Genomic DNA, 203554 nt, shown 5'->3' on the forward strand with positions numbered 1-203554 from the left:
CCCCACGCCCCACGCCCCACGCCCCACGCCCCACGCCCCACGCCCCACGCCCCACGCCCCACGCCCCACGCCCCACGGACGAGGCTGCCCCTCCAACGATCGGAGTGAACCCGTCGCTTCCTGCGCGGGAAGCGACGGGATCACTCCGATCGTTCGCGATGCGACGGATTTACTCCGATCGATGATGACGCGCGCCCCGGAACCGTCACCACGGAGGTCGTACGCCCCGACTCGAGGGTCCACGCCCCCGCAACGGCGAAGCCCCCACCCCGAAGGGTCCACGCCCCCGCTACGGCGAAGCCCCCGCCCTGAAGGGTCCGCGACCCCGCCACGGCGAAGCCCCGGGCCCGAGAGTTCCACGCCCCCGCAGACGGCGAAGGCCCCGACCCTCCGGAGAGGATCGGGGCCTTCGACCAGCGGCGGGCGCCGCGATCAGCCGTGAGGCTGGATCACATCATGCCGCCCATTCCGCCCATGCCGCCCATGTCGTCGCCGCCGCCGGCCGGGGCCTTGGGCTCCGGCTTGTCGGCCACGACGGCCTCGGTGGTCAGGAACAGGCCCGCGATGGACGCCGCGTTCTGCAGCGCGGAGCGGGTGACCTTGACCGGGTCGATGATGCCGGCGGCCAGGAGGTCCTGGTACTCGCCGGTCGCGGCGTTCAGGCCCTCGCCGACGGGCAGGGACTTGACCTTCTCCGCGACGACGCCGCCCTCGAGACCGGCGTTGACCGCGATCTGCTTGAGCGGGGCCTCGATGGCGACCTTGACGATGTTCGCACCGGTGGACTCGTCGCCCTCGAGCTGCAGGGTGGCGAAGGTGTCCTTGCCGGCCTGGAGCAGAGCCACGCCGCCACCGGCGACGATGCCCTCCTCGACGGCCGCCTTGGCGTTGCGCACGGCGTCCTCGATGCGGTGCTTGCGCTCCTTGAGCTCGACCTCGGTCGCGGCGCCGGCCTTGATGACGGCCACGCCGCCGGCCAGCTTCGCCAGGCGCTCCTGGAGCTTCTCGCGGTCGTAGTCCGAGTCGGAGTTCTCGATCTCCGCACGGATCTGCTTCACGCGGCCGGCGATGCGGTCGGCGTCGCCGGAGCCCTCGACGATGGTGGTCTCGTCCTTGGTGACGACGACCTTGCGGGCCTGGCCCAGCAGCTCGAGACCGGCGGTCTCCAGCTTGAGGCCGACCTCCTCGGAGATGACCTGGCCGCCGGTGAGGATGGCCATGTCCTCCAGCATCGCCTTGCGGCGGTCGCCGAAGCCGGGGGCCTTGACGGCCACGGACTTGAAGGAGCCCTTGAGCTTGTTGACGACCAGGACCGCGAGGGCCTCGCCCTCGACGTCCTCGGCGATGATCGCCAGGGGCTTGCCGGCCTGGATGACCTTCTCCAGCAGCGGCAGCAGGTCCTTGACGTTGGAGACCTTGGAGTTCATGAGCAGGATGTACGGATCCTCGAGGACCGCCTCCTGACGCTCCGCGTCGGTCACGAAGTACGGCGAGGTGAAGCCCTTGTCGAACCGCATGCCCTCGGTGAGCTCCAGCTCGAGGCCCATGGTGTTGGACTCCTCGACCGTGATCACGCCCTCCTTGCCGACCTTGTCGAGCGCCTCGGCGATGAGCTCGCCGATCGCCGGGTCGGCCGCGGAGATGGCGGCGGTGTTCGCGATCTGCTCCTTGGTCTCGATCTCCTTGGCCTGCTTGAGCAGGGTCTCGGAGACCGCGGCCACGGCCTTGTCGATGCCGCGCTTGAGCGCGATCGGGTTGGCGCCGGCGGCGACGTTGCGCAGGCCCTCCTTGACCAGGGCCTGGGCGAGGACGGTGGCGGTGGTGGTGCCGTCGCCCGCGATGTCGTCGGTCTTCTTGGCGACCTCCTTGACGAGCTCCGCACCGATCTTCTCGTACGGGTCGTCGAGCTCGATCTCCTTGGCGATGGACACGCCGTCGTTGGTGATCGTGGGGGCGCCCCAGGACTTCTCGAGGACGACGTTGCGCCCCTTGGGGCCGAGGGTGACCCGGACGGCGTCGGCGAGCTGGTTCATACCGCGCTCGAGGCCGCGACGGGCCTCCTCGTCATAAGCGATGAGCTTGGCCATTGTGGAATCTCTCCCGTGTCTGTGGTGTCCACCCAGCCCTGTGCCCGCGACGGACGAGGACCGCCCAGGCGTTCACGTCACGCCGGGACGGACCCCTCACGGAGCCGGAATGTTCCTGGTCGGCAGGGCGGCGCAGCCGTCCCCCGATCAGGCACCGCACGGCGGCGAGGACAGAGCTGTCACTCGACGCCGACGAGTGCCAGATCATCATAAGCACTCGGAGGCTGTGAGTGCTAACCCCTGGGCCGATGAGTTCGCTCCGAAAGGAGGGGCGGGCCCGACGGGGCCCGCCCGGGCGTCACTCGCCCTCGCCCTGCCCCTCGCCGTCGCCGCCCTGGTCCTGGTCGGCGCCGGGCTCCTTCACGGCGATGAAGGTGATGGTGGCGTCGTACTCGTCGCTCTGGCGCGCCTCGCCGGCGCCGACCTCGGCGGCGAGCGCCTGCGCCGTGTCGGCATCGGCCTCGTCGCGGTAGAACACGACGGGCTCCTCCTGGAGGTTGTCGGCGGTGGAGACGTCCACGCGGGTCCAGCCGGCGGATTCGAGCGTGTCCTGCCAGGCGCCGGCCAGTCCGTTGATGCCGCCGGCGTTGACGACCATCACGGGGGTGGTGCGGTCCGGCTCGGGGACGGGGGTCTCCTCGGCGGTCGTCTCCTCGCCGCCCTCGGCGGAGGTCTGCTCGGTCTGCTCCGCGGCCGAGGTGGGGGCCTCGGCCCGCTCCTCGGGCGTGTTGCGCCCCATCCCGCCGATCGCGAACAGCAGCACCAGCAGCAGGACGAACGCTGCGGCGATGATGATCAGGTAGACGAGGTTCTGGCGCCAGAAGGGGTGCTCGGCACGGTGCGCCCCGTGGAGGGACGCCGTCGCCGCCTCCCGGTCGAACTCGTCGGGCGGGTACGGGTACTCGGAATCAGCCACGGCCCCATTAAACCTGCTGCGGGGCGCTGCGGCGGTGAGCACACGCCCCGGGAGCGCGGGGGATCACGCCGCGCGGCCGCCCATTCGGGGGGCGGGCAGGGTTCAGGCGGCGTGCGCCGGGCCGGGACGGTGCTCGTCGCCGCTGGTGCGCAGGCCGCGCAGCCGATGCACCAGTGCGGGGGCCTCCCGCAGCGCGGCCGGCTCGTCCAGGAGGGTGTTCAGGCGCACGAAGTAGGCGGTGGGGGTCATGCCCAGCTCCTCGCGGATGCGCCGCTCCTTCGCGCCGACGAAGCGGAAGGTGCGCGATTCGAGGGCGAGGATGCGCCGGTCGCGGTCGCTGAGGCCCGATGCGTCGGGGGCCTGCGTGCCCTCGTCCCCGGCCGGCGCGTGCGAGGGCGGCTCCGCGGGGTTCGCGGAGGCATCGGCGGCGGATCGGGGACGCATGGATCCAGGCTAGGCCGATGCCGCTGCGCGGCCGCGGAGGCACGCCGCATCGCGCGCGGCCGGGTGCGAGACTTGTGCCATGCCGACCCCGCTGACGCAGATCATCGCCGCCGACTGGGCCGAGGCCCTCGCCCCCGAGGAGGCCCGGATCCACGGGATCGGGGACTTCCTGCGGGAGGAGGCCGAGTCCGGCGCCGGGTACCTGCCGGCGGGCCGGCACGTGCTGCGCGCCTTCACCCGGCCGATGTCCGAGGTGCGCGTGCTCGTCGTGGGCCAGGACCCGTACCCCACGCCCGGGCATCCGATCGGCCTGTCGTTCGCGGTCGAGGAGCACGTGCGCCCGCTGCCGCGCAGCCTCACGAACATCTACGCGGAGCTGGAGGCGGACCTCGGCATCGCGCCCGCCCCGCACGGGGACCTCTCCGCCTGGCAGGACCAGGGCGTGCTGCTGCTGAACCGGGTGCTCACGGTGCGGCCCGGCACCCCCGGCTCCCATCGGCGGCGCGGTTGGGAGCAGGTCACCGAGCTCGCGATCCGCTCCCTCGTCGCCCGCGGCGGCCCGCTGGTGGCGATCCTGTGGGGCCGCGACGCGCAGTCCCTGATCCCCCTGCTGGGGGAGGTGCCCTACGTGGCGAGCCCGCACCCGAGCCCGCTGTCGGCCTCGCGCGGGTTCTTCGGCTCGCGCCCCTTCTCCCGGGTCAACGAGCTGCTGGCGGCCCAGGGCGCCGGCCCCGTGGACTGGCGCGTGGTGCGCGAGGAGACCGCGGCGGGCGGGGCGTCGGCCGCACCGCGCTGATCCCCCGGGGGCCGGCCTCCCGGAGGCGCGTCCCGCGGGCCGATCCCCCGCGCCCGATCCCGGCCGTGGTCAGTGCCCGGCGTGCCCGCCGTCCGGCGCGTGGCCGGCATCCGGCGCGTGGCCGGCATCCGGCGCGTGCCCGCCGTCCGCCGCATGCCCGGCGTGGCCGGCGCCCCCGGTCCCCGGGGCGGCGACCTGGTCCTCGGTGCCGGGTTCGATGACCACGAACTGGCCCATCATGCCGCCGTCCTCGTGCAGGAGCATGTGGCAGTGGTACATGTACGGCATGGCGGGGTCCGCGTACCGGTCGAAGCGCAGGACGAGGCGGTAGCGGCGGCGCGGCTCGAGATAGACGGTGTCCTGAGGTCCGGCCAGATGGTCCGGCGGCGCCTGGTCGTCGATGTCGAGGATCCGGAACTGCACGTCATGCACGTGGAAGCTGTGCGGCACCGATTCGGTGTTCGTCACCTCCCAGATCTCGACGGTGCCGACGTGGACCACCTCGTCGATGCGGCGCATGTCCATGCGCGCGCCGTTGATGGTGCGGCCCTGCAGCGCGAAGGTCCGGGTCCGCACGGCGTCCTGCGCCCGCAGCGGCGCAGGCTGCGGGTCCTTCCCCCAGGAGGGCTCCGGCGCGGGGGCGAGGGACGCGGCGGCCCGCAGCTCGAGGACGTCGAACTCGTCGTCCGCCCCCGTGAGCGCCGGCACGGCGATCGCCCCGAGGTCCACCGGCAGGCTGCGCAGGCGCACCGTCTCCCCCGGGGTGAGGGCGACGACGACCTCGGCCCGCTCCCCCGGGGCCAGCCGCAGGCGGCTCAGCTCCACCGGGGCGTCCAGCAGGCCGCCGTCGCTGGCGACCATCGTCATCGGCCGCTCGTCGGCGAGCGCGAGCGCGTAGGTGCGGGCGGTCGAGCCGTTCAGCAGGCGCAGCCGCAGCCTCTGCGCCGCGACCTCCAGGACGGGGCCGATGGTCCCGTTGACCATGATCGTGTCCCCCAGCATCCCCGGCTCGCGGCCCGAGTCCTCCAGGACGAGGCGTCCCTCCTCGTCGACCCGGCGGTCCTGGATGATCAGGGGGATGTCGTCCACCCCGTACTCGCGGGGCAGCCGGACGGAGTCGCTGCGCTCGTCGTCGATCAGGAACAGCCCGGCGAGCCCCTGGTAGACGTGACGCTCGGTCGCCCCGTGGGGGTGCGGGTGGTACCAGAGCGTCGCCGCGGGCTGGTCGATCTCCCAGCTCGGGCGCCAGGTCCCGCCGGGCTCGATGCTCTGGTGCGGCCCGCCGTCCATGGCGGCCGGAAGGTGCATGCCGTGCCAGTGCATGCTGGTCGTCTCCGGCAGCGCGTTGCGGACGGTGACCTCGACGTTCTCGCCGCGGCGGGCGCGCAGCGTGGGTCCGAGGAAGGGGCCGTTCAGGCCCCAGGTCGGGGTGGGCTCGGGCATGCCGGGCCAGGAGATGCTGCCCTCCTGCGCGGTGAGGTGGAAGCGCCGCACCCCGCCCGAGGCCTCGGACTCGGCCAGCGGCGGGATCGCGAGCGGCTGGTCGAACTCCACGGCGCGGATGCCGCTGGTCGAGAGGGTTCCCGCCAGGCCCCCGCAGCCGGCCAGGGCGGGCGCCGCCGCGAGCACCGCGCCGCCGAGCAGGGCCCGGCGCAGCAGCGTGCGGCGCGGGAACGGGAGGTCCGGGACGGGGAGGGTCGGGGACGAGAGGGCCGGGGAGGAGAGGACCGGGGACGGGCGGGGCGGCCACGCGGCGGGCATGTTCCGCGGCCGGGCGGCGGGGCCGGTCATCGGCGCGCCCCGCCGCGCAGCTGCTGCACCGCCAGGGCGAGCAGACCGGCGATCGCCCCCCACAGGGCGTCCATGCCCAGGGCGACGAGGTGGGTCCACCACGGCCGGCCGGATCCGCCGAGCACGGCGGCCAGGACCAGTGTGATCACCCCGCCGGCCAGGCCCGTCAGGGCCAGCACGAGGACCGGCCGGGGCACGCGGCCCAGGCCGACGACGCCGATCCAGGTCGCCCCGATCAGGGCGACGAGGATCAGGGCGCGGGGCGCCCCCGAGCCCAGGCCCAGCAGCGCGGTGATCGGCCACAGCAGGACGAGGGAGGCCAGCCCGCCGATGAGCAGCCACGGCAGGGGCGGGGCCGGGGCCGGGTCGGCCCCGGAGACGGGAGCGGGACCGGCTGCGGGCCCGGAGACGGGGGCCGAGCCGGCGGCGGGCCCGGCGGGGTCGGAGCGATGCGGACGGGAGGGAGTGGTGTTCTCAGCCATGGCATCAGCCTTCCGGCGCCGCCGTCCGCGGGCATCGGCCCGCAGGCGTCGGCTCGGGCGTCCGGCATCGACCGCGCGATCGCCCCGGGGCGACAGGGGAGGTCGCCTGCCGGCGATGCCGCAGCGGCGGGCCCCCGCCTACGCTGGGACCATGGACGACGCCCGCCCCGATGCGCGCCTGGCCGATGCCGGCCTCGCGCTCGCGACGGCCCTCGTGCTCGCCGCCGTCGTCGCGGCCGGGCCCCGGGAGGGCACGACCGGGGCGGCCCTGGCCTGCTGCGCCGGCATCGGCGCGCTGCTCCTCCTGCGCCGGCGGGCCCCCGTCCTCGTGCTCGTCGCGACCGTCGCGGCGATCTTCGCCTACTACATCGCGGACCTCCCGCCGCTGGGCATGGTGCTGCCGGCCGCCGGTGCGCTGCTGTCCGCGGCCGAGCAGGGCCGCACCCGCTGGGCGGTCGGCGCCGCGGCGGTGCTGCTGGCCGTCGCCTCCTACTTCCGCCTGGCCGTCCCGGACCCGGCCGATGCGGTCTCCGGCTACGGCTACGTCACCGAGCTGGCGCTGGCGGCCGCCGCGATCGCCCTCGGCGCCGCGATCCGCCTGACCCGCCAGGCCCGCGAGCGCACCCGGCGCATCGAGGAACTCACCGCGGAGCGGCAGGCCCGCGCCGCGGCCGACCGCCTCCAGCAGGAGCGCCTGCGCACCGCCCGCGACCTCCACGACAGCATCGGCCATGCGCTCGCCGTCGCGTCCCTGCACGCCGGGATCGCGACCGATGCGCTCGGGGACGCCGACCCGCCGGCGCGGGAGGCGCTCGAGCAGGTGCGCGCCTCCACGACGCAGGCCCTCGCCGAGCTGCGCGGCACGGTGCGGCTGCTGCGCGGCCAGGCGGAGACCGGCAGGACCGCGGGAGCCGATCCGACTGCGGGGGCGGATCCAGCCTCGGGAGCAGGTCCGGCCGCAGGAGCAGGTCCGGCCGCGGGAGCGGGTCCAGTCGCAGGAGCAGGTCCAGCCGGCGGGGCGGTGGGGCTGGCTGCTCTGGACGACCTCCTGGCCGATGCCCGCGGCACCGGCCTCGAGATCACGGTGCGCACCGAGGGCGGGATCGACCGCCTGCCCGGCGGGATCGACGCCGCCGCCTGCCGGATCATCCAGGAGTCGCTGACCAACGTCCTGCGCCATTCCGGGGCGCGGCGCGCGGACATCGACCTCGCCGCCCGCGACGGATGGCTGACGCTGAGCATCCGGGACGAGGGCCCGGCCGACGCGTCGGGACCGGCCAGGACGCATCTGCCGACGTCGGCACCCACGTCGGCGCCGACGTCGCCCGGGGATCCGTGGCCGGCCGGGGCCGGGATCCGCGGCATGCGCGAACGGGCGGCCCTGCACGGCGGCACCCTGGATGCCGGCCCCGAGGGCTCCGGCTTCGCGGTGCACGCCCGGATCCCCCTGCCCCGGGAGAGCTCATGAGCACCGATCCGATCCGCGTGGTGATCGTCGACGACCAGGCCCTGGTGCGGACGGGGCTGCGCACCCTCGCCGAGCACGACGGGGACGTGGTCGTCGTCGGGGAGGCGGCGGACGGCCGCACCGGCATCGCGCAGGTCCGCGCGCTGCGCCCCGACCTCGTGCTGATGGACGTGCGCATGCCGGTGCTCGACGGGCTGGCCGCGACCCGGGAGATCCTCGCCGATCCACTCCTGCGCGGCTGCCGGGTGCTGATCCTCACCACCTTCGACGAGGACGAGCACGTCCACGAGGCGCTGCGCGCCGGGGCGTCGGGCTACCTGCTCAAGGACGTCTCGCCGACGGATCTGCGGGCGGCGATCCGGACCGTCGCCGCGGGCGGCGCGCTGCTCTCCCCCGCGGTCACGGAGACCGTCATGCGGGCGGCGGCGGAGGCCGGCGGGCAGGGCACGGATCCCACGGCGCTGGAGGGGCTCGGGGAGCGGGAGCGGGAGATCCTGGCGCTCATCGGCCGGGGCCTGACCAACGACGAGATCGCCGCCCACGTGCACCTGAGCCCGGCCACGGCCCGCACCTATGTCAGCCGGCTGCTGGCGCGCACCGGGGCCCGCGACCGTCCCGCCCTGGTCGTCCTGGCCTACGAGACCGGACTGGTGCGGCCCGGACGGCCCGGAGCCGACGGGGCCGGACCTGCGGGGGCCGCGACGTCCTGAGCCGCGGCCCGCGGCAGCTCAGCTCTCCGCGCGGCCGATGCGCCAGTAGCCCATGAACGCGACGCGGCGCCGGTCCACGCCGACCTCGCGGACGAGATAGCGGCGGATCCCCGTCACCGCCCCCGCCTCCCCCGCGATCCAGGCGGAGAACTCCGGTCCGTGCCCTGCCGGGGCGGAGGCCGGTCCGGACTCCGGCGAGGCGGCCCCCGCGTCGCCCGTCTGCGAGGCGGCGTCCTCCCGGGCGCCGGTCTCCCAGAGGATGGTGGTGTCGATGTCGACCTCCTCGAGCGGGGCATCGGCCGCGGCGCCGGCGCCCGGCCGCAGCAGCTCGCGCACGGCGGCGTCGAGCAGGGCCCCTTGGGCGCGGCCCTCGCGGGGCAGCCAGGTGACCTCCACCCCGGCCGGGGCGGAGAGGGTCAGCGCCTCGGCGTCGGCATCGGCGGCGAGCGGGACCTCGAGCAGGGCGCGGCCGCAGGCCTCGGGCGGCAGGGAGGCGAGGATCGAGGCGATCGCGGGTACCGCGGTCTCGTCGCCCACCAGCAGCAGGTCGCCGGTGGCGTCGGGGCGGAACTCGATGCCGCCGGTGGGCCCGGGGGCCTCGCGGTCCGGGCCCAGCAGGTGCAGGCGGTCGCCGACGCGGGCGTCGCGCGCCCAGCGCTCGGCGGGGCCGGCGGGTTCGGCATCGGCCGGGGTGTGCAGGACGATGTCGACGTCCAGCTCGCGCACGTCCTCGCGCCAGGCGCGGACGGTGTAGGTGCGCATCCAGCCGCGCTCGGCCGGATCGATCTGCAGCCACGCCGGGTACCAGGAGACGCCGGCGGCCTCCTGCTGCGCGAGGAAGGCGGGGACGTCGAAGCGTCGGGCCTCTCCGCGGCGCAGCAGCTCCGGGGAGTGCGCGGGGATCAGCAGCTTGATGCGCAGGTCCCGCGGCGGCCCGTCGATGCCGAAGCGGTCCAGGCCCGCGCCCCCGAAGGTGACGCGGCGGAAGCTCGGCGTGAGGTCCTCGATGCGGAGCACCTCGGCGTCCAGGCAGGCGATGGTTCGAGCGGGCACGGGAGTCCTTCCGGCGGCGGCGGGGTCCGACATCGGTGCGGACGCGTCCATCCTCCGATGCAGGCCAGCGGCCGTCTAGGGCTGCGGGACCCCGGAAGTAAGGCATACCTCACTTCCCGTCGGGGCGGCGCGGATGCTACGGAGAGCCGCGAGGTCGTGCGGCCGGCGCGGTAGCGTGGGCCCCGTCCAGGCGCGCAGGGGAAGAAGGACGGCGATGAGCAGCGCGGCATACCCAGGCACCGGCCCGTCGGCACCGGGCGGCCCGACGCCATCCGGCGGCCCGGCGGCATCGGGCAGGCCCCGCCCTCCGGGGGGTCTGTGGGCGCTGGTGGCCTGCGTCGGCATCGCCGTGCTCGTGATCATCCTGGCCGCCGGCGCCGGGATCGTGTTCCTCGTGGTGAAGCGGGACTCCATCTCCCCGAGGGCGACGGAGGTCATCGAGACCGACATCGCGAGCTTCGAGGCGCCGAGGAACTGGACCGACCTCGGCTCGCAGGACGACGAGCTGTACGACTTCCACTACGACCGCCAGCAGCCGACGGGGGCCGCCGCGCGGATCCTCGTGGCCAGCACCTCCGAACCGGTCCCCTCCGATGTGCTGTGCGACTCGTTCTCCGAGTCCCTCAGCGCGGAGGGTGCGCAGGTCAGCGACGCCGAGGCGGCAGTATTCGACGGCGAGACCTCGCAGTCCTTCACCGCCCGGATCCAGGACGGCACGACCATGTACCTCTCGGAGTACCACTGCGTCAGCCACGACGGGACGACGGTCCTGGTCCTGTTCCAGACGGGGAAGTCCCCCGCGCGCACCGCCGAGGGCGAGAAGGTCATCTCGACCTGGCACTGGCGCTGATCGCCCGCCCCCTCCCAGCCGCGCCCTGCGGCGGGTGTGGCATCCTCGTGTCCCGGCCTGCGCCCGTCCGGCGCCGCAGGCGGACCCGATGCCGAGGAGATCAGCGTGAGCCAGCCTTCGCCCCGCGCCCGCAGCGGCGACCCCCAGACCCGGGCCCGCCGCATGTGGGCCTGCGCCGGGTGCCTGTTCGGCCTCGCCCTGCTGCTGGTGCTGATCGGCGTGGTCGCGCGCATCTGGCTCGCCCCCGAGGACGACACCTATCAGCGCAGCACGGACGTCTCGCAGACCCAGCAGGCCGAGCCCTCCTCCGAGGCGGAGGCCTCGCCCTCCCCCGCCCCGGAGGGCTCCCTGCGCCTGGTCTCCTTCGTGACGCCCAGCGGGAACATCGGCTGCACCTTCGAGGACGGCTCCGTGGGCTGCTCCGTGCGCGATCGCGACTACCCCGAGGACACGGACTGCTCCGAGGACCTCTTCTCGGTGCGCCTGGCCGATGGCGAGGTCCAGCCCGCCTGCGGCGAGGACTTCACCGGCGAGGACCCGCCGGAGCTGGAGTACGGGCACAGCGCCGTCTCCGGCACGGTCGCCTGCACGAGCGAGTCCGACGGCCTGACCTGCTGGGACACGGAGACGAGCACGGGGTTCGTGCTCAGCCGCGACTCGTACGAGACGCTCTGAGCGCCCGCGGCGCCTCCGGCACCGGCCGCACGCCCGCCCGGGGTCACACCTGGGCGTAGCCGCCGTCGGCGAAGAACTCCGCCCCGTTGACATAGCTCGAGGCGTCCGAGGCGAGGAAGGCCGTCACGGCGGCGATCTCCTCGGGCTCGGCCATGCGCCGTAGGGGGATGACCCCCTGGGCCTGGTCGAGCACCTCGCCCGGGAGCAGGTCGAGCAGCCCGGGGGTGCGCGTGCTGCCCGGGGAGACGACGTTGACCCGGAATCCGTGCTCGTGCGCGCTCAGCGCCCAGCCGCGGGCCAGGTTCCGGATCGCCGCCTTCGAGGCCCCATAGACCTCGAGCCCGCGGTCGGGCCGCGTCCCGGCCGTCGATCCCGTGAGGATCACCGAGGCGCCGGGGTTCAGATGCGGCAGCGCCTGCTGCACCGTGAAGATCGTCCCCGCGACGTTGACCGAGAAGATCGCGTCGACCATCTCCTCCGTCACCTCGCCGAGCGGCGCCGCGATGCCGATGCCGGCGTTGGCGACCAGCACATCGATCCGTCCCGCCTGCTGGCGGACGGTCCGGTAGAAAGCCTCGAGCTGCGAGGGGCTCGAGACGTCGCAGACGGCTGCGGTCACGCCCGCGCCGAGCTCGGCGACCGCGGCATCGAGCGGCTCCTTGCGACGGCCGGTGATGAACACGCGCGCGCCGTCGTCCCGGAGCGCACGGGCGGTGGCGAGGCCGATGCCGGAGCTTCCTCCGGTGACCACGGCGATCTTGTCAGTCAGGGTGGGCATCCTCATGTCCTTTCGGGGGTTCTTGACCGTGCGGTCCACCATAGGCAGTACTGGACCGCACGGTCAAGAACCCGTATCATGAGCCCATGGCACGACCACGAGCATTCGACGAGGCGCAGGTGCTCGACGCCGTCCGCGACCAGTTCTGGACGGCCGGCTATGCCGCGACCTCGCTCGAGGACCTGATGCGGGTCAGCGGACTGGGCAAGGGGAGCCTGTACGCGGCCTTCGGCGACAAGCGCGAGCTCTTCCTGCGGGCGCTGCGCAGCTACACGGCGACCAGCCAGGGACATCTGCGCCGCATGCTCGACGGATCCCCCCGGGCGATCGACGCGCTGCGCCTGCTGCTCGAGGCTCCGCTCGGCGAGGGGATCTCCCCCGACGTGCGCCGAGGCTGCCTGCTCGCCAACAGCACCTGCGAGCTCGGCGGCGCCGATCCGGAGGTGCTCGCCCACGCCCACGAGACCTACGAGACGTCCACGGCCCTGATCGCCGAGTGCGTCGCGCGGGCGCAGGACGACGGGGACCTCCCGGTGCAGACGGAGCCGATCTCCCTCGCCCGCGCCCTCCTCGGTGCGCAGCAGGGGATCGTGTTCATGAGCCGGACGGGGATCGACCCGGCTGCGCTCGCCGACACGGCCCGCTCGCTCGCCGATCGCCTCCTGCCCGACCCCTCCGCCTGACCTCCGGCACCGGCCGCGCGCGCCGCCCCGAGGGCCTCAGCCCGTCGGCTCGGCCGGCAGCACCCGCATCCGGGACAGGCGACGGGTCACCACGACGGCCGCGACACCCTGGCCGAGCATGATCGCCGCCAGCACGATGATCTGGAACCGGGCCGCCTCCAGGGGACTCGCCCCGCCGAAGAGAGCGCCGATGAACGCGCCGGGCAGCGTCACCACACCGGTCGAGCGGGTCTGGTCCATGTTCGGCACCATGGCATCGCGCACGGCCGCGCGCGCCATCTCGGCGAAGGCGACGGGCGAGGTCGCCCCGAGCGCCCACCAGGCCTCGACCTCCCCCGCCCGGAGCTGCGCCTGGCTGCGGAAGGATCGGCCCGCCAGCGTGCTGGCGGTCATGGCGTTGCCGATGACGATCCCCCCGATCGCGATGGCATGGCGCGCGCTGAGCTCCACCAGCCCCAGCGCGAAGACGGCGAGGATCGCCGCCGCCCCGCCGACCAGGATGCCGGTCGCTGCGGCGGCGCGCCCACCGGGCATCGGCCGCAGGCGCCCGCCCGAGGTCGCCGAGGCGGTGGAGACCATCAGCACCAGCACCAGCACCGCGGTCCAGGGCACGCTCAGGACGCCGCTGAGCACGAGGGAGGCGATCGCCAGCTGCCCGATCGCCCGGCCGATGGCGAGGACGGGCTGCGCTCCCAGCGAGACGCCCGCCGCGCGCAGGATCACCATCACCGCCAGCACCATCACGGCGACGCCGAGCACGGTGCGCAGCAGGAGCAGCGGGTCGGCGTCCAGCAGCGAGCTCATCGGGACAGCGTAGGGCGCCGGCCTCCTCCCGCGGTCGCACGCCCGGGCCCGCAGGATCCGCCCCGCGGCCGATGCCCCCGCCGCTACCGATGAGTAGCCTCGGGGCATGATCCATGAGCTCCTCCTCGCCGCCCCCGACACCACCCCGCAGATCCTCGGCCTCGGGCTCGGCGCCGTGCTCCTGCTCGCCGCGGTGCTGTGCCTGGTCCTGTGGCTGGCGACGCTCGTCTCGGTGCTCGGCTCGACCTACAGCGGCGGCATGAAGCTGCTGCTCGTGATCGCCTGCTTCGCGTTCCCCGTGCTCGGGCCGCTGGCCTGGTTCGTGATCGTCAAGGGGAACCAGCCGGCGCTCGTCCACCGCCGCTGAGCCTCACCCGCCGGCGGGGACGAACAGCCATCCCAGGACGGTCACCGCCGCGCCCAGCACGGCGCCGAGGACGACCTCGGCCCGCGTGTGCTGGCGCAGGTGCAGCCGGCTCCAGGCGATCACCGGCAGCAGCACCGGCAGCATCAGCAGCCACCACGGCGAGACCAGCAGCGCGGCGAACACCCCCAGCGCGGTCGCGCAGAACATGTGCAGGGAGGCCTTGATCCCCGCCGCCGTGACCGCGGCGCACACCAGCAGCCCGACCACCATCGTCGCCAGCGCCCAGGTCAGCAGCGCCGGCGCGCCCAGCAGGACCAGCGCCGCCGCGCCGCAGAGCACCGAGCCGATCCCGATGGCATAGGCCCCGCGCCGCTCCTCGCGCCGGGACACCTGGCGGTCGCTGAAGCCCCGACGCCGCACTCCCGCCTCGATGACGGCGAAGGGGATGACGGCGCAGAACACGCCGGCGAGCAGGCCCCACCCCAGTCCGGCCCACGGGCGCGGAGCGCCGTGGACGCCGCACAGCACGCAGATCAGCAGCACGGGCACGACCGGGGTGAGCACCTCGGTGATGATCCGTGCGGCCCGCGTGGCGGGATCGCGGGCGGCCGCTGCCGTCGAGCTGGTCATGAGAGCTGGAGACGGGAATCGAACCCGCAACCACCTGTTTACAAGACAGGTGCGCTACCGTTGCGCCACTCCAGCGGGCCCCGGCGGCGTGATCGCGTGCCGCCGAGGGCTCCGAGAACGATACCGCGGATCGGCCCGCGCCCCGGGGCGCGGGCCGATCCGCGGTGCGTGATCTCGGTCGGTCCGCAGCCTCTCAGCCCTGGCCGGCGTCGGAGGCGCCGCCCGCATCGGAGGCCGAGGCCGCCAGCAGCGCCTCGCGCAGGGCGCCGGCGGTGTCCCAGCCGGTGAACTGCTCGCCGTTGATCTCGAGGTAGGGGGTGCCGTTGCCGTTCTCGGCCGCCCACGGGTCCACGACCTGGCGGACCCACGGCTGGTAGGTGCGCGAGTCCATGCAGCCGCGCACCGCGTCGCTGGCGCCGGCCTCCTGGGCGTAGGCGAAGATCTGGTCGTTGTCCAGACCCGCCGAGCCCTCGGAGGGCTGGTTCGCGAACATCAGCTGCATGAACGGGATGGCGTTGTCCGTGTTCTCCTCATAGACGCAGGCGAGGGCGTTCGCCGCTCGGGACGAGTAGTCGCCCGTGGTCGAGTAGGAGTCCAGCATGCGGCGCGGCACCAGATGGAGGGTGATCTCGTCGTTCGCGACCATCTCGGCGACATCGGCACCGTTGATCTCTTCGAAGTTCCCGCAGATCGGGCACATGAAGTCGATGTGAAGCTCCAGCACGGGTGCCCCGGAATCCTCGGGTGCCCCGAGCAGCAGGTACGGCTGCTCCGCCGCGACGCCGGTGGGCGTGGTCACCGGCCCGGCCGGGCGCGTGCTCCTCCAGATCAGGTAGCCGATGCCGCCGGCGAGCACCAGGGCGATGACCACGACGATCGCGATGATGACGGTCCGCAGGGATCGCTGCCGCTTGAGCTCTGCCTGGCGCTGCTTGCGCAGCGCCTCCCGCTGGGCCTCGCGGCGCTCCTGCGCCGACTTCGACGAACCGGACGTCGCCATGAATCCTCCTGGCCGCCTGTCGGCAGCGGTCTCGCACATGCTGGGGTCGCAGGGAGTGTAGCGGGGCCACCTCCCTCGGTCCTGGGCGCGCCGGTCGCGGCGCCCCGTCGTGTCAGCCGCGGCGCCAGGGCAGCAGCTCGTCCAGGCGCCACCACTCCCCCAGCGGGAAGTAGTCCACCTGGCCGCCGCGCACCGCGATCGTGGCCGCCACGGCGGCGATGATCAGCAGCAGGAGCGCCATCACGATGGCGCCCCACAGCCGGTCCGGGGCGGCGGCGTCGAGCATCCGGTGCGCCCCGTTGCGGGTGGTCCGGGAGCCTAGGCCCACCCACACCAGCAGCAGCGTGACGCCGATCGCCGTGGCGAACACGACCCCGTCGGGCAGGGTGGCGCCCTGCAGCGCGGCGGCGCCGTCGACGGCCACGCCGATCAGCAGGCCGACCCCCAGGGGGAGCACCGCCTGCAGGACGATCTCCACGACGGAGACCACGAAGCGGAAGGGGCTGGCCGATCCCACGGCCATGCCGCTGGCCGGGGCCGATCCGCCGCGCGCGCGGCGCAGCGTCAGCGCCCGATGCGACCTCTCCCAGGTGCGGGCGAGCGCGCCCAGCAGGATCAGCAGCGCCAGCGACAGGTACGGGGAGACGGCCGCGAGGCCGATGAGGATGAGATGGCCTGTCCACACCAGCAGGTGCCGCCGCGGCGGCGGCGCCATCCATGCCGGAAGGGCGGCCTGTCCGGGCATCTGTCCGGGCACTTGCCCCGGCATCGGGCCGGGCGCGGGGGCCGGGGAGCCGGCATGCCCGGGCCAGCCGCCCTGGCCCTGCTGCCCGGGCACCGGCTGCTGCCCGGGGTAGTGCTGGGCGGGATAGTGCTGGGCGGGCGCCGGGGCGGGGTCCTGGCCGGCGCGCACGGGGCCGGTCCCCAGGGGCGGGGCCTGCTCGCCCGGGGCGGCGCGCACCACCGGCATGACCTCCGTGCGCGGAGCGTCCTGGATGGGCGGGAGCACCTGGGTGGGCGGCTCGGCGAGGACCGGGATCACCTCGGTGCGCGGTTCCAGGCCCTGGACCGGCAGGGCCTGGGTGCGGGCCTCCGCGCCGGGGGCCTCCGCGCCGCGGGACGGTGCGGGGCGCGGCGCCCCGGCCCAGGGATCGCCGCCCCGGTGGGCGTCGCCCCGGGGATCATCGACCCGGGAATCATCGGCCGAGGAGTCTGCGGGGATCGCGGAGAGGACCTCGGTCCGGGCATCGCCCGGCGGCTCCTGCCCGCCGCCCCCGCGGGTCCAGGGGTCGTGCTCCTGGGCCGGCAGGGCGCGGGTGCCTGCCTGTCCGGCGGAGAGCACCTCGGTCGCTCCGGCGCCGGCGGCGGCGGGGGCGACGCCGGTGGGAGCGCCGTGCGCGGCCGATGCGCTGCCGGCTGCGGCGGCCGCGCCGCCGGCGAGGGCCGCCGTGCCGCCGGCGGCGAGGACCTCGGTGTCCCCCGGGTCGTCGTAGAGGGTGAGGTCCAGCTCGTCGAGCTCCTCGAGCCAGGCATCGGGCTGCGGGCGCTGCGCAGGATCGGCCTGCAGGCCGCGGCGCAGCCAGGCCGCCAGCTGCGTCGGCGCGCCCTCGAGATCCGCCTCGCCGCGCTCGGCGCGCAGGAAGACGAGCTCGGCGCGGCCGGATCCGAAGGGCGGGCGACCGGTCGCGGCGAAGGCCAGCAGCGCGGCCAGCGCCCACCAGTCCCCCGCCTCGCCCGAATGGTTCGTGCGCACCACCTGCGGATCGAGATAGGAGGCGGTGCCCATCACCAGGCCCGTGGAGGTCAGGCGCGACTCCTCGGCCGCCATGGCGATGCCGAAGTCGATGATCACCGGGTCCAGCCCGGGGCCGTCCGGGTCGTAGGAGACGAGATCCTCCGGCAGCGCCCGGCGCAGCATCACGTTGGAGGGCTTGAGGTCGCGGTGGATCACGCCGGCGGCGTGGATCAGCTGCAGGGTCTCCCCCAGCACCAGCCCGATCTCCCGCACCGCCTCGGGGTGCAGGCCGCCGTGGATCTCCACCGCGTCCTCGAGGGTGGGCCCGGGGATGAACTCGGTGACGACGAAGGCGTCGGGCGAGTCGAGCTCCGCGTCCAGGATCTTCACGATGGCGTCGCTGCGCACCAGACGCTGCGCGGCGACCTCCCGGGCCAGCCGCTCCCGGGCCCGCGGATCGTCGGAGATGTCGTGGCGCAGCAGCTTGATCGCGACGGCGGCGCCGTCGGCGTCGTCGCCGCGGTAGACGATGCCCATCCCCCCGGCGCCGATCCTCTCGTGGATCACGTATCCGGACTCGGCGGCGAGCACCTCGAGCCGCGGATCGCGGTGCGGGGCGCGGGAGGCGGGCTCGGCAGGGTCGGACATGCTCGCCATGCTAGCGACCCCCGCGCCGTCCCCGGGCTCCGGCGCCGCACCTGTGCGGGACCTCCCCAAGCCCTGCGCAGAACCGCCGCGGGGCCCGGCGGGGAACCCTCGGCCGATGGGCAGTTCTCCCCGTGGCCTCCGGCGGAGCCGCGTGGGATGATTCCGGCGCAGGGCCGGGGATCGCCTCCGGACCCGGAGAGGGGAACCCCGATGCGAAGCAACCTGTTCGACGCCAGCAACCAGGAGCGCCAGACCGCCGAGCGCTGGAGCCTGCAGTCCTCCAAGATGCTCCGCTGCGCGCTGCAGCCCGACGCCCCCGAGATCATCTCCGCCCAGGGCGCCATGGTCGCCTACCAGGGGCAGATGGACTTCTCGTACCAGGGCTCCGGCGGCGGCATGAAGCTGCTGAAGAAGATGGCCACCGGCGAGGGCGGGAACCTGATGCGCACCCGCGGCCACGGCGAGATCTTCTACGCCCGCGCCGCCGAGGAGATCTTCCTGCTGCAGCTCGAGGGCGACGCGATCACCCTGAACACCAAGAACATGCTGGCCTTCGACTCCTCCATCCAGTGGGACATCCGCTCCCTGGGCGGGGCGGGGTTCATGGCCGGCGGCCTGTTCAACCTGCTGCTGCAGGGCCACGGCATGGTCGCGGTGACCTCCGACGGCCCGCCGATGCTGCTGGACTGCTCCCAGCAGCCCACCTTCGTGGACCCGCAGGCCGCGGTGTGCTGGTCGGCGAACCTGCAGCCGCAGATCAAGAACGACTTCAAGATGGGCTCCCTCATCGGCCGCGGCTCCGGCGAGTCCTTCCAGCTCGGCTTCCACGGCCCGGGCTTCGTCGTCGTGCAGCCCTCCGAGGGCCGGCCCGTCGTCGCGGCCGGCTGATCGGCCGGAGCCTCCGGGCCCACGGACCCGGCTCCCCCGACGGGGAGACGGGCCGTCGGCCTACGATGAGCCGGTGACCTCCCATCGACCGGACACGCTCCCGGCGGAGCTGCGCGCCCTGGGTCCGGCGGGGCGCCGGCGCGCCGCCGGCGCCGCCCGCGACATGCTCGCCGCGGAGCTCTCGCAGCGCCCCGGGGAGATCGTCGACCCCGTCCCGGTGGTGGTGGACGACGACGCCTGGCAGGACCTGGTCGCAGGGCTGACCCAGCGCGCCCGCCTCCTCGACGAGCTGTACGGCGACCTGTACGGCCCGCGCACCGTCCTGACCGGCGACGTCGCCCCGGCCGAGGCGGTCTTCGCGGATCCCGCCTACCTGCGCCCCGCCGTCGGCATGCCCGCCCACGGCGCCGCGCACCTGCACATGCTCACCTGCCGGGTGACCCGCACGGCCGAGGGTCGCTGGATGGTGCTGGAGGACTCCACCGACACCCCCGGCGGCAGCGGCCTGGCCATCGAGCTGCGCCGTGTGCTCTCCCGCTCGGTCCCCTCGCTGTACCGCTCCACGCCGCTGCACCGCCTGCAGCCCTTCTTCGACACCGTGCGCACGTCCCTGCACGCCCGTCTGCGCGCCGACGGCCGCGCCGGCCGCCTGGTGGTGCTCATCGACGAGGCGGGGGATGCGCAGAGCGCGGACCATCGGCTGCTGGCGAGCCTGCTGGGCGCCCCCGTCGTCTCCGCGACCGATCTCGTGATCCGCGACGGCAGCGTGCGCCTGCACGCCCCGGCCGGCACCGCCGCCGAGACCACGGGCGTGGACGCCATCTGGCGCCTGGTCCCCTCCGCGCAGGTCGATCCCCTGGACCTGGGCCCGACGCCGCTGGGCGGGGTCACCGGCCTCACCGAGGCGGCGCGCCGCGGGGAGGTCGCGGTGCTCAACCCCATCGGCGCCGGGATCCTGGAGAACCCGGCGCTGCGCGCCGCGCTGCCGGACCTGTGCCGGCAGGTCCTCCACGAGGACCTGCGCCTGCACTCCCCCGCGGGCCCTCTCGGCCCGGAGCGGGCGACAGCCCTGTCGCTGGACCCCGACGGCGGCGAGGAGCTCGTCGAACGTCCCGTGACGCTGCAGGTCATGGTGGTCGCCGGGGAGTCGGGCTACGAGGTCCTGCCCGGCGGGATCGCCCGCACGGATGACGACGCGCCCCCGGCCCTGAAGGACGTGTGGGTGCTGGTGCCGGAGCCGTCCTCCGCCCCCGAGGGTGCCGAGAGCCGGGGCGAGGCGCTCGAGGGCATCGGCGCCCTGCCCTCCCGCACGGCGATCACGCCGTCGATCGGCACCGACCTGTTCTGGTTCGGCCGCTACCTCGAGCGGGTCGACCAGACCGCCCGCATGCTGCGCACCGTCGTGGACGTGGGCAACGATCTGAGGGCCGAGCGCTCCGCCTCCGCGCTCACCGCCCGCACCGTGCTGCTGCGCGCGGTCACCGACGTGACCGCGACCTATCCCGGCTTCACCGCGATCGACCCGACCGACGGCGACGCCGTGGATGCCGAGCTGGCCTCGGTGGTCACCGACGTCTCCCGCCCCGGCTCCCTGGGGCAGTCCTTCCGCGCCCTCGAGCACAGCACGCTCAGCCTGCGGGACCTCGTCGGCGAGGACATCTGGCCGGCCCTGACGCGGATGCGCGAGACCCTGCGCGCCCCGGCCGCCCTCGAGGGGCCGCTGGAGCAGTCCCTCACCGTCCTGGTCGACGGCTGCCTGACGCTCACCGGCGCGATCACCGAGTCCATGAGCCGGGGCACGGGCCGGGACCTGTGGGAGGCGGGGCGCCGCATCGAGCGGGCCCTGGGGCTGCTGGCCCTGCTGGGCTCCGTCTTCTCCGAGCGCCGCTCCCTCCGCTTGGAGCAGCGGGTCTGCGCGGCGGTCGCCACCATCACCGGGGCGAGCACCGCCTTCCGCCGCGCCTACCGCTCTCCTCTGCACCCCGAGCTGCTCGCGGAGATGCTGCTGGCCGATGCGGCCCTGCCGCGCTCCCTCGCCTTCCAGGTCGAGCGGCTGCGGGAGGCGGTGGACCGCCTGCCCGACACCTCGGCGACCAGCGAGGTCCGCTCCCTGCTGGCCGATCTGCGCTCCCGCACCGAGTCGCTCTCCGCGCGCAGCCTGCTGCAGCCCGAGGCGGAGGGCTCCGCCCGCACCGGCGTGCCCGCGCAGCTCGGCGCGGCCCGGGACCTGCTGCGCACCCTGTCCACCGCGCTCGAGGAGGAGTTCTTCCGCGCTCCCGAGCGCACGGCCGCCTGGGGGATCGACGATGTCTGAGCCGAGCGCATCGGGGAGCGCCGCCGCCCGTCGCACGCCGGCGCCGCCGCGCATCCCCCTGCAGGTCGAGGGGGCCGCGGCGCCGGAGCCCGTGGACTATCTCGTCCACCACCTCACCAGCTACCGCTACCAGCGCACCGTGGACCGCAACTACGGCCGCGCCCACGTCGAGCCGCGCGCGACCCCGTACCAGCGGGTCCTCTCCCATGAGGTGACCGTCGAGCCGGCGCCGGCCGTGCTCACCGCCCACACCGACGTCTACGGCAACTCCTCGACCTTCCTGCTGGTGAACGGGCCGCATGACGCCCTGGACGTGCATTCGCGGGCGCGGGTGACCGTGCTGGGCCGCGAGTACCCGCCCGAGCGGCTCGCCGCGCCCTGGGAGTCGTGCACCCAGGACCGCTGGGGCAACCTCATGCCCGCCGAGAGCGTCGACTTCGTGCTGCCCTCCCCGCGGATCCGCACCATCCCCGCGGTGCGGGAGATCGCCGAGCAGGTCTTCACCCCAGAACGGCCCATCGGCGAGGCCCTGGCCGACCTCACCCACCGCATCCACACCGGCTTCACCTATTCCTCCGGGGCCACCACCGTGACCTCGACCCTCGAGGAGGTGCTCGCCGCCCGCCACGGCGTGTGCCAGGACTTCTCGCACGTGGGCGTGGCCGTGGCCCGCTGCATGGGACTCGCGGCCCGGTACGTCTCGGGCTATCTGCGCACGGCGAGCGCGGATCCGGCGACCCTGGGCACCGCCCCGACCGGGGAGATGATCGGCTCCGCGGCCTCCCACGCCTGGCTCAGCGTGCTCGTGCCCGGATGCGGCTGGGTCGACATCGACCCCACCAACAACACCTTCGTCGACCAGCGCTTCGTGACCACCGCCTGGGGGCGCGACTACACGGACGTGCCGCCGCTGCGGGGCATCGTGGTGGGGCCCGCGGGGAACCGCTCGACCCTGGAGGTCGCCGTGGGCGTCGTGCCGGAGGCGCGGGACTGAGCATCGACCCCCGCCCCGCAGGCGCGGCCGGGGATTCCCCGGTCCGGAATGTGACGCCGGATGTCGACCTCGATGGCCTCGTGTGACATCGTGTGACGTCCGGGATGCCTGGAATGTGTCGACATCGGACGAACGGTGTGAGGACGCCCACGCACCCCCAAAGGTCTGCGAATACCCCGTATAAGCTGGTTCGACAATCCCGTCCGGAGAAGAGACTCGAGGTCCGATGTCCACCACCCAGCCTCTGCGCCTTGCCGTGATCGGCGCGGGCCCCGCCGGGGTCTACGCCGCCGAGACCCTCGCCCGCACGCCCCGCGTGAAGTCCGGCGAGCTGACCGTCCAGTGCGACATCTTCGATGCGATGCCGACGCCGTTCGGCCTCATCCGCTACGGCGTCGCCCCCGATCACCCGCGCATCAAGGGCATCATCACCGCCCTGCACCGCATCCTCGGCCGCGGCGACATCCGCTTCATCGGCGATGTCGCGGTCGGCACCGACCTCAGCTTCGAGGAGCTGCGCGAGCGCTACGACGCCATCATCTTCGCCACCGGCGCCCTCAAGGACGCCCGGCTCGACATCCCCGGCATCGACCTCGAGGGCTCCTTCGGCGCCGCCGACTTCGTCGCCTGGTACGACGGCAACCCCGACTACCCGCGCACCTGGGACCTCTCGGCCCAGCACGTGGCGATGATCGGCAACGGCAACGTGGCCCTCGACGCCGCCCGCATGCTCGCCAAGTCCGCCGACGAGCTGCTGCGCACCGAGATCCCCGCCAACGTCTACGAGGGCCTGAAGGGCGCGGCCACCACCGACGTGCACGTCTTCGGCCGCCGCGGCCCCGCGCAGACCAAGTTCTCCCCGCTGGAGACCCGCGAGCTCGCCCACCCCCAGGGCGTGCAGGTCGTCCTCGAGGAGCGCGACTTCGCGCAGATCACCGAGAAGGAGTGGGAGGAGATCCGCGCCGACAAGCGCACCGATCAGATCGTCACCACCTTCACCGGCTGGCTCGAGGAGCAGAAGCGCCGCGAGGCCGCCGGCGAGGAGCCCACCGACCACCACGGCGGTCCCGTGCAGCGCCGCCTGCACCTGCACTTCTGGCATCGGCCCGTCGAGGTCCTCGGCGAGGACGGCAAGGTCACCGGCATGCGCTTCGAGCGCACCGAGCTCGACGAGCAGGGTGCCGTGGTCGGCACCGGCGAGTTCGTCGACTACGAGCTGGGTGCCGTCTACCGCGCGATCGGCTACCACGGCTCCGAGGTCCCGGGCCTGCCCTACGACGAGCGCCGCGGCGTGATCACCAACGAGGCAGGCCGTGTCATCCGCGACGGCGCGCCGATCCCCGGCGTCTACGCCAACGGCTGGATCAAGCGCGGGCCCGTCGGCCTGATCGGCGCGACCAAGTCCGATGCGGTCGAGACCATCGCCTGCCTGCTCGAGGATCTCGACGCCGGCGTGCTGACCCCCGCCGCGGATCGCGACAACGACTCGATCCTGCGCCTGCTCGAGGACAAGGACGTGGCCTACACGACCTGGGACGGCTGGATGGGCCTGGACGCCCACGAGGTCGACCTGGGCGCCGCCGCGCTGGACGCCGAGGGCCAGGCCCGCCCGCGCATCAAGGTCGTCGACCGCGAGGAGATGGTCCGCGTGGCCCGCGAGGCCCAGGCCCAGCGCGACAGGGTGCCCGCCGAGGCCCACTGACCCGCGCGCCCGCGCACGCACCGACCACGACGCCCGCTCGCCTCGCCGCGAGCGGGCGTCGTGGCGTCCGACCTTCCCCCGGGAGCGTCCTCCGACACGCGCCGGTGTCGGTGGAGCACACTCGGATGGGCCCCGCTCAGCGCCGGATGCCGGCGAGGAAGTCGGCGATGCGGTCGATCGCGTCCTGGAGCACCTCCACGCTGGGCAGCGTCACCAGGCGGAAGTGGTCGGGATCCGGATAGTTGAAGCCGGTGCCCTGCGTGACCAGCAGCTTCTTCGAGCGCAGCAGGTCGTAGGCGAACTGCTCGTCGTTCTCCACGCGGTACATCTCGCGGTCGAGCCTCGGGAACATGTACAGCGCCCCCTCGGCCTTCTCGACGCTGACCCCGGGGATCGCGGACAGGCCCTCGTAGGCGGCGTCGCGCTGCTCGAGCAGCCGGCCCCCGGGCAGCAGGAGGTCGGTGATGGACTGGTACCCGCCCAGCGCCGTCGCCACCACGTGCTGCGCGGGGACGTTCGGGCACAGGCGCATGTTGGAGAGCACGTCCAGGCCCTCGATGAAGCTCGCGGCGTGGTCCTTGGGGCCGTACAGCGCCATCCACCCGGCGCGGAAGCCGGCCACGCGGTACGCCTTGGACAGGCCGTTGAAGGTGATCGTCAGCAGGTCGTGCGCGAGGGAGCCGATGGGCGTGTGGGTCACGCCGTCGTAGGTGATCTTGTCGTAGATCTCGTCGGACAGGATCAGCAGGTCGTGCTTGCGGGCGACCTCGATGATCTGCTGCAGCACCGACTCGGGGTAGACCGCTCCGGTGGGGTTGTTCGGATTGATCACCACGATCGCCTTGGTCCGCTCGGTGACCTTGTCGGCGATGTCGGTGATGTCCGGCCACCAGTGGTTCTCCTCGTCGCACCGGTAGTGCACGGCCCGGCCGCCGGCGAGGGACACCGAGGCGGTCCACAGGGGGTAGTCGGGCATCGGCACCAGGACCTCGTCGCCGTTGTCGACGAGCGCCTGGCACACCATCTGGATCAGCTCGGAGACGCCGTTGCCGAGGTACACGTCGTCCAGCTCCATGCCGGGCATGCCGCGGGTCTGGTAGTACTGCGCGACGGCGCGGCGGGCCGCGGGGATGCCCTTGGACTCGGAGTACCCCTGGGCGGTGGGCAGCTGGCGGATCATGTCGACGAGGATCTCGTCGGGCGCCTCGAAGCCGAACGGCGCCGGGTTGCCGATGTTCAGCTTGATGATCTTGTGCCCCTCGGCCTCCATGCGGGCTGCCTCGGCGGGGACCGGTCCTCGGATCTCATAGCAGACATCACGCAGCTTCGAGGACTGGTTCAAGATCATGGTCGGCCTCCTGGCCTGGTCGGGGGCGGCCAGCATATCGCCGCGGCCCTCCCGCGCTCCCGGGCTCTCGCCGTGCGGCCTGCGGACCGGCCCCCGGCGGCCGGACGGGCGGGCGGACGGTGTCCGCACCGTGAGCCACATCTCTTCTCCGATTTACTTTCATGATGTAATTTTGTCGCACCGCACCCCGCCGGGCGCGGACGCCGCCTCACCGGAGAGAGACCGATGCCGCCTCGCAGCACGAACCTGGACGCCGCCGTCACCGCGCCCGTCCCGGGCCTCACCCACCGCCTCCACCTGCGCGCCGCCGGCGTCAGCGTCCTGCTGGACGTCACCGACGGCCGCGTCCCCGAGATCGTCCACTGGGGCGAGGACCTCGGAGAGCTCCGCGGCGAGGAGATCGACCAGATCGCCCTCACGGCGGTGCCGAGCATGCCGCAGAACGCGGTGGACGTGCCGGTGCGCGTGGGCATCATCGCGCAGTCGGCCGATGGCTGGGTGGGGCGCCCCGGCATCTCGGGCTCGCGGGCCGACGGCTCCGGCTTCGCCCCCCGGCTGCAGGTCGCGGCGATCCGCCGGGCCGATGTCACCGGGCCGGGCACCTCCGCATCGGCCGGGCTCGCCGCCGCCGCGGCGCCGGTGGATCAGCCGGCCCTCGAGGCCGGCCCCTCCCGCGTGGAGGTCGACCTCGTCGACCCGGAGCTCGCCCTCGAGGTCGCGCTCGAGATCGAACTTCTGCCCACGGGGCTGCTGCGCCTGCGGGCCGCGCTCACCAACCGCGGCGAGGCCCCCTACCAGCTGCAGGAGCTCACCCTCGCCGTCCCGGTCCCGGCGCAGGCCGCCGAGCTGCTCGACTTCGCCGGCCGATGGGCCAAGGAGCGCACCCCGCAGCGCACGTCCTTCGGCGTCGGCACCCACCTGCGCGAGAACCGGCGCGGCCGCACCGGCGCGGACTCCGCCTACGTGCTGCATGCCGGCGCCCCCGGCTTCGGGTTCCGCGAGGGCGAGATCTGGGCGGTGCACACCGCCTTCTCCGGCAACCACCGCCATCTGGCGGAGAAGCTCAGCACCGGCCGTCAGATCCTGGGCGGCGGCGAGCTGCTGCTGCCGGGCGAGGTGCGCCTCGCCGCCGACGAGACCTACACCGGCCCGTGGCTGTACGCGAACCACGCGCGGGGCCTGGACGCCGTGGCCGCCCGCTTCCACCGCCACCTGCGCTCCCGCGCGCAGCACGTGGGGACCGACCGCCCCGTGACCCTGAACGTGTGGGAGGCCGTGTACTTCGACCACGACCTGACCCGGCTGCGGGACCTCGCCGACCGCGCGGCGGCCCTCGGCGTGGAGCGGTACGTGCTGGACGACGGCTGGTTCGGCTCGCGCCGCGACGACTCCTCGGGCCTGGGCGACTGGGTCGAGTCCGAGGACGTCTGGCCGCCCCCCGCGGGGCTGTCCCCCCTGATCGACCACGTGACCGGGCTGGGCATGCAGTTCGGCCTGTGGTTCGAGCCGGAGATGGTCAACGAGGACTCCGAGGTGGCCCGCGCCCACCCCGAGTGGATCATGGCCCCCTCCCCCGACCGGATGCCGCTGCGCTCGCGCCAGCAGCAGGTCCTCAACCTCGCCATCCCCGAGGCCTACGCCCACGTGCACGGCCAGATGCAGGCGATCCTGGACCGCTACGACATCGGCTACATCAAGTGGGACCACAACCGCGACCTCATCGAGGCGGCCACCCGCGCCACCGGCGCCGCCGGCGTGCACGCCCAGACCGAGGCCTTCTACCGCCTGCTCGAGGAGCTGAAGCGCGACAACCCGGGGCTGGAGATCGAGTCCTGCTCCTCCGGCGGGGCGCGCGTGGACCTCGAGGTGCTCGAGCGCACCGACCGGGTGTGGGTCTCGGACTGCATCGACCCCCTGGACCGCCAGCAGATGAACCGCTGGACCAGCCAGCTCATCCCCCTGGAGCTGATGGGCAGCCACATCGCCTCGGGCCGCTCCCACACCACCGGGCGCCTGCACACCCTGGCCTTCCGTGCGGCGACCGCGGTGTTCGGCCACCTGGGCATCGAGTGGGATCTCGCCTCCGCGAGCGAGGACGAGCTCGCGCAGCTGCGCGGGTGGCTGGCGCTGCACAAGCGCGTGCGGGAGCTGCTGTTCACCGGCGATCTGGTGCGCGCGGACCGCGCCGCGGAGGACGTCCTCTGGGTGAGCGGCGTCGTCTCCCCCGCGCAGGACCGCGCGCTGTTCTCGGTCACGGCCATGACCCGCAGCGGTCAGGTCCAGGGCGGGCGCCTCCAGCTCCCGGGTCTGGACCCCGCGCGGCGGTACCGCGTGCAGGTCCACCTCGGCGACGAGCGGCCCCACGGCCTCATCGCCCCGGTGTGGATGCGCCGCGCCCTCGACGGCGAGGCGGTCGTGCTGCCGGGCTCCGCGCTGCTGCGCGCCGGCATCGACGCCCCCGTCCTCGACCCCGAGCAGGCGATCCTGCTCGAGCTCACCTCCCCCGAGGCCTCCGCCTCATGACACGAGGAGGGGCTCCTGCCCCTCCGGACAAGGAAGTGCGCATGACCTCCGCGACGACGACGACGCGACGGCCATCCGCGACGAGCCCCATCCGGGGCGGCCGCGGGCGCCGGAAGGATGACACGGCCCTGGCGCTGCTGTTCATCGCGCCGGCGAGCATCGGCCTGCTGGTGTTCCTCATCTGGCCGCTGCTGACCGGCATCTACTACTCCTTCACGGAGTACACGACCCTGACCCCGCCGAGCTGGGTGGGCCTGGCCAACTACCGCGAGATGCTCACCGACCCCATCTTCTGGAACTCCCTGAAGGTGACCATCTGGTACGTGGTGCTGAACATCGGCATCCAGACGGTGGTGGCCCTGGTCATCGCCGTGCTCATGCAGCGCCTGACGCAGTCCACGGTGATGCGCTCGCTGGTCCTGGCCCCGTACCTCGTCTCCAACGTGGTCGCCGCCATCACCTTCCTGTGGCTGCTGGACACGCAGCTGGGCATCGTCAACCGCCTGATCGCGGGCATCGGCCTGGATCCCGTGCAGTTCTGGACCTCGGAGACCTGGGTGATCCCGACGATCGCCCTGGTCAACGTGTGGCGGCACATGGGCTACACGGCGCTGCTGCTGTTCGCCGGGCTGCAGGCCATCCCGCAGGGCCTCTACGAGGCGGCGCGGACCGACGGCGCGGGCGAGGTGGCGATGTTCCGCCGCATCACCCTGCCGCTGCTGCGGCCGATCCTCGCCCTGGTGCTGATCATGTCGATCATCGGCTCGTTCCAGGTGTTCGACACCGTCTCGGTGACCACGCAGGGCGGCCCCGCCGACTCCTCGCGGGTGCTGCAGATGTACATCTACCAGAACGCGTTCGCGGAGTACGAGTTCGGCTACGCCTCCGCCCTGTCCGTGGCGCTGCTGATCATCCTCATGGTGATCACCTTCGCCCAGTACCGGTTCTCGCGCGCCGGCCAGTCGGACCTGAACTGAGAGGAGGAGACCGATGACGACCACCACCGCACCGACGGCCTCCGCGCCCGGCACCGCCGCCGCGCCGTCCCGCCGCCCGCGCCGCCCCTTCAGCTGGGGCCGGCTGATCGCCTGGATCGCGATGATCGCGATCCTGATCATCACCCTGTTCCCCTTCTACTGGATCCTGCGCACGGCGCTGTCCTCGAACACCGCGCTGGGCACGGACCCCGGCAGCCTGCTCCCGGTGGGCTGGAACCTCGGCGGCTTCGAGCGCGTCTTCGGGCTGCAGGACGTGGAGACCGCGATCTCGCAGGGAGGGTCCGGGGCCTCCATCAACTTCTGGCGCTACCTGCTGAACTCCGTGATCGTCGCGACGACCATCACCGTGGTGCAGACGTTCTCCTGCGCGCTGGCCGCCTATGCGTTCAGCCGCCTGCACTGGCGCGGCCGCGACACCGTGTTCCTGGTGTTCCTGGGCTCGCTGATGATCCCGCAGATCTTCACCCTGCTGCCCAACTTCATCCTCATCAAGAACCTGGGCCTGGTGGACACGCTGGCCGGGATCATGCTGCCGACGCTGTTCATCTCCAGCTTCGGGATCTTCTTCCTGCGGCAGTTCTTCAACAACGTGCCGCAGGAGGTCGAGGAGGCCGCGCTGCTGGACGGCGCCGGGAAGATCCGCGTGTTCTTCACGCTGATCCTGCCGATGGCCTCGGCGGCGCTGACCACCCTCGCGCTGCTGACCTACATGGGCGCGTGGAACGAGTACTTCTGGTCGCTGATGGTCTCCTACACGGACTCCTCGCGGGTGCTCACGGTGGCGCTCGGCGTCTTCCGGGCGCAGGCGCCGGGCACCGGTCCGGACTGGTCGGGCCTGATGGCGGCGACCCTGGTCGCGGCCGCGCCCATGCTGATCATCTTCGCGCTGTTCGCGAAGCGGATCGTCAACTCCATCGGCTTCAGCGGGATCAAGTGAGGAGCGCACGATGACGGCATCCAGCACCGGCCGCAGGCCGAACGTCAGCAGCACCGGCCGCAGGCCGAACGTGAGCAGCATCGGCCGCAGGACTGTCCTGACCACGGGCGCGGCGCTGGCCGCCGGCGCGGCCACGGCAGGTCTGGCCGGCTGCGGCGGCAGCGTCGGCGCCGCCGGCACCACCACCATCGACTACTGGCTGTGGGACGCCAACCAGCTCCCGGCCTACTCCGCGGCCATCGAGGCCTTCATGGCGGAGAACCCCGACATCCACGTGCGGATCACGCAGATGGGCTGGGACGACTACTGGACCAAGCTCACCGCGAGCTTCGTCGCGGAGGCCGGGCCGGACTGCTTCACCGACCACCTGGGCAAGTACCCCGAGTTCGTCAAGCTCGGGGTGATCAGCCCGCTGGACGGCATCGGCCAGCTCGACGAGATCCCGGGCGACCGGTTCAAGGAGGGCCTGCAGGATCTGTGGACCGGCCAGGACGGCGCCCGCTACGGGATCCCCAAGGACTACGACACCATCGCCATCATGTACGACCGCACGCGCCTGGCCGAGGCGGGGATGACGGACGAGGACCTGGTGGGCCTGGACTGGAACCCTGAGGACGGCGGGACCTTCGAGAAGGTCCTCGCCCACCTCAGCGTGGACGCGCACGGCGTGCGCGGCGACGAGGAGGGATTCGATCCCACGAACGTGGCCACCTACGGCATGGCCGCAGGGCCCGGCGTCGACTACGTCGGCCAGTCGGCGTGGTCCCCCTTCGCGCTGTCCACCGGGTGGACGTTCACGGACGAGCGCACCTGGGGGCGCCGCTTCAACTACGACGACGAGCGCTTCCAGGCCACCATGGACTGGTACTACGGTCTTGTGGACAAGGGCTTCCTCCCGCCCTTCGGCACCTTCGGCGACTCCTCCCCCGAGCAGGTGCAGATCCAGTCCGGGGCCAGCGCCCTGGCGCTGGCGGGCTCGTGGATGATCGGCACCTACAACGGGCTGGACGAGGTCGATCTCGGGATCGCTCCGCTGCCTGCGGGCCCCGTCGGCACGCCCGTGTCGATGTTCAACGGCCTGGGCGACTCGATCTCGTCCCAGTCCGAGCACAAGGAGGAGGCGTCCCGGCTGATCGCCTTCCTCGCCTCCGACGAGGCGCAGGAGATCATCGGCGGCTTCGGGGCGATCTTCCCGGCCACCGACATCGGCACCGAGAAGGCCATCGCCGCGCACGCCGAGTCCGGCCTGGACGTCACCCCGTACACCGACCGGGTGGATCGCGGGGAGACGGGCCTGTACCCGCTGGTGGAGAACTCCGCCTCGATCGCGGCGATCATGCAGAGCGCCTTCGACCGCCTGTGGATGCGCCAGATCGACGTCTCCGAGTTCACCGCCTACAACGACCGGGTCAACGCCCTGTTCGAGTAGGCACCGGCCACGGGGCAGGACGCCCCGGGATCCGCGACGGATCCCGGGGCGTCCTGTGCGTCGGGGTCTCAGGGGCGGTCGGGGCGCACCGGGGCCTCTGCCGCGGCGAGTCGGGCGCGCAGGGAGGCCAGCTCCTCCCCCAGCTCCGCGGGCAGGCGGTCGCCGAAGGTCTCCAGGAACGCGCCGATCCCCTCGGCCTCGGCCTGCCAGGCGTCGGGGTCGACGGCGAGCAGCTCCCGGACGTCCTCCGCGGGCAGGTCCAGGCCGGTGAGGTCGAGGTCCTCGGGCCGGGGCAGGGCGCCCAGGGGCGAGTCCTGCGCCCCGGCGCGGCCCTCCAGGCGGCCGATGATCCAGTCGAGCACGCGGATGTTCTCGCCGAACCCGGGCCACAGGAAGCGGCCGTCCTCGCCGCGCCGGAACCAGTTGACCTGGTAGATCCGCGGCGCGGCGTCGGTGTACATCCGCCGGCCCATCAGCAGCCAGTGGGCGAGGTAGTCGCCCATGTGGTAGCCGCAGAAGGGCAGCATCGCGAAGGGCTCGCGGCGCACCTCGCCGACGGTCCCCTCCGCGGCGGCGGTGCGCTCCGAGGCGATCGTCGCGCCGAGGAAGACGCCGTGCGCCCAGTCCCGGGCCTCGACCACCAGCGGCACGTGCGCGGCGCGGCGGCCGCCGAAGAGGATCAGGTCCAGCGGCACGCCGTCGGGGTCCGCCCAGTCCTCGGCGATCTGGGGGCACTGCGCGGCGGAGACGGTGAAGCGCGAGTTCGGGTGGGCCGCCGGGCGGCCCGAGGACGGCGTCCAGTCCCGGCCCTGCCAGTCCACGAGGCGCTCCGGGGGCGTGTCCGTGAGCCCCTCCCACCAGACGTCGCCCTCCGGGGTGCGGGCGACGTTGGTGAAGATCGTGCGGCCCCACAGGGTCTCGATCGCGGAGGCGTTCGTCGCCGGCCCGGTGCCCGGCGCCACGCCGAAGAACCCTGCCTCGGGGTTCATGGCGTGCATCCGGCCATCGGCCCCGGGACGCATCCACACGATGTCGTCCCCGAGGGTCTCCACCCGCCAGCCGGGCAGGGTGGGGCGCAGCATGGCGAGGTTCGTCTTGCCGCAGGCCGAGGGGAACGCCGCCGCGACGTGGTACCGGCGGCCCTGCGGGGAGATGAGGCGGATCAGCAGCATGTGCTCGGCCAGCCAGCCCTCGTCCCGCGCCATCACCGAGGCCAGGCGCAGCGCGACGCACTTCTTGGCGAGGATCGCGTTGCCGCCGTAGCCGGAGCCGTAGGAGAAGACCTCCAGCGTCTCCGGGAAGTGGATGATGTGCTTCTCCTCGTGGCAGGGCCAGGCCGTGTCCTCCTGCCCTGGCTCCAGCGGCGCGCCCACCGAGTGCACGGTGCGCACCCACGCCGCGCCGTCGGAGATCTCGCGCAGCACCGGCGCGCCGACCCGGGTCATGACGCCGATCGAGACGACCGCGTAGGCGCTGTCGGTGATCTGCACGCCGATCCGCGAGTCCTTCCCGCCGACGGCCCCGAGGGAGAAGGGGACGACGTACAGGGTGCGGCCGCGCATGGCGCCGTCCAGGAGGCTGTCGCGCAGGGCGCGCATCTCCTCGGGATCGGCCCAGTTGTTGGTGGGACCGGCGTCCTCCTCGCGCGCGGAGGCGATGATGGTGCGCGCCTCGGTGCGGGCGACGTCGCCCGGGTGCGAGCGGGCGAGGTAGGAGTCCGGACGCAGCACCGGGTCGAGCTTCTCGAGCTTCCCCTCGGCGACCAGGACCCGCAGGAGCTCCTCGTGCTCCTCCTCCGAGCCGCTGACCCAGTGCACCCGATCGGGACGCGCGAGCCGGGCGATGTCGTCGACCCATGCGAGCAGGTCGGTCATCCCCGCCGTGCCGCGGTACGGGGCCTGGCCGAAGGGGCGCGCCGCCCGCGGGACGGCGCGCGAGGGATCCGGGTCGGCCGCGCGGCCCGATGCCGATGCGGGGCCCGATGCCGATGCGTTGCCCGATGCCGGGTCCGAAGCGAGGTCGCCGGGAGCGGCGCCGCCCAGCCGGGGCGCGGAGGTCGAGGGCGTGGCCGAGCCGGAGGCGGCGGGAGAGGCCGCGGTGCGGGACTCGATGAGGGTCATCTGATCTCCTTCGAAGCAGGTGCGATGATGACATCCTGCGGGTGTATCGACGCCTCTGAAGACCAGGAACCGAGGAAAGATCCTCGATTCTTTCGCTATGGTGAAGACATGGCGCGCACCGACCTCGCCCTGACCACCCTGGGGCACCGCATCCGACATCACCGCACCGCCCGCGGCCTGACCCTCGAGGCGCTCGGGGCGGAGGTCGGCGTCGCCGGGTCCCAGCTCAGCCTGATCGAGAACGGGCGCCGCGAACCGAAGCTCTCGCTGCTGCAGGCGATCGCCCGGGCCTGCGGCACGGACCTCGGCGACCTCCTCTCGGACGAGCCTCCCAGCCGGCGGGCGGCCCTCGAGATCGAGCTGGCCCGCGCCCAGGACAGTCCCGTCTTCCGCCAGCTCGGCATCCCGCCGGTGCGGGTCACACGGAGCATGAGCGACGAGACCCTCTCCTCGATCATCGGCCTGCATCGGGAGCTGCAGCGCCGCGAGAGCGAGGCGATCGCCACCCCGGAGGAGGCGCGGCGCGCCAACACCGAGCTGCGCCTGCGGATGCGCGGGGAGAACAACTACATCGGCGCCATCGAGCAGATCGCCCAGCAGCAGCTGCAGGCGGCAGGGCATGCGGGCGGGGCCCTCACCCACCGCACCGTGAGCACCATGGCAGAGCGTCTGGGGCTGCAGCTCATCTACGTCAGCGACCTGCCGGCCTCCACCCGGTCCCTCACGGACCTGGAGAACGGGCGGATCTACCTCCCGCCGGCCTCCGTCCCCGGCGGGCACGGGCTTCGCTCCATGGCCCTGCAGGCGATCGCGCACCAGCTGCTGGAGCACGCCTCCCCCACCTCCTACGCGGACTTCCTCCGCCAGCGCCTGGAGATCAACTACTTCGCCGCGGCCTGCCTCATCCCCGAGGGGGCGGGGGTCGAGTTCCTGCAGCAGGCGAAGAAGGAGCGGAACCTGGCCGTGGAGGACTTCCGCGACGCCTTCGGCGTGACGCACGAGTCGGCGGCCCTGCGGATGACCAACCTGATGACCGAGCATCTCGGGATGCGCCTGCACTTCCTGCGCGTCGAGGAGGACGGGGCGATCGCCCGGGCCTACGAGAACGACGGCCTCCCGCTGCCCCAGGACGTCACGGGATCCGTCGAGGGCCTGCCGGTGTGCCGGAGGTTCCAGGCGCGCGCGGCGCTGCGCGCGCAGAACCGGCCCACGGAGGAGCACCAGTACACCGACACCCCCGCCGGGTCCTTCTGGTGCGCGACCCAGACCGGCTCCTCGGCGAGCGGCGGGTTCTCCATCTCCGTCGGCGTCCCGTACCAGGACACCCGCTGGTGGCGAGGGCGGGAGACCACCGCCCGGGCCAGCTCGACCTGCCCGGACGAGGCCTGCTGCCGGCGCCCCACGGGAGAGGCGGCCGCGCGGTGGAGCGGACGGGCCTGGCCCAGCGCGCGGGTGCACACGCACATGTTCTCGCCCCTGCCCCGCGGGGCCTTCCCCGGCGTGGACGAGATCGAGGTCTACGACTTCCTGGAGCGCCACGCCGCCGAGCCGGGGCTCACGCGCCCTCCCCGCCGATGAAGCGACGCACCGCGATGACGGCGGCGCCGCGCGCCCAGTCGTCGAACTCCGCGGGCAGCAGGCGCACGACCACGTCGCGCTGGGCCCGGGTCAGGCGCGAGCGCAGGGCCTCGGGGAAGTCGGTGCCCAGGCGCAGCAGGTCCACCGCCTCGCCGCCGAGGATCAGCGCCTCCGGGTCCAGCACGCCCACCAGCCCCGCGCCGGCGACGGCCACGGCGTGGGCGACGTCGCGGGCCACCTCCAGGGCGGGCTCCTCCCCCGCGCGCGCGGCATCGACCAGGGCGTCCAGCCCCTGGCCCGGCGCGATCGCCCCGCGAGCACGGGCGGCCTCCAGCACGTGCGCGGTGCTGGCGACATCGCGCAGCGGGACCCCGCACCCGTCGCGGGTGATGGTGGGCAGGCTGCCGGTCAGGCCCGCCAGGTGCAGGCGGCCGCGATGGACCTCCGTCTCCACCACGCTGCCCACGCCCACCCCGGCGCCGATGGTGATCACCGCGAAGCTGCGATGGCGCCGGCCCACCCCGAACCAGGACAGCCCCTCGAGCAGGGCATGGAAGTCGTTGCTCACGCTCACCGGCAGGCCCAGGCGCTCCTCGAGCACGGACCGCAGGGGGAACGGCTCGTACCAGCCGAGCATCGCCGAGGCCGCCACCGCCCCGTCCGCCCCGACCTGGGCGCCGATGCCCACGCCGACCCCCGCGACCCGCGGGTGCGCCGCCACCAGCGGCGCGCACAGCGCGACGGTCTCCTCGACCACGCTCGCCGGATCCGCGCTGGAGAGATCCGTGCTCAGCTCCTCGAGCGCGACCCCGCGGACCGTCACCACCGCCGCGTACACGCTCTGCGCGGTGATCTTGATGCCGATGAAGCGGGCGTGGTCCTCGTCGACGTCCAGCGGCTGCTGCGGCCGCCCCTTGAGCTGGGGCAGCGGCGGCAGCTCGCGCAGCAGCCCCGCCTCGAGCAGCTCGCGGGTGAGACGGGTGAGGGTGGGACCGGACAGCCCCAGCAGGCGGGCCAGGTCGGTGCGGGCGTGCGGCCCCCATCGGACCAGATGCTCGTAGACCTCGCCGGCGCTCGACGAGCCCGGCGCGGCGGGCAGCGCGCTCGCGGGGGCGCCCGGGCACGGGACCGCCGCGGGCGCACCGGCCGGCGGCACGGTCGGGTCGGTCCGGGGATCCATCCGGCCATTATCCGTGCTGCGGCGCGCCGCGGGGCCCCTCCCCGCAGGTCGGACACGACGCGCCGGTCCCAGGCTCCGCCCCGGGAGAGCCCATGGCGGTCCCAGCCCCGCCGATAGGCTGGTGCGCATGGTCACATCCGGTTCCTCCGCCCCTGATCCCGACATCGCTGCGGCAGGACTGGAGGGCAATCCCTTCGCCCGGGCCTCCGAGCTGCCCTACGGGCTGCCGGACTTCGCGGCGATCCGGCCCGAGCACCTGCTGCCGGCGTTCCGCGCCGGGATCGCCGAGCAGAAGGCCCTCCTCGCGCGCCTGGCCGCCGCGCAGGACGCGCCGACCTTCGCCTCCGTGCTCGAGCCGCTCGAGCACGGCAGCCCGGTGCTGCGCCGCGTCACCCCCGTCTTCTTCCACCTCGTGGCCTGCGACGGCACCGACGAGCTGCTGGAGATCGAGAAGGAGATCGCCCCCGAGCTCACGGCCCTGGACGACGCGCTGCACCTGGACGCGCGCATCTTCGCGCGGGTCGATGCGCTGCGCCGCGCGGCCGAGGACGGCACCGTCGCCCTGAGCCCGGAGCAGCGCCACATCCTTGAGCGCACCCACCAGCGCTTCGTGCTGCGCGGCGCCCGCCTGGACGACGCCGGCCGCGAGGCCCTCGCCGCGCTGAACCAGGAGATCTCCGAGGCGCAGACCGCGTTCTCGCAGGCCGTGAAGAAGGACCTCAAGGCCGCGGCGGTGCCCGTGCACGAGGAGTCCCAGCTCGCGGGGCTGGATGCGGCCCAGCGCTCCGCGGCCGCGACCGCGGCGGCCGATGCGGGGCTCGAGGGATGGCTGCTCACGCTGGGCCTGCCCACCGTCCAGCCGCTGCTGACCTCCCTCGAGGACCGCGCCGTGCGCGAGCGGCTGTACCGCGCCTCCGTCGAGCGCGGCACCGCGACCTGGGAGCTGGCCCCGCGCATCGCCTCCCTGCGGGCGCGGAAGGCGGAGCTGCTGGGCTTCGAGGACTTCGCCGCCCTCGCGGTCGCCGATCGCACGGCCGCCCTGCCCGTCGCGGTCGAGGACCTGTTCGCCCGGGCCATCGGCCCTGCGATGGCGAACGTCGAGCGCGAGCGCGAGCGGATCGCGCGCCGCGCCGCCGAGGACGGCGTGGACGAGCTCGCCCCCTGGGACTGGGCCTACTACGCCGACCGGGTGCAGCGGGAGGACTTCGCGGTCGACCGCGCCGAGCTGAGCCCGTACTTCGCGCTGGACCGCGTGCTCGAGGACGGCGTCTTCCACGCCGCCGGACAGGTCTACGGCCTGCGCTTCACCCGCCGCGAGGATCTCGCGGCCCACCACCCGCAGGCCGCGGTGTGGGAGGTCCATGACGCCGACGGCGAGGGCCTGGGACTGTTCATCGGCGACTACTTCACGCGGGGCACCAAGCGCGGCGGCGCCTGGATGACCTCGCTGTCGCTGAGCTCGCACCTCGAGGGCACGCGCCCCATCGTCACCAACACCATGAACATCTCCCGCCCCGCCGAGGGCGAGCCGGCGCTGGTCACCCTCGACGAGGTCCGCACGATGTTCCACGAGTTCGGGCATGCGCTGCACGGCCTGCTGAGCGACGTGGAGAACCCCTCGGTCGCCGGCACCGCCGTCCCGCGCGACGTGGTCGAGTTCCCCAGCCAGGTCAACGAGATGTGGGCGCTGCGCCCGGGCATCGTGGAGCACTACGCCCGCCACGTGGAGACCGGGGAGGTCGTCCCGCCTGAGCTGCTGGAGAGGGTCGAGTCCGCGAGCCTGTGGGGCGAGGGCTTCGCCACGGTCGAGTACCTCGCCGCGGCGGTGCTGGACTGGCGCTGGCACCGGATCGGCGCCGACGTCCGCGTCGAGGACCCGCGCGCCTTCGAGGCCGAGCAGCTCGAGGTCGCCGGCCTCGCCCACCCGCTGGTCGCGCCGCGCTACCGCACCGGCTACTTCCACCACACCTTCTCCGGCGGGTACGCCGCGGGCTACTACTCCTACTTCTGGGCGGAGGCCTTCGACGCGGACTCCGTCGCCTGGTTCGAGGAGCAGCTCGCCGCCGGCGTCCCGCTGCGCGAGGCCGGGGACGCGTTCCGGGCGGGGATCCTCGCCCTGGGCGGGTCCCGCGATCTGCTCGAGGCCTACCGGGCCTTCCGCGGCCGGGACCGCGAGGTCCGCTACCTGCTCGAGCGCCGCGGCCTCGCCTGATGGGGACTTCTCCCCATCGGCGCCGGGTGCACGGCTCGGGCATCTCTGACATGCTCGAGGCTCCCGGTGCCGTCCAGGCCCATCCGTGCACGACCGTGAGGTGACCATGACCGAGAACGCCGATCCGGGCGCCGCCGCGAGCAGCGCGGACGAGACGCAGACGATCTACACCGCCTACGAGATCGACTTCATGCTGAACCTGCGCCGCACCGAGGCCGCGGAGATCACCCGCGAGCAGATCGGGATCCGCAGCGCTCCCGAGCAGGCGGCCGACTTCGTCTCCGCAGCGGTCGCCGCCGGGCTGCGCGCCCGCGGCAAGGTCGAGCAGTCGGCCGACGGCCAGTGGCTGCTGGGCCGCGAGGGCCAGATCGTCGCCGGCACGCTCACCAGCGCGAACCGCTGGCTGGGCATGGCCCTGGCGCAGGGCGGGGCGATGCGCATGGCCTTCCTCGTCGCCGCCGAGCAGTCCGTCCTCATGCTCACCCAGGACGAGCTGGACACCTTCCTGGTCACGGCCCTCGCCTCGCCGGACCAGGTGCCGCAGGCCGTCACCGACATCGCCCGGGCCTTCCTCGCCCAGGCGCCGGGGAACACCGTCTCCCTGCGCCGCTGCGACGCGGGCGACCCGGCCACCACCACGCAGCTCATGCTGCACGTCGAGGACGACGGCGCCTGGAAGGTGGGGCACGAGCCCCTCACCGAGGAGGACGTCCTGCAGGTCTCGGACATCAGCTCCGAGCAGGTCCTGCCGGTGGTCGCCGAGCTCTGGGCCGACGGCGTCAGCGCCGCCCCGCACGCCTGACCGGCCGGACCGGCTTCCGGCCGGTCCCGCAGGAAGGCTCACCGCTCCGCGCCCCGCGGGGCCGGCTCACTCCGGGACGGGGGCGTGGCGGGCGCGGGCCTCGCGCAGGCGCGCGCGGAGGTTGCGGAACGAGCGACGCAGCCGGTGGGCGAGGTAGAGCCCGGCGGCGAGCAGGAGCAGGGCCAGCACCGCGGCGAGCGCCGGCAGCGCGACCGCCAGCACGCCCATGAGCAGGACGGCGGCGTCCTCGCCGGCGGAGACCAGGGCGTTGGAGACGGGCTCCGGGGACACGTTCACGGCGGCCCGGGCGGTCGACTTCGCGGTGTGCGCGCCGAAGGCCGCCGCCGCGCCGAGCACCGCCATCACGATCGCGGCGGTGGTGCTGGTCTCGCCGCCCAGGAGGTAGCCGATGGCGCCGCCCGCGATGGGGCGCACCACGGTGTGCAGGGCATCCCAGAACGAGTCGAAGTAGGCGATCTTGTCGGCGGCGAAGTCGACGACCAGCAGGATCCCGGCGATCACCAGCAGGTCGGTGCGCTGCAGGACCGCCGGCACCTCCTCGATCCCGAAGAGGCGTCCCGACAGCCCCAGCAGGAAGATCATGAAGTAGGGCCGCACCCCGCTGACCCATCCCGATCCGAGCGTCATCATCAGGGCTTCCATGCTCGCCCACCGTCCTTCCCGGCACGTCGCACGATCTCCGCGCGCAGCTCACGGATCTCCCGGCGGGACGGCTGCGCATAGGTCCACACCGGACGGTCGAACAGCGGCATCACCACGCGCCCGCCGCCGCGCAGCACCAGCGCCGCGCTCACCCCGTGCACGGGGTGCACGGCGCGGCTGTCCACGCCCGCGATGTCGCGCCACGGCACCCGGCGGGAGCCGAACGCCCCGAATACCGTCACGGCCTCGGCATCCCGTTCCAGGCGGGAGCGCACCGCGGCCAGGGCCAGCACGCCCCAGCGCAGCGCGGCCAGCAGCAGCACCAGGGCGCCGAGCCCCAGCCCCGCGACCACCACGACCACGGCCACATCGGGCGCGTGCCCGGCGGGGACCCGCATCAGCAGCAGGAGGCCCAGCACCCCGGGCACGAGCGCGGCCCACAGCCACAGCGCGGCGATCGCGGTGCGCAGCAGCGCCGAGCGCACGACGATCCGCGAGGTCGTCACCCGCACCGGGCCGCGCCCCGTGCCGGAGGCGCCGGGGACCGCCGGGCGCTCCTGGGTGCTCAGCTCCGGCCCATGGTCCAGGGCCCTCAGCATGCGCTCGATGGTTCCCGCGGAGCGCCGGAAGTCCGGCAGGGCGCGCGGCGGCCCGGTGTCCGGGTCCAGCCGCCGAGGGATCGTCATGGCATCACCGTAGTCGGCCCCGGCCCGCCCAGTCCCGGCGCGTACAGTGCCGTGCATGAGTCCGACCCCGTCGTTCCGCCGCCCTGCCCCGCTGTACCCGTCGGTGGCCGATGCGATCCCCGGGGCGCCCGACCCCGCCCAGACCGCGGATCTCGCCCACCAGAGCGCCGAGGCGCTGCTGCACGGCGTCTTCCACAGCGCCGACGAGGACGTCGTCCAGCGCGTGCTCACCCTCGTCGAGCGCGAGGGCCTCGGGGACCTCGCGACCCTGTGGTCCGCAGCCCCCGCGACCTCGCTGCCCGGGGCGCTGTGGCGCCTCTACGTCCTGCACACCTGGGTGCAGCGGCAGACGGAGGAGGTCACCCTGCGATACCGCGAGGGCTCCCGGACGGTGCCCGGCCTGCGCTACCTCGCCGGCCTCGAGGAGCCGCCGAGCCTCGAGCAGACCCGCAGCGCCATGGACCTGATCCTGCGCGGCGCCTTCACCGGCGACCTGTCCGTGGCACTGGCCCGCGCCGGGGCGGTGGCGGTGATCGCCGCGCACGGCACGGCGCATCTGGCCGACTCCGAGTCCACCGAGGCCGCGCAGCGCGAGCTCACGGTCCAGGCCGAGCGCCTGCTCACCACCGGCGAGGAGCTCGCCGCCGCCGGCCACGCCGCCCGCCACGGCACCCTGGACTGAGATCCCGCCGCACGCTCCGAAAGCGGCCCTGACGTCGGATCATGCAGGATCTTCCCCACACGTGGGGCAGACCGGCCCCGCGATCCGATCGAGTGCTCTACGATGGATCGTGCGCCGGGCCGCGGTTGCCCCGGGCTCCAACATTTGCCGCTTCGAGCGGCCTTCGCGCCGACAGGCGCATCCCGGTCCGGCGCGTCTGCTTCTCGTCCGCCCCGGGGCCTCTCCCGTCGCCCTCCCCGGGCGGCACGTCCCGCGGGGCCTCGCATACGGAGGGCTGGTGCGTCTCTTCCCACGGCAGTTCGAGCGTCCCCTCCACAGCCTGCTGACGGACCTCGCCCAGCTCCTCGCCGGCAGTGCAGAGCTCCTCTCCCGCACCCTCGGACAGCCCTCGCGCGACCGCTCCCGCGCCCTGCCGGCCCTGCACGAGAACGCCACCCGCGCCTCGGAGCTCACCGCGCGCATCGGGAACCGCCTGGCCGAATCGCTGATCACGCCCTTCGAGGCGGAGGTCCTCTACGAGTTCGCGCTGTCGATGGCCGATGCGACCGACCGCATGGAGCGGATCGCCGAGCTGACCGTGTCCTTCTCCCTGGGCCGCATCTCGACCCCGATGCTCGAGGCCGCCCAGGTCGTCGAGCGGGCCGCGGACCTCACGGTCGAGGCGGGCTGGACGCTGCCGGACCTGCGCGGCCTCGGCGAGTACCACCGCGAGATGCGCCGGCTGCGACGCCACGGGGACCGCCTCGTCGAGCGGTCCATCGCCGAGCTCTACACCCGGGGCGGCTCCGCCGCGGACCTGCTGCGCGGCCGCGATGTCGCCCAGGGGATGCTGGAGCTGCTGGCCCTGCTGGACCGGGCGGCCCGACAGGCCGACCTCCTGCGCATCAAGGACACCTGAGGATGGCCGTCGAGCCCCTCGCCGCGGTGATCACGCTGCTGGCCGTGCTGCTCGCCTACGTCAACGGATTCCACGACGCCTCCAACGCCGTGTCCACCACGATCACCACCCGCGCCCTGCGGGAGCGCACGGCGCTGGGGATGGCGGCGCTGCTGAACCTGTTCGGGGCGCTGCTCGGGATCGGCCTGGTGACGATCTCGTCCACCTGGGCCTTCGAGCGGATGGGCCTGGGCCATATCACCGCGGGGGTCGACACCCCCGGCCCGGTGCTCCTGTGGATCATCCTCGCCGGCGTCCTCGTGACGATCCTGTGGGATCTGATCACCTGGTGGATGGGCATGCCCTCCTCGAGCTGGCATGCCCTGTTCGCCGGGGTCGGGGGCGCGTCCCTCGTGCTGGGCTGGGACGCGGACTGGCCCACCATCGCCCGCAGCTCGCTGCTGCCGACCGCCTTCGCGCCGCTGCTGGGGGCGGCGGCCGCCTACGCGACGATGCAGCTCATCTCGCGGATGCTCACCAGCGACCGTCTGCGCAGCGGCCACCTGCGGTTCGCGCAGACCGTCTCGGCAGGGCTGGTCGCCACCGCCCACGGCCTGCAGGACGCCCTGATCCCGATGGCGGTGATCGTGGCCGTCGCGACGACCTCCCCGATGCCCGGCGCCGTGCTGGCCTCCGCCCCGTACACCGTGGCCGTCGCGATCGCGCTGGGCACGCTCATGGGCGGGCACCGGATCATCCGCACCCTGGGCTCGCGCCTGACCGACCTGACCACGCCGCAGGGCTTCTCCGCGGAGGCCGCTACCGCGACCCTGATGGGCCTCGTCTCCCTGGGCATGGGCCTGCCCGTCTCCTCCTCCCACTCCATCGCGGCGGGGATCATGGGGGCGGGGCTGGCGCGGGGGCCGCGGGCGCTGCGGCTGCCGGTCGTGCGGCGGATCCTCGCCGTCTGGCTGGCCACGCCCTTCGCCTGCTTCGGGATGGGCCTCATCATCGCCCGCCTCGCCCAGACCAGCATCGGCATCTGAGGGACCGGCCCCGCCCGGGTCGCGAGGCGGCGCTCGGCGGACTCCCGGGCGGCGTCGCTATCCTGGCCCGGCGCTCCCGGGAATCCGGACAGCGCCCTCCCGACCGTCGACCGCGGCGCCGGGCGCGAACCGCCGCCGCGAAGGAGACCCGATGTCCGAGCAGGATGGCCTCACGCCGAGCCCTCGGCGCCCGCGCCCCGTCTACGGCCTGCCCGCCTCTCCCCCCGGGCCGGGCGAGGCTCCGCCCGACCCGCAGGCCCCCTCCTCGGACGCCGGCTGGGCGCAGCACCCTCCCGCCGGATCGATGCCGCCGGCGGGGTCCGGACCGGCGGCGGCCCCGGCCTCCTCCGGCGCCTGGGGCCAGCCGTCGGCGCAGCCGGCCGGGCACGCCGGCCACACCCCGGGGCCGGCCGGAGACCCCGCCGGCCCGTACGGCCAGGGACCCTCCGCCCCGAGCTGGCAGGCCGGGTCGGCGCAGTCAGGTCCGCAGGGCCCCGCGTCCGTCGATCCGGGACGTCGCCGCGGGCGCGGCACGATCCCGCTGGTCCTGGGACTGGTCATGCTGCTGGTGCTCGCGCCGGCGGCGCTCGTGATCGGCCTGGTGCTCTCGGTGAACCATCTCGTGGGCGACGCGGTCGCCGGGCCGACGGTGATGCCCGGATCCACGGCCACGGTCGAGGTCCCCAGCAACTCCATGGTCATCGTCTACGTCCCCGAGGCCGATGCCGCCACCGCGGAGTGCACGGCCGAGGGCGAGGGCGGGACGGTCACCGTCGTCCCCCAGTCCAGCACCGTCCAGTTCGGCGACGGCAGCACGTACCACCAGGTGCTCGGCGCGGTCGCGCAGGGCGACACCCGCATGACCATCACCTGCACCGGCACCACGGCCGATGCCGCCTACCTTGGCCCGTACAGCATCTTCGGCATGGCCGGGCCGATGCTCGCCGGCATCGGCGGCGGCGTGCTGCTCGGTCTGGTCGGCCTCGTGCTGCTGATCGTGGGCATCGTGACCAAGGTGCGCGGGCGCCGCGCCTGACCTGCACGTCTCATCTCCCGGCTCCCGGTCGGAGCGGCCCCGGGGACCACCTAGAGTGGCCGGACCATCGTTCCCATGAAGGGAGTGCGGATCATGCATCCCCGCGCAGGCAAGAAGGCACAGCCCGAGGACCTGATCGACGTCGACGCGGTCCTCGACGCCTACTACGACCTCCACCCCGATCCTTCGAATCCGGACCAGGCCGTGGCATTCGGCACCTCCGGGCACCGCGGCTCCTCCCTGGACACCGCCTTCAACGAGGACCACATCGCCGCGACGACGCAGGCGATCGTCGAGTACCGCGCCGCCCAGGGGATCCAGGGCCCGCTGTTCATCGGCCGCGACACCCATGCCCTGTCCCGCCCGGCCTTCGACACCGCGCTCGAGGTCCTCGCGGCCCACGGCGTGACGGTCCTGATCGACGCGATGGACACCTACACCCCCACCCCCGCGGTCTCGCACGCGATCCTCGTGCACAACCGCGGCAAGGGACCGCAGGACTCCTCGCGGGCCGACGGCATCGTCGTCACCCCGAGCCACAACCCGCCGCGCGACGGCGGCTTCAAGTACAACCCGCCGCACGGCGGGCCGGCCGGGTCCGAGGCGACCGGCTGGATCGCCGACCGCGCCAACGAGCTGCTGGCCTCGGGCCTGCGCGAGGTGCGCCGGGTGGACCGCAGCAAGGCCGTCCAGCACGCGGGCCGCTACGACTACCTCCACACGTATGTGCAGGACCTGCCCAGCGTCGTCGACATCGCGGCGATCCGCCGCGCGGGCGTGCGCATCGGCGCCGATCCCCTGGGCGGCGCCGCCGTCGACTACTGGGCGATGATCGGCGAGATGCACGACCTGGACCTCACGGTCGTCAACCCCACCGTCGACCCGCAGTGGTCCTTCATGACGCTGGACCGCGACGGCAAGATCCGCATGGACTGCTCGAGCCCGTGGGCGATGGCCTCGCTGCTGGAGCAGAAGGACACCTACGACATCGCCACCGGCAACGACGCCGATTCCGATCGCCACGGGATCGTCACGCCCGATGCGGGGCTGATGAACCCCAACCACTACCTCGCGGTCGCGATCCGCTACCTCTTCTCGCACCGCCCGCAGTGGCCCGCGGGCGCGAAGGTCGGCAAGACGGTGGTCTCCTCCAGCCTGATCGACAAGGTCACCGCGTCGCTGGGCCGTGAGCTCTACGAGGTGCCGGTGGGCTTCAAGTACTTCGTGCCGGGCCTCATCGACTCCTCCGTCGGCTTCGGCGGCGAGGAGAGCGCCGGGGCGTCCTTCCTGCGCCATGACGGCTCGGTGTGGACCACGGACAAGGACGGCATCATCCTGGCGCTGCTCGCCTCGGAGATCCTCGCCGTCACCGGCCGCACGCCCAGCCAGCTGCACGGCGAGCTCGTCGCGGAGTTCGGGGCGAGCGCCTACGACCGCATCGACGCCCCGGCCGGCCGCGAGCAGAAGGCCCGGCTGAAGGCCCTCAGCCCCGAGGAGGTCTCTGCCTCCGAGCTGGCCGGGGAGCCGATCACCGCGAAGATGACGGTCGCCCCCAACGGCGAGGCGATCGGCGGCCTGAAGGTCTCCACCGAGTCGGCGTGGTTCGCGGCGCGTCCCTCGGGCACGGAGGACGTCTACAAGATCTACGCGGAGTCCTTCCGCGGCGAGGAGCATCTGCGCGAGGTGCAGGAGGCGGCGAAGAACGTCGTCGACGGCGCGCTGAACAGCTGACGTTCCTCTCCTTTCCCCATCGGCCCTCCTCGGTCTGCGGCGCATCCGCTATCGTGGGGGGCCGTTGGCCGTCCCTCGGGCGGCCTCTCCGCGAGGTGGGATCCTTCACGCCTTCTTGCGGGGTGCACCGCTTCGGCGGATCCTGAAACGTGCACCGGACTCCGGGATCGACCACCCGGGAGCCGATATCGGACGACCGGAACAGCGAACCGCAGGAGAGGGGGACGCACATGCGGAGCTCTGCGCGCGCACGCGCGGCCGTCGCCGCCCTGCTGGCGACCAGCGTCTTCCCCCTCGCTCCCGCCGCCGCGGAGTCCCCTGCCCCCTCGGATCCCGCCGCCGTCGAGGCCCCGGCCGACACGGCCGATGACGGGCTCGAGGTCGGGATCACCCGCGGCGCTCATGGCGATGACCAGGGCAGCTCGGAGAAGGGGCGCAGCCCCGAGGACGTCCCCGCCGCGGACCGGCGCGCGCCCGTGGAGCCTGCGGCCGATGCGCCGCCGTTCGAAGAGTCTGTCCCCGACGAGGACACCTCCGTCCCCGACGAGGACGCCCCTGCCCCGGACGAGGGCACCGAGGATCCGCCCCCGGCGGAGGTGACGGAGGACGCCGCCGCTCCCCCCGAGGAGGAGCCCACCAGCGCCCCGGTCGAGGACCCCGATCCCGAGACCACGCCCGTCGAGGACCCGGATCCCGAGACGACGCCCGTCGAGGATCCCGACCTCGAGACGACGCCGGTCGAGGACTCCGCGATCGCGGATCCGCAGCCCAGCGATCCCGTCTCCCCTCCCGTGGAGGAGCCCTCGACGCAGCCCGACTCCGAGGAGTCCGCCACCGGCGACCCGACGACGACCACGAGCGCCGCGCCCTCCGCCCCCACCACCACGACCGCATCGTCCACGACGACGCCGACGGCCTCCCCCTCCACGACCGGGACGCCGACCGCAACCCCCTCCGAGACCACCACCCCGACGGCCTCCCCCACGCCGACGCCCTCCCCGACGCCGACCTGCGACCCGGAGCCGGCTCCCGCCCCGAGCGACGGGACGACGAGCGAGCCCGATTCCACGACGACCTCGCCCACGGCGACGCCCACCGCGTCACCGTCGCCGGAGCCGACCCCGTCGGACGACCCGAGCTGCGAGCCGACGCCCGATCCTGACGACGGCATCGCCCCGCCGGGGACCATCGCTCCGCCCCCGACCGAGGAGCCCAGCAGCGGGGACCCCAGCACGGGAACCCCCACCGAGCAGCCCAGCAGCGAGGCCCCCACCGAGGGGGAGGGCTCCGGGACGCCGACCGACGACTCCCCCGAGGGGACGGGGCCGGAGCCCACCGCGTCGCCCACGACCCCGGCCCCGTCGCCCACGACCCCGTCGACGTCGCCCACGCCGTCCAGCCCGGCACCCACGACGCCCACCGAGGAGCCGTCGACGCCCCGCGAGTCGCCCACCACGCCGACGGAGGATCCGGAGAGCTCCGCCGCCGCCACGAGCGCTCCCGCTGCGCCCGAGCCGACGACCCCGAGCGAGCAGCCCTCGACCCCGACGGAGCCCGCAGCCTTCTTCCCGCCCGGGGCGGTCCCCGAGGACCCGCCGGCGACGGACGAGAGCACCGACCGGAGCACATCGGCCGCAGCGCGGACCCCTGAGCAGTCCCAGACGGCCGATCGCGGCGCACCGCAGGCCGAGGAGTCCGAGACCCTGCACACCGGCGCGTCCCGGACGCAGGACGAGGACGAGGACGACGGGCGGATCGTCAAGCTCATCAGCACCTTCACCGAGGACTCGGATTCCGCGTGGGGCCGCATGGGGCAGGTCCTCGTCGTCGCCCTCGGCGTCGGGTTCCTGACGGCCGCGGGATTCGTCGCCGCCACCTGGCACGGACGTCACCAGACGGTGCGGGCCGAGCGCCGGGCCGCCCGCGAGGCCTCGAAGGGCCGCTGAGCCCGAAGGCCCCTGCCTGCACCGCTGAGCCGGGAGGTCCTGCCGAGGTCCTGCCGGCCGCCGGGGCCGGGCGCGCTCAGCGCCCCGCGACCCGCTTGGCCTCGAGCAGCTCGGCGATGTGCTCGAGCAGGGTCGGCAGCGCCCCGCGCAGCACCTCGATGGTCTCGTCGAAGGCCTCCTGGCCCTCGTACCACGGGTCCGGGACGGAGATGTCCTCGTCCTCGGCGCCGGCGGGCAGCAGCGGATCGAAGGTCCGCCACAGGGAGATCTCCGGGGTGGGGGCGTCCGGCGGGATCTGCTCGGCCTTGCGCAGCAGCGCCGCGGCATGATCGGTCGTCATCGGCAGCAGCAGGTCCCAGGTCGGCAGCTCCGACTGGTGGATGCTGCGGGCCGTGTGCTCGAAGGGCTGGGTGTAGCCGGCATGCTCGAGGGCCAGGACGGTGCGGGGGTCCATCGGCTCCCCCTCGGCCTCCCAGCTCAGGCCCGCCGAGTGCACCTCGACATCGGCGGCGAGACGGGGATCCGCGCGCACCGCCTCGCGCAGCATCACCGCTGCGGCGGGCGAGCGGCAGACGTTTCCCGTGCAGACGGTGAGGACGCGCAGTGCAGTCACCCGGCCATTGTGACAGCTCCGGCACCGTGCGGGGCGCCGTTCCACCGGCTCGCGCTCCGCGGGGCCCCGGCGTGCGTTCCGGGCACGGCTGTGGCACAGTGTCGGTGCCCCGTGTCGACCCGTACAATCACCAGGGAGCGCCGTTCCTCGCCCCATCTGCGGGGACCAGCGATACATGACCTGCACTGGAGGACTGCCTTGGCCGAGATCATCCGCGCGAACAACGACACCTGGCATCTGGTCCGGGAGATCCGCCTGCGCTCGCTGAGCTCCGACCCGTCCTCCTTCGGGCAGAGCTGGGACCGCGAGTCCGCCTACGACGACCAGGCATGGCAGCGCCGGGTGGACGAGGCCGCCTGGTTCCTCGCCGTCGAGGACGAGCAGCCCGTCGCCGTGGTCGCCTCGCGGCACGAGGAGGACTCCCCCGCCAACGAGCGCGAGCTGCAGGCCATGTGGGTCTCGCCGTCCTCCCGCAAGTCGGGCATCGCCCACGCTCTCGCCGAGGCCGTCTTCGCCTGGGCGAAGGCCGACGGCGCGGACACCGTGACGCTGTATGTCGGGCCGACCAACGCCCCCGCCCGCAAGCTCTACGAGTCGCTCGGCTTCACCGACACCGGGGACCGCTGGCAGGTCGTCGAGGACGATCCGGACTCGTCCTGGATCAAGATGTCCCGCGCGGTCTGACCCGCCCCCGCTCTCGTCCGGCATGCCGCGACGCCCCGCAGGACCGCGCCCTCCCCTGCCCGCCGACGCCCCCTTCATCCCGGCCCGGGACCGGCCGCACTGGGCGGCGCGCACGGAGAACACGAAGAACCGGCTGATGGGCCGCGTGCTGCAGCGGCTCGGCTGGGACGTGCGCCTGCAGCCCTTCATCGGCTACGGCGCCCCCGGTCGCATCCGCGTGCTGGCGAAGGTCCTGTACGCCTCCCCCTCGACCCCGGCCGACTATCACGACCAGCCCGTCCATGACATGCGCACCATGGCGGTGCGCGGCTGGCGGAACTTCGCCTCGCAGGTCGCGCCCTTCGCGCGCGTGCGCGTGACCATCGCCGGGGACGAGTTCCTCGTCCACGCCGACCGCTCCGGCATCATCGACACCGAGCTCGTCGTGGACCTGCCGCCCGGACGGCACGAAGCCGTCCTGTCCACGCATCCGGGCAACGCCGTCACCGCCGAGGTGCTCGTGTTCTCCCCCGAGGAGCGGATCGGCGTGGTCAGCGACATCGACGACACGGTGATGATCACCTGGCTGCCGCGGCCGCTGCTGGCGTTCTGGAACGCCTTCGTCATCCACCAGTCCTCGCGCCGGGTGGTGCGGGGCATGCCGGCGCTCTACCAGGAGATCCTGCGCGAGCATCCCGCCGCCCCGGTGGTATATCTTTCCACCGGCGCGTGGAACGTGTTCCCGGTGCTGCGGCGCTTCCTGTTCAAGAACGGCTACCCCGACGGGCCGATGCTGCTCACCGACTGGGGCCCGACGAACACCGGGTTCTTCCGCTCGGGCCGTGAGCACAAGGTCCGCGCCCTCGCCCGCCTCGCCGAGGCGTTCCCGCAGGTGAAGTGGATCCTCATCGGCGACGACGGGCAGCACGACCCCGACACCTACCGGGCCTTCGAGGCCTACCATCCCGACCATGTGGAGGCGATCGCCATCCGTCAGCTGACCGAACCGGAGCAGGTCCTCGCCCACGGCAGCCGCCGCCCGCTGGCGGAGGCGCCGTCCCGGCTTCCCGGCGACTCCCGTCGCACGGTCCGGGCGCCCGACGGCCACGGCCTGTCCCGCGCGCTGCGGGGCCTGGGGGTGCTCTCGTGAGCGCCCCGCAGATCCGCGCGGCCGATGCGGCCGACGTGCCGCGCATCCTCGAGATCGTGGAGGCGGCCTACCGCGGTCCGGGCGGCTGGACCACCGAGGAGGGGCTGGTCTCCGGTGCCCGCACCGATGCGTCCGAGGTCCGCGCCCTGATCGCGGCGCCCGCGGTCGCGCTGCTGGTGGCGGAGGCCGACGGCCGCGTGATCGGCTGCTGCTACACCGAGCGGGCCGGGACCCGGGCGGAGTTCGGGCTGTTCGCCGTGGATCCGGCCGCCCAGGCCGGCGGCATCGGCCGGGCCCTGCTGGAGGCGCAGGTCGCGCTGCTGCGCGAGGCGGGCGTGCTCGAGCTGGAGATCCACGTCCTCCAGGGGCGGGACGAGCTCAACGCCTGGTACCAGCGCCGCGGCTTCGTGCCCACCGGCGCGACCCATCCGTTCCCGCTGGACCCGTCGGCCCTCGCCGATCCCGAGGCCCGGTTCGACGTCCTGGTGCGCGACCTCAGCCACTAGGCTCGCAGCCATGAGCATCGACGCCTTCGTCCCCGCCGCGCACCGCTACGACAGCACCGACTACCGGCGGGCGGGGCGCTCCGGCGTGCTGCTGCCGCCGATCTCCCTCGGCTTCTGGCAGAACTTCGGCGAGGACCGGGATCCGCAGACGCTGCGCGCGACCGTGCGCCGCGCGTTCGACCTGGGCGTGACCCACTTCGATCTCGCCGACAACTACGGCCCGCCCCCGGGCAGCGCGGAGACCCACCTCGGCCGGATCCTCGCCCAGGACCTGGCCCGCTACCGCGACGAGCTGATCATCTCGACGAAGGCCGGCTATGACATGTGGCCGGGGCCCTACGGCAGCTGGGGCTCGCGCAAGCACATGCTCGCCTCGCTGGACCAGTCCCTGGGCCGCCTGGGCCTGGAGACGGTGGACGTCTTCTACCACCACCGCGAGGACCCGCACACCCCGCTCGAGGAGACGATGGGCGCCCTGGCCCACGCCGTCCGCTCCGGCAAGGCGCTGTACGCGGGCGTGTCCAACTACTCCCCCGAGCGCACCCGGGAGGCCGCGCGGATCCTCGCCGACCTCGGCACGCCGCTGCTGATCCACCAGCCCTCGTACTCGATGTTCAACCGCCACATCGAGGGCGGCCTGCTGGACGCGGTCGACGAGCTGGGCATCGGCGTGGCGGTCTTCTCCCCGCTGCAGCAGGGCCTGCTCACCGGCCGGTACCTGCGCGGCGTCCCGGAGGACTCCCGGGCCGGCGGGGCCAGCGTGTTCCTCAGCGCGGAGACGGTGCGCGATCCCCGCTACCTCGAGCGGGCCCGCGGCCTGGCGGAGATCGCCGCCGGGCGCGGGCAGAGCCTCGCCCAGATGGCGCTGGCCTGGGCGCTGCGCAACCCGCTGGTGACGACGGCCCTGGTGGGCGCCTCGAGCGTGCATCAGCTCGAGCAGAACGTCGCGGCCCTGGAGGCCGGTCCGTTCACCGACGCCGAGCTCGCGGCGATCGAGACCTTCGCCGTGGACGGCACCGGCCGCTGAGCCTCCCGGTCGCAGGTCCGGCGGGCTCAGCGGTCCGGCGGGCTCAGCGGTCCAGCGGCAGGGACGGGGCCAGGCGCAGCAGGCGGTCGTTGGCCGGCAGCAGCGCGTCGTAGAGCTGGTCGAACACGGGCCGCAGCGAGGCGTAGACGGCGGCATCGGCCGGCCGCGGGCGCTGCCGGGTGGCCACCGGGATCATCTCGGCGGCGACGTCGATCGAGGCGATCAGGCCCAGCGCCTGCATGCCCAGCAGCGCCGCCCCGAAGCCGGAGCCCTCGTGCTGGGCCGGGAAGCCGATGGGGGCGCCGAGGGCATCGGCGAGCGTCTCCCGCCACAGCGGGTGCTGCATGACCCCGCCGGTGGCGCGGATCTCGTCGATCTCGAGCCCGGCCGAGCGCATCGACTGCAGGACCAGCGAGAGCTGCAGGGCCACGCCCTCGACGGCGGCGCGCACCAGGTGCTCGCGCCGATGCCCGCGGGTCAGACCCACATAGGCGCCGCGGGTGGTGCTGCCCCAGTGCGGGGCGCGCTCGCTGAGCAGGTACGGGAGCATCAGCAGCCCGCCGGAGCCGGCCGGGACGGTCGCCGCCTCGTCCAGGAGCTCGGCGGCCGAGGGCAGCTCGGCCGCCTCCGGCGCGGGGCCGTCGCCCGTGGGGTCCTCGGCCGCCGGGGCCGGGACCGCGGGGCCGCGGGCGATCTGGGAGCGCACCCAGTCCAGGGTGACGCCGCCGTTGTTGATGGCGCCGCCGATCACCCAGCGGTCCTCGGTGAGGGCGTAGCAGAACACCCCGCCCAGCGGGTCGACCGCGGGATGGTCGACGGTGACGCGCAGGGCGCCGCTGGTGCCGATCGAGCAGGCGGCCACGCCCGGTCGCACCGCGCCGACGCCCAGGTTGGCCAGCGGCCCGTCGCCCGCGCCGACGACCACCCGGGTCCCCGCGGGCAGCCCGGTGGCGGCGACGGCCTCCTCGGTGAGGCCCTCGAGGACGGTGGTGGTGGGCACCAGCTCCGGCAGCTGCTCGGGGCGCACGCCGGCCAGGCGCATCGCCTCCTCGTCCCAGGCCAGGGCATGGATGTCCATCAGGCCCGAGGACGAGCCCAGCGAATGGTCCGTGACCAGGGCGCCGCACATGCGCAGCAGCACCCAGTCCTTGATCCCGGCCCAGATCGCGGCCTTGGTGCGGATCTCCGGCTCCTGCTCCCGGAACCAGATGAGCTTGGGCAGCGGCGACATCGGATGCACCGGCGTGCCGGTGCGGCGGTGCAGGGCGAGCCCCTCGGCCGAGGCCCGCACCCGCTCGGCCTGGGCGGACGCCCGGGTGTCGGCCCAGGTGACCACGGGCGTGAGCGGGGCCAGGTCCTCGTCCAGGGCCAGCAGGCTGTGCATGGCCGAGGAGAACGACAGCCCCGCCACCCGCTCGGCGCCGATGCTCGCGACGACCTCGCGCACGCCGGCGTAGGCCGCGGCGAGGATCAGCTCCGGGTCCTGGACCGCATGCCCGGGATGGGGCGCCTGCAGGGGGTAGCCGTGCGAGGCCGAGGCCAGCTGGGCCCCCGACACGTCGTAGGCGACGGCCTTGGTGGCCGTGGTGCCCATGTCCACGCCGATCACCACATCGCGTGCGGGGGCCTGCGCTGCGGGGTCGTCCTGTGCTGCCATGGTCTGCGTCCTTCCGTGCGGGGTCGAGCGGGATCGGCCCGGGCCGATGGAGCCGGGGGCTGCCCCCGCCGGCCGGGCCCCCGAGGGGACCTCCGCCGACGGCCGGCAGCGGGGGCTCAGACGACGGCGGTCATGCCGCCGTCGACGAAGATGTTCTGGCCCGAGACGAACGCCGAGGCGTCCGAGGCGAGGTAGAGCAGCGTCCCGGCGAGCTCGCGCACCTCGCCCCAGCGCTGCGCCGGAGTGCGGGCGGTGAGCCAGGCGGTGAACGCCTCGTCCTCGACGAGGGCCCGGTTCATCTCGGTGGCGAAGTAGCCCGGGGAGATGGCGTTGACCTGCACGCCGGATCGCGCGAGGTCGGCGGCCATGCCCTGGGTCAGCAGCGCGACGCCGCCCTTGCTGGCCGAGTACGGGGCGATCGTCTGGCGGGCCAGCTTCGACTGGACCGAGGCGATGTTGATGATCTTGCCCGAGCCGCGCTCCACCATCGCCGGCGCGAGGTGCCGGGAGACGTAGAAGACGCTGGAGAGGTTGCTCGCGATCACCGTGTCCCAGTCCTGGACGGGGAACTCCGCGATGGGGGCGCGGCGCTGGACCCCGGCGTTGTTGACCAGGATGTCCGGCACGCCGTGCTCGGCCAGCAGCGCGGCGATGCCCGCCTCGACCGCGGCGGCGTCGGTGACGTCGAAGCGGACCGCCTCCGGCCGCTGCCCGGTCTCCGCCTCGACCGCGGCACGGGCCGCGTCCAGGGCGGCCTGGTCCCGGCCGTGGAGGAGGACGCGGGCGCCCGCATCGGCGAGCGCGGTGGCCAGGGCCAGGCCCAGGCCGCGGGAGGATCCCGTGACCAGGGCCAGGCGGCCGGTGACGTCGAAGAGGTCGTGCCCCGCCATCAGAGGACCACGTAGATGACCAGGACCAGCACGAAGCCGACCACGGACTGGATCGCCTGCTGGACGGTCCAGGTCTTCAGGGTGGTCTTGACGTCCATGTTCATCAGGCGCCCGACCAGCCAGAAGCCGGAGTCGTTGACGTGGCCGGCGAACACGGAGCCGGCCGCGGCGGCCAGGGTGATCGCCGCGGTGTCCACGACGCTGAACCCGCCGGACATGACCGCCGGGGAGAGCAGTCCGGCTGTGGTGACCAGGGCGACCGTCGCCGAGCCCTGGGCCACGCGCAGCACCAGCGCGATGATGTAGGCGGCGAAGATGACCGGCAGGCCCCAGCCGGAGAGGGTGTCGGCGAGCGCGTCGCCGACGCCGGAGGCGCGCAGCACCGAGCCGAACATGCCGCCGGCGCCGGTGATGAGGATGACCGAGGCGACCTGGGCGAGCGTGCCGTCGACGAGCTTCTCGAGGGCCGAGCCCTTCTCGCCGCGGGCGGTGCCGAGGGCGACCAGCGCCACCAGCACGGTGATCAGCAGGGCGACGGGCGACTCGCCGATCAGGCGCAGGGCGTGGACCCAGCCCTGGGTCTTGTCGACGATGCCGGCGCTGCCCAGGGCGTTCAGGCCGGTGTTCATGAGGATGAGCACGAGCGGCAGGGCGACGATCGCGACGACGAGGCCGGCGCTGGGCGGGTTGGCGATCTCGTCGTCGTCCTGGCCGAAGAGGTTAGGGACCTCGAGCGGGTTGCGGGCGTTGGCGAACCGGGCCCACAGGTAGCCGGTGATGTACCAGACCGGGAAGGCGATGACGAGGCCGACCAGCAGCACGACGCCGAGGTTCGCCCCGAAGAACTCGCTGGCGGCGACGGGGCCGGGGTGCGGCGGCACGAAGACGTGCATGACGGAGAACGCGCCGGCGGCGGTGATGCCGTAGAGCAGGAGGTTCTTGCCGCCGATGCGGCGGGCGACGGCGAAGATGATCGGCAGCATGACGATCAGGCCCGCGTCGAAGAAGATCGGGAAGCCCAGCAGCAGCGAGGTGACGCCGAGGGCGAAGGCGGCGCGCTTCTCGCCGAAGATCGAGACCATCTTCTCCGCGACGACCTTGGCGCCGCCGGAGGATTCGATGAGCCGACCGAGCACGGCGCCGAAGCCGATGAGCAGGGCCACGTTCCCGAGCGTCCCGCCGAAGCCCTCCACGAGGGTCTTCACGAGGAACTCGGCGGGGATGCCGGTGGCGACGGCGGTCAGCAGGGAGACGATCACGAGCACGAGGAACGCGTGCAGCTTGACCCTGATGACGAGGAACAGGATGAGCGCGACGGCGACCGCGGCGATGCCGAGGAGCGGTCCGGCGCCCAGGGTCTGGGTCCAGTCTTCCATGGGGGATTCTCCGTTGAATGCGAGGGACAGGAGGCGCCGTGCCGTCCGGACGAGCCTCGGGCCCCGGCGCCGTGGAGCAAAGGTACTACTTTTTCAGCCGGTAAGGTAGCACCATTGAGGAACTCGGGCTGTGATCCGGACCGCCCGCTCCTCGGCCGCCGCAGCACGACGAAGGAGACGCGATGGCGATCGGCATGCACCGTGACGTTCTCGACGATATCGGGGGGCGCATCGCCGCCGGGGAGCTTCCGCCGGGAGAGGTGCTCACCCTGTCGGGGATCGAGGAGGCTCTCGGCGCCTCGCGGACGGTGGTGCGCGAGGCGGTGCGGGTGCTCGAGAGCCTGGGCATGGTCACCTCCCGGCGCCGCGTCGGCGTGACCGTGCAGCCGCGCGAGCAGTGGGACGCCTTCTCCCCCCAGCTGATCGGCTGGAACCTGCGCGGGCCCTTCCGCCAGCGCCAGCTCGAGGCCCTCGCCGAGCTGCGCGTGGCCGCCGAGCCCATGGCCTCCCTCCTCGCCGCGCGCCGCGCCACGGCGGCCCAGCGCGCCGAGCTGCGCCGGCTCGCGGAGGTCCTCGTCGACCTCGGCGGCCGCGGCCTCGGGGACACCGAGCCCTATCTCGAGGCCGATGTCGCCTTCCACGAGCTGCTGCTGGCCGCCTCGGGCAACCCGCAGCTCGCCGCGCTCGCCCGGCCGGTCCAGGCCGTCCTCGAGGGGCGCACCCGCCTGGGCCTCACCCCGCCGATCCCCGTGCCCGGCACCCTCGAGGAGCACATGCGCCTGGCCCTCGCCATCGCCGAGGGCGACGAGGACGCCGCCGAGCGCCATTCCCGCTCCCACATGCGCACCGTCTGGGGCGAGGTCGCCGCGCCGGAGGCCTGAGCGCGCCCGCGGCGCGGGGCCTCAGAGCACCGAGAGCGCGCCCGCGGCGCGGGGGCTCAGAGCACCGAGGCGAGGAAGTCCTTCAGGCGGTCCGAGCGCGGGGAGTCGATCACCTGGGCGGGCGGGCCCTGCTCGATGATGCGGCCCTCGTCCATGAAGACGACCGTGTCGGCGACCTCGCGGGCGAAGCCCATCTCGTGGGTGACCACGACCATCGTCATGCCATCGGCCGCGAGGTCCTGGAGGACGGCCAGGACCTCGGCGACCAGCTCCGGGTCCAGGGCGCTGGTCGGCTCGTCGAACAGCATGAGCTCGGGCTTCATGGCCAGGGCCCGGGCGATCGCGACGCGCTGCTGCTGGCCGCCGGAGAGCTCCGAGGGGTAGTGGTCGGCGCGCTCGGCCAGGCCCACCCGCGCCAGCAGCTCCCGCGCCTCGGACTCGGCCTGCGCCTTCTCCATGCCGAGCACGTGGACCGGCGCCTCCATCACGTTGTGCAGCGCCGTCATGTGCGGGAACAGCTGGAAGCGCTGGAAGACCATGCCGATGCGGGCGCGCTGGGCGGCGATCTGCTTCGCCGACAGCTTCTGCCAGCGGCCGTCGGCCAGCGGCTGCTCGGCGTAGCCCTGCGTGACGCCCTCGATGCGCACGCGCCCGGCGCTGGCCTCCTCGAGCTGGTTGATGCAGCGCAGCAGCGTCGACTTTCCGGAGCCGGAGGGGCCCACCAGCACGGCGACCTCGCCCGGGCGGACGGTCAGGTCGCAGCCCGTGAGGACGTGCACGTCGCCGAAGGACTTGTGCAGGCCCTCGATCTGGATCGCGGGGACGGCCTCCTCGGCGGGGGCGGCGCGGTGGGTGTTCTCGTGGCTCATCACAGCTCCACCTCGGGGAGCGGGTTCTGCGGGGTCGTGCCGGCGCTGTTCACGGCGGACTGGCGGGAGCGCTTCGTCCCGGGCGCCCCGGGGGTGCGGGCGTCGAAGCCGCGGCCGAAGTACTTCTCCAGGTGGTGCTGGCCGACCATGAGCACGCTCGTGATCGCGAGGTACCACAGCGCCGCGACGATCAGCAGCGGGATGGGCGTGAACAGCTTGTTGGCGATGCCGTTGGTGGCGAAGGTGAGGTCGAGGGTGAACGGCACCGCGAGCACCAGCGACGTCGTCTTCAGCATGCCGATGGTCTCGTTGCCCAGCGGCGGCACGATCACGCGCATGGCCTGCGGGACGATGATCCGTCGCAGGATCAGCCCCTCGCTCATGCCCAGGGCGCGGCTGGCCTCGCTCTGGCCGCGGTCCACGCTGTTCAGGCCCGAGCGGAAGATCTCCGCGAGGTAGGCGCCCTCGTTCAGGCCCAGGCCGATCACGGCCGCCCAGAAGGCGGTGAACAGGTCGCGGGTGGAGAAGGACAGCAGCTCCGGGCCGAAGGGCACCCCGATCACGATCTTCGGGATGATCACGGTGAACAGGCCCCAGAACACCAGCTGGGTGTACACGGGGGTGCCGCGGAAGACGAAGATGTACGCCCAGGCCACGCCGCGCAGGACGGGGTTGTCGCTGCGGCGCATGATCGCGGCGAGCAGGGCGATCACGGTGCCGACCACCATGGACAGCACCGTCAGCAGCAGCGTCCAGCCCACGCCCTGGACGACCTTCACGTCCAGGATGTACGTGGCCACGGTCCCCCAGTCCAGGACGGGGTTGGTCAGCAGGAAGTTCACCAGCGCCACGACCAGCAGCGCCACGATCACGGCGGCGATCCAGGTGCCCGGGCGCGGGGCGGACCTGGCGCGGATGGGGGTGTAGTCGCCGGCGGCCGGCGCGGCGGCCGGGGGCGGGGCGATGGAGGAGGTGCTCACGGTTCGGGGTTCACTTCCGCGGTCGGGATCATGCCGGATTCGTTGCCCCAGGCGGCCAGGATGCGCTGCATGTCGCCGGAGTCGATGAGGTGCTGGACGGCCGCGCGGATCGCCTCAGCCAGCTCGGGCTGGTCCTTGGCGACGACGATGCCGTTCAGGGCCGATTCCTCGATCTCGCCGATGCCCTCGAGGGTGCCGCGCGAGCGGGTGATCGCGTAGGCGGTCACGGGGGAATCGGCCATGAGGATGTCGGCCTTGCCGCCGGCGACGTTGGTCGCGGCGTCGGAGTTGGAGGCGTAGGCGAGCAGGTCGTAGGCCTTCTGCCCGTCCTCGCGGCACTCCTGGGAGCGCTCGAGGGACAGCTCCTCCTGGTAGGTGCCGACCTGCAGGGCGACGCGCTTGCCGCACAGCTGCTCGGGGTCGATGCCGTAGGGGTTGCCGGCCCGGACCGCGTAGGAGATCCCGGCCTGGAAGTAGGAGATCATCGTGACGGCCTCGAGCCGCTCCGCGTTGACGGTGAAGCTCGAGATGCCCACATCGTAGGTCGCGCCGACGGCCGGGATGATCTGTGCGAACACGGCCGCCTCGGTGCGGGTGGCGAGCCCGAGCACGCGACCGATGCCGGCGAGGATGTCCATGTCGTAGCCCACGGCCTCGCCCGAGGATCCGATGAACTCCCCCGGCGCGTAGTTCAGGGCGGCGCCGTTGATCAGCTCGCCCCGCTCGCGGATGTGCGCGGGCACCAGGGCGGCGATCTCGGGGACCTCCTCGATGCCGGAGAGGTCGACCTCGGGCACCGCATTGGACTCGGCGTCCAGGCGCTCGCTCGCCCGGGTGCAGGCCCCGAGCGCCGGGGCGGCGCCCGCGCCGAGCGCGACGGCGGGCAGGGCGCGCAGGAGCGTGCGGCGCCGGGGCGGATGATGCGTCATCCCTGCATAGTATGCATAGCCTTGCATAACGCCCAACTCCTCGCGGGGAGAGCCTCGCCACCCGGGGCGCCCGGCGGGAAGGCTCAGTACCCGTGCGCGGCGGCGTACTCCTCGACGGCGCGCTTGGCCTCGGCGAGGCCCGCCCCGGTCGCGGTGCGGTACTCCTTGATCGCGAGGATCATCTGGCGCCGGCGCAGCGCATCGAGCACGGGGGCCGGCATCGTGTCCTCGACGCCGGCGGCGCGGACCGCGGCCGGGTCGAGACCCGCCTGCGCCGCGAGCGCGGTCAGCAGGGCCTCCTGCCGGTCGAGCCGGTCTCGGAGGTGGGCGATCTGGGACTCGAGGTGCGCTGTGCGTCCGAACATGCGGCCACCCTAGCCCTCACATGCCGGGCATCATCCCCCCGCCGCCGGCGCCCGCGGCGACGGCGTCGGCCTCGGGATCCTCGTCGTCGTCGGGATCGTGCGCGGCGCCCTCGAACTGCGAGCGGTACAGGCGCGCGTAGGCGCCGTCGGCCGCGAGGAGCTCGTCGTGGCTGCCCTGCTCGACGATGTCCCCGGACTCCATCACGAGGATGAGGTCCGCGTCGCGGATCGTGGAGAGGCGGTGGGCGATCACGAAGGAGGTGCGCCCCTCGCGCAGCCGGTTCATGGCCTCCTGCACGAGCAACTCGGTGCGGGTGTCCACGGAGCTGGTCGCCTCGTCGAGGATCAGCAGGCTGGGCTGGGCCAGGAAGGCGCGGGCGATGGTCAGCAGCTGCTTCTCGCCGGCGCTGATGCTGCCGCCCTCGTCGTCCAGGACCGTGTCGTAGCCCTCGGGCAGATGGCGCACGAAGTCGTCGACGTGGGTGGCGCGGGCGGCCTCGAGCACCTCCTCGTCGGTCGCGTCCAGGCGCCCGTAGCGGATGTTCTCGCGGATCGTGCCCTCGAACAGCCAGGTGTCCTGCAGGACCATGCCCGTGCGCTCGCGCAGCTGGCGCCGGGTGAGGTCGCGGATGTCCACGCCGTCGATCCGGATGCTGCCGCCGTCCAGCTCGTAGAACCGCATCACCAGGTTGACCAGGGTCGTCTTGCCGGCGCCGGTCGGGCCGACGATCGCGACGGTGTGCCCGGGGTCGGCGACCAGGGAGAGGTCGCGGATCAGCGGGCGGTCGGGAGAGTAGGAGAAGCGCACGTGGGAGAACTCCACGCGGCCCTGCCGGATCCGGGAGACGGCCCCGGGGACCTCGGCCTCGAGCTCCTGCTCCTCGGCGTCCAGCATCTCGAAGACCCGCTCGGCGCTGGCCACGCCGGACTGCAGCATGGTCGCCATCGAGGCGAGCTGGGACAGCGGCTGGGTGAACTGCCGCGAGTACTGGATGAAGGCCTGGACGTCGCCGAGGGTCATCTGCCCCGAGACGATGCGCAGGCCGCCCACGACGGCGACGAGGACGTAGCTGAGGTTCCCCACGAACATCATCAGCGGCATGATCAGCGAGGAGACGAACTGGGCGCCGAAGGACGCCCTGAACATCGTCTCGTTCTTCTCGTCGAAGCGGCGGCCCACCTCGCGGCGGCGCCCGAAGGCGGTCACCAGCGCGTGGCCGCTGAAGGCCTCCTCGACCTCGGCGTTGACCACGCCGGTCGCGTCCCACTGCTGCTGGAACAGCTTCTGGGAGCGGGAGCCGACGATGGCCGTGATCGCGAGCGCGACGGGGATCGAGGCCAGCGCGATGATCGACAGCTGCCAGGACAGCAGCAGCATCATGACGATCACGCCGACCGCCGTGAGGAAGGCGTTGACCAGTCCCGTCACCGTGTTGATCAGCGTGTTCTGGATGTTGTCGATGTCGTTGGTGACGCGCGAGAGGATCTCCCCGCGCTTGGTGCGGTCGAAGTACGCCAGCGGCAGGCGGTGCAGCTTCTCCTCCACCTGGCGGCGCAGGCGGTAGACCATGCGGAAGATGACCCGGTTCAGCAGCACGCCCTGCAGCCACATCAGCAGCGAGGAGGCGACGTACAGCCCCAGCGCCAGCAGCAGCACCTGGTGCAGCGCGGGGAAGTCGATGCCCTGCCCGGGGGTGAAGTCCATGCCCGAGAGCATGTCCGCCGTGGTGGTCTCGCCCTGCGCGCGCAGGGCGGCGATGATCTCCTCGCGGTCGGCCCCGGCGGGCATGTCCCGCGAGATGAGGCCGGAGAAGACGATGTCGGTGGCGCGGCCCAGGATGCGCGGGCCGACCACCGCCAGCAGCACGGCGATCACGCCGAGGCCGATGGCCCCGAGCATGTAGGCCCGCTCGGGGCCCATCTCGCGGATCAGCCGCTTGGTGCTGGGCCAGAAGTTCTTGGACTTCTGCCCCGGGCGCAGGCCGCGGCCGGCGTCCTTCTCCGCGGCGAGCTGCGCCGCCTCGTGCGCCTCGTCGCCGGCGAGGACGGGGGTCGTCTCCGGCGCGACGGCCGGGGTCGCGCCCGGGGTCCGGTCCCGGCCCGGGTCCTGCGGCGGGTTCTGCGTGCTCATGCGACCACCTCCTCGGCGCCCTGGGACCGGATGATCTCCAGGTAGGTCTCGGAGCTGGCCAGCAGCTCCTCATGGGTGCCCGAGGCGACGATCTCGCCGTGGTCGAGCACGAGGATCAGATCGGCCGATGTCACCGTCGAGACCCGCTGGGCGACGATCAGCACGAGGGCGTGCCGCGTCTCGGGGAACAGGGCCGCGCGCAGCCGCGCATCGGTGGTGAGGTCCAGGGCGCTGAACGAGTCGTCGAAGACGTAGATCTCGGGCCGGGCCACCAGCGCGCGGGCGATGCACAGGCGCTGGCGCTGGCCGCCGGAGACGTTGGTGCCGCCCTGCGCGATCACCGAGTCCAGCCCGTCGGGCATGGCGGCCACGAAGTCGCGGCCCTGGGCGATGGTCAGGGCGTGCCACAACTCCTCGTCGGTCGCCTCGGGGTTGCCGAAGCGCAGGTTGGAGGCGACCGTCCCGGAGAACAGGTACGGCTTCTGCGGCACCAGGCCCACGCGGGAGGCGAGCAGGTCCGGGTGCAGCGTCTCGATGGGCGTGCCGTTGTGGAGGACCTCGCCCTCGGTCGCGTCCAGCAGGCGCGGCACGAGGTTCATGAGGGTCGACTTGCCCGAGCCGGTGCCGCCGATGATCGCGACCGTCTGCCCGGCGTGGGCGTCGAGGTTCACGCCCCTCAGCACGGGCCGCTCCGCGCCGGGGTACGTGAAGCTCACGTCCCGCAGCTGCAGGCGGGTGGGGCCGGGGACCTCGGTGATCACGGATTCGCGCTCGCGGACGGAGTCGTCGACGTCGAGGACCTCGGCGATGCGACCGGCGGAGACCATGGCCCGCGGGATCATCATCGTCATGAACGACGCCATCATCACGGCGATGAGGATCTGGATCAGGTAGGCGATGAAGGCGGTGATCGAGCCGACCTCCATCTGCCCGGACTCCACGCGCGGGGCGGCGAACCACAGCACCAGCACGCTGGAGACGTTGAGCATGAACATGATCAGCGGCTGGATGATGATCATCAGCTGGCCGACCCGACGGTTGAGGTCCGTCAGCTCGGCGTTGACGTCCTCGTAGCGCTGGCGCTCGAGGTCCTCGCGGGTGAAGGCGCGCAGCACCCGGATCCCCGTGATCTGCTCGCGCAGCACCCGGTTGATGACGTCGATCCGCTTCTGCATCCTGCCGAACAGCGGCGAGGCGAGCGCGACCAGCGTGCCGACCGCCAGCAGCATCAGCGGCACCATCACCGCGATCAGCCAGGCCAGGCCCGGCTCGACGCTCAGCGCCAGCACGATGCCGCCGATACCGGTGATCGGCGCCTGCACCAGGAAGTTCATGGCGAAGAACGTGAGCATCTGGACCTGCTGCACGTCATTGGTGGAGCGGGTGATCAGCGACGGGGCGCCGAACTCGTGCAGCCGCTGCGCGGAGAAGTGCTGCACCGTGGTGAACACGCGCTCGCGCAGGTCCTGGCCCAGGCGCATGGCCGACCGGGCGGCGAAGTAGTTCGCGGCGACCACCGCGATGATGTTCCCGACGGTCACCACGAGCATGTAGCCGCCCAGGCGCCAGATCGTCGGGATGTCGCCCTGGGCGATGCCGTCGTCGATCATGTACGCGTTGATGGTCGGGAGATAGAGCGCGGCCAGCACGCCGACCACCTGGAAGACGATCACCAGGAGGACGGCCGGCCAGTACGGGCGCAGGGACGACAGGGAGAGCCGTAGCAGGGTCACAGGGTTCCTCTCATAGGTCGCACCGGCGGAGCTCGGCGGGGCTCGACCGAGCTCCTCGCGGCCGATGGGGACGGCCGCCAGGCTCCGGAGGCGCGACCGACGTAGCCTATCCAGCGGCGCCGACGCACGACATCCCCTTATCGGGAGGTATCGACGGAGGTCGGGGGTCCCGCCGCGACGGGATCCGCCGCCGGGAGGATGCTGCGGGGGCCTGCGCGGCCGGCGCTCCCCAGGGACAGCGCGGACGCGTCGTCTACCGTGGCCGGGTGAGCAGACGCATGCAGAAGATCGTGATCCTCGCGGTCGCGCTGGCCCTCGTGGTGCCGTTCGGCGCGTTCGGCGTGTCCTCTCTGATGGGCGGGGACCAGGATCCGACCTCCTGGTCCGACCAGCAGTACCCGCGCCCCGAGATCGCTGAGCCCGAGCTGCCGGCGCCGGTCCTCGAGCAGTCCGAGACGGGCGCCCGCGAGACCGTCGAGCATCTGCTGGGCTCCTACACCTACATGATGACCACCGGCGACACCGCCGCCTGGGACGAGGTGGTGGACCCCAACTGCTCCGTCTGCGTGCAGTTCATGGCGAACGCCGAGCAGCTCCACTCCCAGGGCGGCTACCTCGTCGAGGGCGAGTTCACCGTGGAGTCGACGACCTTCGACGGGACCGGGGAGCCGCCCGTCACGGGCACCGTCTCCGCCCGCTTCACGCAGGCCCCGAGCCTCATCTTCGAGGAGGCCGAGGGCGAGGCGTACCCGCTGGAGGGCGTGAGCGGTCGGCTCGACGCCTCCGTGGCCTGGGACGGCGAGCGCTGGCGCATCACCGACATGACCCTGCAGCCCGATGCCGCGCCCTCGGACGCCGGAGGCGCCTCGGATGCCGGCGGCGCCTCGGATGCCGGAGGCGCCTCGGACCTGGGCGGCGCCTGACCCGTCCCGGGCCCCTCCCTCGTGGCGCTGCGATCGCCTGCGTCCGCGGCCTCATCGAGCCTGACGTGGGTTCCGCGTGGCGCGCGCTAAGACCCGCCGAGAGCGCACATCAGCCGGCTCCGAGGGGGAGGCGCTCAGGCGCGGGCGTAGAGGAAGAGGTCGGTGCGGTACGGCAGGCCGATCGTGCTGCCGGGGGCATGGCCGAGATGCTCGTGGAGATACCAGTCGAGGTTCGCGAGGACCTTCGCGCGCCGCTCCGGCGTCGCGGTGATGACATAGCTGCGCGTGCGCGCCAGGTCGATGACGTCGTGCGTGGGCATCGGGTCCTCCCAGGAGTGCACGAGCCGCTCGCGCAGCACGAACGGCGCGGCGACCTCGGGCGCGAAGTCCTCCCGGTGGATGTCGCCCGCGTGCATGATCCGCGAGAGCCGATGCACCCACGGGATCGTCACGTCGAGCATGTTCCACACCAGGGCGAGCATGCCGCCCTCCCCCAGCAGCCGCGCCGCCTCGGCCGATGCCGCCTGCGCGTCGAACCAGTGCCAGGCCTGTGCGGCGGTGACGAGGTCGGCGGATCCCTCGGGAAGGCCCGTGTCCTCGGCCGATGCGAGGCGGGTGCGGATGCTCGGGGAGGCCGCGCGACCGGCGGCCGATGCGCCGTCGCTCAGAGCCTGTTCCCCGGTGCCCAGGGCCGATGCCCCGGCCCGCGGGACCGATGCCCCGGCGCGCGGGACCGATGCTCCGGCGCGCAGGGCGGACTCGAGCATGGCCTCGCTCGGGTCCACGGCGGTCACCTCGACGCCCTGGGCGGCGAGGGCCCAGGACAGCTTCCCGGTCCCGGCGCCCAGGTCCACCGCCCGCACCGGATCCGCCTCCGGGAGATGGCGCAGGATCGCGTCGATGACCGCCGGCGGATATCCGGGACGCAGCCGGTCGTAGTCCTCCCCCTGGCTCCGGAACGCCGCGGCGAGCGCCTGCTTGCGCTCCTCGCTGCCGAAGCGGGGCGTGTCCTTGCCGGAGATGGGCGGGATCGGGGGATGGACGACGTCCGCGGCGGGCTGGGCGGGCTGCGAGGCATCGGGCATGGCTCCCATCCTACGGAGCGGCATCGGGACCGGGGCCGCCTGCCGGGGCAGGCCGCAGCAGCCGGGAACGCCCGTGCTCGACGCGCCACAGCTCGTCGCCGTCCTCGAAGCCGAGCTCCTTGTGGGTGATCACGAGGACGAAGCGCTCCGCCCCCGTCTCGCGCAGCAGGTCCAGGAAGTCGGCGTCCCCGGCGGCGTCGATCGCGCTGGTCGGCTCGTCGAGCACCCACATCGGCCGATCCTGGAGCAGCAGCCGGGCCAGGCACAGGCGCTGGAACTGGCCGCCCGAGAAGGCGGCCCCGCCCTCGTACCCCTCCCCCACCCGCTGGTCCAGCAGGCGGGGAGCCGCCTCGAGCAGCGGGCCGAGCCCGGTGCGCCGCAGCGCCGCGGCGATCTGCTGGTCCGAGGCGTCCGTGCCCATCCGCACGAAGTCGCGCACGCTCAGCGGCAGCATCGCCTCGTCCTGGTGGAGCACGCTCACCTCCTGCCAGGACGGCGGGGTCGAGGTGCCATCGGCCCGCAGCCAGCGGACCGCGCCCTGGTCGGGGTGCAGCGCTCCGGAGGCGAGCTTCGCGAGGGTGCTCTTGCCGGCGCCGTTGGGGCCGGTGAGGACCACCAGGCCCGAGGCGGCGAGGCGGACGGAGACCTCGTCGATCGCGGGGGCGGTGCGGCCGCGATAGGTGAAGCTCGCGCCCTCGAGCTCGATCCCCTCGAGGCGGGTCGGCTCCCCGCCCGTCCGCGACGGACCCGCTGCTGCCCGCTGCACGAGCGGCGCATCGAGGTCGCCGACGAACTGGGCGACCTCCACGCATCCCGAGGCCCAGACCACCAGCTGGTTCAGGGTGGCGAGGGCGGCCACGGAGCTGGCGACGATCGCCATGTCCCCGACGGAGACATCCTGACTGCGCAGCAGGACCAGCAGCGCGGCGGTGACGAAGGCCGTCGTCAGGACCGCGCAGACCACGCACAGCAGCGCCTCGGTCCGCTGCGCGCCGAGGATGAGCCCGCGCACGGCCCGCCACATGCGCATCGACTCCACGCGCACGCGGCCTCCGCCGCCGTGCTGGAGGATCGCGTCGAATGCGCGCGGCTGCGCTCCGAGGTGGAAGAGGTCGTCGTGCACGCGCTGCGGCGCGGCGGCGTCCTCCTGGGCGCGCTGCCAGACCGTCCGGATCCGGTGCATGACGACCAGCGGGGCGGCCGCCCCGGCGCACATGAGCACCGCCACCAGCGGCGAGACCGAGAACAGCACTCCTCCGACGCCGAGCGAGGTGACCGCGGCGACGCCGACGTTCAGGAGGGTGTCGAGCAGGACGCGGCTGCGGTCGTCGGCGCTCTCGCGGCGGATCCGCAGCCGGTCCTGGACGCCGGGGGCGGAGAGGTCCCCCGGGGCGGCGTCCACGAAGACGGCGAGCTCCTTCTCGAGAAGATCACCGGAGACATCGGTGTACAGCTGCTCCCGGAAGGGGATCTGGATGCTGTTGACGACCGTCGAGAGCCCCAGGGTGAGCCCCAGCAGGACGATGGGCAGGAGGCTGATCCGGTCCCCCTGCCCGACGCCGTCGACGAGCATGCCGAGCACCCGCAGCTGCACCGCCGGCATCAGCGCGAGGACGAGCGCCATCACGATGACCAGCAGGCTCAGTCCCAGATGGCGACGGAAGGCCGTGCGGAGAACGAGCGCGACACCGCGGCGCACACGTCCCCGTGTCCTGTCCGAGCCCGGCTCGTCAGATTCGTGCATGACACCCCCTGGCGCGTCGTCGGCCGGCTCGGCCTCGGCAACGGCCATGCCGCGTCGACCCCGCGGCGGATTCTTCCCGTCGAATCATCCTATGTTTTCGCGGGCGGATGTCCATTCGACGTGCCCGGGAATGCGGGATCCGACCGTCAGCGGAACGGTCGGCTCCCTGTGTTCGTCCCCTGGACGGCATCGCCCGGCCCGCTCGCGCTCCCCGACGGGCAGGGCTCGCGGTTATCCACAGTCCTCGGGTACCGCTGGCGACGGCTCGGGCCCGGTGATCGGATCTCCTGCATGAGGATCGCCGGAATCGCGCATCGAGATGAGCTGTCGCAGTTCGACGTGTCGTCTGACGAACTGCTGGCCATGGTCCGCGAGGGGGCAGTGCGCAGGGTGCAGCGCTGGTACGTGAAGCCTGAGGCGCCGGCCGACGTCGTGGCCGTGCTCGCGAAGGGCGCCCGGCCCACCTGCATCGACGGCGCCGCCCTCCTCGGGCTGTGGACGCCTCCGGTCGCCACAGCTGTGCATGTCTTCCGACCTCGGATGGGAACGGGCCGACGCGACCGAGCGATCCTGCCCGCCGGGGTCGATCCGACGGTGCGCGCGACGCCGATCCGCAGGAATCGCGACGGCAGCATCCGGACCGGGATGAAGCTCGTCCCCCTGCAGTTCCACGGGCCGTCTCTGCGTCACTGGCCGGACAATCAGCCGGTGCCGCCGCTGTCGACCGTGCTGGAGCACTGTGCACGGTGCCTGACCGTCATCCAGGCGGCGACGATCATCGAGTCCGCTCTCGAGAAGCGCCTGCTCACGAGGAGCGGGCTGGAGGATCTTCTCACCGCCCTGCCCCGAGATGCCCGGCGCGCGCTCGCACGGGTGCGCAGCGATGCGGGATCCGGCACCGAGACCACCGTGCGTTGGTGGTTCGAATCCCGCCGCATCAAGGTCCGCTCGCAGGTGGTGATCCCTGGAGTGGGCCGGGTCGATCTGCTGGTGGGAGACAGCTGGGTGATCGAGTGCGACAGCCACGAGTTCCACGAGATCAAGGACCAGTACGAGAACGATCGCTCCCGCGACCTGGTACTGCGCACCCTCGGATACACCGTTACGCGTCTCACCTGGGAACAGGTCTTCCTCACCTGGCCGGCGACCGCCAAGATGCTCGAGACGATCTACCGCCGTGGTGACCACCGCAGGCCGATCCCCGACCGAGCCTTCCGCGCGGCGTGACCGAGTTCCGCGCGGCGTGACCGAGTTCCGCGCGGCGTGACCGAGTTCTGCGGGGCGTGACCGAGTTCCGCGGAGCCCCACCGACGGACCGGCCTCTCGGACCTCACGACGGCGCGAGGTCGCGACGGCCGGGACGATCGGGACGGTCGGGACGGCCACCTCGGAGCAGACCCCACGCTGTGTGCCCCGAGCCGAAGATCGTCACGGGACTAATACGGGGACACAGGCCGATATAGCGTCCATGTCCCCGTATTAGTCCCGTGCCTCCAGGGTCGCCGGGCCACAGAGGCGAGAGCGGCGGCCACGGCGGCCGGGGCGGAGGCGGCGGCCACGGCGGCCAGGGCGAGGGCGGCGCCCGGGGCGAAGGCGGCGGCCGCGGCGGCGGGCTCAGCGCTCCTGGCGGTGGGCGACCCAGGAGCCGTGCAGCCCCGCGTAGATCCCCTCGGGCAGCGCGACCAGCTCGGCGTGGGTGCCGCGCTCGACCAGGTGGCCGCGGTCGAGCACGAGGATCTGGTCGGCGCGCTCGGCGGTGGACAGGCGGTGGGCGATGGTCACCGTGGTGCGCCCGCGGGCCAGGCCCTCGATGGCGTGCTGGAGCCGGACGTCGGCCGCCGGGTCGACGGCGCTGGTCGCCTCGTCCAGCACGATCACGTCGGGGTCGGCGAGATAGGCGCGGGCCAGGGAGACCAGCTGCCGCTCCCCCGCGCTGAGCGCCTCGCCGCGCTGGCCGACGCGCGTGTCGAGGCCGCGCGGGAGGCCGTCGAGCCAGTCCTCGAGGCCCAGCTCGACGATGGCCTCGCGCATCTGCCGGTCGCTCGCCTCGGGCCGCCCGTAGCGCAGGTTCCCGGCGACGGTGGTGTCGAACAGGAAGCCGTCCTGCGGGACCATCACCACCCGGCGGCGCAGGGAGGCGAAGGGCACCCGGTCCACCGGGACGTCCCCGATCAGCACCTGGCCGGCGCTGGGATCCATCATGCGGGTGAGCAGCTTGGCGAAGGTGGTCTTGCCCGAGCCCGTCTCCCCGACGATCGCCGTGTGCGAGCCGGCGGCCAGCTCCACGTCGATGCCGTGCAGGACCTCGGGTCCCGTGGGGTACCGGTAGCGCAGGTCGCGCACGACCAGCGAGAGGCCGCCGTCGGGCAGCTCGCGCGCATCGTCCCGCGGCGGGAAGCGCCGGCCCGTCTGCGGGTCCATGCCGCCGGCGGGGTCGGAGACATCGGCCGGGGTGTCCAGGACGCCGAGCACGCGGCGCCAGCCGGCGACGGCGTTCTGCGCCTCGGAGAGCATCTCCGCGCCCATCCGGACGGGCTGGCTGAACAGCGACACGAGGAACACGAAGGCGACCAGCTGCCCGGCGGTGACCATGCCCTCGCCGAAGCCCAGCACCCCGGTGCCGAGGTAGATGCCGACCACGATGACCACGGCGGTGGAGATCCCGTCGAAGGCCTCGGCCAGGACGAAGGAGCCCGACATCGGCCGCAGCACGGAGAACTGGCGGTCGCGCACCTCGGTGATGCGCTCGGCGTTGTCGTCGTGGGCGCGGCCGGTGATGCCGTAGGCGCGCAGGGTCGCGGCCCCCACGAGGGACTCCGAGACGGCGCCGAGCATGCCGCCGACGGCGGTGCGGACCTTCTGGTAGCGGGCGCGGATGCGCTTCTGCAGGAAGCCCATCAGCACGAACATGGGGATGTAGACGATCCACACCACCAGGGCGAGCGGCCACGAGAACACCGCCATCACGACGGTGGCCAGCAGCAGCTGCAGCGACATGACCACGAGCATGATCCCGCCGAAGCTCATGAACTGGCTGACGGTGTCGACGTCGCTGGTCACGCGGGAGACCAGGGCGCCGCGCTGCTCGGTGCCCTGGGTGAGCAGCGAGAGGTCGTGGATGTGCCGGAAGGCGCGCTCGCGCAGGGTGGCCAGCGCCGTCTCCGCGGTGCGGAACAGGCGGCGGTTCATGAGCACGTTGCTGGCGGCGGTCACCAGCAGCACCAGGGCCGCCAGGCCCGTGGTCCCGGCGATGATCGCCATGTCCGGCTCCGGCGGGGCGATGATGCCGTGGTCGATCACGCGCTGCACGGCGATCGGCACGACGATCTTCCCGGCGGTCGCGATGACGGCGAGCAGCAGGGTGATCCAGATGCCGCGCAGGGCCTCCGGGGTCAGGGACAGGCCGCGGCGGATCGTCGCGATCGCGCCGTGGTCGGCCGAGGCTCCCGGGGCCTGCAGGGTCGAGGACGAGAACGCGTCCTTCTGCGGGGTGACGGCGGTCGGGCTCATGCGTCCTCCTCCCCTGCTTCGAGCAGGCTGTGCGAGATGGCGGCCTCGTCGTAGGCGTCCACCAGGGCCCGGTACGCGGGCAGGGACTCGCGCAGCTCGGCGTGGGTGCCGGCGCCGCGCACCCGGCCGTGTTCGAGGAAGACGACGCGGTCGGCGATGGAGATGGTCGACTTGCGGTAGGCCACCAGCAGCAGCGTCGACTCGGTCATGTGGGTGCGGATCTGCGCGAGGATCGCCTCCTCGACGGAGGGGTCGCAGGCGCTGGTCGCATCGTCGAGGATCAGCAGGCGCGGGCGGCGCACCAGGGCGCGGGCCAGGGCGATGCGCTGGCGCTGCCCGCCGGAGAGGGAGCCGCCGCGCTCCCCGAGGACGGTGTCCAGCCCGTCGGGGAGGCCGTCGACGAAGCCCTCGGCCTGGGCGATGCGCAGGGCCCATCGGACCTGCTCGTCGTCGAAGTCGGCGCCGAGGGTGACGTTGTGGCGGACGGTGTCGTCGAAGACGAACGCCTGCTGCAGCACCAGGGCGACGTCGCCGGTGAGCGCCGGGGCGGTGAGGTCGCGCAGGTCCGTGCCGTCCAGGGAGACGGACCCCTCGGTGGGGTCGACCAGCCGCGCCGCCAGCAGCGCGAGGGTGGACTTGCCGGAGCCGGTCGCCCCGACGACGGCGAGCACGCGGGAGCCCTCGGCGGGATCGGCCACGAGGCTCACGTCGTGCAGCGCGGTGGTCTCGGCGAGGTCGAGGTCCTCCAAGCCCTCGCCGGTGCGCGGGGCGAGGACCTCGAACTCGTCGTCGCGGTAGGCGAAGGAGACGTCGTCCAGGACGAGGCGGCCGCGGGCATCGGCCGGCAGCGCGGAGGTGCCGTAGGTCTGGCGGCGGCGCACGGTCAGCACCCGCTGGATCCGCGACCAGCCGACGACGGTGCGCGAGAGGTCCCCCAGCACCCAGCCGAAGGAGCGGATCGGCAGGGCCATCAGCGTGAAGAGGTAGGCGACCTCGACGACCTGGCCGGTGGTGACGTCGCCGGAGGTGATCCGCCAGGCGCCCAGCAGCACCACCAGCAGGATCCCGACGTTGGGCAGGACGTCGATCAGCGGGTCGAACCAGGCGCGCACGTAGCCGAAGCGGATGCCGTTGCGGCGCAGCTGCTCCGCGGCGTCGGTGAAGCGCTCCTCCTCCTGGTCCTCGCGGCCCATCGACTTCACGACGTTGGCGCCGTCGAAGGACTCGTGGGCGATCTCGGCGACCTTGGCGCGCAGGCGCTGGGACTCCATGGCGATGGGCGCGGCGAAGTGCTGCAGCAGCACGTTCAGCGCCAGCAGCATCCCCACCATCCCCAGCATGACCAGCAGGATCAGCGGGTCCACCCGGGCGACGACCACGGCCGCGTAGGCGAGCATGACCACCGTCGACAGCGCGAAGGGGAAGGGCATGAGGGCGAAGAACGTCGCCTCGACGTCCGCGTAGACCGAGCTGAGCAGGGTCCCGGTGGACTGGCGGCGGTGCCACAGCAGCGGCACGTCCGCGAAGACCTTCGAGAGCCGTTCGCGGTACTCGCGCTGCAGGTCGAACAGGCCCACGTTGGTCAGGATCCGGCGGGCGGCGACGGTGACCGCGCGCAGCAGGCCGATGCCGATGATCGCGAGCGCCCCGGCGACCACGGCGCCGGTGACCGGGCGGCCGGTGGCGAAGGCCGGCACCACGACGCCCTCGGTCACGCGGCCGATGACGGAGCTGGTGGCGATCTGCAGCAGGGCGAAGGCGATGCCGGCGAGGATCGCGATGGTGAAGGGCAGCGGGCGCTCCGCGACCGCGCGGAACAGCCGGGACAGGCCCGGTACCAGCACCCGGGGGCGCGCTGGGGCGGTGGGCTCGGCGGAGCGCGGGGCGCGGGCGGGTTCGGTCCCCGGGTCGGCGGGGCGGGATGCGGAGTGCAGTGACGACGTCGTCATGGCGAGCTGGTCGGGGCTCCTCGGCTGGTGGGCGGTGCGGTGCGGTGCGGGTGCGGGGCGGGGCGCGCGGAGCGGAGGCCGCGCCGCGTCAGAGGGTGGTGAAGTGGACGACCGCGGCGACGGCGAAGGTGATCGTCGCGCAGAAGGCGAGGCTCAGCTCGATGGCGATCCCGATCCCGAGCGCCTTGACGGCGACCCACGTCGAGGTCAGGCCGTGCTTCCAGTCCTTCAGGCGCAGCGACTCGGCGACGTACAGGCCGATCAGGAAGCCGATGGGCAGCCCGAGGAACGGGATGACGAAGATCCCCACGATGCCGGCGGCGATGCCCACGAGGATCGGCCAGGTCGGCACCTCGTGCTGCTTGAGCCGCCGCCCGGTGAGGACGTAGCTCGCCGTCATGCCGGCGGCGCCGAACAGGAGGATCAGGCCGAAGGCGACCCATGCCGGCCAGCCGCCGATGACGATCGCCCAGATCAGCGTGGCGATCACGTAGGTGATGGTCCCCGGCAGCACCGGCAGGACGATGCCCGTGAGGCCGACGATGTACGCGAGCGCGGCGAGGACGGTCACGACGATGTCGAGGGTCAGCGAACCCATGGGGCCTCCGATGCAGGTGGGGGACGGTCCCCGGGCGGTGTACAGCGCTATCCCGGGACCGTGTCCATCGTATCGGTGCGCAGGGTCGCACGGCGAGGGCCGAGGCCTGTGCGGGGGCGACCGGGCGCCCGGCCGCGAGGATCAGAGGAGGTTCACGAGGACCACGAAGGTCACGGTGCCGAGGCCGACGCTGAGCAGGGTGCGCCGCCCGCCCAGCAGGTGGGCGAGGACGGTCACGGCGACCGCGATCGCCGCGGGGAGGATCCGCGCGGGGTCCGCGTCGATGGAGGACCGCAGGGTCGCGGCGGCGAGGATCCCGAGGATCCCCACGGGCATCCACAGCGCCATGGCGCCGACGAAGCGCGACTCCCGCAGCGGTCCGAGGATCGCGAAGGGCACGGCACGCAGCGCGAAGGTGATCCCGAAGCCGATCCCGAGGACGGCGAGGAGGTATCCGGTCTCAGGCACGGTCGGCCTCCTGGGGGTCGGCGGGAGCATCGGCCGCATCGGCCGTGATGCTCGGATCGGGCGCGGCGGCGGGCGCGGCGAGGGGCGGGGCGTCGGGCTGGGCGATCGGCGCGGTGCGGCGGGTGAGCAGGAAGCGCACCGCGAGCAGCACGAGGAAGCCGAGCAGCCCCAGGAAGAGCGCGTCGTGCGGGGCGACCAGCAGCGCGATCGAGAACGAGAGCGCGGCCAGCAGCAGCGAGGGGATCTCGCGGCGGCTGCGGCAGGCGTCGAGCGTGAGCGTGATGAACAGGGCGCACAGGGCGAAGTCGAGGCCCTCGATGCGCCCGGGGATGACCGCGCCGAGGCCGACGCCGACCAGGCCCCCGCCCACCCAATAGCTCTGGAAGGAGAGCTGCATCGCGATCAGCCGGGGCGCGCTCCAGCCGCGCGGCGTCGCGGCGGTGACCGCGTAGGCCTCGTCGATCAGCGCGTACACCGAGTACAGCCGCGCGAGCGGGTGCCGCACGACGTGCAGCGGGAAGGAGAAGGCGTAGAACACGTGGCGGAAGTTGACCAGGAGCGTGGTCAGCGCGATCGTCGCCAGCGGGGTCGCCGCGGCCATGAGCCCGACCAGCAGCAGCTCTGCCGAGCCGGCGAACACGAGGATCGACAGCCCCGGTGCGACCCACCACGGCAGTCCGGTCTGGACCACGAGCAGGCCGAACGCCACGCCGATGGGGAACATCCCGAGCCCGGCGGCGAGCGACATGCGCACTCCGGCGAGGACCTCGCGGCGCCGGGTGAGGGCCGCGGCGGCCCGGGGCGCGGTGGATGCCACCGGGGCGGCGACGGGGGCGGCTGCGGGATCGGCCGCCGGGGCGGCTGCGGGATCGGCCGCCGGGGCGGGCGCAGCGTCGCCGCACAGGGTGCTTCCTTCGTTCACAGCGCAATCATCCCACCTGGGACCGACGCGCCGATTGCGATGTGGACCGCACCCGCGGCCTACCATGCAATGCATGCACCTTGATGACGTGGATCGCGCAATCATCGACCATCTCCGGGAGGAGGGGCGCCTGTCGAACGTGGCCCTGGCCGAGCGGGTGCATCTGACGCCGGGGCCGTGCCTGCGCCGCGTGCAGCGGCTGGAGGCGGAGGGCGTGATCCTGGGCTATTCGGCCGATGTCGCTCCCGAGGCCCTGGGGCAGTCCTTCGAGGTGATCCTGGAGGTCGAGCTCACCGTCTACGACGCGGGCACGATCGCCCACTTCGAGTCCACCATGGCGGCCTTCGACGAGGTCGTGGAGCTGTACCGCCTGTTCGGCTCCCCGGACTACTTCATCCGCGTCGCGGTCTCGGACCTCCCGGCCTACGAGCGCTTCCTCACCGAGGAGGTGATCACGATCCCCGGCATCGCGAAGGTGTTCTCGCGGTTCGCGATGAAGGTGCTGAAGTCCTCGCGGCGCACCGCGCCGGGCGTCGCCGCGCCGGGCGTCGCCGCGCCGGACGCCCCGCCCCGGGGTTCGGCGGTCGCCGTGATGGCGCGGTCCCCGCGCCGCGGCTGACCCGCGGGCGAGGCGGAACCCGCGGTCGCGCCCTCACGCGAAGACGCCGTCACGCGGTCGCGGTGACGGCGGAGCTGCCGTCCTCCCGGCGGCGCACCCGGATCTGCTCGGGGATCTGCTGCTTCATCTCGGTGACATGGCTGACCAGGCCGATGGTCCGGCCGTGCGCGGCCAGGCTGCTGATCTCGCCGATCACGCGCTCGAGCGACTCGGGGTCGAGGCTGCCGAAGCCCTCGTCGATGAAGAGGGTCTCCATCTGCACGCCGCCGGCCTCTGCGGTGACGATGTCCGCCAGGCCCAGGGCCAGGGCGAGGGAGACGAAGAACGTCTCCCCGCCGGAGAGGGTCTCGGGGACGCGCGTCTGGTCGGTGCGGCGGTCGATGACCAGCAGGTCCAGGCCGGTCTTCTTGGCGCCGCGCGCGCCGGGGTCCCGCAGCAGCTCGAGGTCGGAGTCGGAGAACAGGGCGAGACGGGCGTTGGCGGCGTCGATCACGTCCTCGAAGCGGCGCATGAGCACGTAGGTGGACAGCTGGATCCGGTCCCCGTCGCTCGAGCGGCCGGTGGCGAGGTCGGCGACCCGCACCACGGTCGTGGCCTCGGCGCTGACGGACCGCACCTGCGTGATCGCTCCGTGCAGCCGCTCCTGGGCCAGGCGGCTGGCGGCCAGGACCGACTCGCGACGCCCGGCCTCCTTGTCGGCGACGGTGGTGGCCTCCTCGGCCGCGGCCGCCCGGGCGCGGGTGTCGGTGCAGGCCTGCTGGGCCCTCTCGCGGGCGGCGTCGCCGGCGTCGAGCTCGGCGATGCCGTCCTCGGCGAGGCCGTCGGCCAGCCGTGCCTGGTCGGTGCGGCGGCGCTGGAGCATCTCCTCGAGCTCGGTGCGCCGGGCCGGGGCCAGCAGGGCGGAGCGCACGGCGGCGTCGTCGGCGAAATCGCCCAGGCGCACCTCGGCGGCCAGCTCGCGGGCCCGAGCGGCGGCCTGGTCGGCGGCGACGTGCGCATCGCGCAGGGCGCGGGCGGCGCGGGCCGTCGCGGTGTGCGCGGCGCGGCGTTCCGCGACGGTGGCGGACTGCTCCCGGGCGGCGTCCACGCGGGCGGCATCGGCCTCGAGCGCGGCGGCGGCCTCGCGGATCGAGGTCTGCTCGGTGCTGGCGGCGAGGGCCTGGGCCTCCCGCTGCGCGGCGAGCCGCCGGTCCTCCTCGTCGTACGCCTCGATCTCGGTCTCGAGTTCGGCGACGAGGGCCTGCTGCTCCTGCAGGGTCGTGACCTGGGCGCTGAGCTGCTCGTGGGCGGCGAGGGCGGCCTCCAGGGTGAGGCCGCCGGCGCGTTCGGCGGCGTCGTCGTGGCGGCTCTCGGCGAGCGCCAGCGCCTCCTTCGCATCGGCTGCGGTCCGCTCGGCGCGGCGTCGCGCCTCCTCGGCGGCGTCGACGGTCTCGGCGTCGACGTGGTCCGCTCCGGGCTCGGCGGGATGCGGGTGGGCCTGGGCCCCGCAGACCAGGCAGGGGTCGCCGTCCACGAGGGCGAGGGCGAGCTCGGCGGCGAGGCCCGCGTTGCGGCGCCGGCGCAGCTGCGCCTCGGTCTCGGCGGCCTCGTCGGCGGACCGGCGCGCCGTCCGGGCGCGGGTGCGGGCGGTCTCGACCTGAGCGGAGAGGTCCTGGGCGCGCTTGGCGTGGTCGCGCCGCTGCGTCGCCGCGTCGAGGGCGAGGCGGGCATCGGCGAGGCCCTCGGCGGCCGTGCGGGCCGCGTCCCGGCGCTCCAGCAGGGAGGCGCGGGCCTCGGGGCGCTGCGCGAGGGACGTCTCGAGGGCGGCGAGGGCCGCCTGCGCCGTCTCCAGGCGGGTGCTGCGCGCGGCCAGCTCGCGACGGCGCTGCGGCAGATCCTTCTCGAGAGCCACCAGGGCTGTCAGCTCCCCGGCGGCGGTGGTCGCCGCATCGATCCGGCGGTCCAGCTCCTCCAGGGGGGCCGGGCCGTCCAGCAGCGCGACGAGCTCGGCATGGTCCGCGGCGTGCTGGTCGCGCAGCGCGGCGAGCCCGGCGGCGGCCTCCGCCTCCTGGCGGCGGGCGCGGTCGCGGCGGGCGATGGCCTCGGCGACGGGTTGGGCGGCGCGATCCGCCTCCAGGCAGGCGCGGGCCTCGGCGGCCTGCGCGGCGTCCTTCTCGAGGCGGGCGGCGAGCTGGTCGAGGGCGCGGCGCCGGTCGATGCGGGCGAGGGTGGCGGCGGCGGTGTCGGCCGCGGTGCGGGCGGCGAGGGCCTCCGCGCGCAGCTTGTCGGCCCGCCCGGCGGCGGCCGCCCCGGCCTCGGCCGCCTGGTCGACGAGGGCGGAGCTCGCCTCGCCGAGGTCCTCCAGGTGCAGAGCTGCGGCGTGCGCCTCGAGGTTCTCGCGCGCCTGCTCCCCGGCCTCGTCGGCGGCGAGGCCGGTGGCCTCCACGAAGCGGGCCACGGCGCGGGAGAGCTCGGCCGTGGCGCGCTCGACCTGGGCCGATGCCTCGCGGCGCATCTCCTCGAGGCGCTTCTCGACGTCCTCGTAGATCTCGGTCCCGAACACGCGCTGGAGGACCTGCTGGCGCTCCCCGGTGCGGGCGCGCAGGAAGCGGGCGAACTCGCCCTGGGGCAGCAGCACGGTCTGGGTGAACTGGCTGTGGCTGAGGCCGACGGCCCGGGCGATCTCCCGCCCCACCTCGTCCAGGCGGGTGGCGAGCGGTGTGAGGCCGGCCCCGTCCCCCGGCTCGTCGGCGACGAGGGCGGGGATCAGGTCCGGGGAGCCGATGCGCCACAGCACCGCCTTGGCCTGCTCCTTCGTGGTGCCCGTCCCCCGCCGCTTGGCGCGGCGGTACTCGGGCTCGCGGCGCACGCGGAAGATCCCCTGGGCCGTCTCGAAGATGAGGTCGACGACGCTGGCCGTGGTCGGCGGGGCGAACTGCGAGCGGATGCGGTCGCTGCTGGCCCCGGCGCCCGCGACGTTGCCGTAGAGGGCGAAGACCAGGGCGTCGAGGATCGTGGACTTCCCCGATCCCGTCGGGCCCTCGAGCAGGAACATCCCGCTCGCGCCGAGCGCGGCGAAGTCGATCTCGAGCTCGCCGCGGAACGGGCCGATGCCCCGCAGGTACAGGTGGTGGAGCTTCACGAGGCCTCCTGCCGGACGGTACGGACGTGCTGGTAGGCGGCCTCGAGCACGGCGTGCTCCTGCGGTGTGGGCGCGGCCTGCGTGACGAAGGCGAGGAAGTCGTCCATGACCTCGAGCGGGTGGGCCTCGGGGCGGACCTGCGGGGTCGCCTCGTCCCGTTCGCGCCCCTCGGGCTCGAAGGTCGTGTGCAGGAGGTGGGGATAGACGGCGCGCAGGCGCTCCTGCAGATGCGCGGGGCGGGCGGCATCGGTGATGGTGACCTTCAGCCAATCCTGTCCGTGCTCGTCGGCGCGGGCGAGGATCTCCTCGAGGGTGCCGCGCAGCTCCGTCAGGCGGCGCGGGACGGGCGTCGCGATCCGCTCCACGGCCACGTCCCCGGGGGCGCCGAGCTCGACCAGCAGCACGGACTTGCGCTGGGTGCGCTCGGAGAAGGAGAAGGCCAGCGGCGAGCCGCTGTACCAGGCGGTGGGCTCGATCGCGGGCGCTCCGTCGACCGCCGAGGCGGACTCGCTCGACGGTGCGTCGGGCCCGGATCCGGGGGCCGCTCCCCCGCCCGCCCGGCGGGCGACATCGGCCCGCACCCGGGCGGTGAGGTCCTGGCAGCCGTGCAGGTGCCCCAGCGCCACGTAGTCGATCCCGTGGAACAGCCCCGCGGGCACCGAGTCCACGCCGCCGACGGTCAGGTCCCGTTCGGAGTCGCTGCCCTCGCCGCCGGTGACGAAGGTGTGGGCGAGGACCACCGATCGCGGTCGGGGCCCCTCCCCGGCGCGGCCGGCGATCCGCCGGCGCACCCGGTCCAGCGCCGCGGCGGTCACGGCCTCGTGGCTGCGGGCCAAGGACGGGCCGTCCTCGGCGGCGAGCTGCACGCGCGCGATGTCGGGCTCGAGGTAGGGCAGGCCGAAGAACAGCACGTCGCCGTGCTCGTCCGGCACCACCACGGGATGGTCCAGACCCGGCAGGTCCGCCAGGATGTGCACGCCGTCGCGCATGAGCGCCGCCCCGAAGCCCAACCGCGTGGCGGAGTCGTGGTTGCCGGGCGTGAGGACGACGGTGGTGATCTCCGCCAGGCGCGCGAGGGTGGCGCCGAGCAGGCGCACGGCCTCCACCGACGGCACCGCGCGGTCGTACACGTCCCCGGGGATCACCACGACGTCGACCTCGCGCTCGCGCACCAGGTCGACCAGGAAGTCGTGGAAGACCTGCTGGTAGGCGTGCAGGTCCTGCCCGTGGAGGGTGCGCCCCAGGTGCCAGTCCGAGGTGTGCAGGATTCTCATGCGCCCACCCTAGGCGCGCCTCCCGACGGACGAGGACCCGGCGCCCGCCGCTGTGAAAAGCGGCGGCGTCAGGCGCTGGTGCCCGTGTAGAAGCCGTAGGTGGCGTCGGCGTTGCGGGCGGCGAGATCGGCATCGGCCCCGGAGGCGGCGTGGGCGACCGCCCAGCCGTCCGCGGCGCCGCGGTAGAAGGAACGGCCCTCCTCGGTCTGGGCCCAGGCCTCCGCCTCGGCCGGGGCGAGGGATCCCTCGACGGCGCTGAGGTGCAGGGACAGGCCCAGCAGACCGCCGTCCCAGCCCACGCCGGTGGCGCCGGGGCCGAAGGTCTCCCACATCTCGGCGGGGACGTCGGCCACCCGCGAGACGTGCTCGAGCTCGAAGCGCGTGGTGGTCTCGCCGGTCGCGGCGAGCCGCACCGTGATCCAGGAGACGCCGCCGCCGAACTCCCAGGTGGCGCTGTATCCGGCGGTGCCGTCGGCCGGGGGATCGCAGGCGAGGATCTCCCCGCCGGCGTTGCCCTCGAGCTGGTAGCGACCGCCGAGGCGCAGCTCGCCGCTGATCGGCAGGAACCAGCGGGCGATGCGATCGGAGGAGGTCACGGCCTCCCAGACATCCTCGATCGGCGAGGGGTAGTCCTGTTCGAGGGACTGCACGTGCGAGGGCTCGCCGTCGCGCTCCTCGGTGCGGTAGGCGCGGGTGACGGCGGCGAGCTGGGCGGGGACGTCGACCATGTCAGGTCTCCTTCGTGGGTGGGGCGGGCCGGCCCGCGGGCGCGATGCCGGAGGTGTCGTGGGGGTCCTGGATGTCGCTGCGGGATCCGGGGTCGGGGGCAGGGTCGAGGTCGGGGGCAGGGTCGGGGGCCGATGGGCGCTCGGCCGCGAGACGGCGCTGCCGCCGTCCGCGCGCGAGCTCGGTGCCCAGGGCGTCCAGCCGCGGGAGCCAGAACCTCTCGAACGGGGTCAGCCAGTCGCGGGCCTCGGCGGGGCCGCGGGCATCGACGGCGTACAGCCGCCGGCGGCCCTCGGGGCGGACGGTGGCGAACCCGTGCTCGCGCAGGACGCGCAGGTGCTGGGAGACCGCCGGCTGGCTGATGCCGAACTCCTGCTGCACCGCCGCGCCGATCTCGCCCGCGCTGAGCTCCCCGTCGTCGGCGAGGAGCTCGAGGATCCTGCGCCGCACCGGGTCCCCCAGGACGTCGAGCGCATGCACGGGACCAGCCTGCGCCCGCGCGTCATATAAGTCAAGGCTTAATCCTGGCGGGCGGAGGCCCGGGCGGAGGGTCGCGCGGCGGGCCGGGCCGAGGGCACGGTCATCCCGCGAAGGGATCCCGGCCGCGCCGCAGGTCCTCGAGCCACTGGGCGCCCAGCCGCCGGCCGTCCGGGAACTCGTCGCCCCGGTCGAAGCGCCAGGTGGTCACCATGGCCAGCATCAGGCGCCGGCAGCGGGCGACCAGCTCGGCATCGACCCCCGGATAGTGCTGGGCCACGGCCGAGGGGGCATGGGCGATGTCGAACTCGACGGGTCCGCGGCAGCAGGTCTCGAAGTCGAGGAACTCCGGCCCGGTCTCCGTCGCCAGGATGTTGCCGGGGTGCGGCTCCCCGTGCAGGATCTGCTCCGCGGCCGTCCCGACGATCCCCGGGCGCAGGGCCCGCAGGGTGTGCACCAGCAGCTGCCGGTCGGCGGGGGCGAGGTCCGGGGTCCGCGCGGGATCCGCCAGCAGGCCCAGCGCCGCGTCGACGCGGTCGGAGGCGTGCGGGGTCGGCTGGGTGACCAGGCGCATCCCGGCGTGCAGACGATGCAGCGCATCGGCGTACTCGGCGGCCGGGACGGCCCGCGTCGACACGGGCTTCCGGTACGCCCACAGGGAGATGACGAGATCGCCGCGCCGATGGACCTGCGGATCCTCGCGCGGCAGCACCGGCACCACCGGCGCGCCGGTGCGGGCGAGCTGATCGGCGATGCCCACCTCGACGCGCGCCGCCTCGAGCGGCCCCGTGCCGATGCGCGCGACCACTGCGCAGGGCTGCAGCAGGACGGTGAGGGTGTTGGAGGCGTGCAGGATCTCGAGGCGATCGACCTCGAGGCCCAGCTCCTCGGCAAGCTGCCGGGCGGCGGCGAGCGCGCGCGGGCGGTCCGGGGGCGTCATCGCGGATCGGAACGGGCAGGACGGACGACGGCAGGGCCGAGCTGAGGGTCCATGCGCTCATCGTGCCATGCCGGGCCGCCCGCCATCGCGGAAAATCTGCTGGTCGCGGCAGGGTGCCCCGCCCTACCGTGGGCGCATGCCCTCCACTCCCCCGCCCGATGCCTACTACGCCGATCCGCGCCTGGCCGCCTGCTACGACACCATCGACGGCTCGCGGGAGGACCTCGACCACTACCGGGCGATCGCCGAGGAGCTCGGCGCCCGGACCGTGGTGGACCTGGGTTGCGGGACCGGCAGCTTCGCCGTCCTCCTGGCGTCGGCGGGATACCAGGTCATCGGCGTCGACCCTGCCGCCGCCTCCCTCGATCTGGCCCGCGCCAAGGAGCGCGCACTTCCCCCGGGGGCCGCTCCGATCACCTGGGTGGAGGGGGATGCGACCGCCATCGGCCCGCTGGGGGCGGATCTCGCGGTGATGACCGGGAACGTCGCCCAGGTCTTCACGACCGACGAGAGCTGGGAGACGACCCTGCGAGGGCTGCGCGCCGCCCTGCGCCGGGGCGGCCATCTCGTCTTCGAGTCGCGCCGGCCCGCGGCCCGGGCCTGGGAGCGCTGGCAGGCCGAGGATCGCGAGCAGCGCCACGAGGTGCCCGGCATCGGCACCGTCCTCACGCGACCGCGCGGGATCACGGTCGACCTGCCGCGGGTGACGTTCACCGACGAGTTCGTCCTGCCCGATGGGACGGCCCTCACCTCGACCTCCACGCTGCGGTTCCGCGACGAGGCGGAGCTGCGCTCGAGCGTCGCCGCGGCCGGATTCGAGGTACTCGAGGTCCGCGAGGCCCCCGATCGGCCCGGGCTCGAGCACGTGGTCCTCGCCCGCGCCGTGTGAGGGCCCCGCGCCCTGTGAAGGCCTCCTCGACATGTGAGGGCCTCCGCGCCGTGCGAGGGAGGGCACCGTGCGAGTGCTTTCGCGCCGTGTGACGCTTCCGAGCCATGCGATGGCCTCGCGCGGAGGTCATTTGCCGCGGGATGCGGACTCTCCCCGCACCAGAAGTCATTCTGCGTCGCTTGAACGGGTGTTCAAGCGACGCAGAATGACTTCTCGCAGGCGCGGGGCCGCCGGGACGTCAGCCGCGGGCGCGGGGCACGTCAGCCGTGGGCGGAGGGGACGTCAGCCGCGGGCGGGGGGGGACGTCAGCCGCGAGCGGCGTGGGGGCCGCCCTTGCCGAAGCGGCCGCCGGGGCCGTAGGGCGCCTGCCCGGGGGCGGGCTTGCCCGGGGCGCTGCTGCTGGGGCTCGTCGCGCCCGCGTCCAGGCCCACGACCAGCGGGTTGTGGTCGGAGGAGCCGAAGGGACCCGCCTCGTAGAGATCGGTGACGTTGGTGTTGTAGCGCCCGTACTGGGTCAGCACGGACTCGGGGGCGTTGATCGACCAGTCGGTGGCGCCGGTGACGCGATCGGCGGCGGACTCGTTGGCGAGCACGTGGTCCAGCGACCCGGTCATGCCGCCGTAGCTGTAGGACCAGCCCTCGGGGTCGTGCACCGCACCGAGGTCGACGTAGCCGTCCTCGGCGAACAGCTGGAGGGGCTCCTCCTGGGTGTAGGCGTTGAAGTCGCCGCCCAGCAGGACGTCCTCGACGCCGAGCTCCGCGGTGCGCTCCTCGGTCCACTCCCGCAGGGCCTCGGCCTGCTGCAGGCGGGAGGTGCGGGCGTTGCCCTGGACCGGGTCGGGCTCCAGGCCCGCGTCCTCGGCATCGGCCGAGCCCTTGGACTTGAAGTGGTTGATCACGAAGAGGAACGGCTCGCCCTCGCCGGTCTTCCCGCTGCGGCCCGGCCCGTCGGTGACGGGCACGAAGACCTGGCCGATGGGCTCGCGGGCGTTGTCGAAGGCCTCGTCGCCCACCAGGATCTGGGCGCCGCCCCGCGCGGTGACCGCGGCGGGCTTGTAGATGATGGCGTTGGTGATGACGTCGCCGCCGCCGTCGGAGCCCTGCGCCGCGTAGGCATCGGCCGTGGGGACGTACGCCCAGGTGCCGGCGCCGTCGTGCGCGTTCAGCGCGTCGACGAGGGTGGCGGTCGCCTCATCGGGCGTCTCCCCCAGGCGGGCGGAGTTCTCGATCTCGGTGAGGCCGACGACGTCGGCGCCGGTGCCGGAGATGGCGGCGACGATCTTGTCCTGCTGGCGCTGGAGGTCGTCCTCGCCCCAGGCGCCGCGCAGCTCGCAGCCGCCGCGCACGGTCGTGCCCTCGCCGGCGCGGTCGGTGTAGGGCGTGCAGCCCGGGGTGTCCTCGCCGAGGGTCGTGAAGTAGTTCAGCACGTTGAAGGTGGACACCTTCAGGTCGCCGCCCACGTCCACGGGGGCGTCCTGGCGGGTGTCCTCGAAGGTCACGCCGTCGGTCGCGGAGTCCTCCCACGGCTGCGTCGGGTTCAGGCGCCACGCCTCGTGGGAGTAGGCCACCACCACCGGCTCGGTGAAGGTGGCGGCGGCGCCCACGCGCACCGGCTCCTGCGTGGTGAGCCAGCTCATCGGCTGATCGGCGTTCCGGGAGAAGTCGGTGGTGCGCCCGTCGTCCAGCAGCACGAGCTTGTCGGCCTGCGCCGCGAAGTAGGCGGTGGCCTCCTGGCCCGGCGCCATGATGTCGCCGGCCTGGACCAGGGGCTCGTCGCCGATGGCGAGGCCCACCTCGCCGTAGCGGTGCGTGTTGTACACGTCGGTGACGGTGAAGTCGCCCTCGCCGGGCAGGTACAGCATGTGCTCCAGGGACTCGCGCTGGGCCTCCTCCGTCGGGAAGGCGTCCAGCGTCACCGGCTCCACCGCGGGCAGCGCCTCGGCGAGCGGGGCCAGCCCGCCGGCGCGCACCGAGACCTGCGTGGAGCCGTAGTACTCCGAGACGGTGCCGGTGACCTGCACGGAGTCGCCGATGGCGACGTCGGCGACGGTGTCGGGCGAGTACACGAACACCGCGTCGGAGGCCTTCTGCGTGCTGAGGTCCCGCGCGCCGCCGGTGCCGCCGGTCTGGAGGATATATCCGTCCAGCCCGCCCTCGGCGTACACGGCGGTGACCACGCCCTCGGTGATGACGGTCCGGTCGACCAGGGGGCTCTGCGCGCCCTCGCCCTGGATCTCGGCGATGGTCGCGGGCACCGGGACGGGGTCGACGGGGTCCGTCGGGTCCGTGGGATCGGTCGGGTCGGTGGGCGCCTCGGCGCCGGAGGGCTGCGGGGTGGGCGCGCCGACGACGAAGTCGGTGCTGTTCTCGCCGGTGACCGCCACGCGCGCGGCGGAGGTCGCGTTCGAGGTGCGCGGGGCGGGGGCCTCGCCCGAGAAGGTCGCGGCGGCGCCGTAGCCGACGAGGTCCACCACGGCGGGGTCGCTCGCGCAGGTGGTGCCCGTGCAGGCGAGGCGGCCCTCGCTGTCGGAGAGCGCGAAGACGCCGGAGGTGCCGGAGGCGTTGATCCCGCCGGTCGCATCGGCCGCGGGCAGGACCTCGCCGTTGCCGTTGCCGGAGGCGAGCTGGATCAGGAAGGTCCCGCCGGCGGGGATCTCGCCGCGCAGGGTGACGGAGTTGTTGAAGGTGCCGCTCGCGGAGGCGTACTGCAGCGTCCAGCCGTCCAGGGAGACGGGCTCGGCGCCGGAGTTCGCGAGCTCGACGAAGTCGCTCTGGTAGGCGGCGCCGGAGTTCCCGCCGCCCCCGTAGACCTCCTGGATGACGACATCGCCGGGGACGACGACCTCGGCACGGGCGGCGGGGGCGAGGACCAGCGACGGCACGAGGCTCGCGCCGAGGGCGAGGGCCGCGAGGGCGGCACCGGCACGCACGCTCGCGCGACGACGGCCGGGGGCGATGCTGCGGGGATGCATGGGATCTCCTGGAGACGGGAGCGGGGCGGGGCGAGGCGGGGCGGGAGGCAGGACGGGCGCGCGGACGCAGCGGGGCGGCCGGGCGCGAGGCCGGGAGAGGCCGGGAGAGGTCGAGGGACGCCGCGTGCGTCCGATGGACCCCTCGGCGGCGGGAACGGGGCGGCCGGTGCCCGGGCGGGGCACCGGCCGCCCTGCCGGTCAGCGGCGGCCGAGCCGGCGGCGGGCCGTCAGAGCGCCGATGCCGGCGAGCAGCAGCACGGCGGCGCCGATCGCGAACGGGGCGATCTCCGCGCCCGTCCGGGCGAGGTCGTCGCGGTCCGAGCCGGCATCGATGTCGCCGGCGCCCGGGTCGACCGGGGTGACCACCGGCGCGGTGGTCGGGTCGCCGGTGGCGTCATCGGTGGGCTGCGCGGAGGGCTCCTCGCTGGGCTCCGGGTCGCTGGGCTGGGTCGGCTCCGGGTCGGCGGGCTGCGTCGGCTCCGGCTCGGTGGGCTCCGGGTCGGTCGGCTCGGTGGGCTCGGTCGGCTCGGTGCCGCAGTCGGCCGGGGCGTCGCCCGTGGACTCGACCTCGAGGGTCAGCGCCGGGACGCGGGTGCCGGTCTCGGGAAGGGCCGTGACGGTGGCCTCGTGGGTGCCGGCGGGCAGGCAGAACCACTCGTCCAGCTCGACCACCGCGGCGAGCTCGCCGGTCGAGGCATCGGCCTCGTACGGGGCCTCGTAGGTCTGGTCGCCGACGGTGACCTGGACGGACTGGATCTGCGGGGCGCCCAGGCTGCGGGACTCGAACTGCGAGAAGCGCCAGATGATCGGCGTGGACTCCTCGCCGTCCTGGGTGCCGCGCTGCAGCTCCTGCACCTCGGTGCCGCGCTGGGCGAAGCTGGGCTCGATGCCCTCGTGCGCGGTGAGGTACTCGGCGAACGCGTCGCGGTCCAGGATGCCGGTGTCGGTGCGGTTCGTGCCCTCCTGGAAGGTCCAGAAGTTGTCGCCGCCCTCGGTGAGGAAGCTCGCCGCGACGACGGTGTAGGTCGCCTCGAGGTCGAGGGGCTCGCCGTCCACGGTGATGGACAGGATGCGCTCGCGCTCGGGCAGGGTCGAGTCGTAGACGTAGTCGACGTTGTCGGACAGGCCCAGCGCGAGGAAGGGGCGCGAGGGGATCTCGCCGTCCTCGTCGCGCTGCCACTGGTCCTCCAGCAGCTCCTTGACCTGGGCGCCGGTGAGGTCGACGGTGGAGAGGTTGTTGGCGAAGGGCACCACGCCGTTGGCCTCGGCGAAGGTCACCACGCCGTCGCCCTCCTCGCCGTCCGCCGCGTACCACAGCTCGGCGCGCACGCCGCCGGGGTTCATCACGCCGATGGTCGCGGCGGTGCCGGAGTAGGAGTCCTGGTGGGTGGCCCACACCATGGAGTCCGCGATCATGTTCGACAGCGAGGACTCGCTGCCGCGGTCGTCGCCCTTGGTCGATCCGCCGGTGGGGCCGGTGGCGGTCCACACGCCGTCCTGGTAGGCGGCGACGCTCGGGTCCCAGGCGGTGGTGAGGTCCGCGGCGATCTCGCCGACGGGCTCGGCCGCGGGGCCGGCGGCGTCCTCGATCGCCTGGTCGGCGATGCCGGAGGCCTCGAGGTAGGCGGGGTCGGCGTCCGCGTCGCACTGCTCGAGGGGTGCGGCGCCGACGTCCAGCAGCTGGTTGCCCTCGGCGGTGGCGTCCCAGTCGCCATCGGCCCCGAGCTCCAGGGTCAGCTGGGACAGCGCGACGCCGTAGTTGCCGGTCTGGATGATGGGCCGCACCTCGCCGTCCTGGCCGGGGACGGGCGCCTCGTAGGCGTAGGTCTTGTGGGTGTGCGCGGTGTAGATCGCATCGGCCTCCGGGGAGGTCTCCTCGACGATCTTCCGGAAGACGGCGCTGTCGGTCTCGGGCGCCTCGCCGGGCGCGCTCGCGGAGACGTCCGCCCCCTCGTGGTAGGTGACGACCAGGACGTCGTAGTCGGCGCCGGAGGCGTCCAGCTCGTCGATCGCGGTGTTCACGGAGTCGACGGGGTCGCGGAACTCGAGGCCCTCGATGCCCGCGGGAGAGACGAGGGACGGGGTCGAGGCGGTGACGGCGCCGACGACGGCGACCTTCACGTCCCCGGCCTCGACGATCGAGTACGCGTCCAGGGCGCGGGAGCCGTCGGCGGTGTAGACGTTCGCGGCGAGGTAGTCGAAGTCGGCGCGGTCGGCGACCCGGCCGACGAGGTCGTCGTAACCCTGGTCGAACTCGTGGTTGCCCGCGGCCGAGGCCGTCAGGCCCAGGGCGTTGAGGAAGTCGATCGTCGGGTTGTCCTGCTGCAGGAAGGACGCGAACTCGCTGCCGCCGATGTTGTCGCCGCTGGAGATCAGCGTCGAGTTCGGCACGTCGGCGCGGGCCTGGGTGAGGGTGCAGGCGAGGGCCCGCCCCTGGCTGAGGTGACCGTGGAAGTCGTTGATGTCGTAGAGGGTCACCTGGTCGCCGGTCTGCGCGGCATCGGCCGCCGAGGGGGCGAGGGCGCCGGGAGCGAGCGCGAGCGCGGCCAGGGCGAGGCCGGCCATCGTCGAGCGCGCGGCGCTCCGGGCAGAGAACGCGGTCATGGATGTCTCCTGGGAGCAGCGTGGATGCGAGGTGTGAGCCGCTCCTATCCAAGCCCTCCCGCAGGCGACACGCGGACCGGTTCGGGGAACTGGTCCCGGTCTGTTACCGGAAGTTCATCGGCTTTGACCTGGCTTTACTCTCTGCTGAATCGGTCTTTGCCTCCCTCGCGGGGCTCTGCCGAGGAGGTCGGCCCCGCCGGGGAGGCGCGGGCCCGTGCCCTGCGGGCGCGCCCGGGAACGTCTGATGCATCCCATCGCCTGGCGGCCCGGACACCGTGTCATCTAAGGTTCTGGCGTCGTCGATGGAGCGCGCCGTGGTGCGGTTCGGTAGCATCGACTGGACTGCGGCGCTGCCCTCGGCCAAGGACCTGCTCCCCGAGCCCCTCCCCTAAGGAGATCACCGTGCTGTCGCTCTTCGGTCGCCGACCCATCGTTCCTGCGAAGGACGGTGCCAGCTGGCCCCATGTCGTGATCCTGGGCGGCGGCTTCGCCGGCGCGAACGCCGTCCTCGGCCTGCGGGACACCCGGGTGCGCGTCACCCTCGTGGACCGCAACGTCTACAAGACCTTCCAGCCCCTCCTCTACCAGGTGGCCACCGCCGGCCTGAACCCCGGGGACGTCACCATGTTCCTGCGCGGGCTCTCGCTGAAGGTGCCCAACATGCGCTACCAGCAGGGCGAGATCCTCGGCGTGAACCCGGAGGAGAAGTACGTCTGCATCGACGGCGGCGGCGTCGGCGAGAAGAAGCTCCACTACGACTACCTCGTGATCGCCAACGGCGCGACCACCACCTACTTCGGCACCCCGGGCGCCGAGGAGCACGCGATGCCGATGTACACGCGCTCGCAGGCCCTCGCGATCCGCGACCGCGTCTTCTCCGAGCTCGAGCGCGCCAGCCGCCAGCGCGGCAGCGACCGCCTGAACGTGTCGATCGTCGGCGGCGGGCCCACCGGCGTCGAGATCGCCGGCGCCCTGGCGGACTTCCGCCAGCAGGAGCTGGACATCCTCTACCCGGAGATGGACCCGGGCACCCTGCAGATCACCCTGCTGCAGCGCGGCACCGAGCTCATCAAGGAGTTCCGCGAGACCTTCCGCCAGTACGCGGCCGATGAGCTGCGCGAACGCGGCGTCACGCTGTGCCTGGGCCACGGCGTGAAGTCCGTGGGCTACGACCACGTGATCCTGGACGACGACTCCGTCCTCGAATCGGACATCACCATCTGGGCGGCCGGGGTCGGCGTGCCCGACATGGTCAAGGAGTGGGGCCTGCCGCAGAACAAGCGCGGCCGCATCCTCGTGGACGACACCCTGCAGGTCCAGGGCTTCCCCGGCGTCTACGCCGCCGGCGACATCGCCGCCCAGGACGACGAGCTGCCGCAGCTGGCGCAGCCGGCCATCCAGATGGGTCAGGCGGTGGCCCGCTCCATCACGGCCGATGTCCGCGGCCAGCAGCCGAAGCCGTTCCGGTACCTGGATCTGGGCACGATGGCGACCATCGGCCGCCATGCCGCGATCGCGGAGATCCCCCACTTCCCGGACCTCTCCGGCTCCGTGGGCTGGATGGCGTGGCTGGGCGTGCACGTCGGCAAGCTGCTGGGCCACCGCAACCAGCGCGCCGTCGCCATGAACCTGCTGTCGCTGTACAGCGGGACCCGCGCCACCCACCAGCCGAACCCCGTGGTCGGCGAGGTGGACTCCCTCAAGGCCGCCCGCCAGTTCGAGGAGGCCGCCCGCCAGCGCCGCTTCGGAGAGGGCGCGCAGGGCGCCTGACCCCGGCAGCGGCCCCGGGCCGGCCCCGCCCGCGCGACGCCGAGGATCGACGCGCCGCGCGGTGCTCAGGCCTCCCGGCCGAACCGCTCCATGTCCTTGTAGTTCCCGGCGACGATGAGCTCGTCGCCGGGGGCGTACACGGTCTGCGCCGCGACGTACTCCCATCGGCCGCCCATGGCGCGGCGCGCGACGATCCGCACCCCGAAGTCCTGCTCGATGCCGGCATCGGCGGCCATGCGGTGGATCAGCGAGGTGGGGGCGGCGAAGCGCCCCATCACGAAGCCGCCGCCGTAGTCGGTCCAGTCCTGCGCGGAGTCGGCCAGCAGGTGCGCGACGCGCCGCCCCATGGCGGCCTGCGGGCTGATCACGTGCTCGACGCCCAGCTGCGCGAGGATCTGCTCGTGGGCGGTCGAATCGGCCTTCGCCCACAGCCCGGTGACCCCGGCGCGCAGAAGGTGCGAGCAGGTCAGCACGCTGGTCTCGATGCGGCTGCCGACGGCGACGACGACCCGGTCCATCTCCGCGACGCCCAGCTGCTCGAGGGCGTCCGCGCGGGAGATGTCGGCGCGCGCGGCGTAGTTGAGGTCCTCGCTGAGCTCCTGGACGATCTCCTCGTCGGCGTCGACGCCCAGCACCTCGATGCCCTGGGACTCGAGCTCGAGGGCGAGGGAGGAGCCGAAGCGGCCCAGGCCCAGCACGGCGACGGAGCGGATCTGCGCGGGATCGGACGTCCCGCGACGCGATGAGGTGTTCCTAGCCAATGGTCGGCCTTTCCTTGGGAGGTTCGAACAGCAGCGGGCGGCGGCGCAGCGCGAGCGCCGTGCCCAGGGTGATCGGGCCGACGCGGCCGATGATCATCAGCCCCACCAGCAGGATCTTCGACACCGGCGAGAGATCCGCCGTGATGCCGGTGGACAGTCCGGTGGTGGACAGCGCCGAGGTGACCTCGAACAGCACCCGGTCGAAGGGGATCGACTCGAGGACCATCACGACGAAGGTCGACACCGCCACCAGCGCGCCCATCAGCCCGACGACGGTGATGACCTCGCGGTGCACGGCACGGGAGAGCCGCTTGCCGAAGGCCATCACGAAGGGGTCCCCGCGCAGCTCGCTGCGGATGATCAGCAGCAGCACCATGACGGTGGTGACCTTCATGCCGCCGGCGGTGCCGCCGGAGCCTCCGCCGATCATCATGAGCACGTCCGTGCCCAGCCACGACTCCGGGCGCATCGCGGAGGTGTCGATGGCGTTGAAGCCGGCGGTGCGCGAGACCACCGAGTGGAAGACGGCGTTCCACAGGCGGTCGCCCCAGGACATCGACCCCAGGGTGGCGGAGTTGGAGCTCTCCAGGGCGAGGGTCAGCACGGTGCCCGCGCCGAGCAGCACCGCGGTCCCGGTGAGCGTGAGCTTGGTGGTCAGGCTCCAGCGGCGCGGCGTGCGGAAGCGCCGCAGCATCTCCACGATCACGGGGAAGCCGATGCCGCCGAGCACCACCGCGACCATGACCGGGGCGAGGATGAACGGATCGGAGTTCTCGCCGATGAGGCTGTCGCTGTCCAGCGCGAACCCGGCGTTGTTGAAGGCGGAGACGGCCAGGAACGCCCCGCGGAACAGGGCGGTGCCCGCGCTCATCCCGTCCAGGAGGTAGCGCACCACCAGCACCGCGGCGATCACCGCCTCGACGGCGAAGCTGATGGCGAGGATGCGGCCGATGATCGCGGGCGCGTCCTGCAGGGTCCCGGCGCTGGACTGCGCGATCGCGGCGCGGGTGCGCACGCCGATGCGGCGCACGGTGAGCACCGCGAGCAGCGTCGACAGGGTCATCACGCCGAGCCCGCCGATCTGGATCAGCACCATGATCACGAGCTGCCCGGCCGGGGACCAGTAGGTCGCGGTGTCGACGGTGATCAGCCCGGTCACGCACAGCGCCGAGGCGGCGGTGAACAGGGCGTCCACCAGCGGCGGGGCGTGCTCGCCGATGCGGGTGAAGGGCATCATCAGCGCGGCGGTGCCGGCGGTGAGGATCATGGCGGTGCCGGCCGTGATCAGCCGCGCCGGGGATCGCATCCAGCGCCGCACCGAGCCGGGGCCTCGGGTCGGGGCGTCGGATCGCGCGGGCTGCGGATCCCGGGACGGAGCGCTGCGGGGGGAGAGCACGCCGGAGAGCATACGCCTGCTGCGGCCGGGCCCCGACCGCAGGTCACGGGCGGGTCGGCGGCGCTCGGAGCGGCCGACGGCCGGGGCGGGGAGCGTCAGAGGCTGCGGATGAGGGCGAGGAGGAGGTCCGCGTCCTCGCGCAGCGCGGCGCGGGGATCCGCGGTGGGCGCGGCGTGGGACCGGCGGGTCGCGGCGGTGCTCGCCGCCCGCGGCACCGGAGGGGGTGCGTAGCGGGAGGCCTCGAGGGCGGCGCCGATGCGGGCGGCCGCCTCGTGGTGGCGGGCCGTGACGACCGCGGCCTCGGATCCGCGGCCGGCCCATCGGCCCAGGGTGGCGAGGCGGTCCAGCATCGCCTCCAGGGCGCGGCTCGGCGTGAGGGTCGCATCCAGCTCGAGGTCGCCGGGGGGCCGTCCCCAGCGGCCCGTCCAGCCCAGCAGCCGGATGGCCCGGCGGCGGTGGACGATGGCCTGCCCGATCTCCTCCCAGGCGAGCTGGGCGGCGGCGCGGCGCACCGCCTCGGCGTCGGCCCCGGCCTCCGCCTCGCCCCCGGCCTCCGCCTCGGCTCCGGCCTCCGCCTCGGCCCCGACCCTCGCCTCGGCCTGCCCGTCGGTCCCGCCCTCGGTCCCGTCCGCCGCCGGGCCGAGGCCCGCCCAGCGGGCGTCGCGGGCACGGGCCCGGTGCCGCGCGCGCCACAGGAGGCCGCCGCCGAGGCCGGCGCCGCCGAGCAGCGCCCCGCCCAGGACCAGGGCGCCGGTCCCCGGCCCCTCGCCGTCCCCGTCCCCCGCGTCGCCGCCGGGGTCGGTGCCGCCGCCCTCGGAGGCGGTGCTCGCGGACTCGGAGGGCGTCTCGGAGGCGCTCGAGGTCTGCTCGACGGGCGCGGTGGTCTGCTCGGCGCTGGGCGCCGTCGCGGGGGTCGTCTCCTCGGCGGGGGCGTCCTCGTCCTCATGCCCGGGAGCGCTGGTGCCGCTGCCGGCCGACGGCGGGGTCGGCTCGAAGCGCACCCAGCCGTGCTCGGCCCCGAACCAGACCTCGGGCCAGGCGTGGGCGTTGTGGTTGGTGACGGTGCGCTCCTCGCCGTCCTCCGTGCCGGCGGTGAAGCCGATGGCGACGCGGGTGGGATAGCCGCGCGCGTCCATCATCAGCGCGAAGGTCGCGGCGAACTGCTCGCAGTAGCCGATCCGCTCGGTGAGGAAGGAGGCGATGGGGTCGCTGCCGGGCGGCGTGGTCACCGACAGCGAGTAGTCGAACTCGGCGTGGAAGAACGCAACGAAGGCGCGGGCGGTGTCGTAGGCGCCGGCGGCGCCCGCGTCCGCGGCGACCTGTTCGGCGAGGTCGGCGATCATCTGCGGGACGTCCCCGGCGAGATAGCCGGCGTCGAAGGGCTCGGTGAACGCCGAGGTGCTCAGGGCCCGCAGCTGCGCGGCCGTGCTCCCGGAGGGGCGGGAGGCGACCTCGTACGCGACGCCGCTGAGGTCCTGGACGCCGTCTTCGAGCAGGAGGGTGCCGTCGGCCGCCCCGGCGGCGGCGATCCGCCCGTCCAGCGGGGTGCTGTACCAGCCGATGGCCGGCGGGGCGGGCAGCGCGTCGCCCTGCAGGGAGGTGAGGGAGACCTGGTAGGTGATCGCATCGGCCGGAGGGCCCCCGGCCAGGCGGCGGTCCGTGAACGCCGCGGGCAGCTGGTCCCCCGCGCCGCCTGCGGCCCAGCCGTCGCCGCGACGGAAGCTCGCCCCGTCGAAGCGGGTCAGGGTGTGCAGGCGCAGGTAGTCGGGGTCGCCGCCGGTGACCGTCATGCGCAGCACCTCCGCCTCGCCGCGGCGCATGAGGTCGCGGCGCACCGAGATCGAGTCGTCGATCATCACGGCGCCGAGATCGGTGGCCTCCTGGCCGCGCCAGGCGTTGATGGTGTCGATGTCCAGCGGCAGCAGCGGGCGCACCGGCCGCGGCAGGATCGCGGAGAGCATCGGAGCCCCGGCGAGGACCGCGCCGATGGTCCCGGCAGTCAGCGCGGTGACGGCGGTGCGGCGGCTGAGGGGCCCGGTGTGGGGCCGTTCGTCGCCGTGGAGGTAGGAGCCGTCGGCGTGGAGGGTGCGCGCGGCGAACACGATCAGGGCGCCGGCCAGCGGCCCGGTCGCCGTCCACCAGGGCCCGCCCGCCGGGTACATGAGCGCGGGCACCAGCATGAGGGCCAGCAGCAGGAACCCGGTGGGGGTGTGCCAGCCCAGGTCGAGGAACAGCAGGTCCAGCACCACCACCACGAGGGAGACCGCGAGGGTCAGGACCACCTGGCCGGGACCGGTGAGGTCCACCGGGGCGCGGCCCCCGCCGATCTCCTCGATGCCCGCGCGCAGCACGGCGACCTGGGCGTCGAGCAGCCCCGTGCCGGGGGCGACGATGCGGTGCTGGGCCTCGAGCACCCCGGTGGTGAGCTCGGCGAAGACGGTCACCGCCAGCACCGTGCCGAGGTGGATGACGGGGACCAGCGCCGGGATGGGCACGAGGGCGCGGGCCAGCGCGCCGATGCCGAGCACCGCGATCGTGCTGCACAGCGGCACGAACCACCAGGAGGGGGCGGTGAACAGCAGCGACAGCGGCGTCCAGGCGAGCAGGGTGGCGACGGCGAGGATCCCGCCGCGGGCGAGCGCGGCGGCGGGATCGGGGGCGGGGCGGCCCAGCAGCGGGCTCATCGCGCCGCTCCGATGCCGGCATCGGCCACGGCCCGAAGGATCTCGCGGAGGCTCGCCTCGCAGCCGGCCTCGACGCGGCGCCAGCTGCCGCGCGCGCCGCCGCCGGCGACCTCGACGTCGGCCGGTCCGCGGCCGGGGCGCGGCTCGGGCAGGACGGCGAGGGCCAGGCGGCGCGGGGCGCTGCCGGCGAAGCGGTCCAGGTCCAGGTCGGCGAAGGCCTCGCCGTCGCCGGCGCCGATGGCCAGCGCCACCGCGACGGGTCCCGGCGCCCCCTGGTGGGGGTCGCGGTGCTCGTCGGTGTCGCCGAAGCCGACGGCGGCCAGGGCCAGCAGGGCGGCGTGGGCGGAGATCGCATCGGCCTGCGCCCCGTGGTGCGCGATCCCGCCGGACCCGCCCGAGGCGGCGCCCGCCCCGTACCGTCCGGAGCCGCCGGCGGCGGAGGCGCCGAGGGGGTGCTCGCGCCCCGCGGCGACGATGCGGTCCCCGCTCGCGTCGAGCACCGTCACGTCGTACCCCTGGCCGCGCAGGGCCAGCAGGGCGGTGGCGGCGTGGTCGACGGCGCGGTCCTGGGCGCGGGCGATCGCCTCCTCCATCGCGGGCGGGAAGGGCCCGGCCGGGGCGCGGGTGTCCAGGACGATGAGGGCGTTCACGCTGGTGGACGGCTCGTCCTCACGGGTCATGAGGCGCCCGGTGCGGGCGCTGGCCTTCCAGTGCATGCGGCGGATGTCGTCGCCGGGGACGTACACCCGGGCGATGGGCCCCGGGTCCCCCTGGGCCCGGGAGCCGGCGGAGGCGGAGTCGCCGAGGGCGCGCCCCAGGCGCTGCGCGAGGACGAGGTCGATCTCCTCCACCGCGGGCAGGCCGACGACCTGCGCGGGCGCCGGGACGATGCGGCGCAGGTGGAACAGGCCCAGCACGTCCCGCACGAGGATCCCGCACGGGCCCAGCTCGTGCACTCCGCGGCGGCGCACCACCAGGCTGTGCGGCATGCTCGGCGCGAGCGGCAGGTCGCCGTGGCCGCCGAGGGCGGCCGGCAGGTAGGAGCGCACCACCCCGCGGCCCAGCGGCACGCGGGCGAACAGGGCGGTCGGGACCAGGCGCATCTGGACGTCGACCGCGCCGCCGGCCCGGACCGCATCGGCCTGCACCCGGCGCTCGAGGTCGAGACGCACCCCGCTGAGGAGGATCATCAGGCCCGACAGGCCCAGCGCGACCAGCAGCGCGCTGGCGAGGTAGTGCAGCAGGGCCAGGCCCGTGACCTCGGCGCCCAGCAGGAGCAGCGGCGCGAGCACGATCGCGAGGGTCCCGCGGCCGGTGGGCCGCACCAGGGAGCGGTGCGGCACCCGGCTGCGGGCGCGGCGGCTCACCGTTCCAGCGGGGTCGAGGCGAGGACGTCGCGCAGGACATCGGCCGCGCTCACCCCGCGGGAGAGGGCCTGCGGGGCCAGGTGCAGGCGATGGCGCCACACGGGGCCGATGACGCCGCGCACGTCCTCGGGCAGGACGAAGACGCGGCCCTCCATGGCGGCATGGGCCTTGAGCATGCGCACTAGGTGCACGGTGGCGCGGGGCGAGGCGCCGAGGACCACCTGCCCGTGGTCGCGGGTGCCGGCGGCCAGGCGCACCACGTAGTCCAGCAGCGCCGGGGAGGCGTGGACGCGGCGGATGGCGCGGATGTCCGCGGCGATCTGCTCGGGGCTGGTGCGGGCGCGGATCTCGTCGGACGCCTCGCGGGCGCTGGCGGCCAGCGGCCCGGTCTGCACGGCGAGCATCCGCAGCTCGGCGTCGTGGGCGGGATAGCCCAGGGAGGTCTGGGCGAGGAAGCGGTCGCGCTGCGCCTCGGGCAGGTGGTAGGTGCCCTCCATCTCCACGGGGTTCGCGGTGGCGACGACCATGAAGGGGCTCTCGAGCACGTAGGTCTCGCCGTCGACGCTGACCTGGCGCTCCTCCATCGACTCCAGCAGCGCGGACTGCGTCTTCGGCGAGGCGCGGTTGATCTCGTCGGCCAGCAGGATGTGGGTGAACACGGCGCCGGGACGGAAGCTGAAGGCGCCGGTGCTGGGGTCCAGCACGCTCGCGCCGGTGACGTCCCCCGGCAGCAGGTCGGGGGTGAACTGGATGCGGGCGCGACGGGCGCCGAGCGCCGCGGCGAGGGCCTTGGCCAGCAGGGTCTTGCCGACGCCGGGGACGTCCTCGAGCAGGAGGTGGCCGTCGGCCAGGAGCACCGTCATGGCCAGCCGGATCGCGCGGGGCTTGCCCTCCACGACCCGGGCGACCTCCTGGACGACGTCCGCGGCGGTGCGGGCGATGCGCTGGGCCTCGGGCTCGGTCAGGAGCGCCTGGTCCGCCTGGGGAACGGCCTCGAGCATCTGAGCCTCCTGGTCAGGGACGGACGTGCGGGCCGCGGCCGCGGCGATGCCGGGCGGGCCCGGCGAGGCTGCCGCACCGGCTCCGCCGGCCCTGCCGCAGGCGGCAGGAGTTGACGAAGACTTGGTGTGGCCCTGGTGACGACCAGGTTCAGCGTCGGGACGCCGACCTCTAGAGTGTACGGAGGATTTCCTGGGTGGCACGGTGCCGTCCGCGCGGCACGAGCCGCGTGCGCGCTCCGGGCCGATCGTCCCTCCGCGAGGACCACGCGGCGGACGGTGGCCGAGGGTCCTCTCCCCCACGACCCCGAGGAGTACGGATCGTGCTCACGCGACCGCGCCCGCCCTTCGCCCGCCTCGGCGCCGGCCTCGTGCTGGTGGCCGCCTGCGCGGGGGTCCCCGCCACCGTGGCGATCGTCGAGCATGCGCCCACGGCAGGTGCCGTGGCGCCCGCGGACCTGCCCGATGTGTGCTCGAACCCCAGCGCCTCCGTCTCCCCCTCGACCATCGCGCCCGGGGAGAGCACCGAGCTGACCGGCTGCGGCTTCCCCGCGAGCACGGCGGTGCGCGTCGACGTCGAAGGGCCCTCGGTCTCCTCGTTCTCCACCACCTCGAACTCCCGCGGTCAGGTGAGCACGCCCGTCACCCTCGACGAGCCCGGCGAGTACCGCCTGATCCTCACCGCCGGGGCCGACCAGGCCTACGCCACCGTCACCGTCGCCGGGTCGGAGCCGTCCGAGCCGACGGACCCGACGGAGGACCCCACCGAGGAGCCGACGGACGAGCCGACGGCAGAGCCCACCGAGGAGCCGACCTCGGGCGGGCCCACCACGCAGGAGCCCACCGAGGAGCCGACCTCCGGCGAGCCCACCACGCAGGAGCCCACCGAGGAGCCCACCTCGGGCGAGCCCACGACCGAGGAGCCCACCGAGGACCCGTCGACCGCGCCGAGCGAGGACCCCTCGACCGCGCCGACGGACCCGGAGACCTCCGGGGAGCCCACGGACGGCTCGACGTCCGCGCCGGCCCCGGATCCCTCGACCGAGCCCACCGAGGGCGAGACCGAGACGCCCACCGAGGAGCCGACCACGACCCCCTCGCCGGAGCCGACCGCCCCCGAGACCACGACCGTGCCGGTCGATCACGAGGCGACCACCGATCCGGAGGACGACCAGGACACCGAGGCCCCGCAGACCCCGTCCGAGGAGCCGAGCTCCCCCGCCGGCTCCGCGACGGCCGGTCCCGCCTCGGGCGTGGGCATGGCCTCGGCCATCGCCGAGCTGCTCGGCGCCGAGCAGGGCTCGGGCGCGACCACCTCTCCCGCGCCCGATGAGACCGGGGCGTCGGCCGGCTCCCAGGAGCCCGGCGAGCTCGCGAACACGGGCGTGGACCTGCGCCTGGGGCTGGTGGGCATCGCCCTGGCCGTCATCGGCGGCGGCCTCGCGCTGTGGTCGGGCCGGCGCGCGCTGCGAGACTGAGCCTCCGAGCGGAGTCCTCGAACGGCATGCTCGATCGCCGTGCGGCGGCGCCGCTCATACGGCGTCGCTCAGGCGGCGTCGGTCTCCGGGTCCGTGTCCGGGTCGATCCCGGGGATCGGCACTGCGAACTCGAGCGCGAGGCGCCGGATGATCTCCTGGTACACCTCGGGCGTGTAGTGGAAGGCCGCCAACCCCCAGCGGTGCTCGGGATCCGCGAGCACGGCGAGGGGCTGCAGCTCCAGGATCCGCAGGCCGTGATCGCGCAGGTGCTGGTAGTAGCGCCGGTAGGACTCGTTCGCCTCGCGCGCGGGGACGCCCATCGACCAGGGGGTCGGCTCGCCGGCGACGGTGATCAGCGCCCACGGGACCTGCAGCACGACGGTCCGCGCGAGCAGCCCGTGCTCCTCGAGGGCGGCGATGAAGGCATCGGCCCGCTCCGTCCAGCGGGCGAAGTGCTCGTCGCTGCCGAAGGGGATGTGGCGGGCGTCCTCGACGGCGGCGAGCGCCTCCGGGACCGACACCAGATCGATGCTGCGGGTGACGACGGTCCCGTCGGGGTACTCGTGCACGCCGTGGCGCTCGTCGACGAGGTCCCACAGCAGCACGTCGACGTCCTCGGCGACGGCCTCGAGGTGGGTGCGCAGGTCGCCGGCGAAGTCGGAGACCATCATGCGGCGCTGGAAGGCGGAGTCGATGGGCGCATCGGCCGGGAAATGGCTGCTCGCGTCGCTGCCCGCGGAGAGCAGGGACTGGCGCGCCACGTAGACCTGGATGCTCATCTGCCCCTCGCCTGCGGCCTCGACGGTGTCCCGGGCGACGCAGCTGCCGTACACGGCGACGCGCGCAGGGCGGGCGCTGGCGGTCGGCTGAGCGGTCACGGATCTCCTCCAGGGGGCGGGCGGAAGCGGGCCTCAGAGTACCCGCACGCGCCCGCGCGCGAGGGCTCCGCATGGCGGATCGCACGTTCGCGGCGGCTCCCCGGCGCTCCGCGGCGACGGCGCGCTACCGGGTGCCGGTGGCGGGCAGGCCCAGCCCGTCCAGCTCCTCCCAGAACGCGCCCGGCACCGCCGTGCCCCGCATCTGCTCCAGCTGGGCGATGCGCTCTGCGGAGGAGATCCCGACCACCGTGGAGTGCACCAGCGGCGAGCGCAGGGAGAACTGCAGCGCCGCCGCCGGCAGGGTGATCCCGTGGCGGGCGCAGAGCTCCTCGACGCGCCGCACCCAGTCCACCAGCTCCGCCGGGGGCTGCCGGTAGGCGTAGGTGGCTCCGCTGGCGGACCCCTTGGCCAGCAGCGCCCCGCCGAACGGGGCGGCGTTCAGCACGCCCATGCCGCGCTCGCCCGCCTCCTGGAACAGGGCCGTCGCGCTGCGATCGGCGAGCGTGTACCGGTTGTGGTTCAGCACCACGTCGAAGGCGCCCGTGCCGACGTAGCGGTGCATCAGGTCGAGCTTCCCGGCCGCGATGCCGATGGCCCCGACCGCGCCCTGCTCCTTGAGCTCCTGCAGGCCCGCGACCGGGCCGTCCTCGGCCATGCCCTGCTCGACGCTGATCCCGTACGGGTCGTGGAGGTGCAGCAGGCCGATCGTGTCGACCCCGAGCCGTGCCCGGCTCTCCTCGAAGGACCGCAGCACGCGATCGCGGTCGAAGGCGCCGGTCTCGGGATCGGCGTCGACCTTGGTCACGATCGCGCGGCCGTCGCCGATGCCCGCCTCCCGCAGGGCGAGGCCGAGGACGGCCTCGCTGCGGCCGCCCGCGTAGGCGTTGGACGTGTCGATCAGCGCGTAGGGGCCGTGCAGCATCGCGGCGGCCAGCTCCACGGCCCGGGCCTCTTCCGGGCTCCCGGGCACGGTGCCGGCGCCGAGGCCGGAGGTGCCCAGGGTCAGGGGGCTGCAGAGGAGGTCGGTGCGCGGCAACGGGCGCGCCTCGACCGGGCGGCTCGCGCGCGGCGGGGCCTCGGGCGACGGGGAGGCGTCCAGGTCGGGTCTCGGATCCATGACCGCGAGCCCATCACACGGGAGGCTCCGCGTCCAGGCGTCGGCCCGAGGATCTGCCCTGGCCCCGGCGAAGGACGACGTAGGCTGTGCCCGTCCCTGCCCCGCCCATCGCCTCGAGGTCCTCTCGCATGTCAGCGCAGCCCCCCGGCTCCTCCGGCCGGACGCCGGAGTCGCCTCTCCGCACCGCCCGCACCGCCCTGTGGCACCTGCGCAAGGGCGGCGTCCCCCAGCTGCGGACGTGGCAGCAGCGCCGGCGGATCCGCGCCACCACCGCCGACGGCTCGGGCACGCAGCAGGACGGCGGGCCGCTGTCCTTCGAGGCGGCCGTGATGCCGCAGCGCCCCCCGCGCTTCGAGGGCCTGCGCGCCGCCGTGATCCTCGACGACTTCTCGATGCTGGCCTGGAGCTACGAGTTCGAGACCGTGGCCGTGACCCCGCAGGGCTGGCGCGAGCAGCTCGCGCAGGCTCCGGTGGACCTGCTGCTGGTGGAGTCGGCCTGGCACGGCAACGCCGATGCCTGGCAGTACCAGCTGACCGGCTCGAAGGCCCCCTCGGCGCCGCTGCGGGAGCTGGTGGCGCACTGCCGCGAGCAGGGCATCCCGACCGTGTTCTGGAACAAGGAGGATCCCCCGCACTTCGAGGACTTCCGGGAGACGGCGCGCCTGTTCGACCAGGTCTTCACGACCGATGTGACGCTGCTGCCGCGGTACCGCGAGGAGCTGGGCCACGAACGGGTGGACGTGCTGCCGTTCGCGGCGCAGTCCGCGGTGCACAACCCGGTGCGCCCACAGAACGGGCACCAGGCCCGCGACGTCGCCTTCGCGGGGATGTACTTCGCCCACAAGTTCCCCGAGCGCCGCGAGCAGATGGACCTGCTGCTGGGCGGGGCGCTGGACGTCTCCCCGCGGATGGGCACGGGGCTGGAGATCTTCTCCCGCTTCCTGGGTGACGACGAGAACTACCAGTTCCCCGGCGAGCTCGCCGATCGAGTCGTCGGCTCCCTCGCCTACTCGCAGATGCTCACCGCCTACAAGGCGTACAAGGTCTTCCTCAACGTCAACTCGGTGGTCACGAGCCCGTCGATGTGCGCCCGGCGGATCTTCGAGATCACCGCCTCAGGCACACCGGTGGTCTCCACCCCCTCCCCCGCGATCGGCGAGTTCTTCGAGGACGACGAGGTCCCCGTGGTTGCCACGCGCGAAGAGGCCGGCCAGGTGGTGCGGGCCCTGGTGCGCTCGGGCGAGCTGCGGGACCGCGCCGTGCACCGCGCGCAGCGGAGGATCTGGCGCGAGCACACCTACACCCACCGCGCCCGCACGGTGCTGGACGCCGTGCAGGTCACCGGGAGGCGCGATCCGCGGGGGCTGCCCGGTGCGGCCTCGCTGCCCACGGTCAGCGTGCTCGCGGCGACCAACCGCCCCGAGCAGATCGCGCACCTGCTGGGCCAGGTGGGCCGCCAGCGCGACGTCGAGGTGCAGCTGATCCTGGTCACGCACGGCTTCGACGCCGCCGGCGGCGTGGACGCGGCCGCCGCCGAGGCGGCGGGGATCCGCGACCTGCAAGTCCTCGCCGGCGACCCGGCCTGGACCCTGGGTGCCTGCCTGAACGCCGCCGTCGCTCGCGCGGAGGGGGCCGTGCTGGCGAAGATGGACGACGACGACCTCTACGGACCCTGGTACCTGCACGACCTGCTGCAGGCCCGGGAGTTCTCCGGCGCGGACGTGGTGGGCAAGCACGCGCACTACATGCATCTGGCCGGGCCCGATGCCACGCTGCTGCGCTTCCCCTGGATGGAGCACCGGTACACCGACCGGGTGATGGGCCCGACCCTCACCGCCGGTCGGGAGGTCTTCGCCGCGCATCCCTTCGAGGACGTCTCCCGCGGGGAGGACACGGCGTTCCTGCAGGCCGTGATCGACGGCGGCGGGACGATCTACTCCGCGGACCGCTTCAACTTCGTCCAGCAGCGCGGCCAGGTCGCCCAGCACTCCTGGACCGCGGGCGACCGCGAGCTGCTCGCCTCGGCCGATGTCGCCTGGTTCGGGACGAACGACGCGCACGTGATGATCTGACGATGGCCGATGCCCGCCGGCGCTCGCGCACCCGGCTCGTCGTCCCGGCCGCGCTCGTCGTGGCCGTCCTGCTGGTCACAGCGGTGGTCGTGGGCCTGCCCGATGCCCGCGACGGCCTCCTCCCGGGCCCCGGAGGGTCGGCGTCCCCCTCGGCGTCGCCGTCCCCGCGGCCGCAGGACGAGCTCGACGCCCCCGGCTACGACCCGGACCCCGGGCCGCTGGCCCTGCCCGACGTCGCCGCCTCCACCGCGGAGCCGGTGACCGCGTCCTTCGCCGTCCCCGAGGGGGCGCAGCGCTGGGACGGGAGCATCGGCCTGAGCTTCGAGGCGACGGACCTGGCCTCCCCGCTGTGGGGCTCGGAGTCCTCCAACCTCGACGAGACGCTGGAGGCGCTGGACTCCCCCGTGCTGCGCTTCGGCGGCAACAGCGTGGACCGGCGCATGTGGTGGACCTCGAGCGGGGAGAGCGCCCCGGACTGGGCGGAGGCCACCGTCACGCCGGCCGATCTGCAGCGGGTCGCCGCGGCGGCGGAGGCGGCGGACGCCTCGGTGACGATCACCCTGGACCTGGGCCATGACGACCCGCAGCGCGCCGCGGACATGGCCGCCCACGCCCGGGAGGCCTTCGGCCGGCGCCTGCTGGCGGTGTCGATCGGCAACGAGCCCAACGGCTTCTTCCACGCCAACCAGCCGCAGCTGGCCGTGCGGGACGACAGCTGGGACACCGACGCCTACCGGGCCGCGCTCACCGAGCACTCGGCCGCGATCGAGGCCGTCGCCCCCGGCACGCCGATCGCCGGGCCGGGCGCCTACGACGCCCCGTGGTGGCGGGCGTTCGCCGAGTCCGGGATCCCGCACCAGCGGGCGCTGACCATGCACTGGTATCCGCTGTGGGACTGCACCGGCCCGGCCTCCTCGATCGCGAACCCGACGGTCGAGGACCTCACCTCCCCGGCGCTGCGCGAGCGCGCCCGGCAGCTCATCGGCATGGGGGCGCAGGTCGCCGAGCAGCACGACCTGCCGCTGTGGATGGAGGAGACGGGGCCGACCTCCTGCCCGGGCACCAACGCCACCTCCCGCACGCATGCGCAGGCGCTGTGGAGCGGGGACTACGCCCTCACCGCGGCGGAGTCGGGCGTGGAGCGCCTGGCCTTCCACGCGACCCTGCAGGCCTGCCAGGGCGGCGCCCCCATGAGCCCGGTCTGCGCGACCGGCTCCCTGGACCGGCCCGGCGAGCTGCTGCGCGGCCGCACCAGCTTCCTGGCGCTGCTGCAGCTGGCCCAGCTGCCCGCGGGCACGGTGCTCGCCCCCGCGGTCAGCGGCGACGGCCGGATCATGGTGCACGCGGTCCTCGGCGACGACGGGACGCTGGGCGTGATGATCGTGGACCTGCGCGACCCGGAGGGCGCGGCGCCGGTCCCCGTGCAGCTCAGCGCCCCCGGCGGCCTCGACGCCGCCGCGCCGACGGCCTGGACCCTCACGGACGGCTCCCTCCTGGCGGGCGACTCCCTGGAGGCCCCGGAATCCCGGCTCGGAGCGCCCGCCGCCCCGGCCGGCGCCCTCGCGCAGGCACCGCTGGGGCGCGGGGCGCCGCTGAGCGTGGCGAGCACCCCGGGCAGCACGCTGCTGCTGCGGTTCGCACCCGTCGCCGAAGCCGCGCCCTCCGACAGCGGCGGGGCCTCGGACCAGGGAGGAGCCGCCGAGGCCGGCGGCTGAGCGGGTCCCGCGAGGCCGTGCCGCCCATGGCCCGAGCGGCCGGTCGGCCAGGGTCGGTGAACGGCGGATGAACGGTGCTTGCCGCCGCGGCCATCGACTCGGGCCCGGGAGCGGGGCCTCTCGCGCTGCCCACGGTGACCCTGCTCGCCGCGACCAACCGTCCCGAGCAGGTCTCGCATCTGCTAGCTCAGGTGGCGCAGCAGCGGGACGGACATCTGCAGCTGGTGCTGGGTCGCTGCGCGCTCCTGGGACGTGGCCGAGCGAGAGCTGCTTGCGAGCGCCGACGTCGCATGGCTCGGAGAGAATCTCGCTCGCACGATGGTCTGAGGGTCGATTCCCGGCTTCGTCGGAGAGCGCGGTGTTCCCGCAGTTCAGAAGCCCACGCTATCGTGTTCCACCGTGAACTCCGACGCAGGCTCCCGCAAGCCCGCCCCTCGGCAGTACTCCCGACGGACCCTCCTCCTCGCAGGAGCCGCCGTCACCGCCGGAGCCTTCGCGCTACCTACGCCCACTGCTTATACCCCCCTGCCTGCGAAGCCCACTGACCTGCGGGAGCGTTGGATCGAGCTCCTCACGGGGCGCGCGAGACTTCCGAGCGCGGGACCACATGCGCTCGATCGCCTCGAGCAGCTCGACGCCTCCGTGGACAACTACGTGAGAGATGCTTCCAGATCCCAGAATCACGAAGCGTTCGCAGCCTATGACCTGCGCGGCGGGGACTCCAGAGCATTTTCCGGCACAGCGACACGGCTCTCTGCGATGGGACGCGCGTGGTCGACCCCTGGTTCCCGATGGTACCGAGAACCCGCGGTGAAGCAGCAGATCGAACGTGGCCTGTCTCGACTGATCGCCGCTGGATACCACAGCGGAGCTCAGCCCTTCGGCAATTGGTGGGATTGGGAGATCGGAACTCCCCGCCCCCTCGCCGATACGATCTGCCTGATGCTCGAGGATCTCCCCCAATCGATGGCGGACGACGCGCTCGAGGCGATCGCCTATTTCATTCCGGACGTCCGACGCAGCGCAATCTCGGATACCGAGAGCACCGGAGCCAATCGCGTCAACACCGCAAGACCCGTGATGATATCGGCAGTTCTCAAGCACTCGTCGGAGCAGCTCGAGGACTGCGCCGAGGCGATCAGCGAAGCATGGTCCACGACATCCACGGGCGACGGGTTCCACCCTGACGCCGGCTTCATACAACATCTATCGGTCCCGTACACAGGATCGTACGGAGTGGAGCTGCTGCGAGACGTCGCACTGCTCAGCAGCCTCGTCTCCGGCACGTCGGCCAGCCTCCCCCGCATGGATGCACTGCACGACCTCGTCGACCGCGCCTTCCTCCCGGTGATCGTCAATGGCCATGTCCTCGACCTCGTGCGAGGCAGAGCCGTATCCCGGGTCCGCACCAACGGTTCGACGACAGGTAGGACCGTCATGGCATCGATAGCGGAGCTCTCCAGCACTGCCCCTGCCGAGGTGCGGGACAGATGGCTCAGCACTCTCGCAGGGTGGGCTTCCGCCCCCTCCGGGATCGACCTGCTAGCGGGTCCCGACGTGGTCGGCGCCCTCGCCCTTGAATCCCTGGCTCCCTCGCTTCCCGCAGATCCTCCCCCGCAGAGGTCCGTGTACTTCCCTTCCATGGACCGTCTCGTCCATCGTGCCGCCGGATGGACGGCGGGGGTCGCGATGGCGAGCAGTCGGGTCTCCGCCTACGAGTGCTCCGACACGGAGAACATCTGGGGATCCCGAACAGGGAACGCCATGCGCTACCTTTTCGTCGATGGCGATCCAGAGCCTTTCAATGACGGCTTCTGGGCGACCCTTGACTACTCCCGCCCCCCAGGAACGACGAATCATCGCTTCGCCCTTCACCCTCGACGGACGGCGGAGGATGGATCACGGCGCCCTGCTAATGATTGGACTGCGGGCATGGTGGGCGGCGAAGTCAGTGTCGCCGCCATGCATCAGACGGGGCTCGACGGCGATGTCCCGAACTGCCGCCGCTTCAGCGTGGCCGACTCCTCCAAGCTGGTGGAGCTGATCAGCGACATCGAGACCGAGCACGGTCCCGCGGTGACGACGATCGAGAATCGGATGCTGGGCGAGAACTCCCGTCACCGCATCGTCGTCGATGGAAAGAGAGTGACTCGAGAGCTGACAGCAACAAGCGCGAGCTGGGCACACCTCGAAGGGACAGGGGGCTATCTGATCCTCGGCGACGGCCAGCTCACGGCGGCGACATCTCGACGCATCGGCAGTTCGCGTCAGGTCGAGCGCTCCGTCGCAGAGATCGAACCCGAAAATCGGATCACGAGGACCTGGGTGACCTTGGACCTGATCCACACCGCCACGTCAGGAGCATGGATGCTCCTGCCGGGTGCTTCGGAAGCCGAGACGCGGAGAGTCGCCGCGAAGGCTTCTCGAGCACAGGCGCCGACGATTCTCCGGAACGACGGGACCGCACAGGTCGTAGGACTCTCCGATGCCCGCACCACAGCGGCAGCCGTGTGGAAGCCCTCTACGATCACATGCGCGGAGGGACTCAAGATCCAATGCTCCACCGCTGTGCTCCTGCTCATAGAGCACCGCCGGGGGGACCTGAGACTGACCATCGTGGAGCCTACGCAGCAGTTGGATTCCATCACGTTGCGCATCAGTGGCACGTGGACGATCGTCACGCACGAAGATATCGACGCCCAAGACATCTCCCTCGACCCCAGCGATCGAAGCACCGGCATCACTGCGACGGTCCGGGAGCGCGCCGGATCCTCCTTCACGCTGGCGCTCGAGCCCTCGCCGAAATGATCCTCCGCAGCTCGCCGCGCCTCGTCCGGGCGATAAGGTGGTGCCCAACCGCCGCCCGCCCCCAGCACCGTGATCACCGGGCGCATGCCCTCTTCGTCCCTCGGCCGGTGGTCCCCTAATGAAGGAGCCCGACCGTGACCCCGCTACCCACTGTCAGGACGCTGTGCGTGATCGGGCTGGGGTACATCGGGCTGCCGACCGCCGCCGTCTTCGCCCAGTCCGGCTTGCAGGTGATCGGCGTGGATACCGACGCCTCCCGCGTCGCGCAGATAAACGCGGGTGAGCTCCCGTTCGTGGAGGACGGCCTCGGCGTGGTCCTTGCAGGGGTCGTCGCACAAGGACGACTCCGAGCGCAGTCGACGACACCGTCCGCAGACGCGTACATCGTCTCCGTTCCCACCCCGTTCACGGGAGACCACGACGCCGACCTCTCCTACATCGAAGCCGCCGCGCGTGGCATCGCTCCCCACCTCACAGGCGGGGAGCTTCTGGTCCTCGAGTCCACGTCGCCGCCCGGAGCAACGGAACGAATGGGAGAGATCGTCTTCGGCGAGCGCCCGGACCTCACACCATCTGCGGGGAGTCCGCACTCGATCTACCTCGCGCACGCCCCCGAGCGCGTGCTTCCCGGTCGCATCATGGTCGAGATGGTCGAGAATGACCGCATCATCGGGGGCACCACGCCGGAGGCAGCGACCCTCTGCCGGGACCTGTACGCCACGTTCTGCCACGGAGAGCTGATGCTCACGGATGCCCGCACCGCCGAGATGGCCAAGCTCACCGAGAACGCCTTCCGCGACGTGAACATCGCCTTCGCCAACGAGCTGTCGATCATCGCCGACCGCCAGGGCATCGACGTGTGGGAGCTCATCGAGCTGGCCAACCACCACCCGCGCGTGAACATCCTCCAGCCGGGCCCCGGCGTGGGCGGCCACTGCATCGCGGTGGATCCGTGGTTCATCGTCTCCGCGGAGCGCGAGCACGCGAAGCTCATCGCGACCGCGCGCAACGTCAACGACTCCAAGCCGAAGCTGGTGATCGAGAAGGTCCTCGAGCGTGCGAACCGCCTGAAGGACCCCGTCGTCGCCGCCCTGGGCATCGCCTTCAAGGCCAACATCGACGACCTGCGCGAGTCCCCGTCCAAGGACATCGCCATTGCCCTGTCCGATCGGCTGGACCACGGCACCGTGCTCGTGGTCGAGCCCAACATCGACCAGCTGCCCCCAGATTTCGACGACCGAGCGAACGCGGAGCTCACCGAGCTCGAGGACGCCGTCTCCCGCGCCGACATCGTGCTGCTGCTGGTCGACCACGACGACTTCAAGGGCTTCGACCGCGAGAAGCTGCAGGAGAAGGTCGTCATCGACACCAAGGGGCTCTGGCGATGAGTACGCGCATCTTCATCTACGGGTCCTGCGTCACTCGCGACGCCGTCGACTTCTGGGATCCTGACCAGCTCGAGATGGCCGGGTACATCGCCCGGCAGTCCCTCATCAGCGCCACCTCGCCGGCCGGGGACATCGATCAGTGGCGCCTCAGCCAGATCGAATCCTCGTTCCAGCGTCGCATGCTTCGCGGCGACATCGAGTCCTCGATCATTCCTGCGCTCGATGCTGCCCGTGATGATTACGATGTGATCCTGTGGGACCTCACCGACGAGCGCAACGGCGTGCAGTCACTGCCCGGGGGAGGCTGGGTGACACGCCTGCGGAACTTCGAGAAGGAGAATCTCTTCAAGGGCACCCTCGGAGAGATCATCACCACGGCCGACCCCGACCACCGCCGCATGTGGAACTCCGCCCTCGACCGTTTTCTCGGACACCTGGCCGACCTCGACCTTCTCGACCGCCTCATCTTGAACGACACCCGCTGGGCGGAACAGGACGACACCGGGGCCCCGTTCTCCCCGACCGAGACATTCCTGAACGAGCATCTGGCGCGGATGACCTCGTCGATCACGGCCGCCGGCGTTCCCGTCGTCTCCACCCCTGCTGAAGCGCTCACCGCGGCGGCCCGCCACAAGTGGGACCGCGCCCCCTTCCATTACGTCGACGAGGTGTACAGAACGATGACGGAGCGACTGCTCTCGACCACCTCTGCGATGGGGTTCTGACGACGTGGCCACCCTGAAGAAGAACCCGGCCACCGGACTCATGGAGTCATACGAACCCCACTTCCAGCTCCCGGTCATCCACCAGCGGTCGATCACGTCTCTGCGGTTCCAGTCGCGACCGACCGCGCTCCACACGGTGGCACTGCGGCACGGTCGAAGACTCGACTTCTACGCCCGGCTGACGAAGTCCGACGAGATCGCGGTGACCTTCCACGGCGCGAACCGCCGAGACAAGAACATCTACCCGAAGTTCGAGAGGGTGACCTCGCTGCACCACGAGTTCCCCTCTCATCTGGCCTTCGCGGACCCGACACTCCTGCTGGACAGCCAGCGAAATCTCCTGCTGGGCTGGTATTGCGGAGGCCCGGGATGGGACCCCCTGGCCGATATCTTGCTCGCCATCGAAAGGGCGCAGGCCCGGACCGGGGCGAAGCACGTCGTCTTCATCGGCGGTTCCGGCGGCGGCTTCGCCGCCCTCCGCGCTTCGGCGATGCTGCCGGGCTCCCTCGCCTATGTGCAGTCCCCGGCGACGAGCATTCGCAACAGCCTGCCGAACGCCAAGCGCACCTACTTCGGGCTCGTGTGGAAGGACTGGGACCAGGAACGCCTGATCGACGCCTTCCCTGAGCGATTCAGCATGCCCGAGCACTACGCCAGCTTCCGGCCCCGCAACTTCGTGTACTACACGCAGAGCACGAGCGACCCGTACTACATCGAGAACCACTACGTCCCCTTCTACACCGCGCTCGGCTCGACTCCGTCGCCCGATGGCCCACCTTCGGGTCGCCGGTGGTTCTCCCCGTACGACGGCGAGAAAGAAGGACACGGTGTGATGACACCACCGGAGTTCCGATTCCACCTGCACCGTGCGCTCGACTGGTGGCGCGCCGCCCGATGACGATCGCCGAGGAGACCCGACGATGAAGAACAGCGACATCCACGCCTGGGACGATCTCAGCACGCCCTTCTTCTCCCTCTCGAACAGTCTGTGGGCACTTGTGCCGCTCGAAGCATGGCGGCGAGGTCTGACCGTCTCCCTGGGCCCTGAAGCCCGCTACGTGATCACCGACGGACAGAGCCGCCGCGAGTTCCGGCAGACCCGCCTGAGCGGTGCCGTCCAGGACCGCATCGCCCGCGAGAGCGACGACAAGCACGCGACCCGGGACCTGCTGCTCGCCGCAGGCCTGCCGACGCCCCAGGGCCGGAGCTTCACCGGAGACATCGATCTGCGAGCCGTGCGCGCGTATGCGGAGTCCCTCGGATTCCCTGTCTGCCTCAAACCGAACTCCTGGGCGAAGGGACGGGGCGTCTTCCCGAAGCTCGAATCCGTAGAGCAGTTCGACGCCGCGCTCGAGCATCTGGTCACCACGCTGGGATGCGACGACATCGTCGTGGAGCAGCACATCCGAGGCGGAGCGCTGCGTGTCTTCGTGGTAGGTCGGCAGGTCGTCGCTGTGACGCTCGCCGAGCCGGCGAACGTCACGGGCGACGGATCGTCGACCGTGGCGGAGCTGGTCGCGGAGAAGACGGCGGTTCGTCGCGGGAACCCGCATCTTCGAAACCATGCCCTTGCGATCGACGCGGACGCCGAACGAGTCCTCGCTGCGCAGGGCGCCGATGCGAGCACGGTTCCGGACGAAGGACAGGTCCTCTTTCTCCGGGAGGCCGCCAACCTCGCTCAGGGCGGCGACAGCTTGGACCTCACGGACACCCTCCCGGAATCGATCAAGCAGATCGCGATCGATGCGGTCGACGCCGTCGAGGGCCTCTCCCACGCGGGTGTAGACCTCCTTGTCGAGGACCCCTCCGACCCCGGCAGCCAGGTGTTCATCAATGAGCTGAACCCCTCCGCAGGCCTGGGCGGGCACATCTATCCCGCGTACGGCTCGCAGCGGAATGTCCCGGCCGCCATCATCGATCACTACTTCCCGGGGACGAAGCGGCGACCCCATTCGTCGTCCTGGTACTTCCCGCTCAACCAGACCTCTCGTCTGCTGACAGCTCGCGCCGCCACCATGATCGAGATGCCGCCGATGCCCTCGATCTCGAAGCCCGCGTGGCGCAGGATACGGATTGCCGCCACGTCACACGTGCTGCCGAAGCTCCGCCTTGCCATCCTGGCCCGACTCAACCGGGAGGACGTGCACGGTGACGTAGGACGCATCGCCGACGGCACGTTCGACGTCCTCCTCGCCGGCGACGAGCGCCCCGTCGAACAGGCCGTTTCCCTTGTCCGTCAGCTCGCCGGCCGGTCTGGCGGAACCGCCAAGATCGCCTCTCGACGCGCGTTCGGCACGAGCGTTGGCGTCCAGAACTCCTGACCCCCCCTTCCCCGCCCCTGGAGACATCATGCAGACCTCGCACCTCGACGACATCCTCGACGCCCTGAAGGACCGGTCCCGCAACGTCTACGGACCGTCGGAGACGACGATCATGGGCAACTACATCGAGGCCGTGAAGGCCCTCGGAATCCCCCACACCATCCGCCATAACAAGAAGGGCCACCCCTTCATCGAGATGCACCGTGAGGACGGCTCCCGCCTGGCATACATCCACACGCGCCTGCTGCCTAGCTGCTCCAAGACCAGCAGCGCCATCTGCAACGACAAGGTCGCCACGCACGACCTCCTCGAGCCGAAGGGCGTGCGCATCCCGCGTTCCCGCGTGTACCGCGAGAACGAGGCGGAGAAGGCGCTGGCGGAGTCGTACGCGGATAACTCCGAGGTCGTCATCAAGGCGCACTCGCTGACGCTCGGCGTGGGCGTCTTCCTTAACGTGCGGAAGGAATCCTTCATCGAGACCTTCGCCGAGTGCATTGCGATCCAGAAGAGCTACGGCCATGATCCAGTGGCCATCGTGCAGGAGATGGTGCCGGGGTTCGAGATCCGTGCCGTCGTGATCGAAGGGCGCCTGGACAACGCCGTGATCCGCATCCCTGCCTATGTCACGGGGGACGGCGAGTCGACCATCGACGCCCTCATCGACGCAAAGAACGCCGAGCGCTCGAAGTGCGGCTTCTTCCACGACAAGCCGATCCGTCGCAACCGCAACATGCACGCCCAGCTCTCGGGGGCCGGCCTCTCCCTGGACTCCGTGCCAGCCGAAGGCGAGAACGTGCTCCTCACTTCGATCTCCAACTCGACGTACGGCGGCGAGACGGCGATCGTGACCGATCTGGTCAGCGATGAGTTCAAGGAGATGGCCGTCCGGGCCGTCGCCGCGATCCCCGGGATGGCCACGGGCGGCGTCGACGTGATGGTGGACAGCTTCGGCAGCACCGATCCCGTTGTTCTCGAGGTCAACGCCTACCCGTTCGCGCACCTGTCGATCTACCCCACCTTCGGTGAGGGCACGAATCCCCTGATCCACTTCCTCGAGGCGTTCCTGGCCCGCGACAAGGTGACTCACGACCCCGGCGCCCTCCTGACCACGAAGGAGCAGAGGTACCTCGTCGACTACATGCGCTTCTATGCGATGCGCGACGAGATGACCGTCAAGGTCATGGCTGCGCAGTCCTGACGTCCAGTTCGGCGGTCACTTCCCCCGGGAGGCACGCCAAGCCGCTACTGCCTGCTGGAAGAAGCGGTCAAACTCGCCGGCAGTGATCTTCCCGTGGCCGGGGACCTCTCCGTCGTAAAGGACGAAGTGGCGGTTCCCGCCGCGTGACACCCCGCTGTCCGTCGTCACTCCATGGAGTTCGCGGAACGGCGCGTAATGGTTCTCCACGTGCGGGGAATCCGCACGGCTCTGCACGTAGTAGACGAAGTTCTCCGGCCGCGCAGCTGCATAGTGCCGGACCATGTCGAAGCGTTCCGGGAACGCCTCCATCAGCTTCTGGGCGTCCCAATCGCCCCACACTGTGTCAAAATAGCGCGCCACGACAGGAGGAAGGTACTTGGCGATAGTCGTCTGAGGCTCCTGCACGAATGCCATCGATCCGGGGACCGCTGCCGACGCGCGGAGCGCCGCATATCCGCCCCCGGACCCCCCGAGGAATGCGATGTGCCTCGCCCCGGTCTTGCGCTGGGCGCGCCGGATCACTCTCAGGACGGCCGGTATCGGGTCCCAGCCCGGGCCTCCCAGGTGCCAGGACAGCAGCATCTCCCGGGAATGATCAACCAGCAGCGTCGGGTCCGCGAAGGACATGAACGCCTTCGCCTTGCCTCGCATCGAACTCACTCGGGTGAACATCGGGTAGATGTTCTTCTCCCGCGACGCCGCGCCCTGGAAGGTCACGAAGAGCTCGTCGCCGCGCCCGAGCCGCGCGTACCAGTCGAGCGTCAGGCCGCGACCGAGCGGTACCGCATGCACCGCCGTCAACTGTCCCTCGAAGCGCAGGGCGCCGAGGCTCCGCTGTTGGACCCGGGGAACCTGGAAGAAGGGGTCCCATTCCTCCCGGAGTCCGGTCCTCGGGTTGACAGAAACTTCGCTCATGCCGCGGACGATACCATACTCATACCCCAAACATGATTTCCTGCGAGAATCAGCAGATAACGCTCGAGACGATCGCCACGCGATCTCGAATCCGCTCCTGCGATCGAAAGATCAGTGTCCTGGCACCCGCTCCAGGACAGCGAGACGGCTCAAGCCCTCTTGAATGACCCGCAACCCAGCGTCTCTCTCCAGCCATCGAGTCACCGCCTCGACCTCATCCTTTCTCTCAGCGTCGTCGAGGACGACGACCGCATCGTCGGAGAGCCGAGAGAGCATCGCAGGGAGAGCCGGGAAGCGCGCCATCTTCCCCGTGCTCGACGGCGGCCCGTCGACGAAGAAGAACTCCACACCATCCACGTCGCGGAAGGCCTCTTCCGCGTACCACGAGAAGGCAGCCCCATCGATCTCTCTATCCTCGATAGGCCCGAGACGCGTCTCGACGACATGCCCCAAGCCGTGACGCTCCACCAAGTATCTTGTGCGCTCCAAGAATTTCCCGTCGTGGTCGACGGAGATCATTGTCGCCCCGATCTCCTCGCACAGGTAGCCGAGCCAGATCGTCGAGGAGCCTCCACCGACCTCCAGGATCCGATTCGGCCGGCGATCTCGGACGAGAGTGCTCAGATGCAGCATCGATCTGGCATTGAGCGCCCACCGCCCAAGGGACGGCATGATCCATCGCGGTTCGATGGATCTGTAGAGCTGCAGGAGCGCCTCCACGTCCTGCGTCTCCGCGCGCATCGCAGTGTTCAGCTTGCGCGTCTCACGTCCCTGCTGGTCGAGCAGTCGACGCTCCTTCTCATCGAGATGAGCGCGCAGCCCGTCGATGGAGCTCACGAGCGCACGGACATCCGGCATACCCGGCTGGCCAGCGAGGACTTCATCAACACTGGCGGACGGGCGTTCGATGACGTCCTGGATAGCGGTGTTCTGCTCCTCATCCGGCTGTGCCGCCGATGCCAACGAGTTCAGCGACACTTTCGCCTGCAGCAGCGACTGCACACCGTCGATCTGCTGAAGAATCTTCTGCTCGGCGCGAGTCGTCCGCCCCAGCACTTCATCGAGACTCTTCAAGGTCTCGGTACGCTGATCTGCGAGGACATCGGCCTGCTCGCTCACCATCGCGGAAAGACGAGCGCCGTCAGCCGCGAGTTCCTCGCTCAGACGCAGTGCTTCCTGCATGTGGGCGCTCCGTCCCTCCGCCACAGCATCGACGGCGTCGCGGAGCGCATCCTGGTGGGCCAGGATCTTCCGCGCCAGGATCTGCTGCGCACGCTCCAGATCCGTGACCAGGCCCGCCGTCGCGAGATCCGCCTGCTTCTGCGCCTTCTCCACCGCCGAGACCACGACACGTCGTTCCTCGACGACCTGCGTACGTACCTGCCTGCTCGTGGCGTCGGCGACGTGACGATACGCCTTCTCAGAATCGTGCACAGCGTCCAGCGTCTCTCGCCCGGACGCGAGGACATCCGACCGCAGCCGATCGAGCCGATTCCGCAACTCGGCGACCTCATGCTGGAGGATCTGATCCCGTCTGCCGATCTGCAGGAACTTCTCCTGCGAGAATCCACGGATCTTCTGCGAGTGGCCGACGACTTCGGCTCTCACCTGACGCCCCTGGTCCGCGAGCGCGTTCTCGAGATGATCGGTGGACGATGCCACGTCCCGTCGCGTCATTCGGGAGGACTCTGCGAGGAGCTCCAGCGTCCGCTTCTGCCTTCGCACCTGACGCAGGATCTGCATCAGATAGAAGGTCGCTGCGGCCAGCATTCCGACGACGGCAGGAACGTACAGGACACGCAAGTCCGTGAACGCGCCGATGAGGCCAGTCGCCGCCAGAAGCGCGACGACGATGCCGAGGATCTTCTCGTACTTGCTCATGTCCGGACCTCTTCGAGGATCGTGCCGATCATGGCGGCATACGCCTGATGGCTGAAGTTCTCTGCCACTGCCTTCTGCGCAACGGTGATCTGAGCGTCGAAGAGGTCCCGGTCGTTATGGAACTTCCGTACGAGCGCACGCACCTGCGCCGGTTCCGCGTAGACAGCTGCCGATCCGAAGACCGGCTCGTAGTGATACGGGAGGATCGTGAGCGCACCGGAGGCGATGGCCTCGAGGATTGAACGACCGAAAGCCTCGATCGCGATCGAGTTCTGGTAGAAGACGTAATAGTCGAGGGTCTTCAGGAACTCCTTCACCGGCAAATCGTCAGTCCCGTACACGGTCCACGCGGCCGGCGCCACGTTCCTTCCTAGCGTCGCAACGGGGACGTTCGCCCCGCCCATGACACGGATGTCGAAGGCGCCGTCGGTCGGGTAGACCTTCTCTAGGACAGCGGGGTCCTCAGGCCACTTCATGACGTTGTCACGAGAGTGCCGCCCCACGACCGGCAGGCCGCTGCGGCGGCGCGGCCGCGGAGTGAACCAGTCCGATGGGAGGAGGATCCCCGGCATGTCGAACGCGGCGAGGAGATCGCTGTCGAGGTAGGGGGCGATCGCCTCCCGTACCTGAGGCCCCTGCGGGACCCAGACGACGTCATCGCAGAACATCGACCTCGCGTTATCCGTGCAATCCTCGACGCGGTAGCGGATGTCAGAACCGTCGAGTTCCGAAGGCGCCTGGTTGGCCAGGATGATCATGCGGGAGACGGCGAGCGCGCTCGGCTCGTCGATCGCGAACTGGAGGATCGGCGGATACCGCAGGACGAGGAGATCAACGTCAACGGGGTCGTCGTACATGACCTCCGTGACCGTCCCGCTGTTGATGAGCTGCTGGATATGTGGGGTAAGAGGCTTCATCACCTTGGTCATGAATCGGGGAGCCTCCATCTGCATGACGCCGATGCGGTACCCCGCGGCCGTGAGCGCTGCAATCTCCTCGAGCATGGACTTCTGCGGCCCGCCGTACTGCCGCCAGTCCCCGGCGAATACGACGTCGAGCCGGCGTGGGAACTCCGCTCTGTCGACGCGGAAGCGCCGCGGGACGCTGATCGCCGGCTCCTTCCCGTGCCCCAGACTGAACTCCTCCAACGGAGCAGTCTCGTGCCAGTACGAATAGGAGAACCTGAACTCTCGGCGCGCGGGATGACTCCAGCCCGCCCGGAAATCGCTTCTCGACAGGGACAGCGGGTCGATTCGCACGACCGACAACGGCTTGGCGATATCCACCACGGGCCGACCCGTGATCCGCTCGATCCGACGGTGCAGCTCGGTGTCTGCCGCCTTCCGAGCACGGAGGAACCCGCCGGCACGTTGGAAGTCCTCCCGCCGGAGCATGAGCGACGATGCGTTCGGAGCGATCGGCTTGTACCCGATCCTCACGCGGCAGAGATCATCCAGGGCGGTGATCGATGAGACACGGCATCCTGCTGCCTCGGGGTGGCTCTCCATGAAGGAGACCTGCTCCGCCAGGCGTTCCGGGTGCGACCAGTCGTCATCGTCCTGGCCGGTGATGTACTTGCCGCGAGCGACACCGAACCCGATGTTCCTGGCCAAGTAGGTCCCGCCGTTCACCGAGGCTTCGATGACGCGCACGCGGGGATCGAGGCTCTCGAGCTCCTTGATGCTCTCGAGGATGTCCGGAGTTGACTTGTCATCGACGATTAGGATCTCGATCTGCGACAGGGTCTGCCGCAGGATGGATCGGACCGACGCATGCAGCTCATCCCTACCAGGATTGAACGTCGTGATGACGACACTCACCAGGGGAGAGTCCTCCGTTCCCCCCTCGGGCAGCGCCCCGGTCGATGGGGACGTCGCCGTGCTGGTGAGGCGATCGAAGGGGGCGGCTTCCCCGTCCTCGAGACGGACCGGCGATACGCCGTGCTCGAGGAACGGCTCGTTGAACTTCCCCAACCATCTCTCGAGGTCTCCACTCCCCTGTGAGAACGGGTTGTCGAGCTCAGCTCTCAGGTATTGATGATGATCGCGGTCGACGTCGGGCCAGGCATCGAGAAGCGCCTCGGCCTCACCGGACCTCCCCTCCACGATGAGGGTCTCGACATACAGCTTCCGGAACCTGCGGGACTTGAGGTTCTTGGGCAGTTTGTCGATCGCGTAGGTCAGCGCGAGCTCCGCATCATCTCTGTCGGTCTCACGCATGTCCTGCAGAAGGAGCACGCGACCCATCTCCGCGAGGACCAAAGGCTCGGGCCGGAGCTCTGCCAGCATCTCCGCATCAGCGAGCGCGCCTCGGAGGTCCGACCAGTCGGCTGCGCCTCGAGTGGCCTCGGCCGCCAGGATGTCGAGGTACTGCCGGGACCGCAGTCTCAGCGCCGTCGCCTCGGCGGCTCCTCTGCGCTTCTTGGAGATGGCTCCGTAATCCGCCAGGACTTGTTCGCGGGAGAGGCGGAAGCGATCCCGCGACCGACTCGGATCTACTCGTTCACTCATCGACGATCACCGCCTCGCCATCTTCGCCCGCTATCGCGATACCATTATCCGCCGCAAAACGGAAGATTTCCTGGAGCGCAGGAATGGAGCCGCCTTTGCCGCACGACAAGCTGAAGGTGATCCGCTTTCCACATGAGCCACCTCCGATGAGCTCCGGCAAATGAGTCCAGCGATGTCTGAAATTCAATTGAGAATGATCATTCTTACCACGCAGCTCCCGGCCTCCCGAAGAGCACGAATGGCGGGTGACCGCCTGACACCACCCTCCCGGAACCATGGCCCAGTCGTCACCTGCTGACGTCAGCTCCGACATGACATTACAAGTGGAGAACCGTGCATTACTGATTGAACCCTCAGGACGACACGCGCGAATCGACTTCGGCAGGTCATCAGGAACCCCCAAGACCCACCCCTTAGAGTTCAACACGAAAGCAACCGGATTCCACGGCGCCTCGAGCGGCGCCACACAGGTTTCTTTTAAACCCCACTCAAGTGTCACAAGTTCCCCCCTCGTCGGCCTCAGCATTCGAAATTCATGCCGCTCATTCGGATATGCTCTCGGATGCATCCGGCCAGCTGGCTCGCCGGATCATGTCTTCCAGCGCTTCTGCCGCAGCCACACTGCCGTTCGCTTCCGGTATCTGCCCCAGGCGCTCCTGCAGGAGGCGCCGCTCCCCAGCATCAGCCATATGGCGGATCGTTCGTTTCAGCATTCCTTCATCCCGCGCAACCAGCGCGAGGCCGCATGCGGCAACGGCCTCGGCTCGCCGTACCTGGTCGTCGGTCTTGGTCGCCTCATTAGGAACCAGGATGGCAGGGAGCCCGAGCGATATGGTCTCCTGCACCACGTTGTACCCCGCTGCGGCGATGGCCAGATCGAACGCCCGAAAGTGCCGCGCCACAGGGTACGCCTGCACGGCGATCACGCGCTCGTCGTCCGATCCCTGCTGAGCGGCGAGCGGCGAGATTACCTGCACTGGCTGCAGATCCGGCGCGTGCTCGGCGAGGAGGCGCAGCGCGGCGCTCGCGATCGAGTCCGGATCTCCGAGCAGACCACCACCGAGGTTCAGCAGAACATAGCGCCGGGACGGATCGAGCCCGAGATCTCGGCAAGCCGCATCACGATCCAGAAGATCCGCCCGGCGTGTCAGCGCTACGGGGCCGACATAGTGCGTGTCGATGTCCGGGCCGTTGTCCACGTCCTCCCGACCAGCGTAATCGCCGGGAACGATCACCTCGTCCGCGGCTGTGATCGCGTGGTGCCGCTGTACCGACGCCTCATCCACCTCAGTCTTCCAGCAGCCACGCTGCACCCAGATCAGAGGAACGCCGAGCGCTCGGCACACGTCCGTAAGGCCGGTGTACACCCAGGTCCCGTCGAACACCACGACGCGGGGCCGTACCTCGTCCATGAGAGAACGGAAGTAGCGGGCGAACACGGCGTTCCAACGTGCAGGCGACTCGCCCGACGCCTCGCTCGACGGGAAGTAGTGGATCGTGGTCCCCGAGCTTGCCACCTGTCGGTACGCCTTGGAGAGCGTCAGCATCTGGTAGGTGCGGTGCGCCGGCAGCTCAGAGGCGATCGCCAGCAGTCGGGAGATGTGGCCGAGACCTGCCCCGTTGCTCGTCACGAACAGCACGTCGTGGCGGCGCTCCAGCCCGACATCGGAGCCATCGACGGACACGAGGAGGCGGCGCACGGTCGCCTCGATCCGAGCCAGGGACTGCTCCTGGTGGTATTCATGGCGGGACTGCTTGGCCCTGGTGTCGTCGACCCGGGACTCGATCATCCGGCGCGTCGAGGCGAGATCCTTCGTGGTCGCCGCCCGGTTGCTCCGCAGCGCGGCAGCTCGGGCCCGCGCCTGCGCGAGGAGGAGCAGCGGCGCCCCCCAGGCGCCGACAACGGCGACCGCTCCGAGGAGTCGCAGTGCCCAGGGCAGGTCGAGGCCGAGGAGGAGGATCCCCCCGACGAGCGCGAACGCGCTCGCCGAGAGGAGGATGCGGAACCTGGTCATCGCTCGCCGCCGGCGACGGCCTCCCGGCCGTTTTGGATCAGAGACTCGAGCCGCCGATGGAACGCCTCGGAGGAGTACCGCTCCATGACCACAGCCCGAGCACGCCGAACCTGCTCCTCGTACCGCTCCGGGTCTGCCCAGAGCTCCTGTACCTGGGAGCGGACCGTCCCCGGCTCGGCGTAGATCGCTCCATCACCGAAGTTCGGACGCATGTACGCGGGGAGGAATACCACGAGACCGCTAGCCATCGCCTCGACTGTGGACATGCCGAACGACTCGGTGAGCTGGGAGGAGTGGAAGTAGGCCCAGAAATCCAGCGAGCGGAGGAAGTCCTCGGGAGTCTCGGCGCCATACTCGACGAGATCCGATGCGGCACGGAGTTCAGTCTGCAGCTCCTTCGGCTGGGAGCTGATCCCTCCGAGCAGACGGACCTGCATATCGCGACCGCCCTTGTACAGCTCCCGCACCGTCTTCGCCTCGTCGGGCCACTTCAGTACAGCATCGCGGGAGTGCCGGCCGAGCACGGGCAGGCGGTCAGATCGCTCCTTCACTGAGGGCTGGAACCGCTCCACGTCGATGAACCCGGGCCAGTCGTAGTCGGCGAGCAGGCTGGGATGGGTTATCTTCAGCGCGAGGCTGCGGGTGACCTCGCTCTCGGGGACGATGTCCACGGTGCTGCCGAAGAGCTTCTCCGCCTTCGTCTTGACCGTCTCGATCTCGAACACGACTCCCGTGCCGCCGTCGAGGATCGGGGGGTTGTTGACGATCACCACCGTGTGGCCGACGGAGAGTTTCGTGGTCAGTCCCTCGACGAACTGCATCACCGTGGGGTGCCGCACCACCAGGAGGTGCACGTCCGCCGGGTCGTTCAGGGAAAGCACCTCGACGTTGTCGAGGCCGGCGACGGTGAGCGCACGATCGGAGATCGTGTCCTTCGGGGAGTTCAGCGGGGAGTCGATCTGGATCATGCCGACGCGGAGGCCGTCCTTGGCCGCGAACTCGATTTCGTTCACCGTGAGGGAGGTGGTGCCGCCGGGGAAGCGGAAGTCGGTCGCGAACACGACGTCGAAGGTGCCGAGGTGCTTTCCCCGCATTCCGGGCTTCATGTTCAGCGGACGAGGGAAGTCCGGCATCGTGACCGTGCCGTCCACCACCTCGGCCTCGTTCAGGGCACGGAAGTAGGCGGCCTGGTAGAAGAGGCGCGAAGGGTCGATGTATCCACGGCCGATCTCCCCTGCGGTGAGGGAGGCTCCGTGCGTGCGTGTGAAGGAGTGCGGGACCGTTCCGAGGACTTCGACGGGCTGACCGCTCACCTTCACCAGACGGTCGCGGAACTCCGCGTCCGCGCCGCGGTTGACGGTGTCCCATCCGCCGAGCCTCTCGAGCAGATCCTTCCGTGCCATGAGAGAGGAGAAGTTCGGCTGGGAGAACGACGGATTGTTGTTGATGCGCGTGAGGACGAGATCCTCTGAGCTGCGGGCGTGGCGCGTCATGTTCGCCGCCCTGTCCGGGTGCTCGATCAGGTCCCTGGCCTGGAGCTCAACCTTTCCGGGGTGCGACCAGTCGTCATCGTCATGCACGGTGACGAACTCCCCGGTGGCCATCGCCAGGCCGCGGTTGCGCGCCATGTAGGCGCCGAGGTTTCGGGGCTGCAGCACGAGTGTGACGTCCTCGTAGCGAGCACACACTTCCTTGAGCTGCTCCCGCTTCTCCTGCGTGGAGTGATCGTCGACGACGATGATCTCGAGGTTCTTCCAGGTCTGGCGGACCAGGCTGTCGAGCGTGGTGCCGATGAGATCGGCGCCGTTGAAAGTCGGGACGATGATCGTGACCAGCGGACCATCGATAGTGCGAATCTCGACGTCGTGGGTCAGGGAGTCGAGCGGAGTGCGTCCCATCGTCTCCGTGAACCGCACCGGGGCGAGATGCTCCCACTCGTACAGAGCATTGAGGCGTTCGATCCAGGTGCCTCGCACGGCCTCGTCGTCAAAACCCTTGGCCTGGACGGCATTGAGGTCCATGAGCTTCGCCTGGACGGGATCCCGACGCTTCAACTTGGTCTCGCGGAAGACCTTGGCGGCCTCGTTGTGGAAGCCCTCCAGCGCCAGCGCCTCGGAGAAGGCGTAGGCATCGCTACGGCCGACCTTGTCGATGCCGAACACATCCCGCACGAGACGGAACAGGAACACTGCGTCACCGGGGTCGCTGGGATGGATGCGCTGGTTCGCGACGATGCGCGCCGTGGCGAGCAGGCCCTTGTGATTCCAGGACTTCACCACCGCACCGGCGCCGGGTGCCTTGCCGGCACGCAGCGCACGCACGATCCGCATCGTGTCATGGTAGTCGAACTGGAGGTTCGTCGCGGAACGTGCGAACACGTCTCGCATATCCGTGCTCTTCGACCGGTAGGTGAATGTCTCGAAGTGCCCTGGCGCCTTCGACGCCCGCTCGCCGTATTCGTACTCGGCGCCGATCCCGAAGTACGCGCCGACGCCACCGGTGGCGTTGCCTGCCGCAGTCTTCCGGAGCTTCTCGATGGCGTCTTCCGCCGACCGACGGTTCGCCTTCTTCGCAGCGGCCTGGACGTGGTCGCCGGTGCTTGCCTGGTGAAGAGAGGCCGCCAGCTGCTGCGTCGCTTTCTGACTCGCGGAGATGTTGGCGTTCAGGGCGCGAGTGTCTCGCTGCTGCACTTCGCGTGCACGGGCGGCAGAGCGGGCCGCGAAGCTGTGGCTGATCAGGATCATCCCGATCACGACAGCGATGGACAGTGCCAGGAACACGGCGCCCGGGCGCATCGCTCCCAGGCCGAAGCAGATGAGGCCGATCAGCGCGAGGAGGACGCCGCATGCGGCGAGGAGGCCGAGCTTGGAGGAGAGGAGATGCTTCACGAGAGGTAACTTCCGGTGGGGAGGGACCTGGGCCCCGCCCCGGCGCCCATCGGCGCCGGGCAGGGAGCCTGTTGGTTCTGGAGATCAGAGGCGGACAGCCGGAGCTGGGGCGGCCCCACGAGTGTCGAGCATGACCTTCGCGTTCTGGGCGATGCTCTCGAGGTCGTACAGCTCATGGGCCTGGAGCAGGACGACGGTGTCCGCCGCCTTGACCGCCGCGTCGAGGTCCTCCTCACGCTCGACGGCGCCGCTCCCGAGGTTCCACGTGGAGACCAGCGGGTCGTGGAACCGGACGATCGCGCCACGCTCGCGCAGTGCCTCGGCAACGGGCTCGGCCGGCGACTCCCGCTGGTCTGCGATATCGGCCTTGTAGGTCACGCCGAGGAGCAGCACCTCCGAGCCGTTGAGGGGCTTGCGGTGGTCGTTGAGGAGGCCGCCGACGCGGTCCACCACGTAGCGAGGCATGGAGTTGTTGATCTCCTGGGCCAGCTCGACGAACCGGAAGGGGTACCCGAGCTGGTTGCGCACCTCGTAGGAGAGATAGTTCGGGTCGATCGGGATGCAGTGGCCGCCGACGCCCGGCCCGGGCGTGAACTTCATGAAGCCGAAAGGCTTCGTGGCCGCGCCGCGGATGACCTCCCAGATGTCGATGTTCATCTCGTGGCAGAACTTCGTCATCTCGTTCACCAGCGCGATGTTCACGTGGCGGAAGGTGTTCTCGAGCAGCTTGGCCGTCTCCGCCTCGCGAAGGCCGTTCATGGGGACCGGCTCGTCCACGAAGTCGCCGTAGAAGGCCACCGCGGCCTGCGTGGAGGCATCGTTCATGCCGCCCATGAGCTTGGGGGTGTTCTTGATGCCGAACTTCTTCGACCCCGGGTCGACGCGCTCGGGCGAGTAGACGAGGTTGAAGTCCTCACCAGCCTTGAGGCCGGAGCCGAGTTCAAGGATCGGCTTGACGACGTCATCCGTCGTGCCCGGGTAGGTGGTGGACTCGAGAATCACCGTGGACCCGGCGACGAGGTGGTCGGCGATCGTGCGGCTGGCGCCCTTGACGGCGCCGAGGTCGGGGCTGCCCCCGTCACCGAGAGGAGTCGGCACGCAGATGACGGTGACGGCTGAGGACGCGATGACCGTGGGGTCGGTGGTCGCGCGGTAGCCGAGCTCCAGCATCTCCTGGATGTCCGTGTCGGAAAGGTCGTCGACGTGGGAGCGTCCCTCGTTCAGCTGGGCGACCAGGGACTCGGTGACGTCGAGGCCGTGAACGGTCCAGCCGGCGCGGGCCGCGGCCTGCGCCAGCGGGAGGCCGACGTAGCCCTGTCCGACGATGGTGACTGTCTTCTGGGTCATGACACTCTCTCCTATGGGGAATTGGGGGGACGATTTCGGGCTAGATCACTGGGAGAAGTCCCGCGGACGTGCGCCCGCTCGGAACATCCAGCGGATGGCTGCGACCGTCCGTTCGGAGGCGAAGCCGTCACCATACGGGTTCACCGCATTCGCCATGCTCTCGTAGGCGCAGGCGGTGTCCAGCAGTCTCGACACTTCGGCGACGATCGTCGCACGGTCGGTGCCCACGAGCTTCACTGTTCCCGCCTCGACAGCTTCGGGGCGTTCTGTGTTGTCCCGCATCACGAGCACGGGCTTCCCGAGGCTGGGGGCCTCTTCCTGCACTCCGCCCGAGTCGGTCAACACGATGTCCGCAAGGGCGAGCAGGAGGTTGAACTGCGCGTAAGGGAGCGCGTCCAGGAGGAAGACGTTCCGGAGTCCGGAGATGTGCGGCTCGATGGCCCCTCGGATCTCCGGGTTGGGATGCAGAGGGAGCACGATCGTGAGTTCTGGGTACGCGACGGCGATGTCGGCGATGGCCCGGCCGATGCTGGTCATGGCTCCGCCGAGGTTCTCCCGTCGGTGCGTCGTGACGAGGAGGACGCGCGAATCGGAACACTCCTTCCGCTCCCGAAGAGCCTGGAGCCGACGATCTTCGAAGGCGATGCCCTCAAGGCTCGCGACGTGGAGGAGCGTGTCGATGACCGAGTTCCCCGTCACGACGATCGTGTCCTCCGCGATTCCTTCAGCGATCAGGTTCGCCTTGCTCGACGCTGTCGGAGCGAGATGCAGGGTGGCAACCTGCGTTGCGATCCTCCTGTTGGCCTCCTCCGGGAAGGGGGAGTCGTTGTTGCCCGAGCGCAGGCCGGCTTCGAGATGGACGACACGCACTCGCCTGTTGAAGGCGGCGAACGCGGCTCCGGCCACCGTGGTGGTGTCGCCCTGCACGATCACGAGATCAGGCTGCTCGGCCTCCAGGATCGCGTCGACTCCAGCGATCACCCGCGCAGCGATCTGGTTCAGAGTCTGCCCTTCGCGCATGATGTCCAGATCATGATCCGGCACGATGCCGAACAGCTCGTTGACCTGATCAACCATCTCTCGATGCTGACCGGTGATGACGACGATGTTCTCCATATCCTCAGCGTCGTCGATCGCCCGGATGACAGGAGCGACCTTGATCGACTCCGGCCTCGTGCCGTAGATGGTCATGACCCTAAGCATTCGAGGCTCTCCTTCGGATTCGTGCGTCACGATCACTCACCCTTCTTCGGCAGGATGGGGTTCGGGAACGCCTTCGGCGCCGAGGACTCTGCGAAGATCTTCATGAAGTGATCCGCCTCGATCTCCGGTGTCGTCCGCGAACGACTCCTCTTGAGCGCAGCCTGAGGCTCCTCCAGAACGAGCTGCGCTTCCTTCCGTCCCGCCGCCCCTTCCAAGATGGCTTCTTTGAGCAAGGAGATCGCCTTCTCCTCGTTGCCCTGGGCGAGATTGTGCGCGAACCAGCGGTACTTCCGGGCCACTTCCACGGCGTCGCCATCGAGCACCACCTGCCCGCGCTCCATCCACACCGCGCGCGAACACATGTTCTCGATGGTCTGGGCGGCATGGTTCACGAGGAACACCGTGCCTGCCTTCTCGAGCATGGAATCCATGGCACGCTGCGAACGTTCAGCGAAGGTCGCGTCACCGGTGGAGAGCGCCTCGTCGATCATGAGGATCTCAGGGGTGGCAGCCAGCGAGATGGCGAACTTGAGACGCGCCCCCATCCCGGCGGAATAGGTGCGCATAGGCAGGTCGATGGCATCGCCAAGGGCGGAGAGCTCCACGACTTCATCGAAGATCTCGTCGGCCTGCGAAGGGCTGAGCCCCATGGCGAGAGCTCCGAGCTTCACGTTCTGCGCGCCGGTGAGGTCCGGGATCAGCGCCGCGTTGACGCCCAGGAGGGACGGCTTGGACGACGTGAGCACCGTTCCCGAGCTCGGCGGTTCGACTCCTGCCAGGGCCCTGAGCAGGGTGGACTTTCCCGATCCGTTGCGGCCGATGATTCCCACGAACTCGCCGGAGCGCACCGTGAGGGACACTCCGCGCAACGCGGAGACGGAGACCTTCTGCTTCCGGGCCACCTTGCCCAGCAAGCCTTTACGGGGCTTGTGGTCGGTGCGGGTCACCTTATAGCGCATGCGCAGCGCATGGGCGACGACGGTGACCGGGGATTGTTCAGGGGCGTGCCAGCGCTCAGCGCTCTCCGAATCGTCAGGACCTTCTGTATCAGCGTTCTCCGCCATAGGTCGCCTCCCCTCGCCAGAAGAAGATGAATCCACCGATGAGGAGCACCGCGGTCCATGCACCCATTGTGATCCAGTGGTCCGCAGACGGGATCACCCCGTCCATGAGCAGTTCGCGGTACATGATCAGCATGTGGTAGAGCGGATTGAGGTGGATCAGGAACATCGCCGTCGGATGGTCGATGAATCGCTCGACGGGAAAGATCACTCCGGAGCCGTACATGAGGAACCGGGCGACGAAGGCCATGAGCTGACTGGTATCCGGGAAGACGAAACCCACTCTGGACATGATGAAACAGATGCCGAGGTTGAGCACGGACTGCATCGCGAACACGACAGGTACGAGGAGCCAGGTCCATTCTGGCGATTCATGCTTCGGGACTACGATGATCATCACCATCATCACGAAGATGGCGATGACCATCTGGAGGGTCTCTCGGATCTCCGCCGAGATCGGCAACGCAGCGCGGGGGAAAGTGAAGGCGCGGATCATGGCTTGGCCGCTACGCAGCGTCTGCGGTCCGCTCGCGACGCTTCGCATGGTGGAGCGGAACATGAGGACGCCGATGATGATGAACGCGGGGAAGTTCTCCATGCCGCGGGTGACGCCCAGGATCCGGTCGAAGATCAGCCAGTACATGAGTGCCTCGAGCAACGGCTTCAGGAAGAGCCACACGTTGCCCAGACGGTTCCTGCTGTGGGACGTGGCCGCGCGATGCTGCGCGTCCATCCAGATGAAGTGACGGCGCTCCCACAGCTGCGCGGTGTACTCGCCGAGGCGGGGGCGCACGCCTACAGGGGAGAGGTCCGTGGTGAGCTGGCCGCGGGCGTGGAGGGCAGCGACTATCTGCTGCGCTGTCCTGGCTTCACTTGCCATGCAGCTCCCCCGTCCTCTGAGCGATGGTCGTCTCGTACACGCATCGGTATCTTCCCGTCAGTGTGGGCCATGTCCGCTCCGCAGCGACTCGTCGCCCTGCGCCTTCCCCGCAGAGGCTGACATCCCCGGTGCAGGCTCCTCGGATCACACGGGCAAGGGCTTCATCATCACCTGCCCGGGTGACGAACGCGTGAACGGTGCCGTCAAGTGAGGTCACCGTCTCCTTCAGCGCCGGCAGGTCGCTGACGATCACGGGCCGGCCCAGCGCGAGCGCCTCCACCGGCTTCTGGGGGGTAACGGAGCGCGAGACTTCCCGGTCCAGGCGAGGCACGATCACGGTATCGAGTGCCTGGACCCACGTGGCGGAGTCCTCGCGCGGCACCCGGCCGGGCATGCGGAGTCGATCCTCGATGCCGAGCTCGGCGGCGAGAGCCTTCAGACCGGGCGCGGCAACGCCGTCCCCGGCGAGGAGCACGTGCAGCCGCACTCCGAGCGGATCGTCGCCGTGGATGATGCGGGCGGCGGCTCTGAGCAGCACGTCGAAGCCTTCGTAGTCCACTAGGGCGCTCACGGCACCCACGAGCAACGCGTCTGCCGGGAGAGCGAGGCCGATGACGGAGCGTGCCTCCGCCGGGCTGAGGCGCTGCTCGAGAAGGGCGGAATCCACGCCGTTGGGCACGAGCGTGATGGCCTCGCGATCCACGCCGCGAGATACCAACTCGTCGGCCATGGACTCGCTGAGTGTGACCACGGCGTCCGCGGAGCGGGCCAGCTCACCTTCGCGGGCGGCGACGAGCGCAACCTTCTCGGATCCGGCCGCCTGGGCGCGCGCCCGGTCGGTGCCGTGCGAGGCGATCCAGGTCTGCTCCATGAAGCCGCGCACCTCGAGCACCCACGGCAGCCCCGTGGCTTCGGAGACGGCCTGGGCGACGAGGGCGTTGAGGTAGTTCGTCGTGGCGTGCAGGACATGTGGCCGGAACTCATCGACGATCTGGAGCGCCCTGTCCACCTCGGCGATCAGTCGTTCCTGCAAGGTGCCGGGCAGGATGGCGGGCAGTGTTCGGGCATAGCGGATGCCGTCCACCTCGTCCACCTCGTCCGCACCTACCCTGCCCACCATCACCGGATAGCCGGTGCGGGTCAGGGCCAGGGAGTCGACGTCGGCCTCCCGCAGAGCGGTGAAGATGCGATGGGTGCGCAGAGAGTAGCCGGACTGGGTGTGCGGCAAGGAGTTGGTGATCAGATGCAGCACGCGCAGCCGCTCCCCCGCAGCGGGCCCGATCGTCTCGGTCACAGGATGCGGGGTGACTGGCAGACGGTACCCAGGCTGGAGAAGGCGCAGCTCGCTGCGCAGTCGCCGAGCATACAAGCTCCCACCGCGACCTTCCCGCTCCAGTACCGCGACGGCCCCTGAAAGGTCGCCGCGGGCCCAGGCGGCCCGGGCCCGCGTGTTCGGGGAGGTCCGTTCGTCGACGAGATCCTCACGCCCCAGGAGCACCGCAACCTCGCTGCCCAGTCGACTGCGGGGTGCCGAGCCGGACGCCAGGTTCTCCGCAGCGACTGCGTCTCCGGCCATGAGTGCTCCAAGTGCCGCGACCCCCTGGGTGCGGGACGTCAGGGCGCAGAGATCACGCAGGGCACGGCCGGCGCGGATTCGCACGGGCATCCCCAGGCGTCTGCTCACCTGCACCACGAGCAGAGCCGGATCGTCGCTGAGGTGCTGCAGGCCGGCCTGCAGGAGGAGGCGCGCATTGCGCCCCAGGAGGCGTGGGCTGGGCACGGGGCTCCGATCGTCGGGGCAAGGGGACTGGACCAAGTTTACCGACCATGGCTCCGGCCTCTTCGACCGGCTCGATCGCTGAGTGTCGGTGTCGGACCCGAGCAGCACCTCGGATTTGACCCCGCATATGGGAAGATCCCCCGCATGACGACGACGCCTCTGCCCGACGTGACGACGCATCATGACGTACCGTTCACCAAGGTCCCCGAGTTCACGGACTTCTCTCCCAGTCCAGACGAAGGCGTGAGCAAATACACCGCGCAGATTCCTCGTGACGTCGCACTCGAGGCGCTATTGCTAAACAAGCATTCCGACGTACTCCTGGTCGCCCTGCATGGCGCGACTATGCGACACAAAGAACTGCCCCGTTTCGAGTTCTTTCGAACCTTGCGCGCCACCCCCTACAGCAGTCTCTACTTCAGTGATCCAGCCCTCTATCTCGACCCCGAGATACAGCTCGCTTGGTACACCGGCTGGCCTGAATTCGACCTCCACCCCGTCATCGCGGATTGGGCAGGGCGAGCCGCCGCCGCCATTGGCGCTTCGCGCGTGATCTTCTTCGGATCCTCAGGTGGCGGCCTCGCCGCCCTCCAGGCCTCGACCTTCTTGCCCGCAAGCATGGCCGTCCCCTTCAGTGCGCAAACCAGCGTAGCGAACTATCTGGTAGCTGGCACTGGACTCGGCGCCCAACGATCTTATATCCGTGCGATCATGCCCCACCTCACACCAGCAGATGGCCTGGGAGCCCTGCGGCCCGACGTCGACTACTTCACTTCCGTAGGCGACAGACTCTCTCCACTTCTTCGCTACCAGCAGAAACAGGAGAACTATGTTCTGTTCGTCCAGAACGCCAATGATCATGCGCATTTCAACCAGCACTACCTCCCATTTCGAGCCGCAGTCGAGGATGGCCCCAACGCCGATAGGATCAAGTTCGAGATCCAAGAAGATCGGCCCGGCCACAACCCTCCGCGACAGGAATTTCTCAAGGACGCGCTGGGGAAGGCAATTGCATGGAGTCGCACTCTGACCTGATGCGCGGAGGCCTCGGTCAGTTCACGCCGCCTCCGCGTTGGGGCAGCGTCGACACCCTTGCGCCGTCAAGACGTGACACGGGAAATCCCCCTGGAGCGTCACCCCCTGCCTGTGCCCCTGCCAGGATCCCGGGCACCTCCTCATGAACGACCTCGTCAGCCTCGCCGTCATCGGGGACTTCGGCCTTCTTAGCATGGCCCGTGACCCCGCCCTACATGGTCCACAGCATCGAGGCCGCGGCGAACTGCATCTCCCGCACGGGGCGTCCCATCGGGCTCGAGCAGCGCATGCCCCCTTGGGAGGCAGCGCAGCGTCACGACCGAAACCGCCTACCGGTACGGAGAGGAGCAGGAGAGGCAACTGCGGGCGGGGATGCGTGCCGACCTGGTCGTGCTGAGCGAGGACCCGCTGCCCATGGCGCCGGAGGGTCAGCGCGAGGCGCCGGTCCTGGCCACCAGGAAGAGCGAGAAGGTCGTCTACGAAGCGTGAGCCGCGTCAGTGCTCGATCGCCCCGGCGATCCTCTCGCGCAGCTCGATGAACTCGGGCATGCGGCGCATCTCCTCGCCCAGCTGCTTCCCGGCGTGGGCCGAGAGGGTGATCTCCTGGTCCAGGACGATGCGTCCGGGCCGGGCGCTCATGACCAGCACCCGGTCCCCCAGGAACACCGCCTCGTCGACGTCGTGCGTGATGAACAGGACCGTGCGGTTCTGGGCCCGTTGCAGGGCGAGAAGATCGGCCTGGAGCCGGGCGCGGGTGATCGCGTCGAGCGCGCCGAAGGGCTCGTCCATGAGCACGACCTCGGAGTCGTTCGCCAACACCCGGGCGATCTGCGCCCGCTGCTGCATGCCGCCGGAGAGCTCGTAGGGCCGCTTGTCGCCGAAGTCGCCGAGGCCCACCAGCTCGAGGTGCTCCTGCGCGCGCTCGGCGCGCTCCTTCTTGGAGATGCCGCGGATCCGCATGCCCAGCGCCACGTTCTCGCGCACCGAGAACCACGGGTAGAGGTTCGGCTGCTGGAAGACGACGCCGCGCCCCGCGCCCGGGCCGGTGATCGGCTCGCCGGCGCAGCGGGCGGACCCGCCGGTGGGCGTGAGGAAGCCGGCGATGACCTTGAGCAGCGTCGTCTTCCCGCAGCCCGAGGGGCCGACCACGCAGACGAACTGCCCGCGGGGGATGTCCAGGTCGGTCTCGGCGAGCGCGTGGACGACCTCGCCGCCGTCGGTGATGTAGCGCTGGGAGATCCCCTCGAGGGAGACCAGCGGCTCGGCGGCGCCAGGCGTCGCGCTCATCGGGAGACCTCCTCGATCGCGTCGGGATAGGGCATCTGCTGGTAGACGGCGGGCTCGGCCTGCGCGTCGATCTCCCCCTGCGCCTCGAGGAACTCCGCCGTCCCGATCAGGGCGCCGCCCAGGGCGCCGGGCGCATCGGCCGTGCCGAAGTAGTCCGGCCCGGCCTGCTCCGCGGCGCTCGGGTAGAGGTAGCCGTCCAGCAGCCCGCCCGCCTCCTCCGGCGTGATGCCCAGCTGCACGGCGATGGAGGCGGCGGCGCGGTCGGGCTCCTCGGTGAGCAGGCGGCTGCCCTCGGCCTGGGCCGCGGTCCACATCCGCACGAACTCGGGGTTCGCGCCGATGAAGTCGTCGGTCCCGGCGACGAGGTCGAAGGTGGGGGCGCCCGCCGTGGCGGACTCCTCGCTCGAGGTGATGACGTGCCCGCCCTCCAGCAGCTGGGTGAGGGTGGGCTCCCAGATCCACGCGGCGTCGATCTCGTCGCGCTGCCAGGCGGCGAGGATCGCATCGGGCGCGAGGTTGATGACCCGCACGTCGGAGACCAGGCCCTCCTGCTCGAGCAGGGTGAGCAGGGAGTAGTGGGCGGTGGAGCCGAAGGGCACGGCGATGGTCTTGCCGCGCAGCCCCTGGAGGTCCTCGATCGCCGGATCCTTGACGACGAGGGATTCGGCCTGGCCGATCACGTCGCTGATCCACAGCACCCGGATGTCCTTGTCCAGCGGCGGGGAGGCCGCCTTCACCGCGGGGCTCGAGCCGACCTGGGCGATGTCCAGCGAGTTCGAGCCGAAGGCCTGGATGACGTCGCCGCCGGAGTTCATCTTCACCCAGGAGATGTCGGCGTTGGGCATGCAGGCCTCCAGCAGCTGGAGGTCCTTGACCACGAGGTCGCCGTTGGGGATCGCCTGCCAGGCGATCCGTGCGCTGGTGGTGATCGACGGGTCCGGCTCGACCGGGCAGGCGACGGCCCCGGAGAAGTTGTCCGGGTGGCTCGTGCGGCCGGACTGCACGCAGCCGGTGAGCGCGATCGCGAGGCAGGCGGCCGCGACGGCCAGGCGCCGGGGTGCGGTGGTGCGGGGCGAGGTCATGCTCAGACCTTTCCGTGCCAGGGGGTCAGCCGGTCGCCGACCAGACGGATGCATCCGTCCAGCGCGACCGCGACCAGGCCGATCACGATGATGCAGGCGATGGTCAGCGGGGTGTTCAGCTGGGTGCCCGAGATGTAGGCGAGCCCGCCGATGCCCGGGATGCCGTTGTTGAGCTCCGCGGCGACGACGGTGGTCCAGGCGAAGCCGACGGACAGGCGCACGCCGGAGAGGATCGAGGCGGCCGCCGCCGGCAGCACCACGTACCGGGCCACGTCGACGGGCCCGGCGCCCATGGAGCGCGCCGCGAGCACCTGGTCCTCGCGCACGCCGCGCACGCCGTCGATGGTCGCGATGACGATCGGCGGGAAGGCCGCCAGGAACAGCAGCAGGTACTTGGAGGTGTCGCCGATCCCGACCCACACGATGATCAGGCCGATGTAGCCCAGCGGCGGCAGCGCCCGCAGGAAGTTCAGGTAGGGCGCGAGGGCCGTGTTCACCGGCTCCCACATGCTCATGAGGAAGCCCAGCACGACACCGGCCACCACGGCCAGGGCGACGCCCAGACCGATGCGCTGCAGGGAGGCGACCAGGTGCTCCCACAGGTAGTAGTTCTGCACGCCGCAGACGGTGCGTCCGGAGGCCTCGTCCACCACCAGGCAGCGGTTGGCGTCGACGAACGCGGAGAGCACCGCGCCGGGGCCGGGGAGGTAGAGCGGATCGATCAGCCGCAGCGCGGCGACCGCCCACCACAGCAGGATGACCAGCAGCAGCACCGCGGCCTGCAGGGCGCGGGTGCGCAACGTCCTGCGGGAACGGCTGCGACGAGCCCGGGTGGCGACCTCCGCGGAGGCGTCGGCGGCAGACGCAGTGGTGCTCATGCAGGTACCTCGGTCCAGCGCAATGACAGGAAACGCCCAGGACCCTACCGCAGTCCCCGCCCCGCCGTGACCCGTACGTTACATTTGGCATCCGCTCTTCCCCCGACGCGCGGGGACGCACTCCCCCACGGCGCCCCTGCGGAGAGGCCGCCATGCCTGCTCTCCTCGCCCTGTCCCTGATCGGCGCTTTCTGCCTGCTCGGAGTGGCCCTGCGCCGCCGGATCCCGCCGCTGCGCAGCGCCCTCGTCCCCGCCACCGTGATCGCCGGGTTCCTCGGCCTGATCGCCATGAACCTCGGCCTGCCCCGCCTCGTCGACGGGGTGGACGCGTCCGTGTTCGCGGCGCTGACCGCGCAGCTGTTCACGCTGTCCTTCATCTCGATCGGACTGGCCCGCGCGCCGCGGACGGACTCCCCCGGCACCGCGGGGCGCACCGGCGGCCGGCGCGCCTCGGGGCTGCTGCTGGGCGCCTGGGCGATGGGCCTGACCTGGGTGGTGCTGTTCACCGCGCAGGCCATCGCCGGTTTCGGCGTGGTCGCCGCCGTGGGCGGACCCTCCGACATGCACCCGATGTACGGGCTGCTGGCCGCCTTCGCCTTCGCCCAGGGACCCGGCCAGGCCGCCACCTTCGGCGCGATCTTCGAGCAGCAGGGCTGGGAGGGCGCCGTCGACGTCGGCCTCGCCTTCGCCGCCGCCGGGTTCTTCGCCGCCTTCGCGCTCGGCGTCCCGCTCGCGCGCTGGGGCATGCGCAAGGGCCTGGCCCGCCACGCCGCCCCGTTCACGCCCTCGGTCCAGCGCGGCTACTTCGGCCCCGAGGAGGACACCGAGCAGATCGGCCGCCAGACCATGTTCTCCGGGAGCATCGACACCCTCTCGCTGCACATGGCCGTGATGGGCGTGTGCTACCTCCTCGCCCACGGCCTGTCCTGGGCGTTCTCCTTCCTGCCCGGGTTCCTCGGCACGACCATGAGCGGGTTGATGTTCTTCAACGGGCTGCTGGCCGCGTACATCGTGCGCTGGGCGATGGGCCTGCTGCGGGCGGATCATCTGCTCGACCCGGGGATGCAGAACCGGATCACCGGCTTCACCTCCGACTTCCTGGTGGTCGCCTCGTTCATGGCCGTGCAGCTGGCGGTGGTCCTCGCCTGGATCGTGCCGATCCTCGCGACGATCGCGGTGGTCACGGCGCTGTCCCTGGTCATCGCGTTCTTCCTGGGACAGCGGTACGGCTCCGACCACGACTTCGAGCGCGCGATGGGCATGTTCGGCACGGGCACCGGCACCACGCCGACGGGCCTGGCCCTGGTGCGGATCATCGACCCGGGCATGCGCACCCGCACCATGGCGGAGATGGGCCTGATGAACCTGCCGGAGATGACCTACCTGCCGGCCATGCTCGTGATCTCCGCGGCCTTCGCCGGCAGCCTCGGGGCCTGGCCCGCGGCCGGCATCCTCGTCACGCTGCTGGCGGGGATCGTGCTGCTGATGCTGGCGACCCGCTCCATCGGCCCGCGCACCTGGACCTTCCGCGGCGGGCACGCGGCCGCCCCGGCCGCCGACGCCGAGACCGCCGAGTCCACGGAGTCCGCGGACTCCCCCGCAGCCGTCGACCCGTCCCGCGACTAATGCCCGTCCGCGACCGACGCCCCGTCCGCGACGGACGCCCGCCCGCGGCCCTCCCGACCCGAAGGAGCCCCATGGCCACCCTGTTCCACCACGGCAGCATCCTCACCATGACCGACCAGGACGAGCGGCCCGAGTCGGTCCTCGTGCGCGACGGTCTGATCGAGCACGTCGGCCCGCTCGCCGAGGGCCGCGCCCTGCTGCGCGAGGGCGACGAGGAGGTGGACCTCGACGGCGCCGCCCTGCTGCCGGGCTTCATCGACCCCCACGGGCATCTGCTCACCCACGGGATGATGGCGGCGTGCGTGGACCTCGCCGAGGTCCGCAGCATCGACGAGATGGTCGCCGCCCTCCGGGAGGAGCTGGCGCGGCGCCCGGACGCCGACGCGGACCGGGCCCTCATCGGGGTGCGCTACGACCCGGCCCTGCTCGCCGAGCACCGCCACCCCACCCGCCACGACCTGGACCGCGTGAGCACCACGGTGCCCGTGTTCGTCCTGCATCGCAGCGTCCACATGGGGGTGGGCAGCACGGAGACGCTGCGGCGCAGCGCCATCACGGCGGAGCTCCCCGATCCCGAGGGCGGCCGCTTCGGGCGGGAGGCCGACGGCCGCACCCCCGACGGCTACATCGAGGAGCTGTCCGCCCTCGCCGCGGTCGGCCGCGGTCTCGCCGTCGAGGGCGGCGGCACCGCCCTCATCCCGGGACTCGCCATCGACCCGGCCGAGGCGCTGCGCCTGGCGCAGCAGGACTACCTCCGCCACGGCATCACCACCGCCCAGGAGGGCGCCGCCGACCCGGCGGCGGTCGACGCCCTCGCCGCGGCCGCGCAGGCCGGGGCGCTGGACCTGGACGTGGTCGCCTACCCGCTGATGTCCCACGGCGGGGCCGGCTGCTTCGCCGACCATCCCGAGCTCGCCGGCGCCTACCGCGGCAACCTGCGCCTGGGCGGCTACAAGATCATCCTCGACGGGTCGCCGCAGGCCCGCTCGGCATGGATGAGCAGCCCCTACGAGCCCCTCGAGGAGGGCCCCGTCCCGGCCGATGCGACCGCGGAGGCGGGCGCCGACGCCGCGGCCGAGGAACCGGGCGCCTGCGCCTGCGGCTACCCGGCGCTGCGCGACGAGGAGCTGGCGGGATACGTCGACCTGGCCGTGGAGCAGGGCCGCCAGCTCATCGTGCACTGCAACGGCGACGCGGCCGCCGAGCAGTGGATCCGCGCCTGGGAGCAGGTGCTGGAGCGGGACCCGGCCGCCTCCCGGATGCGCCCGGTGATGATCCACGCCCAGACCGTGCGGCCGGACCAGATCCTCCGCATGGCGCGCGCGGACATGATCGCCTCGATCTTCGCCGTCCACGTCTACTTCTGGGGCGACGTGCACCTGCGCAACCTGGGCCCCGTGCGCGGGCGCCGCATCTCCCCCACCCGCACGGCCCTGGACGCGGGGCTGCGCGTGACCCTGCACCAGGACGCGCCCGTCACCCCGCCGGACATGATGCTCACGATCTGGGCGGCCGTGAACCGGATCAGCCGCGAAGGCCGGCCCATCGGCCTCGAGCAGCGCATCTCGACCTGGGAGGCGCTGCGCGCCGTCACGGCCGATGCCGCCCACCAGTACGGCGAGGAGGACTCCAAGGGCACGATCCGCCCCGGAATACGCGCGGACCTCGTGGTCCTGGACCGCGACCCGCTGGCGACGGCGCCGGAGCAGCTGCGCGACATCCGCGTGCTGCGCACGATCAAGGACGGGCGGACCGTGCACCGGGCGTGAGCGCACGTCCACCGTTGGGCGCCGCAGCGCCCCCCGAGGGCTCGGCGGCGCTCAGGCCCGCGCGAACAGCCCCACCGCGTCCCAGGCGACCCAGCCGCCCTCGACCAGGTGCAGCTCGAGCACGTTCTCCCCGGCGTCGAGCATCGCGGCCGGCACGGGGAGCTCATGGTAGGAGCGCTGCAGGGTCGATCCGGGCACGGTCGCATCGCCCTCGCGGGAGCCGCGGGTGGCGCCCTGGGGCAGCGTGACATCGGCCAGGTGCTTCCCGCCGACGCTCACCCGCAGCGTCCCGCCCAGTCGCGTGGTGTCCACCAGCCAGAGGGCGAGGTCGAGGTCGCCGGCGGGCCGCTGCGGGAGCGGCACCGTCCAGCGGGCACGGTAGGCCTTCCTGCCGGCCCAGGCGTCGCCCGGGCCCGGGAGCAGGTACGGCCATGCCTCTGCGGGCCGATCGGTCCCCTGCACGTACTCGATGACGGCGTCCGGGTAGGTGGTGGGGATCCGGGCGTAGGAGGAGGGGGCGAAGCGGTGCTCGAGGGTGCGCCCGTCGAAGACGCCGATGCTCGCGATCTCCCGTCCGGTCGCGGTGACCGAGGGCTGGGAGGCCGCGGTGACGGGATCGCTGGGCCGGCCTCGCCGGCCGGCGTCGGAGACCGCCAGCACGGTGTAGGTCCGCTCCTCCCCCGCCGGGTCCAGCCCGTGGTGGACGAAGCGGGGGTAGACGGTCTTGCCGACGAGGTCCTGCTCGCGCGGGGCATCGGGCGCGGCGCCGCCGGCCACGGCGTAGATGCGGTAGTGGTCGATCAGCGGATCGAAGCCGAGGCTGTCCCAGCTCAGGGTGATGGTGGTCAGGGCGGGCTCGGCGACGATGCCCGAGACGGTGGCGGGGCGGGGGCTCATGGTGCGTCCTCTCAGGCCGGGATCAGGCGGGGGTCGCCCGCCGGGGTGACGAATCGGGCGGAGAGCTCCTTGGGCGCGGTGTCATCGGCCTCGATCCAGGGGACGATCCAGAAGCTGGAGGTCATCTCCTGCTCGGTCAGGCGCACGTGGACGTAGCCGCGGCGGCGTCGTAGTGCTTGACGTAAGGGTGACGGGTCCAGTCCTCGGTGTAGCCGTCGGTCACGGCGCCGTCGCCGTCGGAGGCGACGGACGTGCACACCAGCTCCACCCCGATGGTCTGCGCGTCCGGGTCCGCGGCATCGGCGCGCAGCTCGGCGGCGACGTGCTTGTGGATGTCGCCGGTCAGCATCACCGCGTTCCCGGCCTCGGCCATGGCCTGCAGCAGGCGGCGTCGGGCGGCCGGGTAGCCGTCCCACATGTCCGTGCGGTCCTCGGAGATCGGGGTCAGCACGACGCCGTTGGCCAGAAGGTTCCACGTCGCCGGGGACTGCACGAGCCGCTGGTCGGCCCATTCCTCCTGCTCCGCCCCGAGGATGCTGCGGTCCTCGGCCTGCTGCTCCTCGGCGCTCGCGGGCTCGGGGTCGCGGAACTGCCGGGAGTCGAGCAGCGTGAGACGCGCCAGCGACCCGACGTCGATGCCGGCGGTGATGTCGGTGGCCGGCCCTTCGGGCAGCGCCGCCGCGTCCAGCGGCATGTTCTCGTAGTAGGCGCGGTAGGCGACGGCGATGCGGTGGGCGAACAGCTCGTCGGGGAGTCCGTAGGCGGAGCGGGCGCCCTGGTAGTTGTTCTGGACCTCGTGGTCGTCCCAGACGGCGATCGCCGGCACGCGGGCGTGCACGGCCTGCAGATGGGGATCGGACTTGAACAGGGCGTAGCGCAGGCGGTACTGCTCGAGCGTCTCGACCTCCACGGCGTGGGCCGCGGAGACCTCGGCGCCCTGGCGCCAGAGGTTGCTGCCCGTGATGCCGTACTCGTAGATGTAGTCGCCGACGAACAGGACCAGGTCGAGGTCCTCCTCTGCGGCGAGATGCCTGTGGGCGGTGAAATGCCCGTGGTACCAGGCCTGGCAGGAGACCACCCCGACGAGAACGACTCGACCGCGGCCCCCTCGGCCGGCAGCGTGCGCAGATGCCCGATGGGGCTCGTCTGCCGCCCCACCACGAAGCGGTACCAGTAGTCCGTGGCGGGGTCGAGGCCCTCGACGCGGGGATGCACGGCATGGGCCAGCTCGGCCTGGGCCAGCGCCTGGCCGCGCCGGACGATGCGGGTGAAGCCCTCATCGGCCGCGACCTCCCAGCGGACCGCGACGTTCCGGGCCGGCATCCCGCCGTGCCCGTCCTCGGCCAGGGGCTCGGGGGCGAGTCGCGTCCACAGCACGGCGCCGTCCGGGCGCGGGGCGCCGCTGGCCACGCCCAGGGAGAACAGCCCCTCGCGGTGGGGCAGCGGGTCGGCGACCGCCGCGGGGGCGTCGATGCCGAGGGCGATCACGGCGGCCGAGGCGCCGCTCAGCTGCAGCAGACGGCGGCGGTCGAGGGTCGGGACGGGCGGGGCGGGCGGCATGCGCACTCGTGGGGTCGGGAAGGGCTGGGAGCGCTCCCAGCCTCCCAGACGCCGGTGACCTGCGGGTGGCCTTCGTCGGAACATCGGCCGACGGCGCACGCCGCCGCACGCGCGAGATCGACCGGATCCTCCGTGTCAGGACGATCCGGCCGATCGTGCGAGCACCCGGCCGACGACGACCTGGGCCGGCGACGGCTCGGGCCGGCGGCGGCTCGGGCCGGCCGACGCCCCGAGCCGGCGGCTCCTCGGCCCGGCCGGCCCGGCTCAGCCGGCGTACACCAGCCCGTAGTGGTCCAGGGCGTCCTCGACCGGCTGGAAGAAGGACGAGGTCCCCTCGACGTAGCCCTGGTCGAAGCCGCAGTCCTGGCCGGCCGGGCCGCCGGAGGTCATGCCGATGGCGTAGCCGCCGGCGACGTAGGCGCCGCCGGAGTCCCCGGCCGCGGTGCAGATGTCCGAGGCGCCGAGCCCGGTGACCCGCGCCTGCTCGCGGCCCTGCGCGTCGGTGTACGCCACGGTGTAGCCGTACCCCTTGATCTCTCCGCAGGTGATGCCGCTGGTCGCGCCGGACTTGCAGGCGTCGGTGCCCACCGGCGGCGTCCACGTCCCGCGGGACGCGTCCAGCTCCTGGCCGTAGCCGTAGTCGTTGACCTCGCTGGTCATGTCGACGCCGGCGGCGATCTTCGCCAGGCCCATGTCCTGGTCGTCCTGCCCGTCGTAGGAGACGAACTCGGTGCCGGCGTTCCTGGCCAGCAGCGTGCCCGACTCGTCGCGGATCTCGTCGCGGCCCTCGAGGCAGTGCCCGGCCCAGATCATGTACTCGTCCCCGGAGCTGTTGCGGGCGGGGAACCCGGCGGAGCAGTAGCCGCCGGTCTCGCTGATCACGGCCTTGTCGCCGCCGGTGAAGGTGGCGTGCGCGGCCATCGGCGCGCCCTCCTCGACGACGACGGCGTCGCCGAAGGGCGCGGCGTACTCCTCCACCGCGGAGGCGTCGCCGGAGACGGTCAGCACGACCGCGTCGCGCCGCACGTCGGGGGCGATCGTGACGAGCCCGGTGTCCACCGGCACGGAGGAGGTCAGCTCGGAGGTGATCTGCCGCAGCTCGTCCTCGCCGTGCTCGGGGGCACGCACCTCGAGGCCGATGTCCAGGGCGATCTCGGCCTCGATCGAGCCGACCGGGGCCTGCAGGACCAGGCGGTTCTCGGCGTCGAAGTAGGCGCCGTCGAAGTCGAGGCCCTGGGCGTGCAGCTCGGCGTACAGGTTGTTCTGGGCCTCCTGCTCCTCGAGCCGGTCGATCTGCTCGTGGACGCTGATCCCGGAGCCCTCGGCCAGGAGGGAGATCTCCAGGGGCGAGAGCTCGAGGTCGATGAGCTTGGGGTCCGGATCGGCCGGAGGGCCGTCCCCGGAGGGATCGGCGAGCGCCGGCAGGGCGCTCGCGGCGAGGAGGCAGGCTGAGGCGAGGGAGGCCAGGGGGAGGATGCGAGCGAACTTCACGGCGCTCTCCGTTCGGTGGTGCGGGGGCGGGGAGGGAGGCGCACGTTCAGGGAACGTGCAGAACCGCACGGTAGCCGCGATTCTGTGGCGCGTCTAACAGCGCAGGTAACGAGGAGGTCACGGCGGCGGGTCGGCGCCCACCTCCGGGCCCGCCCCCGGGCCGGTCCCCCGGCCCGGGCCCGGGCTCTCGGCTCAGCGGGCCGCCGCCCCCAGGTGCTCGCGCAGGGCCACCAGCTGGTCCCGCGGGGTGAAGCCCGCGGCGCGGATCTTCGCGAGGTCCAGCACGGAGCGGCGCGGGCGCGGGGCGATGGTGCCGTCGCCCTCGGCGCGGCCCTGGGCGGCGTAGTACTGCGCCGTGCTCACCCCGGTGATCCGCGCGGGATCGTGGCCCGTGGCCGCGAAGACCTCTCGTGCCACATCGGCCCAGCTCATCGGCTCCCCCGCATTGGAGAGGTGGTAGGTGCCGAAGGGCGCATCGGCCCGCAGCAGGTGGTCAATCGCGGCGGCGAGATCCGCCGTGAAGGTCAGGCGGCCCACCTGGTCCTCCACCACGCTCGGGTCCACGCCCCGGGCCGCGAGGGACGCCATGGTGTCCACGAAGTTGCCGCCCGCGCCCACCACCCAGCTGGTGCGCAGCAGGTAGTGCCGCGGCAGGGTCGCCACCAGCTGGTCCCCGGCGGCCTTGGTCTGCCCGTACACGCCCAGCGGGCTCGGGGCCTCGTCCTCGCCGTGGACATCGGCCGAGCCGTCGAAGACGTAGTCGCTCGAGACGTGCACGAGCACCGCTCGATGCCGGCGCGCCGCCTCCACCAGGCGCCCCACGCCGGTCACGTTCGCGGCCCAGGCCTCGCGGCGGCCCTCCGGCGTCTCCGCACGGTCGACCGCGGTGTACGCGGCGGCGTTGACGATCACCCCGTAGGGCGCGAGGTCGAAGGCGTCCACGCTCGCGGCATCGGCCAGGTCCAGCCGGTCCCGGCCCACCACGTCGACATCGGCCCGCCCCTGCCACAGCGCGGCCAGCGCCCGGCCCAGCTGGCCGGTCGCGCCGATGACCAGCGTGCGCCGCGGCGGCACCGGGGCGACCTCCTCCAGGCGCGGGTGGGCGAGGTCCTTGGCGGAGCGCTCGGCCTGCTCGAGCGGGATCGGCCACGGGATCGCGGCGGTCTCGTCGGCCAGGTTCAGGAAGGTGTACTGCGCCTGCGCGGCCTCGGACCAGTGGTCGTTGACCAGGTACGTGTACGCGGCCGGAGCCTCCAGGGTCTGGAAGGCGTTGCCGACCCCGCGCGGCACGAAGATCGCGACTTCGGGGGTGATCTCGTGCCAGAACGCGGTGCCGAAGGTGGGGCCCTCGCGCAGGTCCACCCAGGCGCCGAACACGCGGCCCGTCGCCACCGAGATGTACTTGTCCCACGGCTCGGCGTGGATCCCGCGGGTCACCCCGACTGCCTGGTTGAAGGAGATGTTGTTCTGCACCGGCCCCAGGTCCGGCAGGCCGGCAGCGATCATCTTCTCGCGCTGCCAGTTCTCCTTGAACCAGCCGCGGGCGTCCCCGTGCACGGGCAGATCGACCACCAGCAGGCCCGGGATCGGGGTGGTACGGACGGCGAGCTCGGTCATGGCGTGCGCTCCTTCGGGATCCGGGGGCCGGTCACTGGCCGCTGGCGGCGTACTTGGCCTCGGTGACGTCCTTCTGGTGGCGCCACCAGCCCTCGTGCTCGCGGTACCAGTCGATCGTCGCGGCCAGCCCCTCCTCGAAGTCGCGGTAGGCCGGCTCCCAGCCCAGCTCCGTGCGCAGCCTGCTCGCATCGATCGCGTAGCGCAGATCATGGCCGGGCCGGTCGGCGACCAGGTCGTAGTCCTGCGGGTCGCGGCCCATCAGCTGCAGGATCAGCTCGACGACCTGCCGGTTCGACCTCTCGCCGTCCGCGCCGATCAGGTACGTCTCCCCGATCCGGCCCGCATCCAGGACCCGCAGCACCGCGCTGGAGTGGTCGTCGACGTGGATCCAGTCGCGCACGTTCGCCCCGCTGCCGTACAGCCGCGGCCGCACCCCCAGCATCAGGTTCGTGATCTGGCGGGGGATGAACTTCTCCACGTGCTGGCGCGGCCCGTAATTGTTCGAGCAGTTCGAGATCGTCGCCTGCACCCCGAAGGACCGCACCCACGCCCGCACCAGCATGTCGCTGCCGGCCTTCGTCGCCGAGTACGGGCTGGAGGGGTTGTAGGGCGTCGCCTCCGTGAACCGCTCGGGATCATCGAGCTCCAGGTCGCCGTAGACCTCGTCGGTCGAGATGTGGTGCAGCCGCGTCCCATGGCGCCGCGCCGCCTCCAGCAGCGTGAACGTGCCGATCAGGTTGGTCTGCAGGAACGGCGAGGGGTCGCGGAGCGAGTTGTCGTTGTGCGACTCGGCGGCGTAGTGCACCACCGCATCGGCCGCCGAGACCAGCTCGTCGACCACCGCAGGATCGGCCACGTCCCCCTCGACCAGGGTGACGCGGGAATCGGGCAGCCCCTCCAGGGACGTCTTGTCCCCGGCATAGGTGAGCTTGTCCAGAACGGTGACGGTGTCGTCGGTGTGCTCGAGCACATGATGCACGAACCCGGAGCCGATGAACCCGGCTCCCCCGGTGACGAGCAGATGACGAGTCATGGATGGTCTCCTGGAGTTCACTGCGCCGGACGGTCCCGTTCACGGCGGTGGCGTTGACTGCGCGGGTGAGGCGCGGGGCCCGTCCCCGCACGACCGAGCCGCCTCGCATTCTACGGATGCGGCACGGTCCCTCGCTCCGCTCGCGAAAGGCAGCCCGCCCGTGGTCGACCTCCTGCCCTCCCCGGCCCCGCCCCGCACCGCCCCCAGCGCGGACCTCGCCCCCGCCCCGGCGGACCGCGCCCCGGCCCCCGGCCCGCTCGCCGTGTCCGTCATCGGCTGCGGATACCTCGGCGCCGTGCACGCCGCCTCCCTGGCCCAGATCGGCCACCGCGTCACCGGCCTAGACGTCGACGCCGACCGCATCGGCGCCCTCGCCGCCGGCCGCGCCCCGTTCCACGAGCCCGGCTTCTCGGAGGTGCTCGCCCGCGGCGTCGAGGAGGGCCAGCTCTCCTTCACCGTCGACCCCGGCGACCTCGCCGGCTGCGACGTGCACTTCCTGGCGCTGGGCACCCCGCAGCGCGAGGACGGCCTCGGTGCGGACCTGCGCTACATCGACGCCGCCCTCGACGCCCTCGAGCCGCACCTGCGCTCCCGGGCCGGCCGCCCCACCCTCGTCGTCGGCAAGTCCACGGTCCCCGTCGGCACCGCCCGCAGGATCGCGCAACGCCTCGCCCCCATCCCCGGCGTGCACCTCGTGTGGAACCCCGAGTTCCTGCGCGAGGGCTTCGCCGTCGCCGACACCCTCCGCCCCGACCGCCTCGTCTACGGGGTCGCCGACCCGGACGGGGCCGATGCCGCCGTCGCCGTCGCCCTGCTGGACGCCGTTCACCGCCCCCTGCTCGAGGCGGGAGTGCCGCGCCTGGTCGTCAACTACGAATCCGCGGAGCTGGTGAAGGTCTCCGCGAACTCGTTCCTGGCCACCAAGATCTCCTTCATCAACGCGATCGCCGAGCTGTGCGACATCACCGGGGCCGATGTCTCCGACGTCGCCGAGGCCATCGGCATGGACGACCGCATCGGCCCGAAGTTCCTCCGCGCCGGGATCGGCTTCGGCGGCGGCTGCCTGCCCAAGGACCTGCGCGGCCTCATCTCCCGCGCCGGGGAGCTCGGGGCCGTGGACTCCTTCGCCTTCCTCCGCGAGATCGACGCCATCAACACCGGCCGGCGCGAGTACGCGCTGCGCCTGGCCCGCCGCGCCCTGGACGGCCGGCTCGAGGGCCGCCGCGTCGCCGTGCTCGGCGCCGCCTTCAAGCCCGACACCGACGACGTGCGCGACTCCCCCGCCCTGGACATCGCCCTGCGCCTGCACGGGGAGGGCGCCGACGTGCGCCTGGCCGACCCCGCCGCCCTGCCCGGCGTGCGCCGCCGCTACCCCTCCCTGCCCACCGCCGACACCGCCGAGGACGCGCTGCGCGGCGCCGAGCTGGTGCTGCTGCTCACCGAATGGCCCGAGTACCGCGCGCTGGACCCCGTCCGCGCCCGGGTCCTCGTCTCCCGCCCCGTGATCATCGACGGCCGCGGCGTCCTCGACCTCGGCAGCTGGCGCGACGCCGGCTGGGAGGCCCTCGGCCTCGGCCGCCGCTGACCCGGGCCCGGCCGGCCCCGGACCCGCCCCATCAGGCCCCCGCCCGGCCCATCAGGCCCCTACCCAGCCGAGCCCCGCCTGCCCCGGCTCCGCTTTCCCATTGCCCGGCCTCTGATCCTGCTCCGCACCGGACCGATCCCGCAGGTCGGCGGACACAGACGGCTGTCCCAGGTCCTCGAGCCAGGCGATTGCCTGGCTCGAGGACCTCAGCCAGCCGTTCGTGCCCGCCCGCCGCATCGGCCCGGGGTTATCCACAGCCCGCGGAGGCCTCCGTGCGCCGAGCCCGATGACCCGCGAGCATGGGCGGATGCGCACAGGGCTGAGGGCACTTCTGAGACTCTGGACCTACCGGGACCTCCGGGCCGCCGGGGTGAACCGCCGAGAGATCGCCGCGCGGCTCGAGAGCGGCACGCTCCGCCGCTGCGCCCCGGGCTGGTATGCGGAGGCGGGCGCACCTGCGGATGTCACCGCGGCCCTGCGGCGAGGAAATCGGCTGACGTGTGTTCCTGCCCTGAAGCACTACGGCGTGTGGGTGGTGCACTCCCCGGGTCTGCACGAGATCGGTCGGCGCATGACGAGCGCCGCGCTCGTCCCCGCATCGGACGATTCGCCGGTCCACACGCATGGCCGCCTCGAGGCGTGGCCGGACGACGAGCCGATCATGCCGCTGCTCGTGGCGCTCGAGCACGCCGCGGCCTGCGTACCGGTCGAGGACCTCGCCATCATGCTGGACTCGGTCGCGAACCGGGGGCTCGCGCACCCGGATGACCTCGAAGAACTCCTCCTCCGTCTGCCCCAGAAGGTGCGCCGGGCGATCGGCACGATCGAGAAGCGCGCAGAATCCGGTACCGAGACTCGAGTACGTCGTCACCTGCAGAAGCTGCGGGTGAAGCTCGGCGTGCAAGTCCGGATCGCAGGAGTGGGCCGGGTCGATCTGCTGGTCGGGGAGAAGCTCATCATCGAGTGCGACAGCCGGCAGTTCCACACCAGCGACGACACCTACCACGAGGACCGGCGCCGCGACCGGGAGGCGGTGCTGCGCGGATACGTCGTCGTCCGGCTGACCTGGCGCGATGTGATGCTCGATTGGGAGAGCACGTCCTCGTACCTCACGGACCTCGTGCGCCATGAGATCCATCGCGCTCCACGGATGCGTCGGGCCGGTCGGGTCGAGTCCCGGCCCCGACTGCGGACGCAGCCGTCCCTCCGGGCCCGGGTCGACATCCCGAGACGTGTGCTCGGAACCTCCGCAGCGACGGCACCCGGCCGGGCAGGCCGCGACTGATCGGAGTGATCCGCGCGCGCCCGCCTACCGCGGGCGGGTACGCGCCGTGCGGGTACGCGCCGTGCGGGTACGCGCCGTGCACGAACGGCGGTCTGAGGTCCGCGAGCCAGTCAATCGCCTGGCTCGCGGCTCTGGGACCGCCTTTCGTGTCCGCGGCCGGGACCGAGCAGGGTGGCTGCGGGGCGCAGCGGGGTGGGGCGGCGACAGATGGGGCGGCGACGGGGCAGGGGGTCGAAGCGGGGCCGGCGGGGAGAGATGTTCGTCGCGGCGGGAGGCGGTCCGGGGTGCGGGGACACCCGGTGTTCACCGAGGCATAGTTGGATGCCGGGGTGACCGATCCCGTGCCCGGCCTCCTGCCCAGCCTCCTCGCCCGCGACAGGGCGCCGTCCCCGCGCACCCTCGTGGACGTCTTCCGGCGCACGGTCGAGGCCAGCCCGGACGCTCCCGCGATCGACAGCGGCGCCGAGTCGCTGACCTATGCGGAGCTGGACGAGGCCGCCTCGGAGATCGCCGCCCGCCTGCACGAGATCGGCGTCGGCCCCGGGGCGAAGGTCGGGGTGCGCATCGTCTCGGGGACCACGGACCTGTACGCGGCGATCATCGGGACGCTGATCGCGGGCGCCGCCTACGTGCCGGTGGACGCCGACGACCCCGACGAGCGCGCCCGGGTCGTGTTCGAGGAGTCCGGGGCCGCGGCGATCATCGGCAACGGGCTCATGATCACGCCGGTGGGCCCGGAGCGGCCCGCCATCGCGCAGCCGCGCCCGCCGCTGCCGGAGGACGACGCCTGGGTCATCTTCACCTCCGGCTCGACCGGGAAGCCGAAGGGCGTGGCCGTCACGCACCGCAATGCGGCGGCCTTCGTCGACGCCGAGTCGCGGATGTTCCTGCAGGAGCAGCCGATCGCCCCCGGCGACCGGGTGATGGCGGGGCTGTCCGTCGCCTTCGACGCGAGCTGCGAGGAGATGTGGCTGGCCTGGGCGTACGGCGCGTGCCTGGTGCCGGCGCCCCGCTCGCTGGTGCGCTCGGGCGTGGACGTGGGGCCGTGGCTGGTGGCCAACGACATCACGATCGTCTCGACGGTGCCGACGCTGGTGGCGCTGTGGCCCGGCGCGGCGCTGGAGAAGGTGCGCCTGCTCATCATGGGCGGGGAGGCCTGCCCGGCGGAGCTCGCCGCGCGCCTGCAGGCCCCGGGCCGCGAGGTGTGGAACACCTACGGCCCCACCGAGGCGACCGTCGTGGCGTGCGGGGCCCTGCTGGACGGCACGGACCCGGTGCGCATCGGTCTGCCGCTGGACGGCTGGGACCTGGCGGTCGTCGACGAGGAGGGCCGCCCGGTGCCCGAGGGCGGGACCGGCGAGCTGATCATCGGCGGGGTGGGGCTGGCCCGCTACCTCGACCCGGACAAGGACGCCGAGAAGTACGCGCCGATGCCCACCCTCGGCTGGGAGCGGGCGTACCGCTCCGGGGACCGGGTGCGCCACGACCCGGCGGGCCTGGTCTTCGCCGGCCGGGCGGACGACCAGATCAAGCTGGGCGGCCGCCGCATCGAGCTGGGCGAGATCGACGACCAGATGCTGCGGCTGCCGGGGGTGCGCTCCGCCGCCGCGGCGGTGCGCTCCTCCCGCTCGGGCAACCGGCTTCTGGTCGGCTACCTCACCGTCGATGACCGCTACGACGCGGAGGAGGCCAAGACCCTGTTGCGCGAGCGCATGCCCGCGGCCCTGGTGCCGCGCCTGGCGGTGGTGGACGAGCTGCCCACCCGCACCTCCGGCAAGGTGGACCGCGACGCGCTGCCCTGGCCGCTGCCCGCCGCCGGCCCCCGCGGCGAGGGCGGCCAGGGCGGCCCGGCGCTCTCGGGCACGGCCGCCTGGATCTCGGAGATCTGGGCCGATGTGCTGGGCGCCGAGGCCTCCTCCCCCGCGGACGACTTCTTCGACCTCGGCGGCGGCTCGCTGACGGCCGCGCAGGTGGTCAGCCGCCTGCGCACCCGCCACCCGGAGGTCGCCGTCGGCGACGTGTACGCCCACCCGCGCCTCGGCGACCTCGCCGCCTTCCTCGAGGCGATGGGCAGCACGAGCGTCGCCTCGGACCGGCGGGTGCCGCCGCTGCGCCGCCGCTCCCAGATCGCGCAGCTGGTGGCGCTGGTGCCGCTGCGGGGCCTGGCGGCGCTGCGCTGGATCACCGCGCTGATGATCCTCTCGAGCATCGGCGCGGCCCTCACCGACCTGCCGTGGATGCCGGCGTTCCCGCCGGGGCTGCTGGTCGTCTCGGGAGCGGCCGTCCTCACCCCGCCGGGCCGGATGATCCTCGCCGCGCTCGCGGCGCGGATCCTGCTGCGCGGCCTGCAGCCGGGCGCCTACCCGCGCGGCGGCCGCGTGCACCTGCGGCTGTGGCTGGCCGAGCGGATCCAGGACGAGCTGGGGGCCGCGGCCCTCGGCGGCGCGGCCTGGTTCCCGTTCTACGCCCGCCTGCTGGGCGCCCGCATCGGCCGGGACGTGGACATGCACACCCTGCCGCCGGTCACCGGCATGCTCGAGGTCGGCGCGCACGCCGCGATCGAGCCGGAGGTCGACCTGGCCGGCACCTGGATCGACGGGGACCGGGTGCGGATCGGCACCGTCCGCATCGGCGCCCGGGCCCGGGTGGGGGCCCGCAGCACCCTGGGCCCCGGCGCGCGCATCCGCAAGGATGCCGAGGTCGCCCCCGGCTCCTTCGTCACCGGCACGGTCGGCGCCGCGGAGTTCTGGTCCGGCGCCCCGGCCTCCCGCCAGGGCACGGCCCGCGGGCCGTGGGAGGCGACGCCCCCGCGCCGCAGCCCCCTGTGGACGGCCCTGTACGGCCTGGTCGGCGCGCTGATCTCGGGGCTGCCGGCGCTCGCGGTGGTGGTCGGCGCGGCGGTGCTGGCCCCCGCAGTGCGCGGGACGGAGACCCTGGGCGCGGCGCTGGCCGCGGCGCTGCCCTGGCTGCCGGTGGCGGCCCTGGCCGGCTACGCGACCCTCGCCCTGGGGGTGCTGCTGCTGACCCGGGTGCTCGCGCTGGGCATCTCCCCCGGCCACTACCCGGTGCGCTCCGGGGCGGGCGTGGCGATCTGGGGCACCCTGCGGCTGCTGGACGAGACCCGCACCTGGCTGTTCCCCCTGTACTCCGGCGCTCTCACCCCGATCTGGCTGCGCCTGCTGGGCGCCCGGATCGGTGCGGGCGTCGAGGCCTCGACCGTGCTCATGATCCCGAAGCTGGTGCAGGTGGGCGACCACGCCTTCCTCGCCGATGACACGCTGATCGGCTCCTACGAGCTGGGCGGCGGGCGGATCCGGGTGGAGCGGGTGAAGGTCGGCAAGCGCGCCTTCGTCGGCAACTCCGGCATGCTGGCGCCCGGCCGGAAGGTGCCCAAGCAGTCGCTGGTGGCAGTGCTCTCGGCGGCGCCGCGGCGCAAGTCCGCGAAGGCCGGCACGTCCTGGATGGGCAGCCCGCCGCGGAAGCTGCGCCGCACCAGCTCGGACCAGGACGAGACCCGCACCTACGATCCGCCGCTGCGGCTGCGGGTGCTGCGCGGCCTGGTCGAGACCTGCCGCCTGCTGCCGATGCTGGCGGCCATCGTCCTGCACCTGGCCGTCGCCGCCGCGCTGTGGTGGCTGATGGATCCGCGGCCGACGGGCCCGGCATCCCGCGCGGCCGCCGCCCTCGGCGCCCCCGAGAGCACGCTGTGGGGCCCGCTGCTGGTGCTGCTCGCGGGCGGGGCGGTGCTGCTGGCCGGCAGCGTCGCCGCGGCCGCGATCACGGTGGCCGCGAAGTGGCTGATCGTGGGACGGCACCGCGCGGGCGACCATGCCCTGTGGACGTCCTTCGTGTGGCGCGACGAGCTGGCCGACACCTTCACGGAGGTCCTCGCCGCGCCGTGGTTCGCCCGCACGGCCACGGGCACCCTCGCCCTGACCTGGTGGCTGCGGGCGCTGGGCGCGCGCATCGGCCGCGGGGTGTGGTGCGAGAGCTACTGGCTGCCGGAGACGGACCTGGTCTCCCTGGGCGACGGGGCGACGGTGGGCCGCGGCTGCGTGGTCCAGACGCACCTGTTCCATGACAGGGTGCTGAGCATGGACGCCGTGACCCTCGCCGACGGCGCGACGCTGGGACCCAACAGCGTGATCCTGCCGGCGGCGAGCATCGGCCGCCATGCCACCGTCGGCCCGGTCTCGCTGGTCATGCGCGGCGAGGGCGTGCCCGCGTCCACGCGCTGGGTCGGCAACCCCATCGGCCCCTGGGAGGAGGAGCAGGAATGAGCGCAGCAGGACCGAGCGCCGCAGGACCGCGCGGAGCGGGCACCGACCCCTACGTGCCCGGCCACGGCGAGGCGAGCTTCGCCGTGGAGCACTACGAGATCTCCCTGGCCTACAAGGTCGCGGGCAACCGGCTGGATGCGGAGGCAACCCTGCGCTGCCGGGCGCTGGCCGATGCCCCCGCGATCCGGCTGGACCTGCACGCCCTGCGCGCGCAGAAGGTCTTCGTCGACGGCCGCGCCCGCCCGTCGCGCCACCAGCAGGGCAAGCTCGTGATCGCCCGGGCGATCCGCGCCGGCGAGGAGTTCGAGGTGCGGGTGCGCTACGACGGCAGGCCGCGGCCGGTGCCCTCGCGGGTGCTGGGCACGGCCGGCTGGGAGGAGCTGGCCGATGGCGCGATCGTCGCCGCGCAGCCCCACGGCGCGCCGTCCTGGTTCCCCTGCAACGACCGTCCCGACGACAAGGCCACCTACCGCCTGCACGTGAGCGCTCCGGCGGACTACTACGTGGCCGTCTCCGGCGAGCTGGTGGGCACCCGCCGCCACGGCAGCTCGGTGACCTGGACGTACGAGCAGCCGGTGCCGATGGCGACGTACCTGGCGACGGTGCAGATCGGCCGGTACGAGGTGGTGCGCGAGTCGGCGCCGCCGGTGCCGGTGCGCACGATCGCCCCGCCGCAGCGCGACCGGGCCGCGTTCGACGCCTCCTTCGGGCGGCAGGCGGAGATGCTCGCCTTCTTCGCCTCCTGCTTCGGGCCCTACCCCTTCGACTCCTACACGGCGGTGATCACCCAGGACGACCTGGAGATCCCGCTGGAGTCGCAGGGGCTGTCGACCTTCGGGCAGAACTTCGTCTCCGCCGAGTGGGACAGCGTCCGCCTGGTCGCCCACGAGCTGTCCCACCAGTGGTTCGGCAATGCGGTCACCGCGAGCAGCTGGCGCGACATCTGGCTGCACGAGGGGTTCGCCTGCTACAGCGAGTGGCTGTGGTCCGAGCACTCCGGCGGCCGGTCCGCGGCCGAGCGCGCGGCGCAGCATCACGCCAAGCTCTCCCGACTGCCGCAGGACCTGATGCTGCGCGACCCCGGCCCCGCGCTGATGTTCGACGACCGCGTCTACAAGCGCGGCGCGCTGACCCTGCATGCGCTGCGCTGCCGGGTGGGGGACGCGAGGTTCTTCGACATCCTGCGCTCCTGGGTCGCCGAGCACGCGGCCGGCAGCGTCACCACCGAGATGTTCGTCGAGCATGCCGCGGCGCGCTCCGGCGAGGACCTGGGCGGGCTGTTCGACGCATGGCTGGACCGCCTGCCGCTGCCGGCGATGCCCGGCCCTCACCAGGCGGCGAGCGCCAGGCGGTAGCCCTCCGGGGCGGGGAGGTCCCGCACCGGGTGGTCGGCCGCCCGCAGGGAGGCCATCGGCACCGCGAGGCCGCGGCCGTCGGCCTTGAGGATCGCCTCCTTGCGGCACCACAGGGCCGCCTGCGCGGCGGGGTCGCGGTCCTGGCCGTGCTCGCTCGGGTGCAGCACGAGCGTGCTGTCCCAGCCGGCGGCGACGGCGGCGATCTCCTCGATGTCCACGCCCAGGTGCGCCGGGCGCCCCACCGCGGTCACCAGGTGCGGGCCGGAGCGGGAGATGCTCACCCCGACCTGCTCCCTGCGCCCGGCGGCCCGCGCCCAGGGCCGTCCGTGCGCGGAGGAGCCGCAGCGCGGGCACAGCCGCCCCACCTGCACGGTCGCCGGGGCGACGCCGAGGAGGGCGGCGACCTGCTCGCGGAGGATCGCCTCGGCGTCCGCCGCGACCGGATGGATCTGCACCTCGGGGTCCACCCGGGAATCCTAGGTCAGGGACTGCACCTTCACGCGGATCACCGTGTCCGGCGGGAGGTCGCCGGCGACGGCCTCGCGGACCGTGCGCTGCAGCAGCGCGACGATCTCCCGCACGGGGGCGGCGCCCCGCTCCAGGCCGACCTCGAGGGTGATCGTCCCGCCCTCGGGGTCGATCACGACGCCGTAGTGGACGGCGCCCTCGCCGGCACGGCGGATCCGGGCGTCGATGGTGCGCAGCGCGGAGCCGATCCCCGGCTCGATGCCGCGCACCCCGGGCAGGGCGCCGACGATCTCGACCAGCTCGGAGGCGGTGATCCTAGGCGGTGTCGTCATCATGGAGGTCCTCGATGTGGATGTCGACGGCGGGCAGGGGCAGGTCGAGCTCGCGCTCGCAGGCCTCGAGGACGGCGCCGCGCACCGTCTCGGCGAGCGCGGGCAGGTCGCGGCAGCGCCGGGAGGCGGTGATCCGGCAGGCGATGCGGACGGGCCGGCCACGGGAGAGCCGCTCGCCGTGGGGCTCGGCGTGGTCCACCCGCGAGCGCAGGGCCCGCACCCCGGGCACGGCGTCGACCGTCTCCCGGATGAGGGTGCGCAGGGCCAGCTCGGAGAGGCTGTAGGGCCCCTCGGGGGTGGGCGGCATCTCGACCTGCCGGCCGTGGCGGACCTCGGCGCGCACGGAGGCCTTGATGAGGTCCATCGCCCGCGCGGACAGCTGCACGGAGGCGTCGCCGCGCTCCTCCTGCTGCGTCCATTCCCTCCGGGCGGAGCGGATCATCTCCTGGTAGCGCAGGGTCGCCTCGTGGGAGAGGGTCTCCTCGGGGTCGTCGGGGGTCTCGGGCGGTTCCGGGGTCGGAGCGCGCGTGTCGTCGGTCATCTCCATCCCTCCATCCGGTCGAAGATCTGTCTGCGGGCGCGGGCCAGCCGGCCACGGACCGTGGCCTCGGTACCGCCGGTGATGTGCGCGATCTCGCGGTACGGGAGCTCCTCGACCTCGCGCAGCACCCAGGCGGTGCGCAGGTCGGGATCGAGCTGGTCGAGGACGTCGGTGAGGGCGCGCAGCTGCGCGTTGACCTCGGCGCTGCGGGCGGGGTCCGGGGTGCGGCCGATGCCTGCGCGGAGGCCGTCGCCGTCCGGTGCGCCGTCGGCGACGAGCTCGAGGTCCTCGTCGGCGTGCGCCCGGGTGGCGCGCCGCGCGAGGCGGCGCACCACGTCGGTGGCCCGCCGCGTGCAGATCCGGGAGATCCAGCCGCGGAAGGCGGCGGGCTCCTCGAGCAGGCCGATGCGCTTCCAGGCCTGCACGAGGGTGTCCTGCACGACGTCCTCGGCCTCCTGCCGGTCGCCCAGCAGCAGGTAGGCGGAGCGGAACAGCCGCCCCTGGTGGCGGTCGACGAGCTGCTCGAAGGCGGCCACGTCCCCGTCCTGGGCGCGCAGGACGAGGAAGCGGTCCTCCTGGCGCTCCTCGTCGTCGGGTGCGGTGCTCATGCGGCCCCGGCTCCTGCCGCGGGCGCCGGGGCCGGGTCCGGGTCCGGCTCCGGGTCCGCCGCGGGGGCGGGCCCCGAGGGGGCCGACCGCGCGGCCTCGACATGCGCGGGGCGGCGGCCGCGGGCGGCCGCGGTGCGCAGCGCCACCAGCACGTCGACGCGGTCCGGGTCCGCGCCGAGGACGGTGCGGACCTCGCGCGCCAGCAGGGCGCGGGCTCCGGCGATCGCCGCGGAGATCTCCGCGTCCTCGGCCACGCCGATGCTCGCCTGGATCCAGGGGGCGCTGAGCGGCCCGCCCAGGCGGACCACGGCCGAGCGCACCCCGGGCTCCGCCTCGACCTGCTCGGCCAGGGCCCGCTCGAGCACCTGCGGCCGGAAGGAGGCCAGCAGGGTGCCGTCCTCGTCCAGCACCCGGCGGCGGGTCGCATCGGGCCGGGCAGGGATCTGGGACCGCAGCAGCGCGATCCCGGCGGCGACGCCGAGCGCCGCGAGTGCGACCGCGGCCGGCAGGAGCCCGGTCCGATGGGCCTGCGCGAACCGGGCGAGCTCGGTCCCCGGCTCGGGCAGGGCGGGGACGAGCTGCGGCCAGGCGGCGCCGAGGTCCAGCGGGACGGCAGCCAGCAGGACGGCCGCCGCCAGCGCGGCGAGGCCGGCGAGGGCCAGCGCGGTCCGGTTGCGTGCCCCGGAGATGCTGCGCATTCCTGTCCTCCTCTCAGGAGGTCCGTCGTGCTCGCACGAGCACGCGCGGGTCGTGGACGGGGCGGATCTCGGCGATCGTCCCGTGGGCGGCGCGCCGCGCCGCCGCGAGGACGGGCGCGGTGTCCTCCAGGACGGTCGACACGGTGATCCGCACGGTGCGGGGTCCGGCGGCGGCCCGGGCGGACCGGACCCCGTCGACCTGCTCGAGGCGGGCCCGGAGGCGGCGCTCGAGGTCGCGGTGCGGCAGCGCGGTGGTGCCGGGGACGGCGTCGCCCAGCACCGCGCGGGTGCGCGGCCGGCCGGGCCGCAGGGCGGCGACCAGCAGCACGATCCCGAGGATCGCGCAGCCGGCGGCGGCCGCGAGGAAGGCCGGGTCCGCGAGGCGCAGCGCCCCGAGGCGGGCCATCGGCTCCTGCAGCGGCGCGGGCCAGCTCCCGGTGAGGAGCAGCGCGCCGAGGGCCCACAGGGCCAGGCCGCCGGCGGTCAGCAGGGCCAGCGCCAGCAGGGTCGCCGGGACGGTGCGGGTGGGGCGCGCCACCAGGGGGCGGGGGATCGTGCTCATCGCAGGCCTCCTCGGGCGGGGTCCTGGGGGCGCAGCGCCCGGATCTCGACGTCCAGGCGCCCCACCGAGACGCCGGCGAGCGCCTCGACGCGCCGGACGACGTGCGCACGCAGCGACCGGAGGGTCGCGGCGAGCGGGACGGGGTGGGCGAGGTCGACCTCGAGGCGGAGCACGGCCGTGCGGCCGTACAGCTCGCAGTCGGCGTCGGGGCGGGCCGCGGGGCGGGCGCCGCGGCCCGCGGCCGACGCGGCGGTCTCCGCGGCGGCCTGCTCGGCGATGCGGGCGACGACCTGCCGCGGGACCGTCGTGCTGCCCCGGACGAGGGTGTCGAGGCCGGTCACGGTCATCCCCTCCGGCGCTCGGAGATGCCCTGGATGTCGATCCGGCCGTCGATGACCAGGCCCACGGCCAGGCCCACCATCGCGAACACCAGGACGAGGAAGAACTGCGAGAACGTGCCGAAGGCGAGGACCGCCCCCAGCAGCAGGCCCACCAGCAGGCTCAGGTGCGATGTCTTCATGACAGCTCCTTCGGGTCGGGGCGGGCGGGTCACTGCAGCTCGGTGCCGCGGGCGCCCTCGTCGCGGGCGGCGTCGTCCTCGGGCAGGTGGACGTCCACGACGTTGACGTTGACCTCGAGCACCTCGAGGCCGGTGGTGGTCTCGATCTGCTCGATGATGCTGCGGCGGATCGCATCGCCCACCTCGACGATCGAGGCGCCGTACTCGACGACGATGGTCACGTCGATCGCGGTCTGCGTGTCGCCCTTCTCGACGCTGATCCCCCCGGCGACGTTGGTCTGCGCGTTGGGGATCCGGTCGGTGACGGCGCTGAACATGCGCCGGGCGGCGTTGCCCATGTCGTGCACGCCGGGAACCTCGCGGGCGGCCATGCCCGCGATCTTCGCGACCACGGTCTCGTCGAGGGTGGTGATGCCGCGGCTGGTCTGCAGCGGTCCGCGCGGCGTCTGCGCCGCGTCCTCCTGCCGCGCTCCCGCCGCGGCCGCGCGGCTGCCGGGCCGGGCGTCCTGCTGCTGACCTGCCTGCGGGTCGGGGGTGCTCGCCATGGTTCCTCCTGTGTTCGGGCCGGTCGTTCGCCGGCTGCCCTTCGCGGACACCTCCAGGACGTCACGACCGCCCCGGATGTCACGCGCCGCGATGTGGCGCCGGACACGTCCCGGGAACGGAGGAGCCCCGGGCCGCCGCCGGGTGGCGGCGACCCGGGGCTCCGGGATCGGGCGGGGTGCGCCTCAGGCGCGGTCCTTGGTGATCAGGCCCCACACGAACGAGAAGACGATCGCGCCGATGACGGCGATGAACAGGGAGCCCCAGGACCAGGGATCCGAGAGCACGGCCCCGACCCCCTTGCCGCCGAAGATGCCGAACAGGAGGCCTCCGACGAAGGCGCCGATGACACCCAGCAGGATGGTGCTGATCCAGCCCCCGGCCTGCTTCCCGGGGAGGATGAGCCGGGCGAGTGCTCCGGCGATGAGACCGACGATGATCCAACCGATGATGACCATGGGTTCTCCTCCTTCTACTTCCTCAGCGCCCGGCGCGATGCCGGGTCGCGGCGAGGGCTCCGCCGTGCGGCGGGAGCACCCCTGTCACGCCCCTGACGGGACGCAGCTCACGCTCTACGGTACGCCTTCTGCGCCAGGACGCCAGGGCCTCGCGCAGTGCTGCGACCAGGACGATCGGTCGACCGCACGGTCGGAACGGGGCCGCCGGGCGCGCCGCCGAGCCCGCGCACCCGGTCCTCCCGGCGCGGGCCGCGGCGGCCGGGAGCCGCACCGGGCTCCGGGATGCGGCGGCCCGGTCCCCGGCCTCGGGACCATCGGCCTCCCCGCCCGTCGCGGGGCCGCGCCGCCCCGTCCGCCGGCGCCCGCTGCGGCGGCGGCCCGGAGCCCATCGGGACGACGCGGCGCAGCGGCCCGCGGTCGGTGCGGACCTCCCGGAACCTTCGCGTCACCCCAGGTCAGCGCGCGACCGCTCGGGGCGTAGCGGCCGGTGGGCGGGCCCGGGGCCCGGCCGCGGCGCGGCCTCGGAGCACATCGCCGCCGCAGCGGCCCTGCTGCGGCGATCGCGGTCGCCGGGAGACCGCCCGGAGCGCGGCCGCCCTCGGGGGCGCGATCCCCGTCGGGTCGCCGTTCCGGGCGGCGGGGGCGCCGGCGCGCCGGGCTCGGCGGGCCGTCGCGAGGCCCGCGGCGCCGGGGTCCCGAGGCGGCGCAGGGGGCGGGGATGCCAACCGCTCGGTCGGGACGACGGCCCGCGTGCCGCCCGCCCTGTCGTTGTCGAGGGGGCACGTCAGCGGTAGATTCCCCGCCAGATCCTCTGTCACCGCTGCGCGCGAGAGGGGCGAGATCGCGATGAAGTCCTCCTGGGTCGACCGGCACGACCCGTCCCGGATCCCCACCTCCGTGATGCCCTCGCGCGGCGACCACATCGACGTCGCCATCGCCGGCGCCGGGCTGGCGGGCCTGGCGACCGCGGTGCTGCTGGCGCGGGCCGGTCGCCGCGTGGTCGTGCTCGAGGCGCGCAGCGTCGGCGCCGTGACCACCGGGGCCAGCACCGCGAAGGTGTCGCTGCTGCAGGGCACGCGGCTGTCCACCATCCGCCGGCAGCACGGACCGCAGGCCGTGGCCGCCTACGTCGCCGCGAGCCGGGAGGCCCAGGACTGGCTGCGGGAGTTCTGCGGCGGGCACGAGGTCCCGCTGCAGACCCGCAGCGCGCACACCTACGCCACCAGCCCGCGCGGGGCCTCGCGCCTGCGCGAGGAGGCGGAGGCCTCCCGCGAGGCCGGGCTGCCGGTGCGCCTGGGGACCGACTCGGAGCTGCCCATGCCGGTCACCAGCTGCCTGTCCCTGGAGGGGCAGGCGCAGCTGGACCCGATGGAGCTGCTGACCGCCCTCGCGATCGAGCTGGACGCCCTCGGCGGCGTCCTCGTCGAGGGCGCGCGGCTCACCGCGGCCGGCTCCCGCAGCCCCCTCGAGCTCGAGACCACCCGCGGCGCCCTGCGCGCCGACCACCTGGTCCTGGCCACGGGCGTCCCCGTGCTGGACCGCGGGGCCCACGCCGCGCGGCTGGAGCCGCACCGCTCCGGCGTCCTCACCGCCCGGCCCCGCCCCGGGGCGTGGCTCCCCGAGGGCATGCACGTCAGCGCCGAGGGCGACGGCCGCACCGTGCGCTCCGTGCCCACGCCGGAGGGGCCGCTGCTGCTGGCCGGCGGCGCCGACCACATCACCGGGCGCTCCGCCTCCCCCGCGGCGGGCCTGCAAGAGCTCGAGCGGTGGGCGCTGTCGCTGTCCCCCGGCGCCGAGATCACCCATCGATGGGCCGCGCAGGACTACGTGCCGGCCGGGGCGCTGCCCCTGGTGGGCCCGCTCCCCGGCGCCGAGGGGCGGGTGCTCGCGGCGACCGGCTTCGCGAAATGGGGCATGACCGGGGCGGTGGCGGCGGCGATGGCCTGCACGGGGCTGATCGTCGGGACGGTGCCGCCGTGGCATGCCGAGCTCGAGCAGGCCCGCTCCCGCGCCGGGGCGCTGCTGCCGGCCGCCGAGCTCCTCGCCGGCACCGGCGCGGCCGCCGCCCGCGGCTGGGCCGGCGGCGAGCTGCGCGCCCTGCCCGAGGCGCCGCCCGCCGAGGGCGAGGGCCAGGTGGGCCGGCGGGAGGGCCGGCCCACGGCCGTCTCCACCGTGGCCGGCCGCCGCTGCGCCCTCAGCGCGGTGTGCCCGCACCTGGGCGGCATCGTCCGCTGGAACGATGCCGAGCTGACCTGGGACTGCCCGCTGCACGGCTCCCGCTTCGCGGCCGACGGCACCCTGCTCGAGGGCCCTGCCGTCCGCGGGCTCGACCCCCTGGAGGAACGATGAGCGACCGTCCGATCCGCCGCCTTCCCCGGGGAGGCCACGCCCGGGGCCGCAGCTCCGGCCCCGGCATCCCGCGCCGGGCGCTGCCCGCGCTGCTCGCGACCGGCCTCCTGGCCGGGGCCGCGACGGGCTGCGGAGCGATCCCCCGCGACGCGCAGGGCACCCTCGCCCGCGCCTCCGGCGGCACGCTGCGGGTGGGCCTCACCGAGAACCCGCCCTGGACCGAGGTCGCCGCGGACGGCGGCGTCTCCGGCAGCGAGGTCGACCTCGTCACCGGCTACGCCGAGAGCATCGACGCGCAGATCGCCTGGACCATCGGCTCCGAGGGCGAGCTGGCGCGCGCCATGCGCGACGGGAAGCTGGACGTGGTCATCGGCGGACTCACCCGGGACACCCCTTACTCCACCGAGATCGCCCCCACCCGTCCCTACACCGAGGCCACGGCCGATGACGGCTCCACGCTGAAGATCGCGATGGGCGTGCGGCCCGGGGAGAACGCCCTGATGGTCTCCCTCGAGCGGTACCTCGCCGAGCAGGAGGGAGAGCTGTGAACCGGACGGAGGAGGAGACGGGCACGGGCGGCCGCGGGGAGCCGGCCCCGGAGACGGCGGAGGCCTCCGGCCACGACGCCCTGCCCGAGGAGCAGCGCCGCATCCTGCGCCGCGCCATCCGCCTGGAGTGGGTCTCCCTGGCGTGCACGGCGGTCGCGGTGACGCTCGAGATCGCCATGGCCGGGCAGTCGCAGGCGATGAAGGCCGCGTGGATCGAGGATGCGCTGGCGCTCCTGCCGCCGCTGGCCTTCCTCGTGGCCGTGCGCCGGATCCGCCGCGGGCCGCACGCCGAGTTCCCCTACGGCCACCACCGGTCCATCGGCGTCGCCCACCTGGTGGCCTCGGTGGCGCTGCTGGCCATGGGCACGTTCCTGCTCATCGACTCGGCGATCACGCTGATCAAGGTCGAGCGCCCGCCGGTCGGCCTGACCATCGTGGCCGGGCACGCGATCTGGTCCGGCTGGCTGATGATCGCCGTGCTGATCCTGGCGCTGACCCCGCCGCTGATCCTGGGGCGGATGAAGAAGAAGCTCACCGAGCCGCTGCACGACAAGGTGCTGTACGCGGACGCGGACATGAACACGGCCGACTGGTCCTCGTCCACCGCGAGCATCGTCGGCGTGCTGGGCATCGGCATCGGCCTGTGGTGGTTCGACTCCGCGGCGGCGATCCTCATCTCCTTTTCGATCCTCCACGACGGCGGGAAGAACCTGCGCGGCGCGCTGCGCGGGCTCACCGACGGCCGCGCCCGCACCTACGACGACGCCGAGCCGCATCCGCTGATCGGGCAGATCGAGGAGCGCGCCCGCGACGAGGAGTGGGTCGGCGACGCCGTCGCGAGGGTCCGCGACGAGGGCCATGTCTTCCACGTGGAGATGTTCGTGGTGCCGGGCGACGGCCGTGCCGTGACCGGCGCGCAGTGCGAGGACCTGCGCGCCGCGCTGCGGGACGTGGACTGGAAGATCCATGACGTGGTGATCGCCCCCGTCGCCGAGATCCCGAGCACCCAGGCCTTCCGCGACTGAGGCGCTCAGCTCTCCCAGCGCACCGCGGAGGCGTCCTTGTCCTCGCGCAGCCCGCGCCAGCGCGGGTGGCGCAGCCGTCCCTCGGCGGTGCGCTCGGAGAAGCGCACCTCCCCCACGAGGTCCGCCCGCACCCAGTGCGCGTCGCGCCGGTCCGCGGCGGGGACGTCGTCGGCCGGCGGGGTCTTCCGCTCCCGCGAGCGCAGCGCCGCGCCGATCCGCTCGAGGTCCCGGTCGCGGAAACCCGTCCCGACCCGCCCCACGTAGTGCAGCGTGCCGTCCTCGTCCGGCACCGCGAGCAGCAGGGATCCGAAGGCTCCCGTGCGCGCGCCCTGGCCGGTCCGCCAGCCGATGACCACGACCTCCTGGTGGCGCTCGTGCTTGATCTTGATCCAGGTGCGCCCCCGCGCTCCGGGGCGGTAGGTGCTCGAGGCGCGCTTGGCGACGACGCCTTCGAGGCCCAGCTCCCGGGACAGCGCGATGGCCTCCTCGAGGGTGCCGTCATCGGCCGGGGGGACCTGCACCCGCTCCCCGGAGGTGATGACCTCGGCGAGCGCCGCACGGCGCTCGGTGCAGGGGCGGCGCAGCATCGACGTGCCGCCGCGCTCGAGGAGGTCGAACAGCATCAGGTGGACCTCGGTCTCCGCGCGGGCGCGCTCGACGTCCCGCGGCGCCGTCAGCCCGAGCCGGCGCTGCAGGCGCGAGAAGGAGGGCCGGTCGTCCTCGTCCAGGGCGACGATCTCCCCGTCCAGGACCGTCTGCCCGGCGGCGAGGACCTCGGGGTCCACGGCCTCGCGCAGCTGCGCCAGCTCGGGGAAGGTGGCGGTGAGGTCGTGCCCGTTGCGGCTGGTCAGGCGCACGCCCTCGGCGGTGACGGTGGCGATGGCCCGTACCCCGTCCCATTTCATCTCGAGGATCCAGTCCTCGTCCTCGCGGATGTCCTGGGGCGTGCCGGCGGTGGCGAGCATCGGCTCGGGGGCCTCGGACATCCCCGCGCTGTCGCCGATCGGCACGTCCTGCTCGCCCTCCGCCGCCGCGGGCCGGCCCTTCGGCGCGGCGGAGCGTCCCGACCTCGCCGCGGGCTGGTCCTTCATGAGGTGCAGCAGCCAGCTGCGCGAGTCCTCGTCCTCGCCGTCGGTGCGGATGAAGGCGTAGCGCCGCGGCCTCCCGCCGAGGCCGCCGTCCTCGCGCCCGTGGCAGACGGCGATGACCTCCTCGCCCTCGCGCCACTTCTCGATCTCGATCGTGCCGGCGTCCCAGATGGTGACCTCGCCGCCGCCGTACTCGCCCTTCGGGATGGTGCCCTCGAAGGTTCCGTACTCGAGGGGGTGGTCCTCGGTCTGCACGGCCAGGCGGTTCACGGAGCTCTTCAGCGGCGGGCCCTTGGGCACCGCCCAGGAGACGAGCACGCCGTCGTGCTCGAGGCGGAAGTCCCAGTGCAGGCGGCTGGCGTGGTGCTCCTGGATGACGAACATCGGCTCCTCGGACTCGAGGGCGGCGGTCGCATCGCGCACCGCGGGCACCGGCTCGGGGGTGCGCTCCGGGTCGCGCTTGGAGCGGTAGACCTCGAGCCGGTCCCGGATCTGCTCCGCATCGGCCCCCTCGCCCGAGCCCTCGCGGGCCCCGTCCCCGTCGGCGCCGTCCGCGCCCAGGCCCAGCGGCGCGATGGGGTCCAGCCCGTCCTCGACCCGCTCGAGCACCTCCGCCATCTCCAGGTGGGCGAGGTCGCCGTCCTCGATCTCCTCCCAGGTGCGGGGCGCGGCGACGGTGGGCCGCAGCCGCCCGCGCAGCGAGTACGGGCAGACGGTGGTCTTGCTGCCGTTGTTCTGCGACCAGTCCACCAGCACCTTCCCGCGGCGCAGGGTCTTCTTCATGTCGCTGACGACGTCGTCGGGGTGGTCCTCCTCGAGCGCCCGGGCCAGCCGATGCGCCACCTCGGAGATCTCCTGGGCGCTCGCGGTGCCGTCCAGCGGCGCGTACAGGTGGATGCCTTTGGAGCCGGAGGTCACGGGATAGCCCTCCAGCCCCATGCCGTCGAGGATCTCGCGGCACCACAGGGCGACCTGCGCGCATTCGGGCAGTCCCGCGCCCTCGCCCGGGTCGAGATCCAGGACCAGTCGGTCGGGATGGCGCGCGGCGCCGTCCTCGTCGAAGCGCCACTGCGGGGTGTGCACCTCCAGGGCCGCGACCTGCGCGAACCAGACCAGCACGGCCGCTTCGTCGGCCAGCGGGTAGGTGGAGGTCCCGCGGGAGTGCTCGATCCCGGCGCGCGGCACCCAGTCCGGGGCGGAGGACTCGAGGTCCTTGCGGAAGAACACCGCGCCGGGCTCCTCGGCCGTGCCGACGCCGTCGACCCAGCGCTTGCGGGTCGCGGGGCGGCGCGCGGCCTGCGGGATCATCACCGGCGCCACGCGATGCATGTAGTCGATGACATCGCCCTTGGTGGTGCCGGTGGAGGGATAGAGGACCTTGTCGAGGTTGCTCAGGCGCAGGGTGCGCCCGTCGATCTCGACCCGCTGCTCCGAGGTGGCCATGGGGCCACTGTGCCGCAGTCCGCGGCCGATGTCACCGTCCCGGCCCGGACCGGCGCTGCGGGCCCGGCCGGGCGCTGTCGGCCCGGGCCGGACCGGCCGATGTCACGCCCCGGCGTCCTCGCCGGCGTCGTCGGGCTCGAAGCGCAGCAGGTCCCCGGGCTGGCAGTCGAGCTCCTCGCACAGGGCGGCGAGGGTCGTGAAGCGCACCGCCTTGGCGCGGCCGTTCTTGAGGACGGCCAGGTTCGCCGGGGTGATGCCGACGCGCTCGGCGAGGGTGCCGACGGCCATCTTGCGGCGGGCCAGCATCACGTCGATGTCCACCACGATGCCCATCAGATCACCTCGTCGAGCTCGGACTGGAGGTGCTCGGCCCGGGCGAGGGTGCGGGTGGCCTGGGCCAGCAGCTGGCGCTGCACGTGCACCACCAGCGCGACTCCGGCGATGACCAGGGAGATACCGCAGATCAGGCCCACGAGGCCGGGGGCGACCTCGTCCCCGGGGGTGGTGCGGTTGGCGATCGCGCCGACCACGGCGATCGCGAGCACGAGCACCGCCCCCGCGCCGAGGGACGCCGTGATGACGTCGACGTAGCGGAACGCCCGCGGGGAGAACACGCGGCCGCGGCGCACCAGGCCCAGCAGGCGCAAGATGCACACCCCGATCACCTGCAGGGCGAGCACGCCGAGGATCGCGATCACGGCGAGCGCCGTGCTCACCGCGTCCGGCCGCGACTGCCACCACGCGAGGGGGATGAGCCCCCACTGGACCACCAGCGATCCCAGCAGGGCGATCACGATGATCCCCCGCAGCACATGCACGCTGACCGCGCTCATACGGACCTCCCCTACCGGACGACATCTATCGGACGACGATGCGAATCTATCGCTTTTCGATAGCCGACGCAAGGGGCACCGATCGGTCGGTCCCCTGGTGCGCACGGCGGCCCCGTGGTGTCATGGGGCATGCGCGCGATATGGAGCGGAGAGATCACCTTCGGGCTCGTGAACGTGCCGGTCAAGCTGTACAGCGCGACCCGCTCGCACGATCTGTCCCTGCACCAGGTCCACGACGAGGACCACGGCCGGATCCGCTACGAGCGGCACTGCGAGGTGTGCGGGCGCGAGATCGACTACGAGCACATCGAGAAGGCCTACGACGACGGCGACAAGACGGTGGTCCTCACCGACGAGGAGCTCGACGCCCTCCCCGCCGAGGACAACGACGAGATCGACGTGGTCCAGTTCGTGCCCGACGAGCAGATCGACCCGATCCTGCTGGGCACCTCCTACTTCCTGGAGCCGGTGGGCCGCTCCGCGAAGGCGTACGTGCTGCTGCGGCGCACCCTCGAGGACGCCGAGCGCACCGCGGTCGTCACCTTCACCCTGCGCACCAAGACCCGCCTGGGCGTGCTGCGCACCCACGACGACCTGCTGGTGCTGCAGACCCTGCGCTGGCCCGAGGACCTGCGGGAGATGGACTTCTCCCCGTCCAAGAGCCGGATCGGGAAGAAGGAGCTGGACATGGCCTCCTCGCTGGTGGACCAGTTCAGCGGCGACTTCGATCCCTCGCAGTTCTCCGACGAGTACCAGGAGCAGCTGCGCGAGCTCGTCGACGCCAAGCTCGAGCAGGGCGATGCCGTGGACACCGACGAGACCTTCGGCGAGGAGCGCGAGAAGCAGGAGTCCGCCTCGGGCGGCAAGGTCGTCAGCCTCATGGACGCCCTGGAGAAGAGCCTGTCCTCTCGCAAGAGCGGGCAGAAGTCCTCGAGCGGGTCGTCCTCGAAGGGCTCCTCGTCGAAGAGCGGCCCCTCGAAGAGCTCGTCGTCGAAGAGCTCGTCGTCGAAGAGCACGAGCTCCTCCTCCGCATCGGCCCGGAAGAAGGGCGCCTGAGCCGAGGATGACGCCGTATGTCGCCGCCCTTCCGGGGGCGGGCGCGCGCGACCTACGCTTCGAGCGTGGATCCGCTCCTCGCCCTCGCCGTCGTCGGGGCCCTTCTCGCCGTGAGCATCGGCGTCGGCCTCGTGCTGCGTGCGCGCTCGGGTCGCCGGGTGCGCACCCGCGATGACCGGGTGACCGCGGCCGAGCTGGGCCTCGAGGCCCATGGCGCCCTCGCGACGGTCGTCCAGTTCTCCACCGAGCTCTGCTCCCGCTGCCCGGCCGTGCGGCGCACCCTCTCCCGCGCGACGGCCGATGATCCCGGCGTCGCGCTCACCGAGGTGGACCTCACGCACCGGCCCGATCTGGCCACGCGGTTCCGCGTGCTGACGACGCCGACGGTCCTCGTGCTGGATCCGACGGGCTCGGTGCGCGCACGGTTCTCCGGGGCGGTCACCGCCGCCACCATCCGCGAGGAGATCTCCGCCCTGAGGAGGACCGACGATGTCCCGTCCCGCTGACGCCCCGCCCGCCGGCGGTCCCCGCGCCCCGCGCCCGGCCGGCATCGACCCGCGCGGCCCCCGGTTCGCCGCGGCGATCACGGCGACCCTGCTGGCCGTGGCCGTGTTCCTCGCCCTGCTGGGCACCTCCACGGACCCCGCGGCGGGCCTGGCCGCCCGGCTGGGCGATCCCGCGTTCGTGCTGCTGGCGGTGCTCGCGGTCCTGTTCGCCTGGGGCGCCGGGGCACCGGGAAGCGCCCCGTGGGGCGTGCTGTTCCGCCGCCTGATCCGGCCGCGTCTGGACCCGCCGACCGATCTCGAGGACCCGCGGCCCCCGCGGTTCGCGCAGGCCGTGGGCCTCGTGGTGGTGGGGATCGGCCTGCTGCTGCACGGGGCGGGCGTGCCCTACGCCCTGCCCGTCGCCGCCGCGGCCGCGTTCCTCGCGGCGTTCCTCAACGCCGCCTTCGCCCTCTGCCTGGGCTGCGAGCTCTACCTGCTCCTCACCCGCGCCGGGATCCTCCGCACCTCCTGAGCCCCGCCGCAGCCGGCTGAGCCGGCATCCCGCTCAGCCGCAGTGCACGGCATCGGCGAACTCATCAGAGCGGGCCGGCCCTCCCTCAGGCACTGCATCGCGAGGTGCGACCGCGAGCTGGATCTCCGTCGAACCATCGATGGTCTCGTGGTCCGAACAGACCGCCAGCACCATCCAGCGATCCGACGTGCGCTGCGCATCGGTGAACGACGGCTCGAGATCGAATTCCGCGGAGAGATCGACGATCGAGACGCGCGCACCCGGGGAGATGTGCTCGTCGACGGTGGACATCGGCGTCCCCACAGCATCCTGAGCGGGCAGGTCGCGGGTGCTCGGCCCGCAGGCGACCACCACGAGGGACGCGCCGAGGATCGCTGCCGCCATCACGATTCTTCTCATCCGCAGTCGATCCTCCATGCCACCACCAGAGCTGCCCCCGTTCGACGGGATCACGGTTCTGCCGAGCATCGCTGCCGCAGCTCGCACCATTCTGCCTGCACGCCCACCCTCCCCGCGCCTCAGGCACGCGCGGGGACGATGCCGTCTCCTCCGGCGCGGCGCCGCGCCGCGAGCACCCCGCGCGGCCCCAGCACGAGGACGAGGGCGAACAGCAGGCCCTGGGCGAGGACCACCAGGCCGCCGCTGGAGGCGTCCAGCCAGAAGCTGCCGAGGATCCCGGCGACGGCGCACAGGGCGGCGCTGACCGGGGCGATCACGAGCATCCGGCTGAAGCGGTCGGTGAGCAGGCGCGCGGTGGCGCCGGGGATGATGAGCATCGCGACCACCAGGATCACGCCGACCACCTGCAGCGCGACTACGCAGGTCAGCGCGAGGGCGCCGAGCAGCAGCGCGCCGAGGCGGCGCGGGCTGAGGCCGATGGCGTGGGCGTGCGCGGGGTCGAAGGCGTACAGCGTGAGGTCGCGCCTCTTGGCGAGGAGCACTGCGGCCACGAGCGCGGCGAGCACCCCGATCTGCAGCAGGTCCCCGCGGGAGATGCCGAGGATGTTCCCGAAGATGATGTGGCCGAGGTCCGTCTGGCTGGGGGTGACGGAGATGAGCACGAGGCCCAGGGCGAACAGGGTCGTGAAGACGATGCCGATCGCGGCGTCCTCCTTCACCCGTCCGGTGCCGCGCACCAGTCCGATCAGCGCGACCGCCCCCAGGCCGAAGACGACGGCGCCGAGCGCGAAGGGCGCCCCGACGATGTAGGCGAGCACGACCCCCGGCAGCACGGCATGGGAGACGGCGTCGCCCATCAGCGACCAGCCGATGAGCACCAGCCAGCACGACAGCAGCGCGCACACGATCGCGGCGACCACCGTGGTGGCCAGGGCCCGCACCATGAAGTCGTAGCGCAGGGGCTCCAGGACCAGGTCCAGCAGGCCGATGTCGAGGCCGATCATGCGGGCACCTCCGCGGTGGGGTCGAGGCCGAAGGCGCGGGCGAGCACGGCGGGCTCGAGGGCCCCGGCGACCGGGCCGTGGTAGAGGACTCGCCGCAGCAGGAGCACGGCGTCGTCGGCCAGCTGGGGCAGGGCATGCAGGTCGTGGGTGGACACCAGGACCGTCCGGCCATCGGCCGCGAGCTCCCGCAGCAGGCGCACGAGGGTCGCCTCGGAGCGCTTGTCGACCCCGGCGAAGGGCTCGTCCAGCAGCAGCAGGGAGGCGTCCTGGGCGATGCCGCGGGCGACGAAGGCGCGCTTGCGCTGCCCGCCGGAGAGGCGGCCGATCTGCCGCTCGGCGAGGTCGGTGAGCTCGACGCGGTCCAGGGCCTCGTCGACGGCGGCGCGGTCGGCGCGGGAGGGGCGGCGCAGCGGGCCCTGGTGGCCGTATCGGCCCATCATCACGACCTCACGCACGGAGATCGGGAAGTCCCAGTCCACGGCCTCGGACTGCGGCACGTAGCCGGCCAGCCCCCGGGAGCGGGCGCGGGCGGGGTCGTGCCCGGCGAGCCGCACGGTGCCGCGGTCGGGACGCTGCATGCCCATGGCGGTGCGCATGAGCGTCGACTTCCCCGAGCCGTTCATGCCGATCAGCCCGGTCACGCGGCCGGGGGCGATCTCGAGGTCCACGCCGTCCAGGGCGGTGACCTCGCCGTAGCGGACGTGCACCTGGTGCAGGGCGAGGGCGGGCGGGGCGTTCATGCGGGCTCTCCGGTCAGGGCGGTGACGATGGTGTCGGCGTCGTGGCGCAGCAGGTCGAGGTAGGTGGGCACGGGACCGTCGGCCAGGGAGAGGGAGTCGACGTAGAGCACCCCGCCGTAGCGCGCCCCGGTGGCGTCGACCACCTGCTGCATGGGCCGGTCGGAGACGGTCGACTCGCAGAACACCGCGGGGACGTCCTGCGCCTGGACCACCTCGATGACGTGGGCGATCTGCTGCGGGGTGGCCTGCTGCTCGGCGTTGACCGGCCAGATGTACTCCTCCTGCAGGCCGACGTCGCGGGCGAGGTAGGAGAAGGCGCCCTCGCAGGTCACGAGCACGCGCTGGTCCTCGGGGAGCTGCGCGAGGCGGGTCCGGAGGTCCTCCTCGATGCCGAGCAGCTGCTCCTTGTAGGCGGCGGCGTTGGCGGCGTAGTCCGCGGCGTGCTCCGGGTCGAGCTCGCTGAAGGCGGCGGCCATGTTGTCGATGTAGGTGCGGGCGCTCACGGGGCTCATCCAGGCGTGGGGGTTGGGGCGGCCGGCGTAGGCGTCGCCGGTGATGTCCATCGGGTCGACGCCCGCGGAGACGACGACATGGGGCACGTCGACCTGCTCGACGAACTGCCCGAACCAGGCTTCGAGGCCCATCCCGTTGTCGAGGATCAGATCGGCCTGCGAGGCCTTGGCGATGTCGCCGGGCGTGGGCTCGTAGCCGTGGATCTCCGCGCCGGGCTTGGTGATCGAGGCGATCTCGAGGTGCTCCCCCGCGACGCCGCGGGCCATGTCCGCCAGCACGGTGAAGGTCGTCAGGACCACGGGCCGGTCGCTGCGGGCGAGGTCGAGGGCGGAGCCCGCGGTGCAGCCGGCGAGCACCAGCGCGCCCAGCAGCGCGGTGCAGACGGACGCGGCCGCCGCGCGCAGCGCCCGGCCCCGCCGCAGGGCGCGCCCTCTCCCCGCAGCACGCCGCTCCTGCACCGCCGACCTGGACCTCCGCGTCATCCCGCCCTCGATTCGCTCCGGCTGATCTGATTGTTTGGCAAGCCTAACATCGGCGGGCGGCGACCGATGCCCTCGCCCCGCCGGCATGTCGCCTTCGCCCCGACCGCTGCACCGAGGCACCCGCCGCAGGCGCGTCGGCCGGCGCGTCGGCAGGCACGTCGGCCGGCGCTCGCGCCGGGCGCGTCCACGGAGAGGACGCCCCGCCCCTCGATGGACTGGTGAGGTTAGGCTGTCCTCATGTCGAGCTACCCCCGCACCATGCCCGAGTCCCCGCGGATGTTCTGCGCCCGGGTGGCCCGGTCCCGGCGCCTCTCCCCGGCCTTCCAGCGGGTCACGATCACGGGGCCCGAGCTCGACGGCTTCGCCTTCGCCGGGCTGGACCACTGGTTCCGCCTGTTCCTCCCGCAGGATCCGCAGGGCCCGTTCCCGCTGCCGGCTATCGAGGGCCGCACCTGGTGGCAGCCCTATCTCGACATCGACGAGTCCGTGCGCCCGCACTGCTCCAACTACACTGTCGCGGACCTGCGCCGCACCGAGGCCGGGACCGAGCTGGACGTGGACGTCGTGCTGCACTGGGACGAGACCGGCGAGCTCTGCGGCGGCGTCGCGATCTGGGCCACGAGCGCGCGGCCCGGCGATCCCCTGGCGCTGCTGGACCAGGGCGTGCTGTTCGATCCGCCTGCCGATGCGCGGGAGCTCGTGCTGGTCACCGACGAGACCGGCCTGCCCGGGGTGCGCGGGATCGTGCGCGATTTCCCGGCCGATGCGCGCGGGCGGATCTACGTCGAGGTCCCGGGCGCCGGCGACGTGGAGGACTGGCAGGTCCCCTCCGGCATGAGCATCGCCTGGCTGCCGCGGGAGGACGCCCATGCCCGGCCGGGCGCGCTCGCCCTCGCGGCGCTGCAGGCCGATCCGGCGCCCTCCCCCGAGTCCTACGCCTACGTGGTCGGCGAGTCGGCTCTCGCCACCGGCGGCCGACGCCACCTGGTGCGCGCCGGGCTCGCGAAGGACCGCATCTTCTTCTCGGGGTTCTGGAAGCAGGAGAAAGCCCGCACCGCGCAGCCCGCCGCGGCCTGAACCCACGAGATGTCATTCTGCGTCGCTTGAACACCCGTTCAAGCGACGCAGAATGACATCTCGCCGTCGCCGCGCGGTCCAGGCGGGGCGGGCGCCCCGCCCGGCACCGCTGCCCGGATCAGCCGGGGACGACGTCCTGCGCGGTGGTGATGGTCTCGGCCAAGGCCGTCATCTGCGCGGCCTGGTAGGCGTAGGACATGACGCCGTTGGGCCACACGACGACCTGGCCCGCCACGAGGGCGGGGTCGTCGGCGAAGGTGGGCTGGGCCTCCATGTCGGCCTGCTGGAAGCCCTCGTCGCTGAGCAGCAGCACGTCGCCGGTCATCATGTCGGCGGCGTTCTCCCAGCTGTAGATGTCCCAGTAGAAGTCGCCGTCGGTCACCAGGGTGGTGAGGCGGACGCCGAACTCGGCGTACATCTGGGTGACGGGCTCATCGGCCGTCTTGACCAGGTAGATGCCGCTGGCGTCGGCGTACAGGCGGGTCAGCTCGATCTCGGGGCGGGCCTCGCTGGCGGCGGTGAGGGCGTCCCGGGCGGTCTCGAAGTCGGTCTTGGCCGACGCGATGGCGGCCGGGTCGGCGCCGACGGCCTCGGACAGCTCGACCAGCGCCTCGATGACCTCGAGGCCGGCGCCGCCGACGACGACCGCCGCGACCGGGGCGATCTTCTCGATCTGGCCCTGCTGCTCGAGGTCGGCGAAGGCGTAGAGCACGCCCTCGGTGTCGAGGGTGCCCTCGCGGTCGGTGGGGTAGATGCCGGTGATGATGAGCTCGGGCGCGGCGGTGGCCAGGGCCTCGAGGTCGATCTCGCCGTAGGCGTTGCCGACGATGGCGACGTCGCTCAGGTCGTGCTCGGCGAAGCGCGGGTCGGAGGCGACGTCGGTGCGGCCGAACACGGCCACCGGCGTGATCCCGTAGCTCAGCAGCACCAGGGCGTAGTCCGCGAAGGCGGCGATGCGGGTGGGCATGGCGTCCAGCTCGAGGGTGACGCCGCGCCCGTCGGTGTAGGTCCAGCCCCCGGCGCCGCCCTGGTCGGAGGCGCCGTCGGCGGTGTCGTCGCCGGAGCCGCCGCAGGCGGTCAGAGCGGTGAGGAGGGCGGTGCCCGCGAGGCCGGCGGTGAAGCGGCGGCGGGTGAGGGATGAAGTGGTCACGCCCCAATATTAGGTGAGGCTAACCTCATCCGCACAGGGCGAGGTGGGGCGTGCCACATCTGCCGCATCGGCCGGCTCGTGGGGGACGATCATCGGCGCTCCCGTGTGCGGATCCTCGACGACGGAGGCCTCGAGGTCGAAGGCCTCGCGCAGCACCCGCGGGGTCAGCACCTCCCACGGGGAGCCGTCGGCGACGACGCAGCCGTCCTTGATCGCCACGAGGCGGTCGGAGAAGCGCGCGGCGAGGGTGAGGTCGTGCAGCACCATGACGATCGTGGCGCCGCGCTCGCGGTTGATGCGCCGCACGATCCGCAGCACCTCGAGCTGATGGCTGAGGTCGAGGAAGGTGGTCGGCTCGTCCAGCAGGATGGTGGGGGCGTCCTGGGCGAGCACCAGGGCGATCCAGGCCCGCTGCAGCTGCCCTCCGGAGAGCGAGGCGGCGTCGCGGTCGGCGAGCTCGCGCAGGCCGGTCGCCACGAGGGCCTCCTCGACGGCGGCGGCGTCCCGGCGGGTCCAGGGCCGCAGCAGCGACTGGTGCGGGTGCCGGCCGCGCGAGACGAGATCGCGGACGGTCGTGGCATGCGGGGTGAGCGGCTTCTGCGGGAGGATCGACAGCTGCCGGGCGACCTGCCGGGCGCCCTGGGAGTGCAGCGGGGCCCCGGCGAGCTCGACCGTGCCCGCGACCGGGGCGAGCAGGCGGCTGAACGCCTTCAGGAGGGTGGACTTGCCGCTGCCGTTGGCGCCGATCAGCGTGGTGACGGTGCCTGCCTGGATGCTCAGATCGGCCTCGGGGACGACCACGTGGCCGTCGTAGGCGAGGCGGAGGCCCCGCGCCCGCAGGGCCGGCACGGGCGCGGGTTCCGGCACGGGCGCGGGGGCCGGCACGGGGGCCGGCGCGGCGGCGGCGGGGGCGATGGGGGCCTCGGGGGCCGGGGCGTGGATCCTCGGGACGGCGGTGCTCATGCGGCGGACCTTCCTCCGGCGGTGCGCCGGGTCAGCAGCCAGATCAGGTAGGGGGCGCCGATGATGGCGGTGATGATGCCGACCGGGACCGACCAGGGCAGCACGGCGCGGCCCAGGATGTCCGCGGCGGTGACCATCGCGGCGCCCAGCAGGGCGGAGGCGAGCAGCGGCGGCCGCGGGGTGCGCCCCAGGCGCTGCGCGAGCTGGGGCGCGACGAAGGCGACGAAGCCGACGGGTCCGGCGGCGGAGACCGCGGCCGCGCACAGCACGACGGCGCACACGAGCACGGCGATGCGGTGGCGCTGGACGGGGACGCCCAGACCGGTGGACATCTCGTCGCCGAGCTGGCCGATGTCGAGGGCGGAGGTCTGGGTCAGGGCCAGCGGGGTGATGACCAGCAGCACGATCAGCACCGGCCAGACGCTCGTCCAGGTGACGCCGGCCAGGCTGCCCACCAGCCACTGGGTCGCGGCCGCGGCCTGCGACAGGGAGCCGCGGACCATGAGGTAGTTCGTCAGGCCGCCGAGGGTCGCCGTCGCGCCGATGCCGATGAGGATCAGCCGGTAGCTGTCCACCCCGCCGCGCCAGGACAGGCCGTAGACGACGGCGGCCGTGCCCAGCGCCCCGATCGTCGCGACGACGGGCATGCCCAGGCCCAGCAGGCCCGAGCCGACGGCGTAGGCGCCGCCGCCGAGCACGATGGCGGCGACCGCGCCGGCCGCGGCCCCCGAGGTCACGCCCAGGATGTCCGGGGTGGCCAGGGGGTTGCGGGAGAAGGTCTGGGTGAGCGCCCCGGACATCCCCAGGGCGAGGCCCACCACCACGGCCCCGATCACGCGCGGCAGGCGCAGCTCGCGGACGATGAACTCGTGGCTGGGCTCCCCCGCCCCGAGCAGCGCCAGCACCGTCTGCCCCACCCCGAGGTCGCTGCTGCCGGCCATGACGCCCCAGACCACCAGCGCGGCCGTGGCGGCGAGGGCGAGGACGGTCACCAGCAGCAGGCGCCCGGCGAGGTAGCGGCGCCGCAGCGCGCGGAGCACGGCGAGCCGGCCCGCCGGGGCGATCACGGCGGTGCGCGGGGCGGCGCCGAGGCCGGCGGCGGCGCTCACAGCGCGGCCATCCGGCTGCGGCGGACGATCATCACGAACACGATCCCACCGAGGACGGTGAGCACCACGCCCACCGACACCTCGCCGGTCCCGCCGATGAGCCGCCCGATCACGTCGCTGAGCAGCAGCACGCCCGCCCCGACGAGGCCCGCGGCCGGCAGCAGGCGCCCGTGGCCGGCGCCGACCATGGCGCGGGCGATGTGCGGGGCGGTCAGGCCGATGAAGCCGATGGGGCCGCTGAGGGCGACGGCGCTCGCGGTGAGCAGGGTGATGGCCCCGAGGCCCACCAGGCGGGCCCGCAGGATGTTCTCGCCCAGGCCCTGCGCCAGCTCGCCGCCCAGCGCGAGCATGTCCAGGGAGCGGATGTTGGCGGCGGCGAGCACCAGGCCGGCCAGCGCCATCACGATCGCGGGGCCGATGCCCTCGAGGGTGCGGCCCGACAGGGACCCGACCACCCAGATGCGGTAGGCGGCCAGGGTGCTCTGGTCGGTGAGGACGAGGAAGGAGGTGATGGCCGTCAGCAGCGCGGTGACGGCGGTGCCGGCGATGGCCAGGGGCACCGGGCTCGAGAGGCTGCGGCCGAGGGCGGCGATCGCGAACACGGCCACCGAGGCGACCACCGCTCCGAGGAAGGACATCCACAGGATGCCGAGCACGCTGGTCACGCCCGCGACGTAGACGCCGAGCACGACGGCGAGGCTCGCCCCGGCGGAGACGCCGAAGATCCCGGGGTCGGCCAGGGGGTTGCGGGTCTGGCCCTGCATGACGGCGCCGGCGATGCCGAGCGCCGCGCCGACCAGCAGGCCGAGCACGGTGCGGGGCACGCGCGAGCCCCAGACGATCGCGCCCTCGTCCAGCGCCGGGTGCAGCAGCCGCTCGAGGACCGCGCCGGGGCCGATGGCGTTGCTGCCCAGCAGCAGGGAGACGGCGACGGCCCCGAGCACCACCAGCGCGGCGACGCCCGTGCGGGACAGGGCCTGGCCTGCGGTGGGCGGGCCGCCGACCGCAGGGGTCGGCGGCGGCGCGGTGCGCGAGGGCGTGCGCGGCGGGGCGTCGGAGGTCACCCGGTTATGTTAGGCAACCCTAAGGTCCTGCGCCACCGGCTGTGTCCTGCGTCGCTCCCGTCTCAGGCGCGCTCGCGCTCGAGGACGTCCAGCAGATAGGTGCCGTACCCGGACTTCACCAGCGGCGCGGCGCGTTCGCGCAGCTCCTCGTCGCTGAGGTAGCCCATCCGCCAGGCGACCTCCTCGGGGGCGCCGATGGACAGCCCCTGGCGCTTCTGCACCGTGCGGATGAACTCCCCCGCCGCGGCGAGGTCGTCGAAGGTGCCGGTGTCCAGCCAGGCGGTGCCGCGGGTGAGGACCTCGACCTGGAGGGCGCCCTCCTCGAGGTAGCTGCGGTTGAGGTCGGTGATCTCGAGCTCGCCGCGGGCGGAGGGCTCCAGCGCCTTGGCGCGCTCGACGACGGTGTCGTCGTAGAAGTACAGGCCGGGCACGGCCAGGTTCGAGCGGGGACGGGCGGGCTTCTCCTCGAGGGAGACGGCGCGGCCCTGCGCGTCCATCTCCACCACGCCGTAGGCGGTGGGGTCGGCCACCCAGTAGCCGAACACGGCCGCCCCGTCCAGGTCGGAGTAGCGCCGCAGCTGGGTACCCATCCCCTGGCCGTAGAAGAGGTTGTCGCCCAGCACCAGCGCGGCGCGCTCCCCGCCGAGGAAGTCCTCGCCCAGCACGAAGGCCTGCGCGAGGCCGTCCGGGGAGGGCTGGGGCACGTAGCGGATGTCCACGCCGAAGCGGCTGCCGTCGCCGAGCACCCGGGCGAAGGCGTCCTGGTCCTGCGGGGTGGTGATGACGAGGATGTCGCGGATCCCGGCGAGCATCAGCGTGCTCAGCGGGTAGTAGATCATCGGCTTGTCGTAGACGGGCATGAGCTGCTTCGAGACGCCGATGGTCAGCGGATGCAGACGGCTGCCGGTCCCCCCGGCCAGGATGATCCCTCGCATGGCGCCAGTATGTCAGGACGCCCGGACTCCGGGGCCGGCGGAGCCCCCGGGCGCCGCGCGGTCGCCGACGGTCTCGGCGAGGATCTCCAGGTACACCTCGGCGAGGAGGTCGTCGTCGGCGTGCAGGGCGACCCAGTCGCGGCCCGCCCCGCCGGTGGACAGCCCCGAGCGGTCCGCGGCCAGGCGCCGCCACAGCTCGGCGAGACCGTCCAGGTCGCCGGGGCGGATCACGTCGCCGGCGCCCGCGGCGCGGACCACATCGGCCGATTCCCCGGCGACGACGGCGCTCACGTGGCGGCCGGTGGCCAGCAGCTCGTAGAGCTTCGAGGGGATGGTCCAGGCGAAGGGCTCCCAGTCGCGCAGGGAGACCAGCACCGTGTCCGCCCAGTCGTACTGCTCCCCCACCTCGCGGTGCGGGATGCGGGTGCCGACGGTGACGGGCGCGTCCAGGCGCTGGGCGAGCTCGGCGAGGTCGGCGGAGGCGACGCCGTGGCCGATCATCCGCACCTGGATCGGCACGCCCTCGCGGGCCAGGCGGGCCGCGGCGATCACGACCATCTCCAGGCCCTGGGAGCGACCCATGTTGCCGAGGTAGAGCACGCGCAGCTCCTCGTGGTCGCTGCGGGGGCGGCGCACCGCCGGGCCCAGGCGCGAGAGGTCGGTCCCGTTGCGGACGACGTCGACCTTCTCGATCCCGCGCGCCCGCAGCACGTCGGCGAACAGGGCGGTGGTGGTGACGACGCGGTCGGCGCCCTCCTGCCAGTCGGAGACGACGTGGTGGACCTGCTGCTTGGCGAAGCCGGCCAGCACGGAGGCGACCCGGCGGGCGGGGGTCGCGCGGCGCGGCTCGACGTCCTCCCCGGCCACCACGGGGCCGATGTGGGTGACCAGGTCCGGCCAGGCGTCGCGCATCTCGGCGATCAGCGGAACCTTCCAGCGGGCGGCGAGGACGCGGCCCACCAGCAGGCTGGGGATGGCCGGGGCGGTGGCGATGATGACGTCGGGCCGGGTGCCGGGCCGGCGGAACCGTGCGCTCGCGCGGCGCAGCGCGTCCAGCGCCGCGACCATGTGATCGGCGGTGCGGGTGAGGATGTCCGCCCGGTGCGGGAGGTAGCCGGTGCGCAGGATCTGCTCCCCCCAGGTGCCGCGCTCGACCGTGCCGGGCCGGTGCTCGCGGCCGTGGGCGCGGGTGGGCCTGCCCTCGGGGTAGTGCGGGACGGGGGCGACGACGGTGACCTGGTGCCCGGCGCGCACGAAGCGCCGCACGAGCGCGGACCAGCGGCGCTGCGGCGCCCCGTACTCGGGGGCGTAGTAGTGGGTGACCAGCAGGATCCTCATCGGGGCGCCGGCTCCTCGAGCCCCAGGGCGCGCAGGGCCTGCTCGAGCACGTCGGGCTCGGCGTGGAGGGTCACGGGGGCGTCCAGGCCGCCGCGCACCGCGGCGGCGTCCACGCGCAGGTGCACGCGGCCGTCGGCATCGGGGTGCTCGGAGGCGAGGGCCGCCGCCGGCACCAGCACGGTGCGCACGGTCAGCCGGCCGATCGCCACCGAGATCGCGGCGAACTCCCCGGAGGCGTCGTGGAGGTAGATGTCGTGGACGTGGCCCACGCGCGCGCCGTCGACGGCGAGGACCGCGGCGGAGGACAGCTCGGGCAGATCCGGCAGATCCGGCGGATCTGACGCGTCGGAGCGCCCACGGCCCTCCGGCGCTGCCTCGCTCGTTCCCATCGCTGTGCCCCCTCTGTCCCTGTCGTCCGCGCGCGGATCAGCGTTCGAAGACGATCGCCATCGGCGTCTGCTCGCGTCCCTGGCCCAGGGGGTTGTCGGCGAACTGCAGCTCGTAGTGCTCTGCGCTGAGCGGCGCCGCCTTGCCCAGGGTGTTGCGGCCGATGTCGTTGGCGTCCATGACCACCGTACCGGCGAAGCCGTCGCGCCAGCGCTCGGGCACGACCTCGCGGATCACGGCGTTCAGGTGCTCGGCGACCGCGTCCGGGTCCTTCGGCGGCAGCTTCGCGGAGACGTTCGCGGGATACACGGAGTACTCCGTGGGCCCGTCGATGGCGCGCACGTTCCCGCCGACGACCTGGTAGAACAGGCCCTTGCGGCCGAGCACCTTGCCGGCGGCGCCGGCGGCGGAGGCCAGCAGCACGCGCGGCAGCCCGGCCTCCTGGATCGCCAGCTGCATGGTCACCGGGTCCCCCAGGCCGATCCCGGCCGGGGTGCGCGCCACGTAGCGGGACAGGGTGGTCGCCCACCAGGTGGGCTTCACGTCCCACACGAAGTAGGAGCGGCCCTGCATGATGGCGATGATCTTCTCGCTCACCGTGAGGTTCCAGCGGCGGCCCACGGTCGCCGCGCGGTGGTCCTCGACCTCCGGGCCCTCGCCCTCGAGCGCGGCGTCCAGGGCGGTGAAGAAGTCGGCGACGTAGCGGGAGATCTCCGGGTCCATCGGGGTGTCCGCGGCGAACTTGCCGGTGCGGATCGGGTAGCGGCGGGCGATCGCCCCGCCCTCGGCGTCGGCCAGCTCGAGGTCCAGCTGCTTGCCGGCGTTGGCGGCCAGCGGGTCCTTCGGCTCGGGCTCGTCGAAGCGGCCGTGGTCGTCCTCGAGGGAGACGGCCACGCCGGCCTCCGGGGCGGGGGCGCTCGGGTCGCGCTCGACGACCTCGCGCATCCACAGCTCCAGCAGGAACAGGCGCCAGAAGACGTCGGCCCCGCCGTCGGTGCGCCCGGCGATGTGCTCCTCGAAGGCCTCGAGGACGGCGCGCTGGTCGTTCCAGGGCCGGCGGGCGAACTGCTCCGAGCGGAACACCTGGTGGAGCATGCCCTTGAGGCGGCCGGTCCAGGCGTCCTGGTCGATCGCGGCGAGGGCCTCGGGCTCGGTGGCGGCCGCGGAGGGGTTGGCGAGGGACCCCAGGGCGCGCAGGGCCGCGGCGGGATCGGCGGCGACCGCGGCCGGGTCGGCCCCGGCGGCGGGGCGCAGCGCGGCGCGCACGGCCGGGTCCAGCAGCGGCAGGCGCAGGTCCACGCCGAAGCGGGCGGCGTTGCGGCGGGCGGCGGCCACCGCGGCGGCGTCGCGGTCGGTGCGGTCGGCGGCGGGGCGCTGGCCGGCGGCCGCCGTGGCCTCGACGAACGCGTCCTGCAGCAGGGCGTCGACGTCCAGGACGCGGCGACGGCGGGACGCCAGGGTGCGGCGCGCCCGGTCCACGGCGCCGGGCAGCAGGCCCTCGCGGCGGGAGGCGGCCTGCGGGAGGCTCGCGGCACCGATGAACCCGGCGCCGCGCGGCCCGGTCGCGTCGATCACGGCCGCCCCGGGGGCGCCGGTCTCGGCGGCGCGGCGCACCGCGACGAAGTGGGCGTACACGCCCAGGTGCGCGAAGGGCTCGCCCTGGGTGCGGACGAGGTCGGCGAGGTCCTTCTTGAACTGGTCGGTGCTGGGGCGCACCGGCTCGTGGGCGATCCCCGCCCGGGTGGCCACGGCCTCCAGCGCACGGGAGACCCCCACCGGGGAGGCCGCGCCGTCGGCGGCGCGGGCGCTCGCGGCGTGGACGGTCACGGCACGCACCGCATCGGCCTCGACCAGCAGGGCCGCCGAGCCGAGGTCCTCGGCCAGCAGCACGGTGGCCTGCTCGGCGGTGCCCACCGCCGCGCGGACCGCCTGGGCGAGGGAGCCGTGGCCGGCAGCGGCCGCCTCCTCGCCGCGCTCGCGGCGGAACGCGCCGTCGGCGCCGATGCGGACGCGGTCGCCGACGTCCAGGCGCTGCACGCCCTCGAAGAAGGTCGCCGAGCCGCTGGCCACGTCCTGGCCGCGCAGGTACGCCATGACCGTCGGCTCGTGCGGGGCGGGGGCGAGGCCGCGCTCGGCGCGGGCGGCGACCACGGCCGCCAGATCGGTGCCCCACAGCACCCCACCGTCCACGGGGGCGAGGTAGAGCTGGGGCGCCGAGGGGCGCAGCCGGCTGGCGAGCACCTCCGCCCCGTCGCGGGCGATGCCGATGCCGATGCCGGGGGCCTCCTCCGCGGGGATCGGGGCGCGGCCGGAGTCGGCCGTGCCGTCGAGGGAGAGGAAGCCGATCTGCTCGGTCATCGGGGGTCCTTCTGCTGGGAGTCGGAGGTCTCGCGCGGGTCCACCAGGAACGTCGCGACGAGGGCGGCGAGGTCCTGGGCGGCGGTGTCGTCGTGCCCGGCGCGCTGGAGGGTGCGCACCGTCTCCTCGCGCACGGCGAGGGAGAGCACCAGGGCGACGGTGCAGCGGGCCGCGAAGCCCGGGTCGATGCCCTCGCGCAGCTCGCCGCGCTCGGCGAAGGCGGTGTAGACATCCTCGAGCACGTGCTCGTGGACGCGGCGCAGGCGGGCCAGGCGGAACCGGCCCGGATGGTCCTTGCTGACGGCCTCGCCGTTGAGCGTGGACAGCAGCAGGATCGGGTGCGAGCGCGGGTTCCACTGCCGCTCGAGGGCCGTGAGGAAGGTCGCGCGGTCCGCGGACAGCCGCGGCGCGGCCTCGAGGATGCCCTGGGCGTGGTTCTCGAGCCGGTCGACCACGGCGCTGAGCAGGGCGTCCTTGCTCGCGAAGTGGTGCAGCATCCCGGGGTGGGAGATCCCGATCCGCCGGGAGATGTCGCGCAGGCTGGCGCCGTGGTAGCCGTGCTCGGCGAACATGGTGGCCGCGCCGTCGAGGATCTCCTCGCGCCGGGAGGAGCCGGCGCCGGTGCGCAGGGTCGGCTCCACGGTGCCGGAGACGGTGTCCAGCGTCCGGATGGCCCGGATCAGCGGGTCGACGGAGGCCGCCGCCTGGTCCTGGGAGACGGTCCCGGTGCCCGACCGGTCCGAGAGGAACGAGGCCAGCGGCACCGGTCCCGGGCCGGAGGAGGGGTGCACCGACGGCGGGATGCCGTTCACCGTGCCGTCTCCTCCACGAGGAGCTCGGCGATCTGGATGGCGTTGAGGGCGGCGCCCTTGCGGAGGTTGTCGGCGACGGCGAAGAGCACCAGGCCCCGGCCCTCCGGGACCGACTGGTCCTGGCGGATGCGTCCGACGAAGGTGCCGTCGCGGCCGGCGGCGCGCAGCGGGCTGGGCACGTCCTCGAGGATCACGCCGGGGGCGCCGTCGAGGAGGCGTCGGGCCTCCTCCGCGCTGAGCGGGCGGTCGAACTCGGCGTGGATCGCGACGGCGTGTCCGGTCAGGACGGGCACGCGCACGCAGGTGCCGGCCACGGCGAGAGCGGGGATGCCGAGGATCTTGCGGGACTCGTGCCGCAGCTTCTGCTCCTCGTCCGTCTCCCCGGAGCCGTCGTCCACGAAGTTCCCCGCATGGGCGAGGACGTTGAAGGCGATCGGCTGGGAGTAGACGGCCGGGGCCGGGAACTCGACGGCCGAGCCGTCCGTGGCCAGGCCCTCGATGCCGGGGGCGACCGTGCGGACCTGGCCCACCAGCTCCTCGACCCCGGCCAGCCCGGAGCCGGAGACGGCCTGGTAGGTGGCGACCTTGAGGCGCTGCAGCCCGGCCGCGTCGTGGAGCACCTTCAGCGCCGGCATGGCGGCCATGGTGGTGCAGTTGGGGTTCGCGATGATCCCGCGCGGGCGGTCGGCCATGGCGTCGGGGTTGACCTCGGCGACCACCAGGGGGACCTGCTCGTCGCGGCGCCAGGCGGAGGAGTTGTCCACGACCACGGCGCCGGCCTCGGCGAAGCGCGGGGCCAGGGCGGTGCTGGTGGCGCCGCCGGCGGAGAAGATCGCCACGTCCACGCGGCGGCCCTCGGAGGTGATGTCCGCCGTGGCGGCGTCCTCCACGCGCAGCTCCAGGCCCGCGTAGTCGACGGCTGTGCCGGCGGAGCGGGCGGAGGCGAAGGCGCGGATCCGGGAGTGCGGGACCGCGCGCTCGGCCAGCAGCGCCAGCATCACGCGGCCGACCTGCCCGGTCGCCCCGACCACGCCGATCACGGGCCCGTCCTCGCGATATCCCGGCGTGCCGGAGAAATCGGTGCCGGAGACATCGGTGCTCGAGCTGCTCCGGGAGTCGATCGTGCGCGCCTCGGTCATGTCAACGCCCCGTCCCGCCGTACACGACGGCCTCGGTCTGGTCCGCGTCCATGCCGAACGCGGAGTGGATCACCCGGACAGCATCATCCAGCCGGTGCACGTCCGTGACCACCGAGATGCGGATCTCCGAGGTGGAGATCATGTCGATGTTGATGCCGGCCTCGCCCAGGCAGCGGAACAGCGTCGCCGAGACGCCCGGGGAGGACTTCATGCCCGCACCGACCACGGAGACCTTCCCGATCTGGTCGTCGTAGCGCACCTCGCGGTAGCCGATGGTCTCGCGGGCGCGCTCGATGGCGGCCAGCGCGGCGGGGGCATCGGCCTCCGGCAGCGTCAGGGAGATCGCCACGGTGTCGTCCACCGTGGAGGAGTTCTGCACGATCATGTCGATGTTCGCGCCGGAGGAGGCGACCACGTCGAACAGCAGGGCCGCCTTGCCGGGGATGTCCGGCACCTCGACCACGGTGATCTTGCCCTCGCTGCTGTCGTGCGCGACGCCCGAGATGATCGGCGCCTCGAGCCCTTCCTCGCGATTGCTGTGCACGATGTCCTCCTTGCTGGGGCGGCCGGCGTCCAGGTGGACGACCTCGGCGGCGGGGATGGTCAGGTCGGGGTCCACGGGGACCAGGCGATCCGCCTGGTCGGTGACGAGGGTGCCGATGCGGCCGCTGAAGGAGCTGCGCACATGCAGCGGCACCCCGTGGCGGCGCGCGTACTCGACGCTGCGGCCCATCAGGATCTTCGCGCCGTTGGCGGCGAGCTCGAGCATCTCCTCGCAGGAGATGTAGGGGACGCGGCGGGCCGCCGGGACGATCCGCGGATCGGCGGTGAACACGCCGTCCACGTCGGAGTAGATCTCGCAGACATCGGCCTCGAGCGCGGCGGCGAGCGCGACGGCGGTCGTGTCCGAGCCGCCGCGGCCCAGGGTGGTGATGTCCTTGGTGGTGTGGGAGACGCCCTGGAAGCCCGCGACGATCGCGACGCTGCCGCCGTCGAGCGCGTCCTGGATGCGGCCGGGGGTGACCTTGAGGATGTGCGCCTTGCCGTGGACCTCGTCGGTGATCACGCCGGCCTGGGAGCCGGTGTAGGCGCGGGCGTCGACGCCCAGGTCGTTCAGGGCCATCGACAGCACGGCCATGGAGATCCGCTCCCCGGCGGTGAGCAGCATGTCCAGCTCGCGCGGCGGCGGGGTGGCCGTGACCTGCTCGGCGAGGTCGATGAGCTCATCGGTCGTGTCGCCCATCGCCGAGACGACGACCACGACCTGGTGGCCGGCCTTCGCGTACAGCGCGATGCGGTCGGCCACGCGCTTCACGGACGCGGCATCGGCGACGGAGGAACCGCCGTACTTCTGGACCACCAGGCTCATCGAGGCGGGCCTCCTCAGGTTCGTCGGGGCGCGAGGGACGCGCCGTCGCACGCGGGATGGGACCGGCACCGGGCCGTGCCCCCGCGAGACCCCGGGCATGGCGGAGCGCACGGGCACGTCCTAGGGCCTCCCCCAGTGTACGAGCGGTGTCCAGGGGGCGGACTGCGCGGTTGCCATGCGGGACGTCCTGCCCGTGTCCGCCCGGCTCCTCGCCGCAACGATCTGCGCACGATCTGCGGAGGTTCCGTGCAGGAGAGACCCGGCGCACGTCCGGGATGACAGGATCGGGGCAGGGCCGAGGGGCGGCTCGAGGAGGGGTGGCCGATGTCGATCGCGACCGCAGGATCCGGAGCCGAGGGCGTGCCGGGGATCGTCGTGGACTCCGTCTCGCGGGCCTTCGGCTCCGTGCAGGCCGTGGCCGGGCTGTCGCTGGTGGCGCCGCAGGGCCAGGTCACGGCGCTGGTCGGGCCGAACGGCTGCGGCAAGTCCACGCTGATGCTGATGCTCGCCTCCCTGCTGGCGCCGGACTCCGGGTCGGTGCGGATCCTCGGCCACGACCCGATGGTGGACACCGATGCGACGCGCCGCGCCGTCGGCTGGATGCCCGACCAGTTCGGGGCCTGGGACTCGCTGCGGGTGCACGAGGTGCTGGAGGTGGTGGGCCGCGCCTACTTCCTGCCGGGCGACCGGCTGCGCGAGCGCATCACGACCCTGCTGGCCGAGCTGGACCTCGTCTCGCTGGCCCGCAGCCCGGCGCATGTGCTCTCCCGCGGGCAGAAGCAGCGTCTGGGCCTGGCCCGCGCCCTCGTCCACGAGCCCCGGGTGCTGGTGCTCGACGAGCCGGCCTCGGGCCTGGACCCGGCGGCGCGCAAGCGCCTGCTGAGGATCGTGCGGGACTTCGCCTCCGCCGGCGGCACCGTGCTGGTCTCCAGCCACATCCTCTCCGAGCTGGAGGAGATGGCCGACCGCGTCGTGTTCATGGACCAGGGCCGCGAGACGGGGCAGGCCGGGCTGGACGAGCTCGCCGCGCGGCCGCAGGCCTGGCGGATCCGCAGCCTGGACGCCTCCTCCCTGTGGCGCGCCCTCGAGGACGTGGGCGTGGCCCGCGGGCGGGTGCGCCGGTCCGAGCCCGCCGCCGATGGCCACGTCGACGTCACCCTCGACCTGCCCGACGAGAAGGTCGCGGCCCTGCTGCTGGCCGACCTCGTCGCCCACGACGCGCAGATCATCGGCTTCGGCCCCGCCGCCGGACGCCTCGAGAACGCCTACCTCTCCAGCGAGGCGGCCCGGCGCCAGGGCGCGCTGTGACCGCCCCGCCGCTGCACCGGCCGCAGGCCCCCTCCCGCCGCCCGGCGCGCGGGGCGACCGCGGGCAGCGCCTGGCGCCTGCGTCCCCGCGGCCTCCTCCTGGTGGCGTCGCTGACCCTGCGGCGCCGCGCCGCATCGCGCCGCTGGCGGTGGGGCCTGGCTCTCTGGGCAGTGGTGCTGCTGGCGCTGGACCTGCTGTTCCTCCTGGCCGATGCGCTCCGGCGCGGGACGGGATCGGCCGCCTTCGAGATGGCGGGCCTCGTGCTCGCCGTCGCCCTGCTGCTGGTGCTGCCGCCGCTGGCCGCCGGGCAGATCCAGGCCGACCGCGCGGCCGGTCGGCTCGAGGTCCTGCGGGCCAGCCTGCTCAGCCCGGCCGAGATCATCGGGGGCCACGCCCTGGCGAGCTGGACCACCTCCGTCGCGCTGATCGGCCTGGCTCTTCCCTCGCTCCTGCCGGGCGCCGTCCTGGCCGGGCACCCCCTGTCGCGGGTCCTCGCCGTCGCGGCTGTGCTCGCAATGGTGTCCCTCGCGATCGCGCTGCTCGGGGCCGGGCTGTCCGTCCGCGCCGCGCGGCGCTCCGGGGCCGTGGTCCGCACCGCCGGCGCCGTCGCGATCCTCGTGCTGGGCCTGCCGATCCTGTGGTCCGCGTCCCTGCCCCTGCTCACCGAGGAGCAGGAGGTCCTGACGTCGCGGCCGATCGATGCGGACCAGATCCTGGCGCTCGCCGAGGTCCCCGGGGTGGAGCACCCCTCCCTGGCCAGGGAGGCCGACGTCGGGGTGCCGATGATCCTCGTCCCGGTGGGATGGCTCGAAGCGTCGGACGCCGCCGGCTCCGAGGACCCCTGGCGCTCCGTGACGCGTGCCGAGCGGTGGTGCGTCTTCTCCGAGGAGTCCCGTCCGGTCCCCCGGTCCGACCTGCTCCTGCCGCTCCTGGCCGTCCATCCGCTGGTCGCCGTCGCGGAGGTCTCCCCGCCCGGCATGGGCGTGCTGTCGACGATGCGCTCGGGTCTGGACGGCGCCGCGCATCCCGCCCAGCCCGCGCGCTTCACCACCTGCTCGCCGGGGGACGTCGGCCATCCCGAGGTCTCCCGCGACTCCACCCCTGCCTGGCCCGTCGGCCTCGCCGTCTGGCTCCTCGCGGGAGGCGGCGCCGCCGCTCTCGCGGTGCGCCGTCTGTCCGTCCCGACCCGCGGCGACACCGCCGAGCGAGGAGTCCTGCGATGACCGCATCGACCGTCCCCTCCCCTGCCCCCGCCTCCCCCGACCCCGGCCCTGCGCCGGGCCTGACCGCGGGGACGTCCACCTGGCGCCTGCGGCCGCAGGCCCTGCGGGTCGTGATCGGCCTCGAGCTGCGCCAGCGGGTGCGCTCGAAGCGCTGGTACGTGGCGCTGGGGCTGTGGTTCCTGTTCCTGATGGGGATGAGCCTGCTGATCCTCGCCTCCTACCTGGTGCTGGACCTCGACGGCGCGGGGTCGCTGCGCGGAGCCGGAGGGCTCGCGTTCTCCCTCGGGACGCTGCTGCTGGTGTTCCTGCAGCTGCTGGTGCTGCCGGCGCTGTCCGCCGGCGCCGTCAACGGGGATCGGACCGCCGGGACGCTCGCGACGCTGCAGGCCACCCTGCTGAGCCCGGCGGAGATCGTCGCCGGGAAGGTGCTCGCGAGCTGGATCGTGGGGCTCGCGTTCCTCGCCGCGGCGCTGCCCTCGATCGCGCCCGCGGCGCTGCTCTCCGGCGCCTCGCCCCTGTACCTGCTGCGCATCATGGTGATGCTGGCGCTGCTGTCGCTGCTGGTGACGATGCTCGGGGTGGGCCTGTCCTCGCTGGTGCGCAGGCCGCTGGGCTCCGTGGTGCTCACCTATCTGGTGGTGATCGGCGCGATGGTGATCCTGCCGGTGATCTGGGCGGCCTCGCTGCCGATTCTCAGCGTCGACCGCGAGAGCACCGACTACTACCAGCAGCCCTTCGACAGCGACTGGATGCAGGTCGGCACCGCGCCGGGCCACGAGGCGACGGTCGTGCTGCCGCCCGGCTCCCCGGAGCCCCAGCCCGGGGATCAGGTCTGCGTCGCGGAGACCTGGGAGACCGGGGGCGTGCGCTCCGAGATCTCCGCGCCGCTGCTGTGGGTGAACCCCTTCGTCCTGGTCGCCGACATGGCGCCGCAGATCGACCCGGAGGAGCTCATCGCGGGATCGGAGCCGCCCCTGGACCTGCTGCGGTACCTGCAGCTGGGCATGCGCTGGGCCTCGGATCCGACCTCGGGCTCCTGGTCGGTGCACTGCGATCCGGGCGTGCCCGGCTACCCGGAGGACCTCGACACCTCCCTGCCCGGTCCGATCTGGCCGATGGGCCTGGCCGCCTGGCTGCTGCTGGGCGGCGCCTCCGCGGCCACGGCGGTCCTCCGGCTGCGCGTGCCGATGCGACGGATCGGCAGCGGCACGCGCATCGCCTGAGCCGGCGGCGCCTCAGGGCGCCAGACGGTGGAGGTCCCGGGGGAACAGCGCGACCTCGCGGACGTTCGCCGCCCCGATCAGGCGGGAGACCCACCGTTCGAGGCCGATGGCGAACCCGCCGTGCGGCGGCATGCCGTGCTCGAAGGCCCGCAGGTAGTCGGCATGCGCCGCCGCGCTCATCCCCCGCTCGGCGAGGGCGGAAAGGTAGTCGCGGTGGCGGTGCAGCCGCTGCCCGCCGGTGACCAGCTCGACGCCGCGGAAGAGCAGGTCGAAGCTGTTGCTCCACGGCCCTCCGGGGATCTGCGGGCCGGTCCACGGGTGGGTGTAGAAGGGCCGCTTCGCCAGCGGGTACCCCTCGACCGCGAGCAGGTCGCTGTCGTGCTCGGCGCGGGCCCATCGGCCCAGCTCCCGTTCGTGCTCGGGGCTGAGGTCCTCCTCGGCGGGGTCGGCTCCCAGCAGCGCGAGGGCGTCGGCGAAGCGGATCACCGGGACCTCCTGCGGGATCCGCGGCAGCTCGACGTCGAGCAGGTCGAGCTCGGCCGCGGCGCGCTGCGCGAGGCCCTGGACCATCGCGCGCAGGACGCCCACGAGCACGTCCAGCACGTCGCGGTGGTCGCGGACGAAGCCCAGCTCGACGTCCATGGAGCTGTACTGGGCCAGGTGCCGCACGGTGTCGTGGGGCTCGGCGCGGAAGACGGGGCCGATCTCGTAGACCCGCTCGAAGGCGCCGACGAGCTGCTGCTTGTACAGCTGGGGGCTCTGGGCGAGGAAGGCCTCGCGCCCGAAGTAGTCCACCGCGAACAGCCCTGCCCCCGACTCCGTCGCCCCGCCGACGAGCTTCGGGGTGAGGATCTCGGTGAAGCCCTGCGCGTCCAGCGTCTCCCGGAAGGCGCGCAGGGACTGCGCGGCCAGCCGCCAGCGCGCCTGCTGGGTGCGATGGCGCCAGGCGACGTCGGCGTGGTCCAGGAGGGTCGGCAGCGAGGCCGTGAGCGCCGGCCGCCAGATCTCCACCGGCGGCGTGGCGGCCGGGTCCCCGAGCGGGGTGATGCGCGGGGCGGTGATCTCGTGGCCGCCGGGAGCCTTGGGGTTCGTGCTGAGCGTGCCGGTGACCTCGACGGGCGTCTCCTCCGGCGGCAGCGCGGCGGTGCCCCCGGCGCGGTCGACGACGGCCTGCACGAGGCCGCTGCGGTCGCGGACCACGAGGAAGGCGACGGCGGAGAGCTCGCGACGACGGTGGACGTGGCCGCGGACGGTCACGACCTCTCCCGGCGGGACCTGGGCGAGGTCGGCGGCGAGGGTGCGGACGGCGGGTACGGGGACTGGTGTCATCATTCCTCCAGGTGGCGAGGCCCTGGAGGTGCGGGCGGGGGCTAGGTCGCTGTGCCACCGCACCTTCGCCGGCTGCTGCCGGCCTCTCGTCGGTCCGCCGGTACGCGCGTGCGCTCGCCGCCCCGAGCGGGGCCGAGGGGTGTCAGGCCTCCGTGCGCCCCGTCATCGTAGCGCGGGGGCGCCGACGGGTCACCGGGGAGGATCGTGCCGGTGCAGGCCCGTCTCGGTGTCGGGGATGCGGTGGGGGTCCTCCCGCGGCGACTCCTCGTCGGCGGCCGCGCCGAAGTCAGGCAGGATGCCCTGCGAGATGGCCTCGGCATCGGCCGCCCGGTACGGGTCGGCGTGGGAGGCATGGCGGGCGGGGCCTGCCGGCGCGACGTGCCGCAGCGGCGCGATGCCGCCCTCCGGCGCGACGAGCAGGAACGGCGTCCGGCGGCGGACGTACCGCCCGGCGGGCCCGTAGAGCACGTCGCGCAGGCGGCGGCGCATCGCCCAGCTCGCGCCGAGGCCCAGCAGCGGGACGAGCAGGAGGACGTCCACCGCCGCCCACACCCAGCCGACGGTGCTCATCGCGCCGGCGGCCAGGAGCAGCACGGTGTACACGGCGGTGATCAGCAGCGCCTGCAGGCTCACGAGCACCCCGGTGAGGTTCACGACCCGCACCTCCCAGGGGTTGCGGGCGGCGCGCTCCTCCCAGGTCGGGTAGGTGCGCTCATCGGTCACCGCGTCGCGGGTCCCGGCGGCCAGCAGCATGGCCAGGTGCGGGGTGAGGGCGACGAGGCCGGCGAGCACCAGCAGCAGCGGGACGCCGAAGGCGAAGACCTGCCAGGGCTGCTCCGCCCGGGCGACCGTGAAGGTCTGCGTGCTGGTGAGGCGGTGGATCACCACCACGAGGTCCTGGACGGTGAAGATGATCCAGCTCAGGGGGAGGGCCACGGGAGCCACCCAGTACAGGGCGGCGCCCGCGATCCAGCGCAGGCTGCGCGCGGCGTGGACGAGCAGCTCGGCGGGGCCCGGCTCGAGCCGGGCGGGGACCGGCGGGAGGTGGCGGCGGTCCTGGGTGACCAGGACGGCGAGGCGCTGGGCGCGCTCGGCGGCCGGGACGGTGCGGGTGGAGCGGTCCCAGATCCCCAGCTGCGCGGCCGGGGACGGGACCTCGAGCAGCTGGGTCGCGCTGAGGCGACCGCGCATCGCCAGCCACGCCAGCAGGCACCACAGCAGTCCGGCGCTGAGCGCGGCGAGCACCCCGGCGCTGAGGGACTGCCAGTGCGGGGAGAGCGGGGTCAGCGCCAGCACGGCGACCAGGACGATCGCCGCCAGGGGCGGGATCATCAGCGGTGCGGCGGCCCGGCGGGCCAGGCAGCGCTGGAAGTCCTCCTCGGTGAGGTGGGCACGGGGGTCCATCATCGCCACCCGATGCACGGACACCGGCAGCAGGGCGAGGCTCACCAGGGTGCCCAGCACCGGAAGCAGCAGGTAGGCCAGGCCTAGGGTGCTCGGGCTGAACCCGACCGCCCGCGCGAGCATCGCGAAGTACCCGGGCTCGAACAGGATGCTGAGCAGCCCCAGCGTCCAGAAGGTCGGCGAGGTGCCCATGACGTAGCAGGTCAGCAGCAGGTACCAGAGGATCAGGAGGATCAGCGCCGGCAGCCACGCCGCCCGCAGCATCCGGGCGGCCAGCACCCGCCGCGAGGGCAGCATGATCTGCTGCGGCGAGGCCGTCGCCGGGGGCTCCGGGGGGACCTGCGGCGGGTCGGGCAGGTGGCGCAGCGGCTCCGGAGCCGGTCGCCGGCCCGGGACGGGACGTCCCGGGGGCGGGGGCGGCCGATGGCCCGGGAGCGTACCTGCGCCCCCGACCATGCCCCATCCTCCGGGAGCATCGCTCATACGCTGCGCCGTCCCAGGAACGCCCTCCCGAGGGTCATCTCGTCGGCGTAGTCGAGGTCGCCGCCCACGGGGAGCCCGGAGGCGAGGCGGGTGACGGTCAGCTCCATCGGCTGCAGGAGGCGGGAGAGGTAGGCGCTGGTCGCCTCGCCCTCGATGTTGGGATCCAGCGCGAGGATGACCTCGGTGGTCTCGCCGCTGGCCAGGCGCGACATCAGCTGGGCGATGCGCAGGTCGTTGGGGCCGACGCCGCCGATGGGGTCGATCGCCCCGCCGAGGACGTGATAGCGGCCGCGGAACTCGCGGATCCGTTCGATGGCCACGATGTCCTTGGACTCCTCGACCACGCAGATGACCTCGTCGCTGCGGCGGGCGTCCGCGCAGATGCGGCACAGCTCGTCCGCCGCGACGTTCCCGCAGACGGTGCAGAAGCGCACCGTCTCCTTCACGCGCACCAGGACGTCCGCGAGACGGCGCACGGAGTCCTCGTCCGCGTCCAGCAGATGGAACGCGATCCGCTGGGCGGACTTGGGGCCGATGCCCGGGAGCTTTCCCAGCTCGTCGATGAGGTCCTGCACGATGCCTTCGAACACGCCCCTAGCCTAGGCGGCGCGACGGACGCGGCGGGCACGGCGGGGCCCGCGGCGCCCCGTCACCGCGGCTAGTGTGTCCGGCACCACCCCGATGTCCGTGAGGAGCTCTCGATGACCTCGATGCCCGCGCCGTACGACTCCGCCGATCCGCTGCCCTCGTGCCGCATCGCGCAGGCCCCTGCCGTGCCGACCGCCGTGGTGCGCCAGGAGGGCTTCGCGATGTACGACATGCCCTCGCTGATGGACGGCACGTTCTCGCACCTGCCCCAGGCCCTGGCCGAGGCCGGCATCGCGCCGATCGGCCCGGCGTTCTCCCTCCATCACCGCGCGCCCGTGGACACCGCCGACCTCGAGGTCGGCTTCCCCGTGGACTCCCCGCCGTCCGCGCCGATCACGCTGCCCAGCGGGTTCGTCGTCGAGGCCTCGGAGCTTCCCGCCGGCCGAGTGGCGATGACCAGCCACATCGGCGGCTACGGCGGGCTCGGGGAGGCCTGGGGCCGGTTCACCCGGTCGGTCGGCGACCGGGGCGAGCAGATGGTCCACCCGTTCTGGGAGCTCTACGTGACGGCCCCGACCCCGGACACGGATCCCGCGACCCTGCGCACCGACCTGGTGAGCCTGCTCGAGCCGCGCGGGTAGCGCCGGGCTCTCAGCCCTTCGTCTCGTCGATCACCTCGAGGACGCGGCCGCCGAGCATCTTCTCGATGACCTCGCGCCCGTTGCGACGGGACACGGTCGCATCCGCGTCGTCCCAGCGGGCGCCGCCGGTGGGGTCCTCCGGCTCGGGCGGCGGGGCCGAGGCGCTCGGCGCCGACCGGGTCCGGCTGCGCTCCTGCGCGGCCGCCCGGGATGCCTGGGCCGCGCGCCGCGCGAGCTCGGCCCCGCTGGCGGCCTGCTCCGTGGTCGCCGGGGCCGGAGCCGGGGCCGCACCCGCCGGCGCGGCGGCGGGCCGCACCGATTCCGGCGGCGTCACGGCCGCGGGCGTCCCCGAGGGCACGGCGACGACGTCCCAGTCCGCCGCGGCGGCCGCCGGGCTGCCGGGAGCCGGGGCGTCGGCCAGCATCGGCGCAGGCGCGGCGGGCTCGGGTGCGGGCTCTGACTCGGGAGCGGGGGCGGGGTCAGGGGCGGGGTCGGATCGGACCTCTTGCGGGGGCGTGGGCGCGGGGGCCGGCCCCGCCGCACCCTCCGGCACGATCTCCCGGGTGCGGACGACGCGGCCCTCGGCGATGGCCCGGCGCAGCGCGGCCTGTCCGTGGGTGCGGGGCTGCCCGTCGGGGACGGTGTCGCGGCGCAGGTCCTCGACGACGAGCGGCTGCTCCGGCTCCGAGGCCAACTCCGCCGCCGAGGGCGCCGCCGGAGCGGAGGCGACCGCGTCGCCCCAGGACGCGGGTGCGGGCGGCGGCGTGCTCGCCGGCGCCTCCTGCACGGCCGGGGCAGGAGTCGCGGCCGGTGCTGGGGTCGCGACCGGGGCGGGGGCCGATGCGGCCGCGGGGGCGGCCGGCTCCGGGGAGCCCCAGCCGCCGGGCCCCTCGTCGTACGGGTCCGGCGGGAACGGGTCCTCGGGCTCGGGGGCGTAGTCGGGCTCCTGCGCCGGGCGGGGGCGCGCGGCCGAGGAGGCGGACGGGGCCGAGGGGGCCGGCGCCGCCGATCGGGCACGGCCTGCGCCCTGCATCGACCGGTCCGCGACCGCGCCCCAGCTGCCCTGCTCGCGCGAGGCCGTGGGACCGGCCGGAGCTCCTCCGCCTGCCCCTCGTCCCGGCGACGGCGGGCCGGACTGGACCGGCGGGCCGGACTGCGAGGGCGGGCCGGACTGCGGCGGCGGTCCGGCGGGGCCTCCCCCGGACCCCGGGTCCTCCCCGACGACGGCCTCGATCGCGAGCTCGACGTGGGTGACCCGGCGGACGGCCTCGGCGAGGTTCTCCGCGTTCGTCCCCCGGTGGAAGGCGGACAGCAGCCCGGGCGTGCGGAAGCCGATGATCAGCGTCGAGCCGCGCACGTCCTGCACGTGGCCGTTCTGCGACACGAGCGCCCAGGCGGGGCGGCGGATCTGCGAGAGCTCGTCCATGATCGCCGACCAGTGACCGCGCACCGCATCGGCCCCGATCGCGGCGCCCGCCGGCTGCTCCGGAGCCGGCGCAGCAGGCGCCGACGCCGCCGGCGCAGGGGCCGGTGCCGCGGAGGGCGCCGGTTCCGCCGGCGCAGGTGAAGGGTCCTGCCGCGGAGCGGCGGGCGCCGGCGCCGCGCTCGACGACTGCGCGGGGCGGCCGCCGCCGGGCACCACGACCTGGCCCCATCCGTCATCCGGGGCGGCCGGCTCCGGCTGGGGCTCCGGAGGCGTCGCGGCGGCGGCCGCCGGGGCGGCCTGCGCAGGACGGTCGCGCCCCTCGGAGCTCCGTGCCGGGGTGCTCTGCTCCTCCTCGCGGGCCCGGCGCGCGGCCTCTGCCCGCTCCTGGGCGATGCGCCGCGCCTGCTCGCGCCCGCTGCCGCCGCCCCCGGACGGCGCCGCAGCGGCCGGGGGCTCGCCGCCGCCCTGCACCGGCGCGGCGGCGCGCTCGTCGCGCAGCACGAGGCGCGCCGCCAGCAGCTCGAGGTGGAGGCGCGGGGAGGTGGCGCCGGACATCGTCGAGAGGGTCTCGTGGATGAGATCGCCGCAGCGGGAGAGATCGGCCGGCTGGAAGGCGAGGGACTGCTCGCGCATCTGGGCGAGGTCCTCCGCGGGGACCTGCGGGAGGAGATCCTCGCCGCGGTCCGGGACGGCCGCCAGGACGATGAGGTCGCGGATGCGCTCGAGGAGATCCTCCACGAAGCGGCGCGGCTCGTGGCCGGTGGCCAGCACCTGCTCGACGGCGCCGTAGATCCCGGCGCCGTCGCGCTGGGCGACCGCCATGATCGCGCGGTCCAGCAGGGCCGTGTCGGTGAAGCCGAGCAGGGCGATCGCCGTCGCATGGTCCAGGCCCTGCTCCCCCGCCCCCGCCATGAGCTGGTCCAGCACCGACATGGTGTCGCGGGCGGAGCCGCCGCCGGCCCGGACCACGAGCGGCAGCACGCCCTCGCCGACCTGCACGCCCTCGGCGTCGCAGACCTGCTCGAGATAGGGCAGGAGGATCTGCGGCGGGATCAGCCGGAAGGGGTAGTGGTGCGTGCGCGAGCGGATCGTGCCGATGACCTTGTCCGGCTCGGTGGTCGCGAAGACGAACTTCACATGCTCCGGCGGCTCCTCGACGAGCTTGAGCAGCGCGTTGAAGCCGGCCGAGGTCACCATGTGCGCCTCGTCGATGATGAACACCTTGAACCGGTCGCGGGCCGGGGCGAAGGTCGCGCGCTCGCGCAGCTCGCGGGCGTCGTCCACGCCGCCGTGGCTGGCGGCGTCGATCTCGACCACGTCGAGGCTGCCCGGGCCGCCGCGGGAGAGGTCCCGGCAGGAGTCGCAGGTCCCGCAGGGGGTGTCCGTCGGCCCTTCGGCGCAGTTCAGGCAGCGGGCGAGGATGCGCGCGGAGGTCGTCTTGCCGCAGCCGCGGGGGCCGGAGAACAGGTAGGCATGGCCGACCCTCCCGGCTCGCAGCGCACGCTTGAGAGGCGTGGTGACATGGTCCTGCCCGATCACATCGGCGAAGGACTCCGGGCGATAGCGTCGGTACAGTGCGGTGGCCACCCCACCAGGCTAGTGGAGGCCGCCGACACCGCCGACCGATGTGGACATCACCGCATCGGGGAGGAGGAGCCGTCGTCGGGGCTCTGCTCGTCCTCGCCGGCCTGCTCGAGCCGCCGGGCCCGCCGCCGCACCCCGTGCCAGGCGGCCGCCCCGGCCCCGAGCACCACCACCGCGGGCACCAGCACGTCCCCGACCCATCCCGGCAGGTCCGGCAGATCGGGGAGGGACAGCCCGAAGGCGGGCAGGGAGATGTCCGGGATCCACCCGAACAGCGCCTCGCGCACGGCAGAGATCGCCTCGCCGACGGGCGCCAAGGCCTCCCGCACGGGCGCGGTGACCTCCGCCACCCAGCGCCGCACCGGCCGCAGCACCCCGGACAGCAGGGCGCCGATCCCGAGCAGCGGGAGCAGGAACCCGGCGGCCCGCCCTCCCGCGGCCACCAGCGCGAAGCGCAGGGGATGCGCCGCCCGGCGCTCCTCTCGGGCGGCCGATGCGCTGCCCGGCTCGGGGCGCAGCGGCTGCGCATCCAGGCCCAGCGCATCGGTGACGTCGACCTCTCCCGCGCCGCGCCAGGCCGTGCGCACGACGATCCGCTCGGCGTCGTGCAGCTCCCCCTCCTCATCGGGCCGCCGCACCTGGTAGGTCGCGGAGGAGAACCCCTCCTGCATCGTGACCGTGATCCCGTCGGCGTCCTCGTCGTCCTGCGACGGCTCCGACGTGCGCGATCGCTCGCGCACCGGCTCGTGGAGGACGCCGTCGATCACGAGCTCGGCACGGGCCTCGAGGAAGGGGTGCCGGGCGCGGATCTCGTACTCGTGGCCGTCACGCCGACCTCGGTAGACGGTGGTCGCCGGGGATGACTCGGAGGCGCTCATGCCTCGAGGATGCCGGGACGCCCGCCGGGGCGCATCGTCCGAAAGGTGCGACGAGAGTCGGAGGCGGGGTTCAGCGGCGCAGCACGTGCCGCAGCGCGGACTCGAGGTCCGTCGCGGCCGGGTCGAACCCGCTCGCCCGCAGCCGGGCATCGCTCACGGCCTGGTCGGCCAGCACCAGCTCACGCGCCGCTTCGGCACCCAGCAGCAGCCGCGGGCCGATGGCGGGGACGGGCAGCAGCGCGGGCCGATGCAGCACCCGACCGAGGGTGCGGGCGAACTCCCGCTGGGTCACCGGCTGCGGGCCGACGGCGTTCACCGGCCCCTCGAGGTCCTCCGTGACCAGAGCGTGGGCGTAGGCGCGGACCATGTCGTCCAGGGTGATCCAGCTGAGCCGGGCGTGCACCGGGGCGATCCGCCCGCCCAGACCGGCCCGGTACAGCGGCAGCTGCGGCAGCAGCGCTCCCCCGCCGTCGCTGAGCACCACGCCGGTGCGCAGCAGCACCGTGCGCACGCCCGCCTCGGCCGCCGGTCGTGCGGCCGCCTCCCAGGCGCGGACGACCTCGGCGAGGAAGCCCTCTCCGAAGGCGTCGGACTCCGTGAGCAGCTCGCCCGGGCGCTGCGCGCCGTAGGCGCCGATCGCGCTGGCCTGGACGAGCACGCGCGGGCGGACATCGGCCGGGAGGGAGGCCAGCGCCTCCGCGAGGAGGGCGGAGGACCCGGTGCGGGATTCGAGGATCTCGCGCCGGGCGCGCGGGGTCAGCCGGGTGGCGATCGACCGCCCGGCGAGGTTCACCACGGCGTCGACGCCGGCGAGGTCCTCCGGGTCCAGCCGGCCGCGCGCGGGATCCCAGGAGATCTCGCCCGGGCCCGCCGAGCGGCCGCGGACCATGCGCAGGACGGTGTGCCCGCCGGTGCTCAGCAGGGCGGCCAGCTGCGTGCCGATCAGCCCGGAGGCCCCGGCGATCGCGACGGTCTGCCGGGGCTGCTGGGCGTGCCGGCCGTGGAAGGCCAGGTCATCGCGCAGCTGGCGCTCTCGGAATCCGAACAGCCCCTCGAGCGTCCGCGCCAGCGTCCCCTCCCCTGCCGTGGTCCCGCCGGGAAGCTCCGCGTCGATCCGGTCGCGGATCGCCGTGCCGTCCCCGTCGGGCCCGATGTCGTGGCGGTGGCGCCACAGCCGGAACGGCCCGGTGAGCTGGGTATCGGTGAAGGAGAGGGAGGCGGGGTCCCGGCGGGTGCCGCTGTGCCGCAGCCGCCACACCGGACGCAGCGCTCCCGGCAGCAGGTCCGGCCCCATCCGCACCGTGACGCGGCTGCCCTCGGAGAGGTCGCCGGAGGAATCGGCGCGGCCGAGCCCCGGCGGTGTCAGCCGCACCAGGGCGCCGGGCCGGGAGTGCCAGGCGACGACATCCTCGGCGGGATGCGGCAGGCGGGTGGTGCGGTCGACGCGCATCGGGGCCTCCTTCACGGGGTCCCGGTCACGCTACGCCGCGTCCCCCGGAGGAGCCTGCGAACGCAGAGGACGGGCGAAGGTCAGCACCACAGCGGCGGCCGCGAGCCACAGCACCGCGGTGACGCCCTCGACGATCCACAGGCCCGCGCCGGGATGCAGCGGCTCCACGAAGCCCTGGTCGATGCCCACGCGCAGGCTGTTGAGCAGTCCGTGCCCGAGCACCGCCGCCCAGACGGTGCCCGCCGTGGTGGACAGCGCGGACAGCAGCGGGGCGACCACGACGATGGTGCCGAGGTACAGCACGGACTCCGTCGCGCTCATCCCGAGGGCCAGCACGATCGGGAGGTGCCAGAGCGCCCACAGCAGACCGATGGCCGCCGAGGAGGTCCAGAAGCCGAGCGGGGCGAGCTGCTGCTGCAGCCATCCGCGCCAGCCGGTCTCCTCGCCGATGGCGAAGACCGTCTGCGCGATCAGGACCATCGGCAGCGCCACCAGCAGCCCCGGGACGCCGAGGCCGTCGGAGGCCGGGGCGGCGCCCGCGGCGACGGAGACCATCACGCGGATGGTCGGCACCAGCGCGAAGGCGGCGACGGCGACCAGGACCATCACTCCCAGGCGCGGCCAGGACGGCACGCCGAGCCCCAGCGCCCTCCACCACGGCCGGTCGCGGCGGCGCACCAGCAGCGCGGCGACCATCGGCGCGAGCTGCACGAGCGGGACCAGGAAGGCCAGGGCGCCGATCGGCAGCATGCCGAGGGCGAAGGGCAGGGACACCGCCGTGGATGCTCCCAGGGCGAGGACCGCGAAGGCCAGCACGCGCCGGAGCTCGACGGAGGAGGGGGCGGTCTCGAGGGAGGAGTCGTCGTGCGAGGTCATGGCTGGCTCCTGGGGGTCGGGATGCCTCCACGCTATGAGGTCGCCCGCGACCGGACCAGGGTGGAAACCCCCCACCTGCACCCCGGGGCGCACCCCCGGGCATGGAACGACCCCTCGCGCACCTGCCAGAGCCTGCCTGCCCTTGCTGCCGTCAAGCCCTGGGGGAGTTCAGCCGGATGACACCGCACGAGGGGTCGCGAAGGAGTCTATCGGACCGAGGGGCCCCGATGCACACCGCCCGGGCGCAGATCACGGCTCGGCAACGAGACGGCCCGATTCTGCGAAATGCCCGATAGTGCGGCGCGGCTCCGCTAGCGTGGGCCGAGCTCACTCCCTGTGTGCGCGGCCTCACACGACGAGGTCGGGCGGCCGGGACCGCACTTCCCTCTTCCTGGAGATCCCATGAACTTTGCTGACCTCATCGACGGAGCGAACACCCTCGTCTGGTCGCTCCCGCTGGTCGGCCTGCTGCTGCTGGCCGGCCTCTACTTCTCCGTGCGAACGCTGTTCCTGCAGGTCCGCTGCATCCCGGACATGCTCGCGCAGCTGAGGAAGGGTGAGGCCTCGCCCGACGGCACCTCGTCCTTCCAGTCGCTCATGATGTCCCTCGCCGGCCGCGTCGGCATGGGCAACATCGGCGGCGTGGCGACCGCGATCGCCCTCGGCGGCCCCGGCGCGGTGTTCTGGATGTGGCTGATCGCCTTCCTCGGCGCGGCGACCTCCTTCATCGAGTGCACGCTCGGCCAGATCTACAAGGAGAAGGACGTCGACACCGGCGAGTACCGCGGCGGTCCGGCGTACTACATCGAGAAGGCGTACAAGCACACCTCTGCCGGGCCCGCGTTCCTCGTGTACGCGATCGTCTTCGCGATCGTCACCGTGATCGCCATGTGCTTCTTCCTGCCGGGCGTGCAGGCCAACGGCATGGCATCGGCCGTGTACAACGCCTGGAACGTGCCGCACTGGCTGACCGCGGTCACCGTGGTCATCCTGCTGGCCTTCATCATCATCGGCGGCGTGAAGCGCATCGCGCACTTCGCCGTGGTGGTCGTGCCGGTCATGGCGGTCCTGTACATCATCGCCGCGCTCGTCGTGTTCTTCGTGAACTTCGACCAGATCGGCCACGTGTTCGGGACGATCTTCTCCAGCGCCTTCGGCGCCCACGCCGTCTTCGGCGCGATCGTCGGCAAGGCCATCGAGATGGGCGTCAAGCGCGGCCTGTACTCCAACGAGGCCGGCCAGGGCACGGGCCCCCACGCGGCGGCCGCCGCCGAGGTCTCCCACCCCGCCAAGCAGGGCTTCGCCCAGTCGTTCGCGGTCTACATCGACACCCTCTTCGTCTGCACCGCGACGGCGTTCCTCATCATCTCCACGGACATGTACAAGGTGTTCACCCCGGACGAGTCCGCGGTGATCTACCAGGGCGCGATCGACCCGGCGACCGACTACGGGCCCGAGTTCGCGCAGGCCGGATTCGAGACGGTCTTCTCCGGCCTCGGCCCGACCTTCGTGGCGCTGGCGCTGCTGTTCTTCGCCTTCACCACGATCGTCGCGTACTACTACATGGCCGAGGTCAACCTGACCTACCTGGCCCGCTGGATCCCCAACGCCCTGCTGCGCCGCGCTCTGGTGCGCGCCCTCCAGGGCCTGATCCTGTTCGCCGTCGTCTTCGGCGCCGTCGGCACCACCGGCCAGGCCTGGGCGCTCGGCGACATCGGCGTGGGCGCGATGGCCTGGCTCAACGTCGTGGCGATCATCATCCTGCAGGTCCCCGCGCTCAAGGCGTTCAAGGACTACCACGAGCAGAAGAAGCAGGGCCTGGACCCGCAGTTCGATCCCCGCAAGCTCGGCATCAAGAACGCCGACTTCTGGGAGATGCGGGCCGACGGCCTCATCCGCCCCGGCGGCCAGGGCGACATCCAGAGCGTCAAGGACGCCGGCTGAGTCCCCGACCGCACCAGGCAGCACCGCAACGGCCACGGGCCGGGATCCGAGGATCCCGGCCCGTGGCCGTTGCGGTGGGCGGCGCCGCTCAGGACAGGCGGTGCGGCGGGGAGACCGTCCGTGCCGGGTCGGTCTCCGGCAGGTCGCCGAGCACCTCGTCGATGCGGGCCTTCACCGCATCGTCGAGCCGCACGCCGGAGGCCTTGACGTTCTCGGCGATCTGCTCGGGCCGCGAGGCGCCGATGATCGCGCCGGCCACGTTGTCGTTCGACAGCACCCAGGCGACGGCCAACTGGGCGAGGGACAGCCCCGCCTCCTCGGCGATCGGCTTCAGCTCCTGGACGGCGGTGAGGGTCCGATCCTCCAGGAAGCGCTTGATCATGTCCGCGCCGCCCTTCTCGTCGCGGGCGCGGGAGCCCTCGGGGGCCTCCTGCCCGGGAAGGTACTTCCCGGTGAGGATGCCCTGGGCGATCGGCGACCAGACGATCTGGGACACGCCCAGCTCGCGCGAGGTCGGCACGACCCGCTCCTCGATGACCCGCCACAGCATCGAGTACTGCGGCTGGTTCGACACCAGCTGGATGCCGAGGTCGCGGGCCAGCTGGTGGCCCGCCCGGATCTGGTCGGCGTTCCACTCGCTGACGCCGATGTACAGCGCCTTGCCGGCGTGCACCACGTCGGCGAAGGCCTGCATGGTCTCCTCGAGCGGCGTCGCATAGTCGTAGCGGTGCGCCTGGTAGAGGTCGACGTAGTCGGTCTGCAGGCGGCGCAGGGAGCCGTCGATGGACTCGCGGATGTGCTTGCGGGACAGGCCCGTGTCGTTGTGCCCCTTCGGGCCCGTCGGGAAGTAGACCTTCGTGAAGATCTCCAGGCCCTCGCGGCGCTCGCCCTTCAGCGCCTCGCCGAGCACGACCTCCGCCGCGGTGTTGGCGTAGGTGTCTGCCGTGTCGAAGGTCGTGATCCCCGCGTCGAGGGCGGCGCGCACGCACGCGGTGGCGCGCTCGTCCTCGACCTGGGAGGCATGGGTGAGCCAGTTGCCGTAGATGATCTCGCTGATCTTGAGGCCGCTTCGGCCCAGGTGACGGAATTCCATGTGACCCAGCCTACGAGGAACCTCCGTCCGGTGGGAACCTCAGAAGGGCCGGCCCGACGGCGGGAGCACCTCGGTCGAGGTCGGCGAGGGGCGCGTCGCCGGCAGCGGCGTGCCCCACACCGGGCGGCCCTCGGCGTCGAAGGGCAGCACCTGGGCGCAGGCGTGGCGGTTGGGGTCCAGCAGCGGGTCCCCGTCGATCTCGGTGTAGGTGCGGGCGTGGTAGACGAGCACGGCGTCGCCATCGGCCGTGGTGGTGAAGGAGTTGTGGCCCGGCCCGTAGCGCTCGACCGACGGGTCGGAGACGAAGACGGGATCGGGGCTCTTGGTCCAGGAGCGCGGGTCCAGGAGGTCGGCCTCGGCCGAGGCGGTGAGCAGGCCCATCGCATACTGCGGGCCGGTGGCCGCGGCGGAGTAGGTCAGGAACAGGGTGCCGTCGTGCTGCAGCACGGCCGGGCCCTCGTTGACCCAGAACCCGTCCTTCTCCCAGTCGTGCTCCGGTCGCGTCAGCTCGACCGCGGGACCCGAGAGGGTCCACGGGTTCTCCATCGGCGCGATGTAGAGGTTGGAGTTGCCCGCCACCTCGGGGTGCTGCTGCGCCCAGACGAGGTACTGCTGCTCGCCGAGCACGAAGCTCGTCGCATCCAGCGCGAAGGACTCCCAGCCGCTGTCGATCTGGCCGCGCAGGGTCCACTCCCCCGCGAAGGGATCCTCGGCGGTGTTCTCGAGGACGTACATGCGGTGGTGGAAGGTGTGGTGCATCCCCGGCGCATCGGCGCCGACCTCCGCGTTGGGCGCGGCGGCGAAGTAGATGTACCAGGCACCGGCGACGCGGTGGATCTCCGGGGCCCAGATGAGGTGCGAGAGAGGGCCCTCGTCCTCCTTGGTCCAGATGGTGACCTCCTCGGCCGCCTGGAGATCCGCGAGCTGCGTCGCGCGGCGCAGGATGATCCGGTCGTACTGCGGATGCGAGGCGGTGAAGAAGTACTCCTCGCCGTGGCGCAGCACGCAGGGATCGGCGCGCTGCAGGACCAGAGGGTTCATGAGGGGTGCGTCGTTGCCGGCCATGATCATCCTTCGGAGGGCGGGGCGGCCGGGCGGTCCGGCCGGGGGTCTGGATCGGGATGGTGCTGTCCGTGCGCACCGGGCGGGCCCGGCACGTCGGACTCCCCCATGGTAAACGTTGTAAACGGGTTCGTGCCACCGCGGGCCCGGTGCGGTGCGCCACGGGGGCCGATGCGGCGGCGCCCTTCCGGCGCGGGGCGGGACGTTCTAGGGTGAGGATCCCGAGGAAGGACCCGTCATGACCGACTCCTCCATCACCGGCGCTCCGGAGCGATCCGTGCCGCTGCCCGAGCCGACCGAGGCCGATGACGTCCTCGAGCTCGAGCCGACCATCGACGGCGAGGACTTCTCCCGCGTCGCGTTCACGCGGCCCGCGCTCGAGATGCTGCAGCTGCTGATCGAGCGCAACGGCCCGCTCATGTTCCATCAGTCCGGCGGCTGCTGCGACGGCTCGTCGCCGATGTGCTACCCGGAGGGCGATTTCATCACCGGCGACTCCGATGTCCGCATGGGGCACGGGGAGGTGCCGATGCCGGACGGGTCGACGAGCCCGCTGGACTTCTGGATGAGCTCCGAGCAGTTCGCCTACTGGCGGCACACCCATCTGACGATCGATCTGGTGCCCGGTCGCGGCGGCGGCTTCAGCCTGGAGTCCCCGGAGGGCAAGAGGTTCCTGACCCGTTCTCGGATGCTGGAGGGCTGAGCGGCGCCTCCGCCCCTGGGCCGGGGCCGTGACGTCCGTCAGAGCCGCGCCATGCGACCGCGCGCTGGGCGAGCAGGCGCAGCACGGAGAGCACCGGGTCGATCATGACGGTGCCGACGACGACGCGGTGCACCGCGGCGGCCGGGTCTGCCGTCGGCACCGAGGCGACGTCGACCCTCGCGATCTGCTCGACGGCGTCGGCGTAGCGATCCATCGCGGCCTCCCCGATGTCGATGCCTGCGCGTTCGCAGGCGGACCATGCCGCCTCGAGGCGGCCGGGCAGGGGGTCCTGGTCGGGCAGGGCGGGCCATCCGCGGCGGGCGAGCCAGGCCCGGGCTCGGGTGTCGTCGGGGTGCTCGGCGTCGGATTCTGCGAGCAGGGCGTCCTGGGCGGTCGCCATGAGGTCGAGGTGCGCCGGGTCGGGGACGTCGAGGGCGGCGAGGACGCGACGGACCCCGTCGATTCCGAGGCCGCCCTCGTCCAGGAGCGCACGGATGAGTCGCAGGCGTTCGAGGTGGGCCTCGGTGTACTCCGCGGTGGTGCGGGATGTCCGCTCGCCCGCCGGCAGCAGCCCTTCGCGCAGGTAGTACTTGATCGTTCCCACGCTGACGGCCGAGGCCGATGACAGCTCGGAGATCCTCATCGGGCCCCTCCTGGGCGGGCTGGCGGTCACGGTGCGATCCGATCCTGCCATCTTCAGAAGGGCGGGGGTCCGTCGGAGCCGAAGGGGAACGCCGTCCCGCCCGTCGGGCCGGGACCGTGCGGCGGCTTGCGGCGCTGCTGGACGCCCCACGGATCGGCAGGATCGACGGTCGCCCGCGACCCGCGGGTCGAGGCGTCGGTAGCGCGGCTGGGAGCACCATCATTCCTGGGGCGCTCGACGTCGTTGCCTCTCCCGGGGCGCACGTCAGCGCCACCGCCATGCCCTCCGGCCCCATGCCCGGAGTCGTCTTCCCCGGCCTTGCCGTGTCCTCCGCCCCGGTCTCCGGGGTCCTTGACCCCGGGGTCGCTACCTCCAGGGTCCTTGCCTCCGGGATCTCGGCCTCCGGGGTCCTTGCCTCCGGGGTCATCGCCCCCGAGAGTGGGCGGGTCGTCGGGATCGTCGTCCTCGTCCAGGGGGATCGGCCGGCCGAAATGACGGCAGTCCTCACCACAGAGCACACCCTGATGTCCCTGGTAGTGGTCCATCAGATGCTTGACGGTCATCGTGCCGATCAGATCGACATCATCGACCACATCCCGGATCACGTGATGCCCCTCCCTGCTCCCGATCAGC

Annotated in this window: 168 protein-coding genes, 1 tRNA gene, 1 other RNA gene and 2 pseudogenes; 65 read left to right on the forward strand and 107 right to left on the reverse strand. The window is 72.9% G+C overall.

What is annotated here, in order from left to right; genetic code table 11:
* Positions 1–449 precede the first annotated feature (449 nt).
* From groL to ABD234_RS09460, 3 genes are all read right to left on the reverse strand, one after another.
* Positions 450–2087, reverse strand: a complete 1638-nt coding sequence (groL, locus tag ABD234_RS09450; protein ID WP_038372056.1) for a chaperonin GroEL — start codon at positions 2085–2087, stop codon at positions 450–452.
* Positions 2088–2385: 298 nt separating this feature from the next.
* Positions 2386–3003: a LytR C-terminal domain-containing protein gene (locus ABD234_RS09455; RefSeq protein ID WP_038372055.1), complete on the reverse strand. Its 618-nt coding sequence runs from the start codon at positions 3001–3003 to the stop codon at positions 2386–2388.
* 102 nt (positions 3004–3105) lie between these two features.
* Positions 3106–3447, reverse strand: coding sequence for a DUF3263 domain-containing protein (locus ABD234_RS09460; RefSeq protein ID WP_344355512.1), 342 nt, complete (start codon positions 3445–3447; stop codon positions 3106–3108).
* Between the two features lie 79 nt (positions 3448–3526).
* Here ABD234_RS09460 and ABD234_RS09465 point away from each other — a divergent pair, with 79 nt between their 5' ends.
* A complete protein-coding gene (locus tag ABD234_RS09465; protein WP_051486737.1) occupies positions 3527–4243 on the forward strand; it encodes a uracil-DNA glycosylase in 717 nt (238 codons plus the stop codon).
* 69 nt (positions 4244–4312) lie between these two features.
* On the opposite strand, the gene ABD234_RS09470 is transcribed toward ABD234_RS09465, so the two are convergent.
* Both ABD234_RS09470 and ABD234_RS09475 read right to left on the reverse strand, forming a co-directional pair.
* Positions 4313–6034 (reverse strand): multicopper oxidase family protein, encoded by a 1722-nt coding sequence (locus ABD234_RS09470; protein ID WP_344355516.1) that lies wholly within the window; start codon positions 6032–6034, stop codon positions 4313–4315.
* Positions 6031–6516: a hypothetical protein gene (locus tag ABD234_RS09475; protein ID WP_344355519.1), complete on the reverse strand. Its 486-nt coding sequence runs from the start codon at positions 6514–6516 to the stop codon at positions 6031–6033. The genes ABD234_RS09470 and ABD234_RS09475 overlap by 4 nt, the downstream gene beginning before the upstream one ends.
* Before the next feature lie 151 nt (positions 6517–6667).
* On the opposite strand from ABD234_RS09475, the gene ABD234_RS09480 reads away from it, so the two are divergent.
* Together ABD234_RS09480 and ABD234_RS09485 are read left to right on the forward strand one after the other, a co-directional pair.
* On the forward strand, positions 6668–7984 hold the full coding sequence (locus ABD234_RS09480; RefSeq protein WP_344355522.1) for a sensor histidine kinase: 1317 nt from the start codon (positions 6668–6670) through the stop codon (positions 7982–7984).
* Positions 7981–8694, forward strand: coding sequence for a response regulator (locus tag ABD234_RS09485; protein WP_344355525.1), 714 nt, complete (start codon positions 7981–7983; stop codon positions 8692–8694). Before ABD234_RS09480 ends, ABD234_RS09485 begins: the two co-directional genes overlap by 4 nt.
* An 18-nt stretch (positions 8695–8712) precedes the next feature.
* On the opposite strand, the gene ABD234_RS09490 is transcribed toward ABD234_RS09485, so the two are convergent.
* The gene (locus ABD234_RS09490) at positions 8713–9747 is read right to left on the reverse strand and encodes a siderophore-interacting protein (protein WP_344355527.1); all 1035 of its coding nucleotides are present in this window, start codon (positions 9745–9747) and stop codon (positions 8713–8715) included.
* A gap of 214 nt (positions 9748–9961) precedes the next feature.
* Between ABD234_RS09490 and ABD234_RS09495 the strand changes: the two genes are divergently transcribed.
* Entirely contained in the window at positions 9962–10597 is a 636-nt protein-coding gene (locus ABD234_RS09495) for a hypothetical protein (RefSeq protein ID WP_156954101.1), read from the forward strand.
* 105 nt (positions 10598–10702) lie between these two features.
* Positions 10703–11272 carry a hypothetical protein gene (locus ABD234_RS09500; protein WP_051486733.1) on the forward strand — a complete coding sequence of 190 codons (570 nt, stop codon included), beginning with the start codon at positions 10703–10705 and terminating at the stop codon, positions 11270–11272.
* A 43-nt stretch (positions 11273–11315) separates the two neighbouring features.
* On the opposite strand, the gene ABD234_RS09505 is transcribed toward ABD234_RS09500, so the two are convergent.
* Positions 11316–12050 carry an SDR family NAD(P)-dependent oxidoreductase gene (locus ABD234_RS09505; RefSeq protein ID WP_344355531.1) on the reverse strand — a complete coding sequence of 245 codons (735 nt, stop codon included), beginning with the start codon at positions 12048–12050 and terminating at the stop codon, positions 11316–11318.
* An 86-nt stretch (positions 12051–12136) separates the two neighbouring features.
* Here ABD234_RS09505 and ABD234_RS09510 point away from each other — a divergent pair, with 86 nt between their 5' ends.
* A complete protein-coding gene (locus ABD234_RS09510) occupies positions 12137–12733 on the forward strand; it encodes a TetR/AcrR family transcriptional regulator (protein WP_038372050.1) in 597 nt (198 codons plus the stop codon).
* A gap of 36 nt (positions 12734–12769) precedes the next feature.
* On the opposite strand, the gene ABD234_RS09515 is transcribed toward ABD234_RS09510, so the two are convergent.
* Positions 12770–13537, reverse strand: a complete 768-nt coding sequence (locus ABD234_RS09515; RefSeq protein WP_344355535.1) for an ABC transporter permease — start codon at positions 13535–13537, stop codon at positions 12770–12772.
* A 106-nt stretch (positions 13538–13643) separates the two neighbouring features.
* On the opposite strand from ABD234_RS09515, the gene ABD234_RS09520 reads away from it, so the two are divergent.
* Entirely contained in the window at positions 13644–13904 is a 261-nt protein-coding gene (locus tag ABD234_RS09520; protein ID WP_038372047.1) for a PLDc N-terminal domain-containing protein, read from the forward strand.
* Positions 13905–13907: 3 nt separating this feature from the next.
* Here the strand turns inward: ABD234_RS09520 and ABD234_RS09525 are convergent, their stop codons facing one another.
* The 4 genes from ABD234_RS09525 to ABD234_RS09540 all read right to left on the reverse strand — a co-directional run bounded on the left by ABD234_RS09525 (position 13908) and on the right by ABD234_RS09540 (position 17917).
* The gene (locus ABD234_RS09525) at positions 13908–14534 is read right to left on the reverse strand and encodes a hypothetical protein (RefSeq protein ID WP_344355540.1); all 627 of its coding nucleotides are present in this window, start codon (positions 14532–14534) and stop codon (positions 13908–13910) included.
* Between the two features lie 3 nt (positions 14535–14537).
* Positions 14538–14609 (reverse strand) — tRNA-Thr (locus ABD234_RS09530).
* 118 nt (positions 14610–14727) lie between these two features.
* Positions 14728–15534, reverse strand: coding sequence for a DsbA family protein (locus tag ABD234_RS09535; RefSeq protein WP_344355542.1), 807 nt, complete (start codon positions 15532–15534; stop codon positions 14728–14730).
* A gap of 112 nt (positions 15535–15646) precedes the next feature.
* Positions 15647–17917 carry a serine/threonine-protein kinase gene (locus ABD234_RS09540; RefSeq protein WP_344355545.1) on the reverse strand — a complete coding sequence of 757 codons (2271 nt, stop codon included), beginning with the start codon at positions 17915–17917 and terminating at the stop codon, positions 15647–15649.
* Between the two features lie 210 nt (positions 17918–18127).
* On the opposite strand from ABD234_RS09540, the gene ABD234_RS09545 reads away from it, so the two are divergent.
* The 4 genes from ABD234_RS09545 (at position 18128) to ABD234_RS09560 (ending at position 23815) form a co-directional block, all read left to right on the forward strand.
* Complete coding sequence (locus ABD234_RS09545; protein WP_038372043.1) at positions 18128–18805, forward strand: AIM24 family protein; 678 nt, start codon at positions 18128–18130, stop codon at positions 18803–18805.
* 73 nt (positions 18806–18878) lie between these two features.
* Entirely contained in the window at positions 18879–21119 is a 2241-nt protein-coding gene (locus ABD234_RS09550; protein WP_344355553.1) for a circularly permuted type 2 ATP-grasp protein, read from the forward strand.
* Positions 21112–22113 (forward strand): transglutaminase family protein, encoded by a 1002-nt coding sequence (locus tag ABD234_RS09555; RefSeq protein WP_051486731.1) that lies wholly within the window; start codon positions 21112–21114, stop codon positions 22111–22113. The genes ABD234_RS09550 and ABD234_RS09555 overlap by 8 nt, the downstream gene beginning before the upstream one ends.
* A 226-nt stretch (positions 22114–22339) precedes the next feature.
* Positions 22340–23815, forward strand: a complete 1476-nt coding sequence (locus ABD234_RS09560; RefSeq protein WP_344355557.1) for an FAD-dependent oxidoreductase — start codon at positions 22340–22342, stop codon at positions 23813–23815.
* A 136-nt stretch (positions 23816–23951) separates the two neighbouring features.
* On the opposite strand, the gene ABD234_RS09565 is transcribed toward ABD234_RS09560, so the two are convergent.
* Entirely contained in the window at positions 23952–25163 is a 1212-nt protein-coding gene (locus ABD234_RS09565; protein ID WP_344355560.1) for a pyridoxal phosphate-dependent aminotransferase, read from the reverse strand.
* A gap of 225 nt (positions 25164–25388) precedes the next feature.
* Between ABD234_RS09565 and ABD234_RS09570 the strand changes: the two genes are divergently transcribed.
* The 4 genes from ABD234_RS09570 to ABD234_RS09585 are packed head-to-tail and all read left to right on the forward strand — an operon-like array spanning position 25389 to position 31050.
* On the forward strand, positions 25389–27686 hold the full coding sequence (locus ABD234_RS09570; protein WP_344355562.1) for an alpha-galactosidase: 2298 nt from the start codon (positions 25389–25391) through the stop codon (positions 27684–27686).
* A gap of 41 nt (positions 27687–27727) precedes the next feature.
* Positions 27728–28663, forward strand: a complete 936-nt coding sequence (locus tag ABD234_RS09575; protein ID WP_344355565.1) for a carbohydrate ABC transporter permease — start codon at positions 27728–27730, stop codon at positions 28661–28663.
* A 13-nt stretch (positions 28664–28676) separates the two neighbouring features.
* Positions 28677–29621, forward strand: coding sequence for a carbohydrate ABC transporter permease (locus ABD234_RS09580; RefSeq protein WP_344355567.1), 945 nt, complete (start codon positions 28677–28679; stop codon positions 29619–29621).
* Positions 29622–29631: 10 nt separating this feature from the next.
* Positions 29632–31050, forward strand: coding sequence for an ABC transporter substrate-binding protein (locus tag ABD234_RS09585; protein WP_344355569.1), 1419 nt, complete (start codon positions 29632–29634; stop codon positions 31048–31050).
* Between the two features lie 68 nt (positions 31051–31118).
* On the opposite strand, the gene ABD234_RS09590 is transcribed toward ABD234_RS09585, so the two are convergent.
* Complete coding sequence (locus tag ABD234_RS09590; protein WP_344355858.1) at positions 31119–32924, reverse strand: phosphoenolpyruvate carboxykinase (GTP); 1806 nt, start codon at positions 32922–32924, stop codon at positions 31119–31121.
* Between the two features lie 354 nt (positions 32925–33278).
* On the opposite strand from ABD234_RS09590, the gene ABD234_RS09595 reads away from it, so the two are divergent.
* Complete coding sequence (locus ABD234_RS09595; protein WP_344355572.1) at positions 33279–34748, forward strand: helix-turn-helix domain-containing protein; 1470 nt, start codon at positions 33279–33281, stop codon at positions 34746–34748.
* On the opposite strand, the gene ABD234_RS09600 is transcribed toward ABD234_RS09595, so the two are convergent.
* Positions 34726–35928, reverse strand: coding sequence for an ROK family transcriptional regulator (locus ABD234_RS09600; protein ID WP_084148398.1), 1203 nt, complete (start codon positions 35926–35928; stop codon positions 34726–34728). The genes ABD234_RS09595 and ABD234_RS09600 overlap by 23 nt on opposite strands.
* 127 nt (positions 35929–36055) lie before the next feature.
* On the opposite strand from ABD234_RS09600, the gene ABD234_RS09605 reads away from it, so the two are divergent.
* Positions 36056–38140, forward strand: coding sequence for a M3 family metallopeptidase (locus tag ABD234_RS09605; RefSeq protein ID WP_344355575.1), 2085 nt, complete (start codon positions 36056–36058; stop codon positions 38138–38140).
* Between the two features lie 106 nt (positions 38141–38246).
* On the forward strand, positions 38247–38942 hold the full coding sequence (locus ABD234_RS09610) for a hypothetical protein (protein ID WP_038372035.1): 696 nt from the start codon (positions 38247–38249) through the stop codon (positions 38940–38942).
* 66 nt (positions 38943–39008) lie between these two features.
* Here the strand turns inward: ABD234_RS09610 and ABD234_RS09615 are convergent, their stop codons facing one another.
* Positions 39009–39605 (reverse strand): DUF4126 domain-containing protein, encoded by a 597-nt coding sequence (locus tag ABD234_RS09615; RefSeq protein WP_344355578.1) that lies wholly within the window; start codon positions 39603–39605, stop codon positions 39009–39011.
* A complete protein-coding gene (locus ABD234_RS09620) occupies positions 39593–40291 on the reverse strand; it encodes a PH domain-containing protein (protein WP_344355580.1) in 699 nt (232 codons plus the stop codon). Before ABD234_RS09620 ends, ABD234_RS09615 begins: the two co-directional genes overlap by 13 nt.
* 55 nt (positions 40292–40346) lie before the next feature.
* Between ABD234_RS09620 and ABD234_RS09625 the strand changes: the two genes are divergently transcribed.
* The 6 genes from ABD234_RS09625 (at position 40347) to ABD234_RS09650 (ending at position 47609) form a co-directional block, all read left to right on the forward strand.
* The gene (locus tag ABD234_RS09625) at positions 40347–40973 is read left to right on the forward strand and encodes a hypothetical protein (protein ID WP_038372031.1); all 627 of its coding nucleotides are present in this window, start codon (positions 40347–40349) and stop codon (positions 40971–40973) included.
* A 277-nt stretch (positions 40974–41250) separates the two neighbouring features.
* On the forward strand, positions 41251–41871 hold the full coding sequence (locus tag ABD234_RS09630; protein ID WP_232226274.1) for a DUF47 domain-containing protein: 621 nt from the start codon (positions 41251–41253) through the stop codon (positions 41869–41871).
* Positions 41872–41873: 2 nt separating this feature from the next.
* Positions 41874–42896: an inorganic phosphate transporter gene (locus ABD234_RS09635; RefSeq protein ID WP_344355584.1), complete on the forward strand. Its 1023-nt coding sequence runs from the start codon at positions 41874–41876 to the stop codon at positions 42894–42896.
* A gap of 151 nt (positions 42897–43047) precedes the next feature.
* Positions 43048–43932 carry a hypothetical protein gene (locus ABD234_RS09640; protein ID WP_344355587.1) on the forward strand — a complete coding sequence of 295 codons (885 nt, stop codon included), beginning with the start codon at positions 43048–43050 and terminating at the stop codon, positions 43930–43932.
* A gap of 93 nt (positions 43933–44025) precedes the next feature.
* Positions 44026–45663 carry a phosphoglucomutase (alpha-D-glucose-1,6-bisphosphate-dependent) gene (pgm, locus tag ABD234_RS09645; RefSeq protein WP_198025389.1) on the forward strand — a complete coding sequence of 546 codons (1638 nt, stop codon included), beginning with the start codon at positions 44026–44028 and terminating at the stop codon, positions 45661–45663.
* 230 nt (positions 45664–45893) lie between these two features.
* On the forward strand, positions 45894–47609 hold the full coding sequence (locus tag ABD234_RS09650; protein WP_344355591.1) for a hypothetical protein: 1716 nt from the start codon (positions 45894–45896) through the stop codon (positions 47607–47609).
* A 76-nt stretch (positions 47610–47685) separates the two neighbouring features.
* Here the strand turns inward: ABD234_RS09650 and ABD234_RS09655 are convergent, their stop codons facing one another.
* Positions 47686–48222: a low molecular weight protein-tyrosine-phosphatase gene (locus ABD234_RS09655; RefSeq protein WP_038372027.1), complete on the reverse strand. Its 537-nt coding sequence runs from the start codon at positions 48220–48222 to the stop codon at positions 47686–47688.
* Between the two features lie 198 nt (positions 48223–48420).
* On the opposite strand from ABD234_RS09655, the gene ABD234_RS09660 reads away from it, so the two are divergent.
* Genes ABD234_RS09660 through ABD234_RS09675 form a run of 4 tightly spaced genes read left to right on the forward strand, consistent with a single transcriptional unit; the run spans position 48421 to position 51568 of the window.
* Positions 48421–48906 (forward strand): GNAT family N-acetyltransferase, encoded by a 486-nt coding sequence (locus ABD234_RS09660; protein WP_038372026.1) that lies wholly within the window; start codon positions 48421–48423, stop codon positions 48904–48906.
* Positions 48907–48928: 22 nt separating this feature from the next.
* Entirely contained in the window at positions 48929–50035 is a 1107-nt protein-coding gene (locus ABD234_RS09665) for an App1 family protein phosphatidate phosphatase (protein WP_344355595.1), read from the forward strand.
* Entirely contained in the window at positions 50032–50541 is a 510-nt protein-coding gene (locus tag ABD234_RS09670) for a GNAT family N-acetyltransferase (RefSeq protein ID WP_344355597.1), read from the forward strand. The genes ABD234_RS09665 and ABD234_RS09670 overlap by 4 nt, the downstream gene beginning before the upstream one ends.
* A 10-nt stretch (positions 50542–50551) precedes the next feature.
* Positions 50552–51568: an aldo/keto reductase gene (locus ABD234_RS09675; protein ID WP_344355599.1), complete on the forward strand. Its 1017-nt coding sequence runs from the start codon at positions 50552–50554 to the stop codon at positions 51566–51568.
* Between the two features lie 43 nt (positions 51569–51611).
* Here the strand turns inward: ABD234_RS09675 and ABD234_RS09680 are convergent, their stop codons facing one another.
* From ABD234_RS09680 to ABD234_RS09690, 3 genes are all read right to left on the reverse strand, one after another.
* Positions 51612–53225, reverse strand: coding sequence for a gluconokinase (locus ABD234_RS09680; protein ID WP_344355601.1), 1614 nt, complete (start codon positions 53223–53225; stop codon positions 51612–51614).
* Positions 53226–53341: 116 nt separating this feature from the next.
* The gene (locus tag ABD234_RS09685) at positions 53342–54115 is read right to left on the reverse strand and encodes an SDR family oxidoreductase (protein ID WP_038372023.1); all 774 of its coding nucleotides are present in this window, start codon (positions 54113–54115) and stop codon (positions 53342–53344) included.
* Complete coding sequence (locus ABD234_RS09690; RefSeq protein ID WP_344355605.1) at positions 54115–55491, reverse strand: GntP family permease; 1377 nt, start codon at positions 55489–55491, stop codon at positions 54115–54117. The genes ABD234_RS09685 and ABD234_RS09690 overlap by 1 nt, the downstream gene beginning before the upstream one ends.
* Before the next feature lie 182 nt (positions 55492–55673).
* On the opposite strand from ABD234_RS09690, the gene ABD234_RS09695 reads away from it, so the two are divergent.
* A complete protein-coding gene (locus ABD234_RS09695) occupies positions 55674–56372 on the forward strand; it encodes a FadR/GntR family transcriptional regulator (protein ID WP_038372021.1) in 699 nt (232 codons plus the stop codon).
* Positions 56373–56428: 56 nt separating this feature from the next.
* Here the strand turns inward: ABD234_RS09695 and ABD234_RS09700 are convergent, their stop codons facing one another.
* From ABD234_RS09700 to ABD234_RS09725, 6 genes are all read right to left on the reverse strand, one after another.
* On the reverse strand, positions 56429–57241 hold the full coding sequence (locus ABD234_RS09700; protein ID WP_038372020.1) for an amino acid ABC transporter ATP-binding protein: 813 nt from the start codon (positions 57239–57241) through the stop codon (positions 56429–56431).
* Positions 57241–58221: an amino acid ABC transporter permease gene (locus ABD234_RS09705; protein WP_084148396.1), complete on the reverse strand. Its 981-nt coding sequence runs from the start codon at positions 58219–58221 to the stop codon at positions 57241–57243. The genes ABD234_RS09700 and ABD234_RS09705 overlap by 1 nt, the downstream gene beginning before the upstream one ends.
* A complete protein-coding gene (locus ABD234_RS09710; RefSeq protein WP_038372018.1) occupies positions 58218–59150 on the reverse strand; it encodes an ABC transporter substrate-binding protein in 933 nt (310 codons plus the stop codon). The genes ABD234_RS09705 and ABD234_RS09710 overlap by 4 nt, the downstream gene beginning before the upstream one ends.
* 83 nt (positions 59151–59233) lie before the next feature.
* On the reverse strand, positions 59234–59515 hold the full coding sequence (locus ABD234_RS09715) for a hypothetical protein (protein WP_344355610.1): 282 nt from the start codon (positions 59513–59515) through the stop codon (positions 59234–59236).
* A gap of 16 nt (positions 59516–59531) precedes the next feature.
* Positions 59532–61646, reverse strand: a complete 2115-nt coding sequence (locus tag ABD234_RS09720) for an ABC transporter ATP-binding protein (RefSeq protein WP_344355612.1) — start codon at positions 61644–61646, stop codon at positions 59532–59534.
* Positions 61643–63379 (reverse strand): ABC transporter ATP-binding protein, encoded by a 1737-nt coding sequence (locus ABD234_RS09725; protein WP_344355615.1) that lies wholly within the window; start codon positions 63377–63379, stop codon positions 61643–61645. The genes ABD234_RS09720 and ABD234_RS09725 overlap by 4 nt, the downstream gene beginning before the upstream one ends.
* A 266-nt stretch (positions 63380–63645) precedes the next feature.
* Here ABD234_RS09725 and ABD234_RS09730 point away from each other — a divergent pair, with 266 nt between their 5' ends.
* Positions 63646–64302 carry a DUF6318 family protein gene (locus ABD234_RS09730; protein ID WP_051486724.1) on the forward strand — a complete coding sequence of 219 codons (657 nt, stop codon included), beginning with the start codon at positions 63646–63648 and terminating at the stop codon, positions 64300–64302.
* 134 nt (positions 64303–64436) lie between these two features.
* On the opposite strand, the gene ABD234_RS09735 is transcribed toward ABD234_RS09730, so the two are convergent.
* Both ABD234_RS09735 and ABD234_RS09740 read right to left on the reverse strand, forming a co-directional pair.
* Positions 64437–65387 carry a methyltransferase domain-containing protein gene (locus ABD234_RS09735; RefSeq protein ID WP_344355618.1) on the reverse strand — a complete coding sequence of 317 codons (951 nt, stop codon included), beginning with the start codon at positions 65385–65387 and terminating at the stop codon, positions 64437–64439.
* Positions 65388–65397: 10 nt separating this feature from the next.
* Positions 65398–67131 carry an ATP-binding cassette domain-containing protein gene (locus ABD234_RS09740; RefSeq protein ID WP_344355621.1) on the reverse strand — a complete coding sequence of 578 codons (1734 nt, stop codon included), beginning with the start codon at positions 67129–67131 and terminating at the stop codon, positions 65398–65400.
* Positions 67132–67422: 291 nt separating this feature from the next.
* Between ABD234_RS09740 and ABD234_RS09745 the strand changes: the two genes are divergently transcribed.
* Positions 67423–68358: an endonuclease domain-containing protein gene (locus ABD234_RS09745; protein ID WP_344355624.1), complete on the forward strand. Its 936-nt coding sequence runs from the start codon at positions 67423–67425 to the stop codon at positions 68356–68358.
* A gap of 387 nt (positions 68359–68745) precedes the next feature.
* Here the strand turns inward: ABD234_RS09745 and ABD234_RS09750 are convergent, their stop codons facing one another.
* The 5 genes from ABD234_RS09750 to ABD234_RS09770 all read right to left on the reverse strand — a co-directional run bounded on the left by ABD234_RS09750 (position 68746) and on the right by ABD234_RS09770 (position 74578).
* On the reverse strand, positions 68746–70641 hold the full coding sequence (locus ABD234_RS09750; protein ID WP_344355627.1) for an ABC transporter ATP-binding protein: 1896 nt from the start codon (positions 70639–70641) through the stop codon (positions 68746–68748).
* Entirely contained in the window at positions 70638–72590 is a 1953-nt protein-coding gene (locus ABD234_RS09755) for an ABC transporter ATP-binding protein (protein ID WP_344355630.1), read from the reverse strand. The genes ABD234_RS09750 and ABD234_RS09755 overlap by 4 nt, the downstream gene beginning before the upstream one ends.
* An 88-nt stretch (positions 72591–72678) precedes the next feature.
* Complete coding sequence (locus ABD234_RS09760; protein ID WP_038372009.1) at positions 72679–73188, reverse strand: DUF456 domain-containing protein; 510 nt, start codon at positions 73186–73188, stop codon at positions 72679–72681.
* Between the two features lie 141 nt (positions 73189–73329).
* Positions 73330–73656: a branched-chain amino acid transporter permease gene (locus tag ABD234_RS09765; protein ID WP_344355633.1), complete on the reverse strand. Its 327-nt coding sequence runs from the start codon at positions 73654–73656 to the stop codon at positions 73330–73332.
* Positions 73649–74578 (reverse strand): AzlC family ABC transporter permease, encoded by a 930-nt coding sequence (locus ABD234_RS09770; protein ID WP_344355635.1) that lies wholly within the window; start codon positions 74576–74578, stop codon positions 73649–73651. The genes ABD234_RS09765 and ABD234_RS09770 overlap by 8 nt, the downstream gene beginning before the upstream one ends.
* 73 nt (positions 74579–74651) lie before the next feature.
* Between ABD234_RS09770 and ABD234_RS09775 the strand changes: the two genes are divergently transcribed.
* Entirely contained in the window at positions 74652–75197 is a 546-nt protein-coding gene (locus ABD234_RS09775; protein ID WP_344355640.1) for an Lrp/AsnC family transcriptional regulator, read from the forward strand.
* A gap of 49 nt (positions 75198–75246) precedes the next feature.
* Here the strand turns inward: ABD234_RS09775 and ABD234_RS09780 are convergent, their stop codons facing one another.
* From ABD234_RS09780 to ABD234_RS09800, 5 genes are all read right to left on the reverse strand, one after another.
* A complete protein-coding gene (locus tag ABD234_RS09780; protein WP_344355642.1) occupies positions 75247–78318 on the reverse strand; it encodes an AAA family ATPase in 3072 nt (1023 codons plus the stop codon).
* The gene (locus ABD234_RS09785) at positions 78315–79592 is read right to left on the reverse strand and encodes an exonuclease SbcCD subunit D (RefSeq protein WP_344355644.1); all 1278 of its coding nucleotides are present in this window, start codon (positions 79590–79592) and stop codon (positions 78315–78317) included. Before ABD234_RS09785 ends, ABD234_RS09780 begins: the two co-directional genes overlap by 4 nt.
* 68 nt (positions 79593–79660) lie before the next feature.
* A complete protein-coding gene (locus tag ABD234_RS09790) occupies positions 79661–80320 on the reverse strand; it encodes an SRPBCC domain-containing protein (RefSeq protein ID WP_344355646.1) in 660 nt (219 codons plus the stop codon).
* Position 80321: 1 nt separating this feature from the next.
* Positions 80322–80798 carry an ArsR/SmtB family transcription factor gene (locus ABD234_RS09795; RefSeq protein WP_344355649.1) on the reverse strand — a complete coding sequence of 159 codons (477 nt, stop codon included), beginning with the start codon at positions 80796–80798 and terminating at the stop codon, positions 80322–80324.
* A gap of 100 nt (positions 80799–80898) precedes the next feature.
* Positions 80899–81735: a phosphotransferase gene (locus tag ABD234_RS09800; protein ID WP_344355651.1), complete on the reverse strand. Its 837-nt coding sequence runs from the start codon at positions 81733–81735 to the stop codon at positions 80899–80901.
* Positions 81736–81871: 136 nt separating this feature from the next.
* On the opposite strand from ABD234_RS09800, the gene ABD234_RS09805 reads away from it, so the two are divergent.
* A complete protein-coding gene (locus ABD234_RS09805) occupies positions 81872–82624 on the forward strand; it encodes a class I SAM-dependent methyltransferase (protein ID WP_344355653.1) in 753 nt (250 codons plus the stop codon).
* Positions 82625–82929: 305 nt separating this feature from the next.
* Here the strand turns inward: ABD234_RS09805 and ABD234_RS09810 are convergent, their stop codons facing one another.
* Positions 82930–85596, reverse strand: a complete 2667-nt coding sequence (locus ABD234_RS09810) for an ExeM/NucH family extracellular endonuclease (RefSeq protein ID WP_344355655.1) — start codon at positions 85594–85596, stop codon at positions 82930–82932.
* A 198-nt stretch (positions 85597–85794) separates the two neighbouring features.
* Positions 85795–88200, reverse strand: a complete 2406-nt coding sequence (locus ABD234_RS09815) for a bifunctional metallophosphatase/5'-nucleotidase (RefSeq protein ID WP_344355657.1) — start codon at positions 88198–88200, stop codon at positions 85795–85797.
* Between the two features lie 402 nt (positions 88201–88602).
* On the opposite strand from ABD234_RS09815, the gene ABD234_RS09820 reads away from it, so the two are divergent.
* The gene (locus tag ABD234_RS09820) at positions 88603–89970 is read left to right on the forward strand and encodes an NAD(P)/FAD-dependent oxidoreductase (RefSeq protein WP_425546782.1); all 1368 of its coding nucleotides are present in this window, start codon (positions 88603–88605) and stop codon (positions 89968–89970) included.
* 65 nt (positions 89971–90035) lie between these two features.
* Here the strand turns inward: ABD234_RS09820 and ABD234_RS09825 are convergent, their stop codons facing one another.
* The 5 genes from ABD234_RS09825 to ABD234_RS09845 all read right to left on the reverse strand — a co-directional run bounded on the left by ABD234_RS09825 (position 90036) and on the right by ABD234_RS09845 (position 97179).
* Positions 90036–90731, reverse strand: a complete 696-nt coding sequence (locus ABD234_RS09825) for a potassium channel family protein (RefSeq protein WP_344355659.1) — start codon at positions 90729–90731, stop codon at positions 90036–90038.
* On the reverse strand, positions 90724–92127 hold the full coding sequence (locus tag ABD234_RS09830) for a TrkH family potassium uptake protein (protein WP_344355662.1): 1404 nt from the start codon (positions 92125–92127) through the stop codon (positions 90724–90726). The genes ABD234_RS09825 and ABD234_RS09830 overlap by 8 nt, the downstream gene beginning before the upstream one ends.
* Before the next feature lie 95 nt (positions 92128–92222).
* On the reverse strand, positions 92223–94811 hold the full coding sequence (locus ABD234_RS09835) for a transglutaminase TgpA family protein (RefSeq protein WP_344355664.1): 2589 nt from the start codon (positions 94809–94811) through the stop codon (positions 92223–92225).
* Entirely contained in the window at positions 94808–96178 is a 1371-nt protein-coding gene (locus ABD234_RS09840; RefSeq protein ID WP_051486719.1) for a DUF58 domain-containing protein, read from the reverse strand. The genes ABD234_RS09835 and ABD234_RS09840 overlap by 4 nt, the downstream gene beginning before the upstream one ends.
* On the reverse strand, positions 96175–97179 hold the full coding sequence (locus ABD234_RS09845) for an AAA family ATPase (RefSeq protein WP_038371996.1): 1005 nt from the start codon (positions 97177–97179) through the stop codon (positions 96175–96177). Before ABD234_RS09845 ends, ABD234_RS09840 begins: the two co-directional genes overlap by 4 nt.
* 320 nt (positions 97180–97499) lie before the next feature.
* On the opposite strand from ABD234_RS09845, the gene ABD234_RS09850 reads away from it, so the two are divergent.
* A complete protein-coding gene (locus tag ABD234_RS09850; RefSeq protein ID WP_344355667.1) occupies positions 97500–98654 on the forward strand; it encodes a hypothetical protein in 1155 nt (384 codons plus the stop codon).
* 68 nt (positions 98655–98722) lie between these two features.
* Here ABD234_RS09850 and ABD234_RS09855 read toward each other — a convergent pair whose 3' ends face one another.
* Both ABD234_RS09855 and ABD234_RS09860 read right to left on the reverse strand, forming a co-directional pair.
* Entirely contained in the window at positions 98723–99532 is an 810-nt protein-coding gene (locus tag ABD234_RS09855; RefSeq protein ID WP_051486717.1) for a DUF6270 domain-containing protein, read from the reverse strand.
* A gap of 124 nt (positions 99533–99656) precedes the next feature.
* Positions 99657–100649 carry an aldo/keto reductase gene (locus ABD234_RS09860; RefSeq protein WP_084148403.1) on the reverse strand — a complete coding sequence of 331 codons (993 nt, stop codon included), beginning with the start codon at positions 100647–100649 and terminating at the stop codon, positions 99657–99659.
* Between the two features lie 128 nt (positions 100650–100777).
* On the opposite strand from ABD234_RS09860, the gene ABD234_RS09865 reads away from it, so the two are divergent.
* The 8 genes from ABD234_RS09865 (at position 100778) to ABD234_RS09900 (ending at position 112876) form a co-directional block, all read left to right on the forward strand.
* Positions 100778–102721 carry a glycosyltransferase family protein gene (locus ABD234_RS09865; RefSeq protein WP_344355672.1) on the forward strand — a complete coding sequence of 648 codons (1944 nt, stop codon included), beginning with the start codon at positions 100778–100780 and terminating at the stop codon, positions 102719–102721.
* 2 nt (positions 102722–102723) lie between these two features.
* Positions 102724–104436, forward strand: a complete 1713-nt coding sequence (locus tag ABD234_RS09870; RefSeq protein ID WP_344355675.1) for a hypothetical protein — start codon at positions 102724–102726, stop codon at positions 104434–104436.
* Between the two features lie 654 nt (positions 104437–105090).
* Entirely contained in the window at positions 105091–107244 is a 2154-nt protein-coding gene (locus ABD234_RS09875) for a polysaccharide lyase family 8 super-sandwich domain-containing protein (RefSeq protein WP_344355861.1), read from the forward strand.
* Positions 107245–107378: 134 nt separating this feature from the next.
* On the forward strand, positions 107379–108632 hold the full coding sequence (wecC, locus tag ABD234_RS09880) for a UDP-N-acetyl-D-mannosamine dehydrogenase (protein WP_344355678.1): 1254 nt from the start codon (positions 107379–107381) through the stop codon (positions 108630–108632).
* Positions 108629–109357, forward strand: a complete 729-nt coding sequence (locus ABD234_RS09885; protein ID WP_344355681.1) for a DUF6270 domain-containing protein — start codon at positions 108629–108631, stop codon at positions 109355–109357. Before wecC ends, ABD234_RS09885 begins: the two co-directional genes overlap by 4 nt.
* Before the next feature lie 4 nt (positions 109358–109361).
* Positions 109362–110255 carry an alpha/beta hydrolase gene (locus ABD234_RS09890; RefSeq protein ID WP_344355684.1) on the forward strand — a complete coding sequence of 298 codons (894 nt, stop codon included), beginning with the start codon at positions 109362–109364 and terminating at the stop codon, positions 110253–110255.
* Positions 110256–110277: 22 nt separating this feature from the next.
* Positions 110278–111678, forward strand: coding sequence for a hypothetical protein (locus ABD234_RS09895; protein WP_344355686.1), 1401 nt, complete (start codon positions 110278–110280; stop codon positions 111676–111678).
* Positions 111679–111706: 28 nt separating this feature from the next.
* Positions 111707–112876 (forward strand): ATP-grasp domain-containing protein, encoded by a 1170-nt coding sequence (locus tag ABD234_RS09900; RefSeq protein ID WP_344355688.1) that lies wholly within the window; start codon positions 111707–111709, stop codon positions 112874–112876.
* Between the two features lie 15 nt (positions 112877–112891).
* Here ABD234_RS09900 and ABD234_RS09905 read toward each other — a convergent pair whose 3' ends face one another.
* From ABD234_RS09905 to ABD234_RS09955, 11 genes are all read right to left on the reverse strand, one after another.
* Complete coding sequence (locus ABD234_RS09905; RefSeq protein WP_344355691.1) at positions 112892–113791, reverse strand: hypothetical protein; 900 nt, start codon at positions 113789–113791, stop codon at positions 112892–112894.
* A gap of 111 nt (positions 113792–113902) precedes the next feature.
* Positions 113903–115672, reverse strand: a complete 1770-nt coding sequence (locus ABD234_RS09910; RefSeq protein ID WP_344355694.1) for a class I SAM-dependent methyltransferase — start codon at positions 115670–115672, stop codon at positions 113903–113905.
* Positions 115669–118182, reverse strand: a complete 2514-nt coding sequence (locus ABD234_RS09915; protein WP_344355697.1) for a glycosyltransferase — start codon at positions 118180–118182, stop codon at positions 115669–115671. The genes ABD234_RS09910 and ABD234_RS09915 overlap by 4 nt, the downstream gene beginning before the upstream one ends.
* The gene (locus ABD234_RS09920) at positions 118175–118648 is read right to left on the reverse strand and encodes a hypothetical protein (protein WP_344355699.1); all 474 of its coding nucleotides are present in this window, start codon (positions 118646–118648) and stop codon (positions 118175–118177) included. Before ABD234_RS09920 ends, ABD234_RS09915 begins: the two co-directional genes overlap by 8 nt.
* A 76-nt stretch (positions 118649–118724) precedes the next feature.
* Positions 118725–120197 carry a glycosyltransferase gene (locus ABD234_RS09925; RefSeq protein WP_344355701.1) on the reverse strand — a complete coding sequence of 491 codons (1473 nt, stop codon included), beginning with the start codon at positions 120195–120197 and terminating at the stop codon, positions 118725–118727.
* Positions 120194–123085, reverse strand: a complete 2892-nt coding sequence (locus tag ABD234_RS09930; RefSeq protein WP_344355703.1) for a glycosyltransferase — start codon at positions 123083–123085, stop codon at positions 120194–120196. Before ABD234_RS09930 ends, ABD234_RS09925 begins: the two co-directional genes overlap by 4 nt.
* Positions 123086–123169: 84 nt before the next feature.
* The gene (locus tag ABD234_RS09935) at positions 123170–124432 is read right to left on the reverse strand and encodes a nucleotide sugar dehydrogenase (RefSeq protein WP_344355705.1); all 1263 of its coding nucleotides are present in this window, start codon (positions 124430–124432) and stop codon (positions 123170–123172) included.
* A 45-nt stretch (positions 124433–124477) separates the two neighbouring features.
* Positions 124478–125623, reverse strand: a complete 1146-nt coding sequence (wecB, locus tag ABD234_RS09940) for a non-hydrolyzing UDP-N-acetylglucosamine 2-epimerase (protein ID WP_344355707.1) — start codon at positions 125621–125623, stop codon at positions 124478–124480.
* Positions 125624–125667: 44 nt separating this feature from the next.
* Positions 125668–126699, reverse strand: coding sequence for an ABC transporter ATP-binding protein (locus ABD234_RS09945; protein WP_344355709.1), 1032 nt, complete (start codon positions 126697–126699; stop codon positions 125668–125670).
* Positions 126683–127576, reverse strand: a complete 894-nt coding sequence (locus tag ABD234_RS09950; protein WP_344355711.1) for an ABC transporter permease — start codon at positions 127574–127576, stop codon at positions 126683–126685. Before ABD234_RS09950 ends, ABD234_RS09945 begins: the two co-directional genes overlap by 17 nt.
* Positions 127566–128870, reverse strand: coding sequence for a glycosyltransferase (locus ABD234_RS09955; protein ID WP_344355713.1), 1305 nt, complete (start codon positions 128868–128870; stop codon positions 127566–127568). Before ABD234_RS09955 ends, ABD234_RS09950 begins: the two co-directional genes overlap by 11 nt.
* 630 nt (positions 128871–129500) lie before the next feature.
* On the opposite strand from ABD234_RS09955, the gene ABD234_RS09960 reads away from it, so the two are divergent.
* Together ABD234_RS09960 and ABD234_RS09965 are read left to right on the forward strand one after the other, a co-directional pair.
* Positions 129501–130391, forward strand: a complete 891-nt coding sequence (locus ABD234_RS09960; protein ID WP_344355715.1) for a hypothetical protein — start codon at positions 129501–129503, stop codon at positions 130389–130391.
* A 321-nt stretch (positions 130392–130712) separates the two neighbouring features.
* Positions 130713–130880, forward strand: a pseudogene (locus ABD234_RS09965) (amidohydrolase family protein); the annotation flags it as partial.
* 6 nt (positions 130881–130886) lie between these two features.
* On the opposite strand, the gene ABD234_RS09970 reads toward ABD234_RS09965, so the two are convergent.
* Genes ABD234_RS09970 through ABD234_RS09980 form a run of 3 tightly spaced genes read right to left on the reverse strand, consistent with a single transcriptional unit; the run spans position 130887 to position 133638 of the window.
* A complete protein-coding gene (locus tag ABD234_RS09970) occupies positions 130887–131678 on the reverse strand; it encodes an ABC transporter ATP-binding protein (RefSeq protein WP_344355718.1) in 792 nt (263 codons plus the stop codon).
* Positions 131675–132760 (reverse strand): taurine ABC transporter substrate-binding protein, encoded by a 1086-nt coding sequence (locus ABD234_RS09975; protein WP_038371975.1) that lies wholly within the window; start codon positions 132758–132760, stop codon positions 131675–131677. The genes ABD234_RS09970 and ABD234_RS09975 overlap by 4 nt, the downstream gene beginning before the upstream one ends.
* A gap of 2 nt (positions 132761–132762) precedes the next feature.
* Entirely contained in the window at positions 132763–133638 is an 876-nt protein-coding gene (locus ABD234_RS09980) for an ABC transporter permease (RefSeq protein ID WP_038371974.1), read from the reverse strand.
* Positions 133639–133790: 152 nt separating this feature from the next.
* Here ABD234_RS09980 and ABD234_RS09985 point away from each other — a divergent pair, with 152 nt between their 5' ends.
* Positions 133791–135263, forward strand: coding sequence for a sodium/glutamate symporter (locus tag ABD234_RS09985; protein WP_051486712.1), 1473 nt, complete (start codon positions 133791–133793; stop codon positions 135261–135263).
* A 71-nt stretch (positions 135264–135334) separates the two neighbouring features.
* Entirely contained in the window at positions 135335–137032 is a 1698-nt protein-coding gene (locus tag ABD234_RS09990) for an amidohydrolase (RefSeq protein WP_038371972.1), read from the forward strand.
* 51 nt (positions 137033–137083) lie between these two features.
* On the opposite strand, the gene ABD234_RS09995 is transcribed toward ABD234_RS09990, so the two are convergent.
* From ABD234_RS09995 to rfbB, 6 genes and pseudogenes are all read right to left on the reverse strand, one after another.
* Positions 137084–137929 carry a polysaccharide lyase family protein gene (locus ABD234_RS09995; protein ID WP_344355723.1) on the reverse strand — a complete coding sequence of 282 codons (846 nt, stop codon included), beginning with the start codon at positions 137927–137929 and terminating at the stop codon, positions 137084–137086.
* A gap of 136 nt (positions 137930–138065) precedes the next feature.
* On the reverse strand, positions 138066–139007 hold the full coding sequence (locus tag ABD234_RS10000) for an alkaline phosphatase D family protein (RefSeq protein ID WP_344355726.1): 942 nt from the start codon (positions 139005–139007) through the stop codon (positions 138066–138068).
* A 101-nt stretch (positions 139008–139108) separates the two neighbouring features.
* Positions 139109–139573, reverse strand: a pseudogene (locus ABD234_RS10005) (PhoD-like phosphatase N-terminal domain-containing protein); the annotation flags it as partial.
* 180 nt (positions 139574–139753) lie between these two features.
* Entirely contained in the window at positions 139754–140980 is a 1227-nt protein-coding gene (locus ABD234_RS10010; RefSeq protein ID WP_038371969.1) for a S1 family peptidase, read from the reverse strand.
* A gap of 192 nt (positions 140981–141172) precedes the next feature.
* The gene (locus tag ABD234_RS10015) at positions 141173–142597 is read right to left on the reverse strand and encodes a sugar nucleotide-binding protein (RefSeq protein WP_344355731.1); all 1425 of its coding nucleotides are present in this window, start codon (positions 142595–142597) and stop codon (positions 141173–141175) included.
* A 31-nt stretch (positions 142598–142628) separates the two neighbouring features.
* Positions 142629–143630, reverse strand: a complete 1002-nt coding sequence (gene rfbB / locus ABD234_RS10020) for a dTDP-glucose 4,6-dehydratase (protein ID WP_344355734.1) — start codon at positions 143628–143630, stop codon at positions 142629–142631.
* Between the two features lie 262 nt (positions 143631–143892).
* On the opposite strand from rfbB, the gene ABD234_RS10025 reads away from it, so the two are divergent.
* The 4 genes from ABD234_RS10025 to ABD234_RS10040 all read left to right on the forward strand — a co-directional run bounded on the left by ABD234_RS10025 (position 143893) and on the right by ABD234_RS10040 (position 152135).
* Entirely contained in the window at positions 143893–145215 is a 1323-nt protein-coding gene (locus tag ABD234_RS10025; protein WP_344355863.1) for a UDP-glucose dehydrogenase family protein, read from the forward strand.
* Positions 145216–145522: 307 nt separating this feature from the next.
* Positions 145523–146500, forward strand: a complete 978-nt coding sequence (locus tag ABD234_RS10030; RefSeq protein WP_156954096.1) for an endonuclease domain-containing protein — start codon at positions 145523–145525, stop codon at positions 146498–146500.
* A 329-nt stretch (positions 146501–146829) separates the two neighbouring features.
* Positions 146830–150780 carry a Pls/PosA family non-ribosomal peptide synthetase gene (locus tag ABD234_RS10035; RefSeq protein WP_344355737.1) on the forward strand — a complete coding sequence of 1317 codons (3951 nt, stop codon included), beginning with the start codon at positions 146830–146832 and terminating at the stop codon, positions 150778–150780.
* A complete protein-coding gene (locus ABD234_RS10040; protein WP_344355740.1) occupies positions 150777–152135 on the forward strand; it encodes a M1 family metallopeptidase in 1359 nt (452 codons plus the stop codon). Before ABD234_RS10035 ends, ABD234_RS10040 begins: the two co-directional genes overlap by 4 nt.
* Here the strand turns inward: ABD234_RS10040 and ABD234_RS10045 are convergent.
* From ABD234_RS10045 to ABD234_RS10090, 10 genes are all read right to left on the reverse strand, one after another.
* On the reverse strand, positions 152108–152602 hold the full coding sequence (locus ABD234_RS10045; protein ID WP_344355743.1) for a 4'-phosphopantetheinyl transferase family protein: 495 nt from the start codon (positions 152600–152602) through the stop codon (positions 152108–152110). The genes ABD234_RS10040 and ABD234_RS10045 overlap by 28 nt on opposite strands.
* Before the next feature lie 9 nt (positions 152603–152611).
* Positions 152612–152935 (reverse strand): hypothetical protein, encoded by a 324-nt coding sequence (locus tag ABD234_RS10050; RefSeq protein WP_344355746.1) that lies wholly within the window; start codon positions 152933–152935, stop codon positions 152612–152614.
* On the reverse strand, positions 152919–153476 hold the full coding sequence (locus ABD234_RS10055) for a hypothetical protein (protein ID WP_344355749.1): 558 nt from the start codon (positions 153474–153476) through the stop codon (positions 152919–152921). The genes ABD234_RS10050 and ABD234_RS10055 overlap by 17 nt, the downstream gene beginning before the upstream one ends.
* On the reverse strand, positions 153473–154084 hold the full coding sequence (locus tag ABD234_RS10060; protein WP_038371959.1) for an RNA polymerase sigma factor: 612 nt from the start codon (positions 154082–154084) through the stop codon (positions 153473–153475). The genes ABD234_RS10055 and ABD234_RS10060 overlap by 4 nt, the downstream gene beginning before the upstream one ends.
* Positions 154081–154782 (reverse strand): hypothetical protein, encoded by a 702-nt coding sequence (locus ABD234_RS10065; RefSeq protein ID WP_344355753.1) that lies wholly within the window; start codon positions 154780–154782, stop codon positions 154081–154083. The genes ABD234_RS10060 and ABD234_RS10065 overlap by 4 nt, the downstream gene beginning before the upstream one ends.
* A gap of 13 nt (positions 154783–154795) precedes the next feature.
* Positions 154796–155344: a DUF6286 domain-containing protein gene (locus tag ABD234_RS10070; RefSeq protein ID WP_344355756.1), complete on the reverse strand. Its 549-nt coding sequence runs from the start codon at positions 155342–155344 to the stop codon at positions 154796–154798.
* Complete coding sequence (locus ABD234_RS10075) at positions 155341–155685, reverse strand: Asp23/Gls24 family envelope stress response protein (protein WP_344355759.1); 345 nt, start codon at positions 155683–155685, stop codon at positions 155341–155343. The genes ABD234_RS10070 and ABD234_RS10075 overlap by 4 nt, the downstream gene beginning before the upstream one ends.
* A 2-nt stretch (positions 155686–155687) precedes the next feature.
* A complete protein-coding gene (locus ABD234_RS10080; RefSeq protein ID WP_038371955.1) occupies positions 155688–155864 on the reverse strand; it encodes a hypothetical protein in 177 nt (58 codons plus the stop codon).
* Positions 155865–155893: 29 nt separating this feature from the next.
* Positions 155894–156409, reverse strand: a complete 516-nt coding sequence (locus ABD234_RS10085; RefSeq protein WP_038371954.1) for an Asp23/Gls24 family envelope stress response protein — start codon at positions 156407–156409, stop codon at positions 155894–155896.
* Between the two features lie 183 nt (positions 156410–156592).
* The gene (locus ABD234_RS10090; RefSeq protein WP_038371953.1) at positions 156593–156865 is read right to left on the reverse strand and encodes a GlsB/YeaQ/YmgE family stress response membrane protein; all 273 of its coding nucleotides are present in this window, start codon (positions 156863–156865) and stop codon (positions 156593–156595) included.
* An 846-nt stretch (positions 156866–157711) separates the two neighbouring features.
* On the opposite strand from ABD234_RS10090, the gene ABD234_RS10095 reads away from it, so the two are divergent.
* Genes ABD234_RS10095 through ABD234_RS10105 form a run of 3 tightly spaced genes read left to right on the forward strand, consistent with a single transcriptional unit; the run spans position 157712 to position 160787 of the window.
* A complete protein-coding gene (locus ABD234_RS10095; protein WP_344355766.1) occupies positions 157712–159214 on the forward strand; it encodes an FAD-dependent oxidoreductase in 1503 nt (500 codons plus the stop codon).
* Entirely contained in the window at positions 159211–159762 is a 552-nt protein-coding gene (locus ABD234_RS10100; protein WP_344355769.1) for a transporter substrate-binding domain-containing protein, read from the forward strand. The genes ABD234_RS10095 and ABD234_RS10100 overlap by 4 nt, the downstream gene beginning before the upstream one ends.
* Positions 159759–160787, forward strand: a complete 1029-nt coding sequence (locus tag ABD234_RS10105; RefSeq protein ID WP_344355771.1) for a cation diffusion facilitator family transporter — start codon at positions 159759–159761, stop codon at positions 160785–160787. The genes ABD234_RS10100 and ABD234_RS10105 overlap by 4 nt, the downstream gene beginning before the upstream one ends.
* A gap of 5 nt (positions 160788–160792) precedes the next feature.
* Here the strand turns inward: ABD234_RS10105 and ABD234_RS10110 are convergent, their stop codons facing one another.
* The 3 genes from ABD234_RS10110 to ABD234_RS10120 form a co-directional block, all read right to left on the reverse strand.
* Positions 160793–163318 carry an ATP-dependent DNA ligase gene (locus tag ABD234_RS10110; RefSeq protein WP_344355774.1) on the reverse strand — a complete coding sequence of 842 codons (2526 nt, stop codon included), beginning with the start codon at positions 163316–163318 and terminating at the stop codon, positions 160793–160795.
* A gap of 102 nt (positions 163319–163420) precedes the next feature.
* A complete protein-coding gene (locus tag ABD234_RS10115; protein WP_038374706.1) occupies positions 163421–163651 on the reverse strand; it encodes a helix-turn-helix domain-containing protein in 231 nt (76 codons plus the stop codon).
* Positions 163651–164151: a DUF2975 domain-containing protein gene (locus ABD234_RS10120; RefSeq protein ID WP_344355778.1), complete on the reverse strand. Its 501-nt coding sequence runs from the start codon at positions 164149–164151 to the stop codon at positions 163651–163653. Before ABD234_RS10120 ends, ABD234_RS10115 begins: the two co-directional genes overlap by 1 nt.
* 129 nt (positions 164152–164280) lie before the next feature.
* On the opposite strand from ABD234_RS10120, the gene ku reads away from it, so the two are divergent.
* The 3 genes from ku (at position 164281) to ABD234_RS10135 (ending at position 166224) form a co-directional block, all read left to right on the forward strand.
* Positions 164281–165207, forward strand: a complete 927-nt coding sequence (gene ku / locus ABD234_RS10125) for a non-homologous end joining protein Ku (RefSeq protein WP_344355781.1) — start codon at positions 164281–164283, stop codon at positions 165205–165207.
* 65 nt (positions 165208–165272) lie between these two features.
* On the forward strand, positions 165273–165713 hold the full coding sequence (locus ABD234_RS10130) for a thioredoxin family protein (RefSeq protein WP_344355784.1): 441 nt from the start codon (positions 165273–165275) through the stop codon (positions 165711–165713).
* A complete protein-coding gene (locus ABD234_RS10135; protein WP_344355787.1) occupies positions 165697–166224 on the forward strand; it encodes a DUF4395 domain-containing protein in 528 nt (175 codons plus the stop codon). The genes ABD234_RS10130 and ABD234_RS10135 overlap by 17 nt, the downstream gene beginning before the upstream one ends.
* Before the next feature lie 33 nt (positions 166225–166257).
* Here ABD234_RS10135 and ABD234_RS10140 read toward each other — a convergent pair whose 3' ends face one another.
* The 4 genes from ABD234_RS10140 to ABD234_RS10155 all read right to left on the reverse strand — a co-directional run bounded on the left by ABD234_RS10140 (position 166258) and on the right by ABD234_RS10155 (position 169362).
* Entirely contained in the window at positions 166258–166641 is a 384-nt protein-coding gene (locus tag ABD234_RS10140) for a hypothetical protein (RefSeq protein WP_156954210.1), read from the reverse strand.
* Positions 166642–166742: 101 nt separating this feature from the next.
* A complete protein-coding gene (locus ABD234_RS10145) occupies positions 166743–167627 on the reverse strand; it encodes a metal ABC transporter permease (protein WP_425546783.1) in 885 nt (294 codons plus the stop codon).
* Complete coding sequence (locus ABD234_RS10150) at positions 167624–168367, reverse strand: metal ABC transporter ATP-binding protein (protein WP_344355789.1); 744 nt, start codon at positions 168365–168367, stop codon at positions 167624–167626. The genes ABD234_RS10145 and ABD234_RS10150 overlap by 4 nt, the downstream gene beginning before the upstream one ends.
* Positions 168364–169362, reverse strand: coding sequence for a metal ABC transporter substrate-binding protein (locus ABD234_RS10155; RefSeq protein WP_344355791.1), 999 nt, complete (start codon positions 169360–169362; stop codon positions 168364–168366). The genes ABD234_RS10150 and ABD234_RS10155 overlap by 4 nt, the downstream gene beginning before the upstream one ends.
* 237 nt (positions 169363–169599) lie before the next feature.
* Here ABD234_RS10155 and ABD234_RS10160 point away from each other — a divergent pair, with 237 nt between their 5' ends.
* Entirely contained in the window at positions 169600–170439 is an 840-nt protein-coding gene (locus tag ABD234_RS10160) for a siderophore-interacting protein (RefSeq protein WP_344355794.1), read from the forward strand.
* Positions 170440–170557: 118 nt separating this feature from the next.
* Here the strand turns inward: ABD234_RS10160 and ABD234_RS10165 are convergent, their stop codons facing one another.
* The 11 genes from ABD234_RS10165 to ABD234_RS10215 form a co-directional block, all read right to left on the reverse strand.
* The gene (locus tag ABD234_RS10165) at positions 170558–171589 is read right to left on the reverse strand and encodes an ABC transporter substrate-binding protein (RefSeq protein WP_344355797.1); all 1032 of its coding nucleotides are present in this window, start codon (positions 171587–171589) and stop codon (positions 170558–170560) included.
* Between the two features lie 9 nt (positions 171590–171598).
* Positions 171599–172552: an ABC transporter ATP-binding protein gene (locus tag ABD234_RS10170; protein ID WP_344355799.1), complete on the reverse strand. Its 954-nt coding sequence runs from the start codon at positions 172550–172552 to the stop codon at positions 171599–171601.
* A complete protein-coding gene (locus ABD234_RS10175) occupies positions 172549–173661 on the reverse strand; it encodes a FecCD family ABC transporter permease (protein WP_232226499.1) in 1113 nt (370 codons plus the stop codon). The genes ABD234_RS10170 and ABD234_RS10175 overlap by 4 nt, the downstream gene beginning before the upstream one ends.
* Positions 173658–174725 (reverse strand): FecCD family ABC transporter permease, encoded by a 1068-nt coding sequence (locus tag ABD234_RS10180; RefSeq protein WP_038374696.1) that lies wholly within the window; start codon positions 174723–174725, stop codon positions 173658–173660. The genes ABD234_RS10175 and ABD234_RS10180 overlap by 4 nt, the downstream gene beginning before the upstream one ends.
* 62 nt (positions 174726–174787) lie before the next feature.
* Positions 174788–175660 carry a glucose-1-phosphate thymidylyltransferase RfbA gene (gene rfbA, locus ABD234_RS10185; protein WP_038374695.1) on the reverse strand — a complete coding sequence of 291 codons (873 nt, stop codon included), beginning with the start codon at positions 175658–175660 and terminating at the stop codon, positions 174788–174790.
* Between the two features lie 12 nt (positions 175661–175672).
* Positions 175673–176998, reverse strand: coding sequence for a glycosyltransferase family 4 protein (locus tag ABD234_RS10190; protein WP_344355807.1), 1326 nt, complete (start codon positions 176996–176998; stop codon positions 175673–175675).
* On the reverse strand, positions 176995–177387 hold the full coding sequence (locus ABD234_RS10195; RefSeq protein ID WP_038374693.1) for a PRC-barrel domain-containing protein: 393 nt from the start codon (positions 177385–177387) through the stop codon (positions 176995–176997). The genes ABD234_RS10190 and ABD234_RS10195 overlap by 4 nt, the downstream gene beginning before the upstream one ends.
* A 37-nt stretch (positions 177388–177424) precedes the next feature.
* Entirely contained in the window at positions 177425–179743 is a 2319-nt protein-coding gene (locus tag ABD234_RS10200) for an asparagine synthetase B (protein WP_344355810.1), read from the reverse strand.
* Positions 179740–180555, reverse strand: a complete 816-nt coding sequence (locus tag ABD234_RS10205; protein ID WP_232226500.1) for a TetR/AcrR family transcriptional regulator — start codon at positions 180553–180555, stop codon at positions 179740–179742. Before ABD234_RS10205 ends, ABD234_RS10200 begins: the two co-directional genes overlap by 4 nt.
* The gene (locus ABD234_RS10210; protein ID WP_344355812.1) at positions 180552–181694 is read right to left on the reverse strand and encodes an aspartate-semialdehyde dehydrogenase; all 1143 of its coding nucleotides are present in this window, start codon (positions 181692–181694) and stop codon (positions 180552–180554) included. Before ABD234_RS10210 ends, ABD234_RS10205 begins: the two co-directional genes overlap by 4 nt.
* A 1-nt stretch (position 181695) precedes the next feature.
* Entirely contained in the window at positions 181696–183063 is a 1368-nt protein-coding gene (locus ABD234_RS10215) for an aspartate kinase (protein WP_038374735.1), read from the reverse strand.
* Positions 183064–183387: 324 nt separating this feature from the next.
* Between ABD234_RS10215 and ABD234_RS10220 the strand changes: the two genes are divergently transcribed.
* Genes ABD234_RS10220 through ABD234_RS10230 form a run of 3 tightly spaced genes read left to right on the forward strand, consistent with a single transcriptional unit; the run spans position 183388 to position 186817 of the window.
* Positions 183388–184371, forward strand: a complete 984-nt coding sequence (locus tag ABD234_RS10220; RefSeq protein ID WP_344355815.1) for an ABC transporter ATP-binding protein — start codon at positions 183388–183390, stop codon at positions 184369–184371.
* Positions 184368–185594 (forward strand): hypothetical protein, encoded by a 1227-nt coding sequence (locus ABD234_RS10225; protein WP_344355817.1) that lies wholly within the window; start codon positions 184368–184370, stop codon positions 185592–185594. The genes ABD234_RS10220 and ABD234_RS10225 overlap by 4 nt, the downstream gene beginning before the upstream one ends.
* A complete protein-coding gene (locus tag ABD234_RS10230) occupies positions 185591–186817 on the forward strand; it encodes an ABC transporter permease (protein ID WP_344355819.1) in 1227 nt (408 codons plus the stop codon). Before ABD234_RS10225 ends, ABD234_RS10230 begins: the two co-directional genes overlap by 4 nt.
* Positions 186818–186829: 12 nt before the next feature.
* Here ABD234_RS10230 and aspS read toward each other — a convergent pair whose 3' ends face one another.
* The 3 genes from aspS to recR form a co-directional block, all read right to left on the reverse strand.
* Entirely contained in the window at positions 186830–188146 is a 1317-nt protein-coding gene (aspS, locus tag ABD234_RS10235) for an aspartate--tRNA(Asn) ligase (protein ID WP_344355821.1), read from the reverse strand.
* Between the two features lie 189 nt (positions 188147–188335).
* The gene (locus ABD234_RS10240) at positions 188336–190006 is read right to left on the reverse strand and encodes a hypothetical protein (RefSeq protein ID WP_344355823.1); all 1671 of its coding nucleotides are present in this window, start codon (positions 190004–190006) and stop codon (positions 188336–188338) included.
* 23 nt (positions 190007–190029) lie between these two features.
* Complete coding sequence (gene recR / locus ABD234_RS10245; protein WP_038374732.1) at positions 190030–190623, reverse strand: recombination mediator RecR; 594 nt, start codon at positions 190621–190623, stop codon at positions 190030–190032.
* A 111-nt stretch (positions 190624–190734) separates the two neighbouring features.
* On the opposite strand from recR, the gene ABD234_RS10250 reads away from it, so the two are divergent.
* Positions 190735–191262 (forward strand): GyrI-like domain-containing protein, encoded by a 528-nt coding sequence (locus ABD234_RS10250; RefSeq protein WP_344355826.1) that lies wholly within the window; start codon positions 190735–190737, stop codon positions 191260–191262.
* 10 nt (positions 191263–191272) lie between these two features.
* Here ABD234_RS10250 and ABD234_RS10255 read toward each other — a convergent pair whose 3' ends face one another.
* From ABD234_RS10255 to ffs, 5 genes are all read right to left on the reverse strand, one after another.
* A complete protein-coding gene (locus ABD234_RS10255; RefSeq protein WP_344355827.1) occupies positions 191273–194275 on the reverse strand; it encodes a DNA polymerase III subunit gamma and tau in 3003 nt (1000 codons plus the stop codon).
* Positions 194276–194322: 47 nt separating this feature from the next.
* Positions 194323–195150, reverse strand: coding sequence for a hypothetical protein (locus tag ABD234_RS10260; RefSeq protein WP_344355829.1), 828 nt, complete (start codon positions 195148–195150; stop codon positions 194323–194325).
* A 70-nt stretch (positions 195151–195220) separates the two neighbouring features.
* On the reverse strand, positions 195221–196600 hold the full coding sequence (locus tag ABD234_RS10265) for a TIGR01777 family oxidoreductase (protein ID WP_344355831.1): 1380 nt from the start codon (positions 196598–196600) through the stop codon (positions 195221–195223).
* 30 nt (positions 196601–196630) lie between these two features.
* Positions 196631–197476 (reverse strand): type II CAAX endopeptidase family protein, encoded by an 846-nt coding sequence (locus ABD234_RS10270; protein WP_038373981.1) that lies wholly within the window; start codon positions 197474–197476, stop codon positions 196631–196633.
* A 102-nt stretch (positions 197477–197578) separates the two neighbouring features.
* An RNA gene (gene ffs, locus ABD234_RS10275) (signal recognition particle sRNA small type) lies at positions 197579–197675 on the reverse strand.
* A gap of 203 nt (positions 197676–197878) precedes the next feature.
* On the opposite strand from ffs, the gene ABD234_RS10280 reads away from it, so the two are divergent.
* Positions 197879–199420, forward strand: a complete 1542-nt coding sequence (locus ABD234_RS10280; RefSeq protein WP_038373979.1) for an alanine/glycine:cation symporter family protein — start codon at positions 197879–197881, stop codon at positions 199418–199420.
* 88 nt (positions 199421–199508) lie between these two features.
* Here ABD234_RS10280 and ABD234_RS10285 read toward each other — a convergent pair whose 3' ends face one another.
* Both ABD234_RS10285 and ABD234_RS10290 read right to left on the reverse strand, forming a co-directional pair.
* A complete protein-coding gene (locus ABD234_RS10285; RefSeq protein ID WP_344355835.1) occupies positions 199509–200513 on the reverse strand; it encodes an aldo/keto reductase family protein in 1005 nt (334 codons plus the stop codon).
* A gap of 39 nt (positions 200514–200552) precedes the next feature.
* Positions 200553–201578, reverse strand: coding sequence for a glycoside hydrolase family 43 protein (locus ABD234_RS10290; protein ID WP_344355837.1), 1026 nt, complete (start codon positions 201576–201578; stop codon positions 200553–200555).
* A gap of 235 nt (positions 201579–201813) precedes the next feature.
* On the opposite strand from ABD234_RS10290, the gene ABD234_RS10295 reads away from it, so the two are divergent.
* Positions 201814–202278 carry a DUF779 domain-containing protein gene (locus ABD234_RS10295; RefSeq protein ID WP_344355839.1) on the forward strand — a complete coding sequence of 155 codons (465 nt, stop codon included), beginning with the start codon at positions 201814–201816 and terminating at the stop codon, positions 202276–202278.
* Here ABD234_RS10295 and ABD234_RS10300 read toward each other — a convergent pair.
* On the reverse strand, positions 202217–202921 hold the full coding sequence (locus ABD234_RS10300) for a MerR family transcriptional regulator (protein ID WP_344355841.1): 705 nt from the start codon (positions 202919–202921) through the stop codon (positions 202217–202219). The two genes, ABD234_RS10295 and ABD234_RS10300, sit on opposite strands and share 62 nt — an antisense overlap.
* Positions 202922–203214: 293 nt before the next feature.
* Here ABD234_RS10300 and ABD234_RS10305 point away from each other — a divergent pair.
* A partial coding sequence (locus ABD234_RS10305; protein ID WP_344355843.1) for a hypothetical protein occupies positions 203215–203554 on the forward strand: 340 nt, incomplete at its 3' end.

The sequence above is a fragment of the Brachybacterium phenoliresistens genome (assembly GCF_039530785.1).
Classification (GTDB): domain Bacteria; phylum Actinomycetota; class Actinomycetes; order Actinomycetales; family Dermabacteraceae; genus Brachybacterium; species Brachybacterium phenoliresistens.

Bases quoted from the DNA above. Each gene is read 5' to 3' on its own strand.
- ABD234_RS09995 (WP_344355723.1), bottom strand. From the start codon at position 137,929: ATGAGCCCCCGCCCCGCCACCGTCTCGGGCATCGTCGCCGAGCCCGCC.
- ABD234_RS09775 (WP_344355640.1), top strand. From the start codon at position 74,652: ATGCACCTTGATGACGTGGATCGCGCAATCATCGACCATCTCCGGGAG.
- ABD234_RS09845 (WP_038371996.1), bottom strand. From the start codon at position 97,179: ATGCTCGAGGCCGTTCCCCAGGCGGACCAGGCGCTCCTGACCGAGCCC.
- ABD234_RS09595 (WP_344355572.1), top strand. From the start codon at position 33,279: ATGGCGCGCACCGACCTCGCCCTGACCACCCTGGGGCACCGCATCCGA.
- ABD234_RS09925 (WP_344355701.1), bottom strand. From the start codon at position 120,197: ATGACCAGGTTCCGCATCCTCCTCTCGGCGAGCGCGTTCGCGCTCGTC.
- ABD234_RS09985 (WP_051486712.1), top strand. From the start codon at position 133,791: ATGCCTGCTCTCCTCGCCCTGTCCCTGATCGGCGCTTTCTGCCTGCTC.
- ABD234_RS10120 (WP_344355778.1), bottom strand. From the start codon at position 164,151: ATGAGCGCGGTCAGCGTGCATGTGCTGCGGGGGATCATCGTGATCGCC.
- ABD234_RS09460 (WP_344355512.1), bottom strand. From the start codon at position 3,447: ATGCGTCCCCGATCCGCCGCCGATGCCTCCGCGAACCCCGCGGAGCCG.
- ABD234_RS10115 (WP_038374706.1), bottom strand. From the start codon at position 163,651: ATGGGCATCGTGGTGGACATCGACGTGATGCTGGCCCGCCGCAAGATG.
- groL (WP_038372056.1), bottom strand. From the start codon at position 2,087: ATGGCCAAGCTCATCGCTTATGACGAGGAGGCCCGTCGCGGCCTCGAG.
- ABD234_RS09975 (WP_038371975.1), bottom strand. From the start codon at position 132,760: ATGACCTCGCCCCGCACCACCGCACCCCGGCGCCTGGCCGTCGCGGCC.
- ABD234_RS10200 (WP_344355810.1), bottom strand. From the start codon at position 179,743: ATGACCGAGCAGATCGGCTTCCTCTCCCTCGACGGCACGGCCGACTCC.
- ABD234_RS09680 (WP_344355601.1), bottom strand. From the start codon at position 53,225: ATGGCAGCACAGGACGACCCCGCAGCGCAGGCCCCCGCACGCGATGTG.
- ABD234_RS09560 (WP_344355557.1), top strand. From the start codon at position 22,340: ATGTCCACCACCCAGCCTCTGCGCCTTGCCGTGATCGGCGCGGGCCCC.
- ABD234_RS09970 (WP_344355718.1), bottom strand. From the start codon at position 131,678: ATGAGCGCGACGCCTGGCGCCGCCGAGCCGCTGGTCTCCCTCGAGGGG.
- ABD234_RS09695 (WP_038372021.1), top strand. From the start codon at position 55,674: ATGGCGATCGGCATGCACCGTGACGTTCTCGACGATATCGGGGGGCGC.
- ABD234_RS09935 (WP_344355705.1), bottom strand. From the start codon at position 124,432: ATGACCCAGAAGACAGTCACCATCGTCGGACAGGGCTACGTCGGCCTC.
- ABD234_RS09685 (WP_038372023.1), bottom strand. From the start codon at position 54,115: ATGGCGGGGCACGACCTCTTCGACGTCACCGGCCGCCTGGCCCTGGTC.
- ABD234_RS09715 (WP_344355610.1), bottom strand. From the start codon at position 59,515: ATGTTCGGACGCACAGCGCACCTCGAGTCCCAGATCGCCCACCTCCGA.
- ABD234_RS09525 (WP_344355540.1), bottom strand. From the start codon at position 14,534: ATGACCAGCTCGACGGCAGCGGCCGCCCGCGATCCCGCCACGCGGGCC.
- ABD234_RS09800 (WP_344355651.1), bottom strand. From the start codon at position 81,735: ATGACGCCCCCGGACCGCCCGCGCGCGCTCGCCGCCGCCCGGCAGCTT.
- ABD234_RS10060 (WP_038371959.1), bottom strand. From the start codon at position 154,084: ATGAGCACCGCACCCGACGACGAGGAGCGCCAGGAGGACCGCTTCCTC.
- ABD234_RS10050 (WP_344355746.1), bottom strand. From the start codon at position 152,935: ATGACGACACCGCCTAGGATCACCGCCTCCGAGCTGGTCGAGATCGTC.
- ABD234_RS09620 (WP_344355580.1), bottom strand. From the start codon at position 40,291: ATGACGATCCCTCGGCGGCTGGACCCGGACACCGGGCCGCCGCGCGCC.
- ABD234_RS09510 (WP_038372050.1), top strand. From the start codon at position 12,137: ATGGCACGACCACGAGCATTCGACGAGGCGCAGGTGCTCGACGCCGTC.
- wecB (WP_344355707.1), bottom strand. From the start codon at position 125,623: ATGACCATCTACGGCACGAGGCCGGAGTCGATCAAGGTCGCTCCTGTC.
- ABD234_RS10155 (WP_344355791.1), bottom strand. From the start codon at position 169,362: ATGACGCGGAGGTCCAGGTCGGCGGTGCAGGAGCGGCGTGCTGCGGGG.
- ABD234_RS09810 (WP_344355655.1), bottom strand. From the start codon at position 85,596: ATGCATCCCCGCAGCATCGCCCCCGGCCGTCGTCGCGCGAGCGTGCGT.
- ABD234_RS09475 (WP_344355519.1), bottom strand. From the start codon at position 6,516: ATGGCTGAGAACACCACTCCCTCCCGTCCGCATCGCTCCGACCCCGCC.
- ABD234_RS09710 (WP_038372018.1), bottom strand. From the start codon at position 59,150: ATGACGCATCATCCGCCCCGGCGCCGCACGCTCCTGCGCGCCCTGCCC.
- ABD234_RS10160 (WP_344355794.1), top strand. From the start codon at position 169,600: ATGTCGAGCTACCCCCGCACCATGCCCGAGTCCCCGCGGATGTTCTGC.
- ABD234_RS09665 (WP_344355595.1), top strand. From the start codon at position 48,929: ATGCCGCGACGCCCCGCAGGACCGCGCCCTCCCCTGCCCGCCGACGCC.
- ABD234_RS09640 (WP_344355587.1), top strand. From the start codon at position 43,048: ATGTCCGAGCAGGATGGCCTCACGCCGAGCCCTCGGCGCCCGCGCCCC.
- ABD234_RS10195 (WP_038374693.1), bottom strand. From the start codon at position 177,387: ATGGGAACGAGCGAGGCAGCGCCGGAGGGCCGTGGGCGCTCCGACGCG.
- ABD234_RS09605 (WP_344355575.1), top strand. From the start codon at position 36,056: ATGGTCACATCCGGTTCCTCCGCCCCTGATCCCGACATCGCTGCGGCA.
- ABD234_RS09505 (WP_344355531.1), bottom strand. From the start codon at position 12,050: ATGCCCACCCTGACTGACAAGATCGCCGTGGTCACCGGAGGAAGCTCC.
- ABD234_RS10150 (WP_344355789.1), bottom strand. From the start codon at position 168,367: ATGAACGCCCCGCCCGCCCTCGCCCTGCACCAGGTGCACGTCCGCTAC.
- ABD234_RS09950 (WP_344355711.1), bottom strand. From the start codon at position 127,576: ATGGCAAGTGAAGCCAGGACAGCGCAGCAGATAGTCGCTGCCCTCCAC.
- ABD234_RS10210 (WP_344355812.1), bottom strand. From the start codon at position 181,694: ATGACCGAGGCGCGCACGATCGACTCCCGGAGCAGCTCGAGCACCGAT.
- ABD234_RS10055 (WP_344355749.1), bottom strand. From the start codon at position 153,476: ATGACCGACGACACGCGCGCTCCGACCCCGGAACCGCCCGAGACCCCC.
- ABD234_RS09700 (WP_038372020.1), bottom strand. From the start codon at position 57,241: ATGAGCCACGAGAACACCCACCGCGCCGCCCCCGCCGAGGAGGCCGTC.
- ku (WP_344355781.1), top strand. From the start codon at position 164,281: ATGCGCGCGATATGGAGCGGAGAGATCACCTTCGGGCTCGTGAACGTG.
- ABD234_RS09895 (WP_344355686.1), top strand. From the start codon at position 110,278: ATGAAGAACAGCGACATCCACGCCTGGGACGATCTCAGCACGCCCTTC.
- ABD234_RS09815 (WP_344355657.1), bottom strand. From the start codon at position 88,200: ATGACCGCGTTCTCTGCCCGGAGCGCCGCGCGCTCGACGATGGCCGGC.
- ABD234_RS09480 (WP_344355522.1), top strand. From the start codon at position 6,668: ATGGACGACGCCCGCCCCGATGCGCGCCTGGCCGATGCCGGCCTCGCG.
- ABD234_RS09805 (WP_344355653.1), top strand. From the start codon at position 81,872: ATGCCCTCCACTCCCCCGCCCGATGCCTACTACGCCGATCCGCGCCTG.
- ABD234_RS09540 (WP_344355545.1), bottom strand. From the start codon at position 17,917: ATGTCCGACCCTGCCGAGCCCGCCTCCCGCGCCCCGCACCGCGATCCG.
- ABD234_RS10250 (WP_344355826.1), top strand. From the start codon at position 190,735: ATGACCTCGATGCCCGCGCCGTACGACTCCGCCGATCCGCTGCCCTCG.
- ABD234_RS09470 (WP_344355516.1), bottom strand. From the start codon at position 6,034: ATGACCGGCCCCGCCGCCCGGCCGCGGAACATGCCCGCCGCGTGGCCG.
- ABD234_RS09515 (WP_344355535.1), bottom strand. From the start codon at position 13,537: ATGAGCTCGCTGCTGGACGCCGACCCGCTGCTCCTGCTGCGCACCGTG.
- ABD234_RS10070 (WP_344355756.1), bottom strand. From the start codon at position 155,344: ATGAGCACGATCCCCCGCCCCCTGGTGGCGCGCCCCACCCGCACCGTC.
- ABD234_RS10015 (WP_344355731.1), bottom strand. From the start codon at position 142,597: ATGACCGAGCTCGCCGTCCGTACCACCCCGATCCCGGGCCTGCTGGTG.
- pgm (WP_198025389.1), top strand. From the start codon at position 44,026: ATGCATCCCCGCGCAGGCAAGAAGGCACAGCCCGAGGACCTGATCGAC.
- ABD234_RS09860 (WP_084148403.1), bottom strand. From the start codon at position 100,649: ATGGATCCGAGACCCGACCTGGACGCCTCCCCGTCGCCCGAGGCCCCG.
- ABD234_RS10145 (WP_425546783.1), bottom strand. From the start codon at position 167,627: ATGATCGGCCTCGACATCGGCCTGCTGGACCTGGTCCTGGAGCCCCTG.
- ABD234_RS09980 (WP_038371974.1), bottom strand. From the start codon at position 133,638: ATGAGCACCACTGCGTCTGCCGCCGACGCCTCCGCGGAGGTCGCCACC.
- ABD234_RS10260 (WP_344355829.1), bottom strand. From the start codon at position 195,150: ATGAGCGCCTCCGAGTCATCCCCGGCGACCACCGTCTACCGAGGTCGG.
- ABD234_RS09945 (WP_344355709.1), bottom strand. From the start codon at position 126,699: ATGGCGGAGAACGCTGATACAGAAGGTCCTGACGATTCGGAGAGCGCT.
- ABD234_RS10040 (WP_344355740.1), top strand. From the start codon at position 150,777: ATGAGCGCAGCAGGACCGAGCGCCGCAGGACCGCGCGGAGCGGGCACC.
- ABD234_RS09755 (WP_344355630.1), bottom strand. From the start codon at position 72,590: ATGACGACGTCGTCACTGCACTCCGCATCCCGCCCCGCCGACCCGGGG.
- ABD234_RS09690 (WP_344355605.1), bottom strand. From the start codon at position 55,491: ATGGAAGACTGGACCCAGACCCTGGGCGCCGGACCGCTCCTCGGCATC.
- ABD234_RS09835 (WP_344355664.1), bottom strand. From the start codon at position 94,811: ATGAGCCCGCTGCTGGGCCGCCCCGCCCCCGATCCCGCCGCCGCGCTC.
- ABD234_RS10265 (WP_344355831.1), bottom strand. From the start codon at position 196,600: ATGCGCGTCGACCGCACCACCCGCCTGCCGCATCCCGCCGAGGATGTC.
- ABD234_RS09790 (WP_344355646.1), bottom strand. From the start codon at position 80,320: ATGGTCGACGTCCCCGCCCAGCTCGCCGCCGTCACCCGCGCCTACCGC.
- ABD234_RS09575 (WP_344355565.1), top strand. From the start codon at position 27,728: ATGACCTCCGCGACGACGACGACGCGACGGCCATCCGCGACGAGCCCC.
- ABD234_RS10100 (WP_344355769.1), top strand. From the start codon at position 159,211: ATGAGCGACCGTCCGATCCGCCGCCTTCCCCGGGGAGGCCACGCCCGG.
- ABD234_RS09740 (WP_344355621.1), bottom strand. From the start codon at position 67,131: ATGCACGAATCTGACGAGCCGGGCTCGGACAGGACACGGGGACGTGTG.
- ABD234_RS09960 (WP_344355715.1), top strand. From the start codon at position 129,501: ATGACGACGACGCCTCTGCCCGACGTGACGACGCATCATGACGTACCG.
- ABD234_RS10240 (WP_344355823.1), bottom strand. From the start codon at position 190,006: ATGGTCGGGGGCGCAGGTACGCTCCCGGGCCATCGGCCGCCCCCGCCC.
- ABD234_RS10140 (WP_156954210.1), bottom strand. From the start codon at position 166,641: ATGGAGGATCGACTGCGGATGAGAAGAATCGTGATGGCGGCAGCGATC.
- ABD234_RS09720 (WP_344355612.1), bottom strand. From the start codon at position 61,646: ATGAGCACGCAGAACCCGCCGCAGGACCCGGGCCGGGACCGGACCCCG.
- ABD234_RS09570 (WP_344355562.1), top strand. From the start codon at position 25,389: ATGCCGCCTCGCAGCACGAACCTGGACGCCGCCGTCACCGCGCCCGTC.
- ABD234_RS09590 (WP_344355858.1), bottom strand. From the start codon at position 32,924: ATGACCGACCTGCTCGCATGGGTCGACGACATCGCCCGGCTCGCGCGT.
- ABD234_RS10170 (WP_344355799.1), bottom strand. From the start codon at position 172,552: ATGAGCACCGCCGTCCCGAGGATCCACGCCCCGGCCCCCGAGGCCCCC.
- ABD234_RS09870 (WP_344355675.1), top strand. From the start codon at position 102,724: ATGGCCGATGCCCGCCGGCGCTCGCGCACCCGGCTCGTCGTCCCGGCC.
- ABD234_RS10190 (WP_344355807.1), bottom strand. From the start codon at position 176,998: ATGAGGATCCTGCTGGTCACCCACTACTACGCCCCCGAGTACGGGGCG.
- ABD234_RS09865 (WP_344355672.1), top strand. From the start codon at position 100,778: ATGTCAGCGCAGCCCCCCGGCTCCTCCGGCCGGACGCCGGAGTCGCCT.
- ABD234_RS09610 (WP_038372035.1), top strand. From the start codon at position 38,247: ATGACCGAGAACGCCGATCCGGGCGCCGCCGCGAGCAGCGCGGACGAG.
- ABD234_RS09990 (WP_038371972.1), top strand. From the start codon at position 135,335: ATGGCCACCCTGTTCCACCACGGCAGCATCCTCACCATGACCGACCAG.
- ABD234_RS09905 (WP_344355691.1), bottom strand. From the start codon at position 113,791: ATGAGCGAAGTTTCTGTCAACCCGAGGACCGGACTCCGGGAGGAATGG.
- ABD234_RS09485 (WP_344355525.1), top strand. From the start codon at position 7,981: ATGAGCACCGATCCGATCCGCGTGGTGATCGTCGACGACCAGGCCCTG.
- ABD234_RS09495 (WP_156954101.1), top strand. From the start codon at position 9,962: ATGAGCAGCGCGGCATACCCAGGCACCGGCCCGTCGGCACCGGGCGGC.
- ABD234_RS09545 (WP_038372043.1), top strand. From the start codon at position 18,128: ATGCGAAGCAACCTGTTCGACGCCAGCAACCAGGAGCGCCAGACCGCC.
- ABD234_RS10030 (WP_156954096.1), top strand. From the start codon at position 145,523: ATGCGCACAGGGCTGAGGGCACTTCTGAGACTCTGGACCTACCGGGAC.
- ABD234_RS10230 (WP_344355819.1), top strand. From the start codon at position 185,591: ATGACCGCATCGACCGTCCCCTCCCCTGCCCCCGCCTCCCCCGACCCC.
- ABD234_RS10280 (WP_038373979.1), top strand. From the start codon at position 197,879: ATGAACTTTGCTGACCTCATCGACGGAGCGAACACCCTCGTCTGGTCG.
- ABD234_RS09785 (WP_344355644.1), bottom strand. From the start codon at position 79,592: ATGAGAATCCTGCACACCTCGGACTGGCACCTGGGGCGCACCCTCCAC.
- ABD234_RS09650 (WP_344355591.1), top strand. From the start codon at position 45,894: ATGCGGAGCTCTGCGCGCGCACGCGCGGCCGTCGCCGCCCTGCTGGCG.
- ABD234_RS10090 (WP_038371953.1), bottom strand. From the start codon at position 156,865: ATGGTCATCATCGGTTGGATCATCGTCGGTCTCATCGCCGGAGCACTC.
- rfbA (WP_038374695.1), bottom strand. From the start codon at position 175,660: ATGCGAGGGATCATCCTGGCCGGGGGGACCGGCAGCCGTCTGCATCCG.
- ABD234_RS09915 (WP_344355697.1), bottom strand. From the start codon at position 118,182: ATGAGTGAACGAGTAGATCCGAGTCGGTCGCGGGATCGCTTCCGCCTC.
- ABD234_RS09520 (WP_038372047.1), top strand. From the start codon at position 13,644: ATGATCCATGAGCTCCTCCTCGCCGCCCCCGACACCACCCCGCAGATC.
- ABD234_RS10215 (WP_038374735.1), bottom strand. From the start codon at position 183,063: ATGAGCCTGGTGGTCCAGAAGTACGGCGGTTCCTCCGTCGCCGATGCC.
- ABD234_RS09535 (WP_344355542.1), bottom strand. From the start codon at position 15,534: ATGGCGACGTCCGGTTCGTCGAAGTCGGCGCAGGAGCGCCGCGAGGCC.
- ABD234_RS09750 (WP_344355627.1), bottom strand. From the start codon at position 70,641: ATGAGCCCGACCGCCGTCACCCCGCAGAAGGACGCGTTCTCGTCCTCG.
- ABD234_RS10085 (WP_038371954.1), bottom strand. From the start codon at position 156,409: ATGGCGAGCACCCCCGACCCGCAGGCAGGTCAGCAGCAGGACGCCCGG.
- ABD234_RS09565 (WP_344355560.1), bottom strand. From the start codon at position 25,163: ATGATCTTGAACCAGTCCTCGAAGCTGCGTGATGTCTGCTATGAGATC.
- ABD234_RS09615 (WP_344355578.1), bottom strand. From the start codon at position 39,605: ATGGAAGCCCTGATGATGACGCTCGGATCGGGATGGGTCAGCGGGGTG.
- ABD234_RS09735 (WP_344355618.1), bottom strand. From the start codon at position 65,387: ATGCCCGATGCCTCGCAGCCCGCCCAGCCCGCCGCGGACGTCGTCCAT.
- ABD234_RS10285 (WP_344355835.1), bottom strand. From the start codon at position 200,513: ATGGAATTCCGTCACCTGGGCCGAAGCGGCCTCAAGATCAGCGAGATC.
- ABD234_RS09760 (WP_038372009.1), bottom strand. From the start codon at position 73,188: ATGGGTTCGCTGACCCTCGACATCGTCGTGACCGTCCTCGCCGCGCTC.
- ABD234_RS09635 (WP_344355584.1), top strand. From the start codon at position 41,874: ATGGCCGTCGAGCCCCTCGCCGCGGTGATCACGCTGCTGGCCGTGCTG.
- ABD234_RS10295 (WP_344355839.1), top strand. From the start codon at position 201,814: ATGACCGACTCCTCCATCACCGGCGCTCCGGAGCGATCCGTGCCGCTG.
- ABD234_RS10300 (WP_344355841.1), bottom strand. From the start codon at position 202,921: ATGAGGATCTCCGAGCTGTCATCGGCCTCGGCCGTCAGCGTGGGAACG.
- ABD234_RS09885 (WP_344355681.1), top strand. From the start codon at position 108,629: ATGAGTACGCGCATCTTCATCTACGGGTCCTGCGTCACTCGCGACGCC.
- ABD234_RS09910 (WP_344355694.1), bottom strand. From the start codon at position 115,672: ATGAGCAAGTACGAGAAGATCCTCGGCATCGTCGTCGCGCTTCTGGCG.
- ABD234_RS09585 (WP_344355569.1), top strand. From the start codon at position 29,632: ATGACGGCATCCAGCACCGGCCGCAGGCCGAACGTCAGCAGCACCGGC.
- ABD234_RS10220 (WP_344355815.1), top strand. From the start codon at position 183,388: ATGTCGATCGCGACCGCAGGATCCGGAGCCGAGGGCGTGCCGGGGATC.
- ABD234_RS10290 (WP_344355837.1), bottom strand. From the start codon at position 201,578: ATGGCCGGCAACGACGCACCCCTCATGAACCCTCTGGTCCTGCAGCGC.
- rfbB (WP_344355734.1), bottom strand. From the start codon at position 143,630: ATGACTCGTCATCTGCTCGTCACCGGGGGAGCCGGGTTCATCGGCTCC.
- ABD234_RS09465 (WP_051486737.1), top strand. From the start codon at position 3,527: ATGCCGACCCCGCTGACGCAGATCATCGCCGCCGACTGGGCCGAGGCC.
- ABD234_RS10080 (WP_038371955.1), bottom strand. From the start codon at position 155,864: ATGAAGACATCGCACCTGAGCCTGCTGGTGGGCCTGCTGCTGGGGGCG.
- ABD234_RS09675 (WP_344355599.1), top strand. From the start codon at position 50,552: ATGAGCATCGACGCCTTCGTCCCCGCCGCGCACCGCTACGACAGCACC.
- ABD234_RS10110 (WP_344355774.1), bottom strand. From the start codon at position 163,318: ATGGCCACCTCGGAGCAGCGGGTCGAGATCGACGGGCGCACCCTGCGC.
- ABD234_RS09580 (WP_344355567.1), top strand. From the start codon at position 28,677: ATGACGACCACCACCGCACCGACGGCCTCCGCGCCCGGCACCGCCGCC.
- ABD234_RS10065 (WP_344355753.1), bottom strand. From the start codon at position 154,782: ATGCGCAGCATCTCCGGGGCACGCAACCGGACCGCGCTGGCCCTCGCC.
- ABD234_RS09555 (WP_051486731.1), top strand. From the start codon at position 21,112: ATGTCTGAGCCGAGCGCATCGGGGAGCGCCGCCGCCCGTCGCACGCCG.
- aspS (WP_344355821.1), bottom strand. From the start codon at position 188,146: ATGACACCAGTCCCCGTACCCGCCGTCCGCACCCTCGCCGCCGACCTC.
- ABD234_RS09600 (WP_084148398.1), bottom strand. From the start codon at position 35,928: ATGGATCCCCGGACCGACCCGACCGTGCCGCCGGCCGGTGCGCCCGCG.
- ABD234_RS10270 (WP_038373981.1), bottom strand. From the start codon at position 197,476: ATGACCTCGCACGACGACTCCTCCCTCGAGACCGCCCCCTCCTCCGTC.
- ABD234_RS10095 (WP_344355766.1), top strand. From the start codon at position 157,712: ATGAAGTCCTCCTGGGTCGACCGGCACGACCCGTCCCGGATCCCCACC.
- ABD234_RS09900 (WP_344355688.1), top strand. From the start codon at position 111,707: ATGCAGACCTCGCACCTCGACGACATCCTCGACGCCCTGAAGGACCGG.
- ABD234_RS09745 (WP_344355624.1), top strand. From the start codon at position 67,423: ATGAGGATCGCCGGAATCGCGCATCGAGATGAGCTGTCGCAGTTCGAC.
- ABD234_RS09625 (WP_038372031.1), top strand. From the start codon at position 40,347: ATGAGTCCGACCCCGTCGTTCCGCCGCCCTGCCCCGCTGTACCCGTCG.
- ABD234_RS10135 (WP_344355787.1), top strand. From the start codon at position 165,697: ATGTCCCGTCCCGCTGACGCCCCGCCCGCCGGCGGTCCCCGCGCCCCG.